Here is a 230,686-nt window from a genome sequence, read left to right as displayed (position 1 = left end):
TTCACGTACGTTGGCGATACCCACGATGGTCTCGATACGCTCTGGATCAAGCATACCGCTCAAGGCTGCTTTCACTTCGTCCAGCAATTGGTAAATGATGCTGTAGTAACGAATGTCTACGCCTTCAACTTCGGCCATACGGCGAGTTGCTGCGTCAGCACGTACGTTGAAGCCCACGATAATCGCACCCGTTGTGAGGGCGAGGTTCACGTCGTTCTCAGTAATTCCACCAATGCCGGAAGACACTACGTTCACTTGAACTTCGTCGTTGCCGATGTCTGCCAAGGATGATTGGATGGCTTCCAGAGAACCACGTACGTCGGCTTTAACAACCACAGTAAGGGTTTTCTTCTGGCCTGCGTCCATCCCCGCAAACATGTTTTCCAACTTAGCAGCGGTGTGGCGTTTGAGCTTCTCTTGACGCTCTTTCTCCGCACGGAACTGCGCAACTTCACGCGCCTTACGCTCGTCAGTCAAGACCACGAAATCATCACCGGCGCTTGGCGCCGTATCCAAACCGAGCACTTCTACCGGAGTAGATGGACCCGCCTCTTTTACGGATTGACCGCGTTCGTCGGTCATCAGACGTACACGACCATAGCTTTGGCCTGCGAGGATTAAATCGCCTTGGTTCAATGTACCTTGCTGTACCAACAAGGTCGCTACAGTACCGCGGCCTTTGTCCAAGCGAGATTCGATGATCACACCTTTCGCCGCAGCGTGAACCACAGCGGTCAATTCCAATACTTCTGCTTGCAGGGAGATAGCTTCCAGCAATTCGTCGATACCCTGGCCAGTGTGCGCAGACACTTCAATAAACTGGGTATCACCACCGTAGCTTTCAGGGATAACACCTTTCACCACCAGCTCGCTCTTAACACGCTCTGGGTCAGCGCTTGGCTTATCGATTTTGTTGATAGCCACAACGATGGGCACACCAGCGGCGCGGGCGTGCAGAATGGCTTCTTCGGTTTGCGGCATTACGCCGTCATCCGCAGCTACCACCAAAATAACGATGTCAGTTGCCTTGGCACCACGAGCACGCATAGCGGTAAACGCGGCGTGACCGGGGGTATCGAGGAAGGTGATTTCGCCACGGCTGGTTTGCACGCGGTAAGCACCAATGTGCTGAGTAATACCACCGGCTTCGCCCGCCGCCACTTTGGCTTCGCGGATGTAATCGAGCAACGAGGTCTTACCATGGTCAACGTGACCCATTACGGTTACCACTGGCGCACGCTGTACGGTATCACCTTCAGTTTCAAGGGATTTTTCCAGCGCGTGCTCGATGGCATCGGCGTGAACCAAGTTAGCCTGGTGGCCCATTTCTTCAACCAAAAGTACTGCTGTATCTTGGTCGATAGTTTCATTCATTGAAGCCATTACGCCCATTTTCATCAGGCGCTTGATCACTTCACCCACTTTCACAGTAAGGCGAGAAGCAAGTTCAGACACCACGATCACTTCAGGCACATCAACAACGTGCACGATTTGCGTAGTAGGCTTTTTGAAGGCGTGTTTGTTAGTCTTTTTGTGATGCGCGCGCAGATGGCTGCGGCGAGCTAATACATCACTATCTTCGTTCTCATCGGCTGCAATTTCCAGCAATTCAACTTTGCTGGTTTTCTTGGGCACAGCGCCTTTTTTGGCTGCTTTGCCGCCGGGACCGCGCTTGCCGCGTGCATCCATACCGTCATCAGCGTCGTCTTCATGACGATGATGCTTTTTATGGCCGTGACCGTGGTTAACTTTAATGTCATCCAAAGACGCAACCAAAACCGGTGGTTTGGTTGGCTTGCCTGCTGGACGAGCAGCGTCTTTCGCTGCGGGCTTAGCTTCCGGGCGAGCGCTGTCTGGGCGTTTAGCGGTTTGCTGGCGCTTGGCTTCTTCACGTGCCTTGGCTTCAGCTGCGCGCTGCGCTTCTTCTTGCTGGCGACGCTCAATAGCTGCGCGACGTTTTTCTTCAACGCCATCGGTAAAGGAAATACGGTGTGACGCGGCTGGAGCAGCTTCTGTAGGTTCAGCAGCTGCAACAGGTGCTTCAACCTCTTCAACAACCGGCTCTGGAGCAACTTCAACCACAGGCTCTGGAATCGCTTCAACTACAGGCTCAGGAGCAACAACTTCTTCGTGTTGCGCAACAACTTCATCCGCCTGAACTTCTTCGTCTTCGCGCTTCACGTAGGTTCTTTTCTTACGAACTTCTACGTTAACGGTTTTGCGCGCAGCACCCGTACCGGTTTTGATGGTGGTGGTGGTTTTACGCTGTAAGGTAATTTTGCGTGGTTCAGCCGTGGATTCGCCGTGGCTGGTTTTCAAATAAGCAAGCAAGCGCTGCTTTTCGTCGTCCGATACGCGCGCGTCAGGTGATTTTTGGCTCAAACCTGCTTCTTGCATTTGTTTTAGCAATCGTTCTACCGGTGCACCGACCGATTTGGCGAGTTCGCTAACTGTTACTTCTGCCATTGTATTTCCTCAAGGAGATAATTCTTGAAGCTCTGCTGTCATTTCATCAGCGAGCTTCTATGCTCAAAAATGGGAGCCGGGCTTGCATTAGGCAAACCATGGCTCGCGAGCTTTCATAATCAGTGCCGCAGCGCGGGTTGCGTCAACACCTTCAATGCCTGCCAAGTCGTCTACCGATTGCTCAGCAAGGTCTTCCATGGTGATAATGCCGCGCGCCGCAAGGCTAATCGCTAAGGCTTGATCCATGCCTTCCATATTGAGCAAATCTTCTGCCGGTGCTACACCTTCCAAACGCTCTTCTGACGCCAAGGCTTGGGTCAACAGGGCATCTTTAGCACGCGCACGCAATTCTTCGGCGATGTCTTCATCGAAACCTTCGATAGCCAACATCTCCTCCAGCGGAACATAAGCAACCTCTTCCAGCGTGGTGAAACCTTCTTCCACCAACACCGCGGCTACGTCTTCATCCACATCCAAGGCATTCATGAAAATTTGGATGAAGCTGCCAGATTCAGCTTGTTGCTTAGCCTGCCAATCCGCAACGCTCATAACGTTGATGTTCCAGCCCGTCAAATCGCACGCAAGGCGAACGTTTTGACCACCGCGACCAATCGCCATCGCCAGGTTGTCTTCGTTAACCGCCAAGTCCATTGAGCCGGCATCTTCATCAACAACGATGGATTCAATTTCAGCGGGCGACATGGCGTTAATTACGAATTGCGCTGGGTTATCGTCCCACAGCACTATATCAACACGCTCGTTACCCAGTTCGTTCGATACCGCTTGTACACGCGAACCGCGCATGCCCACGCAAGCACCAACGGGGTCGATACGGCCGTCATTCGTTTTTACTGCAATTTTCGCGCGCAAACCGGGGTCACGAGCAGCGCCTTTAATTTCGATAATATCTTCGGCGATTTCAGGCACTTCAATTTTGAACAACTCAACCAGCATTTTGGGATGAGAGCGACTCAAAAATAATTGAGGGCCACGGTTCTCGGTGCGCACTTCCAACAAGAGCGCGCGAATGCGATCGCCCATGCGGAAAATTTCACGGCCGATTAATTGATCGCGCGGTAACAAACCTTCAGCGTTATTACCGAGGTCAACAATAATGCTGTCGCGTGTCACTTTTTTAACAGTGCCGCTAATCAGTTCGCCCATGCGATCGCGGTATTCGTCAACCATTTGCGCGCGCTCAGCTTCGCGAACTTTTTGCACGATAACTTGCTTGGCAGTTTGCGCAGCAATACGACCGAAATCAGCGTTTTCAATTTTTTCGCGATAGACGTCGCCCACTTTGATGTCGGCATCTTTTTCACGCGCTTCGTCGAGGTACAACTGAGTACCCAACTCGGCCATAACATCATCAGCAACAACTTCCCAGGTGCGGAAAGTTTCATAATCACCATTGTGACGATTGATATTAACTTCGATTACCGAGTCTTCATCAAAACGTTTTTTGGTCGCCATTGCCAAAGCGCTTTCAATCGCTTGGAAAATTAATTCTTTATCAACACCTTTCTCGTTAGACACCGCATCAGCGACTAATAAAATCTCTTTTGCCATTATTTACCTCTGCTAACTCCTGAAGCTAATCGCGCACGATTAGGTAACGGGTGACTGAAAATACGCACAACATTTATTGGAATCGTGCGTCCGTTTTTTACAATTTCTTTGATGCGTTACTTGTCTTTAGCGCCATCAATTTTTGAAATAATTTCATCGTAACGTGGAACTATATTGGCCTTGTCGATGGCATCCACCGGCAACACAATGTCTTTGCCTTCCACGTTAATAACAACATCATCGCCTTCTACTTTTACAATATCGCCTTTGAAGCGACGGCGACCGTCACGCGCCATACGCAGGCGTACATTCACGGTTTCGCCCACATAACGTGCATAGTGCGCTGGTGTGTACAGAGGACGATCCATACCCGGTGACGACACTTCGAGCGTGTATTCACCATCGATAGGATCTTCCACGTCTAACACTGAACTCACCTGACGACTAACTTTTTCACACTCTTCCAAAGACACGCCCGCAGGTGCATCAATAAACAGACGCAGTGTGGTGTAACGCCCTTGGGTTAAATATTCCAATCCCCAAAGTTCACAACCCAACGAAGCCACAATCGGCTCAATCATGTTGTGCAAAATTTCTTGCTTTGATGCCATGCCTTAAAACCTTCCCTTTCGGGATATGAAAACGAGAAAAACAACATCCGGAAAACAAAAATGGGCACAAGGCCCATTCGAACGATACTGCATTGATGGTTGCAATTGGTTTGATCTGCAACACGTCGAGGGCAAAAAACCTGCACAAACGACACATACAAAAAAACCCCATAAAGGGGCTTTTTATAACTGACCGGCTACGTTGGCTGGATCAGTGAATCTGTTAGTGGAAACTCAAATGGAGCCTCACACTGCTCTGCAGAAAACCTTTATGAAAGCGTCTACAGATTAAGAATTTGGTTGCGGGGGCAGGATTTGAACCTACGACCTTCGGGTTATGAGCCCGACGAGCTACCAAGCTGCTCCACCCCGCGTCCGTAACTCGGTTTTACTTACGCCTAACCGAGGTCGCGCAGTATAGGGATCTACCCCTGAGAGGTCAAGTAAAACTTTACAGCTCAATCACTTAGTTTACGTGGGCGACAATAGCAGCGGCTGGTGACAAATAGATTACTCGCTTAGCCTACACGTTACCGTTAATGAAATTTCCAACGCTAGGTGTACTTTTCACCGCACCGATTTCCACCAAACGACGGCTAATGTCGAAGGTAGTTTGGGCGCTTCTAGCCAGAATAGCGGCACGCTCCTGATTACTGCGATCTAACTCGGCGCGCTGACGATCTTCCTCTTTGCGGATTTCTTTGCGCAGTTCATCTTCCTGCTCAGCCTGCTTTTTAGCTTCAGCTTTGCGGGCATTGGCCTCGTCTTCCGCGGTTTGCGCTACCTGTTGCAACTCAGACGCACCTTTCGCCGCGATTTCAGCACGCGCTTCATTTTCGAGACTTGCTGCTTGCGCCGCAACACGGCGATCTTGAGGTGAAGGCTCCGCCGGTGCACTAGCCGCAGCGCGAATAACCTGCGCTTTGCGAAGCGTCGCTTCCGGGTCATTTGGAACGGGGGATGTATCTATAGAAACTTCGCCACCAACAGCGTAGTTAACACCATCAGGGCCGCGCTCAAAAGAATAAGTTGGCGAGCCCGCGTACTGGCCACCAACAGCCGCATGAGCTTGTTCATGTGCGCGAACTTCACGGTCACGCGTTGCCAATTCAGCAAGTATCTTTTGCTCTCGTTCTTGCTGCTTTTGCTCTTGTTCAGACTGTTCTTTGGGCGGTTTGCCGGATACGCGGTCGCGTTCCGCATCTTGATTCAACGAGTATTCCGGGCTGCGGCGATTTTGACTGGCAGCCGTATCCGCTGATTGCTCAAGCGCTTTAAAACTTGAGCTTTTGAGTTCAGTTGATTCCTGTCCAACAGGCTGGCGACCAATAGGCGCATAGGGCGCTAGGCTGCTGACACTGGAGGAAATTGAACTGATCACTGAAATCACCTTACCTTAATCAATCACTTATGCTGTGGCTTTCAGCAAAGTGCCTATGGTTTCGTCGGCTGACTTCACGATCTTGGCAGATGCATCAAACACCTGGGTTTGGGCTTTGATGTTTACCAAGGATTCGGTGATGTCATTTTTGGCCGGGTTCTCACGCTCCGTGGTACCCGCCTCCACGATTTGCTGGGCAGACTTGGATATCTCCGCTTGGCTGCGCTGCATACCAATCAGACCTTGAGTTACCGCAGAACCGCTCGTTACTGAACCTACGTCCATTACTCTGCCCTCGCAAAATAGATAGAAAGACTTCTCACGACTTTATTCTACGCGCTGAAGCGATTAAAAAACAGGCGAAGCTTGCCGCTAAGTGCAGTGTTTTAAGACAAGTTTGGATTAAGAACGCGAGAAATATAACCAGCAAAACTTATCGCTCGTATTTGAACAAGCCTTGCTCGGATTGCCATTGGGAAATGTACCGCGCCTGTTCGAAAACACCCTGCGCCGTCAAACGGTTGGCAACGGGCAATCCTGCCGCACGCAATGCCTTGCCACTCCAGGTGTTGCAGTTGCTGAATAAGCTGTAATGATCTTTGGATTGGAAAAAGGAACCCATGGCATCGCCATAAGCGGTGAGACGAATGGGTTTGCCACTGGTGTCGAGCGCGATTGAATTACCCAAATAGGCAACCAATGCGCTCATTCCCTCTTTGGTGATAGCGAGTGGAACCCGTGTTTCCGCAGGAATTTCTGCAAAAGGCTCGTAATCGTAAGTGAGCAACTGCACAGCCGAATAACCCGACGCAACCAAGGCTTTAGCAGCGGTGGATGTAGATTTACTTTTGCCCGTGAAATAATCGCCGTCGCCCCAACCAATTCGCGCATAACGCTGACCTTTGAGATCATCCGCCAATTGCGGGTTTTGGGCGGCGAGTAGTTTTGCATCCAACAACACACTCGTGTGCCAACCACGGTAAATAAAATAAATAGTGTGTTTGGTATTGGCGACCGGAATGGACTTTGTGGGCGGCATGCTGGCGCAGCCACACAAAATTAAGCCCGGCAAAAATACGAACCATAAGCGAAGCAGTAATTTCATCGTTGTTTAATTAAATCGTTATTGGATAATTCGTCACTGAATTAAATGATCGAGCGCCGCTTGCTCAAAACACTTGGCAACTTGCTCTGGCGATGGCTCCGCTAAAAACGGCACCACACCCAAACAGGGAACCGGAAGACGCACTTTTAAGCTCTCGATATTTTCCTGCAACACAGGCATATCCGCATCTACACAATTGGCAACCCAGCCCGCAACCGCAAGACCGTCACGCACAACCGCTTCAAAGGTTAATAACGCATGATTGATGCAACCCAAGCGAACACCCACAACAATAATCACTGGCAGATCCAAATTTTTTGCTAAATCCGCCAAGGTTTCGCGCGCATTCAAAGGAACCCGCCAACCGCCGGCACCTTCAACCAAAGTGAAGTTGGCTGAGGATAATACGCCGCGACAAAAACCCGATAACCGATCGACCGATAAACTGCGTTTTTCTTGTTGCGCGGCGATATGCGGCGCTATGGCAGCTTCTAGCGCGTAGGGATTAATTTGATCGTAATGCAGAGATTGGGTCATCACCGATTGCAACAAGAGCGCGTCGCTGTTGCGCAAACCCTCGTTGGTTTTTTCACAGCCAGCCGCAACAGGTTTTAGTGCGGCTGTCGTTAAACCTTGTTGTTTTGCGGCCACCAGCAAACCCGCCGCAATTAAAGTTTTACCGACGTTTGTATCGGTGCCTGTGATAAAAAATGCTTTTTTTGTCATTGCTTTTTCTGCGTCTTGCTCGTATTCGTAAAAGTGTTCTGATTAAATTTTTGCGCTCAGGTAAAACACATCGTAAGTTGCGGGCAACATGCTATTTCGCCGCGCACTTTCGTAGGCTTGTTTAAATGCCTGAATTTTTTTTCGTCCCGTCAGCCCCGTCAGCCGACCCGAATTTACATTTTGCGCACCCAACGCTTTGAGGCTGCGCGTCAAATCCGACAAGTGTTCAAACTCCATTACTTCAGGCGCGTGCTCACAATCAATCTGGCTAAAACCTGCCTTTTGCAACGCCGAAAGCAACGCATCACGTTCGTGGAATTCATTAACGTGTACATGATTGTCAACTTGCTGCCACGCCGATTTTAGTTCGTGCAAAGTTGCTGGGCCCAAAGTTGTAAATATTAAGTCGCCGCCCGGCTTTAACACTCGTCGCAATTCGGCAAATAGCGCCAGCAAATTTGTACACCACTGCAACGCAAAATTGGAGTAGATAAGATCAACCGATGCATTTGCCAAGGGCAATTGCTCTGCATCCGAACACACCCACGCGTTCTGCGCAAAATTGGGGTCAGAGTCATTTAATATCGCGCCATTGCTCGGAATTATATCGTTCCCCATTAAATGACTCTGACCCCATTTTTGCTTCGCAAATTGCAGCATACCTTCCGCAATATCCACACCGGTTACTAGAGCTTGTGGAAATAGCTGTTGTAAACGCGGCGTGAAATAACCCGTACCACAACCAAGATCAAGCAAATGCTGTACTGATTTGTTGGCCGGAATTTTTTTAAGGAGTGCATCGCCCACTTTACGCTGCAAGCTAGCCACTGAATCATAAGTATTTGCAGCACGACTAAACGAGTGAGCTACGCGCGTTTTATCTAAAGAAGTTGGCGATAAAAATTCCTTTATGTGTTTTGCAACAAGTTCAGGCTGACTCCAATGAAGCGCATGGGCCGCACCCTTCACAACCACCACCTTGTGCGCCGGATTTTGTGCTGCAAGAGATTGAGCGGCAGACACGGGAACTAATACATCTTTTTCAGCAAGCAGGTGCAGTCCCGGTTGAACCAAGGTAGAGAAAATTTCGCGGTTATCTATTTCAGCCAACAAAAACAGCGCTTGCAACCAATTGTTGTTAATGACTTCCGGCTTTGCTAAGACTCGCATTTGTTTGAGCAAGGCACGCTCACTTGCGTCGCCTTGCGCTAACAACCCGGCGAATAATTTCAGTGTACCCTGCACATCTTCCACAAAACTTTTATTGAAATGACGATTTACCGCCAGCGGCATAGCAGTGTCGTAATCTCGGCTAGCAACAAATTTCAAATTGCTCGCCAGCGTAACAAATCGCGTTATTTTGTGCGGATAACGAGCCGCTAATTGAACGGCCAACATACCGCCAAGTGACCACCCTACAAGAACGCATTGTTGCGGCAATTCTCTTGCGATCAAGTCGATAAGAGATTCAAGATTAAATTCCGGAATCGCTTTGCTTTCACCAAACCCGGGTAAATCCAATGCAATAACGGCAGAAATAGTTTGCAGCTCGGCAAGCAAAGGCTGCCATGATTCACTGCCGGAACCCCAACCATGCAATAACACCAATGGCGGCTGTTGAGAGTGGGATGAAGTGCAGGGATACTCTTGCCGAGCAAGCTTGAATTGACTTTCACTCACGCCTATTCACCTACCGAACCGGAACTTGTTCCAACAACATCGCTTAAGGCATTCAGCAACTGATCAACCTGTGCGAGTGAATGTTCGGCAGAAAAAGTGACGCGTAAACGCGAGCTACCTGCTGCAACTGTTGGCGGACGAATGGCGATAATTAAAATACCGCGCTCTGCCAATTGTTCTGCAATTGCCAAGGTGCGAGCTTCGTCGCCAATAATAATCGGTTGAATGGGCGAAAAAGAATCCAGTAATTGCAAACCTAATTCTTGCGCGCCCAAACGGAAACGAGAAATGAGTTGTTGCAAATGTTCACGTCGCCAATGTTCTTCTTGCAATAAACGCAAACTCGCGCGCGTAGCCGCTGCGACTGCGGGTGGCATAGCGGTGGTGTAAATATAAGAACGAGAAAATTGGATAAGCGTTTCAATCAGCGTTTCGCTGCCCGCCACAAAAGCACCAAAGGTGCCGAAAGCTTTGCCTAAGGTTCCCATTAAGATCGGCAAATCGTGTTGAGATAAACCAAAATATTCAGCGCTGCCGCCTCCGTGTTTTCCCAAGCAACCAAAACCGTGGGCATCATCAACCATTAACCATGCATTATTTTTTTTGGCGAGCGCCGCAAGCTCTGGTAGGGGTGCACAATCGCCATCCATACTGAACACGCCATCAACTACAATTAACTTTCGCTCGGCTTCGGTTTTATCCAAGCGAGTTTGCAAATTTTCCAAGTCATTGTGTAAAAAGCGTTGGAACCGCGCGCCGCTGAGTAAGCCCGCATCCAATAAACTCGCGTGATTTAAACGATCTTCAAAAATCGCATCGCCTTGACCAACCAGCGCAGTGATTGCGCCCATGTTCGCCATGTAGCCGGTTGAAAATAATAAAGCGCGATCTCGCCCCGTAAACGCAGCAAGCTCTTCTTCAAGTGCGTGATGTTCGCTGGAATGCCCAGCCACCAAATGCGATGCACCGCTACCCACTCCAAATTGATTGGCTGCGTGTTGAAATGCAGAAATGACCTGCGGGTGATTGGCGAGGCCCAAATAATCGTTACTGCAAAACGCGAGATAGGATTTTCCATCGACAACCACGTTGGGAATTTGTGGCGATTCCAATACGCGGCGATTACGATACAAATTCGTCGCGCGACGTTCAGCAAGTGCTGCGGTGAGAATGTTGTCGATAGAGAATTCGTTAGTCACAAGGTTTCACTATTATTTAAAATCGGCCCACCCAACTTACCGTGAGCGCATTACTGTTAAATTCTTTGTTGCCGCTTTTATCGCCACTAGCGCTCGCATCTAACCCACGCCAGTTTTGCCATTGCAAACGCATGAAACTACCCGACAGATTTCCAAAATCTATACCCGCTTTCCATCCATAATTGAGGCCAATATTGGTTGACGACTGTGATGAGGAATTTTCATCGCCAAAATATTTTACGTCGTAATCAAAACTGGTAATTGACATACCGAAGCTTGGGCCACCGAACAAGCGCACAGAGTAAGAGAGCGGTAAAGTTACCAGCGCGTGCACACCGAAATTCACCATACCCCATCGATCACTGGTCACTTCGGCATCGTTAAAATCAACCGTGTCGCTACTTGCATCGACAATAAAATCAAATGCAGTTCCAGAACTAATAGCGGCATCTATACTGGCTTCAAGCGTAAAATAATCGCTGGCCTCGCGACCAACAAAACCATGAATATCCAAATCAGGTGAAATGCAGTCACCACCGCTAAAGCTGGGCTGATACTTTGTTTTGCAGGCCTCAACCAAACCGATTCCTATACCGCCGTAATCATTTGCGTAGAGAGAATCAGACAAAAACGAAAGTAGCAAAATAGCAATAAAATTTTTCATAGACAGTCCTTGGTTTTATCAGAGTCGTTAAAAGCGACCACCTTAGTGGCACGCGATTAACCAAAACTGAATTTAGAACTGCCTAATAACGCCTAATTAATTCGCCGCGTTATAAAACAAAGAATCCAGCTTGGCTTCTTGCAACTTATTCACAATGGCCGCTTCTTGTTCGCTTTCATCTTCGTGCACTTCGTATGCTTCTGGCTTAATGCCAAGGCGCTTGAAAAGTTGCATGTCTTTGTTGGCTTCAGGATTTGGTGTGGTCAATAATTTTTCGCCGTAGAAAATTGAATTTGCACCGGCCAAAAATGCCATGGCTTGGGTTTGCTCATTCATTTGCTCGCGGCCAGCTGATAAACGCACGTGCGATTGCGGCATAAGAATGCGGGCAACGGCGATGGTGCGAATAAAATCAAATGGATCCAGATCGGCTTCGCTTTCCAGCGGAGTGCCTTCCACTTTCACCAACATATTGATGGGCACAGATTCGGGGTGCTCGGGCATATTCGCCAACTGCTGCAACAAACCTGCGCGATCCGTCACTTCTTCGCCCATGCCTACGATTCCGCCGCAACATACTTTCATGCCGGCTTTACGCACGTTGGCGAGCGTTTGCAAACGGTCTTGATAGGTACGAGTAGTGATGATTTCACCGTAGTATTCGGGCGAGGTATCCAAGTTGTGGTTGTAGTAATCCAAACCAGCATCGGCGAGCTCCTGAGCTTGGGCTTCATCCAACATCCCCAAGGTCATGCAGGTTTCCATACCGAGTGCCTTTACCCCTTGTACCATGCTGAGCACGTAGGGCATATCTCGGTTTTTGGGTGACCGCCAAGCAGCGCCCATACAGAAACGGGTCGCGCCCGTAGCTTTGGCCGCTTTGGCTTCTTCAATGACTTTTTCCACCGCCATCAATTTTTCGCGTTCTAGGCCAGTGTCGTAACGGGCTGACTGTGGGCAGTAGGCGCAATCTTCCGGGCAGGCGCCGGTTTTGATGGAGCACAGGGTGCTGACCTGAACTTCGTTGGGATTAAAGTGCGTGCGGTGAACGCTTTGCGCTTGGAACATCAAATCGCTGAAAGGGAGATCAAACAGCGCCTGAATTTCAGCGCGAGTCCAATCGTGACGTACAAGAGGTTTGGTGAAAGCGTTCATGTGGGAGCCCCGTTGATAAGCAATGGATCCATATTAACGGGGTGAATATGGCTGTCAACCAAAAAATGACTTCCAGGTTAACAGACTAGTAAAGGCTATCGGCTATCGCACGAATCTCGTCGCGGTTAGTTACCACCAACTCTAACTCGTTAGTATCGGTAATAGCGTTATGCTTGGCCGATAGCTTTTGGTAAGCCGCGAGATGTGTAATAGCCGGCAGACGATTTGCGGTCATACGCGCCTTTAAGGAGTGATAAAGCCCAAGGTTAACCACATCAATTAAACCGAAAGGTTCGTTCTCACCAGCTTGCCAGTTGCCAACTTGCTTCACCAAACGCAGATATTCGTCATCCATCTTCCAATCTTGTAAAAGCGCAATACCGAGGTTCTTGGCAAACTCGCGGCATAAATTAACGTAGGTTTCGCTGTTTGGTACGGGCAGATCGCTAGACTTAAACACCGACAATACCGCTAAGGTTCCAATCTCACTCAAAAGACTACCCAGCAACGCATAATCCGGCGCAACGCGGCCGACCTTCTTGGCAATCAGCGCACTCATACTGGCTTTGTTGATCAGGCGATCCCACGAGGCAGCAAAAATACGTGTATAGGCTTGAGTATTGCCGCGGAACAAATCTTTCACCGCATGCAGCATGGTGATGCGTTCAACTTGCGCCATCCCCAGAATTCGCACCACATCAAACACCGTTTGTGGCGGCATATGGTTGTGCATCATGACGCTGGATGCATAGCGCAGCAGCAGCTGGCTAAGCTCTGTGTCGCGTTCGATGAGTTTGCTCAGCGAGCTTGCGCAACTATCGGAACGCACCAAGGCTTCACGAATATTTTGGGTAATAGCCGGCAAGCGGGGAAAGTTTTCGGGGTGACTCAACAACGCCGAAACTGCACTTTTATAATCAACGTAATCGCTACGAACCGCTTCCACAGTAAAACTTCCTTAAAACGACAGAATTACCCTAAAGCCTAGAAGATGCGCCGCGAAATTCAACGCAAGCTTGGATATTCTCAGGGAATTGTTAGACTAGCGATCAAAGAACACTCAGGGAACCTAACCCAAGCCAGAAGGAGCTCCGGCATGCGCAACCCAGCAGCATTTTTTCGCGCGACTTTTAAAACATGGCGAACTAGTTTCAAACACCTCCCCGCAAACATTTTCCCCAGCCAATGCCTGCTATGCGCTTGCAGTCTAGAAGGCGAACTGCTCTGTACTCATTGCCAATATGATTTGCCCCACACCTATGGCCAATTGCTTTGCCAACAATGCGGCTTGCGTATCGAGAGCCTGAGCCATTTTTGCGGCAGCTGCTTGCGCCATCCACCCGCATTTAGCCGCAGTTTTATGCCTTTCTCCTACGAATACCCGATAGATAGACTCATCCACAAATTCAAATACCGAGCGAACCTGACGTGCGGAAAATTACTCGCGCAAATGCTGGCAGAAGCAGTAAAAGATCACGCACAAGATGACGCCGATTGGGAAATGCCCGACCTGATTATTCCCACCCCGCTACACTGGCAACGTCTGTGGCTAAGAGGGTTTAACCAAGCGGAAATTCTGGCAAAGGAAGTAGCAGGGGAATTGAAGATTCCCATTGCAAACAATCTCATTCAACGCAAACATAAAACACCCTCGCAAAAAGGCTTGTCCCGCAATGAACGGCAAAAGAACTTGCGGCATAGCTTTGCGGTTAAGGAGAAGCATTTAACAGCGATTCAAAACAAGCGCATCGCCCTTGTGGATGACGTGGTAACCACAACCGCCACGGTAAGGGAACTTAGCGCTTTGCTAATCAAGCACGGCGCCAAGGATGTTCAGGTATGGGCGCTGGCGCGGACGATGTAACACCCTACATTAAGCTATGTATCGGTTGGAAAAGTGCTTAATATCAGCCGAATTCAAACCACAAACCAGCGAATCTGAGGCGAACAATGAAATCAAAGCACATCAAGATAATACTTATTGTGGTGGCTAGTACCTTGGTTCTTTTCTGTCTCACCTTTGGGCTACCCATCATCGGCGGGATTGCAGCCAGTAAAATTACTGCTCTGGCCGGATGCACCAAAGGAAGCTTCGATATGCCACCTCAATGTGCCTCGAGTATTATCAATGACCGATTCGCACCCCTTGCTGGCTGGGTGGGCATGCTCTTAACACCTATTTTCTTTGCCTATCTCTTTTGGGATTGGTTATTGGTGTGGGGGTTGCTTTGCGCCGGCTTATTTCTCTGGTGGAACCACACTTACATGCGCGAACAGAAAGAAGCTCAGTACACCTATCCTTTTGGAGACCCTTCGCAGGAGACTCCCAAAAGTCCAAAATCAAAAAAAATGCCTCTCTAGGGCTTTTCGAACAGAATAATTCCCCAAACTTTCATCTAATTCTGCGAGAATTCGCATCCCAGCTTTTCGGCGCGCAAGCGGTGGCCTCAACCTTGCCCAGGCGTCTTTACCTGCACCTGCCCTTGGGCAATTGCTCTATTTGGAGGTTTCCATGAAGTTTCGCTTTCCCATTGTCATCATCGACGAAGATTTCCGCTCCGAAAACACCTCTGGCCTTGGCATCCGCGCTCTTGCAGATGCTATGGAGAAAGAAGGTATGGAGGTGCTGGGTGTAACCAGCTACGGCGATTTGTCGCAGTTTGCGCAGCAGCAATCGCGCGCTTCCGCTTTTATCCTGTCTATCGATGACGAAGAGTTTGGCGAAGGTTCTGAAGAGGAAACCGATGCAGCGCTTAAAGCCCTGCGTGCATTCGTGGAAGAGATTCGTTACAAGAACAACGACATCCCTATTTACCTCTACGGCGAAACGCGTACCTCGCGCCATATCCCTAACGATATTTTGCGTGAGCTGCATGGCTTTATTCACATGTTTGAAGACACGCCTGAGTTCGTGGCGCGCCATATTATTCGCGAAGCAAAATCTTATTTAGATGGCCTTGCACCACCATTTTTCCGTGCACTGGTGAACTACGCTAACGACGGTTCTTATTCGTGGCACTGCCCAGGTCACTCCGGTGGCGTGGCGTTTTTGAAATCACCTATCGGCCAAATGTTTCACCAATTTTTTGGTGAAAATATGTTGCGTGCCGATGTGTGTAACGCCGTAGAAGAACTCGGTCAATTGCTCGATCACACTGGCCCTATAGCCGCATCTGAACGTAATGCCGCGCGTATTTTTAACGCGGATCACTGTTACTTTGTGACTAACGGTACATCTACATCTAACAAAATGGTGTGGCACTCAACGGTTGCGCCGGGCGATATTGTGGTGGTTGACCGTAACTGCCATAAATCAATTTTGCACTCGATTATTATGTGCGGCGCGATTCCCGTATTCCTAATGCCGACACGCAACAATCTCGGCATTATCGGCCCCATTCCGCTGGAAGAATTCACACCAGAAAGCATTGCGCGCAAAATCGAAGCAAACCCATTTGCACGCGAAGCAGCAAATAAAAAGCCGCGCATTTTAACCATCACTCAATCGACTTACGACGGTGTTCTCTACAACGTGGAGACACTGAAAAATATGCTCGATGGAAAAATTGATACGCTGCATTTCGACGAAGCTTGGCTGCCACACGCGACCTTCCACGAGTTCTATAAAGACATGCACGCCATTGGAAAAGATCGTCCGCGCGCAAAAGAGTCGATGATTTTCTCCACGCAATCCACGCATAAATTGTTGGCTGGATTGTCACAAGCATCACAAGTTCTTGTACGTGAATCTGAAAAAGTAAAACTGGATCAAGATGCGTTTAACGAAGCTTATTTGATGCACACATCTACATCGCCGCAATACTCGATTATCGCGTCTTGTGATATTGCTGCAGCCATGATGGAAGCACCCGGTGGTCATGCACTGGTAGAAGAATCAATTTTTGAAGCGCTCGATTTCCGCCGCGCCATGAAAAAAGTGGATGCCGAATGGGGGCAAGATTGGTGGTTCCAAGTGTGGGGGCCCGATGAATTTGCAGAAGACGGCGTAGGCGAACGCGACGATTGGATGTTGCGCAGCGAAGACAATTGGCACGGCTTTGGAAAATTAGCACCGGGCTTCAACATGCTCGATCCAATTAAGGCAACCATCGTGAACCCGGGCTTGTCTGTAAACGGTCAATTCAGCGAGACAGGTATTCCTGCATCCATCGTTACCAAATACTTGGCAGAGAATGGCGTAATCATCGAGAAGTGCGGACTCTATTCGTTCTTCATTATGTTCACCATCGGCATCACCAAAGGCCGTTGGAATACCTTGGTAGCCGCACTGCAACAATTCAAAGACGACTACGACAAAAACCAACCCATGTGGCGCATCATGCCGGAGTTTGCGCAAGCGAATCCGCGTTATGAGCAAATGGGTTTGCGCGATTTGTGTCAACAAATTCACGACTTCTACAAAGCCTACGACGTTGCACGCTTAACAACAGAAATGTATTTGAGCGATATGCAACCGGCCATGAAACCTTCTGATGCTTTCGCGAAAATGGCGCACCGTGAGATTGAGCGTGTGCCCATTGATGAATTGGAAGGTCGCATCACCTCCATTTTGTTAACGCCTTATCCACCAGGAATTCCATTGTTAATTCCGGGCGAGCGCTTTAATAAAACCATCGTTGATTATTTGCGTTTTGCTCGCGACTTCAATGAAAAATTCCCCGGCTTTGAAACCGACGTTCATGGGTTAGTGAAACGTGAAGTTGATGGCAAGCGCGGATATTTTGTGGATTGTGTGAAGCAGTAGAAATTAGCTTGGATTGATCGAGCTTCTCTTTTGGGGAGAGAGGCTCGATAATTAAAATAATAATTATCCCCAATTAACAAGGAGTTTTTATGAATATAAAAATGGCATTTGCGATTGTTATTTTGTTTTTTTCCCACCTCAGTTATTCCGCACCAAGCGTCGAAGATTTCCTCAAAGAGCCTGATTTACTTGATGCCGTAATTTCTCCCGATGGCCACTATTTAGCACAACTTTGGAATAAAGACGGAGCACGCATTGTCAGCGTTAGGGATTTACAACAACCCTCGCTACCCCTGATTGCATCAATGTCCGATAAAGTTACTCGCGCACAAGCTATTTCTTGGGCCAACAATGAACGCCTTCTTATAAAGGTCTGGATTCCATTCGAACTTAGTTATGTTGAACGGATGTCGAAATCGAAAGCCGACTTCGATATCAACGACTATGCGGTTTATGCGCGGTTATTATCTACTGACATTTATCTCAAAAATCCTGTTGCGCTTCTAAATGACAAAAGCTCTGTAAAGGGGAACACTAATCTAGCGAATGCTTTTTATCTACCCAAAGATGAATCTCATGTTGCCATGACAGCGTGGGTCGATGAACGCCTTACTCTTTTTAAAGTTGATGTATACACAGGAGCAAGTGAAAAACTCGCTACAGCCGGCAACCATACACTTGCATTTATTTATGATGACTTTGGAAATCCGCTTTACCGCTTGGACTATAAACCCTCCCTCAAACAAATAACTATTTTCGAGAGAGTGAATGAAAATGGATGGAATACTGTTGATTCATTTCGTTTGAGCGAATTAGAAACAGACGAATTGCTAAAAGAGGCGCGTTTAGTTTCGCTCAGTAAAGAGGATTTGATTTATCGTAAAAAGAATGATGACACTGGATTTTATGAGCTGGTGAAATTCAAACGAAAAGAAAAAACAATCGAGACATTTGTGAGCGCTAAAGACCAAGATATTGTTGGAACTATAAACAATAGAGGATCACGGCAAATTGTCGGCTATACGGTGGATGGCGACCATATTCGGCATAAATATTTTGACCCTGAGAATCAAAAAAATTACGACCAACTGGAGTCAAAATTAAAAGATTATGATTTCAAAATAGATTCGAAAACTACTGACTCCAGTAAAGCTATTGTTTCGGTTTCCGGTGCGGACAACCCTCTAAGTTTCCTGCTTTATAACTACAAAACTGGAGAGCTCTCCCCTATTGCAGATGCATCCGCCACCATCAACATGAGCAACCTCGCAACAGCGGCAATTGCGAGCTATGTGACACGAGATGGACAAAAAATTCGCGCATATTTGCTGTTACCCCCCGGTTATCAATCTGGAAAACAGTACCCATTAATCGTCATGCCGCATGGCGGTCCTCAAGCTCGCGACCGAGCAAATTACGATGGCTTCGCTCAGTTTTTATCAACCAGAGGATATATCGTCATCAAGCCAAACTTTAGGGGATCAGTGGGCTTGGGCAAAAACTTTGAGCAAGCGGGTTACAAACAATGGGGGCAACGCATGCAAGATGATGTTGATGATGCCGCTGATTTCATGATTAAAAAGGGATATGCAGACCCTAAAAGAATTGGAATATTAGGTATTTCTTACGGTGGTTACTCAGCGCTTATGGGAGCAGTGAAACGACCAGATTTGTATAAGTGCGCAGTCTCCATTAATGGAGTAACTCATTTGCGCGATATCATTGCAGAAGGAAAAAAAGATGCAGATGATCCTGCACTGTTTGAAAAGTATTCGATACAACGCATAGGTGATCCAATTGCAGACAAAAAAATGCTGGATGACAACTCTCCCGCGTTGCTGACAGACAAAATAAATACTCCCTTGCTCCTCATAGGTAGTGAAAAAGATGATATCGTACCCTTTGCCCAAGCAAAAACCTTGGTAAAGGCGTTAGACAAAAGCAACAAACCTTATACTTTTATCAAACTCGAAGAATCAGGTCACAACCCTTTTACCATCAAGAAAGACTCTGAAATTGTTCATCGAGAAGTTGAAAAGTTTTTTGAGGCTCAATTTAAATAGATAATTACATGGTTAACATCATCAATCAGCAAGAACCCAGCGCCGACTCGTCGGCGCACACTCATCTTTATGCAAGATTGACCCCCGATCTGGTGATGGATGCCATAGAATCACAAGGCTATTTAACAGATGCACGAATCATAGCTTTAAACTCTTACGAGAACAGGGTGTACCAAGTCGGTATAGAAGGCAGCTTACCCATAATCGCAAAATTTTATCGCCCCGAACGGTGGACACGCGAACAAATTTTAGAAGAACACAGTTTCACGCAAGCGCTCAAAGAATTGGAAATTTCTGTAGTCGCTCCACTCATTGATGATTCAGGAAACACACTGCACCACTATCAAGGTTTTGATTTTGCACTTTTCCCACGCCAGGGTGGCCACGCGCCCAATTTAGATGATTTTGATTCACTGTTAATGATTGGCCGCTGCCTTGGTCGCATTCATGCCATGGGGCAAGCGCAGCCGTTCCAACATCGTCCCGCAATGACAGTACAAACTTTTGCGCGCGATTCCTACGAGTTTTTAATTAACAATAACTTCCTTCCTGCCAATCAATTAGAAAACTACAAACACATTGGTGCCGAAATTATTGTTCAGTGTGACGCGCACTTTAATCGCGTGAAATACAAACCCATACGCTTACACGGTGACTGTCATCCCGGAAATGTGTTGTGGCGAGAAGGCGTGCCGCACTTCGTGGATTTTGACGATGCACGCACCGGCCCCGCAGTTCAAGACCTATGGATGCTACTCACGAGTGAAAGCGATAACCAGCGTTTACAACTAAGTGAAATCTTGGATGGTTACCAAGAGTTCTGCGATTTTGATTTAGCGGAATTACAACTAATCGAAGCCCTGCGCAGCATGCGCATCATCCATTACAGCGCATGGCTTGCTCGACGCTGGGCCGATCCCGCTTTTCCACGTTATTTCCCCTGGTTTAATACCGAGCATTATTGGTCACAACATATTTTAGAATTGCGCGAACAGCTAGCAGCAATGCAGGCGCCTCCAATAACTATTTTTTAATACCAGACGTTAGACGGTGATTTAATAGGTCTTAAAAACACAATCGTTAACGAAACCAACCTATCAAGCATTTAAGATGGATTTACGAACTCTTCCTTACAAACCCACACGAGCAATCATTATTAACTGCTCTACCAAGCTATTCACCGCACTCGCATTAGCTTCTGTTCTGCGAAATACAGATGCTGATGTTTTGGTTATAGATTGCGAGTCAACAGATGGAAGCTGGGAATATTTGCTAAGGATAAAAAGTAACCACAACGACAGAGTAGAATTAGCTCGACTTCCGCTTCAACAACACGGAACCACATTAGATCTAGTTTTTAACAACATTAACTCAGACCTACTATTACTTGTTGATTCGGATTTGGAAATCTTAAAACCGGACATTTATGAAAAAATGGTGGCTCAACTAAACAATAGTGATGCGTACGGATCTGGACTTATACACCCCGGTGAATGGATGACAAATGCTTCACATAAGATAGCTAATGGGACTACCTATTTTATGGAGAGAATGTGGATTCCTTTAACGCTACTTAGAACAGGCAGAATCCGAGAGGTTTTGGCAAATGGAGGTAGCTTTTTAGCGAAAAGAGAATACAGAAAAATTCTGGTTAATAAAAAATTTACACAAATTTATTCTAAGAGATTAAGAATCCCAGGTGTTCGAAACTATCCCCATATCATAGACCGAAGAATTTTTGACTCCGCAAACCCCATCGTAAAAGAATATGACACTGGCGCACATATTCATGAAGTATCAAAACTGCTAGGGTACTCTTTCGAAAATATTCCTCTCACACATTGGTCCGACGTTTATCACTTCGATGGAGTCACTAGAGCCACTCGGCGCAATCTCTTGAGATCAACACTTATAAAGCTTGGGGCTTTGTCAAAAAAAGCTGAAAACGATTTAAGCAGTTCTCAAGAGACCGTTATCAGAAGACTGAAAGAAAAATTTCCAGAATTTTTGCTATAGCAAAAATCAACAACGTCATTTACATCTGGACGCAGCCTGGTGTAAAAAGCGAACCAATGGTTCGCTTTTTTATTTATTGAGGCAAGAAATCCAAGGTTTGATAGAAAGTGGTTCGCACCACATTAGCTGCAGGGAAAGTGATTGACTTCATTTTTGCGAGAAGCTTTGCTTCAAGCGCAGTATCTTTCAACTCGCTAAATTCAATACTGGCTTCGACCACTTGTCCTGATGGATCAATGATCATTTTGAATTTAACTTTTCCTTGCAATGCAGCATTGTCACGCAGCGCGCGGTTGTAAATAGAGAAAATAGAACTTTTATATTGCTCCATAACTTTACGCATTTCTTCTTCACTGCGTGCGGCGCCACCAGCACCATCGCTATTGCCGCCACCAACACCTGTAGCACCTGCCGCTTTTTTGCCAGCATTTGCCAAGTCACTTTTTACTTTAGTCGTCTCGCGCCCCGAAAGCGCAACACCGCCGACATCGTGACTGGCGTAGGCACCTACGTTGATGCCGCCACTTCCTTTTGTTTGGCCGCTATTGATCATTGAGCGATCAACCTGAGTCGCCTGCCCCGCGCCATTACTCACTGTTGCACTTGCAGTTTCAACCGCGCTGGTTTGCAAAGCTTCGCGCATTTCCATTAAGTCATCTTTAAATGTAGAAATTTGCGCTTGCGCTTGCGCTTTTGCGTTGGCGACAGCATCGCTTTTTGAATCTACATTTTTTGCATTTTCAACTGGCTTGCTGGTGTTGTTTGTAACGGGCTTTTTCTCCGGCAACTTTTCAACAGGCTTTTTTTCCTCCGGCTTTTTTTCTTCCTTCGGTGGCTCAATGGGTTTTGGTGGAGGTAACTCTTGCTTCTCCAACATAACGCGAGCTAACTGCGGAGGAAGGTCTGCCTTTTCCTTGCGCGTTAATTCCGGCAGCTTGGTTAAGGTAATTGGAATTGCAATGGCTAGAAAAATCGCCATGGAAACGGACAAGATTTTTTTAAATCTTGCATCGTCATTCGCAAACGACCAAGGCAGCTGCATAGTTGACATTACATAAGTAGTCATATCAACCTCCGCTCGCGGGTTTGCCGCCGGCGCCAATCACTTTGTTGCTAGCCTCTTTGTGCGCAACCGCTAAAGCGATATTTCGATAATCAGCCGCAACACAAGTTGCCATTATTTTTTTAAGTTGCTCATAGGGAATAGCTTTATCACCCAAGATGGTAATCGGACGCCCTTCTGCTTTTTCCTTCTCCGTTAAAGGAGCCGCACGACTCGCCAAAAATTTAAGCTCCGTTTCTAAGGGCTCGAATTTTGAATCGGTGTTCGCCATCATATCGGCGATACTCCCAACCCTCTGCCCAGATACAATAATATCTGTAGCACTGACGGTGATAACAACAGTTTCGCCTGGAGCCGTTTCTGAAATAGACGCAGGTAACTTGATTGACTTATCTGAATGCAAAATTTCCACATCCGCTGAGTAGTTAATCAACAAGAAGAAAATCAGCAAGGTGAAGCAGTCAATCAAAGGAACCAAGTTCAGTTTTGGGACAACGTTTAAACGTTGGCGATGTTTTGCCATACGTTTTGCGCGCATGGATTTCTTCATGGCTGCGCTCCTTCACCAGAAACAGCTTGCGTTTGCTCACCGGGAGGTGGCGCATCGCCTAAAGAAACTTCAGGGAAAAGCTCTGCATTCACGACGGACGTAGCAACCACTGTGCGATATGAACGCACAGTATCCATTACTGTTACCAAAGTTTGATAATCGGTATTTTTTTCTGACAACAAATAAATGTCGCGTTTTTGAATACCTTTATCGCCCAATTGGCGTTTTATTTCTTGCAAATACAAGGTTAGATTTTCGTAATCATATTTACCCGCCGCAGTTTTCTCGATGCGTTTCAAACGTATGCCCGCAGGGTAGTTAATATCAAAATAATCTGGGCGAATAATGAGTTCCAGCTGCGCAGGTGGTTCCTGTTGCTCTGTGCTGGCAGCGGGGATATCCGGCAATTTTAAATCCAGCACTGTGATATGCGATAACACCATCCCCATAAGAAGAACGGGAACCAACACCACAACCAGATTGATAAATGCCGTTACATCGACATCTGCGTGTTCGCCATTTCTTTTCGCTAATCGGCGCATTTAGGTTTACCTCTAACCGATAATGACTTTCTGAGAAAATTCATTCAATTCAGGAAAATCATTATTTAGATGAGCCAGCTTCAGCGCGTTGTTTAGCCATTAAGTCTTGAGCGTGGGTAAGAATATTCATGCATTTCACACCCGCCATTTCCAAGCTATCCACAATTTCCAAGGTGCGGCTTTGAATAAATGAGTGACTAAGCAACAAAGGAATTGCAGTGAACAAACCGAATGCCGTCGCGTTCATGGCAACCGCGATACTGGCAGAAAGCATGGCGGCCTTTTCAGAAGGATCTGCATTAGCAACAGCACCGAAGGCCTCACTCAACCCTGAAATGGTTCCCAGCAAACCCAAAAGCGTTGCAACGTTTGCAAGTGTGGCCAAATAACCTGTGCGACGCTCCAAGCGAGGCACTGCCTCCATCACGCCCTCTTCCATCGCTAATTCAATATCTTCGCGACGGCTGGATTGCGCCATGCGCTGCAAACCTGCACTGATTATTTTGGCAACGGGGGCATCTGATGATTTGCCAACGTTCAACGCACCTTGATAATCCTTTTTCTGCAACATCGCTAAAATGCGATCAAAGGCATCACGGTTCATCTTTTTCGCATTGCTTAAAAAAATGAAGCGTTCAATCACAATTGCAACACCTACGATGAGAATCAATCCAATTGGGAACATAAAAATTCCGCCATCTTGGAAGAAGCGAATAACTGTTGCCATGTTCATAGTTTTTCCCCTGCGCCTAAAATTAAATAGTTAAAAATGAATAACGAGTTAGAAATAATTATTGCAATTCGCCTGCAGATTCAAGTTCACGCCTAAGCTCTTCGCGCTCTACATGACCAAAAACTGCCTTTTGTTGGTTGTCCAGCGGCTCGAAATCAACATCTGCTGTTTGGGGTGATTGCCAAGGCAGAATATATAACACGCGTGGCTGTTCTTGATTGCCGGTAATGGTCGTTTGCAGATTAATCGTGGCATCTTGAACCATTTTTTTTGCTGGCTGCGCTTTTGCGTCCGTAAGGTCATTTTTTTTGGCGGGAGAAGGCGCTTCTTTTTTTGCCTCAGCTTCCGCTGCAGGCGTTTTCTTTTCAGCAACCGGGTCTTGCGCATAAGCGGCGGACGTAAACAAAATTACTGCAAAAAAATTGCTAAGACTGCCAAATAATTTAAGCATCATTTCTGCTCCTCTTTTTCCGGCGCCTTTTCAGTGGCTTTACCACCGTTCAAACGGCGCTGCAAATCTGCTACCCAGCTGTCGACTTGTTTATCCGGTGCCGACAATAATTGCTGGTAGGCTTGATAATGAGGCAAAGCCTGTTCGGGCTTACCTAAATAGAGATCATATAAAATCGCGATATTTTTATGACCTTCCGGATAGAAAGGCCAAACACCCAAAGCTTTTTGGTAAAGACTTTCCGCAGAGGCGAAATCGCCAGCCTCGCGTTTTAACACCGCAAGCTGGTTGTAAGCATCTACATTTTTTGGATTTGCATTGATGGCACGATTAAATTCCGCCGCTGCTTTTTCTGCATCGCCTTTATTGCGGTACACAATCCCCAAATTTAAATGGACCCCTGACAGCTTAGGATTCTTTTCTGCTAACTGTTTTAAAACAGCTTCTGCACGATCCCAATTTTTTTGCTGTATTGAGACAACAGCATCATGAAAATTAACTTCTACTTGCTCGCTTAACTTTTGTGGGTTTTGTAGGTAAGGATTCGGCATAACGGGCCCGACCGGCAATACACTCGACGGCACTATAGCGCTTGTAGGTTTCGCTGCGGGCTGCTCGCTGCTTGCATTTTTTATTTCTTTAGGCGCTGCACTGTCGCTTTTATCCTTAATGGGCTTTTCGGAATTAGAGCTACATCCACTAAAAATAACGCTTATGAGTAAGAGCGCAAGCAATGGATTATTGAATTTCATTGCTCACCTCCAATACAGATTCGGATTTTTTGTATCGTGCTGGCAATAATTTCGCCAACTCATCAAAACTGCGTTTCACCCATTGATCATAAATGCCTTTACTGCTGCGCTGGGCATTGGCCTGATGAATTTGAATGGCTTTTTCCTCGAATGGGAACGCCTGCTCTTCCAGCAGTAAATCGTATTGTTCCAATGCCGCTGCGTCCAAGCTAGTTGGTCGCTCAGATTTCATAAGATCACGACTTAACTGCGCATAGATATCGCCAATGCGGTAACTCGCCTGCGTGGTAAATTCTGCGACACCGAAAGCGAGCACCGCTTCTTGTGCCTTAAGTGCTTTATCCAACGCGGCACGCTTGCGTTGCAAACTTTGTTTAAGCGGTAATGTCAGCGGAGTGCTTGCAAAATCTTTGTAGGGAATATCAGCCAATTCATTCGTTGCGGAAGCCGCTAAATACTTGGTGCGATCGTTAGCTTGTGAACCGGCGGATGCGTGGGCATCAATCATGCGTTGCAACCAATACTGGCGTTTTTTGGTATCTTGCAGCTCACCGTAGAGTTGCGCCAAGTGAAACTCCGCTTCCATCGCTTCGGCAACGGGTCGTGGATATTCATTGGCGTAGCGTTGGTATTGCTCAATTGCCATAGGCTTATTGCCAGATTTTTCGTATAGCTCTGCCCCCATAGCAAGCGACTGGCGTTTAACATTAGGATCGTTGCTGCTGCGTTCCATAATGCTCAATTCATTTGCAGCCAATGCCCACTTACTTTGGTTTTGGTAGATCAATACCATTTTTGCGGGAATTGAAGCAGTCAGCTCATGTTTCGGATATTGCTGACGGAAACTCAAATAAACCTGTTCCGCATCACTCCATTTTTGTTGTTCGATTAAATACACACCGGCGTCGTAACGCCCTTTGATGGCGATATCGGTATCTGGTGCAACATCGGAGATTCGCAAAAGCTTTTTAATCGCATCGTCTTTTTGGCTTAATGCCAAATCTGATTGCGCCTGCTGATAAATACTGGCCGCAATACGTTCGCGCATTTGCTGAGCAGTGGGAGCGCCTGGTGTTTGTGCGTTAGCCGGTAATAGATTTAACACTTGCCAGTAAGCCTTTTCGGCACCGGCATAATTTTTATCGTCAAAGCTTGCATGACCTAACACCAGCCACGCGGTGAATTGCAATTTAGCTTCTGCTGGCGGTTTCAGGTTAATAATTTCTTCTGCCACTGTTGCGGCTTCTGCATAGCGCTTTTGCGTTAGCAGCTCTTGTGCGGCTTGCGTCAGTACAGCTGCAGCTCGCGGATCAGCCGGGTAACCTTGTGCAAAACGCAAAGCATAGTTTGTTTTACGTTCTTGCCAGGATGCCTTTTGCGTTTCGGCCAAAGCCTGACCTGTTGCCATTTCGTTCGCCAAAAGCACCATCGAATAACCAGCATCGGCCCCGTGCTCTTTATCTTGGTATTGGTAAGCAACTTGTTCGTAAGCGGTAATTGCTTGCGGATAATCTCCTGCCTCACTTAAGGACTCGGCAAGCAAGAATGTCATTTCTGGATTTTTAGGATCTTTGGGAAAACTGGCTACGAATTCGCGATACCAATTGGCGGCGCGGCTAAATGCGGATTTCGCTTCAGTTTTATTGGTGGCAGATAATTCTTGCGCTTGCGCGTGTTCGTACTCAGCCAACTCTTGTAATGATTTATGTAAATAATTTAACGCACTTATACCAATTAGCCCGTTGCGCTGTGTCCAGTAAGTACTGCTAATACCGTAACGCTGAACATATTCTTGTTTAGCTGGCAAAATTAAACTGGGGAAATTGCCTTGCTCATATACGCCGATCATTTTGATGGAAAACTCAGGCGCGTAGTTGCTAAGCGGATTATGCTCTACAAAACTTTTGTAAGTCTCCGCACTGTCGCTAAAACGCTTTTTCTCCAAATAGAGCTGGCCAAGATTTTCGTAAAGTAAATGCTCGTATACGCGATCGCCCATTTGCTTTTGCAGATCGATAATCGATTGCGCACCGTCAAGGTAGGAAAACGACAAACTCATTACATGAAAGGTATCTTCCATCATATTTTTTTGCGCACCACTTAATTGCTCGACAGCTTGCGCAACATCTTCAGGCTTCTTTGCTAGGGACAACAATTGATCTGCAACTTTGGTGAAAGATTGCAACGCCACATCGTAATCTGCGCGTTTAAATTCCGCCCAACCTTGCATATAAAGGGCGTTTTGTTGCAAAGGATTAGATTTATCGTCCGCTACACTTTTATAGTGTTTTTCAGCAGCAAGGTAATCGCCGTCTGCAAAGGCTTTTTCAGCGCGACGGAATTGCGTTTCGCCCATATAGGTTGAGGATGGTGCCGTTTTCGCAAGTTGATCAAGCGCGCTAGCAGCTTCGTCCGCGCGACTATCCATCGACAAGGCTTTCGCGAGCTTATAACGCAGCTGATCGAGATCAACACCTTTTACCGGTTGGCCGGATTTTTCCTGCATCGCAATTAATTCGCGATAAAGCGCAATCGGCTTATCAAAATAGCGACCATTATCCGTTGCATTCAATTGGGCTTGCTCGCTGCGAGCCATTTCAAAATCCGCAATGCGAGCAAGAATTTGTTGACGAAGGATTGGATCTTCCGCAGCACTCAGTGCCTTTTGGTAAGTTGCTTCAATTTTTTTATTATCGATAACGGCGACGGTACTTTTTGCATCGGGCAAACTTGCTGCGGGAAGATCCGCCAAGGTTTTTCCAACATTTCGATCAGGGCTGAACATATGACAGCCTGCCAGCAAAGCGCTAGCGCATAAAATAGGAGATGTTCGCACAAGCCAATTTTTTAGTTTCATTGTGCTTGCTTCCTCAAAGCCGTGTCATACAAACGCGCCACTGCCAAATGAGATTGCGCCAAATAGCGATTCAAACGCTTTTCGTGCGCAGCAAGCTGAGCATCGACTTTGTTACGCAATTTTTCAGCGCGAGCATCAATAAGGTTATTGAGCTCAATTAATTGTTTATCCACTTGCGCTTGCTGGGATTGAATGCGCGCAAACATTGGCGCAAGGTCTTGCCCTTTGGCGATGACTGATACGATTTTTTCCTGGCTCGCATTAGACACTGCGATGGCAGCATCCATTTGCGATAACGATGACTCCAGCGCAGACAAGTTTGCCGAAAAATCCTGCGCGGCACGCCACAACAAAATTCCGCGCACCACCCACAATCTGGATTCATATTCGCTAGTGTCTTGACCAGCGGTTTTCATGCGTTCTATGGTTGCAACAGAGCGTTCAACATTGGCAAATAACTTACGTGTTTTTGCATCAGCCAATGCCATGTAGTCGTTGTTAGATTTGATTATATTAATGCGCGCAGCCAAGGCATCGCGCTCTTTTTGCATATCCGCTTGCTTTTGTACCAATGCATTTTGCGTAAGCTGCTGCTCTTTTTGCTGGCGCCAATTCTGTTTTTGTTGCAATAAATCTTGATAGGCAGCTAACTTTGGCTGCCACGCCTTTAATAAGGTTTGCAACTTCAACAAATCGCGCAAATCCAGGACTGCCGATTGGAAATCGTTTTGCGCAAAGAGTTCGCGCAAATAAATAGAACGCGTTTTGATGACACTGGTGCCACTGAGCTTCAGCCAGTTTTGGCCGTCATCCGTAATTAAAGCGGTGAGCGTTCCTGGTTCATTTTTCTTTTCCAGCTCTTTCAGCATTTCCGTGGACACGGGTTTGCTACTGACCAAGGTTAATAACTCACCCGCCGTGAGTGTTTCACGCATGTCGCGAACTAAACCGATTTCCTGCGCAAGCAGGGTTTCAGCACGCTCGTATTCACGCAGCGCATCGCCAGGTGCGTTTAATTTTTCGTAAGCGAAGGGCAGCGCCAGAAGCGCTTCTTGTGCAGCAGGAAATAATAAACTGCGCTGCTGCAAAACCTGCCAAGGTTTAATTGCGTCAGCGTATTTTTCCTGCGCAATTGCCGCCCAACCATAACCCAAAAGCGCTTGATTGGATTCCATACCATCCAAGCGCACTTTACGGAATTCTTCGATAGCGGCGGAATAACTTTTGTCTTGCAGATACGCGTAACCAATCGCAGTGTGGGCTTTATCCATTAGCGTTAAATATTCTACGCGTGACTGCTTGCTTTCTTCAGATGAAAAACCAGAGAAAGAAATGTTGGTTAATTCATTAAAAAATTCTTTCGCTGTTTTTAAGTCACCATTGCGCGCATTAGCAGCGCCCAAGTTGTAAAGCGCGTATGGTTCCCATTGAGACAGTTTGTCTTGCTCAATTTTTTTTATGCTGAGCGGCGCCAAATCGTTTTGCTTGATTTGCAGGTTAATTTGTAACGAGCGCATTTCCGCGACTGAACCAAATTTATCGCTCACACGGTTAAAGCTATTCGCAGCACCTGCCCAGTCACCTTTAGCGTATTGCAATTTGCCCAAATAAAACCAAGCTGCATCGCGCACGCTTTGAGGGCGGCTGTTATCTTGCAGGAGGTTTTTAAAAAGTTGTTCGGCGTGATTTTGCATTCCAAACGCAAGACTTAAACCGCCGGCAATCAATTCTGGGTTGTTGCCGTGTCCGTGAATCCCGTCGCGCGCGTCAGCCACCATGAGCTCGGTAATTGCAGGAATATAATCTTGCTGGTAGTAATGGTAGAGCGCTACGCCGTAACGCAGATCAGCCACTTCAGTCTTGGGCTTTTCTGCGGCAAGGCTGGTGCAAAATGGCCATATGCAAAGGCTTGCAGCCACACAGCTGACCAAGGCTTTTTTTCGCGGTGATCTCGCGCTAAACCAATTCATGGATCGCATCATCACTCTTCAGCTTTCCATTCTTTAATTTCAAAGTTGGGTTGTAGTTGCGCTGTCGAATCAATGATTTTTAGCTCCAGTACCAACGGTGCTTGGGTTTTGTTAACCACTAATTTTGCGCCGCGTTTGTAATCTTGTTGGGGGCCGCGGCCAGTAAAAAAGGCAGCGATTTCGTGCTCACCCGCTTTCAAGTTCCCTATGTATAGACGTTGCACGCCGCCCCGGTAGAGCGCGTTAATTTGCTTGTCAGTATAAAGTTCGCTGGCGACTAACTTGTTATCAATTTCGAGCTTAACCGCATCCAAATTGAAAAATTGGCCGATATTCATGGAGAGGTAAACGGCAACCTGATTGCTCGGGGGATAGAGAAGCTCTTCCTCCAAAATCAATAAATCACGATTCAAATTTAGAACCGAAACCTTAAGGTTCTCAACTTGTGGGGTGACCGCCGGTTGCTGGACAGATTCCGCTGTCGCTGGTTTAGGTGCACTTACTGGATCGGGGGTTTGAGCGTTTACGCTATTACCAAGGCACAATGAAAAAAAGAACCCTAACAGCGGTAATTTTACCGATTGATTAAACATGCCTGCCCCGCCCTTTGTCGTGCTGATTGTTATTAACGATGATGCAATTCTAGAAGCCAATTGGATATTTGAGTGTGACTTCATCCACACTTAACCTAGCCTCTCGGCCATCCTTTGAACTTTTTCTGTTATTCGCTGAGTAAGAATAGCTGGTGTTTTTTACTGAATTAAAAATTCTGCCACCCAATGTTCAATTTCGTGATCAAGGTGGCGTTAAGCCTTTGCTATAAAGAACTTTTCCGTCTTCTTTGATCACAACTGCATCAAAACCGGGCAAGCTGTCGATCAATGCCAAGCCTTTTTCTGGCCCCATGATAAAAATGGTTTTGGTCAGCGGATCTGTATCAAAACCGTTAGGACCAATCACGCTCACACTGATAATGCCGTGGGGCGACTTGCCGGTTTTAGGGTTGATGATGTGGTGAACGCGCTGGCCATCCTTATCGATAAAGAAGCGCTCGTAATCGCCCGATGTAGAAATAGCGCAGTTTTCCAGCGGCAGCGTAATGGCCACCGCGTTCTTATCTTCCCCGCGCGGGTTGCGAATCCCTACTAGCCACGGTTTACCAAGTTTGTCGCCAATCACGCGGCTGTCACCCCCAGCACTTACGTTGGCGTTGGCGATGCCATATTGGCGCAAAATTTCCGCCCCGCGATCTACCGCGAAACCTTTGGCTATGCCGCCCAGATCAATGTAAACCTTGGGGTGATCGAAATAGACGGTATTGTTTTTGGCATCCAAGTGGATGAACTTGTAGTTGATCTGAGGAACCAACTCTTTGAACTGTGCGTCGGTAGGCTTTAAGCCTTTGCGATAATCGTAATAACGCGCAAGCGATGCGAAAGTGATATCAAACGCGCCACCGCTCAAATCACTGTAGTGCTCCGCTTTTTGGATAATGCTCACCAACTCGGCCGAAATCGGCATGGGATTTTTAGCGGTGGATTTGGGGGCGAGTTCGTTGACGCGCGACAGTTCGCTGGTAGGAATATAGGGGCTGTATTGCTGATCGATGCGGTGCATCTCGGCCATAACCGCCGCGATTGCTTGCTCGGCTTTATCGTCGTCCGGGTGCCAAACCGTCACATTGATGACCGTACCCATAATATTCTGGGTATCGCCATGCCAGCCCGCCGTCGCCGGTAGACTCAGTGCAACCAAACTCAAAGTACTCAACAAAACCCGCAATTGCTTCACACAAACTCCTTCGTTAACCACTTTTTTAATTTTTGAAGAGACCGTTGCACGATTTAGCGAGTGAAGGCTTCTAGAAGTTTAAGTCCACCGCGTAAACAAGATTCCCTTGGGCATCCGCCGGTTGCGGTGTGGCAAACATAGAAACCCATGCACCCGCGTTAATTTCGCGAAAATAAGGTTCTGGCATAGCCAAAGTGCCCTTGATGATTGCACCGGTTGGATAGGGCAAGCTGCCAGACATATCCAGCTTCAGCGGGCTATTCACATCGAAAATATGGGCGTTCATGCCTTTTTTGCCGTCGTCTGCCAAGTCTGCCCCCAAGACACCGAGGTTCATCCAGTTAGAGCCGTTATAAATCTTGCCATCGGTCCAGGTGGCTTTGCCGCGCAACCCTAAAAGCTGCAAATCGCCCACCTGCAAATGATCAATACTCAGAGCGAACTGACCACCAATCGCCAAAGGCAACAGGGGTTGAACCAAGGCGGCAGGGAAACTGATGGTGGCGTCTTTTACGGAGATAGCATTCTTACCGGCGGCACACACTCGGCCGTCGAATTCTTGGTTATCCATATGGGTGGTGAGTTGAGCGCAGGGTTTAAGCGTCAGGAACGAAAGCATGTCCAACTTCCAGCTGAGCTGACCGAGGGAATGATCAATTCCACGCACTTTGATGCTCGCTAAACTTGCCCGACCAGACCACAGGGTGCCGGTAACGCCATTCATAGCTATATCGCCACCGCGCGTTAAAAAGTAAGCGCCCCATACGGCGGGCAGGTTGCTCACCACCACGTAGAGCCAAACAATTACCCCAAGACTAATCCAGAACTTTTTGCTGGCGTTGAGCTTGGGCAGTGATACAGCCTGAAACATCATGGACACGTTAACCTTGTCTTCTAGGGTGGGCATTAGGGCTTCACGAGGCGCAGGTTAATGGATACCTGCCCCGGATCATTACTGGCGGTGATCGACAGCTCGCGGATGGCGATGTGATATTTCGACTCCAAATCGTAGAGCCATTGCATGAGTACGTCTGAGGCGATGCGATCGACCCGAACACGCACTTCACCGCCCGCGCCGGGGGTAAAGCTGGTCATGGTGATGCCGTTGTCGCGCAGACTGGCATCCAACAGACCGCTAATATCGCCCCCGCTGGTCGCCTGATTGGATTGTTGTGACAAGACTTCATACTGGCGCGCCAGCAATTGCACCTTGCCTAAGGATTGCTGGGTGGCAGTCGTCGTTTGCAGTAGTAAATCGCGCTTGTGCTTCAATGGCGATAAGACAACCAGCCACACTACATAAGCGGCGATGAGCAATGCGCCCGCCAGTAACATCACTTGTTCGCGGCGGTTGTATTGGGACAAGGTACTTAAGAGTTTTTCCATGATTCTTCCCCTAGCGCTGCTGCTTGCTGATTTTGAGACGACCTGTGTTAAGGTCACCTTGAGCGTTTACGCCTTGCAGCTCTGCCGTGTAGCCTTGGGCCGAAATACTCTGGCGTAGCGCGTCTATGGTATTGAATGAGTGCGCCTGAACGCTGATAGACATATCGCCCGTATCCGCCGAGTAGGAAATCACTTTTACCGTCACATCTGGGTTATTGGAGATCAGCGGTAAAACTCCCGCCAAGGTTGCCATTACGCTGCCGGATTGGGTTTTAGGCTGCATGGCCTGCACTTTTACGCGCAGTCGTTTTTCAGGATCGTCCGCTTGGCCGTTGGGGATAACACTGCGGTAAACCGCCTCCATTTGCTGGCGCAGCTGCATGTTCTGCTTATTGAGTTTGGCGATTTGGAAACCCAATACACCCACATAAGCCACAAAAGTCACCAAGGCCAACACACCCACGCCACGCCAAAGCTTCATCCAACGCTCAAGCGGCAAGCGCTGCGAAAACTCTGCCTGGCAAAGATCTATGGCATTGCCATTGAAATCTAACAACCAAGGATCAACCAAGGTTTGCGTTTGCACACGGCCAGAAAGATTGGTGGGAAGGTTTTTGTACAGAGCATTTAGCTCGGACTCTTGCGCCGCGCGCAAACTCAGCATGGGCAAGTTGTCCTTCAAGCCTTTTGATTCGACCAACATGTTCAAAGAAGGCGCTAGCAAACTAAGGGGAACGCTAAACCCTTCCTGCTCGGCAAACCGCACATTCACTTGGCCATTTTCCAGCGCCAACACCCAAATCGCGGAAGGACTTAAGGCGAGACTTTCAGACGTTGATTCGGCCTCGGTCAACACTGGCTCGAGGGCTTCGGGTGCGGGCGATGAAAGCGGCAAGAGCGAGGGCGCTGACCAGCAACGGGTAATCTCAACGCCAATATCTGCCAATTGTTTGAAGATGGTTTTCAACCACTGCTTGTCGGTGTAGGCCAAGGCAACTTTGCCGTTTTGCGGCGTGCCCATGGCGACATGTAGCTCATCTATATCGCCAATCACGGATTCTTCGAGTTGAAAGGGCAACAAATTACGCAGATGTTTTTTTTCTTTCTCGGTGTATTCCAGCTCACGCGTGACCACGCTTGAACCCGGCAATAATAGCCATGCTTGATGGGTGAGGTTATCCAAGCTCGCGCGCAAACTTTCGAGGCTGCCAGACGAAGATGACTGCACTTGGCCTTCGCTGAGCCAACACCAACGAAGATCATCTGCGCGGTGGAGGCCTGTACGACTGTCTATGGACACTACAAGTTGCGACATTTAACCCTTACCCTGAATTTTTATTTTCATTGACATCTTACATGCAGTAACAAGCGATGACAGTACAAGGCAAAAATTACTAAAAAGGCGGAGTTTACACATAGTAAATGAGCATTTTTTAGTGATTTTTAACGCAGTAATGTCGAGCGACTCATTACAAGTTGCCTTCTTCGCGGCGCACTACTTTAAAGCTCGGACTACCGCGCAAAAGTAAGCTTCGGCCCGTGCGACGTTGATCGCCGATTTGCACCACGGTGGTCAACCAAAAATATTTGGTGGCAACAGCAAACTCACCTTCTAATTGCACTTGCCCACCAATCACCTTGCTCAAGCTAGTGTTGAAATCAGCCAAATTAGCATAGAAGCCTGCGGAAGGCTTTTCGCCCGTCAAGCTTTTAGCCTGGCTTTCACTGAGCGGTGAAAGGTCGGTATTCACATTAATACACCGGAACAACAATTCCGGCATAGTGTTGAGGTTCAGCACCTCGCTCGCGTCCAGCACAGTCACATAGGGACGCAAGCCTTGCATAATTTGCGGCGTTACACCGCGAACCATTTGCAGCTCTTCCACGCTACGAAACGGCATGTTGGCCGCCTGATAAGGATCTGGCTGACCAAGGTAATAATCATTTTCGGCCCCGCTCGCGCCGGAGGGATCGCTATCCTGATCCGTCCAATCCACAATGGCTTCCAGAATTTGGGTCGCGTCTTCCGGGGACGGAACCAAGGCTGCGTGCGGGTCTTGCGGATTGGGCAAGGCTTGCAGTAAGCGGATAAATATCAACTGCGCCGCCGTAAACCGCTGCTCCGGGCTCTTGCCGGGATTATTAAAATCGCCTTTTATCTGCGCCAGCCGGTTCAAATTAAATTTTGCATTGGCGTCATCCAAGCTAATCAACAACTGGCCCATGCCATCGGGTAACTCAACCGGAACCGGCTGTGCCCAGAGTTCCTGCCGGTGATCTACCGCCGCGTCATCCGTCGCTAAAAATTTAATCGCCGCACCTTCGCCGCTAAACAAATAAGCTCGCGCCTGCGCGCCGTGCCAGCGAGCTTCCGCTCGGGCAAGGCCCAGCTGGTAATCGCCTGCGAACTTTATACCCAAACCTGCCACCAGAGCGACGATCAGCAACACCATGATTAACACGGCACCATATTGCTTATTTTTGAGGGATTTCGAACAGGCGTACACTGCGCGCTCCTCCCTCAAGTTCTATGGTCATCTCCAAGGCAACGGGCATGGATGGACCGCCGCCAGCATTAACCGGAGGCCACATGGGCTCCCAATTACGGCTGTATTCGCTGCCTTCCAGCACGCTTTTACCGTCGGCCTTGATACGGCCGAGCGACAGGAAACGCAGTTGCACATCCACCACATTATCCATGAGCAACTGGTGAAAGGACTCGCGCTCAAAGTCGATGTTTTCCAGCGGCATATTGCGTTCGGGTAGGTAGTCCCGCCACAACTTGCCTTCCGCAATGCGGTAATTCACCTGCTGCAAATCACTGCGCACACGCCCGAGCGGGTTAACCCAGCCGCGGCGCGCAAAAATCATAATTACCTGAAAGGAATCCTTACCTTTGGTTTTTAAACTCGCGGCTTCGAACTTAAGCTGCGGATTGGGTATTTGCGGATTCAACGGCAGGATATTGCGCATATCCTGCCCGATTAACTGCCAAGCTTTATCGAGGCTGTTGACCTCGTTGAGCACATCGCGCGTGCGCTCGGCATTGCGGCTCGCGCCATCAAAGGATTGATAAGCCATGGCCGCCACCAAGGCCGAAAGCGCAATGGCGATCACCATTTCCAGCAAGGTAAACCCACGCTGGCCAGTAGCGCCTGAGTATTGAACGCGGCGCGGGCTATTCACTCATGTATCCCGTCAAATGTGCCAGCGGATCTACTTTATCTAAACCTTGTGCGGGTTTGATATTGCCATCGGCAACACCGACGATACCCACATCTATATCGATTTTAACAATACCTTGTACCGGAATTTCTTCCGCCGGGCTGGTTGCAACCTGCCACTGCCATTGCAGCCCCATCATCTCGGTTTTGCCGGCATCTTTTTCGGCCAACTTGTAGTTTGGGAACAGCTCTTTATTTTGTAACAAAGTCAACCGCGTTAGCTCGTTTTCCGCAATCCACATGCCGTAGGTTTTGTTGCGGATATGGGCGGCGCCATCGACCTGCGACATCACCAAAATCACCAAGGCTGGCAAGGCCATAGCCACAATCATGAGCGCAACCATGACTTCCACCAGTGTAAAACCCCGGTTAAATGCATTTGATTGCGGCTTGGATTTATGAATTTTGATCATGCTAATTGGAACCCGATGAGCTGGAAGATTGGTTTTCATCTTCTTCGCGCCAATGGCTGTTACCCATCATGTCGATCTCAATATGCTGCGCTTCAGACGCACCTGTACCCTGCTCAAACAAGGCCATTTCCACCGGCGTAGCCTCACCACTGGGTGAGAACACCAACACGGGAGGCTGCACTTCCAAATCCGGGTCATACACATAGTTATGACCTTCCACCACTAAATCCCACTGGACCTGCTCGGTCATACAATGGTCGGACAAGCTGTCTTCCGGTAGTTTGACCCAAGCGCTGTCGCGGAAACGTTTCCAGTCGTAGCACCAGATGTGGTTAGTCGAATCATCACCATCGCGCCGCGTGATAAACAGGGCAACCACCTCGCCGTTCAACGCAGCGTATTCACTCGCAAAACCCGCCGCTTGCATAAACGCCCGCGCTTCAACACGCGGTGCAGATTTGCTTTTATCCTCACCCATGGACAGGCTTATGGTGAGCGCCATAAGGCCCACAATAAAAACCACAATCATGATTTCGATCAGGGTAAACCCCCTAACCGATGATTGCAGACGCCCGCGCCGACTCACCGCAACAACCGCAGATTATTCTGCTTTCTCAACCTGATCCCACACACTCAGGTCGGCATTGGGGCCTTCGCCGCCGGTTACGCCATCGGCACCCAAGGTGTAAATGTCATAGTCATGGCCGTTTTCGGCGGGGCTCATGTACAAGTATGGGCGATCCCAAGGGTCCATTTGCATTTGATCGAGATAACCGCCGCTTTTCCAATTGCGAGGAACAGGCGCCAAGGTGGGTTTATGAACCAGTGCATCCAAGCCTTGATCGCTGGTGGGATAGGTGAAGTTATCGATGCGATACAACTTCAAGGCGGTTTGCAGTGATTTGAAATCCGCGCGTGCTTTTTGAGTACGCGCCTGCTCCATACGATCCAGCACCGTGGGCACCGCCACACTCGCCAACAAGCCGATGATGATGACCACCACCATAATTTCGATAAGGGTAAAACCGCCTTGGCGGCTCAAGGCCCGGGATGATTTGGACGCTAGATTACGCATAACAACTCCTGACACATTTATTAAAATCTTGTTTGAATAAAAAACTCGCTTGCGGTCAAACGAGTGAGTTCATTTGGAAGATCGGCTGCAAGATCGCCATCACAATCAAGCACACCGAAAACCCCATAAATACAATCGTGAGCGGCTCAAGCAGACCCATAGCCATGCCCAATACCAGCTCCAGCTCACGTTCCTGGTCTTTTGCGGCGTTATCCAACTGCTGTGCGAGCGTGCCGTTGGCTTCACCGCTGGATACCAACTGCACTAACAAAGGCGGGAAGGTTCCGGCGTTATCCATTGCGCGCGCAAGGCTGCTACCTTCGCGTACCGCGTTCACTACCTGCTCGCAGGAATCCTGCAAGACACGGTTGCTCATTACCTGCCCAGCAATCGTCAGCGCTTGCAGTAAAGGAACGCCGCTGGACGACAGCAAACTCAAGGTTGCCGCAAAGCGCGCCGCGTTTATCTGGCGAACCAATTCGCCGATCACCGGCAAGCGCAATTGCCAGCGATGCCAAGCCCGCAGGTTGGTCTCAACTTTTAGCAATTTGCGGATAGCCACCACCAAACCGATCACGCCCAGCACAATAAAAATGCCGTAATTGACGATAAAGCCACTCACACCGATTAGCACTTTGGTGAGAAATGGAAGTTCGTGATGGCTGTGGGCAAAAATGCCGACTAGCTTTGGCACCACAAACGCCATCAAAGCCGTAATCACCCCCAAGCTGATCAACAGCAATACGATGGGATAAATCATCGCCATTTTGATGCGCGCCTGAATTTGCTGGCTGCTTTGGGTGTAATCCGCCAAGCGCTCCAACACTGGCCCTAAATAGCCCGAGCTTTCGCCCGCACGCACCAAAGCTCGGTACATATCGTTAAAGGCCGCCGGGTTTTCACCCAAGGCTTGCGCGAGACTAAAACCTTCCAACACCTTGGTACGAACACTCAGGACGATGCGCTTGATATTCGGCTTATGGGCTTGTTTTCCAGTCGCATGCAAGGCTTCATCTAAAGGCAAACCTGAGCGCACGAGCGACGCTAATTGGCGAGTGATGATACTCAAATCGCGCGGACTCAAGCGGCTGCCCATGCGTTTACGCCAACCTGTCAGGTTGAGGCTGTCGTCATTGGATTTTTGCGCTTGGCTGTGGGCAGATTCCACTTCCAGCGGCTTAAGTTTTTTGGCGCGCAACTGGCTGCGAACATGGCGTTCGGAGTCGGCTTCCAATATGCCCTTAACGGTTTTACCCGCTTCGTTAAGTGCTTTGTAGCTGTAGGCGCCCATAAGTAATTACCTAACGCCCATTAGAGTTGAGTCGTAACACGAAGGACTTCTTCCATACTCGTGATACCGTCAAGAACGCACTGGCGACCATCATCACTAATGGAAAGACTGTGTTTGCGTGCTTCGGCCAGCAGCTCTTGCTCGCCAGCCTGTTCGTGGATGAGGTGCCGCAAGCGTTCATTAATTTCAATCAACTCGTAAATACCCTTACGGCCGCGATACCCTTGGTTATTACAGTGCGAGCATCCCACGGGGCGGAAGATAGGTGTGTTTTCCGGGATTTTGAGCATGGCGCGCTCGGAATCCACCGGCAGATAAGATTCTTTACAGTGATTACACAGCACACGCACCAAACGCTGAGCCATAACCACTTCAAGGCTAGATGCGAGCAAGAAAGGCTCAACGCCCATGTCTTTCAAGCGCAAGACCGCACCTATCGCCGTGTTGGTGTGAAGGGTCGATAGCACCAAGTGACCGGTGAGCGATGCCTGAATCGCAATTTCAGCGGTTTCGCCATCGCGGATTTCACCCACCATCACCACATCCGGGTCTTGGCGGAGAATGGCGCGCAGGCCGCGGGCGAAGGTCATATCCACTTTGGCATTGACTTGAGTTTGGCCAATACCGGGTAGCAAATATTCCACTGGGTCTTCAATGGTGAGGATGTTGCGGCTGCGGCTATTGATATGGCTGAGGCCGGAATAGAGTGTGGTGGTTTTACCGGAACCCGTTGGGCCCGTTACCAGAATAATGCCGTGTGGCTTAAGCAGCGCGCGGCTGAGTTTTTCTTGTACTGCCTTGGGCATCATCAATTGATCGAGGGACAAATGCCCCGCCGATTGATCGAGCAAACGCAACACAATGCGCTCGCCAAAGGCTGAAGGAATGGTCGATACACGGATATCCACCGCGTGGCCTGCAAGGCGAACCGTAATACGGCCGTCTTGCGGCAGGCGTTTTTCGGCGATGTCCAAGCGCGCCATTACCTTCAAACGCGATACCAACACCGGCGCCAATTCAGGCTTGGGCGACAACACTTCGTTCAACACACCGTCGATACGAAAACGTACCGAAACGCGGTCTTCGAAGGGTTCCAAGTGAATATCAGAAGCACCTTCGCGCACCGCTTGGGAGAGGATGGCGTTAATCAGTCGAATAATGGGCGCATCGTCATCGCCAGCCAGCAGGTCAGTGCGCTCGGCCAAATCTTCCGCCATGGACGACAAATCAAATTCAGCACCCAGGTCTTCCACCGCGCGCTGGGCAGCGCCGTCACCACTTTGGTAATCCTTGGTCAGGCGTTTTTGGAAATCCTCTGCTGGAATTTCTTCCAAGCGAAAATCTTCACCCAAATACCGTTGCAGCTCCAACATGACTTCCAGCGTTAAACCGGGGCGATGCAGCACGAGTTTGCTCTCCGCATCAGCCAACATAACGCCGTGAGCAGAGGCGAAACTAAACGGCAGGCGATAGCTGTCCGCCTCATCGTCGTCCACGGGAGCCGAGGGCGCATGTACGGGGGCGACGGCTTCCAAATCAATAATGTCCGCCGCGTCCGTTACTATGGCATCTGTCGCACTCACAATTATTCCGCCTTAGCCGGAGCTGCCGACGGAGTTTGCAATGTTGATGGCGCAGGTTCTGTACTGGGCGCCACGGTAGCAGGTTTAGTCTCGGGCGGAGGCAGGGGTTTATCATGCAGTTCTGGCAATACGGGAATGGCTTTCGGATCTATCAATTGACCTTGTTTACGGCGAGCCTCTAGCTGGGCTCCACGGATTGCACCATATTTCTCAGCCGTTGCGCCAGACAAGGCTTCATCGTCACGCATAACCGTCGCGCGAATAAACACCAGCAAATTGGTTTTTGCTTTTTTGGTACTTTTGGTGCGAAATAAATTGCCTACCAACGGAATGCTGCCCAGCACAGGCACACGCGTTGCGTCTGCTGATGCATCATCACGAATCAAGCCCCCCAAGACCACAGTTTGTCCATCCGCAGTCAGTATTTGAGTCTTGATATTGCGCTGGTTGGTTATGGCACCATCCACGCTAGCCACGTTGGATAGACTCGAAACTTCCTGTTCGATATCGAGGAAAATTCTCCCGCCCTCATTGATATGAGGAGTCACCTCAAGCTTGATGCCTACTTCTTCTCGGTTATAGGTTGTATAAGGGCTGCCGATCGACCCCGCTGTAGTACCCGTCTGAGTATATGATCCTTGCTTAAAAGGTACTTTTTGGCCTACAGAAATTTTGGCCTTTGTGTTGTCCGTGGTTAATAAATTAGGAGTAGAGAGAATATTTGTTCCAGAATCAGACTGAAGCATTTTCAATAGCCCCATAAAACTGGTGCGCTCCCCCAAATAAGCAGTTCCAAAGGCTTGCCCGTTAACACCCGACAGCCCCTTCACCAAACTCTCTAAACCTGAATTGTATTGTTCATCCGTTTTGGCGCTTTTGACTTGCAAAGCCCCCAAACCCACGCCCGCTAAATTTGCAGTACCATCGTTGGATGTGCCGAACCCACTTTTGGAGTCTGCATACATCCATTGAATGCCCATATCCTTGTTGGCACCGTTAGTAATTTCAACAATAATCGCCTCAACCAGAACTTGAGCCCGCCTTATGTCAAGCTGCTCCACGACCGAAAGTAGCGACTGCATATTGTCGCTATCAGCCGTAATCAAGAGTGAATTAGTTGCTTCGTCAGCTTGGACATTGGTTTGAGCACCGCCACCTTCACCCGGTTTAGCACCCGCGTTTTGGCCTTGCGACATTCCCATCAAGACTTTTGCCACATCTGCCGCTTTAGCGTATTTAAGATAAAAAACTCGCACATTGGCGTTGCGCGTTTGCGGGCGATCCAGACTTTCAACTAAACCTTTAATGCGCTGCCGCGACATTTCGTCGCCACTCACAACCACCGCGTTAATACGCTTATCAGCCACCACGATTGGCGGTGATGTGGTGACACCGCGGTTAGGATCGGGCTTTTCCAATTGGGTGATCATGGCAACGACATCAGCCGCCTGTGCGTAACGCAATTGCAGAACATCGGTAGCCAGCACGGCTGCTTTATCCATCTGCAAAATCAAATCGTTAATGCGCGCGATGTTGGCGCGGGTGTCGCTAATAATCAGCGCGTTACTCGGTTCGTAGGCAGTGAGGTGCGCGTATTGCGGCACCAGTGGACGAATGGCGGCCAAGACTTTTGCGGCACTAATATTGTTGAGCTGAATAATTTGGGTGATGTAACCATCATCGCGCGAACGAATGGTTTGCTCAGTAGGAATCGGTAAGTTGCGCGCTTCGCGGTTCACAATCACGCGAACCACGCCATCGCTTTCAAACGCGGTAAAGCCGTGAACGTCCAACACCGCTAAAAATAAATCGTAGAGTTCTTTTTTGTTGAGTGGCTTGTTGGCAATAACGCGAATGGGTCCACGCACTTTGGGGTCAACAATGATGGGTTTGCCCGTCACTTCCTGAACAAACTTCACCACCTCAACAATATCGACATCTTTAAAACTCACAGTCCATGTTTGCTCGGGCACCACTGGTTTTGGCTCGGCGGCAATGAGCGATCCAGTCATGCTGAGCACGGCCAGAAACACGACACTTTTTACGAATTTTGCGTTCACCCTGCTTCCTCTTAAATTCTTGCTTTTTAATATTCGACGTGGCGAATAATGTTTGGCTTTTGTTTTTTTGCGTTGGACGCAGCTCCTAATTCTTCGCGAAAATTAGAGCACGACATCCACTGTAATCACACTACCAGCGCGTTTGATTTCCAAGCTCGCCGACGTGGTATTACCCATATTTTTGTAGACTTCCATAATTTTCGCTGGGTTGGTTAAAGGCATTCCGTTGATCGCCGTAACCACATCGTCCGGCTGCAAACCCAACGATTTAAATTTTTCTGCATCGCGCCCGGGGCGAATTCGGTAACCAATCACTTGCCCGTGATCGCGTTCAATGGTCATCGCCAACACGTCCGATAAATTGCGGCTGACTTCCGCCATTGCAGCATCCCGTGTTGGATCGGGTGATTGCTGCTCAGGGCTGGGGCGATTGACGTATGCCGCCGATTGTTGCGGTGCAATTTGCTGAAGGGTTGCTTGTGTCTGTGCAGGTTGCGAAACCACAGGTGCGTTGGGGTCATACAACATGAGAGATTCATACTGACCGTTGTTGTTGATAATCACACGGTCGTTCAACACCTTGGAAAGCGTCACGTTGTTGCCCACGGGCAAGGTTCCGCCCACGGGGTAAAGATCTTGTTTGTCGCCTGCGGCAATCATGGCGCGCGCTGAGTTTTCATCGCTGCTCACAATCACGCCTACCAATACCAAGTTCAGTTGTGTAACGCTCGCCTGCTCAACCACAGGCTGTTGCTGTTCTTGTTTAGGTGCTTCGGCTTTGCCAAAAATCGTAAGGCTTTTGAGTTGCTCGATATTTACGGCGGAATTGGTGGACTCGACCTGCGTATTTGCCGCCGGAATCGCGACTGCCGCTGCAGGAATATTCGGTGTAGGAAATAGCAGCCAGAATAGCCGCGCCAAACTAATACTCAAACTCAGGACTAATAAAAAGCGAACGATGAATTGCCACGTACTCAGCGGGACTTTTGCAAGCAACGCAAAAGCATGTGCGAGCAACTGCTCCCAATCAGCGCGGGTTTGCGGTAATGAAAAACGGTTGGTGGATGACCGATTCGCTAACATAAGGATTGCACTAATTCCTGCGCGATTTTATCGCTTGAAGAATCTGTTGAAGAATTCAGCTAACCAGAGTTCAACAAGCCGGGTACTTACAGACCAGCACAAGGAAGCTGGAAAGTTCAACGAGCTGCGGAATACAAAAGAAATACTGAATAGTTTCATTATGGTTATAGCTGGATTCTACTCCATCCACCTTACAAAAGCGAAAAGTTGAAGGGACTTGCCGTGGCCTAAGACAATCGCATGAGCGATTGGTTTTACGCTCACAAAAAACGCGGCTTTGCCGCGTTTTGTTGACCGCCGCGCATCCTTACTTTTTGTCGCGCAATAAATCGCGAATTTCAGTGAGCAGCAATTCCGTCGGCGGCGTCACAACGGCTGGCGGCTCTTTCGCTTTCACCTTATTGATCACTTTAATCAGCATAAAAATGGCAAACGCAATAATCGTAAAATCGATGATGGTTTGCAAAAACTTGCCGATCGAAATCACGACTGCTGGCGTTGCACCTTCCGCTGCCTTGAGCGTGATGACCAAATCACTAAAATCAACACCGCCAATCAACAACCCTATAGGCGGCATGATGACATCAGCCACGGCTGAGGTAACGATCTTGCCAAAAGCGGCACCGATGATAATACCCACCGCCAAATCAACCACGTTGCCTTTAACGGCAAATTCTTTAAAGTCTTTTAAAAAGCTCATAGATTCCCCTTTTCTTGTTTGTTTTCACAGGCGCCAAAATGTTTGGCTCGCGTTTTTATACCGCATATAACCCACGAAACCAAGCGACGCGCCCGTGTTTAAGCGGCTTTTGTCTATCCGTACGCGTAATTTACGCGCACTTAACGCCTACGCACTTAACGCGTAACGGGCAAATCTATCCCCAAGGAATCCCATAATTCGTCCACGCGCGCTTTAACCGCCTTGTCCATGTCGATGGGCACGCCCCACTCGCGCGTTGTTTCGCCGGGCCATTTGTTGGTTGCGTCGAAACCAATTTTCGAACCCAAACCGGACACGGGCGACGCGAAATCCAAATAATCGATAGGCGTGTTTTCAATCATCACCGTATCACGCGCCGGGTCCATGCGGGTGGTCATTGCCCAGATCACATCACTCCAGTCGCGTGCGTTCACATCATCGTCGGTAACTATGACAAATTTGGTGTACATGAATTGGCGAAGGAAACTCCACACCCCCATCATGACGCGCTTGGCGTGGCCGGGGTATTGCTTTTTCATGGTCACTACCGCCATGCGGTAGGAACAGCCTTCGGGTGGTAAATAAAAATCCACAATTTCCGGAAATTGCTTTTGCAAAATGGGCACGAAAACTTCGTTGAGGGCAACGCCTAAAATCGCAGGCTCATCGGGCGGACGACCGGTATAGGTGCTGTGGTAAATCGGATCTTTACGATGCGTAAAGCGTTCAACGGTAAAGACCGGAAAATTATCGACTTCGTTGTAGTAACCCGTATGATCGCCAAAGGGACCTTCGGGCGCCATATCGTTTGGCGCTATGTAACCTTCCAGAATAAATTCGGCAGAGGCAGGCACTTGCAGATCGCTGCCAATACACTTGACCACTTCGGTTTTGTCGCCGCGCAACAACCCCGCGAAACCGTATTCAGAAAGCGTGTCGGGCACGGGCGTAACGGCACCCAAAATAGTCGCCGGGTCAGCACCCAAAGCAACCGCAACGGGGAAGTTTTGACCGGGGTTTTGTATTTGGAATTCACGGAAATCCAAAGCGCCGCCGCGATGCGAAAGCCAGCGCATGATCAACCGGTTTTTACCGATTTTCTGCATGCGGTAAATACCCAAGTTTTGCCGCTCTTTGTGCGGGCCGCGCGTCACCACCAATGGCCAGGTTACCAGCGGGCCTGCATCGCCCGGCCAGCAGGTTTGAATGGGTAATTTATCCAAATCAACCGCATCACCTTCCACTACAAATTCTTGGCTTGGCGCCTTACTCAGCACCTTTGGCTGCATGTTCAGCACTTGCTTGAAAACCGGCAACTTTTCCCAAGCATCTTTAAAACCTTTGGGCGGCTCGGGTTCTTTTAAAAACGCGAGCAGCTTGCCCACTTCACGCAAGGCTGAGACAGATTCTTGGCCCATACCCAAGGCAACTCGCTCAGGCGTACCAAATAAATTTCCAAGAACAGGAATTGAATAGCCTTTGGGATTTTCAAACAAAAGCGCGGGGCCGCCTGCACGCAGAGTGCGGTCGCAAATTTCCGTCATTTCCAAGTAAGGATCAATTTCTTGGGTAATGCGCTTCAGCTGGCCGCGCGCCTCTAGCAGCGCAATAAAATCGCGGAGATCTTTATATTTCATTGTGGAGCATTCCCCCTCTCCCCGACCCCTCTCCCGCAAGGGGCGAGGGGAGCTAGATGCTCGCGAGATTTTACTCCCTCTCCCCTTGCGGGAGAGGGTTGGGGAGAGGGGAATAAAAAGCGAGAATATTATTTACGCTTCATTGACATGAAGAATTCATCGTTGGTTTTAAAGTCTTTGAGCTTATCCAACAGGAATTCTGTCGCAGGAACATCTTCCATATCGTTAAGCAAACGACGCAAAATCCACACGCGTTGTTGCTCGTCTTCTTTCATCAACAAGTCTTCACGACGAGTGCCGGAACGGCGCAAGTTGATAGCAGGATAGATACGCTTCTCAGCAATTTTGCGATCAAGGTGCAATTCAAGGTTACCTGTACCTTTAAATTCTTCGTAAATAACCTCGTCCATTTTAGAACCGGTATCTACAAGCGCAGTGGCGATAATACTCAAGCTGCCGCCTTCTTCGATATTACGTGCAGCACCGAAGAAACGCTTTGGACGCTCAAGCGCATGTGCATCAACACCACCGGTCAATACCTTGCCTGATGAAGGAATAACGGTGTTGTAGGCGCGGGCGAGACGAGTAATGGAGTCGAGCAGGATGATGACGTCTTTCTTGTGTTCAACCAAACGCTTGGCGCGCTCGATTACCATGTCAGCCACTTGCACGTGACGCGCCGGCGGCTCATCGAACGTAGAAGCAACCACTTCGCCACGCACTGAGCGCTGCATTTCAGTAACTTCTTCAGGACGTTCGTCAATCAACAAGACAATCAAATGACATTCAGGATTATTGCGCGTAATGGCCTGCGCAATATTTTGCATCATGATGGTTTTACCGGCTTTTGGTGGCGCTACGATCAAACCGCGCTGGCCTTTACCGATTGGCGCGATCAAATCGATGATGCGCCCGGTTAAATCTTCGGTAGAACCGTTCCCAGCTTCGAGCACAAGGCGCTCGTCCGGGAACAAAGGTGTAAGGTTTTCAAACAGAATTTTATTGCGTGAGTTTTCGGGCTTATCAAAATTAATTTCGTTAACTTTTAGCAGTGCAAAGTAACGCTCGCCTTCTTTTGGTGGTCGAATCTTGCCCGAAATGGTATCGCCGGTACGCAAGTTAAAGCGGCGAATTTGGCTTGGGGAAACATAAATGTCGTCTGGACCAGCCAAGTAAGACGAATCTGCTGAACGCAAAAAGCCAAAACCATCGACCAAAATTTCCAATACACCATCACCGTAAATATCTTCACCGCCCTTTGCGTGGCGCTTGAGGATGTTAAAGATGATGTCTTGTTTGCGGGAACGCGCCAGGCTTTCAAGGCCCATTTCACGCGCTATATCAATGAGTTCTTCGATGGGTTTGAGCTTTAAGTCGGTAAGATTCATAAGTAAGGCTTTGTAGGATAGTTGTTGCAGATATTAAGCCGGATGGCTGGATAGTTTTGGGTTGAAACCTGTTGCGTAATTTTTATTGGTCGCTAGCAGTTTTACGGTAATGACGCTTGAAACTCTCTGTTAGGAAACCTGTTGGAAACTCAACTGGATGTATTCTGTTAATTAAGGGTAAGAAACAGCAGGGAGTTAGATCTTATCCGGTGGGAGGCAAACCCTGAAGTTCGACGCGGGATAAGTGGATGAGCTGAGTATAGCGATTAAAATCGCCAAGTGCAAAACGAAAAACCAAAAACAGCCTAGAGATTGATTAAAACAAGGATAGGACTAAGAAAAGAGGATAAAAAAACCGGGTTGCCGGAAACTCACTCCTACAACCCGATACATCAATTAGATAGAGCTGTTAATAAACTCAACTAATTGCGCTTTTGAAAGTGCGCCCACTTTAGTGGCAGCTGGCTCACCATTTTTGAACAGAATCAAGGTTGGAATACCACGAATTCCAAACTTACCTGGAACTTCTTTGTTTGCATCCACGTCAACTTTGGCAATTTTAACCTTGCCAGCATACTGCTCAGCCAAGTCGTCGAGAACAGGTGCAATCATTTTGCATGGACCGCACCAAGCTGCCCAGAAATCCACCAATACAGGAATATCTGAACTCAATACGTCTTGTGCAAAACTGGCATCACTTACATGAACAATGGCATCGCTACTCATTTTTTAACTCCACTACGAGGCTTGAATTGATGTTTTGCATCATAAGGATTGGAACCCCTGCCCGCAAGGAGAAAAAATCTATGGATATCATAGCGGGCGACAATTGCGCAGATGCGACTAATTTTTGGTGAGTATGCGTTCGAACACGCCAATAAGATTATCAAGCGTAACCGGTTTGGATAAGTAGTAATTCATACCGCTGGCAAAAACTGCGTCACGATGTTCTTGCAGTGCATGCGCAGTCAGGGCCACAACAGGCATCGGCTGCAGATTGCGCGATTGTTCAAATAGCCGGATATTTCGCGTGGCTTCAAAACCATCCATTTCCGGCATTTCACAATCCATTAAAATAACGTCATAAGGTTGGGCGGCCTTACGAACGGTATCGAACGCGATGAGCCCATTTTCGACCAGCTGGGGGGTAATGTTGAGCTTGCTCAGCAAACCTTTTATCACCATGCGATTGACAAGATTATCTTCAGCCACCAGCACGCGTAGGTGTGCAAATTTATCCGCAGGAGATTCAACAACAGGATGCTCAAGCGCGGTTTGAACTTCACGCCCCAATAACGCCGCCAATTCATATTTGAGTGTTTTGCCAGAAAGAGGTTTGCGTAAAATCGCATGCACGGCACAAGCGCGTAGCGTTTGCTGATCTTGAAAAATATTGCTGGCAGAAAACATAAAAGCAGGCAGGTTTTGTGTATCAAGGTGGTTGCGCAACTGACGAATAAAATCAATGCCACTCATATCCGGCAAATCAGAATCGACACCGATAAAATCGAAGGACTCACCACTGTGCGACGCTTGCGCAAGAGTTGCTTGCGCTATTTTTGCAGATGTTGCTGACTGAATTTTTAAATTCCAATCAGCGCCATGTGCAGATAAAAACTCAACCATTTTTGGATTGGCGCCAACCAATAATAATTTTTTATGAGCAAGCAAGCTTGTCAGCTCGCGCTCTTTTTCACACTCAGCCTCAGGCTCATCCGCCGCCGCAAACTCCGCTGTAAACCAGAAAGTGGCGCCCTGCCCCTTAACACTTTCAACGCCAATTTCCCCACCCATTAGCTCAACCAAACTTTTACAGATAGCAAGCCCTAAACCAGTACCACCGTATTTGCGAGTCGTGGATGCATCTGCTTGGTTAAACGAATCAAACAAATTAACACCAGAGCTTAAATCTATACCAATACCACTATCTTGAATGGAGAAACGTAACCGCGTTTTCTCAGCCGTTGAGTTTTCCTCCAGACCAACTTCCAACGCAACAAAGCCTTTAGATGTAAACTTGAACGCGTTACCCAGCAAATTAATAATGACCTGTCTTAAACGAGTTGAGTCACCTTTTAACAATAAAGGAGCTTTGGGTTTTACGCCGCCTACGAGCTCAATATGACGCTTGTTAGCCGTTGCACCAAATAGCTGCAAGCAATCTTCAATTAAATCGTCCAGACGGAAAGAAGCCTCTTCCAGCTGCATTTTTCCCGCTTCGATTTTTGAGTAATCGAGAATGTCGTTGATAATTTCCAAAAGCGTTTCACCTGAACGGTGAATGACATCAATGTAATGCTTTTGATTTTCGTTGAGCGGTGTATCGCGCAACATTTCCAACATACCGATCACACCATTCATCGGTGTGCGGATTTCGTGACTCATGGTGGCGAGAAATTGGCTTTTTGCTCGGCTTGCATCTTCCGCTGCGTTTTTTTGGCGACGTGTTTCGATTTTTTCTTCTTGCTCGGCAAGCAACGCGAGCTCCATGGTGCGGCGTTGATCCAAATCCTCCAAAAGCGTTTCACGCATTTGATTTATTGCATCGACCACTTTATCCAACTCATCGCTATTGGTGTCAGATTTGACACGCTTTAAACGCAAGGGCTGGTTCAAACTTTCCAAATTCAAATGTCGAGCATAGTTAGCAATCGTTTCCATATGCCGAGTCAAAAGCACATGCACCAACCACAAAATAAAGAGTGATATCAGCAGTGTCTTGGCGATTTGAACCACAACAATGAAGAGCGCACGCTCCCACAACTTGTCATAAATACTGGAGAGCGATGCAGTAACGCGCAAGGTGCCCAAGCGCTGTTGTGGCGTGCTCGCATCTTCATAAATGAGCGGATATTCCTTCACCAAATATTGGCTTTTTTTAGCATCAATATCGGTTTGGGTTTGCTGATTGTTGCTCACCACCATGGATTGCTCGGTGTTGTTCCAATCGCGCCAAACAACTTGCACCTGCACTACATCCTGCACATCGAGAACGCTGCGAATTTGAATGCTGAGCTGTTCTTGGTCGAACCCCCACAAACTTTTAGTGATACTGGCCAAGGTACTGATACGCACCTGATCCAAACGCTTTTCGAGGGAGGAAACGTCGTCGTGAAAGTTGCCGTATAACTGCAGCAAAATAGTGAATAGCGTGATCAGCGAACTGCTGACCACGATCAAACCGAGCAATCGGAATGCGATGGGATTGTCGCGTGCGTAACGCCGTATATTTAGCATGGATTATTCAAGCTCTCGTCCCAATTAGCCTAAATGACGCCTAAACGCCAAGCGGCTTAGACGCTAAAAAGTGTAGCACTTCATTAAATCTCTGCGCTCGAATTCGGTTAACTCATCCCAGCGAGGCTTTTGACAGGCGCTTAAGCTGATGATTACTGAAAAAATATTCTGGGGTGGCGGGTTTTTGCACCTATATTTGTCATCGGATGTATTACAATGCGCCGGCTTTGAAACGCAGCTGTAACATGCGTTTTTTCGGCGAGGCTCGCTTGCTAGCGAGTTCGTCAAAGCCCGAACAAATCCCGCGTTACGGTAGTTTTTACCGGAGCGCTTCGTTGTGAACGACATACCTGCATTGCAGACCAATCCTGTACGGAGATAAGTGGATGAGTAAACTACTCACAAATGCTGTGCGCACGCTATCCTCTAGCCGCAAGCCATTGCATAAACCTTTGACCTTTGCCGCATCGTGCCTTTTGGCGCTTTGCGTTGCCAGCGAATCCTTCGCCGCGCAACCCACTATCACACCCACTTCCGCCAGTGAAACTTCCCAACCCGGCCTTTTTGATGCCATTAGTTCACGCGCAAAATTACTCGCCAAAGGCAACTTCAAACACTTTTCAGGAAAGATGCCCGAAGCCTTGGCCAAGATGGATTACGACCAATACCGTTCCGTTCGCTTCCGCCCTGATTCATCTTTGTGGCGCAATGAAGCCCAATTTGAAATCCAACTTTTCCACGCAGGTTATATCTTTAAAGAACCTGTAGTGCTGCACATGGCCACCAACGGCAATGACTCCATAGTTCCGTTCAAGCAAGAGTATTTCAATTACGAAGGCACTGCAGCCAAGTTGGCGGGCATTGCGGGTAAAGATTTGGGCTACGCTGGTTTCCGCGTTCATTACCCCATTAACAACCCACAGTACAAAGATGAATTCATGGTATTCCAAGGTGCGGCATCTTCTTACTTCCGCATTATTGGACCCGGCCATGCGTGGGGCTTGTCTGCCCGTGGTTTGGCGATTGATACCGCTGAACCCAAGGGCGAAGAATTCCCTATCTTCCGTGAATACTGGATGTTAAAACCCACTCCCACCGAAAAGCATTTGGTGATCTACGCATTGATGGACAGCCCATCTGTGACCGGCGCCTTCCGTTTTGACGCCTACCCCGGTGCCAACACTGAAGTGAAGGTGACTGCTCGCCTCTACGCACGGAAAGACATTCAAAAATTGGGCGTAGCGCCACTGACCTCTATGTTTATGTTTGGCGAGAACAGCGTAAACGTATCGCGCTTTGATGACTTCCGCCCTGAAGTTCACGATTCTGACGGCGTGAGCATGCTGACGTCTGCGGGCGAGTGGATTTGGCGTCCGCTATCTAACCATCGCGGCCTCCACATTTCGTCTCTGGGTGATACCAACCCACAAGGTTTCGGCTTGATGCAACGTGACCGCGATTTCAACAATTATCTGGATGCTGAAGCTCATTACGAGCGCCGCCCAAGTTTGTGGGTAAAACCTGAAAACTCATGGGGTAAAGGCCGCGTGGAATTGGTTGAGATTCCATCGGATAGCGAAGCCAACGATAACATCGTAGCTTACTGGGTACCCGATGAGCCGATGAAAGCGGGCGATAGCCGCGAATTCAAATACAGCCTGCAACCATTGGACGCTAATGTTCCAGGACAAACCGGCGCTAAAGTGCTGCGCACCCGCACGGGTTGGGGCGCTGTGGCCGCACAAGGCAATCCACCACCAAAAAGCAAACGCCAATTCGCAATTGACTTCCAAGGTGCCGAACTGGGCAACTTGCCAGCAAACACTGTGGTTGAGGCTGACCTAAGCAAAAATGCCGGTAACTTTACTGATTTACATATCAGCAAATTGCCCGATGGCAAAACCTACCGCGCCTCGTTCAAGTTTGAGCCGGACGGTAATAACGCCATTGATATGCGCGTTTTCTTGAAGGCAAACAATAAGCGCCTGACTGAGGTTTGGAGTTATGTCTGGTACCCAGATGACATCCAATAATTTAACCAACAGCGCGCCTATTACCCAAAGCGAGTCTACTGTGAGCAGACCTATTAACCGCGACCTTATGCCGGAGAACGAAATCCGGCTGCCGGGCGAATCCTTACGCCGTATTGTCTACGCCCTGCTTACGGTAATTACCGCCGTCAGCGGTGTGTATATGATGTACGACATACTAAGTGCCAACAGTATTACGGTACTTGAGGCCGTTATTCTCATTCTCTTTGCCATTTCCTTTTGCTGGATTTCTACCGCGTTCTGGAGTGCTGTATTCGGCTTTGTGTTACTCATGATGCGTCGTGATCCACTGACCCTGAAGCACATGGATCATGTTTATAACGATAGCCTGCCCATCACCCAGCGCACTGCTGTGGTAATGCCGATCTACAACGAAGATACGCATCGTGTAATTGCCGGTTTCGAAGCCACGCTCAACTCATTGGTAGCTACCGGAGAGATTGAGCACTTTGACTTCTTTATGCTGAGCGATACCACCAAGCTGGATATTGCGCAGCGTGAACGCGACCAATGGAAGCAATTCACTGATCGCATTGGCGATTTGAGCAAGCATACGTTTTATCGCCGCCGCGAGAAAAACCTGCATCGTAAGGTGGGGAATATTGCTGAGTTTTTGCAACGCTGGGGCAAGAACTACGAGAACATGATTGTGCTCGACGCAGACAGCGTGATGAGCGGAACCTGTCTGTTGCGCATGGTGCGCACCATGCAAGCAAACCCGCGTGCGGGCCTTATCCAGACCGTACCTATCCCTGTTCGCCAAACCACCTTTTTCGGCCGCTTCGTGCAGTTCGCCGCTGTGCTATACAGCCCCATGCTCGCCACCGGTATCGCCTTCTGGCAGACCGGCGCGGCTAACTATTGGGGCCACAACGCCATCATTCGCATTAAGGCCTTTATCGATCACTGCGGCTTGCCAACCCTTCCGGGTAAAGCGCCTTTTGGTGGCGATATCCTGAGCCATGACTTCGTTGAAGCCGCCATGTTGCGCCGCGCCGGTTGGGATGTATTCCTTCTTGCCGACCTTGAAGGCAGCTACGAAGAAGTCCCCTGTAACATTATCGATTACGCAACCCGCGACCGCCGCTGGGTACAAGGCAACATCCAACATTTGGGCATGCTAGGCGCTGCGGGTTTACACCCCATTAGCCGCCTACACTTTTTGTTGGGTGCGACGGCTTATATATCGTCCTTGATTTGGTTGTTAATGCTGGTATTGAGCACTGCTGACGCCGTAGTTCGCGCCCTGCACAGCAACGAATACTTCACCAATTCCACGCCCACAATGGAGCATTTCATCAATTTACCGGAATGGCCTATCGCCAAAACCGGGTTGATTATTTCGCTCATTGTCATGACCACCATTTTGCTGTTGTTCCCTAAGGTCATGGGAATCATCAGCACCATGGCGCACCGTCGCGAGCAATTTGGCGGCACCAAAGCTATTCTGCGCGGCACCATAGTAGAAACAGCATTTGCGGTTTTGATTGCGCCAATCATGATGGCTTTCCATGCTTACTTCGTGATCTCCGTATTCCTAGGGTTCAAAGTGAACTGGGATGCACAAGATCGCGAAGGTCGCTTGTTAACTTGGGGCGAAAGCTTTGCACGCACCCTGCGGACCACTATAGTCGCCATCTTGTGGGGTTATATGACCTTCACCTATGCGCCGATTTTCTTCTGGTGGCTTATGCCCATCCTCACGGGCTTAGTATTGGCTGCGCCGATTGTGCGCTACTCAAGCAGCCTGGAACTGGGCGAAAGATGCCGTCAACACGGCGTATTCGTAAGCCCATTCGAGACCAATGAAGACCCTGTGCTGACCGACCTCAAACGCTTGCTCGCGGTGGAACATCCACCTTTACCAGAACCAGCTGGCATTCCCGCATTGCCGCCAGACAACTGGAGCGAGATGCCGGAGCAAAATATGGAAGAATATCCTCCGAGGGCATAAAACCCTTATAGGACAAAAAAGGCGCTCACAGGAAACTGGAGCGCCTTTTTTTATTTTAAATAAAATGGTGTTGCACCGAATACTCGAACACTATTTAAACAGGGAGTCGTCATCCTCGCGCAGCGGGGATCCAGCTTTTGATTTGGTCTGTTAACCCCCGCTGCGCGAGGATGACGATTCCCTAATAATCAAAACATAGGGGTTAAGCTAAATGCCTGGCACCCGAATTACACCCATAAAAAAACGGCGCTCCAGTTGCCTGCGAGCGCCGTTTCTCAGCTCTTAGAGCTAGCGATTAAGCATCAAACGGATGACGCAATACCACGGTTTGAACACGATCTGGGCCGGTAGAAATAATGTCGATAGGTGTTGCCATCAACTCTTCCAAGCGCTTGATGTAGTTGCGTGCGTTCACTGGCAACTCGTCGAGGCTCTTGGCGCCTACAGTAGATTCACTCCAGCCGGGCATTTCTTCATAAATCGGCTGAATGGCTTCCCAACCTTCTGCATCAAACGGAATATCAACCGGATTGCCTTTGCCGTCTTGATAACCGATACAGATTTTCACGGTTTTCAAACCATCCAAAACGTCCAGCTTGGTCAAGCATACGCCGGTCACGGAATTGATACGGTTAGCATGGCGTACTGCAACAATATCGAACCAACCACAACGGCGCTTACGGCCCGTGGTTGCACCGAACTCGTGGCCTTTTTCGCCCAAGTAAGCGCCGATTTCGCAATCCAATTCCGTTGGGAAAGGACCGGAACCTACGCGGGTGGTGTAAGCCTTGGTGATACCGAGAACATAATCCAAATACAACGGGCCGAAGCCAGAACCTGTAGCTGTACCACCTGCGGTGGTGTTAGATGAAGTTACGAAAGGATAGGTACCGTGGTCGATATCCAACAAAGAACCTTGCGCACCTTCGAACAGAATGTTTTCACCTTGTTCGCGAGCAGCGTGCAAAAGGTTAGTTACGTCAGCCATCATGGGCAGCAATTGTTTGGCCCAAGCGGTGCAATCAGCCAGCACTTTTTCGTAGCTAATGGCTTCTACTTTGTAGTAGGTGGTGAGTACGAAATTGTGGAAATCCAGAATTTCTTTCAGCTTAACCGCGAAGCGGTTCAAGTCTGCCAAATCGCCCAAACGCAAACCGCGACGCGCCACTTTATCTTCGTAAGCAGGGCCAATACCGCGACCGGTGGTGCCGATTTTGGCATCGCCACGCGCTAATTCACGCGCTTGGTCGAGCGCAACGTGGTAAGGGAGGATCAACGGACATGCCGGTGACAAGCGCAAACGCTCGCGCACGGGTACGCCGGTTGCTTCCAACTCACCGATTTCTTTGAACAAGGCTTCTGGCGATAAGACCACGCCATTGCCGATCAGGCAGGTTACGCCTTCGCGCAAAATACCAGAGGGAATCAAGTGCAAAACGGTCTTCTTACCGTCGATCACCAGGGTGTGACCCGCGTTGTGGCCGCCCTGAAAGCGAGTAACCAAGGAAACCTGATCGGTCAGCAAATCTACGATTTTGCCTTTACCTTCATCACCCCATTGGGTGCCCAAAATGACGACGTTTTTACCCATGACTGGAAAACTCTCTGTTAAACAAAATGAAAATAGAAACTCTCGGTAGCGCTACGCGCGCCTACAAACTTACAACCTGGTATTCGTTGTTCACCAAACGCAACTCGCGCTTGGCTTGAATATCTGCTGCAGCGCCGTAAACAACGCGCTCGCCTTGGGCGCGCAAAGCCTGCACTGCTTGCCATTGGGCTTGGTCGCCGTTATCAACAACCGCAATAGCACAATTACCCTTTGAAGGGAGCAAACCCAACTTGCTGATAGCGCAGATGTCGAGCGCGAAACCCGTTGCAGGGCGCGCACGACCAAAGACTTCGCCAATATGGTCATAACGGCCACCGCTGGCGATGGGGTTGCCAAAACCGGGCGCAAAAGCCGCAAACACCAAGCCGGTTAAATAGTGATAGCCGCGCAGCTCGCCTAAATCATAGTAGAACTCTGCGTCGGGGTAGCGCTGCGCCATAATGCCAGCCACGTGAAGCAACTGGTCGACCGCAGCGGCAGCATCTGGAATATCGGCAAAGAGCGTGCGCGCTCTGGTTAAAACATCTACGCCACCCGCCAAATTAGGCAACGCGAGCAATAAGGCAGCACATTTTTGATCGGTGACCTTAGCCGCAACCCACTCGCGGATTTCAGTAACGGCTTTGCGTTGGAGCAAATCAAAAAATTCATCTTCTTGGGCAGAATTCAACTTAGCGCAGGCGGCCAAAGCGCGGTAGATACCCACATGGCCGAGATCCAAATGCAACTTGGGTAAACCCGATGTACGCAAGGACTCAAGCAACAGCGAAATCACTTCAACATCAGCTGCCAGACCCGGTTCACCGTAAAACTCCAAACCAACCTGCATAGGCGTGCGCGTCGCCAAGGGGTTTTTGGGCTTGGTGTGAACCACATTACCTGCGTAACACAAGCGGTTGGCGCCTTTGGCGGCCATGCTGTGCGCATCGATACGGGCAGTTTGAGGGGTGATGTCGGCGCGTATGCCGAGGGTGCGACCGGTAAGTTGGTCAGTCACTTTAAAGGTGAGTAGGTCTACGTCTCGGCCAAGGCCGATAAGTAAAGAATCGGTGTACTCCAGCAGTGGTGGAATCACCAAGTCATAGCCCCAGGTGGCATAAAGATCCAGCAACTGGCGGCGCAATAATTCGATAGGCTTTGCTTCGGCGGGCAGAATTTCTTCTACTCCATCGGGCAATAACCAGCGATCGGCGTAAGTCATAAGCAGACTCTAAACATCCACAATTCGGGAGGCGTTCAGCGAATGATGCAACCAGAGAAAGACGCGGCGCACCCTGAACATAAAAAAACCGAGCTTTCGGCTCGGTTGCGGCATTTTAACACTGATTGGGGGGAAATTTGTAGGTGGTTCCCCCCAAATCCCTATTTTTTACCTTGGGGATCTTTCAAATAACGGAAGAAATCGCTTTTAGGATCAACCACCATTAAATCCTCTTTGCCAGCAAAGCTCTTTTTGTAAGCGTTGAGGCTGCGTAAAAACGAGTAAAACTCAGGATCTTTGGTGTAAGCGGCTGCATAAATAGCGGCCGCTTTTGCGTCACCTTCACCGCGGATACGCTCGGCGTCGCGGTAAGCGTTTGCTTCAAGCACTACTTTTTTGCGATCTGCATCAGCGCGAATCACTTCGGCCTGCTCTTTACCCTGAGCGCGATATTCGCGAGCTTCTTTTTCACGATCCGCTGCCATACGCGCAAATACGGATTGACTTACTTCTGGCGGGAAATCGATACGCTTAACGCGAATATCAACCACCTCAATACCCAACAAGCTATTGGTGGTTTCGTTCATCGAAGCCTTGAGTTCTGCCATCAATTCGTCGCGCTGACCCGATACTACGTCGTGCAAGGTGCGGCGACCAAACTGGTTACGCAAACCGTCTGCCACACGTTGACCTAAACGGTCTTCCGCCAAACGCATATCGCCGCCGGTGGTGCGGTAATAAGTGCCCACGTCTTTAATGCGCCACTTAATGTAGGAATCCACCACCAATCGCTTGTTCTCGATGGTGTAGAAACTTGCCGGAATCATATCCGCCGTTTGTAAGCGGCCATCAAATTTGCGTACGCGATCAGTGAACGGAATTTTGAAATGTAACCCGGGGGAAACATCCGCCTTAATCAAAGCGCCGAATTGCAATACAACCGCGCGTTCATATTGGTTAACCACATAGGCACTGCTTGAAATCAACGCCAGCGCGATCAGCGAGCCCATTACCGCAATGAGACTTTTAGTAGACATTAGCGAGACTCCCTACGAACTGCAGGCTTGGTTTCAACGGCGTCACGCACAGCTGGGCGCGCTTCCGCTGAGTCTTCAAGCACAGGGGGTGGAACTTGTTTGGTCATTTTATCCAACGGCAAATAGAGCATGCTGTTGTTATCAACATCCACCAGAACTTTGGACGATTTGGTCATGACAGACTCAACTGCATCCATATACAAACGCTTGCGTGTGACTTCTGGCGCGCGCTTGTATTCGGTTAAGAGATTATCAAAGCGAGCAGATTCCCCTTCTGCACGCGATACCACTTCAGACTTGTAAGCTTCTGCCTCTTCCAGCAAACGCTGCGCACGGCCACGCGCTTCTGGAATCACACCATTTGAATAAGATTGGGCTTCGTTTTTCAAACGGGTTTCGTCTTCTTTCGCTTTAATTACATCATCAAAGTTAGCGCGAACTTCTTCGGGCGGCTGAGCCTGTTGGATGTTCACGTTAATGATTTGAATACCGGATTGATAATTATCGAGGTAAGTTTGCAAACGCAATTTTACTTCTGCAGCCATTTTGGCGCGGCCTTCCGAGAGCACTTGCTCCAACTCGGTAGAACCCACGACGTGGCGCAAGGCGCTGTCCGTTGCGTGTTTGAGGCTGGTTTCAGGATCGGCAATATTCAAAACATAGGCTTTAACATCGCCCACATTCCATTGAACGGTGATTGGCAATTCAACGATGCTTTCATCTTGTGTGAGCATCAAACCTTTTGAGGGATATTGACGTTCATTGGTAACACCAACCTTAAACACTTGGGTCAATAAAGGCGCAGACCAGTGCAAACCTTCGCCCATGGTTTCTTGATAGACACCCAAGCGCAACACCACCGCGCGCTCTTTAGCGTCTACGGTGTATATACCGAAGAAGCCGTACAAAAGAAGCGCAACAACAGCGATCACGCCGAAGATCGCACCAAATGAACCGTTGTTAGCCGAATTGCCGCCGCTTGAGCCGCCGCCAAACATACCGTTGAGCTTTTCTTGCAGCTTTTTAAAGGCCTCATCTAAATCTGGCGGGCCATCATTGCCGCCACGACCACCACCGCCCCACGGGTCTTTGTCTTTTCCCGGTTCATTCCAGGCCATACCGCATCTCCGACATTATAGAAATTTTGCTTAATCTGAGGGCAAACCCCGGTATTTTCAACCGAAGTGATGAAATTAACATTTTATAAGTATAAACAAGGGTCTATTCAGCCCAAGCCAAATCATCAAATTGAATGCGCAAGGCGCTTAATATACGCAACAAATCGCTTTTCGGAACTCGCAAATTTGCAACGGCGACGCCATCATCGCGAAAAGATTCGCCCGCAACGGCTTGTTGTTCATAGAGTGCGGCACGCAAGCGACCATCTTGTGGACGCAACAGCAAGGGGGCGATAACCATTTCTGTCCCCAGCAGCTCCGCCACAGCTTTTTCCAGAAGCTCTGCACCAACACCGGTTTGCGCTGACAACCATACGGCAATCGGCTTGCCTGCGTCATCACGGTCGATACGCGGTTCAGCCGCGTCAAGCAAATCGATTTTGTTATAGATTTTCAGTTGCGGAAGCTGAGCCGCACCGATCTCTTCCAGCACTAACTCAACTTGTTCTATGTTGCGAATACGTTCATCGGCCGCCGCATCAATGACATGCAAAAGCAATTCTGAGTTGGCTGCTTCTTCCAAGGTCGCGCGAAAAGCTTCTACTAATTTGTGGGGGAGATGACTGATAAAACCTACTGTATCAGCCATGATAACTGCGCCCACATCGGCCAGATCAATGCGACGCATGGTGGGGTCGAGCGTGGCGAAGAGTTGATTCTCCGCGTAAACATCTGAGCCGGTAATTCGATTAAATAGCGTGGATTTGCCGGCGTTGGTATAGCCCACGAGCGACACGGTAGGAATTGCAGAGCGCTGGCGAGAGCGCCTGCCCTGCTCGCGCTGGGAACGCACTTTTTCCAAGCGCTGTTCAATCATGGTGATGCGATTGCGCAACAAACGCCGGTCGGTTTCAAGTTGAGTTTCACCGGGACCGCGCAAACCAATACCACCCTTCTGACGCTCAAGGTGAGTCCACCCGCGAACGAGTCGCGTGGACATGTGGCGCAACTGAGCCAACTCAACTTGCAACTTACCTTCAAAGGTTCGCGCGCGCTGGGCGAAAATATCCAGAATTAAACCCGTGCGGTCGAGCACGCGACATTGCAATTCTTTTTCGAGGTTGCGCTCTTGGCTGGGCGAAAGCGTGTGATTAAAAATCACCACTTCAGCTTCATTGGCAGCCACAACCGCCTGCAACTCTTGCAGTTTGCCGGTGCCAATAAAAAATTTTGCGTTGGGAGAAATGCTTTTGCCCGTAATAAAAGCCACGGGGTCGCCGCCGGCAGACAACACCAGCTCTTCAAATTCGCGGGGATCTTCTGGCTCTTGGCCATGAGATAAATTCAGGTGAACTAGCACGGCTAGCTCACCTGATTCGGGGCGATCAAAAAACAATTAGCAGCCTCGTAGAGGGTTGATTACTCAGCTTGCTCGTCTTCTTCGCCATCAACACCGTCTGCTTCATTCAACAGAGGTACGCGCACAGCGCGTGATGGAACAACAGTGGAGATTGCGTGCTTGTAAACCATTTGGCTTACGGTGTTTTTCAATAACACAACAAACTGATCAAATGATTCAACCTGACCTTGTAACTTAATACCATTTACCAAGTAAATGGATACAGGTACACGTTCCTTTCTCAGAACGTTCAGGTAAGGGTCTTGTAAACTATGCCCTTTTGACATGTTTATTCTCCTAGGGAAGATAAGTTTTACCCACCTTGTTTCCGTCTTAATCATTGGGAAGGGTGGAGGAATTATAGAAAACAGGTAACCGTTCTCAGTTCGTATTATATGGCTGCGCCACCTATAAAATTCAAGGCGCAACGCACAATTTCTTCTTTGGGCAGCAAATTTCCAGCCTCGTCATCAGTATAGAGCCAATTCAGCTGAGTACCGGGATAATTTTGCCAACCCCGCAGCCAGGTAAATTGACGCTTTGCTAATTGCCGAGTCGCAATAATACCGCGCTCCAACATTTCCTCTTGCGATAAGCGACCTTCAATAAAATCCCAAACCTGACGATAACCCACCGCGCGAATTGCAGGTAAATCTGCGTGTAAATCGCCGCGATCGTAAAGCGCTTTAACTTCATCGATCAGCCCTGCCTCAAGCATCTTACTAAAACGCAATTTAATCCGTTCGTGCAGTAGCGCACGCTCGCGCGGTGCAATAGCGATTTGGATCAGATTAAAGCGTTCACTGAACGATTGCCCCTGACCTTGCGCTTGCATCTGACGCAATTCGCTCATGGTCTTACCACTTATACGGTAAACCTCTAGCGCGCGGCTCACTCGTTGCGAATGATTTGGATGAATTTCTTCGGCCATTTGCGGATCAACTTGTGCCAGTTGTTGGTGCACATAGGGCCAGCCGAACTGTTCGGCATCGCGCTCGATTTCCGCACGCACTTCTGGGTCAGCCTCAGGCATATCTGCCAAACCATCCAGTAGAGCTTTGAAATACAACATGGTTCCGCCAACCAACAGCGGAATTTTGCCTTGCGCGTGAATGTCTGCAATTTCACGCTCGGCATCGGCAACAAAATCAGCTGCGGAATAAGGCTGTGAAGGATCGCGAATATCGATCAGTCGGTGAGGAATTGCTGCCAGCTCTTCTGGTGTTGGTTTTGCACTGCCAATATCCATTCCGCGATAGACCAATGCAGAATCGACACTGATGATTTCAATAGGCAAATGCTGACGCAAGGCAATAGCCAAATCCGTTTTACCGGATGCGGTGGGGCCCATAAGAAAAATTACGGTGGGGCGCACTGAAGACATGTTTTACTCAGCTTATAAATCTAAAGCAGCAATGATAACATCTGGCACAATTTCACCGCAGGGAATTACGCTTGCGAACCATGATTATAAAAATACCTCTCTTGCGCAGAACATAAATATATTCATCCTCTGCAAAACTGAGCGAACAAATGTAGGCACTCGTATGAACCAATCTTTGGAAATATCAGAAACTGCGGATGCAACTGAAAAATCTCCAGCCAAACACTGCACCAACTGCAATGCAGCGCTGGTCGGTCGCTATTGCCACGCATGCGGCCAGACGGCGCATATCCACCGTTCAATTAGCCACATGCTTGAAGAGTTCCTGCACGGCATTTTGCATTTTGATAGTAAAGCCTGGCGCACTTTGCCTGCACTGATTATTCACCCAGGAAAACTCACGCGCGATTATATTTTCGGCAAACGCACACGTTATGTTTCACCTTTATTTTTGTTTTTGTTCCTCAACCTAGTGATGTTTGTTGCCCTTTCTTATTTGGGCAAAAACCTTGGCCCTGAAACATCTTATAAAGCGATGTTTCAATCGGGCATGACCAACGAAATCAATAACACCCAAACAGAAATCGATTCGCTAACAGCAAAACTACACACACTTCCTGCCAACGACCCCAGCCTGGCCACGCTAAGCAGCCGAATTGAACAGTTAAAACTCAAACGTGCGGGCATTCAAAGATCTTTAGCGGCCAGCCGCGCTGAAATTGATACACAAGCACAAACAAACAAAGCGCAAAGCGCAACGCAACAAGCATCTTCAGAACCTGTAGCATGGTTTGAACGCACTATTGATCACGCGCTGGAAAACCCCGATCTTGTCTTTTACAAAATGAAAGGCGCCGCGTCCAAATTTGCGTTCATTTTAATCCCCATATCACTCCCGTTTTTGTGGCTATTGTTTTGTCGACGCAGAGATATTCTGGTGTTTGACCACTGTATCTTTTCACTCTATTCACTGTCATTTATGTGCTTGCTCATTATTTTGGTGGCGGGATTGGCACGATTAGGTGTGGCGACTATGGCATGGGGATTGATTTTAATAGCACCGCCCGCCCACATGTTTGCTCAGTTGCGCGGCACCTATCAACTTAGTGTTGGCGCTACGATCTGGCGCACACTGGCGCTACTGCTAATCGCCGGTTTTGCACTCTGTGCTTATTTTGTTGCTATCACATGGTTAAGTTTATAACCGCATTTTTACGGATAGATTTTTGTCTTAACACATTTATCTATTATTTTTGCCGCCGCCATCACGACGCACTGGAGGGTGTACTCCCCCGTTTATGCTGATGATCAATTGCGCGTGTTTTTACACCGCAACTGATTATCAACACATTGCATCGCATACCTACATTCATCAATTCAAATGTGAACTTTCCAATTGGGTTCGCAATTTATTAAGCCATATTTCATATGCGCGCTGCCACCCAATCATCTGACTAGCAGTAGATGAATTTTTTGCTAGAAGGTCACCCGCGCCCAAAACAATGCCATCGCTGGCAACACCAATGGTATCGCCCGAGACCGAATCAATTAGCATAATCGTTATCAACAAATCACCGTAATTTCGCGATTCCTGATGACCGATAGTGATTTGGCCGAGCTCACCTTTGCGATTCACCCGAGGTGTGTATTCCGTCAAACGAAATTGAACACCAAGCACGTCTGCTCCCACCGTGTCGGTTAATGAAAATTGTTTGTCGACCGGAAAATATTTAGGGAACATTTCATCGAACACTGAAGTAAAACCATACCAATCTTCCTTGGTAAGGTGTTTCCAGCTGCGATCTATCTCGTTATCACCCGATTTTTTAAGTACCAGATTTTTCGCCGACATAGGTACGTATAAAATTTTGGAATAATTTTTTAGAATGTCTTTAGATTTTAACGCTAAAAAATTGAATTGAGAGTCTTTAATTCTTACGAGTTTGAAGTTTACTGTTTCACCGCCTGATGTGCCCTGCCCGTACGCATGAATACCGAGAAAAGACATCAGTAACGTCATAATAACAACGCTCTTTTTTCCATAAAACTTTAGCTTGCTGTTCAGCATTTCCCATATCTCCGTTATTTAACAACATACTTCACAAATAAGTTGGCGCAACCTTACTGCCCACGCATAAACATTTTATCCAAATCCTCTAGCGACTGTAACAACCAAGTCGGACGACCATGGTTGCATTGACCGCTACGCTCGGTGGCTTCCATATCGCGCAGCAGTGCATTCATTTCTGGGATGGTGAGTTTTCGGTTGGCACGAACAGATGCATGGCAGGCCATGGTGCCGAGAATTTCGTTGATGTGATGCTGGATTCGCTCGCTAGTGCCGTGTTCGATTAAATCTGACAACACATCGCGCACCAACTGTTCAACCTTCGCACGATTTAACACAACGGGAATTTGGCGAATCAATAAAGTTTCTGGGCCAGCACGCTGCAATTCAAAGCCAAGATTTTTAAAGATATCGTGAAATTGTTCGGCGCAATCCGCTTCTTTTTGACTGATAGCGATTGATTCTGGCACCAACAAGGGTTGTGTTTGAATTCCACCACAGGCAAAGGATTCTTTCATGCGCTCATAAGTAATACGTTCATGGGCCGCGTGCATATCCACCACAATTAAACCCTGCGCATTTTCCGCCAGAATATAAATGCCTTTTAACTGTGCAATGGCGTAACCCAGCGGTGGAATAGTGTCGTCTCCACTCTCTGGCAATGAAGCGGGCGATGAAAAATTTGCAACGGGACTGTGTAAATCGCCATAGGTTTTCAGTTGCTCATTAACACCCGACGCCTGCGCATATTGATGCGAAGCTGAAAAACTGTAGGCTTGTGAATTTGAAAAAGATGGCGTAGGCGACGCGCGCAGGCCGAGTGTTTCCTGACCACGAAATTCACCTGCCGCTATACCTTGTGGCCCGGGAGATGATTGCATAAATCCATCTCCACCCGCTTGCACATTTTTCGCCAGAGAGTTCTCTGGCGTTACATTGGCAAGTGCGCGGTGCAAACTCGAATAAATAAAATCATGCACGCTGCGATTGTCGCGAAAGCGCACTTCGTGTTTGGTAGGATGCACGTTCACATCAACGGTTGAAGGATCAAGTTCCAAATATAAAACGAACGCGGGGTGGCGACCGTGATACAACACATCCTGATAAGCCTGACGTACCGCATGTGACACCAGCTTGTCCCGAATACAGCGACCATTGACATAAAAATGCTGCAAATCTGCCTGGCTACGTGAAAAAGTCGGTAAAGCAACCCAGCCCCATAAACGATAACCGTTGCGCTCCATATCAATATGAACTGCGTTTTCCATAAACGCGGGGCCGCACACCTGGGCAACGCGGCGCTCTTGTTCTAACTGCGAATCTCCGGCACGCCAGGAATAAATCGCGCGGCCGTTGTGACGCAAATTAAAAGCAACATCAAACCGCGATAGCGCCATGCGCTTTACCACATCTTCCAAATGTGTGTATTCAGTTTTTTCTGTGCGCAAAAATTTGCGGCGTGCGGGTGTGTTAAAAAATAAATCGCGCACTTCTACGGTTGTGCCGCGCGGGTGCGGTGCAGGCGACACTTCGGTTTCCATATCGCGGCCTTCTGCAACTACTTGCCAGCCGGCGCTATCGTCATTTGTGCTACTCAACAAGGCTAAACGCGCGACAGAACTAATTGATGCCAGAGCTTCACCGCGAAAGCCCAAGGTAGCAACGGCTTCAAGATCATCAAGCTCATATATTTTGCTAGTAGCGTGGCGACTCAGCGCGAGCGGCAAATCTTCTTTGGCGATACCGCCACCGTTATCGCGCACGCGCATTAATTTTATGCCGCCATCTTCTACGTCAATATCTAAACGCGTTGCGCCAGCATCCAGCGAATTTTCTAACAATTCCTTAATAACAGACGATGGACGCTCCACCACTTCACCGGCGGCGATTTGGTTAGCTAAACGTGGGCTAAGTAATTTAATGCGTTTCATGGCGTTCACAGCTTGCGCGATTTACTGCGCCGGAATTTTTAAGGTTTGACCGAGCTTTACAACATCGGTTTTCATATTGTTTGCTTTGCGAATTTTTGCTGCGCTGATTTTATATTGCGCCGCAATGCTGCTCAGTGTGTCACCGCTAATAACAACATGCTTTCGCGCAAGTGCCGGGTGAGGTTCAGGTGCAACGATTTTTTTCACTGGCTTTTCACTGGAATTTTTTACCGGCGAACTTTTTTCTGGTGCGCGCTCAGCCACCGTAGATGTGGATGCCGGGCTCGACACAGGATGTTGCGCAAAATATTGGCGCACGCCTTTAAAAATCGCTTGCGCCATTTTTTCACGGTAATCTTGCGACGCTAATTTTTTTGATTCCGCCGCGTTTGAAATAAAACCGGTTTCAACCAAAATTGACGGCACATCTGGCGACTTCAACACAACAAACCCAGCTTGCTCGACGTGCTTGGCATGGAGCGGTGTGATCGCGGAAATGGCATTCAATACGTTGCTGCCGACTTGCAAACTCGAATTCACAGTAGCGGTCATGGATAAATCCACCAATACGCCCGCAAGCTGCGGATCTTTATCTTCCAAGCTCACGCCGCCAACGCGCCCAATCAAATCAGAATCGTTTTCGCGTTGCGCGAGAAAACGCGCCATTTCACTGGTTGCACCTTTGCGTGACAGTGCAAACACAGATGCACCAAAGGCGCTGGAATCGGTAAATGAATCAGCATGAATGGAAATAAATAAATCAGCCTTCATGTCGCGTGCAAGATCGCGCCGTTTTTGCAGCTCTACAAAATAATCACCACTGCGGGTAAGACGTGCACTAAAGCCCGGTTGCGCGTTAATAACGCTTACCAATTCTTTGGCAATGGCGAGAGTAACATCTTTTTCGCGCATATTTTGGGGGCCAAGCGCACCTGAATCAGCCCCGCCGTGACCGGCGTCTACGGCAATCAAAATGCTGCGACCATTGGCTGTTTTGCTATCACTGAGAGCAGAGTCTGAACTGGCTTTGGGGCTTGTAGGAACATCGCTTTCCATAACCGATTCAATATTGACTGGCTCTTTGTCGGAAAGGGGCGTTTTCATTTCTTCAGATGCAATGTCAAACAAATCGATCACCAAACGATCGTCATTGCCGTCACCTTTTTTGAGCACAAAACTTTTCGGCGAAACTTTTCGCTTCAGGTCGAAAACCAAACGCAAGTCCGTGTCGTTAACTTTTGAGCTACGCACAATTTCGATAGGTGTATCCCCTAAAGGGAGCTTGCCCAGGCGCGACTGCAGGCGGCTGTCGGTTACATCCAAAATAATCCGCGTAGGATTATTGGCCAACACAAGGTTGTAGCGCACGGGTGCATCCAAATCGAGCACTACACGGGTGTAATCTTCAGCGCGCCAAACGCGTACAGATTTCACTGTCGCTGCTTGCGCAATATCAACGCAACAAAAAACCAGAGCGCAAAACACAAGGCGCAGGGGTTGCGAACATAAGGGGAGCAGAAATTTCAAGAACACCAAAAAACCTATTTTTATGAAATCGCCTAAACTGGAGCAAAGGGCCGCTTTGCCAAACCCGCACTCTACCGCAGCAGCTGCGCCTGAACCAGCAAATTTGCCAACAGTTTCTCCTTTCCAACCTGCGGTCTTGCGTGAAAACTGCCAAGTCTGCATTGATGGTTTAAGCTGAAACTATTGGCCGTTAATATTTGGAATCGCTATGCGCAAAACCTCATTTAAATCATTCGCTCCCGTCGCCTTATACAGCGCCATCCTCACGCTGAGCTGGGCACAACCTGCCCTCGCAATTGATTACGGCATTTACGACGCCCGAGCACTCGCCATGGGCGGCACAACCCTCGCTGTGGGCAACACCGCGCAAGGCCAATATTACAACCCCGCGCTACTAGCCTTTCACATAGGCGATGAGGACAAAACCCGCGATGGCCGCACTTATTTTCCCACCATGGTTGTACAAGCGACAGATACAGTAGATTCAGCCATTAACGCTGTGGACGACGAGTTAGACACCAAACTCAGCAATTCGGTCAATGCCTATAACGCATTGAGAACAGCTGCAAGCGCCGGAGCGGTGGCCACCAGTGCTCAAGATTTGCGCAAAGTACTGGATGACATCGCCAATAAAGACGTAACCGTAAACGGCTTTTTCGGACTATCCGTCAGCGAGCCTAGCGATCACGAAGGTGGTGCGTTTTATCTCGGTGCCCGCGTGATAGGCGCAGGCACATCCAAAATTACAGAGTCTGATTTGTCGCTGTTGGATGAATACATCACGGCCATGAATCAACTGGCGGGCGGCGCCAACCCGCTCACGGTAGCGGCACAACACCCCAAACTGGTTAACGCGGACGGAACACTGAAAGACCCCACCGCAACCTTAAGTTCATCCGCTGATGTTAGCGCATTGGCCATTAGCGAATGGGGTATGGCGATGGGTAAAGAGTTCACCTTTTGGGGTCAAGCCGTTTCCTTGGGTGTAACACCCAAATTAATGCGAGTGGATGCCTACCGCGATGATGCCAATTTCAATACATCAACTGCCGCCAGTGTTGACGATACGCTTAATCAATTTTCCGATACCAAAAGCACTCACATTGCGCTCAATGCCGATGTGGGTGCCGCTGCCATTATTGCCGAACATTATCGCGTGGGCATTGCGGTCAAAGATGCAATCGCAAAAGATTTTACTACCCATCAAGAAGCCGACCCGGTCACCGGTGTAGCGCGGCCAGATCTGGTTGTGAAACTCCGCCCGCGTTCGCGCATGGGTTTGGGTTACGTAACGGAAAATTTCAGCATTGGTTTGGATTACGATCTGCAAGAATCCACGCCCATTGCCAACGAAGCGCCCAATCAAGATTTAACCTTGGGTGCGGAATACACCTTGTTTGATAGCCTCGCCCTGCGCGTGGGTTATCGCCAAGACCGAACCGGCTTTCACGCAAACGCCACATCGGGCGGATTAGGATTTCGCTGGATGCGCTTTGTAATGGATATCGGCTACTCGCAAAGCGCTGATATGAAAGCGGGGGGATTGCAAATGGGGTGGACGTTTTAGAACACACTGTGACAGAAGAAACGCGCTCTTCTGTCGCCAACAAACCAAGCTTAAAAATCAAATAAATCCGAAAGAAAGCTTTCCCGCTTTTTCTTGTAATAACCACCTTGATAATGCGGATTATGCCCATGGTTGTCATACTGGGGCGCCGGCTGCTGATCATGCCGTGGTGGCGTAGCTGTAGGCGGGACTGCGGATCGCTCAATAATTTTATCCAGCTCTCCGCGATCTAACCAAACACCTCTACACTGTGGACAATAATCAATTTCAATACCGTGGCGCTCGGACATCACCAAACTAATTGTTTTGCATACAGGGCAATTCATTTTGGATTCTCCATTGAGTTTAAGTCATCAATAACCATAGAAACCTTAAGGCATGAATCCTATGCATTCATCGGTGAAGTCCGCTAAAAATTACCGCTGACAAAAAAGGGGACGTAGGAAATTTTTATCCACCCTTTTTCGCTTTTTTCATTCCGAAAATTTGTATATTTTGGGTACACGAATTGTCTGGGAATTTTGGCTTCTGTTTCTATGGGACAAGCGCTTACAAAAAACTTTTTCCCCGTCAGCATTTATTATCTCGCCTGAGAGCACCTCGCCAAAAGATTGAAGTTTTTCCAGTGCTTGCGCTCGATATACATCCATTTCTATATTTTTAGGCGCACTCTTTGATACTACAGCTACGACAAAATCTCCACTTACTGCCGCCCAACAACGCCCAGGCTTAATTTGATCAACATTCTTCTCAACTACAATCATCATAAATCCTCATTAGTTCCTTCATTAATAACGGCCATCGCACCCAAACCGACATTTTTGTGCATGGAATAATAAGCCAGAAATGAAGATAAGGGGATATTTTTCGAAGGCATCGATAGCCTCATCCCTCATCAATCACATTATTCCTTTTACAGACCTGTAACAAAAGCCATCCTAAACCCTCTCTATATCAGAGCACTTACTTGGCTCATTCGCCAATAAGGTATGAAATAAACGGAGGCGCGAATGTCATCTATAAACGGCTTAAACACATCAACCTGCTGCTCAAGCGTTACAGCAACAGAAAGTAAAATTGCAGATTTGCAGCGTCAATGCGCGGATTGGCGAGGCTGTCCTACCACACCTACGGAGGAAAAAGAAAAAATTATTTCTGCTTTACAAGCACAAATCGAGTCTTTGAAATCTGCTGAAGTGAATAGAAATGAAATTCCACAAGCACACGCCGCTTATGATGTGAGAGATCAATTGGTACCGACTGAACAAGTATTAATAGCCGATGGTGTTAATAGGCCGACCCAAGACCCGCTCGTCGTGAGCGGTAGCGTTTTAAATACTTCAATATAATCGGCATTTTATTTTTCTATCGCTCAATTTTATAAATAACATCCAAACTCTGATTTTTTCCAGACTCGGCTTCAAGGCGTAATTTTTCGCTGAGTTGGTAGCGCACGCCCAGCGAAAAGGTTTGGTCAAACAAGCCCACTATGTAGCGAATAAATAATTTAGGTGTGATGTATTTTCCCATCCATAACTCACTTTGATCCAAGCCTTTGTCTGCCTTCACGGTAATTTCATCAATGTGAAAAAAATGTGCGATATCGGAAGTCATGCCTTCGCCGTTATCCATCCCCAAACTGCTGATTGCACCAATTAGGGAATAAGCATCTGCTTGCGAAGACTCGGATAATTTTTTTCCGGTAAGCAACATGGCCATAGCTTGGCTATCGGTTGCGGCGGGAATTGCGAAGACACTACTCTTAGGGTGCTGTAAGGTTCCGCCAATTTCCAAACCTGCCATGCCTTCATCGAGCACACGCGTTGCGCGAATATCCAAACCGGGGTTATCGTAAGGCCCTTGGAAAATTAAACGGCCGCGCTCAATCACCAAATCTTGCCCGTAGGCTTTGTAATTACCTTTGCCAACCGCTACAAAACCCGTTACAAAGGTTTGCCGTTTTTCTTCCTTTAGCACATTCACTTTGCCTAACAACTGCGTATCCAAACCAAAGCCTTTAAAGCGAACATCATCGCCAAAATATAAAATTACATTGGTGTAAAACGGGATTGTTTTTTTGGCGTTAATTGCGGCGAACTCTTGTTCATTTTTAATAACAACCACATCACTACTCACACGCGTAGCTGTAGCCGGCAGGGTTTTTAGCGCAGCTCGCGCCCACGGAATTTCGGTACTACCAGCAAGATTAATGGCATTTGCATTGGCAGATAAAGTTAAGTTTGGGCTCAGCGTTGCAGTCATTTGAGGCTGTTCAATAAAACGAATATTGGCTCCGTAAATATTGCTTTGCCAAGACCACTGCGGTGTACCTAAATTTTCCAAATCGCCACGCACCATGAGCGCGCCCTCACCTGAGGTTACTTGCCCTTCCACATGAACCTGACCAGTGCGCTGCGCATTTATTTTTAAGCTTGCATCATGTAGAACCAACCCCAACTTGGGTAGATTGGCGCTGCCATTATTAATAGAAATATTGCCAAACAACTCAGGCTTCTCTGCGGTACCCGCAATACTCATATTGGCTGATGCAGCGCCTTGCACATCATTTAAAAATGGCAACATGCTTTCAAGGGGAGCTAAATCATTTAGCGACGCAACTAACTTGCCTTGAATTTTTTTATCCTTAAGCGAATATTTCCCGTCAGCACTAACCAGACCATAGGGCGCCCAATCCATTTGTAGGCTGGTTGTTAGCTGGTCATTTTTAATAGCCGCGTCCAAGCTGCCTTTTTTGAGGGGATAGGTTTCAGCTTTGCCACCTTGAAATTGGTAAAGGAGCTGAACATCGCGAGTATCCAGATGGGTTTCCATAACCATGGATTTATTAGGCGGCGCGAGCAAATTTAGTTCACCTTCAATTACACCGCTTATAACCGCTTCTGGCTTAAGCCACGCCTGCAATTGGTTTATTGGAACTGCTGTTGCATTGGCTTGTAGTTTTAAACCACTTATGGGGTTCCATTGACCCTGCGCGCACAACAAAGGAGTTTCAGCGGTGATTCCTTTTGTAGTGAGGCACAAGTTTCCAAATTCAGCTGATTTCTTTGCTGGCTGCGTGTTGTATTGCATTGGCAATGACGAAGCCAAACTCCATGCAGACATTTTTTTCGCGCGCAGATTTAATGCCTTGAGGTCGCCACGCCAAATTTCGTTTTGCCATTTACCATCGAGCGCAAGACTTGCAGCTCCTAAATCCGGACTTTCAAGTTGTGCTTCAATGCTATGCTGCGCTAAAGCGCCAGACCCCTTGACTGTGAAATGAGATATGTATTGCCCGGCTAATTGAAGATGTGCAGCATTCAATAATAAATCGTAATTCTGCGTATCCGCCTTTGGGCTCAGGCTCAGCGATAAATTATTAACGGCATAATCGCGCCAGGAAAATTCGTTGACCTGCCCTTTTAGATTTAGGCGCGGCTCTGACTTTTTCCCAGTAATTTTACCAGCGGAAATAATACTGCCGTGAATAGATGGATCAATTTGACCCAATAAAGGCGCATCAATTTTCCACTCAAGATTTAGATCATCTCCGGTACTTCCTTTTAGCGAAACTTGATTTGCACCTATCGCAAGATTTGCATCTGAAGAACTCCAATAGGCACCATCATATTCAACCTGGCCGCTTGCCGACACAGCAAGCCCGCGTAAATCACCCAACAGTTTTATCTCACTGAGCGAAAGCTCAACGCCATTGGAAACCTCCGTTTTTCTGCCAGGATTGTAACTCCCTTTTGCCTTGACCGAAGCTGCCAAATCGCTGGGCCAATCTGCAATAAATTGTTGGAGATTTAAATGCTCCGTAGCAAGATTCACATCCCATTGCCAATCTGTTAAGCCTTGCAAATTACCATTAAGTAAAACTGCATTGCTGATTTCATACTCTTTACCACTCACGGGTGAGTCACTTTTACTTTGAACAAGTAAATTTAAATTTTCAAAATGTGCTTTGAAAAGATTCTCACCCTCTTTATAGCCCGCTTGGGATGTGCCTGCGACTACGAGGCGGTTTAAATTAGTATTAGCTTGCAGGTTTGCACTTATAGCAAACTTATCCAACCAACCGTTTAAATTAAGTTGCCCTTTGGTTGTGCCTTTAATTACTTGCTTTGCAGGAGACTTATTCGCAATTTGCAGGCTCTGGTTATTAGCAAAATCAAGGTATCTCATCCATTCCGCAGGAAGGTTTTGCTCTGGCCATATAAGATTAATGTTTGCTGTTGGTACTGTTTTGCGCTCATGGAGCGCAGGTGAAATACTTGCTGTTAATGTCATGTTTAAGGGCTGAGAGAACACCTGCTTTAACTTGAGCGTTTTTAAGTCGCCATCAATTGCTAAACGGCCAGCAACACTCAATGGGCTTGCAGAATTATTTTCCGCCGATGATTTAAGTTTAAGCTGCCAATCTGCTTTAACATCCAAATCGTAGGGATAACGCAAGGCCATTGCGCCATTCAAACTGATTTTGCCTTGACGATTGGCTACGGAAAAATCATGGGCACGCAAATGTAAGGTGCCTAAACCCACGCTACCTGTGATTGATTCGAGAGGAACCAGAGTCTCACCTTGGCGAAATTCAATATCGCGCAAATCAATTCCATCTAACTTGATTCGCACCGGTTGCGCCAAGCTTGGCCACTCATAGTGTTCCGGTTCGGGTTCCTTTTTTGACGGTGGCAAATTGATACGAATTTTTTCCGCAGACAACGAATCAATATTCACCGATGTGTAGAGCAATCCACTTGGTTGCCAACGAAAGGATAATTTTTCGCCTTGAATAGCGACATCACCTTTGTGATAGCTAAAGCTGGATATATCCAAACCAGACAATAAATTTCCATGCAGCTCACCCAGATTTATTTCAAACTTGTTCGCTGCTTTTCGCACCACCCAGTGGCTACCGGTTTCGGTAGACATTAGGCTACTTAACAGAGCAATAATAATACTCAGAAACAAAAAGAATCCGACTATGTACTTTTTGAGACGAGAGAATGAGTTAAGACGTGGTAGCTTCATGATTACAAGTCCGGCCCCATACTAATGTGCAAATTCCATGCTTTGCCATCATCCAATGCGCGCGCTATATCAATTCGCACTGGGCCAATGGGTGATATCCACCGCACACCAACACCTGCACCGCGTTTTAAATCAAAATTAAAATCGTCTGATGCGTTACCCACATCGTAAAACGCGGCGAGCGCCCAATTGGGGCGAACGCGGTAATCATATTCAATGCTGTTGACTAACACGTTTTTACCGCCGATAACTTCTTGAATTACCTCGCCTGTTTTTTCATCGCGTTTTACTTCACCGGTTTTATTATCGACAGCGTCTGCCTTGGGGCCGAGAGACTTGTAATCATAACCGCGTACACTTGTACCACCACCGGCAAAAAAGCGCACAGATACAGGCAACTCATCAAAATCATTTACCTTGGTAACACCCAATTCGCTGCGCAATAAAAAGCGGCCACCGCCAAATTCGTAAATATATTTACCGCGCAAATAGAGCTGCTCGTAACTCACATAGGAGCCAAGCGTTTTAGGCGAGCCGGAAAGACGCGCCAACATACTCCAGCCTTGTAATGGGTACGGTGTAGCGTCAGTTTGGGTGCGAGAAAAAGTGACCGAGGGAATGAGTAGGTGCGTGTATTTTTCTTTACCGGCCAGAATTGAATCTTCATTTTCAACATTAACCGCATAGGTGTGCAGCCATTTGTTGCGCTCATAGTTTGTATAGCTCGCGCCATAGGTATCTTTATTGCTGTAGGTATCATCGGTTACTTCCTTCTCGTAACCGGCGTAGACTTTTAAAAATTCATATGAGGGATTGGAGAGCGGAATGGTGTATGCAACTTGCGCGGTGTTTTTTATGTTTGACGCGCTCAAGTCAGCCTTCAGGCTGTGACCGGCACTGTTTACATAACGGTTTTCAAAACCAAGCAGCACGCGCGGGCCTGTATCCGTACTAAAGCCCGCACCGGTTGAATATGAAAACCGCTTGCGCTCTTCTAGCTGGATATTAATATCAACGCTGTTGTCATGTCGGTTTTGTAAATCCGGTGATGCAGTTGCAACTGAAAAATAATTGCTCGAGTTGTAATAGCTCTTCAGCTCTAGCAATTTATCGGTATCGTAATAATCACCCTGATGAATATTTAAAAAGCCCTCCAGAAAATCCTTACTCAAAATATTGTGCGTTATGTGGATATCACCTATGCGATACCGTGCGCCCGTGTTGTAAATTAATTCAACATTGGCGGTATTGTCTGATTGGTTGACTGTAACGCGCGCAACATCAAAATGACCATCAAAGTAGCCGTGACTGGTTGCCAAGGTCGTTATGCGATTCTTGAAATTTTCGTAGCGCCCATGATGCAAATAATCGCCAATACGAATATCCGGTTTATCGTAGAGCTCCTTAAAGATATCGCCTTGCGCACCGTCGTCGCGAATAATCAAGGTGAACCCGGCTATCTTTGCCTGTTCACGTGGCGTCAACAAGATGTTTAATTGCCAGCACTCCCCGACGCGAGCGAGATTGGTAGCAAAATTTAATTGGTAATAACCCAAGGCTTGGGCGGCCTGTTGAATTTCACGCTCTGCTTCGAGCATTAGGGAATTGATTCGCCAATCGGGCGCAGCGCAAGATTCATCGGCAATACTGAGATACTGACGGATATTATCGCGCAGCTCAGGTGAGCCGCCATCAATACGAATTTCCGGTGAGGGCGCAGCGTGCGCAGGATAAAAAAAGGCAACCACACTCAGCGCGAGAAAAATACGCACCAAGTGTCTGCACAGCGAGCGGCGATACAATTGACGAATTGTAACAATCAACAGTAAATCCTTATGGAACAAGGCGGTCATGAGCCAGTTTCACCACTTTACCCTAGCATGAGAAACACTCAAGGGATTATTGTCAGATTCCGTTATAATCTGCCCAACCGTTTTTAGGGGCTCTAACCCCAGCATCAGGCGAACGCCTTTAGGAAAATTACACATGCTCAGTTACCGTCACGCCTTTCATGCGGGCAATTTTGCCGATGTGCTTAAACACAGTCTGTTACTACACACACTTAACTATATGACCCAGAAAGAGAAGCCGCTGCGGATTATAGATACCCACGCAGGCGCGGGTGCTTACACCTTTAGCAGCAACCAGCCTATTAAAAACCGAGAGTATGAAAATGGCGTAGGCAAATTGTGGAAAAGAGATGACCTACCCGCAACGCTTCAGGATTACATAAATTTTGTAAAAGCTTTTAACGACGGTGATCGGCTGCAACACTACCCCGGCTCGCCACTTTTTATGCAGGCCGCCTTACGCCCTAAAGACAATTTGTTTTTACACGAGTTGCACAGCACTGATTGGCGACTATTAAACGATGTAATTGGAGACGACAGGCAAGTCAAAATTATTGATGACGATGGGCTCGCTGGTATGCAGGGACTGTTACCACCTCCCGATAGACGCGGACTGGTTTTTATAGACCCTTCGTATGAATTGAAAAACGATTACCACGAGGTCGTCAAGCAAGTCATTAGTGCTCACAAGCGTTTTGCAACCGGGACTTATGTTATTTGGTACCCGGTCGTTTTGCGCCAACGTATAGACGATATGCAAAAAGCCTTGATTAAAAGCGGAATTAAAAATATTCAATTGTTTGAGTTGGGTATTGCGCCAGACAGCCCAGAGTACGGCATGAATTCCAGTGGTTTGTTTGTTATAAATCCGCCTTGGACTTTATGGAAAGCCATGGAAGAAACACTACCTTACCTTGCAGAAGTGCTGGGTGAAAATGGCGAAGGTTTTTATCGCCTTGAACAACTTGTTGCGGAATAAAAAAATGGCCATGAAAAAAGCAACCAAAGCCGCGCTTTACTCTGCGTTAATTTTTCCCGGTGTGGGTTTGTTATGGCTAAAGCATTATGCGCGCGCCGCGATTTTTATAACACCTACACTGATCGCGTTCTGGTACTTGTGCTCAACCCTCTACAATTCCATTGCGCCGGTGTATTTAAAAATGTTGCGGGATGCTGAGGAGGGTATTTTAGTTGTTGATCCATCTAATCTAGATGCACTTTACCTCAAACTGTCACAAGAAATTTATCAGAGCATTGCCAGCCACCAAGATCAACTCTTTGTTGCCAAAGCCATTTTGGTCGCCGCTTGGCTGTGCAGCATTATTTCATCGTATTTCTTAGGTAAGAAACAAGACTTGCTGGATGATGCCGAGAACACAACTTTCAAACCTTAACGCATTTGAGCCTAGTAGACGGAAAATTCAATGAACCCCACCATCATTTCTATTTTGCTGTTAATTTGCAGCAACGTATTTATGACCTTTGCGTGGTACGCCCATTTAAAAGAACTTAATAACAAACCCTGGATTATTGCCGCACTGGTGAGCTGGGGAATAGCCTTGTTTGAATATTTGCTACAGGTGCCCGCAAATCGTATTGGACACACGGTGATGAATGTGGGTCAACTCAAAATTTTGCAAGAAGTTATCACTATTAGCGTATTTGTGCCCTTCGCCTATTTTTATTTGAAAGAGCCCCTCAAACTTGATTATTTGTGGGCAGGCCTCTGCATGCTCGGCGCTGTCTTTTTTATGTTTAGAGATAAACTGCATTAAATAATTTTGAATAAAAAAGCCAGATTAGCATTCACCAATCCAGCTTTTTAGTTTTGAAAAAAACTAACATTACTTTATTTGCATGGACGCATCTTTTTTGTCGATTTCTTCCAGAGTATTGAAGAATCTTTCCACTTCAGGAGGCACTGAGTTATCAAAGTCGCCTAAACCAAGCCTACGGCGCTCTTGCTGCAAGTCAGTAATGATCTGATTCGCACGCTCAGCTACAAATTTTTGCTCAGTTTCGTTTAAGGTAATGCCTTGCAACTTCTTAAAAGTTCTAGCACTATCTCGATTCATCCATTTTTCTCCCCTCAACTCTCCAGCAGAATACAAAGCCAAAACCTCTAAGGCAGCATATCTTTTTTCCTCCGGCGTTTTTGAAAACATGTACACCTCACTTTCATAACGTGTTGCAAGTCTTACAAAAGCAAATGTCGAACCCCATATAGCCGCATTACGAAACTGCTGAGTAGAAGAGGCTAGGCCATTCTCACGAACAAACTCTTCCGTCATGTACAGCTTTGCTAAAGCATCAATTGCGCGAAGGTCACCTTTGGCAGCTAAGGTTTCAAGCGTCGCCTGATCGTATGAGCGGTAGGATTGATTTTGATCGTCAAAATCATAGTACCCCTGCTCGATATACCATTTGTGAACTTTCTCTCGTTCGGCAGCATTACCCATTAAGAAGATTTCTTCCTCAGGTTTTTTCTCATGCTGAACTATATCCGCTTTTTCATTTAAGCTTTTATTGCTTGGCATGAGCGATGCTCTAAGTGGCTCCCGGTCGCCCCCCCCCTCCTTCTCCTCCGACGCATAATTTGTGAAATAAATTTTTTGGCCAACATAAGCGCCTGCAAGGCCCAGCAAGATAAGGGCAAATAAGATTTTACGAATGTTATTTATCATTTTTACGATCCTTTAGTTTATTGATAGACTACGGACATTCCTTTGACAATGCTACCGTAGCTTCTGAAAGCAAAACGTTACACTGTTGAACTCTTGCCTCTTTCTCTCCAGCCCAATACGACCTACAGCTTGTACTATATGACGCACCAAGAATCCAAGATAAACTAAAAGAAAAATTCGAGCACCGATTGCCCTCTATATTTGTAGTTTGTATAGCGTCAAGCACACATTTATCTCTCTGAAGTGCAATAGCTGCCGGTTGCGATTTACAGTATTTATCTTGCAGTTCCTTTTTCTTAGCTTCTGTATCTTTTTTAGCTTGATCTTCTAAACTACCTCCACCGCCGCCACCGCCCGGTCCACCGGGGCCACCTTGGCCCGCGCCTGCACCTCCCGGAAGCGGCCCAGCATCAGGCACCTCAAAGCACACTTCTTTTTTTACAATCGTCCCTGACGAACACATGTTAACGCTGCCGCAACCTCCCGTTGTAGGGATTTCTATTATTCGGCATTCCAGACGGGCATGAGCACTTACCCCAAAAAATAAAAATACCAAAAAGACGATGAGGTTAGGTATAGAAAATTTAGTCGCACTATATTTCATACTTGCAAATCCTTATTAACGTTATTAGATGATCGAATATTGCCGCACTAACAATTAATTGCATGCTGGCGAAGCGCATGCTACCCCCCCCCTAATCTTGAAGTCAATTTGCACGTCTTGCTTAATGCATAAACACTTACAAAATGAGAAACAGTTTTGCATAAAAAAGGCGCTGATATTTACCAGCGCCTTTTTTTGTTTTCATACACGGATTAACTAATTACTTAATCGTTACCGACTCGCGCAAGCGAACATCTGCGCTGGATGCTCCCACTTGCAGCTCGTACTTGCCCTTATCGACAACATATTGTTTTGAAGCCACATCATAACGCGTCAAGGCTTTTTCCGGTTTAACCGTAAAATTCACCGTTTTAGTTTCACCCGCTTTTAAGCTCACGCGTTCAAATCCGCGCAGCTCTTTTATCGCGTGTTCTTTTTTGGGCGATACGGCTTGCGCGTAAAGCTGAACAACTTCTTCACCATCACGGTTACTGGTATTGGTCACCTTAAGCGATACCTGCACTTCATCTTTTTTATGCAGCGTCTTCTTGTTTAGTTTCAAATCGCTGTATTTAAAATCTGAATAAGACAAACCGTAACCAAAAGGATATAGCGCTTCGCCCGTGAAATATCGGTAGGTACGGTTATGCATTGAGTAATCATCAAATGCAGGGAGTTTTTCATCTGCCTTATAGAATGTTACGGGTAAGCGACCGGCAGGGTTTGCATTGCCCCAGAGAACATCGGCTACGGCATTACCGCCGCTTTGGCCGGGGTACCAGGCCACTAACATAGCATCGGCATTTTTCTTGGCCCAATCAACACCGAGTGCTGCACCGGTTGTTAAAACAACAATCACTGGCTTGCCGGTAGCTTTCAATGATTCCAACAATTGCTGCTGAATTTTCGGCAAGCGAATATCAGTACGGTCACCGCCTGCAAAGCCGGGGTAATTTACCGTCATTTCCTCGCCTTCAACATCGCCCGTCAAACCGCCGACAAATACAATCGCATCGGCTGCTTTAGCGGCATCCATGGCTTCTTCAACACCGGGTTTTGCGTTGGGCAAACGCCAGGATAAACGCACTTCTGCATCGCGGATATCTTCAAAATATTCCAACTTGATGGCGTAAGATTTTCCTGCCTCTAAATTTATTTTGGCTGACTTGCTTTGGAGACGCGCTGATAATTCCCAAGAATCAATAACTAATGCACCGTTAATATACAAACGCATACCATCGTTTGCGGACACACTAATTTCATAAGAGCCTGTGGTGGGTGCAATCAATTGCCCTGTCCAACGTACTGAGAAATTATCTGAAGGCACTGCATCCGCTGATTTAACTTCACCGCGCGCCACAGCGTCATCAGTTGGTGAACCGCGATCCCAACGGAATGAAATGCGTGAATCTATACGGGTAAATACAGGTGCGCCAGAAAAATCACGACCACGGAAATATTCGCCCTTCAAACCTTGTTGTTTTGAATTTGCATCGGGGCGTAAATAACTCGCATCAATAATCGGTGCAGCGCGCGGATCTTCGCGGCCTTCAACTAAATCCACACCACGTGCGTAAGTAATTTGCGTTCCTGCAGGAGCCGCTGCGCGAATGCCTTGCAAAATAGTTACAGGGGCGGCAGGTGTGCCGTAATAGTTGCCGAGCAAGGACATTATTTCATCCGCCGTAGGGCCAATTACTGCAATATTTTTTTGCTTGCCGGAAAGCGGAAGAATGCCGTTATTTTTTAGCAATACGATAGATTTTTGTGCAGCAACACGCGCTAAGTGTTCGTGGCTTGGCGCTTGGTTAACGGAGTATGGAATACGCGCCCAAATAACACGCTTGGCATCATCAAACATACCCAACTCAAGACGAGTCATTAACAAACGTTTGAGTGATACATTAATTTCTTGTTCGGTAATTAATTTTTTCTCAACCGCTTCTTTCAAGGCTGCGTAGGTTTTACCGCAGTTTAAATCGTCCCCCATTTTAACGGCGAGCGCGGCGGCCTCTGCCGCCGTGGGTACTATTTTGTGAAAGAGGAAAATATCTTCCACCGAATCGCAGTCGGAAACCACATAACCTTTAAAGCCCCACTCTTTACGCAAAATATCTTGCAGCAAACGTTGGCTCGCGGACGCGGACTCCCCATTAACACGGTTATAGGCCCCCATTACCGATTTCACATTGCCGTCTTGCACAAGCGCGCGGAAGGCGGGCAAATAGGTCTCGTGTAAATCGCGCTCGTTAGGTTTCGCATCAAACTCGTGACGGCTCGCCTCCGGGCCCGAATGCACAGCAAAGTGTTTTGCGGTGGCATCCAACTTGCGATATTTGCCATCGGTTTGTTGCAGAGCTTTAACAAACTCAACACCCATAGCTGCGGTTAGGAACGGGTCTTCACCATAAGTTTCCTGACCACGCCCCCAGCGCGGATCGCGAAAAATGTTGACGTTTGGTGACCAAAAAGTAAGGCCTTGATAACGCAAACGTGATTCGCGGCTGATAAAATCATGATGTTTTGCTCGCGCCTCATCGCTAATGACACTCGCCACATCACGCATCAAATTTTTATCAAAGCTAGCAGCCAAACCAATCGCTTGCGGGAATACTGTTGCCGCACCTGCGCGCGCAACCCCGTGCAGCGCCTCGTTCCACCATTCGTAGGCTGGGATTTGCAAACGCGGAATCGCTGGTGCTGCGTTCATCATTTGGCTGATTTTTTCATCTAATGTCATGCGCGCAATTAAATCATCGGCGCGCGAATCGAAACTACAATCAGGATTTTTATAGACTTCTGGTTGATCGCTAGATGATGTGCAAGCAAGCGCAGGAACGCACAGCAAAGAAAAAGTTGAAATAAGAATACTGCGACAAAGAATACTTGGTGATTTCATTTATCACTCCCCACTGTTTCGTTATTTGTAATGCTTATAGATTGGTTGAAAGAACGGCTCTCACGCCGCAAAACCTTGCAACCACTTCGCAGACCGCTTAAAAAGCGAATAGTTTCTCTGCGATCTTTAGACCGCAAAGAATACCGCATTTAGAAGAGTGCGAGTACACCTGTCTATAAATTCACAATTGAAACTGAAATGAGATTTGAAAATCATTCAGGAGGCGAGCGTTAAATTTTTAACCCATTTACGTTTTTGGATACGGAAGTAAACCGGCAGGAATTTTAACGCGTCTTCCAAAAACATAAGCGCATACAAAAAAGTGAACGACCAGCCACCTAAAAAAATCGCCGTGGCGTAAATGGGCAATCCAAAACCCCACATAACAATCGTATCTGTGATCAAGCAGAATTTATTGTCACCGCCGGCGCGAAGCACGCCAATAATGCGGATCATGTTAAACACCTTGAGCCACACCAAGCCGCAAAAAACGCCCAACGTTTGTAACAACAATTGCGCAGTTTGGCTCGCCATAGGTTTGAATATTTCTAACACTAAGGGACGAGCGAACCACAGGGAGCAAGAAAACAGAAGGATCAACACAAAGGTAATGCGATTAAAGAATTTTTGTAGTCGCCAGGCTTCATCCAGACCATTAGCACCGAGCGAGCGACCAATCAGTACGGCCGCCGCGTTAGCAATCCCCACAAATAAAGCGAAGAATGTGCTCTCAACTGGAACCACCATACCCATCACGGCGAGCGCGTCCGTTCCGGCGAAACCTGTGAGCACGTGGTAGGTCGCATTTCCCACCGCCCAAATACCGTAGTTAGCAACCAGCGGTAACGAGAAAGCGAGGTAGCGTTTGATTTGGGTAGGATCAATCCCCTGCGCTAGCTGCTTTAACTTAAGCGCGAAGCCGTGCTTGGTTCCGTAGACGTAGCCCAAAATAAACAACAGCTGCACCGTACGCGCGGTCAAGGTCGCCCACGCCGCACCCGCAACTCCTAACGCAGGAAAGCCCCAGTTACCGGTAATCAATGCGTAATTCAAAGCCACGTTAATCACAGCGGCGATAAGCCCTGCAGCCAGGGGCATAGTTGTTTGGCCGAGCGCGCGCAAAGACGCTTCGACGATCACAATAATCTGCGTGAGCAGTAATACCGGAGCAGTGATAACGAGAAATTGGGCGGCGAGACGAGTGACTTCTGGATCCGGGTTTATCCAATGAATCCAAATTGGCGCCGCAAAACCGCACAGCAACATGATTGGGATGATGATAGAAACACCCACAACCAAGGTGACGGCGAGCATACGTTGGCAACTTGCGAAATCCTTAGCACCAAAGTATTGCGCAATCAGAACGCTTCCGCCCGTGGCAAAGCCACTCATCAATACCAAGAGTAGAAAGTGGATTTTTGCAGCCAAGCCTACCGCAGCTATAGCCTGTTCGCCGAGGGGAGCAACCATCATCACATCGATCATGGCCAAACAGGATTGCAGCAACATTTGCCCTGCAACGGGCAGCGCCAGCATAAGCAAAGTCACCAGAAAGGCTTTTGATGTCACAGTGGTTTTGGCTGAATGAACTTCGTGGGGAACGGATGGCACAGCTTGCTCCAGAACGGCAAAAATTCGCATTATAGGGATGCCACCACTAAAATGATTGTTGAAACGCTTGTGAGCCACGCCGCTTAACAATTCTTGAAAGACACCTGCGCGAGGCTTACTCAAAATAGCGCCTTAACCAACCACCTAATAAAGACAATAATTATGAACACATCTCCCCTAACGCACCCCGAAGCGCCCCAGCGCGTTTTATTAGTTGATGCTTTACGCGGTTTCGCACTCATGGGTTTGTTTCTGGTGCACTCCATTGAACTCTTCGAGCTGTACTGGCAAAACCCAGTGGATAGCAAAGTACACGATGTCATTTTCTTTTTATTTGCGGGCAAAGCCTACGCTATTTTCGCCATGCTGTTTGGGATTAGCTTTTTTATTATCATGGATAAACAGGCACAAAAAGGCGTGGACTTTCGCGGGCGTTTTGCGTGGCGATTATTAATTCTGTTCGGCTTGGGTACACTCAACAGCATGGTCTACTCTGGCGAGGTGCTGCAAGTATTGGCCTTCTACGGATTCTTCTTAATTCTTGTGTATCGCCTACCGACCAAATGGTTAATTGCCACTGCGATTTTCTTTTTGTTAACACCCAATCTTATTTACCACTATTGGGCATCTATGAATAACATGCCGGGCGCGAATGACAAGCTGCTCAGCTCAGTGTTCTACGAGCACACCGGTGAAATGTGGGCAAAAGGATCGCTGCTGGAAGTACTCGCCTTTAATGTCACTACCGGTTCATTGGCAAAATGGTTCTTCTTTATTGATGGCGCGCGCGGTGCGCAGTTGTTTGGCTTATTTTTTATCGGATTGGTCCTAGGGCGTCTTGGCTTTTTAGTTCACCCCATTAAATTTACCCACATTCGTAAAACGGTTTTTGTATTCTCCATCTTGGCAGCGATTGGGCTTTTTTCATTACAAAAATATTTAAGTTTGCCTGAGGTAAAAGCACTTTGGCCAACAACCGGCAACGCCAAATGGTATGTGGATGAATTGGTAAACGGCTATTTCTGCGTAGCCTTTATGGCTATTTTAGTCTTGTCATTTATTGCGCTCTATCTAAAACCGCTTGGCCAAAAAATCCTTGGCGTTCTCGCGCCCGTTGGCCGCATGAGTCTCACCATTTATGTGAGCCAAAGTTTGTGCGGTGTGCCTTTCTTTTACGGTTATGGTTTGGGCATGTATGACAAGCTTTCACAAGCGCAGGCGTTGATGATTGGTATTGCGTTTTTCACCGTGCAAGTTTTGTTTGCACACTGGTGGCTAAAACGCTTCCACTATGGCCCCTTGGAATGGGTATGGCGCGCAGCAACCTATTTAACGACCAATGTTCCATTTGTAAGGCGTTAAGAAACAGCACAACAAGATTAAAGTGAGCCTCAATGAGGCTCGCTTTAATCTTGTTATCGGTTTATTCCGAATAAGATATTAAATGCGATAGAAAAGATTATTTTAAATTACAACGCTTTCACTGAATCATATACAGTGACTTTGCTCCATAAGCTTTCGCAATCTGCAACAAATTTCAAATGGGTCGGGTGGGTTTGATAGATGTGCTCGTCCGCTTCGTTATCAAAAAAAGCCAACCATGAAACGCTGTAGCTACTATCGATAACACCGCGCTCTTCGGTTGCTGCGGGTGTAGCAATATGAAATCCTTTAATCGTTTCAATCGTATTTAAGGTTTTTACTCCCGCAATCAGCTTTGCTAAATCGTCTTTAGATTCTGGGTTTTTTAACCAGAAATATACGTGGTGCGATAAATTGGAAATAGTGCCGTTCATGGAAAACTCCTAAAAAGAAAAAAATGCAGCTTAGGTTAAAAAGAAAAAAGGGCGCAAGCGCCCTTACAAAACTTCTCAAATTAACCCTGTATTAACCGCTAACTCACCATGGGTTTAGTAGTTAGACTTTCAAGCATTTTTAAACGCTTGAGAATAGCGGCTTCAATTCCTGCAGTGTCTAACCCTTGCTCAATAAGTTGCTGCGCGTGATTTGCATGGTCTACAAAAGTATCATTCAGCCCTAAATGCAAAACCGACATTACATAACCTTGGCTGGCGAGATATTCACTCACCGCAGAACCCGCACCGCCTGCAATGGCGTTTTCTTCCAGTGTAACAATCAAGCTATGGCTATTAGCCATGCGTTCAATTAATTCTTCGTCCAGCGGTTTTACAAAACGCATATCGCACAGGCTCGCGTTTAATTTTTCTGCAACCTGTTGCGCGTTGGTGAGCAGCGTTCCAAAGCATAAGATCGCAACTTGTTTGCCCTCACGTTTTACAACGCCTTTACCAATAGGCAATGCGGTAAAAGCTTTTTCAATTTGAACCCCTGTACCCGTTCCGCGCGGATAACGCACGGCAGCGGGGCCTTTAAATTGATAAGCAGTGTATAAAAGTTGGCGGCATTCGTTTTCGTCGCTTGGAGCGGCGATCAACATATTTGGAATGCAGCGCAAGAAGCTTAAATCAAAACTGCCTGCGTGAGTGGGACCGTCTTCGCCCACTAAACCGGCGCGGTCGATGGCGAAGGTGACGTCCAAGTTTTGCAAAGCTACATCGTGAACAAGTTGATCGTAGGCGCGTTGCAAAAAGGTGGAGTAAATCGCTACCACTGGTTTTTGGCCTTCGCACGCCATACCGGCGGCTAAGGTTACGGCGTGTTGCTCGGCAATCGCGACATCAAAAAAACGATCGGAAAAGCGCTCCGCAAATTCCACCATGCCCGAACCCTCGCACATGGCGGGCGTAATGCCTACAAGATGCTCATCTTGCGCTGCCATATCGCACAGCCAATCGCCAAACACTTGTTGAAATTTAATTTTGCTGGGCGATGTAACTGCCTTCTTGGGTTCAATTTTATTAAGCGCGTGGTAGCCAACCGGATCAAGCTCCGCTGGCTCAAAGCCTTTGCCTTTTTGGGTGATGATGTGCAAAAGCTTGGGGCCTTTAATGTCGCGCAGGTTGCGTAAATAGCTCACCAAATCAATCAAGTCGTGGCCATTAATGGGGCCGACATAATTGAATCCCATTTCCTCAAACAAAGTGCCGGGCGACATAAAGCCTTTAAAGTGCTCTTCGGTCTTGCGTGCGAATTCCCAAGCCGAAGGGATTTTGGTGAGCACTTTTTTACTGCCCTCGCGCAGGCCGTTGTAAAACTTGCTCGCCCAAATTTTGGAAAGATAGGTCGCCAAACCGCCCACGTTGGGGGAGATAGACATGTTGTTATCGTTGAGGATAACCAGCATATCGGTGTCTGTGTGAGAGGCGTGGTTCAAGGCTTCAAAAGCCATGCCTGCGGTCATGGCGCCATCGCCAATAATCGCCACAGATTTGCGGCCGTTTGCAGCCATCTCGTTGCCGATTGCCATGCCCAGCGCAGCGGAAATTGAGGTGCTGGAATGACCAACGCCGAAAGTATCGAACTCGCTTTCATCGCGCTTAGGGAAGCCAGAAAGGCCGCCGCCTTGGCGAATGGTGTTCATGCGTTCACGGCGCGAGGTCAGGATTTTGTGCGGGTAGGTTTGGTGGCCAACGTCCCACACCAAGCGATCAGACGGGGTTTCATAAACGTAATGCAGTGCAATAGTCAGCTCTACTACGCCAAGGCCAGCACCAAAATGCCCGCCGGTTTGCCCCACGCTGAACAACAGAAACGCGCGCAACTCATCCGCTAGCTGGGGTAGGAGCTTCTCGTCCAACGCACGCAGGTCAGCGGGTGAGTCTATGCTGTCCAAAAGTGGGGTGGCTGGGCGGCTAGTGGGGATCTCGTTGAACATTCGTCACTTTCGTCTTGGAAAAGCGTGCATTGTAGGCTTTAGGCCTTGGCTTGCCTAGCGAAAATCCGGCGGCCGATAGCAGCGAATTCACAAAGCTGCGACCAGAAAGCTGTGGCAGAATAGCGCGCTGCGCACATCTTGCTCTAACCGCCTTCCGCTAAGGACTTTTCATGCTGGTACATCCCAATCCCGATCCCGTAGCCTTTCATATACCGCTGGTTTCATGGCCTGTGTATTGGTACGGAATTATGTACGGCGTGGCTTTCCTGCAATTTATTTTGCTGGGCAATCAGCGCATTAAGCAGCCCCACATAGCGGCGCAAGGGTGGACTAAGGAGCACGTCAGCGACATGATTTTTTACGGCATGATCGGCGTGGTAGTCGGTGGCCGTTTGGGTGAAGTGCTCTTCTATCGCCCAGCATACTTTTGGGAGCATCCGTTGGAGATCCCCATGACCTGGTTAGGCGGTATGTCTTTCCATGGTGGATTTTTGGGTGTGGTCATCGCCATGTGTCTGTGGGCGCGCAAGCATAAATTTGCCGTCGGCGATGTGTTCGATTTTATCGCTCCTTTAGTGCCTCTGGGTTATGCGGCCGGGCGCTTTGGTAATTTCATCAACCACGAATTACCGGGTCGCGCGGCGAGTGCGGATTTGCCGTGGGCGATGCAATGGCCGGGAGTCGATCACCTCGTCCACCCTTCCCCGCTCTACCAAACGCTTGTCGATGGCATTTTGCTGTTCGTTATTCTTTGGGCTTTCGCTCGTAGCGCCAAACCGCGTTGGGCGACAGGCGCTCTCTATTGCATGCTCTATGGATGCGCGCGCTTCTTTACTGAATATTTCCGCGTGCCTGACTGGCAAATTGATGTGGCGGGCATGACTATTTCCTCTGGTCAAATACTAAGTTTGCCGATGATCGCGGTGGGTGCAGCGGTGTTGGTGTGGGCTTACAAGCGCCCCACAATCGCGGCGGAAAACACGGCAAAAAAATCTACATCAGCGAAGAAAAAGAAATGACCCAGAAAATTGTGCTCGCCAGTGGCAACGCGGGAAAATTGCGCGAATTCCAACAGCTTCTCGCCGGTTGCGGATTCGACGTTGTTCCGCAATCAGATTTTAATATCGACAACGCCGAAGAAACGGGCACCACTTTTGTTGAGAATGCCATCATCAAAGCGCGTCACGCTTGTCAGCAAACCGGTTTGCCTGCGATTGCCGATGATTCAGGAATTGAAGTGGATGCGCTCAACGGCCGCCCCGGTGTTTATTCTGCGCGCTATGCGCGTGAAGGCGCGAGCGATCAAGAAAACAATCAAAAGTTATTGCACGAACTTACAGGTATTCCCGCAGAAAAACGTACCGCGCGCTACCATGCTGTGCTCGCTTATATGCGCCATGCGGATGACCCTACGCCCATTTTGTGCCACGGCACTTGGGAGGGGATTATTTTGACAGAACCTCGCGGCCAAGGTGGCTTTGGATACGATCCTTTGTTTTTTGTGCCTACTCATAATTGTGCATCGGCAGAATTAGATAAAGCAGAAAAAAATCGCATCAGTCATCGCGGCAAAGCCATGCAGGAGTTGCTGCAAAAAATATCTAAAACCTAACAACGGAAGTCGGTTAGACCATGAAAAATAAATTGATGTTGTTGGTCATTGTTGCGGGCTTGGCGACAGCGATTCACCGATTTTTGCCTGCATCCATTCAGCATCAAGTAGATTCGGTTATAGCGCCTGTTGCAGCAGTAACTGCTCCAGCACCAGCGAGTTCACAGAAAAAATACGTTTTACAAATTCCCGATGAACCTGCTTCTCTCAGCAATAAAAGCTCAGTTGAAAAGTCGAACGAGTCAGATGTTGCTAATGCCTACCTGCAACACGCGCAAGATGTTCAGGTATTGGGCGAAGGTGAAGTTATAAAGGTTTTGGCGGACGATAACCAAGGCAGTAAGCACCAACGGTTTATTTTACGTATGCCGGAAGGTTTCACAGTTTTAGTCGCACACAATATAGACCTCGCGCCGCGCGTAAGGAATATCGCCGTTGGCGATAAGGTTTCGTTTTACGGTGAATATGTGTGGAATGAAAAAGGCGGTGTAGTGCATTGGACGCATAGTGATCCGCATGGGCGTCATGCTTCGGGTTGGTTGAAGCACAAGGGAATTACTTATCAATAGTATTTACCGTCAGCAATCTTTTAATCTGTGTCGCACACTCAGCGAGATCGGCGGCACGCTACAATATGAATTTCTATTATGTCTCTGATTTTACCTCCGCTTTCCCTTTACGTTCACATTCCTTGGTGCATTCGCAAATGTCCTTACTGCGATTTTAATTCGCACGAATCGCGTGATGATATTCCTGAACAAGAATATGTAGATGCGCTGCGTTTGGATTTAGAAAACGATGCTGTACTGGCCCAAGGCCGAAAACTGACCAGTATATTTTTTGGTGGCGGTACACCGAGTATTTTATCTGCATCTGCGATTGCGCAGATTATTAAGAATGCGGAAGAACTGATCGGATTCGAAAAAGATATTGAAATCACACTGGAAGCAAACCCCGGTACCTTTGAGCAGGAAAAATTTTCTGGTTTTCGCGCGGCAGGAGTAAACCGTTTATCTATTGGTATTCAAAGTTTCAATGACAAGCAGTTGCAGTTATTGGGGCGTGTTCACGGTCGCGATGAAGCCCTGCGTGCGGTTGAGGTGGCGCGTACTGCAGGTTTCACTAATATCAATTTAGATTTAATGCATGGTTTGCCTGAACAATCTGTCGAGGATGCCAAAGCTGATTTGGCGCAAGCTATAGCGCTCGCGCCCGAACATATTTCTTGGTACCAACTCACCATTGAGCAAAACACCGCATTTTATTCCAACCCACCGATTCTTCCGTTTGAGGATACGCTCGCCGACATCCAAGATGAAGGTCAATTGATGTTGGCGCAAGCTGGCTATGATCAGTACGAAATTTCTGCTTACGCCAAAAATAACCAACGCGCGCGCCACAATATGAATTATTGGGAGTTCGGCGATTACTTAGGTATAGGTGCTGGTGCGCACAGCAAAATTACCCAGCCGGAATATTCAAAAATTTTCCGCATGTGGAAAACACGTTTGCCCAAGCATTATTTAGATGCAGCGACCAGTAATCGAATTTGTACAAATCTGGCTGGGCACCAGAATGTGTTCGGCGCAGATAGCGACGTGCTTTCACGTGCATCCCTGCCGCTGGATTTTTTAATGAATGCACTGCGTTTGAATGCCGGCGTGCCTACGCATTATTTGGCAGAGCGCACGGGTTTATCGTTGAAGGCTCTTGAGCCGCGCTGGTCGGAGTTCACAGAAAAAGGATTACTCGAAATTGCCGATAATCATCTGCGGCCAACACTTATGGGTCGCCGTTTTCTAAACCGCGTGCTGGAGGCCTATGCTGGTTAATGAATCCGTGATTTGAAAAAGTTGAAGTATAAAAATGGAGGCAAGTGCCTCCATTTTCTTTTATGGTTTTTGTCCTTATTGTGTTTTTTAGTTATGGTTTATTGTTGTTATGCGTGCGCGCCGGTAACGCGAATTTCATCTTTCCAGCGCAAGTGATCGGTGTAGTGCAATATCCGCATATTGCCTTGATAGTCTTCAATTAAAGCGCTGCAGTTTTCTATCCAGTCGCCCGTGTTGCAATAGGTAAGCCCATCTTGCTCAAACAGCGCCGGGTAATGAATATGCCCGCAAATGACGCCGTCGTAACCGCGCCGTTTGGCCTCGCTTAAACATTCTTGCTGATAGGTATCGATCGCGGCTTTCGCGCCTTTAATATTGCTTTTAATTAAGCCGGCTAATGAAAAGTACGGACGTCCCATCCATCTGCGAAAACGATTTCCCCAGCGATTAATAAACAGCAACAAATCGTAACCATGATCACCCATCATGCGAGCGAGCCATGAGTGATTTATGTAAGCGTCCATGGCATCGCCGTGCATGATTAAAAAGCGTTTGCCATAAGCATTTACGTATTCGTGTTCGTGCTGAATTTCGATAGCGCCGAAATGCTGCCCACAAAAGCGACGCAAGGGTTCGTCGTGGTTGCCGGGCACGTAAATGACGCGCACACCGCGCGCGGCAAGTTCGTAAAGTTTTAAAATAATTTGGTAGTGATTGTGCGGCCAGCAGAAGCGGCGCTTGAGTGACCAGAGGTCAACAATGTCGCCGACAAGATAAAGTGTGTCGCAGTGAATGTGATCGAGAAAATCGAGCAGGTAATTTGATTTACAATCGCGATAGCCCAAATGAATATCCGAAATCCAAATGGTGCGCGCGTGAACAAGCGGTGTTGCAACGCACATGGGGATAAGAGGTTCGTGCTGCTTTAGCGCGTGCGGTAACACAGAGCTGGATGCATTCATAAACGTGTCCATTCAGTGGTTTGCAAAATAGTTGCAAACGCACATGACGGAACGACAACACTTCTATGAATTTTTGATGACGTGAAGCGCCTTGTGGCGCTTTTCTTTATTTTGCTGCAGCTGTTTTGTCGGAATGTTGCAGCGTATCTTGGCGAAGCCAATTTAACACAGCGTAGCGGCTTTCCAACATGTCCTTATAGGTTTGCAAAATGACCGTGTTGGGCTTTTGTTGTTTTTCCAAAAGCTGCAAGCGTTCCTTTAAAAAGGCGATATCACTTTCAACCTTGCGGGCTACATCTTCGCTGTTGTGTTCCACATCGCCTATGCTGAGTCGCGTCATTGAATCTCTCCTAATTTTCCTTGGTTAGGTGAGCATTATCCTTGGTTTAGTCCATGAGCAATAGGCGACATTCTCCTTGCGTTTTGTGAGCTTTGGCTTACAAAACCTGCTTTTTAGTTAGCGTGAGGATGTACAAAAAGGTGGTCGCAAGCACTATGGACGGCCCGGCGGGGCTATCCCAATAGTAAGACGCACCTATTCCCAAGCAAACCGCGATACTGCCCAGAGCACTTGCCACAATCGCCATGGCTTCCGGTGTGTGCGTCAGCCTGCGGCTGGCGGCGGCGGGAATGATGAGCAGCGCAGTGATCAGCAGAACCCCAACCACTTTCATCGCAATCGCAATGACCAGCGCCATCAATAACATCAACGCCGTGCGGATTTTTTGGACGGGAATACCCTCCACCTGCGCCAGTTCTTCGTGAACGGTAATCGCTAACAAAGGTTTCCAAAGTCGGGTCAAAGCGAGAATGACCAGAAGAGATACTGCCCAAATAGTGATGAGATCCACCCTATTCACCGACAATATATCGCCGAATAAGTAGGCCAGCAGGTCTATGCGCGTACCGCTAAACAGGCTCACACACACCAAACCCAGCGCGAGTGTGGAGTGAGACAAGATTCCCAGTAGTGTATCAGTCGCTAGAAAACGGTTGTTCTGCATGCCCACAAGTACCAAGGCTAAGAGCAAGCAACCAACAGCCACCGCGAGGTTCAGGTTTACGCCGAGCAAGAGCCCAAAGGTAATTCCTAGCAATGAGGAGTGTGCGAGTGTATCGCCAAAATAGGCCATGCGCCGCCATACGGCGAAAGACCCAAGCGGCCCGGCGACCAAAGCGACAGCGATACCGGCGAGTAATGCGTTGAGAAGAAAATCAGCCATGATGGTGCCCGCAAGAATCTGTGCAACCCACATGACCTTTGATCACGTTGCCATGAGCGTCATGTTGGTGGTCGTGGTGATGGTGATAAAGCGCAACCTGGGGTGCGGCGCCAGCAGTGTCAGCCAAGCTTGCGCCGAAAAGTGCGAGGTAGGCCGGGTCGTTAGTGACCTTATCGGGGTGGCCGTGACAGCAAACGTGCTGGTTAAGGCAAATCACCGTGTCGGTCGTCGCCATCACCAGATGCAAATCGTGCGAAACCAGCAGAACGCCGCAGTTACGCGTTTTGCGAATTTGGTTGATAAGCGCATAAAGCGCAGATTGACCGCTAACGTCCACACCTTGAACGGGCTCGTCCAAGACTAGCAGTTGAGGATCACGCAGTAGCGCGCGGGCAAGCAAGACGCGTTGTACTTCCCCGCCCGACAAGGATTGCATGGCGGCCTTACCTAATTTTTGGATACCTGTTAGCTCCTGAATTTCCGCCAGGTTCACGCGCGCTTCGCCACCTAATAAGAGAAAGCGCTCAACGGTAAGCGGTAAACTCGCGTCTAAATGCAACTTTTGCGGCATATAGCCAATGCGTAGATCTGGCGCCCGTTCAATACTGCCTTCGTCAATTTTGATCAGCCCCAACACGCTGCGTACCAGCGTGGTTTTTCCCGCACCGTTGGGGCCAATCAAGGTCACTATCTTGCCGGCTTCAAGCGTTAAGTCCGCGCCTTTTAAGAGATGGCGGCCGTTGCGAATTACGCCCACGCCTTGGGCTTTTATCAGTGTCATGGGCTTAATCCTTGGCTTTTTGGCAGCTTGGGCAGAGTCCATTGATTTCTACGCTGTGGCTGGCGAGCGTAAAACCCGCGTCTTGGGCTGCGCCCAAAATGCTTTGGTTTAGCTGCGTATTATCTAACTCAACAGCGACATTGCAGTTTTGGCAAATCAAAAAATGACTTTGGTGTTTTTGCGAAGGTGATGGGCAGCCGATAAAGGCATTCAAGCTATTAATGCGATGTATCAGCCCTTCTTCCAACAGGAAATCCAATGCACGGTAAACCGTTGGGGGCGCCACGCGACGGGTTGATGCCTGCGCCAGCATATCCATCAAAGCGTAGGCGCCCAACGGCTTATGGCTTTGCCACACCTGTTCCAAGACTTGTTCGCGTAGGCTGGTTAGGCGAACACCGCGCTCGTCGCACAGCTGGCGCGCCGATTGGATTGCATCGGTTATACAATGGTGATGGTTGTGGTGGCTGCAAGCTTTGGCAAGCGTATACATGATTGAGATGACCAAAAGCTGAGTGAGATGGACAATATGTTACACTATAACCTTATTTATCACAGTCTCGATGAGGGCGAGTGCAAGATGAGAATTATGATGCTGAAAGGCTTTTTAGTCGCCGCACTCTTGCTAGGTACAAGTCTCAGTCATGCTAAACCGCTCGTCTTATCCAGCCTGAAGCCCTTGACCTTGATCGCTCAGGAAATTGCGGGAACAGCGGCGGATGTAGACACGCTCCTGCCAGAATCCGCATCTCATCACGATTATCCACTCAAAGTTTCGGACTACTCGCGCCTGCAAAAAGCAGATTTGTTTGTATGGATTGGGCCAGAGTTAGAGAGTTTTCTCCAGAAGCCCGTAGCGAATTTGCCCGCCACCAAGATCCTGACAGCCTATGATTTGCCTGGTCTTTTTTGGCCGGACGAGGCATCCGTTTCGGATGATCACCATCACGCCAAAGATCCGCATTTGTGGTTGGATGCACGCAATGCTGTTACCGTCGCTCGCGCAATTACGGAAAAGCTCATAAAGCTCGATGCGCCTAATACCGACCTATATCGCAAAAACCTGCAGGTATTTGCGTCAAAAATGCACGAGTTGGACAACAGGTTACTGGCTCAGATGAAACCCGCTTCAGGAGTGGGTTTTGCGGTTTATCACGAGGGATTTGCACACTTCGTAAGCCATTACGGGTTGCGCCAGTTGGATTACATTACTTTTACGCCCGAGCAGAAACCCGGCGCAAAACACATGCAGCAATTGCGTGAGCGACTATCGAAAGATGGAAGTTGTTTGTTTCTGGAGCCTTATAACAACTTACAGGCTACGCGTGATTTGGCTCAGGAGTTACATCTGCGGATCGGAACATTGGATGCGCTGGGCACACAAAGCACAAAGACCTACTCGCAACTCCTGGAGCAAATGGCAACAGATTTCTTAACCTGCCTGACGAATGTGCGTCACTAACGAAGTGTGCATTGGAAGGCGTAGCTTAATGCTGCGTGCCGCCAAGGCATCAATTTGGCGTTTGTTCAATTCCATCACAAAAGCATCGTAAGCGGCGCGGACTTTTTTGTCCGAGACCAAGGCGCTGCTTTTCAATAAATCAAGAATCCCGCTTTCCGTGGCGAGGCGATGGCGTTCGCCGGTGCTGTGGTAGTAGGCACTACCTAATTGTTGAAGTCGAAAAATCGCGGTTTGCGAGAAAATCAGTATGTCCATTGTTTGGCTCCTTTGACGATAAACATCATGTTTATGCTTTGATGAAAAACGAAATTAACAAAAAGCATCCAAATTCTAGGTTAAAGAAAGAACACATGTGGTTCTTGCAGCGATCAAAACTCAACAACTTGTAAAATTTGTGACAGCGATAAAAAAAGGGCCCTGCGACGCCATAACTAAAAGGTATAACGAACCGCAGAGCCTATGCAGGGTCAAACACGAGGAGAGAAAAACAACATCAAACAACGTTACAAAAAACAATATCAATCATTTCTCAACATGCCTGATTGCAGCATGCTGGCTTAAATTATTTGCGCAGCGGCGCAAGGATCTGGAGGGATAGTCAAGTTACAGGAGCAACTTCCTACATCCGCTAATACTTCTCAATCTGCCAACGGCAGCTCAATAAGTGCAAGCGTTTGTGCGCTTCGCTCAGTCTCTGCAGTTGGCAGAACTGTTAACCCGTATCAACTTCCAGGCCTTTTCCCGTCTAAGCGGGATAGCATCTTTTCCTGTTCAGAAGAGAGCTATTCGCAACATCAACAATTCTTAGAATGGTTGGTGTGCAATGGTCAGCAGAATCCAAGGAGCAAATACTGGAGCCGCTAAAAGTACGGCCACTAATGCTGAAGATGATTCTTTAATTTTTGCGTTCATTTTACGATTTCCTTTTTGAGGTGTTTACTTTCGTTACCGAGGTAATTTTGTTACCTCTTGTTACTCATGGTAACACAATAATTTTTTTTGGCTAGTAATTTTTATCTATATTTTTGGAATAAATAAATAATTATCAGCAATATCAATATATTGTGATGTATATCTCATGCAGCATCTTGTTGCGGAATTTGTGCACAAAGGTAACACATAAACTGTCACAAACTTGTGTTACCTGCACCCAAAGAGTGCTTTTAAGGTTTTGGCTGCTTTTGAAGGGGGGTTTTGTGTATTCTGAGGGTTAATCGTCCTGCCCTTTTGCTTAAGACTACTTACATGATTTCCCAAAATTCCCCGCTTGAGTGCGTTGCACCACTTGTTCTCGTTGATGGTTCTTCTTATCTGTACCGTGCGTACCACGCGTTACCGCCTTTAACTAACTCTAAAGGGCAACCTACAGGTGCGGTGAAAGGCGTGATTAACATGATGCGCCGCTTAAAAAAGGACTATCCGAATAGCCAAATCGCTGTGGTATTTGATGCAAAGGGCAAAACCTTTCGCGACGATATGTTTGCCGAATACAAAGCGCACCGCCCACCTATGCCAGACGACTTGCGCCCGCAGGTGCAGCCCATCTTCGATATTGTTCAGGCTATGGGTATTCCTTTAATGGTGGTAGAAGGTGTAGAGGCAGATGACGTCATCGGCACTCTCGCGCGCCAAGCAACGGAACAAAAATGCGACGTTGTGATTTCAACGGGCGATAAAGACATGGCGCAGCTCGTGAACGAACACGTCACGCTTGTTAACACCATGACGGAAACGGTTTTGGACATTCCCGGTGTTCATGAAAAATATGGTTTCGGCCCTGAGTTGATGATTGATTACCTTGCGCTTATGGGCGACAAGGTCGACAACATTCCAGGTGTCCCCGGCGTTGGCGAAAAAACGGCGCAGGGTTTGATTCAAGGCATAGGTAGTTTGGATGCGATTTATGCCGATTTAGAAAAGGTGCGAACCCTATCGTTTCGCGGCGCGAAAAATATGCCGGAGAAATTAATTGAACATCGCGACATGGCGTATTTATCTTACCGACTTGCAACAATCAAAACAGATGTTGAATTAGAGTTGGGTCCAGAAACCATAAAATTATCGCAACCCGATAACGCAAAACTGCGTGAATTATTTGAAGATCTCGAATTTAAAGGCTGGGTAAAAGAGTTGGGTGAAGGTTCTGCGCCAGCTACAGAGCCCTTAGAAAAAAACGAGCGCACTTCAGAAGCAGCTGAATCCACAACCGTAAATTCTAATTCAGAATTTCTGCCAGTTTCTGCACCATCTGAAATTCAATACGACATTATTACTGACAAGGCATTGTTTGGTGAGTGGCTAGTTCGCTTAATCAACGCAACTGCATTTTCGTTTGATACAGAAACGACCAGCCTCAATATCATGGATGCAAAAATTGTTGGTTTGAGTTTCGCTGTTGAGGCGGGAAAAGCGGCTTATGTTCCCTGCGGACATGACTATATGGGCGCGCCCGAACAACTATCTATCGACTGGGTTTTGGCGGAATTGAAAACCATTTTGGAAGACGATGCCAAAATAAAAATTGGCCAAAATTTAAAATACGATCGCAGTGTGCTGTTGAATTACGGCATCACCTTGCGTGGTATTGCCTTCGATACCATGCTGGAATCATATGTATGGAATTCTATTGGCAGTCGCCACAATATGGATGTTCTCGCTGAAAAATATCTCGACTACAAAACCGCAACTTTCGAAGAGCTCGCAGGAAAAGGCGCTAAGCAGCTGACGTTTAATCAATTAAAAGTAGAAGATGCTGGACACTACGCGGCAGAAGATGCGGATATTACTTTGCGTTTGCATCAATTTTTTTGGCCGCAGCTTGAAAAAAATTCGTCACTAAAATCAGTATTTGAAGATATTGAGATTCCCTTGATTCCAGTTTTGTCGCACGTAGAGCGCAACGGTGCGCTTGTTGATGCCAATTTGTTAGGCAAGCACAGCATTGAACTGGGTGAACGTTTAACTCAGTTAGAGCGAAAGGCTTACGAGATTGCAGGGCAAGAATTTAATTTGAGTTCGCCTAAGCAGTTGGGGGTGATTTTATTTGAGCAGCAAAAATTACCCGTAATCAAAAAAACACCTACTGGAACACCGTCCACCGCTGAAGAAGTGTTGCAAGAGCTTGCACTGGATTATCCATTGCCAAAAGTGCTCATGGAATATCGCGGCCTTGCAAAATTAAAATCCACCTACACGGATAAATTACCGCTCGAAATTAACAAGCGCACCGGCCGAATTCACACAAGCTATCACCAAGCAGTTGCAGCGACCGGGCGATTGTCTTCGCAAGATCCCAACTTGCAAAATATTCCCATTAAAACCGAAGAAGGCCGCCGAATTCGTCAAGCGTTTATTGCACCCGCCGGTTATAAATTAATTGCGGCGGACTACTCACAAATTGAACTGCGCATCATGGCCCATCTTTCGGACGATGTTGGTTTGCTGAATGCCTTCGATAAAGGTTTGGATGTGCACCGCGCAACTGCTGCAGAAGTTTTTGGTGTGAGTTTGGATTCGGTAACCTCGGAAATGCGCCGCAGCGCGAAGGCAATTAATTTTGGTTTGATTTATGGGATGTCCGCATTCGGTTTGGCAAAACAATTGCGCGTTGGTCGTAACGAAGCACAGCAATATATTGATCGCTATTTCGAGCGTTACCCAGGCGTACAGCGCTACATGAATGAAACGCGCGCGTTGGCGCATGAGCAAGGTTTTGTAGAAACGATTTTTGGTCGTCGACTGTATTTGCCCGATATCAACGCGAAAAACAAAAATTTGCAAATGGCTGCCGAGCGCACAGCTATCAACGCGCCCATGCAGGGGACGGCTGCAGATATTATTAAGAAGGCCATGATTAGTGTGGATGCGTGGCTGGGCAAATCAGCGCTGGATGCAAAACTCATCATGCAGGTACATGACGAATTGGTGTTAGAAGTCGCAGAAGATCAACTAGATCAGGTGAGAGATGGTGTTGTTGCCCGCATGTCTAATGCCGCACAGCTCAAGGTTCCCTTGTTGGTAGAGGCGGGTATTGGCAATAATTGGGATGAGGCGCACTAAATCTTCGCTTGTGGGCGATTTGGTAAGGATGTAACCAGCTGATTCTTATGGGCTTTTCTAATTGTGCAAAAATTTTTCAAATTTATTTACAAATATCTTGAACTTATTGGAAAGGGCTTAGTCTCAGTTATGTGTGTTTTACTTTCATGAGCTAACTCCTCCCCTGATGGCAATTTGCCAGCTAAGCGTTAAAGACTATGCAAAGCTACCCTGACTTTTAGTCGGGGTTTTTTTTGTCTGCGATTTGGCTAGTTATTCCTGCATCAAAAAGTTTGCAGCTGGATTGAACTTAGTGGGATTGCTGCGGCCATAGTTTCAGGAAGCATGTGATTCTCCTCTAGTCCTTCCGGCGCTTTTCCCCAAGGGCGCCGGATTTATCTCCGGTGGCTTGGCCACCGGTTTTTTTATCCCTCTATTGGTTCTTCTTCCAAATTTTCTGTCTCTTCAACCGGTGCAAGCCATGACTGAAGCTTTGCTTTCAAATCATCGACACCTGTATTTTTCAACGACGAAAAGGTCTGGATGCTGACTAAATCGGCAATTCCCGCATTTTTTATGGCTTTCTTGACCGCCATCAATGCGCTGCTTGCTTGACCACGGCTTAATTTATCGGCTTTGGTTAGCAAGATATGCACGGCCATGTCGGACTCGGTTGCCCAGTTGATCATGGTGGTATCGAACTCTTGCAGCGGGTGGCGTATGTCCATTAACAGCACCAATCCCTTTAGGCATTGGCGTTCGCGCAGGTATTCGGATAGGTAGCGTTGCCACAGTTCTTTTTGCTCGCGGGATACTTTGGCATAGCCGTAGCCGGGTAGGTCCACCAACCTTTGAGTAGCGCTCAGCTCGAAAAAGTTGATGAGTTGGGTGCGGCCGGGGGTTTTACTGACGCGCGCGAGTTTATGGTTGTTGGTCAAGGCGTTGATGGCGCTGGACTTACCAGCGTTAGAGCGCCCTGCAAAGGCAACCTCAACTCCCTCCTCCGGCGGACACTCGCGGATACTGGGAGCGCTTAGCGTATATTTGGCCTTGTGGAAGTTAATCGGAGTGGACATAAAAACCCTTCAAAATGGTGTGTTATTAGCACGATGGTATATAATGCAGCATGCACTTCTGCGGAGTAATGCCTGCTGGAACAAAAGCTTGGACGCTTAGACATGGCGTCTGGGAAGGTAAAACAGACAAGCAGAAGGTGGATGGCCGGCATTGTAGCCTGATGACTATCCCTAAGCGAATAAAATGACCCTAAGCACCGCTCAAGTGCTTACAACACAATTGAATGACAGGTTTGCCGATGAAATATCTTGTAAAAAATGCACTTTTTTCGCTGGGTTTGATTGCAATTGCTCAGGGTGCTTCTGCCTCTGGTACGGCCAAGTTGGCGGGTGATGCTAAAGCGGGCCAAGCTAAAGCTGCAGTGTGTGGCGCGTGTCACGGTATGGATGGTAACAGTGCGGCTCCAAATTTTCCTAAATTGGCTGGCCAAGGCGAGCGTTACATCGTAAAACAACTTCACGATATTAAAGCATGGGATACCGAAACCAACCCAGCTAAAAAAGCATCTGCTGGCCGCGTCGTATTGGAAATGACAGGTATCCTTACTAACCTGAACGATCAGGATTTTGCGGATATTGCAGCTTATTTCTCCAGCCAAAACACCCAGCTTTCCGGTGCGAAAAAAGAAGAAGTTCAGGTGAACTCTGGCTTGAAAGTGGATTCTCTTGAGTTGGGTGCAAAAGTGTACCGCAGTGGTAATGCTGCCAACGGTCTCCCTGCGTGTGCTGCTTGTCATGCACCAGACGGTAGGGGTAATGCGCCAGCTGGCTTTCCTCGTTTGAGCGGTCAACATCCAGAATATATTGAGAAGCAACTCACCAACTTCCGCGCGGGCAACCGTGTTAACGATGGCGATACCTCTCCAATGCGCACTATCGCGGACAAAATGAGCGATGCGGAAATCAAAGCAGTGGCGAACTTTATCGCAGGCTTGAATTAATTCTTGTCAGCGAATCCTCACTTACGTTAAAAAGGCGGCTTTGGTCGCCTTTTTTATTGGCAAGTAATTAATAAACTGCCGTATAGCCTGGGTTCATCTTTCCCCTTTCATTATTTTGAAAACATCGGAGACGATACATGCGTATTTTTGCTGCCCTCATGGGTGTTATTTTTTCTGCAACCGCTTTTGCCGCAGAGCCAGCTGCGCCTTCGCTAATATTCCAGTATTTGGAAGGCAAGGATTATGTGGTATTGGAAAAACCTGTTCCTACAAGTACACCCGGCAAAGTCGAAGTTGTCGAAGTGTTTTCATACCTTTGTCCTCACTGCTACCACTTTGACCCCATCCTTGCCGCGTGGATGAAACAGCAAAAGCCAGATGTGGCTTTGGTGCAAATACATGCCTCATGGAGTCCGGCGATGGAACCCTATCAAAGAGGTTTTTACACTCTGGAAGCCCTGAAAATAAAGGAAAAGGCTCATGCAGCAGTATTTGATGCAATCCACAAAAGCCAAAAAGAATTCAAAGATGCCCAAGCTTGGGCTGATTTCTTGGCGCCTTACGGTGTGAAAAAAGAAGCGGTTATCGCGACCTATAATTCAGACGCCATTACCAAGCAGCTAGCACGTTCCAGCGAGTTGTTCAGAAGCTACCAAATTTCAGGTACTCCCGAAATGGTGGTTGATGGTAAGTACCGTATCAGTACGCGTTTTGTTGGGACTCAGGAAGATATGTTGAAAGTGGTTCAATTCCTGGTGAACAAGGCTCGCGCGGAGCATGGCGCAAAATAATAAGAGTCGTTGTTAGCGCTGATTTGCGTTAAGCGGAACTTAAAAACATTGTGGCAATCCTAGCCATACTTTTTTTGATGATGTGGAGTTGTATATGCGTATGTTTGCCGCCCTCGTGGCGCTTGTGTTGGGTGCGTCTGTGTCAATGGTCGAAGCAGCTGATCTCACGGAAGGTAAAGATTATGTGGTCTTAAGTGAGCGTGTAACGCCCGCAGATCCATCAAAAATTGAAGTGGCGGAAGTTTTTTCTTATTTATGTTCGCACTGCTATCACTTTGAACCTTTGCTGACAGCTTGGGCAAAAAAGCAACCTGCCGATGTGCAACTTGTTCAAACCCATGCGTCCTTTAACCAAAACTGGCCGATTTATCAGCGTGCTTACTACACTATTCTAGCCTTGGGTGTTAAAGACAAGGTGCAGGATGCAGTATTCAATTCAGTCTTTGTTGGTCAAAAGCAAATGCTAACCGCCGAAGCTTGGGCCGATTTTTTGTCGCTATACGGTGTGGATAAACAAAAAACCCTGAGCACCTACAATTCATTTGGTGTGAACAGCCAAATCAAGCAAGCTGACGCCCGCGTGCGAGACTTTAAAGTGTCAGCAACGCCAACGGTTGTGGTTGATGGCCGCTTCAAAGTAGCTGTCTCCAAACACGAAGATATGCTGAGAGTAACCCAATCTCTCGTGGACAAGGTGCGCGCCGAACGCGCCGCTAAACACTAGGTTCTGTGGTTGGAAAAAGCGCCCGCGTCAGCAATGCCGCGGGCGTTTTTGTTTCTGGGCGTTGCTTTCGATGAACCGCGTCTATACTGATTATCAGAACAAAAAACCTGTAATTAGAGAGCTATATGGTTGACCGATCTGAAGATAAAAATGGCAGCTGGCGAGAAAAGTATCTAGATGCGCTTGATCAGCAGGAAAAAATCGAAAAAAACTTGGCGGCGCAGCAAGAACTCTTGAGGCGCGCGCTAGTGCGTGTGAGCGTAGTGGCGGATGGGCAAGATGATGCGCTTGATGGCATTCTCGGGCAATTGCGCGAACGTATGCGCGGATCCATCGCTGGGGATATCAGCAGTTTGATTTCGCGCCTCGATGAAGTTGCCATCAATTTTGAACAACACCGCGAACAAAATGCCTTAGATGTTCGCACGTCTTTGTCAGAAACGGTTAAACCGCTACAAACCTTGGATTTGCCTCGCGGTGTTAAAAAAGAAATTAGCCAATTTCTTTCGCAGCTGCCAGAGCGTAGTAAAAAAGTGCGGTTGTATCCGGCGCTGTTACAACAGCTTGCGAGTATCCAGCAACAAGCCTTAAAAGAAATCGAACAGCCTAAAACCGGATTCCTGCAAAAAATTCTGGGTTCGCAGAGTAACGCTAAACCTATCGAAAAAACTGCACAACAAAAAATGGAAGACGATGCTTCTGAGTCAGCCGAATCTCCTGTGGCAAAAGCAAGTCCATCTGGCCCAACCAATATTAACTATCAAGATATAAATGCGGCGTTGACTCAATCTGCAGTATCAGCAGCCCCCGCCTTTTTGTCTGCGTCTAACAACTCCGAGTTACCGAAAAAATTTGTCGAGCAAATTACACAGGTTATCAATCAATTTTTAACTGGGCTTGAAAAAGAAGCGCCGATGGTTAAAAAAGTTCAAGCCATTCGCGAGCGAATTAACTCTGCAACAACGGCTGAGTCGTTTATTAAAACCTTGGAAGAATTGCGCGATTTAATGATGCAATCCTACCTGTCAGCCAACCAAGCATTTGCTACCTATTTAAAAAATGTAAATCAGGAACTTGCCGATATTTATAGTTTGGTGGGTGGTGCAGTTGAGACAGAAGCGAGTCGACGCAACGCGAGTGACGCCTTGCAAAGTTCGGTGCGCCATGAAATGCAGGAGTTGGAGTCGAGTGCGGAATCTGCAACCGATTTGGCGCAACTCAAAAATCTGGTGCAATCACAGATAGGAAATATCCGCCAAGCGTTGGATCAATATCAGCATTCAGAACAAACCTCCAACCAACTTGCTAGTCAGTTAGAGGCTTTGTCTAGCAAAATAAAAATCATGGAAGACGAAGCGGAAAAAAATAGAACCGTGCTGGAAAAACAGCGCCATAAAGCGCTTCACGACCCACTCACTGAATTGCCTAACCGAGAATACTATAACGAGCGGGCAAATTATGAATATCATCGTTGGCAAAGATACAAACGTCCGTTAACGCTAGCGGTTTTTGATATAGATTATTTCAAAAAAATTAACGATAGCCATGGGCATCAAGCAGGCGACCGCGTGTTAAAGGTTATTGGTCGGTCAGTAGCAAAACGCTTACGCGAAGTGGATTTTTTCTGTCGCTACGGCGGTGAAGAATTTGTCGCCATCATGCCAGAGACTAGTCTTTCAGATGCAATGTCGGTGTTGGATACCATTCGCGCTGCTATCGCCAATGCTGCGTTTAACTACAAAGAGCAACCCATCGCTATAACACTATCGATTGGTGTGACGGAATTCAAAGCGGGCGATGACTTGGATACCGCGTTTGCAAGAGCTGATGACGCTTTGTACGCAGCCAAATCCAGCGGGCGTAATTGCGTTAAATCAGCCTAAGCAGTTTCGGTTGAATTGATTAACACTATTTAACCAAAGCCAACAAAATTAATCGCCCGGCTAGATGCTGGGCGTTTATGCTATGTGAGTCTGACATTTCCTTTCTTTCTTCAATTAGCGTTTAGCTAGGTTCACTATGAAAAAAATAATTTTTGCCTGTACTCTCCTGGCCGTTGCTTGTGCGCAGGCCAAAACTCCTGCGGCTACAACAAATGAATCTTTAAGCATTAATGACAAAAACTATTTTGCCATGCAGGGCTTGAATGTCACTGTATTTAGCGACATCTACCCCGACGGTCACCAAACCGGCGTAACCATTATTCAGCATGGTAGCCGCGTAGCGGCAAACGGCGATTTGCGTTTGGAAGTATCTCCAGGGCAGTGGTCACCGGTTCCGACCGGCGGTGAGCAAGTTGTAAACAAGGAGCAACGTAGCATCACCCAAACCATGTCTTACCCAGATCCCACAAAAGACAAGAAAGGCTTCAACCCAATCAATTACCCGGATTTAAAATTCTCCTACAAAGTGAACGTCACTGCGTTGGAAGGCAATCAATTTAAAATCAGCGTCGATTTAGATAAGCCTCTTCCTGCGGAGTGGATCGGAAAGATCGGTTTCAATTTAGAGTTGTTCCCGGGTGAATTATTTGGCAAAGCCTTTTTGATGGATCAACAGTCCGGTATTTTTCCGCGCCAAGCAAATGGCCCTATGGAAAATGTAAATGGTGAATTTATTGCTGCGCCCTTGGCGGCGGGTAATAAATTAGTTGTTGCACCTGATGATGATAAAAGACAGATTGTTATTGAAAATAAAACCGCTAACGCGGCAGGAAAATTGGAATTATGGGATGGTCGCGGCAACCACAATAATGGTTGGTACATAGTGCGCACCAGTGTCCCAGCCAACGCAACCAAAAATGCCATCGAATGGGTTGTGACACCCAATGTGGTAAAAGGTTGGAAATATGAACCCGTGTTACAAGTATCGCAAATTGGTTACTCCACAAAGCAACCGAAAAAATTAGTGATCGAGCAAGATGCAACTGATGTAAACGCCGATGAGGTTAGCATTTATCAACTAACTGAAAGCGGAAAGAAATTGGTGCGTAAAGGCAAGCCACAAACCTGGGGCAATTTTTTACGTTACAACTATCTGACTTACGATTTTTCCGATATCCAAGTGCCCGGTAGCTATGTGATTTCCTATCGCGATCAATCAACGTCATCATTCAAAATTGCTGAGGATGTTTTTGATCGTCACGTATGGCAACCAACACTCGAATATTTCTTACCAATGCAAATGTGTCACATGCGCGTGAACGAAAAATATCGTGTATGGCACGGCTTGGATCATATGGATGATGCGCTCATGGCGCCAGTAAATCACAATCACTACGACGGTTATATTTCCGGCCCATCAACTTTAACCAAATATAAGCCGGGCGATCGCGTGCCAGGTTTGGATGTTGGTAACTGGCACGATGCGGGTGACTTCGATATGCGTATCGAATCAACGATGGGTACGGTTTGGTTGTTGTCAGAAATGGTGGAAGAATTTGGTTTGAATTACGACACCACAACTATTGACCAAAAAAATAAACTGGTAGAGATTCATCAGCCCGATGGCAAAAACGATGCGTTACAACAAATTGAACACGGCTTGTTGAGTGTACTGGGCGGCTACAAAGCTTTGGGTCGTTTGTATCGCGGCATTATTGATGTGGATTTGCGTCAATACGTGCTCTTAGGTGATGCATCTGTGCAAACAGATAATCTCCCTTATGACCCAAAGTTAGCTAAAGGCGAAGTCAAAAACGGCAAGTCGGGTAACCCTGACGACCGCTGGGTTTTCACTGAGGATAATCCAAACCGCGAAATTGATGCCGTAGCAGGTTTGGCGACAGCTTCACGCGTGTTGAAAACCTACAATCCACAAATGTCTAAGGATGCTTTGACTGCTGCGACAGAAATTTATGAAAAATCTTTCGCACGTGCTACCAAAATCGACGCGAAAACATTTGCGATTGCGGAACTTTATTTAACAACCAAAGATAAAAAATACCTCGCCGATTTAATGCCGCTCAAAGATCAAATTGTTGCGAAAATTGATGAGGCTGGCTGGCCGCTCGGCCGAATTATGGCCGATATCGAAGACAAAAATTTCGTGGCAGCAATTAACGATGCGGTGGACAAGCATCAACAATTAGTGCGTGATCGTGCGAAAAAAGAATCACCCTACGGCGTTCCTTACAAACCCAATATTTGGGGTGCCGGTTGGCAGATTCAGGAATTTGGTGTTAAACAGTACTTCTTCCATAAAAGCTGGCCACAGTTCACAACAACTGACGCTTACTTCAGTGCGTTGAATTTTGTGCTGGGTGTTCACCCAGGCTCCAACACACAATCATTTGCATCTGGTGTTGGTGCAAAATCAGCAACGGTTGCTTACGGCGCTAACCGCGCGGATTGGACATATATCCCTGGCGGTGTGGTTTCAGGTACAGCATTGATTCGTCCTGATTTACCGGAATTAAAAATCTGGCCATTCTTCTGGCAGCAAACAGAATATGTAATGGGTGGCGGCGAAACCAATTATATGTTCCTGGTGTTGGCGGTAGATGCTGAAAACAAGAAAAAGCAATAAATAAAATACGGGCCCGTCGCTAAGCTTTAATTATATTTTAAAGGGGAGTCGTCATCCGCGTAGCGGGATCCAGCCGTTGATTTTAATTTTCAAAAGCTGGATCCCGCTACGCGAGGATGACGACTCCCTATTTAATTTGCCTGGTTGTAAAATTTTTATAACGAAATACACAAGGTGTTCTCCATGTCTCAAGAAGAAAATTTATCCGTACTCTCCCGACGCCAATTTGTTAATGCCAGTTTGCTCGGTAGCGCTGCAATTATGAGCGGCAGCAGCTTGTCTGCTTTGGCCGACACAACCAAAAAATTTCACTTTGAGCTATCGCTCGCGCAATGGTCGCTGCATAAAGCGCTATTTTCAGGCGAATTATCTCCCCTGGACTTCCCTGTGATTGCACGTAAATCCTATGACATAGGCGCAGTGGAGTACGTTAATCAGTTCTTTTACGAAAAAGCAAAAGACAAAACGTTTTTAAATGAATTGAAAAAGCGCTGTGAAGATAACGGTGTTGTAAGCTCACTCATTATGGTGGACAAAGAACCTGAACTTGCCTCACCCGATGCAAAGGAACGCGTTGCGGGTGTTGAAGGTCACAAGAAGTGGATCGATGCGGCAAAGTTTTTGGGCTGTACCGCCATTCGCGTCAACTTGCATGGCAATGGCACGGTAGATCAATGGATTAAAGGCTCCGCCGAATCTTTGAAAAAGCTTTCGGAGATTGGTAAGCCGCAAGGCATAAGAATTTTGGTGGAAAATCACGGCGGATATTCATCAAGTGGGAAAAATATGGCAGAAGTGATGCGTCTCGCCAATGATTCCAATATTGGCACCATGCCGGATTTTGGCAACTTCTGTGTGCGCCGCGAAGTACCGGGCGACCTATGGAAATCTGCGTGTGTTGAGCAATACGATATTTATCAAGGCGTCGCCGAAATGATGCCGTACGCGGGCGCCTTCAGTGCAAAAAGTTTTGATTTTGATGAGCAAGGCAATGAAACAAAAATTGATTTCCTAAAAATGTTCACTTTGATGCGTGCGTCGGCTTATCGCGGTTATGTGGGTATTGAGTATGAAGGCGAAAAACTCAGTGAAGATGCCGGCATTCGCGCGACCATAAAACTTATCAAGAAAGTTCGTGAGCAGTTGAGTGCGTGATAAATACAATTTACATTTAGATGTTTATATCCCTACTTAGGGATATCGTCATCCTCGCGCAGCGGGGATGACGACTCCCCGTTCAAGTTATTTTACTTTATCCCAATTCAACACCATATCTTTCACATACAGCCCACTCTCCGTCAGGTTTGCATCCGTCCATTTTCCGTCTGGTGCTGTGCCGGGTTTTAATTGAGATGCACCTTCTTTTTTGTCATTCAGCGCCCAATTACACATCGACAGATTATTTTTCTTGGCGAAGGCAATCCACGCATCAGATTCTTTTTTATCAAGCCCACCGTCGCCATTTGCGTTAACGGTTCCCCACTCCGTAATCATTAAAGCAATACCGCTATCCAGAGCTTTTTGTGCTTTATCGCGCAGTTCTTGTTTGTGGGAACCTGCATAAAAATGCAAAGTGTAGGCGATATTGCTAAAACCTTTTATAGGATCGGCCGCCGCTTTATCAACATCTTGCGACCAGGTTTGGGTGCCAACGATAATTAAATTGTCTGGGTCTATTGCACGAATTTTTGCGATGACCTGCTCGGCGTAAGGTTTGATTTGCTTTGACCAATCGACATTTTGTAAAGGCTCATTGTAGATTTCATAAATTAGATTAGGTGCTTTGCCATATTTATTGGCGACTCTTTCAAAGAATTTTATGGCAAGTACGGGATCTTTCTCTGCGTTGTGAGAGTGCCAATCCACAATCACATACATACCTTGTGCAATAGCCGCATCTACTACGCGCTCGGCTTTCGCAAAATTACCTTCTGGATCTGCTGCATAGCCACCTTTCATATCCGCGCCTATGGCTGCGCGAATAATGGTTGCGTTCCACTCTTTCTGAACATAGGCAACAACATCAGCATTGTAATAGCGATCAGCGCCCCAGCCGGTGTTGCTCCAAAATAGGCTTGGGCCGGCAAAGGATGCAGGTTTTCCCGACACATCGACGATTTGGTTGCCCTTAACAGACAACGGGCCGTGAGTTTCAACAGCGGTAGCTGCTTGTGCTTGCATAAATGGGAATAGTGCCAGACCAAAAGCAACGCAGGCGGCTAATTTTAGGTTTTTGAGTTTCATTTTTTTGCTCCGCAAAAAGCGTTTATTAATTTATTTAGGGACTTTCTGCCAACCGCTTTATGGCACAAGCATGTACGAGGGTTTTTTAACATTGGTACAGGTGCTGGCGAAATGCTTTTACATTTCTTTTAATTGCGCTGCCATTTTTGCAAATATAAATTCCAAAAAGCGAACCAAGACTGAAGATAACAACCCCGAAACTATTTTTTCAGTTAGTGCTTTTGGCAAAAATTCGGAAACGGCGGAGCCTTCTACCCGCTAACTAAGATCATAAAGAGATTTATTGCGGTGGCTTAGAAAAAAGCCCTTCAATTGCTGGAGTTACGGAATTATCTTGGCGTCTAAGACCAAAAACGCTCTTATAATCCCACACACACCAGCCCCAGCCTTGGCTTTCTGCAGCAAGGCGTACGGTTTCTAAATAATTGCGGCGTCCACCTTCTGGCGCTTTCTGATAAACACCAAATACGCCCAAATAAATTTCTTTATCAGGTGCATGTTCTTTTAACCATTGTTGAGCCTTCGCAAAATCCGCCTGTACAGCATCCCGAGTCAACTGCTTGCCAGATTCTTTGTAAGCGTAATGTGAAGGTTTAAGGTATGCCGATAAGTCTGGCACTGTGCCGGGAAAATCGATAGGCGGCATATCATCTGGATAATCTTTCCATGACGTGCGTTGGTGGGTGAATACAGTTGGCTCATCATAAAGAACTAATATGGCGACTTTGGGATCCTTAGGGATTTCCAGTGCAGCCAAATGTGCAAAATTGCTGGATAAATTTGGCGCAATATAAAGTACGCGTTGCTTATCATGAGCGCGTACCGCTGCAATCATATTTTTATAAAGTGCATTGAGTTGTGCAGGTTCCGGTGCGGATGGCTCGTTCAAAAGCTCAATACGCAATGCATCACCTTCTTTTACAAAATGTTTGCCGAGCTTGCCAATAAAATCCACCGCTTTTTTCTGTTCAATGATATCGGTGAAAACGGCCGGGTCTTGCTGGCTATGCTGATATTTGCCACCTGGTAAAAAGTGCATGTCGAGCACTACGCCCATGCCTTTTGCTTTGGTCATGCTTAAGGCTTTTTCAAACACCGCAATGCGTTCCAAGTTAAGGCTGCCATCATCATTGCGCCACAAGCGTGAATCAACGGGGAAGCGTAAATGATCGAATCCTTGTTCTGCCAACCATGTGAGATCGGCTTCGCCAAACCAATCGCCACCATATCCAATTTTTTCATCAAATTTAGCCAGCCAGTGGCCAATGCTAATGCCGTGTTTAAAAGTAAATTGTGTCCCCGGTGTTTGCGCTGGTGTTACATGGATAATTTGGCCCGCCCAACATGAGGTACTCGCCCTAGTTAAAGCCGCACTGCAAAAAAGTTTACGTATGAACATTCGGCGAATTCTCTACAGACTCATTTCAATGACATTGGAGTAGCCGGTTTCGCCACCCGCGTTGCGGCCTTTAACGCGATAGTAATAGGTTTTTTCTCGTTCCCCTGTTTCATCAAACCACAAAGGTGTGGGTTCATGGGTTTTATCTTCTTCGTATTTTTTTACGTCAAAAATAACGGAATCCTGAATACCTGTTGCAACCACTTTCCAACCACCGTTTTTCTTTTCAGAACGCTCTACTGTGTAATCAGATGCACCGGTTGAGCCGCGCCACACCAATGCCCCTTTTTTTCTGGAAAAAAGCACGGGCGCTTGATCAGGTTTTTTTATCGGTGGAACTTTTAATCCTCGCATGGCGTAACCTTCACGCTTAACCAAATCCAAAATTTGCTGTTCTTGAAAGTGATAACCTGCGGCAAAGCCAGGAATATGAAATGAATTGATTGGTGTACCGCCTTCATTGTGATAATAAAATCCGCCATCACGGCGATGGCTACGAATACTCCACAACAAACCGCCGCTGATACCTTCTTCGCGAATGGCTTTAATTAACGCCGTTTGATTTTCTATAGTCGCTAAACCAAATTCATCAATCAGCAATACTTTTTTACCACGGCTTGCGTCACGCTCTTTTTTCGCCAAAGGTGCAAGCTCTGTTGGTCCGCCAAAAGTACGATTCCAATATTCATAAAGGTGCGCACTCATCATGTCGACGTCTGGGCTATTCAACATGACGTGACGATCGCCACCGGCTTCCATTAACAAATGGTTGCTGTCGATAGATTTGATGTATTTCGCCATTTCCAATTGCCATGCTGTAATGATTGGCTTCCATTCTTCGCTATTAATTTTGCGATCAGGTGCGTAGCTGTCGAATTCATTACCAAATTGCCAGCCCAAAATTGCTGGATCATTTTTGTAGACTATGCCGGTGATGGTGTTGCGGCGATTCAATACATAATTGAGAAAGTGTTTAAAATCCTCTTTAACTTTTTCATCTGTCCAGAACGCCCCTGGTGTTGTATTGCCAGATAAAGCGGCAAACTCATCTACGCCACGTACAACCGGAAATGATTGGGATGCGATAAAAGGTACAAGAATGCGTACGTCATACTCTTTGCAAAGCGCCAGAAGTAAATCGAAGGAACGAAACGCATCTTCGTTATATTGACGCCGCCCGCTAATGTGGAAGGGAACTCCATTATCTTTTGGACTGTAAACACCAAACGAGAATGACCGTGTTGCACGGGCACCTAAGCGATTGATAGAACTTAAGATGTCGCGTAACTCGTATTCGTCAGGAAAGCGATTGCTAAAGTCAGGATGTAATTGCGACTCGTGCGCTTGGATATTGGGTGCGGCCAAGCCCAAGAAACGAAATTCTTTTTGACCTTCATACAACACATCAAGATTGCGTTTAATGATTGGCCAGTCTTCGTTAGTATTTTTTGCAAAGCCTTGCGGCGCGGTTGTTAAAAAAGTTGTGAAAGCAAAACCGAGCAATAACGACTTATTCATAAATGTTCTCTGTAGTGTTAGAAGATGAAACAAGTAGACATGTTGCCTGTATAGTAAATGTAATCGGTTACATGCTCAAACAGAGCCGCATTTAAGTTTTAAATTTCACTGGCCGCGCCGGCGGGACACTGGGAGCCTTATAGAACTCGTGCTTGGTTTGACGTTACGGGGCGGTTTACACTCGCGGCCAGCTTTTTTAACGCGAGTCCGCTTATGAATTCCCTTATTCCCACCAACATCATTACCGGCTTTTTAGGCGTAGGAAAAACAACGGCCATCACCCACTTGCTCAAACACAAGCCTCAAGACGAGGTGTGGTCTGTGTTGGTCAACGAGTTTGGAGAAATTGGTATAGACGGCGCCATGCTCAAAACCGTCAACGCCAACGTGCGCGAGGTGCCGGGTGGTTGCATTTGCTGTGTGGCGGGCCTGCCCATGAAAATTGCTCTTAACATGATGATCGCCACTACCAAGCCAGACCGTATCATTATTGAGCCAACGGGGCTGGGGCACCCCGAAGAAATCATCAACACCCTGCTCGGCGAGTATTACGATACGGTGTTGAATTTGCGGGCGACCATTACCTTGATTGATCCCCGTAAACTCAGCGACAGCCGCTACACCGAAAACGCCAATTTTCAGGATCAGATTGCGGTGGCGGATGTCTTGGTTGCCAATAAAACCGATGTGTGCGGTGAGCCTGAAAAGCAGGCGTTCGATGCCTTACTCGCCAGTTTTAATCCGCCCAAGCAAGGTGCTTTTTGGGTGGAGCAGGGCGCATTAGACGCGAGCTGGTTGGATTTGCCTCGCGCGGCGCACGAGGTGACGCACCCGCAGCATCACAAGCAAAACCGCTTGAGCCCGCAGCGCGAGCTGTACAACGCAGCTGTGCGCTTGCCGGAAAACGAGACTTACACGCGCCGCGAAAACGCAGCAAATGGTTTTTACAGTTGCGGCTGGCTGTTCCAGCCGAGTATTCAATTTAACTTTAACGCGCTTTTTGGCTGGCTCTCCGGTGCGGATTTTCTGCGCGCCAAGGCCGTCATGCACACCAACGAGGGTGTGTACATGTTCAACGCGGAAAATGGTGTCTTGAGCGTTAACCAAATTCCCATCCAGTCTACAGATGAGATTTTGGATAGCCGTATTGAAGTCATTGATGACAAAAAGATCGCGGCGGACGAGATTGAGCAGGCGTTGTTAGCCGCTTTAGTTCATCCATTTGTGTAAGGCGGATTGTCCGCTTTTTTGGTGCTGGTCAGTTTTAGCGCAGAAGGAATAAATCTGCGCCAGTCGTGAGCAAGAGTGGGATCTTGCAACTAGACTCTATAGGTAGCCGGGGGCACCCGCATAATTCAATAAGAAAGAGGATTTTGATATGTCGTTACTGCTTGCGTTAATCGCGATCTGGGGCCTCATTGCCATACTCATCCTGCGGGAAGTGGCACTCGCGGCGGCCTCAGCCTTGGTAGTGATTTTATGGGTTGTGCTCGGGGTTGTCCTTGCTCCCTGCCTCTTATCCGTCTGGGCATTGCTGCCCTTGGTGGCGGTCCTTGCCATCTTAAACGTGGGCAGTTTGCGCCGCGCGTTCCTCAGTAAACCGGTGTTCGGCATTTTAAAGCGCACCATGCCGAGCATGAGCGTAACCGAGCGTGAAGCGCTGGAAGCAGGTACCACTTGGTGGGAAAAGCAGCTGTTCAGCGGCAAACCCGATTGGGATGAATTTGCTGAAATTAGCTTGCCGCAGCTCACTGCAGATGAACAATCCTTTCTCGATAACGAAGTCAGCCAGTTGTGCGAAATGCTCAACGAATGGGACATCTACAACACCCGCAAAGACCTGCCGCCAGAGGCATGGCAATTCCTTAAAGACAAAGGTTTCTTCGGCCTGATTATCCCCAAAGAATTCGGTGGCCGCGAATTCAGCCACTACGCGCAAAGCCGTGTGATGAGCAAAATCGCCAGCCGCTCAGGTACGGCTGCCGTAACCGCCATGGTGCCCAACTCCCTTGGCCCCGGCGAGTTGTTGATGAATTACGGCACCGAAGAACAGAAAAAACGCTGGCTGCCCGGTTTGGCAAACGGCACCGAAATCCCTTGCTTTGGTTTAACTGGCCCAGAGGCGGGTTCCGATGCAGGTTCAATTCCCGACACCGGTATTGTCTGCAAAGGCATGCACGAAGGGCAGGAAGTTCTTGGTTTAAAACTCACCTTCAGCAAGCGCTGGATCACTCTAGCACCGGTCGCAACCGTAGTCGGCTTGGCGTTCAAGCTCTATGACCCTGAAGGCTTACTGGGCGATGCCAACAAAAAAGAATACGGCATTACCTGTGCGCTTATCCCCGCCAATCACCCCGGTATGGAAATTGGCAAACGTCACAACCCCGGCTCACCCTTTATGAACGGGCCTATTTTCGGTACCGATGTGTTTATCCCCGTTGATTGGATCATTGGCGGTGCGTCCATGGCCGGTAAAGGCTGGCGTATGCTGATTGAATGCTTGGGTGCGGGTCGCGGTGTTTCTCTCCCATCACTCTCCACCGCAAGCGGCGAAGTGAACTACCGTTTGGTGGGCGCTTATGCGCGCATTCGTCGTCAATTCAATACCGAAATCGGCAAGTTCGAAGGTGTGCAAGAAGCCACGGCAGATATCGCGGGTACAGCCTATACCTTGGAGGCCTTCCGCCAATTAGTCACCAAAGGTTTGGAAACAGGTTCGCCTTCCGTAATGACTGCTATGGCGAAATACCATGCGACTGAGTTGATGCGTAAATCCGTTGAGCACTCTATGGATATAGTCGGTGGTCGTGCCATTCAGCAGGGGCCGCGCAACTTCCTGATTTATTCCTACCACAGCGTACCCGTCGCCATCACGGTGGAAGGCGCAAATATTTTAACGCGCTCGCTTATGATTTTTGGCCAAGGCGCTATGCGTTGTCATCCGTTCCTGTTCCAGGAAATGCAAGCCATGCAGGATGAAGATCAAGAGCGCGGTATTAAAACCTTTGATAAATTATTTACCCAACACTTGGGCCATGTGCTCAGCAATTTAGCGCGCACGAAATTACTCGGTTTAACACGCGGTCATTTCAGTAGTGTGCCTGCGAACGCCGACGACTTTAGTGCACGTTGGTATCAACGCATCAATTTGTTGAGTGCATCTTTCGCGAGCATGTCTGATATTGCTTTGGCCGTTTTGGGTGGAAATTTAAAACGCCGTGAATTGTTATCGGCGCGCTTGGGCGATATCCACAGCCAATTAATGATCGCTTGCGCGATTTTAAAATATCACTCCGCGCATCCAAGAACGCGTGCGGAAGATGTGCATGCAGAATATGCAATTACAACGGCACTTAATAAAGCGCAACAAGCTTTGATTGAATTTTCCGACAACTTCCCCGTAGGTTGGGTGGCGAAACTCGTGCGCTATTTGACCTTACCTTGGGGCAAAATTGTGTTGAAACCTACGGATGATTTAACTCGCGAGCTGGGCGATTTAATGCTGGAAGATAACCCTGTTCGCCAAAGCTTTGCGCAATACGTTTACGTAAGCCACGAAGCAGAAGATGCAGCAGGTCGTGTAGAAAGCACTTACCAAATGTTGTTAGCGCTTGGCCCTTTGTGGACAACTTGGTTGAAAAACCAAAACAAATTGGCTGGCGCCAATATGGCGGAAAAACTGCAAGATGCGGTGAGCAAAAATATCATTCAACCGCAAGATGTAAACCGTTTGTTGGAATACGATGCGCGCCGTTTCGACTGCGTATTAACGGATGCGTTCGATAAGCTTTAACGCGAAATGGCAATGAAAAAATCCCCGGCAACGACCGGGGATTTTTTATGCAATGTGAGGACTATCTTGTTCTGCCACGACAACACAATTTCTGCCCAATGATTTGGCCGAGTAAAGTGCTTCATCTGCGCGCTTAAATGCATCTGAAAAAGGTTCATTAGGGGAAACAGCTGCAACCCCAAAACTGGCCGTAACTGCAATGGGATTTTCAGGCTCGAACACACTATCAAAAATAACAATTCGCAATTTTTCGGCAAGCGCGGTAGCCATACCTACGGATGTGTTAGGGCAAATTAAAATAAACTCTTCCCCGCCCCATCTGCCTAACTTGTCAGTGGAACGTGTAGTGCGCGCAATAAGCTCGCTAATTCTTTGCAGCACTCTGTCACCGGCATCATGTCCGCGCCTATCATTAATGCGCTTGAAGTGATCTATGTCCAATAAAATAATCGAGGTTGCATTTAACCGAATCTCCAGCGACTCGATAATTTGTTCAATGCCGTGGCGATTAAAGGTATTCGTTAAAGCATCCACCGTAGACAGTTTGCGAAATTTATCAGTCTCGTTACGCAATTTTGAGTTATGTAATACCAGCTCGGAAATTTTTGAGCGGTTCTGCTGCTCAATGCGTTGCAAGTGAATGATGCGGCTCACATTGTAGATGGTGCCAAAGAGCATCCAGCACAACAATATTCCTAAATACCAGTTTTCATTGCTAATCCATTCACCCGTGAATTCGATTTTATTGATTTGCACATCATGCTCGGTATTGCGCAAATCGCCTTCAAAATCCAGCGCAAAGGTAATAGCGTTACTTAAATCAGGGTGCGTTTGATCTCGCGGCAAATCGTATTGTGCGAGCCACCAGTCTGCTACGGTAAATTCATCGAGCTTGATTTCCAACGGCTTAGCCAAATCGCTGGTGCGCAAATTAATAACGTTGAACTTGGTGCTATTGCTGTCACTCGGGCGGGAGAAACGGGGGTCGTGATGACGAATCGCAATGCGCATATTCTTCGCTCTACCCGCGTAGGTTACATCCAAATGAAGACGATCGTAATTGGTTAGGTCTGTCCCTTTCACCGAGTCCACACTCAACATGTAAATCAAATTGCAGGGCATGTTGGACTCAGACTCGCTAAATTTGCAGTGAAAATGAAATCTGTCGCGGTCAATCCAGCGCGCATTGGGGTGCTCGGGATCGAGCAAAAAGTAATTCGCGTTGGGGTCGCTATTGGGAACAATCGTCAGCGTCCGCTTGGGCAAATGGTTCTTCGCAAACATAGCGATGATCGTGAACACAATTGCTGCAAGAAACAGCTTCGAGTAAAAGGTTTTGGTTGGCATTTGAAAGGGGGAAACTACTGTGGCCGGCGTAGCTAGAGTATCGGCTACAACTGCCATATACGCCAGTTTTTGGCATTTTTTACATCGTAAAGCAAAAGCCCGCGCCGCATAGCGGAACGGGCCTCGCAAATTTCAACCTTAGCGCTTTTCTTTTGCTGCTGCGCTGGCGGCATTGGCTGCCAAAATGTAAGCCGAAGTCGTGGCTACCGTGTACTCGTTCTCAAACCACAAGAACGGCCAATCTGTTTTCAGTTCAGGGTAATCGGGTTTAATCACCAATGGGCCTGGCACCATGCCGCCAGCAATAAAGCTGTAGTCTGCGCGGTTGTGTCCATAAGCCACTAGCTTGGAACGAGTACCTATGGTGGATACCAGCGACACATTATTCACCGGGTGACGGCCCAGCATGTAATCCAGCGCATTGAGCGTGTACTCAACCCCGAAGATCTTGGGGAAAGCTTTGTGAAGGACATACATGTTGGTACCGAAGGTGGCTACCTGAATAGAACCCGCCCATGAGTGTTCGCTAATCGGCACACCGAAAGGCGTATTAGCAATCTCATTGTCGATACGCGCCTTGGCTTTTACCGCGATTTCTTCCAAACGCTTGCGATAAGTGGCGTCCATCAGCGGTATTGCGCGCGCGGCGGCTCCACCAACCCAATCAAACTGAACATCAATGGTCGGCAACAACTCCATCAGGCGATCTTTGTAGATTTTTTCGCCTTTGGTCGCCAGCAGCAGTTCAACGGTGGCTTGTACGTTAACGGCATCGGGCGAACGGGCAGGAAAGGGGCCTTTGTGACGTTCAGCCACAGGGAAGTTCTTACCTTGTTCGCGCGCCCACAGTGCTTTGGCGGCGGTGAGTGCTTCTGCCGCCAATTGTGCATCAAGCGCTGGCAGAGTGCGCGCCGCGCCTGCAAGGGCGGTGGCTACATAGAGGTTGTTGGATGGCCTGTCGGTAGTGAACGCCCAGCGGTCGTCGGTCTTTCCAGAACGATCGCCTTTGGACTCATTTTCACCCAAGGACGGGTCGTAGAACTTGTTATCGGTTTGCGAAGAGGCATCGCCCAAGTGCGTGTATTGTTTCAAAGTCGGGTCGATGATGCCTTGAATCGCATGACCAAAAATCTTGTACTGCGCGACCAACTGGCGAACGCCGTGGCGAATCTGTTGTAACGAATCCTGTTGGCCATCCGGCTTGCGGATTTCCACCTGACGAGCAGCTTCGTCAACGCTAGTTTCGTCCCATTCAAGACCGAATAATTCTTTGCCCCAAACAAGGTCGCGCACAACCCATGAGTTGTCGGGGGTTTGAATGTCGTAGTCGCCCGCGTCCTGCCAACCGCCCACACTTAAACCGTCAATTCGTTCACCGGCTTTGAACGGGGAGTCGAGCGATTCACCCATTTTGTAGCCGTCGAAATGAACGAGATTAGCCGGCGCTTGGCGGGCATCGTCAAGGTGAGAAGGAGCCGTCCACACGCGGTAGCCTTCACGTACACCCATGTGGTCCATCTGTGCTGGAAGGAAAGTATCGAGCGACGGCTGCCAGATGTTGCTGTAGGCATTTTCTGCGATGCTGAATGGCGTCGTGGTCTGATTTGCGTAAGAAATTACGTAAAGGCCCGGCTCGCGTACCGATGAAAAATCAAATGCGGAATAGTTGTAACGCTGCCATTTACCTTTGGAGGTGAGTTTGCCGCGCAATGCACTTTGCTTGCTGCCATCGGGCATCAGGCGCAGTAGTTCGGCTTCGTCTGGGCCTTTAAAGTTGGGGTCCAACTCAATCATGGCGACTTTGTTGCGGTTGGGGGTGTAGCCCGCTTGGTTGTAGGAAATCACTGGCTCGCGCGCCCAGTTGGGCAATACGTTCGGACGAACATGCCATACAACGGCTTCATCTTTCGCGCCTGCGGCTACCATAGAGCGAACCACAAACCAGCCGTTTTGGGCGCGATTGCGTGCGTCGTAAAGTGCAACGGGGGCCTTATCAGACACTATGGTCACGCGTGTCAGCGGATCTTCAGGCGAAAGGGTGATGGACTTGCCGCCGGAAACCAAGGGTTGCGGGTCACCGCTTTTGTCCGTTTTCATGGGGCCAGCGGGATGGCGAGGGAAGAGACCGGGTTGCTTGTCACTCAGGTAAGTTTTGCCAAAGTAGGTTGAGGGCAAAAAGTCGAGGTTAAAACCCACCTTGCCTTCCAGTGCTTTCGGCAAAGGCTTATCCAGATTCACGGCAATGCGAAAGCCGCCTTCTTCAGGCGCAACGGCCAAGGTGTAGGACAAATCAACCTCAGGGTAAGACGATTTCACCAGCACCTGTGTGCCGCTGGCATCGCGGGAACGGCTACCGAAAGTCGGCACCGGGTCCCATTGTTCGGGGGTTGCGCTCAGGCGCAAGGCGCCATCGGTGGCAATGCGTTCACCGTGCAATACGATTTGCAGGCCGCCGTTTTTCTCATCGAAGAAAATCGGGCTGAAGGGATTGTGGTCGAGAATAACGGTAAGACCAGGTTGTTCCAGCGTGTCACGCGCGGAGATGCTGAGTCCGTCTGCTAAGGCCATGTGACTAAGTGTGATTGCCGATATGGCCGCGGCAAGCGCAACCTTGTTCTTGAATAGCATGATTCTTCCTCTCAAGTTATGGTTATGTTAGCGCTATCATTTTTGTGCAGATTTCCTCCCGCTCAATGTTACTCGGGATGCAAAGCAAACAGCGCTACTTGCCGCGTGCAGGGCTGGCAAGGCGCCGTATTCTGACATGGGCTTTATTAAATGAGTGTGTGCGAAAACGAGTTGTTAAGTAAAGTTTGGTAATTCAGTTTTTACATATTAATTGAGTAACTTTCGAGGTGTTTATTGCAGGTAATTGAAATTTCAATAGAAAAAATTGGAGGTAAAATGTCTTCGTAATTTTTGAAAATTCTTTTATTGCGAAGCCTTCTATAGATCACCGTTTCAGGGTGGCTTAAAGAAACAAATGGTCTAGTAATCGGGCTTGTAAGTCGTATAGCTGCGCTATGCTTTACTGAGGTTAAGGAAACTCTTAATCCGGTAAAACGACTAAAAATCACCTGACCAATGCAGAACCTTGCGAGCGTTTATGAGGTAAAGGAGAAAGTCCCGTGAAAAAAATGACAAAATATAGTGGTGTTGATTTGACTCGAAACGACAATCTTCGCGCAAAGCTCTTAGCTGAGATAGCTGAATATCAACGTCAGCAAGACGCCTTAAAACTCAGCGGTAATTATGTCAATTTCACTATGATTCAAACGTACAAGGAACTGATTGCGGCGCGTAAGGAAATGCTAAGTCGGTTGCCAATCACTTATTAAATTGTGTGGCGCGTGCTAAATGCTTCTAGATTTGCGCTTGCTTTGGAATCGCGTTCATCTTTGATCGAGCGGTATTTCTGTAATCTGAAATATTGTTTTTCTGGTAGTCACTGTGCCAGCTCATTACATCTTCCAACGGAATAGGTGGGCTGACTACATAGCCTTGCAATTGATCACACCCAAGCGCCCGCAAACTATCCATTTGATTTTCGTTCTCTGCGCCTTCTGCTACTACCGATAAATTTAAAGCGTGCGCAATGGAAACTATCCCTCCCACAATATCTCTATCTGCTTGGTTGTGTGGCAAGTCGGTCACAAATGATCGATCAATTTTCAATGAATTAAGCGGTAAATATTTCAAATAAGTTAGCGATGAATAACCTGTGCCAAAATCATCTGCAGCCACCCGAACTCCCAATTCCTGGCAACGCAAAATAATACGGCGTGCGCGTTCCATGTCATCTAACATTGCAGATTCAGTAATCTCAACAATAAGTGAGTGACATACTTCGGCATACTCCGTGTGAATCTTATGAAGTTCTTGCAAAAATGAAGGATGTAAAAAGTGACGTGCGGAAATATTAATATGAATATCGTGGAAGAAATCCTGCTTCTTCCAATCCGATATCTGTTGCGCTGATTTTTGTAGAATCCAATTACCAAATCGAATTTCCAAATCACCGCGCGCCGATTCAATGGCTTTTATTACCGGAAGCGCGCCAATCAACTGACCGTCACATTTTTTCCAACGTACAAGGCTTTCGTAACCTATTACCTGTTTTGTTCGCAATGAAATAATGGGTTGATACCAAAGACAGATTTCGTCAGCGTCTAATGCATTTTCAATATCAACAGCGGAGAAGTTTTTGTCAACTTCGGTCACTGCGATGCGTGAAGCGAAATGAAAACTGTCGCCGCCCATTTTCTTGGCAACGTACATAGCGGCATCGGCTTTGCGCAGTAAAGTGTTGGGTTCTGTTCCGTCGAGCGGTGAAAATGCAATGCCTATGCTTGCCGATATGCGACCGCGCTTTCGTCCTATGCCAAAGTGTATTCGCAATGCCTGTATGAATCGTGTGGCAAGAATTTTGAGGCTATGTTCATCGCATTCCGCAATAATAAGAAATTCATCGCCACCTAACCGGCCTATACAATCACTCTTACGCACAACATCGCGCAAGCGGTTGGCTGCGTCTCGTAAAATGTTATCGCCAATTTCATGACCCCATTGATCATTGGCTGTTTTCAAACCATCCAAATCAATAAAGAACAACGCAAAACTGCGTTTATGCCGCGCAAGCTGGTCAGCTTTGTGATCCAAAAATTGCATTATTCCATGACGATTACTGAGTTGCGTGAGAGGATCAACACTAACGAGCGAGCGCAGTTGTTTCTCAAGTTGTTCGCGATGGCACGCAACTGCAATTTGACTCGCAATACGTTCTGCCAACAAAAAAATTTGCGGGGGAATAGTTTCAGTAGGCGTGCTAAACCAAGATGAAGCCAATACGCCTATAACCTGATCTGAGGAAATCAAAGGAATGACAAAATTGGCGGCGAGGCCGCCTTTAACCAAATCAGGCATAGCATCAATATCTTCAGAATAATTCTGAACATAAATGCTAGTTTTGGTTTTGAGTGCGCGACCTGCAATACCTTGTTGAGCTGGAAAACGCATACCTTTGTAAGGATTCAATCGCTCTTGCTGAGCGCCCTCAAATAAGTGGTATTCAAAAAATTCACGACGCTCGTCCAGCAAAATTAAAGCTGCTCCATCTGCCTTGAGAAGTTTGCAAACAGAGGTGGCGGCTTTCTTAAAAAAAATTTGGAAATCTTGCTCGAGAGTGAGCGCATCCATGGCTGCTAATAACGCAGGCACGGCTGACTTTCCTAAAAGGAAATCATTCATAGTGGTGTCTTATAAAGCGAGAAATGCCTAAGCGGCCAATATAGATAGCAAAGACTTTGCCAATAAGATGGGTGCGACTCTTTTAATAAGATATTGCTGCTATTGATAACAAAATAGAATGTATGTGCGTACAAACGGCACAAAATGATTGCCCTTTATACGCGCAGAGAAAAACGTTGACATGAACCTGTGTTCCCGATGCACAAACTTGAGCTTGATATTTGTTTATGTGCACCAGATGCAGGCGTTAAGTTGTCGCTACTGAATGCGCAGTTGGCCCACGAAATTACAGGGTTTGTGTCTGCTATCCAACTGCTCCACTATAATTTTTTGCCAAGCCGTAACACATGCGCCTGTAGAACCCGGCAAACAAAAAATCAATGTGCGATTGGCTAAGCCTGCGGTAGCGCGTGATTGAATGGTAGAGGTACCGATTTCCTCATAGGAAACCTGACGAAATAATTCACCGAAGCCAACGACGGTTTTGTCAAATAAAGGAACAACTGCTTCTGTGGTGCTATCGCGCCCGGCGAAGCCGGTTCCTCCCGTAATCAAAATAACTTGTGCTTGCTTGTCGGCTATCCATTTGGAAATCACCGCGCGAATTTGATAGATATCGTCGATCACCAAATCGCGCTCGTATAAATGATGCCCAGCTGTCGTTAAAAGATCTTGCAGCTTTTGGCCAGACGTATCCGTTTCTAGCGAACGCGTGTCCGAAACGGTCAATACGCAAATATTCAGCGGTTCAAATTCTTTTTGGGATGACATAGGAATCCTGCTTTCTAAATACGAGTGACTTATTAGCCACCCGTCATGCTCATAAACCGTAAAATTTTCGGTTCATCGTTGAGATTAAAATCGTGCTTTTCTGGTTTGTACTGAATTGCATTGAGAAGCGCGCTTCGCAACGCTGATTCGGGCTGTGGGTTGTTTCGCATGGCCGCACGCAAATCGGCACTATTCTCTTGCCCCAAGCATAAGATGAGTTTGCCGGTTGCGGTAACACGAACCCGGTTGCAGCTACTGCAAAAATTCTCGGAGTGAGGCGAGATAAAACCAATACGGGAGCTATAGCCGCCCGCCTTCCAATAGCGCGAGGGGCCGCCGGTCGTTACATCATCTGGCTTTAGCGAGAAGTGCTGAGAGATTTGGTCGCGCAATTCGGCGCTGCTGACGAACTCAGCAGCGCGCCCATGGCCGTCAATTCGGCCCAGCGGCATTTCCTCTATAAAGCTGATATCAAGGCCTTCGTTGAGCGCAAACTTCACCAGATCCACCGCCTCGTCAGCATTGTAGTGTTTGAGCGCGACGCAATTAAGCTTGGTATGTTGGAATCCCGCCACTTGCGCAGCCTTAATCCCCGCAAACACTTGGTCTATATCGCCAAATCGGGTTAGCTGCTTAAAGCGCTCTGGGTTAAGGGTATCAAGGCTAATGTTGATTCGGTCTACACCGGCGTCTTTAAGTGCTTGAGCATGCTGAGCAAGGTGGGTTCCATTGGTTGTTAGGCAAAGCTCCTCGAGGGGGAGTTTTCCTAGCTGCTGCACAAGCTCAATAATTCCCTTTCTAATTAAAGGCTCGCCACCGGTAATCCGGAGCTTGGTTACACCCAATTCACACAGGGTTTTACCCAGCAGCACTAGTTCTTCTATTGATAGCACTTCCGATCTTGGAAGAAAGGTCATGTCCTCTGCCATGCAATAGATGCAACGCAGATCACAGCGGTCAGTAACCGATAGTCGCACGTAGGTAATAGCGCGACCAAAGCTATCGATCAGGGTTTGCGGACTAGGGACACTGGCGCTCATAGGGATAATCGTAAAAAAGTAAGGGCTTACTCTATAGGTCTATTGAAAGTGGCTCAAGCACAACCGTTTTGACTTAGCAAAGATTTAAGGGTCGCCCAGACTGGGATTTACGTAACGCCCCAAAACTGGGATTTTAATCTTTTTGAAATCACCTCCTCAATTTTCCCTGCCAAATTTTTCAATTTAGCGAGTAATTAATCGGGCTTCGCTTTCATAAAAACGGCAAAAAATTTCAAAATGCTTTTTCGTGGTGCTATGTGCACCACCATTATGTTTTATTGAGGTGCATTTTTAAAATTCTAGCGCAACGCATTTTGCATTCTAATGGCGCGCACTTGCACCATAAAAAAACATTTATATTCAAATATAACTCGGCTCAATTTCAATCACGCAACAATAAATCCTTCTCTGGAGACCACTAACCCCATGAATTAAAAGGATTTAAATTTTCGCAGACGACAATTTCTGAAATTGGCATTGCACTTGCAAAACTCCTTTCAAGTAAATCCAGAAAAAGCATCTGGCAACTTTTGAAGGGCACAACCATGAAACACACTTCAGCAAACATGAAAAAAGCGATTCCGCTTTCTGGCGGTGTTGATGCACAACAAAAGTTGCGCGGTGCTCGTGAAGGAAAAGTGTGGCTGGTTGGCGCTGGGCCAGGCGATGCAGATTTACTCACCGTTAAAGCATTGAAGGCGATTAATTCCGCCGACATCATTTTTTACGATCAATTAGTCAGCGATGAAATTTGCGCGCTCTTTCCAAAAGCAACACCTGCTCTCTACGTTGGAAAAATCAAAAACAACCACAGCATTCCGCAAGAAGATTTAAACCAATTGTTGGTTAATCAAGCTCAGCTTGGCTTGAACGTGTGCCGCATTAAGGGTGGCGATCCCTTCGTATTTGGTCGCGGCGGCGAAGAATTATTGGAGCTGCGCAAAGCGGGAGTCGACGCTGAGGTCATCCCCGGCATCACATCTGCATCGGGCTGCAGCACCTATGCCGACATTCCCCTTACTCATCGTGGCTTATCGCTAGGTTGTACGTTTGTTACTGGCCATGCGGAAAAAGCGCTGGACATTAATTGGAGTGCTTTGGCGCAGTTAAACCACACTCTGGTTTTTTATATGGGTCTAACTCGCGCTGGCGACATCTCTAGCAATCTATTAGCAGGCGGTTTGGCCGCAAATACCCCTGTTGCCATTATTGAAAACGGCTGCCGTAAAAATCAACGAAATATCATTTCCGATTTAGAAAATTTTCCTGTTGCAGTACTGCGCGAGCAAGTGAAATCGCCCGCACTCATTGTAGTTGGCAAAGTTGTGGGTATGCATATGCAACTGCAAATAGATACCTGGATAAAGGAAGCTCAGTTGTCCGCGTGAACGACTGAATAGCGATTTAACAGAATTTAATTACGTAAAAGCAAAAACCTGAGGCAATTATGAAGAAGCGTATTGTTGTAGTCGGTAACGGCATGGTGGGTCACAAATTCATCGATAATTTGGTGAACCACGCTGATGCCGCAAATTATCAGGTCATTACTTTTTCAGAAGAGCCGCGCTTGGCCTATGACCGCGTTCAGTTATCAAAATATTTTTCCGGCTCCACCGCCGATGATTTGATGCTGACCAGCGAAGATTATTACAACGAAAAATCCGTCGAATTTATTTTGAAAGATAAAGTGGTTGATCTCGATCTTGAAAATAAAGAAGTGATCACTGCATCAGGTCGCCGTGAAGCATACGACAAATTAGTTCTTGCGACAGGTTCGTTTCCATTCGTTCCACCAATTCCTGGTAACAACGGCGAGCATTGCCTCGTATATCGCACTATCGAGGATTTAGAAGCAATCACGGCCTCTGCAAAAGTCAGCAAAGTAGGTGTGGTTGTAGGCGGTGGTTTGCTCGGTTTGGAAGCAGCTGCAGCGCTGAAAAACTCCGGTCTTGAAACCCACGTGGTTGAATTCGCGCCGCGTTTGATGGCTGTTCAACTGGATGAAGGCGGCGGTAAATTATTGCGCCGTAAAATTGAAGCACTCGGTGTTCGTGTGCACACGCAAAAGGCCACCACAGAAATTGTCGCAGGTACCGAAGCGCGTTACCGCATGAATTTTGCCGATGGTAGCCACTTAGAAACCGATATGATTTTGTTCTCTGCCGGTATTCGCCCACAAGACGAACTCGCACGTAAATGCGGAATTCAAGTCGGCGAGCGCGGTGGCATTGTGGTTGATAATCACTGCCAAACATCGGTGAAAGATGTTTACTCCATTGGTGAATCTGCACTTTGGAACAACCGTATTTACGGTTTAGTAGCGCCGGGTTACCACATGGCGAAGGTCGCTGTGTCGCATATTACTGGTGGTTCGGAACAGTTTACCGGTGCTGACATGAGCACCAAATTAAAATTATTGGGTGTTGATGTGGCCTCTGTTGGCGACGCACACGGCAATACTCCCGGTTCATTAAGTTACACCTATAGCAACGATGTAGAAGAAGTTTACAAACGCATAATTGTTTCAGCAGACAACACCAAATTATTGGGAGCTGTGTTGGTAGGCGATGTAGAAGCCTACGGCACTTTGCAACAGATGTGTGTGAACGGAATGGATTTGCCGGAAGATCCTAACGCGTTAATTTTACCTTCTGTGGATGGCGCAAGCCACGCTATGGGGGTAGATGCACTACCCGAAACTGCACAAATTTGTTCGTGTATGGATGTGAGCAAAGGTGCAATTTGCTGTGCGGTGCAAAACGGCGCGCAAACCATGGGGGATATTAAGGCGGTTACCAAAGCATCCACCTCATGCGGTGGTTGTACTGCACTGGTTAAGCAAATCATGGATGCCGAGTTGGTAAAACTCGGGGTAGAAGTTAGCAATCATATTTGCGAACACTTCCCGCATTCACGCAAAGAGTTGGCCGACATAGTTCGTATCAAGAAAATAAAATCTTTTGATGAATTATTAGATAGCCACGGTAAAGGTTTAGGCTGTGAAATTTGTAAACCAGCGGTAGGCTCTATTCTTGCGTCATTCTGGAACGAGTTTGTTTTAGATAAGAAGCATATAGGTTTGCAAGACACCAACGACATCTTCTTGGGCAACATGCAAAAAGATGGTACCTATTCAATTGTGCCGCGTGTAGCCGGTGGTGAAATTACACCAGAAAAATTAATTGTGTTGGGCCAAGTCGCCAAAGAATACAAACTCTACACAAAAATTACCGGTGGCCAACGTATAGATTTATTTGGTGCTCAATTACATCAATTACCCGCAATTTGGAAAGTGCTGGTGGAAGCCGGTTTTGAAACCGGCCACGCCTACGGAAAATCGCTACGTACAGTGAAGTCTTGTGTAGGTTCTACCTGGTGCCGTTATGGTGTACTCGATTCAGTAGGCATGGCCATCACGCTGGAGAATCGTTACAAAGGTATTCGCGCACCACACAAAATAAAATTTGGTGTTTCTGGTTGTACGCGCGAATGCGCGGAAGCCCAAGGTAAGGATTTTGGTGTGATTGCCACCGAAAGCGGTTGGAATTTATATGTGTGCGGCAATGGTGGCATGCGTCCACGTCATGCCGATTTATTTGCAACAGGTTTGGATGATGCAACGCTGATTAAATACATAGATCGCGTGATGATGTTCTATATCCGCACTGCCGACCGCTTGCAACGAACATCTGTGTGGCTGGAAAACATGGAAGGTGGTTTGGCTTACCTCAAGAAAGTTGTTATAGACGATAAGCTTGGAATAGGCGAAGAGTTAGAAGCTCAAATGCAATCCAGCATCGACCAATATCAATGCGAATGGAAAACCACTGTAGAAAACCCTGAACTGCAAAAACGCTTCAAGCACTTTATCAATTCAGACGATCGTGACGAAAATTTAGCTTATGTTGTAGAGCGCGAGCAAATTCGACCCGCTACGAAAGAAGAACGTGAGAACAAAATCGAATTGGTTGAGCTTGTAGATTAAACAGCGAATTTACGTCATGTGTCTGCAGGTGCATCAAACATTCAGTTTATGAGAGAAATGCTATGAGTGAAAAAAGTTGGATTAGCGTGTGTTTTGAAGATGATCTATTTTCAGACACCGGAATTTGCGCAAAGGTAAAAGGTGAGCAAGTCGCAATTTTTAAGTCGGGCCGCCTAAATGAAATATTTGCCATTTCAAATTATGACCCTATCGGCGAAGCAAATGTGTTGTCGCGCGGAATCATAGGTTCTTTGGGGGATGCGGTGGTAGTGGCATCACCCTTGTATAAAGAGCATTTCAATTTACGCACCGGGGAATGCCTTGAAAAGCCGGAATACGCAGTAACAGTGTATCCGGTAAAAATTGAACAAGGCGTGGTGCACGTACAAGCTTAGTTATTAACCTTCTTCTTCGACTGCTTCATGAGTCGGTTATGGGCAGCCTTATGGCTGCCCTTTTTTTATTTTTCTAATTATTATTGTTGTGTTATTAGTATTTGAAACCCACACCTAGCATAAATACTGTGGGGTCGATTTGTACGTCCACGCTTGCTGCACGCTTCCCATTAACATTGATATCCGCTGTAGTATCTATATCGATTTTCCAAACCGCCGCGTTCACATAAATGTTTTCGGTTATCTTCCAATCTGCACCGACTTGATAGGCCAACCCAGTTGAATATGAAAGTGAAATATCACTTTTTCCACCTAATGCTGTATCCAAAGTCGAACTTGCATTGGTTTTAAAAAAGTTGGTGTAATTCACACCCAATCCTACATAGGGCTGAAAGGTTTCCCCATCGAGAGGGTAGTACTGCACGGATACTGTCGGTGGTAAGTGTTTGGTGCTGCCAATGTCTACACCTTTTAACGCACCTGTTCCAACAATATCATGTGAAAACGGAAGCGCAGCAAGCACTTCAACACCCCAATGCTTGTTAATGAACCAAGTGCCGGTGAAACCGAGGTTGGTGTCATTTTTTACATCCACACCTCCACCTAAAACAGATCCACTGCTCGCATCTGGCTGAACGCTCGCAGCGCCAACGCGGAAGAATAATTCATTTTGCTCGTGAGCATTTGCCGCTGAGGCCAACAATAAAGCGGCCGCGAAGGTTAAGGATTTACGCATATTTTTTTCCTCTATCAATTTGTCTGTAGCAGTTCCTATTCTGTACCTCTCCTCAGTAATTTTTATGATGCAAATCAAACGAATAGGCTTGATATTAAATTTGAACATCACTTCGTTTTGAGTTGACATACATCAAGATTGTTTTCGCAAAGTGGAAGTAGCTGAAAAATTGATGACCCCCATTATGTTAGGGAGCGAACATACGCATAACAAAATGGCTTATAGGTTTAGGGAGATTGGCAATTTGCTTTTTTTTCAGACGCGATATAAACGGGGTAGAAGATGACCACGCTTTCCAATTCCAACATTTCGTCGGCGAGAGCCTGGCAAACCAGGCGAGTTCTACAAAAAATTCGCGACGGCGTTTTTTCGACCTACGAATTATGGCGACTCAAGCAAACACCCTTCGTCATCATCAGCAATAATTGCTGGGGATATGAGCTCTATAGCTCAACACGCCGTGAATACAACACGCCCTTTATTGGATTATTTATGAAGCCTGAGTCTTATCTTAAGTTTCTCGAAGGCTTCGATAAATATATTTCTGCGGAGTTGAATTTCGTATCACAATCAAAACAGGGTCTTCAACCAAAGCCCTATCCCGTTGGAACACTTGGCGACGATATTGAAATTCATTTTTTGCATTACGCCTCTGAAAAGGAGGCACGCGAAAAATGGAATCGTCGTGTATCGCGGTTAAAACTAGCATTGGAGTCAGGTGCGGAGCTTTATGTAAAACTATGTGATTGTGAAAATTGCACTACCGGCCAACTCGCTCGTTTTCACAAGCTGCCGTTTAAAAACAAACTATCCATAGGCTTGCTCGAGTTTAAACATACTCATCATTTGCAAGTACCCAATCTGCGCAACAAGGATACTCACTCCTTAATTGACGGCGCGAGGTTATTTAAAAAACGTTACAGCTATTTCGATATTACTGGTTGGTTGCGCACGGGGAAAATTAAAAGAAGTTTTGTATCGCGAACTTTTTCACTCATTTCATAAGTATGGCGTAGTATTTGCTGCATTTCATTTGGGTCTTTGTTTATAAACCTTAATGGAAAAAACGCCGAGGCAATCAATGAATCGTAACCATGTAACAGAAAAAATTATCACTCAAAAAGTATTAAAGGGTATTAAATGGTGCGAGGTCGCACAAAAAGTGGGCCTAAGTAAAGAATGGGTAACATCTGGCTGCCTTGGCCAAATGGCGTTTAATGAGGAGCAGTCAAAAATAATTGGAGAGCTATTTGAGCTGACGCAAGAGGAGCAAAAATGGTTGCAGGTTGTTCCCTACAAAGGCTCACTACCCACCGCTGTGCCCACAGATCCGCTGATCTATCGCTGGTATGAAATTGTAAATGTCTACGGCACAACCATTAAAGAATTAATTCATGAAGAATTTGGTGACGGCATCATGAGTGCCATTGATTTCAGCATGGATATTGTGCGCGAACCCGACCCTAAAGGCGATCGTGTTAATGTAGTGTTGTCGGGGAAATTTTTACCTTATAAATCCTATTAGCGAAAAAAAAATTAATGAATGCCCACATTTGTGGGCATTCTTACGCTGACGTACGATTCACCACTGAGTTTCTTCACCCGCTTATCCGCGCACACTTAACACTTTGTGTCAGCTAAATCCTCTTTCTGGGGCTTTATTTCCACTTTTTGTGCGTTCTGGAATGCTGATAGGCAGCTAGCTGCCGTACATTTCTTGTGCATCAAAATTCTGAAAGGTAGAATCACGCAATATAAATACATAGCAAATAGGATTTGTATGCGTGCAACAACATTTTTGGCAATCAGCTACCACAGTGTCGAGCTCCCTGCGGGACATGTATTTTGCGAACCAGAACCAAATGCTGAAATTAAGGCTAGTTGTTTAGGCGATTTTGGCTTTCGCCCACAAGTAACGGGGTGAAAATAAGCTTATGCCTTATCATCACGCCCATAATGCAAAGCATCGAACCACTGGTTTTTTCGTTGTTGTTTTACTTCATTTTTTAGGTATTTATGTTTTAGCCAATTCTTTTGCAGTATTCAACAAACAAAAGATAGTTACCGCAATAGAAGCAGAAATTGTTGAAACGCCGCCTCCAGAACCGGAAGAAATTATTCCTAGAGAGCCAACCGATGTTCAAACATCAATTCCGGATTTTGTTCCTCCACCAACACTCGGTTTTGCTGCAGACGCAACCCCCACCAGCAATGCTATTCAATATGTGCAAAACTCGACCCCAACACAGAACGAAAACCCCACCTTCGTCAAAGCGAGAAGATCTTCAAAAGGTTTAACACACCCCAAATACCCCGAAGAGGCTGCGCGCTTAGGTGAGCAAGGTACAACGGAAATGAATTTAAATATTGCTGAGAGTGGGGCAGTTGTTAGCGCGAAAATAATATCGTCGAGCGGGTCAGCTCGCTTGGACGAGGCTATTATGAATCACGCCATACGTTACTGGAAATTTACGCCCTGTATGGATCAAGGCCGCGCGGTGTCGTGCTGGTACCCGTTCACTTTCCAATGGAATATAGAGAACGCAAAAAAGAAGGGCACGTGGAAATCTGTTGTGGCTGCAAAGGACGAGTAAAAAGCTGCTTTACATCACCTTCAACAATCCCTTCACATCACTGACATGACGGCGGCTGATAATAGGCCGCTGTTCGGTATCCGCTAAACGGACTTGATATTGTCCTTGAGCGGCTCGTTCGATGGCTTCTATATGTTTTATAGAAATGAGCGCATTGCGGTGAATGCGGATAAACCTGCCCGAAAACTCTTCCTCCAATTCTTTTAAAGTTTCATCGAGAAGATGCTCTCCATTGCGGTGAAAAACAGTTACGTATTTATGGTCAGCAACGAAATAGCGAATATCGTCCAAGGCGATTAATTCAATTCCCCGACGCGTTTTCGCGCTTATGTGTGTGCGCGCATTTTTATTTTCTTGCGCTGGAATTTGTGCAGCCGCGCGTTGTGCCTTGTTAAGTTTTTGTGCTTTGTTAAGCGCATCCTGTAACTGTTCAGCTTTAATGGGCTTTAATAAGTAACCTACAGCGGTTGTACCAAAAGCATCAAGTGCGTATTGGTCAAATGCGGTACAAAAAATAATAGCGGGTGGGCAATCCAGTTGGCTAATCTCATGTGCGAGTGTAAGGCCATCTTTGCCAGGCATGCGAATATCAAGAAGAACAATATCCGGGTCCTGCTCATCAATAGTAGCCAGAGCTGCCTCCGCATTGTCTGCCTCTGCAATGATATGGTGTTCACCCAACTTTTCGATCATGCGTACTAATCGTTGGCGGGCCAAGGGTTCATCATCGACAATTAAAATTTCCATGTTGATGCTCTCATTTATTTTTTTATTTTGTCAAAGGACAGAAAATATAAGTCGTAAAAACGCCTTGCTCTTCGCTGGAAGACAAACGCGCGGCATTGCCATAGTGTACTTGCAAACGGTGGCGAATATTATCCAGTGCCATACGGTTGTGGCGATCTTGTGATGGGGTTTGCGCTTGCGCTGAATTTTTTCTCACTAGTGGATAGGGGTTTGCGATTGAGATCATTAATTGATTTTTGGCTTGTGATATTTTTATCGTCACAGTACCGCCTTTGGGCATGGGTTCAATGCCGTGAAAAATCGCGTTCTCGACCAAGGGTTGCAACATCAGGCTCGGAATTTTTATGTCATCGCTTTGCAATTGGATTTGCCAATCAATTGTGAGGCGCTTGCCCAAGCGTAGCTGCTCAATTTCTAAATAACGCCGGCAAAGTGTTATTTCGCGCTCCAAAGGAATTAATGTAGGTTCCGCGAGGCTCGCTCTAAACAGCTCCGCCAAATCTTCAATAACTCGCTCAGCTAAATCAGGGTCCGAACTGATCAGGCTTGCAATGCTATTCATGCTGTTAAATAAAAAGTGAGGGCGAATGCGCGACTGCAAGGCCTGAATCCGCGCGTGCAATTCGGCTTGTTGTTGGTTGCGCAGTTGTTGCTGTAAATAGAGATAGCGCAGAGTTATGCCCGATAAAATTGCCGAAGTAATTAAGTTATTGAACAACTGCCAAACATCCAAACGGAAGGGCTGCCCGCGCGAGTACATACCCGTGGCGAAACCTTGCAGGAGATATTGGCCAATTATGGACATGATCAGTGTCGTTGCGATGACTACTCCGTAGGACGCAAGCCCTGCCTCCACCGGCGATCGTGTGCGTAGCCACGGCCTCATCCGACAAATAAGTAGGGCACTGATAAGGCTAATCCATTGGATTTGAAATGAGTAAAGCGCCAGCGAGTCCCAGCTGAAAAGCGGGAGAAACGAGGCGTTCAGGGTTAGCAGCAGAGCAATGAGCTCGGCGACCAAAACCAGCAACAACACCGATTGGGGGTTGCAAAGGTTGGGTAGAAAATCACCGCTTGCGCCTTTATTCTTGGTTTTGGTCACGTGTTTCTGGCTCCAGAGCCGGTCAAATGGGGCTATAATGCCCGCCTTTATTTATCGCTATATTATGTCTTCTTTTTCTATTCTTCTTTCTTTAATTCTTCACGGAAACATTCCACATGAGCCAAAACGATCAGCCCATCAAACCTTGGGGCGGCCGCTTTACGGAAGCGACAGACGCCTTTGTTGAGCGCTTTACTGCCTCCATCGGCTTTGATTATCGTCTCTATCACCACGACATTAACGGCTCCATTGCCCATGCCACTATGCTGGCGAAAGTTGGGGTGTTAACCGAGGCTGAGCGCGATCAAATTATCACCGGCCTTGAGGAAATCCGCGCAGAAATTGTGGCGGGCAAGTTCAATTGGTCTGTCAGCCTTGAAGACGTTCATATGAACATCGAAGCTGTACTGACTCAACGTATCGGCATTACCGGTAAAAAGCTTCATACCGGGCGCTCGCGCAACGATCAAGTTGCTACCGATATTCGCCTTTATTTACGCGACGAAATCGATGCCATCGCCAAAGAGCTTACTCGTTTGCAACAAGGCCTGTTGAGTGTAGCTGAGCGCGAAGCAGAAACCATCATGCCCGGCTTCACGCATTTGCAAACGGCGCAGCCTGTCACCTTCGGCCACCATTTGTTGGCGTGGTTTGAAATGTTGCAGCGCGATTATTCACGTCTGATAGATTGTCGCAAACGCATGAACTACTTGCCCTTGGGCGCCGCTGCACTTGCGGGTACAACCTATCCGATTGACCGCGTTTACACTGCACAATTACTAGGTTTTGATGGTCCAACGGAAAACTCTTTGGATTCCGTAAGTGACCGCGATTTCGCAATTGAATTTTCCAGCTTCGCATCAATTTTGATGATGCACTTGTCGCGCTTTAGCGAAGAGTTGGTGTTATGGACTTCATCGCAATTTAGCTTTATCGATTTGCCTGATCGCTTCTGCACCGGCTCGTCGATTATGCCGCAAAAGAAAAACCCCGATGTTCCAGAATTAGTGCGTGGCAAAACCGGTCGCGTTTACGGTCATCTCACTGCACTGTTAACGCTCATGAAATCACAACCGCTCGCGTACAACAAAGACAATCAGGAAGACAAGGAACCTGTGTTCGATGCGATTGATACAGTGAAAGATTGCTTGCGCGCATTTGCCGATATGGTGCCCGCCATTCAACCGCGCAAAGATAAAATGTACGAAGCCGCCAAGCGTGGTTTTTCTACCGCAACCGATTTGGCAGATTATTTAGTTCGTCGCGGCGTACCTTTCCGCGATGCCCATGAAATCGTCGGCAAATCCGTTGGCTACGGCGTACAAACCGGTAAAGACCTTTCTGAAATGAGCTTGGCAGAATTACAACAATTCTCCACGGTTATCGAGCAAGATGTTTTTGCGGTGCTGACTTTAGAAGGCTCAGTCGCAGCGCGCAATCACATAGGTGGTACCGCGCCAGCTCAAGTCAAAGCTGCTGTAGAGCGCGCTAAATTAAAATTGGCGACGCGCGTTTAAGTGTTTAAAAAAAGCCGCGCTTAGAACCGCGGCTTTTTATTTTGTGATGAATTTTTTGAGACGACCTTATGTACGACCATTACGACGCTTTAATTTTTGATATGGACGGCACGCTCGTTGATAGCGGCCAATTACACGAATTCGCTTGGAGCGAAATGCTGAACAAATATGGGATTCCAATTGATCGCGCGTTTATGCGTTCTTTGGCTGGCGTTCCCACCAAGGGCACGATTGAAATTCTCTTAGAAAAATTCCAGCTGACTGTTGATGCCAGCTTGGATGAAATGAATGATTTCAAAGAAGCTTGGGTGCATGAAAATATGCACAAATTTGTAAAGCCCACAGCGCTTATCGAAGTCGCACAAAAATACCACGGCATTAAACCCATGGCGATTGGCACAGGTGCTTATACACAGGAAGCAAAAACCATTTTGGGCTTGTGCGGATTGGATAAATACATTGATGCGGTAGTAGGTGCAGATCAAGTTAAAAACCCTAAGCCAGCGCCAGATACATTTTTACGCTGTGCAGAGCTATTGGGCGTATCACCGGAGAAATGTGTTGTATTTGAAGATTCAAAACTTGGATTGCAAGCAGCAGCAACGGCGGGTATGGCGGGAATAGATGTTTTATTAGTTCACGCAGTAGAAAACGATTATTTTTTATAAGACAAGTTGTCGGGTGGCATCCCAATATTATTTGTATCGCCGCGAATATCCCAGCCTTCGGCAGCCTGGATATTGTTAGCACCTAATCCTGACCAAATTCTAATCTTGTTGTCACCTATGGACCCGAGAAAACAAAAATGAAATATTTTTTTGCTGGTGTACTGCTGCTTTTGTTTACAAAGTGTTTTGCCAACGAAGAACATCAATATAGTTATGAAACCATTATGGGTAACACTATTGCTTGGTCGTGCGAAGGCTCCGGCTCGCCAACTATTGTTCTAATGGCCGGCATGGGACTGGATGCGCACTCATCCTTTGAGGCTGTGTACCATAAATACCAAGGGAAAGGCACCATCTGCATGTATGATCGCGCCGAAATTGGTGCCAGTACATTTAAAGAACCTAAATTAAGAAAAATGGACGAGTTAGTGGACGAACTTCATCAACTCAAAACAAAAAGAGGCTGGGAAAATTTAGTGTTAGTTCCGCATTCATTTGGTGGATTAATCGCAAGAGGTTACGTTTCTAAGTATCCTGCGGATGTTAAGGCTGTTCTCTTTCTAGATGTTAACCACGAAGACTGGGTTCCGCACCTTCAAAAGAAAATGTCTGCAAGTGATTGGGATATCATGGAGTTTATTATAAAGTGGAATTCTACAACCTTTCACGAAGACTATTATGAGGCTCAAGAGGCCGCCAGATCATTTAAGTTTCCGAACACTATGCCTATTACCGTCATATCCAGAGGCATTCCCTTAACAAAAATTAGAAGAAATAAAATGACTTACGAGGGAATTAATACTTTCAACGAAGAGCACAATAAACTTCAAAAAAGTATTGCCAAGCTATCAAAAAATTCCAGACATATAGTTTCAAAAATTTCACCTCATGAAATATGCAGTTATGACCCTTGGCTGGTAATGGATGAACTCAAATATTTATTGGAAAGAATATAACCATTGTACATTTAACGTCACGCGATACTGAAGTTTCAGCGCGGGTTCCTTGAACCTTTAACCAGAGATAATTTATGTCACTAACAACCACATCTGATCTACATATTTCACAAACCTCTTTTGGTCACTCGACAGAGGGCGTCGCTGCAAGCTTATTCACCTTGACTAATGCGAATGGCTTGATTGTAAAAATCACCAACTTCGGCGGAATTATTACCGAAATCCACGTTCCGGATAAGCACGGCCAGTTTACTGATGTGAATCTTGGCTTCGATTCCATCGAACCCTACTATAAAGATTCACCGTACTTTGGTGCGCTTATAGGTCGTTTTGGCAATCGAATTGCTGGCGGGAAATTTACGCTCGATGGTAAAACCTATGAGTTAGCTACCAATAACGGCAACAATCATTTGCACGGCGGCTTGGTTGGGTTTGATAAGGTTGTTTGGAATGCATCTACGTTTAAGACAGAAAACTCCGTTGGCTTAACCTTAAAATATTTAAGTGTGGATGGTGATCAAGGTTATCCCGGCAACTTGGATGTGACTGTTGTTTATGAACTGACAAATAACAACGAAATTTTAGTGAAATACCACGCCGTAACCGATAAAGCGACGCCTGTTAATTTAACACAACACGCTTATTTTAATTTGGCAGGTAAAGGCGGCGATATTTTAAATCATGAAGTGATGATTAATGCTGATCGCTTTACTGCTATTGATCCAGAAGCGATTCCAACGGGTGAATTGCCATCGGTTGTAGGCACACCCTTCGATTTCCGTACACCACATTTGGTCGGCGAGCGAATCAACGAAGATCACGAGCAGTTAAAGAACGGTAATGGCTATGATCATAATTTTGTGCTGAACAAAGCGCACCCCAAAGAATTAAGTTTGGCGGCGCGTGTATTTGAAAAGAACTCCGGCAGGGTGTTGGAAGTATTTACGCAAGAACCCGGTGTGCAATTTTATTCCGGCAACTGGATGGATGGTTCGTTAACAGGTAAAGGTTGGCACTACACGCGCCGCTGCGGTTTATGTTTAGAGCCGCAACACTTTCCGGATTCACCCAATCAGCCCCATTTCCCGAATACCATTTTGCGCCCAGGCGAAGAATATAGGTCGGTAATGAGTTATAAATTTTCTGTTGTGGCTTGATTGAATTTGTCTGCGAGTTAACAACCGGCTCAGGTGCGCTTAGAGAATTAGTTTAAACAGCTTTAAACCTATAAAAAAAGGCAGCCTGTTTTTACGCAGACTGCCTTTTTCTTAGGTTTAATTTTTAGTGCTTGAGTTGGAAGCCTAAAGTAAACGATGCCCGCTGTAAGCAAGAGCCTACTTGGCCAAGGCTTCTTCAATTGCTTTGCTCAAACTTTTGGCGTCTGGATCGGTCATGCTGCCAAAGTGCTGGATAACCTTGCCGTCCTTACCCACTAAATATTTATTGAAATTCCATTTTGGCTCACCTGATTCTGCATTCAAGTATTTGAACAGGGTATTCGCTTCACTGCCCTTGACATGCGTTGGAGCAAACATGGTGAAAGTAACGCCAAAGTTTTTGAAGCAAATGCCTGCCGCATTGGCTTCGTCTTTATCTTCTTGATTAAAATCGTCACTTGCGAAGCCCACAACAACCAAACCTTTGTCTTTGTATTTCTTATGTAGCGCTTCCAAGCCTTTAAACTGCTTCGTAAAGCCGCAGTGGCTTGCGGTATTCACAACCAGGGTCACTTTGTTTTCAACAAGGCTGCACAAGCTCACAGAATCAGTTGAGTGAAGTTTGCGATATTCTCCTTGCAAGTGAGGCTCACACGCTGCAAATGCAGTAGAGGAAATTAACCCCATAGCCATAACTCCCAAAAATAGGTTTAGCGATTTCATAGTGTTCCCCAAAAGAAGTTGGTGGTTAATTGTACGGCTTGCGAAAGGAAATAGATGATAGGCGCCCTGAGTCCTATAGACCAGAGGGCGCCGGTTAAAAAGGGTTAAATCTGAAACCAACAGGCCAGAATTAAAACCAAAAGGAAAGATAAAAACGTATTACGTCGGCATCTAAACTGTAGAGCGGTTCTTCGCCAACTTTGTATACCGTATCAGCAGGCTTTTTGCCGCTAAAATTGGCGTAATCGCGAAAGTCTTCGTAATCAATCGCCATGTGATCCCAAAACAGGTTCGCGGTGCTTTTATCAAATCCGGGAATGTTCCAGGGAAATTTATAGGTGAGACCCAAGCCTATGGTTTTTGACGAGAAAGCACTGAGTTCTTTATCTCGCGCCATAAAGTTTTGCGCGTCCTTATATGGAAATAAATCAGCGTAAAAATCTGCTTTCGCCTGACTGTACGCACGATATTTCACTTCCAACAACAAATCTTTTTTGAAGTCATGAATGTACCGAATTTCAGCATTGTTTGCTGTTACACCCCAGGAATCCGTGTAATGACGAACGTCAGCGCGAATAGATGCAGAGTAAGGCAAGTGATAAATCGCGCGAATGCTACCCGCATCTGAATTGTGGGTAAGCGGATATTTCTCCAAGGCCAACGCGCGCGCGCCGTTTTGCACATAGCTGTAACTGCGGTAAGGATTGTTGAGACAGGTTTGCCCTTCTTTCATTCCGATACAGGCTTCAGAACCGGACTCGAGGCTCACTTCCGCAATCAAATTGCGCGTCAAAATTTGCGAAAGATTTAGGCTATAGCGGCGTTGTTCTTTATCCAAATGGAAATCAGGATCGGGCGCGCCTTTTAGATTGCGACCCACAATATCTTGCCCAAAACTGAAACCGAAATTTAAGGTAGTGAGATCACCAAAAAATCCTTGGGTAACACCTAAATTATAAGTCTTCGCGTGGTAATCATTTTCATCACTGGTTGTGTAACCAAAACTGTATGTGGTGCGATCATTCATATAATCCACACCTACAGATTTTTGCTTGCGTTCTTCGCTGTAGCGACTGGCGGATGCCAACACATCTATAGAGGCACTACTGACCATATCAACATAATAATTTGCCGATACAGATATCGATTTACCAATACTCTTTCGTACCAATATCGAAGGGCCACTTACTTGGATTCCACCTCCCTCGTATTGGTGTTCTAACACATCCACACGCTCATCAGGCAATACGGCAGAATAAGCAGGCGCACATAGAATAAGAGCTACAAGCGCAAAGCGGCTGATTATTTTTTTGTATAACGCATTAGTTACAACCACAACCGCCTCCTGCACCACCATCTGCACCTCTGGCCCCTTCTCGCGCATCATGCACGTGCGACAAATAAGCATCCGAAACAGGATCACGGCTGAAACTCATAATAGGGTCCGAGATATTTTGGCGCTCGTATGGTTTCACCCAAGGTTTTACACTGCTGCAGGATGAGCAGAGTACGGGAAACAATAACGTCAGAATCAGCGCGACTTTGGTTCGCATCATTCGCTGATAAGCTCCTTGATTTTTTGAATATATTTTTCCTCATCACCGGGAACATAACCTTTATGCACGTGGCGAATCTGGCCCTTTTTGTCGATGAATACAGTAAATGGCATGCTGTCCACGTTATAGAGAGTACTTATTTTTGAGTCGGGATCGAACAATATGGGGTAATTAACTTTTACCTTTTCCAATACGTTTTTAGCTTCGGCAATATCTTGATCGGTGTTCACACCGTACAACACAAAGCCCATTTTTCCATATTTGGCGCTAATCCTATCCAGCAGCGGCATTTCATTGCGGCAAGGTCCACACCAAGATGCCCAAAAGTTTAACATCACCACTTGGCCAGCCTGCTCAGCCAAACGAATATTTTCACCAGCCGCACTTTTCAGGGTAAAGTCAGGTGCTGCAGCGGCAAAGAGTGTTGAGCTGCAAAACAACAAACCGAATGCGGCGATTTTTTTTAAACGGTTAATAAAAGCCATAATAATTTCTCTACTAAATTTTGAGTCGAGCTAATCTTAGCGAATCAGAATAATTTAAAAGAACAACGAAATACCTAAACGAGTTTCAAGGTTGTTTGTTTTTTTGCTCACACCAAAAAGCTCATGCTTGAATGAATAATCACGCACACCCAAATCCGCCATCAACCAATCAGTGGCGTAGAACTTAAAACCTGCACCCAGGTTATAAGTGAAGTAGTTTTTTTCAGCGAACTTGGTATTGCCTGCGCCACCAATAAAATAGAAGCCTGTATTGAAATGCCATTTATCAGAAATGTAGACTTGCCCGGGCAATAAGTTATAGCCAAGTGAAATATTGTAGTAGCTCAGGTCGCGCTGATCTTTCGTTAAAAGTTCAACGCCACCACTCAATAATTCGTAACTGGTTTTTTGAGTTTCGCTAGTAGCGTAGTTTAGCTGGGCAAATAAATCTTCAGTAATGTGATAGGCAAAGGTCACCCCCACCACTGGGTTGCTACCAAAATCTTCCACACTCAACATGCCGTAATACAAACCTACTTCGAAGTCTTCTGAATCCAGATCGGCTTCTTTGATGTGACGACGCTCAATATCGGGCGTAATAATTTTGCCCAATTCACCATCATTATTTTTTTCTTTATCGTCCGCTGCAAATGCCGAGCTGGCAATACCAGCCAACGCGCATAACAAGCTGGCCGCTAAAAGAATACGCTGAAACCGATTTTCCATTCATTAACCTCTTCATTGGTGTTCCGACTGGTAAGTACGTAGTCATTAACATATTCCGCACGCACAAAAAAACGGCCGGTAATATGGATGTAAGCACCCAAGCTTGCTTGCAGTAAATTATCCTCGCGATCTTCTGTTTGCACGAGAGTAGCGCTGGGCATGGTTTTTAATTTACCTGCACCAATTCCTATAAACGGCGACACACGCCATTGCGGAAAGGGTTGATGCAAAATCGCCAATGCTGCAATTTGGCTATCAGAATATTGACCTGTGTTTTGTGCCAAGCGAATTTCAGCCGATAAATTCTTGGTGAATCGGTAACCCAAATTTGCGCTCACCGAGTCGGCACCATCAAAATCGCCATAAGCTGTACCAACTTCAAACCGATCTACAAGATAATCTGCCTGCTTGGTGTTGGGAAAATCCGGCGCTAAATCATCTGGACCTAAGGTAAGTAAAACGTCATTACGTTTTATCCATCCTTGAATGCCGCGTTGGGTTTTTATTTTGATCCAATCGGTTTTCATTTTAAGCAGAGTGATAGTTTCTCCGCGCTCTACAACATGAAAGATTGGGTAGCCGCGGCCGGGCGCGTTATACACGTTAATAAAAGCATCGTTGACGGTGACTTCTATTGGTACTTCAGGCGAAAACCAATTGAACTTCCAAAAATCAGCAGCTGCTGCGTTCAAGCTCCACAAACACGCTGCAGACCACAAACCCAAGCTAACCAACCAGCGAACGCGCGCGCGGCGGGCGACAGTTTTTTCTATAGTTATTTTCACAAGTCAATTCATCGAATGTTATGGTCTAATCGTGTCAAAAGGATTGTTGTAGTAAACACCACCAATATCCAACCATTCTGACAATAATTTTAATTCGCTGGGATTCAACAGACCGCGATGATCAACAGTGTCTGTTGCTGCATCAAAATTAGCAAATTTATTAAAGAATCTCGCACTACCCAACGCACTGCCGCGACTCATGCTTGCAGGCACACCTATGGTCTGATTCAACGGCGTTGGGTTACCCATGGCGTCCAGCACAACGGCGCCGGTTATCGCATCTTGTACAAACGGGCAGTTAGTCACGCCATTACAAGTTGGCACACCATTGGTATCACGGACTATGACACAAGCCGGGATATCGGGGTACAAATCCGCCGGAGCCAATTCACACACGGGAATCTGGGTCGTGGGTATTCCGTTAACACCCAATATCTGTTTGTTCGTCGTGGTGGTCAGCTCAGTATAGGAGAGCATGCGCTGATTGTTAGCGCCTTTGGTGCCCAAAAGTTCAAGCTGACCATCGGGTACTTTCATATTCACGTTGCCTGCAGCGTCTGTGGATGTGTGGCAGGTGATGCAAGTGGTGTCTGCTATGCCGTTGGCTGCGCCGCGTGCGCGCTCCCAAATGGGTTGGATATGGTTTTCGTAATTAATGGTGACGCGGCACAAACTCGACCAACCATCGTTTTCCATACAGGCCTCGGCGGTTGGCGAATGAATGTCGCTCGCAACCAGTGCCAGATTTTTATATCTATAGGCGAAGCTTGTAGTTTTGGCGCGCACGGCCGTGTCGGTCCATTCATCGTCAAACACCAAGTCCACACTTGGCGCACGAAAGTTGGATTTGGCTTTATTTGTGAAAAGGGCGCAGGTAGTGCCGTCACCAGGTATTAAGCAATAGGTGGTATGGCTTGCAAATTCCGCCATAGTCTCGCCGGCTTTTGGTTGCACGGGTGTGCCCAAAGGGTCGAACCTTAAAGCATTCGCAAATCGTGTTCCAGTTGCGCCTTTGTTGATGCTCGGTAATTCGGCATCGCTACGGCCATGGCCAGCATTCACGGTAACCGCATTATGACAGCCGTTACACTCACGTACTTCGCCAGGACGAACCTGTAACCAATTACGGTGCAAGGCCCCTATGCGCTTGCCGTCTTTGTTGAGGATCTCCAAGGTAAATGCAACGTCAGCAGGAACCTTAACTTTTACCGAGCCATCGGGTTCAACGGGGGCGTAACCGAGAATCTCGCGAAGGTTATTAAATTGCTTAAACAGATCGCCGTAGGTATTGTCACCGAGATTGTCGCGAGTGGTTTTATCAGGAATCGACACAGCCTTAATCAAACGCACAAAACGGGCCGGGCGCTGATCGGGCGCTGCCTGTGCGATTTGCTCGATACTGGTGAATGCGGTCGCGCCGAAATTATTGAACTTGCCGTCCATATCGTAAACGCTACGAATATGAAGCATACCGACGGATTCAGCAGCGAGGTCAACCTCAAACTTGGGTGGCGTGTAAGTTGGAGCAGGGCGAGGCTCCAGCGAAACAGGCTCGGAGAACATCATCCCCTCTTCCGCCAAAACAACAGGCTGTTGAGTTTGAAGTGTGATGTTGTATACCCATATACCGTAGAGCGGGTCTGCCTCTTTGACCCCAGCTGTCGCAAGCCAAGTGTCGGTACAGGGCACCAAGCGCTTATCCTGCGGCTCAATCAAACGGCATTCGCTCCAACTGACAAGAAGGCGGTTGGTCCCATCGAATAAGGGGGTTAAGGATGAATAGCGACCATGCTGGGAAAATTCATTGGCACCAACCTTGATGTTAATTGGCAAGATGGAAATCGAACTCTGCGCTGAACCCGTTCCGCCGCCCGCAGGCACTTGCAAATCATTTTCGAAGAAGTGCTTGGTATCAATTACAACCATATCGCCACCCAACATGGCCTCATTAGGCTTCAAGATTGCGGCTATACGGCCATCAGGCATTTCTTGTGGGCGGAACAGACGATTGCGAGGAGCATTTGCCGTCTCGGGCGGAATATTCAGACTGAAATAACCGTAATGGCGCTCCACTTGGCTGCCATCCGCATTTGCGGTGTAGAAGCTGAGCTTATCAGTGCCGAATTGATCCCAGTGTGTATAAAGAATTTTGCCGCTTTGGAGAACTGCCGGTTGAATATCGTGGCTTTGATTGTAAGTGAGCTGTTGTATATCGGTACCGTCCGCCTTCATGGAATGCAATACAAATGCGGGCGTGTCACCGCTCTCCTCTAACGCAGAGAACTGGGGTTTGCCATCGTCCAGCAAAATAGCCTTACTGCGAATTTGGCGGTTTGAACTGAATAAAATTCTCCCATCCGGTAAATAGCGCGGGCTGACATCGTGTCCCACAGAGGCAACCAATGGCGAGGTTATTATGGGCCTCAGAACCTTGCTGGTGAGGTCATATTCCCAAATTTGCCACTTGGGCTGCTTATCTTTTGTGACATTTTTAAGCAAGGGAGCATGCATGGAAAAGAGCAGCTTTTTGCCATCGGGGCTTGTGCTTAAATCTTTCACATCGTAGAGCGCACCTTTTTCGAAGGCACTATCGGTAATATTGACGGGAGCAGCCGACGCTGTAGCCCTGTCCTTCACATAAATCGCGGCGCCCGGATTAAACGCCGTGGGATCCATTAAATCTGGAAAAACAGGTTGTTTGTTTTCATCCACGGGTAGCGGTCGCTTGATATAAGCAATCGGCAAATCCACAGCCACAGGGTCAGGCTTTTGGGAGCCACCGCCGTTATTACTCGTGCTAGTTCCACTACCACCGCCGCATGCACTTATAAACACACAAAGAATGCTTGCTAGCGCAGTTCCGGTTAAGCGTTTTTTTTGTGGTTGCAACATAAGCGGTGCCTTACAACGTTGGAAAAATCAAAGGGTAATTACCATTGTCAGTGAATGTGTATAGGCCATTCTCTCGATTTAATCACGAATTAATGTGTGATTTATGAAACGACAAAAATCCTTTGCTACCTGCTTCACAAATTCCAAAGGCAATTTGAATTATGTGATTAAGTCGTCAGCATATTTGCAAGCGAGACACAGGTTTCATCTACACTCACGCCTATAATCAATTCCAACCGTATTTTCTTTAACACCTCTGGAGCTGCCGTGAAACCTATCACTATCGCCAAAGCCCTCGCAGATGCCGCGAACTGGGTTCAGAGCAACAGTCGTTATTTGCAGATAGCCGCACTCTCTCTTGGATTGGTTGCCAGCCAGGCACATGCCGGTTCTCGCGAACAAGCCTTGCAAATTCACAACCGGGTTGCAGGTGTTCCACCTAGTGAAACCGTGTTGCTGCAAATGGCAGCCTATTTAGATGCAGGCCAGAAAGACAAAGCGGTACAACTAGCCATGGATAACGAAGCTTTCTACAGCGTTGTGCTGAAAAATATGGCCACTCCGTGGACAAACCGCGAGCAAACTGTGTTTGCACCTCTCAACGATTACACCGCAACGGTGATAGGCTTGGTGCGCGATAACGCGGATTTCCGCCGCCTACTATTCGACGACATAGTATATGTAGCCGCCCCCAGCTTGGGCTTACCGCCTTACTCCAACAGCAACAACAATCATTACCAAGCCATTGAAGACCAGCATATAGATTTGCGCGACCCCGCCAAGTTCGTTGGTGTGCCTCAATCCTCCGTTAACGGCCTGCCTTCAGAAGCAACTTCCGGCGTAATTACCAGTCGCGCTGCGGCAAAAGCCTTTTTTATTGCTGGCACTAACCGCGCCATGTTTCGCTTCACGCTGATAAACCATCTCTGCCGCGATTTGGAACAAGTGCACGATACAACTCGCACGCCCGACTTTATCCGTCAAGACGTTAGCCGTAGCCCAGGCGGCGACAGTCGCGTCTTCTTGAACGGCTGTATAGGTTGCCACAGTGGCATGGATCCTATGGCTAAAGCCTACGCCTACTACGATTATGAGTTCGATGCAGCCTCTGACCCGGACGCCCTGAACGGCAGTATTCATTACAACGAGGAAGGGACAGTCGACCCCATCACCAATAGCCGCGTTGAGAAAAAATACCTCCAAAACAGCACTACCTTCCCCTACGGTTATGTCACTACTAATGACGATTGGCAGAACTATTGGCGGGTAGGCATAAATGCCAATCTCGGCTGGAGCTCCGCCCTGCCAGGCAAAGGTACAGGCGCTAAGGAGATGGATAAAGAGTTAGCTTACAGCAAGGCATTTGCCAGTTGCCAAGTAGAAAAAGTCTTTAAACATGTTTGTTTACGCAAGCCCGCAAACGCGGCAGATCGCAACAAAATTGAGGCAATTACCGCCAATTTTGTTAACAGCACTTACAACTTAAAGCAGGTGTTCATTGACACTGCTGACTACTGCAAAGGTGAGTAATTAAAAATGAAAAAGCTCACATTAAAACTCTTCGCTCTGCCCATGGCCTTTTCCGTAAGCTTGCTCATGCTTACCGCTTGCGGTTCCGGCAGCTCGTCAAAAACAACCACCAATCCCGATACCAGCAATGGCAACACGGGCACCGATACCTTTACCTATAAAGGTCAAAAGCCTGCCGGAACGCCCGACGTACTCAAGTTTCAAAGCAATTTGTGGATCAACATAGCCCCGGAAAACCGCTGCGGTGGTTGTCACAATGCAACAGGCCAAACACCCAAATTCGCGCGTGGCGACGACATTAACCTGGCCTACGATGAAATGATTAGCAACGGCTTGGTATCGCTCTCCAATCCATCCCAATCACACATTGTCGAGAAAGTCTCCAAAGGCCATAACTGCTGGCTAAAAGACCCAGTTGCATGTGGCGATACACTAACCACATGGATCACCAATTGGGCAGGCCCCACTGAAACTAAAGCCAATGACGTAACCCTCACTGCGCCGGCTGAAAAGGATGTCGCAAACAGCAAAAGTTTCCCGAAAGACCCCGCTGACCCAAGCAACCCGGATAATTTTGCGAAGACTGTTTATCCCGTGCTGACTGAATATTGCTCACGCTGCCACTCAGAAACGGCTCTTACCAAGCAACAGCCCTACTTCGCGCAATTTGATAGCCAAGTTAAGCAAGGCGACCCCAACTATGACGCGATTTTCGCCACCAATTTGGCGATTGCTTACACCCAGGCTAAAACCAAAATCCGCTTGGATAATCCTGCTCAATCGCGTTTCGTACAGCGTTTACGCAGCGATTTTCACAATTGCTGGAGCGATTGCGCCGCCAACTCTGCAACCATGGAAGCCGCTATCACTCGTTTTTCCGACTCACTCAAACCTATCCAAATTCCGCCTGAGCTTAAGATCAGTAAAACGGTGGGATTGGGCGATGCCTTCGTGCTCACCAGCGGTGGACGCATAGATACCAACCTAATCGCCAAATACGAATTCAAAACCGGTAGAGGCAGTATTGCCTACGACACCAGCGGCGTAGAGCCTGCAGCGAACTTGAATATTATGGGGAACGTAGGTTGGAGCAGCGCTTGGGGCATCAAGGTAAAAGACGGTGGCCGCGCGCAGGCTACTACCGCCACCAGCCGCAAATTCTTTGATTTGATTCGCGGCTCAGGCGAATATTCCATCGAGGCTTGGGTAATTCCAGACAACGTAACCCAAGGCACCAACGATAATAACCCTGCGCGCATAGTCACCTATTCTGGTAGCGCCACCCAACGCAACTTTGCCTTGGGGCAATACGAATACAATTACAGCTTCCTTAACCGAACTGACAAGAGCGATGGTAACGGCCTGCGCGAATTGCACACCGCCGACGCAGCGCAAAAATTGCAAGCCACACTGCAACATGTAGTGGTGACTTACGACCCAACAAATGGCCGCCGTATTTACGTGAATGGTGAATTCACCGGTGATGTTGACCTCAGCAAAGGAGCCGTTCTCAAGGACTGGGATAGCAGTTACGCCTTAGCATTGGGTAACGAGGTGAGCGGTGACACCAAAACACAATGGCAAGGCAGTATCCGCTTCCTAGGCATTCACAAACGCGCCATGACCGCAGCCGACATTAAAACAAACTACAAAGTCGGTGTGGGTGCTAAATACCTGTTGCTGTTTAATATTTCCAGCCTTATAGGAACACCTGATAGTTTCCTAGTATTTGAAGTCCAGCAATTCGATGATTATGGCTACCTGTTCGCCAACCCTTTCTTCACCAATTTGAAAGGTACAGCGATTAATACCGATATTCCCCTCAAAGGTATACACATCGGCATTAACGGCGAAGAAGCTCCTACCGGCCAAGTGTTCGCCAACCTGAACACCAAGCTCAACTCCAACCAAATGGTGAATGGTCGCCAAGCCTTATCCAGTTTAGGTACGGTGGTGGAATTGAAAGGCGGGCCAGATCAAGATCAGTTCTTCCTGAGTTTTGATGAAATCGGCAGCAACACTTATGCGCGCTCAGCCCCAGTAACGCCACCAGTTGCAACGCCCGCCGACATCGAAGGACAACCACTGATTGGTTTGCGTCGCTTCGCCGAGATCAATGCCACACTTTCAGCACTTACAGGTATCTCACAATCCAATACCAGTGTTAAGACCACCTTTGGCAAGGTTCAGCAACAGCTGCCAACGTTGGCGAATTTGGATGGCTTCCTCGCCGCGCAACAAATGGGCGTAACCCAATTAACCGTAGCCTACTGCAACGCCTTGGTTGGAAGCAGTACAGCACCTAATGCCCTGCGGGATAGCTACTTCGCAGGCTTTAATTTCAGCTCGCCTGCGTCAACTGCCTTTACCCCAACAGGTCGCAGCCAAATTATCGATCCGCTGCTGAAGCGCTTGCTAGCTGCTGAGATTGGCGGAGGCAACGCCTTGGCAACCCAAGCTGATCCGGGGCTCCTGCGTACTGAATTGAACAAATTGATCGATACAATGATAGCGTGCGGAGGCAGTTGCGCCGCAGATCGAACCCTCACTACCGTAAAAGCTACCTGCTCGGCAGCCTTAGGTAGTGCAGTGATGTTGTTGCAGTAATTTAACCGAACAATCGAAACACAACCGCTTATAGCAGGTTAAGACATGGCCAAAAATAAAGCTCCACTCCACCCAGACACGCCGCTGTATTTAAACAACCACAGCCGCCCCATCAGCCGCCGTGAACTTATCGCGCAGGGCTTTAGGGCGGGTGGTGTTACGCTTGCGGGCGGCTCGCTCTTCAGCCTGCTGTCCGATTCTGCCTTTGCGAGCTTGTCTTCAGACATTTCTGATAAGCGTGCTCAATGCGGTATAGCCTCGCAAGGAGCCGGAAAGATTCCGTTCATTTGCTTCGACTTGGCAGGCGGTGCAAATATTGCCGGCTCCAACGTATTGGTTGGCCAAAAGGGTGGTCAGTTGGACTTCCTCAGTACAGCCGGATACAGCAAACAAGGCTTGCCGCCGTCAATGGTTCCCAACTCATCCACCACCAACTTTGTAGACCAAACACTAGGCTTGGCCTTCCACGCCGACAGTGCCGTTTTACGGGGAATTAAAAGTAAAATTGCTGTTAACACCGCCCTTATGACGAATGGTGCGGTGATAGCCGCTCGCTCAGAAAACGATACGGGCAATAATCCACACAACCCTATGTATGGTATCAATCAAGCCGGTGCCAACGGCTCTTTGCTGACGTTGATAGGCTCGGTGAACAGCGACTCCGGTGGTAACTCCATGTCACCGGCCAGCATGATTAACCTAGAAGTTCGCCCCACCAAAATTGATAACCCTGGCGACGTAAAAGGTCTTATCGACGTGGGTGATCTGGTGAGCTTAATGAGCCAGCAAGACACGGTTTCAGTGATGGAATCCATGTACCGTATCAGCGACGCCAAACTCAAATACGTGCAAACCGGCACCAGCCGCGATGCCGAGCTGAAAGAAATGATCCGCTGCGGCTACATCAAAAGCGCGGATATCGCAGATCGCTTTGGCGACCCACGCAGCATAAGTGTGGTAGATGACCCTAACATTGTTGGCCCAACCGGCATCTTCACCCAAGCCGAATTCGATTCAGACGGCGAGTTCCGCAAAGCAGCCTCCGTGATGAAATTGGTGGTTAACGGTTACGCAGGTGCGGGCACCATTACCATGGGTGGCTTTGACTACCACACGGGCAACCGCTCTGCAGGCGAAATGCGCGACGAACGCGCTGGCAAATGCATTGGCGCATGCTTGGAATACGCCGCGCGTTTGCAAATGCCGTTGATGATTTACGTGTTCAGCGACGGCTCTGTGTTCAGTAACGGCATGGCAGACGACACTATGGCCGGCCGAGGTAAAGGCCAGTGGACAGGCGACGACCAACAAACCGCCTCAGCTTACTTTTTAGTGTACAACCCCAAAAAACGCCCCATCCTAATGGACGGGACCAGCTCAGATCCCGCTACCATCACCATGGCGCAACGTGTACATCAGCAACTTGGCTACATGCGAGCCAGTGGCGATGTGGAAACTTCATCCAGCCCTGCGGCCAACAACGTCAACCTGCTCGTGGAAACAGTGATCTTGAATTACATGGCTCTACATGGCGAACAAGGCCGCTTCAGCACCCTGTTCAAAGGCAACGGCATTGGCAGCAGCGTCATGATGGACCGCATGACGGCATTCCAGCCGATTTGTAATGGCGTTATCACCAAGCCAACCTGATAAGAAGTTTTTCTGAAGATAAAAAAATCGCGGCAATTGCCGCGATTTTTTTTGCAATGAAGGTTTACCCAACCAGTAATTACCGCGGCAAATGCTTCGGCAAAATTCTGTTCAGCACTTCAGCGATGTAACTTAAAAACAAAGTGCCCATGCTGGAGCGGTAGTAGTGTGGATCGCGGTTGCCGACGGCGAGCAAGCCAAAGGCGTTGCCGTGGATAAGGGGAACAGTGGCAACCGAGCCAATTTCGTCGGCGTATTTGCCGAAAATAAATTGCATTTCTTTTGCGCCGAGTGTGCCGCACATTGCGCGATTACTTTTGAGAATGGTGCCAACGTTATCGCGTGCAGCAGCAAGACTTACAACGTGCGCTTGGCTGCTCGGGATTTTGTCGATGTTGCCGAAGAAAAATAAGCTGGTGTATTGGATATTAAAATCCTTGTCGAAGCAGTAATAGAGCGCATCGACAATATCACCGAGATCTTGGCCTTCTAACAACGTCAAAACCAAGCGTTTGGTTTTATCAAATAATTTATCGTTGTCGCGAGCGTTGTCGAGCAATTTACTTAAACGATGGCGCATGTCCATATTGCGTTCACGCAACACTGCAATTTGGCGTTCAATTAATGAAACCGCGCTGCCGCTTTCGTGAGGAAGTGAAAGCTCAGCAAGTAAATCAGGATAAGCTTCAAAGAAGTGGGGATTTTCTTGCAGGAAAGCCGCGACTTGTTCCGGCTCTAAAGGATCGGCGAGTGTTTTTTTATTATCGTTCATTGGCTATCACCTTTTATAAATATTAGCGGATGTACGCGAATGCTTTATTCGTCGCCACACGCGTTGCGTGTGACGACTCCCTGTTAAATTTAGATATTAATTTGCCCGTGAAATACCGTAACGGCTGGGCCAGTCATAATCACCGGGTGACCTTCACCTGCCCAGCTGATTTGCAAACTGCCGCCAGGCAAATTTACTTTCACATTTTCATTTAATAAATTGCGCAAACGACCAGCGACAACGGCAGCGCATGCGCCTGTTCCGCACGCGAGCGTTTCGCCTGCGCTGCGCTCGAATACGCGCAAATCAATTTCAGTAGCAGAAATTTTTTGCATAAAACCGACATTCACGCGTTGTGGAAAACGCGCGTGATGTTCAACGCGTGGCCCCAGAATTTCTACCGGCGCTTCGCTCACTTTATCTACCAGCATAACCGCGTGTGGGTTGCCCATAGACACGGAAGAAATTTCTAAGGTTTGGCCATCTACATCCAATTCATAGGTCGAGGCTCTTGCATCGGCCACAAACGGAATTTCTTGCGGAACCAAACGCGGCACGCCCATGTTGACGCTAACGTCGCCTTTGTCGTTAACCAGCAATTCGATAATGCCGCCCGCCGTTTCTACTTTAATTCTGCGTTTGCCCGTTAGCCTGCGCTCGCGCACAAACACGGCGAAGCAACGTGCGCCGTTACCGCAGTTTTCCACTTCGGTGCCGTCACAGTTAAAGATGCGATAGCGAAAATCCACCGCGGGATTTTCAGGGTGTTCCACCAGCAATAATTGATCGCAGCCCACGCCGAAATGACGGTCTGACAGGAAGCGGATTTTTTCTGGTGTTAAACGCACGCTTTGGCTGATGCCATCAATCACGATGAAATCATTGCCGAGGCCGTGCATTTTGCTAAAACGTAAGCGCATTTCAAATTCTCAAATTTATTCCGGGATTACCGCTTCACCACGCAACATATCATCTATGGTTTCGCGCGCGCGCACCAGATGCATTTGGTCACCATCTATAATCACTTCTGCAGCGCGGCCGCGAGTGTTGTAGTTGGAGCTCATGCTAAAACCGTATGCGCCTGTAGACATCATGGAGAGCAAATCGCCCGGTTCAATAGCCAAGTCGCGCTCTTTACCCAAAAAGTCACCAGTTTCGCAAATGGGGCCAACGAGATCCCATTTTTTGGTTTGCTCAGCGCGTGGCTTTACCGCGCGAATATCTTGCCAGGCTTGGTAGAGCGACGGACGAATGTTGTCGTTCATGGCGGCGTCGATAATGGCAAAGTTTTTGTGCTCGGTAGGTTTCAAATACAAGACTTTAGTTAACAACACACCCGCGTTGGCGCTGATGGAGCGACCGGGTTCGAACATCAAACTTAATTTACGATCCCCCAACTTTGCCTTGAGCGCACTCATGTAATCCGCCACGTCCGGCGGCGTTTCGTTGCGATAGGTCACGCCCAAGCCGCCACCGAGATCCAAGTGATGAATCGCGATACCGTTCGCCGCCAACTCGTCGATAAGCGCCAACACGCGATCAAGCGCATCCAAAAACGGCGTTAATTGTGTGAGCTGAGAACCAATATGGCAGTCCACGCCCTGAATCGACAAACTCGGTAATTGCGCAGCGCGTGCGTAAACGGCAGGCGCGCGTTTGATGTCGATACCGAATTTGTTTTCTTTTAAACCGGTAGAAATGTAGGGATGCGTATTGGCATCCACATCGGGGTTCACACGCAAAGAAATATTGGCAACCATGCCTTTTTCAGCAGCAACCTGCGCAAGAATTTCTAGCTCGGCTTCAGATTCCACGTTGAAGCAGAAAATCCCCACGTCTAACGCGCGCGCCATTTCTTCGCGAGTTTTACCCACGCCTGAAAACACGATTTTTGCGGGATTACCTCCAGCGCGCAGCACACGCTCCAATTCACCCATAGACACAATGTCAAAACCCGCGCCCAGCTTGGCGAGCAGGTTCAAAATACCCAAGTTGGAGTTGGCTTTAATCGCATAGCAAATCATGCCAGGGTGCGAACCCAGCGCTTCAGAGTATGAGAGGTAATGCTGGGTAAAAGCCGCGCGGCTGTACACGTAAGTAGGTGTACCAAAGCGCTCGGCAACGGCAGCGAGAGGAGTGTCTTCTACATAAAGTTCGCCGTTGCGTTCAGTAAAATGCTGCATAAAAAACTCTGTTTGCGTGTAAGTGATCGAGAAAATTGTAGCGATTAATAGCGAGCTGAATTGAGCTGGGAAGCAGACTTGGATTCAGTTTTCGCGGGCGCCGAAGCGTCCGGAGAAGGCTTGGCCGGCTGCGGCAAATAAAGCGGGCCTTTCTGGCCACAGGCCGCGAGAAGAATGACGAACACGCCGCCCATGAGCACCATTTTTTTCATGCAAACCACCCGATTCATCCACCGAAAGCTGACCCAACAAGGAGCCAAAACGGCGGCCAGTATAACCTCAAACCGGCAGAGCGGCTATGAATCGGGCTCGTCACTTATCGCCACGAAAGCGCCTTATTAGCGAAGTAACGCAAATATAAAACTTCACCTGTGCACCTGAGCTTTGCTAAGGTAGCTGGGTTAGTAAGCTCAATCGCAAAAACAAGAAATTGGGATGCTAATCGGTCAATACCAGGCACCGCCGCCACACCAGCAGCGGTGCCTTTCTATTTCATACATCGAATCTTTACTGTGAAGTGGGAATTCCTATGACCGGCCGTATCCTGAGCTTGTGCTCGCTTCTTATCGCACTCTTTGCGCTCGCATCCTGCAGCCAGTTAAACAATGCGCATGTAACGCATCTTTATATCGCCTCAGACTCTACCGCAACCGACTACAGCACTGAGCCCGATTATGCGACCAAGCGCTACCCGCAAATGGGCTGGGGGCAAGTGTTCCAACCCCTCTTTACAACTGAATCCATAAAGCAACTCAAAAACCTAAACATTGGCCACGCGGTTGTCGTAGATGACAGAGCCAAAGGCGGGCGCAGTACGCGCAGCTTTTTTGAAGAAGGCAGATGGAGAGAAATTCGCGATGCCTTAAAGCCGGGCGATTTGGTTCTCATTCAATTTGGCCACAACGATCAATCCAAAGAAAAAATAGATCGCTACACACCTATCGAGGGTTACAAACAATATTTGCGCTTGTATGTTGAACAAACACGCGAAAAAAAAGCGCGCCCGGTTTTAATCACATCGGTTAACCGCAATTACCCTTGGTTGAATGGGAAATTACAAAACAGCCACGGCGACTATCCGCAAGCAGTGAAGGACATTGGCAAAGAAATGAACGTCGATGTGATCGACCTTACACAATTATCCATCGAACATTTCACCGCAAAAGGCGAAGCTTACGTAACCGAGAACTATTTTATGAACTTACCCGCGGGCAAATTCGAGGCTTACCCAAACGGACAAAAAGACAACACACATTTTCAACCGGAGGGTGCAGAAGCGGTGGCAAATTTAGTATTTGATGCGTTAACGAAATTGCCAGAGAAGCCTTAAACGCTCTTCGGAAAACCTAATGATCCATCTAGGTTTTGACTTTATCGCCATAAGGTTCAGCGCTTTTTCTTTGCTCAACACGAACTTCTTGTCGCACTTCCATAGTGTGTCGAGCGCCGGGGTTAAACGCAGCATCCACCTCACCAAAAATATTGGCAGGAACACTGCCGCCAGAAGTTGTTTTTCTGAACCAATCGAGCTTCACAGCTTTATAAGCGATGACGGCACCCACCACCGGAATAAGCCAAATCGCCAGCAATAAAAATGATCTTTTAACGAATGATAATCGCGGCCAGGTCATCACCTCCCGACTTAAGATCACACTGAAAAAGAGTTGCGCTAAGCCCGCGAAAAATGCGATTAAGAAAATCATCAAATGCCTCACGCTATTTGTGATAGAGCAACACGCCCGTGTGCGCCAACCAAGTGGCAACTACCGCCCACACAATAATTCCCGCCGTAAACCAAAACAGTGTTTTTTGTGGTGGCGCACCGACGGCAACGGCAAATGCAGCCCCGAAATGCGCACCAATCACCACCGGCGCAAGCAAGCCAAGGCCGGCAATTCCGTATTTATTCCAAATCAGTTGTGTCCTTGTTGGTTTGTCTTCCGCTTTAGGTTTACGCAAACGCAATAACCAATTGCGCAGCGGTGCACCCACAGCTAATACAATCACCACACTGACTACAGCACCGAAGGCTGCAAAAAGTCCCGCTAACAACGGCGAAAGCCCCAATCCAAAACCTACCGGAATTGCCAACCAAAGCTCCAGAATTCCAAGGCCAAACACAGAAAGGCATTTAATCAACATCCCTACTCTCCCTTAATAAGGGTCAACACAACACTACCAAATCGCGTAGCCATCACCCATACGAGTAATGAGCGAGAACATGTAAGCGCACGCGATCATGATTAACCCGCCGACCGTTAAACCCGGTTGCACCTGACCAAGCACATAATTTTTCCGCACGCACCCAATATTTTCGTTGAGACAACCCTAGCCAAGCGATTTCAGACCCAACGAAATTCAATCTGAAAAGTAGCGGTAAGCTTTTCCATTTTTCAGTCGTTTTATCAATCATCACAATTTCCTGCTCCAATGTAGAAATATTGACTTCTAACACTGAGGCGAGGGCTTTTAAGGTTTCCGCGCTCGCGCTATGGCCGCCTTCAATACGTTGGATTGTACGAACACTCAGCCCTGCCATTTTCGCCAACTGTTCTTGCGACCACTTACGGTTTTCGCGCAACTTTTTCAAAATCATAAAAAGCCTCTAGCCTCGGTAGAGCTGGAAATATGATACAAAGTCATGACTGTCGGTGACGAAAAATACCCGCCAAGGCCACGACAACACTGATTTTTATTGTTTCAACAATTCCGCGTAACCATCTTTGAAAGTTGGGTAACGAAACTCAAAACCCGACTCTAACAAACGTCGATTGCTACAACGCTTGTTACCGCGCTCGTTAGTCGCGGAGTCTGAGAGAAAATCTTTTACGCCCATTTGCTGCGCAAGCCAGCTAACAACTTCAATCATGGGTGCGGGTGATGAATCGCTCGCGAGATAAATCGGCTCCAATGTTTTGTTCGTGCGATTTAATGCTATGAGATGCGCAAGCGAACGCGCGCAATCGTCGGCGTGAATGCGATTGGTGAAATGTGGGCTTGCAGATGCTTTTGCCTGACGAACTTGTTCAATCAAACGATTGCGACCGGGGCCGTAAATTCCGCTGAAACGCACCACTGTGTTGATGAAACCGCTGTTGCGAATGATCGCCTCCGCTTCCAGCAAACGCTTGCCACTAAAACTTCCAGGCTCGGTGGGCGAGGTTTCATCAACCCACTCGCCGTTCATTTGCGCATACACCGCGGAGCTGGACACAAATATCAGCAAGCGCGGCTTACACGATTGTGCGCGCAAGACTTCAACCACCTTCGCGCAGGTTTGCACATAAGCGTGCTCGTAACCTGCATCACTGCGTTCGCTCGGCGTCATAGTAATCACGATGATTGAAAATTGTTGTTCAAGAACCGATGCCAGCTGCGCTCTGTCACTTACATCGCATTGGCGGTATTTCAAATATGGTAAATCCGCGGGCGGGTGACGACGCAAGCCGGTTACAGCGTATAACTCGGGCGGCAAATACGCAGCCAAACGCTGGCCGATGTCGCCGCAGCCGACTATTAAAACTTGCTCTTTTAATAGTAATTCACTATTCATTGCCATCTAAATGGTTTACCTTTTGCGTTAGTCGTATACATCTTTCAGGGAGCCACCATGACGCTTACCGAACTCCGCTACATTGTTACCCTTGCCCAAGAACAACACTTTGGCCGCGCGGCGGATCGCTGTTACGTGAGCCAACCCACGCTGAGCATCGCGGTTAAAAAACTGGAGGACGAGCTGGGCGTAGCCCTGTTTGAACGTACCAAATCCCGTGTTCACCCTACGCCGTTGGGCGAGCAAATCGTAAAACAAGCGAATCTGGTACTTGAGCAAACTGCCACCATTAAAGACATGGCAGACGCAGGCAAAGACCAGCTCAGCAGCCCGCTCGCCGTGGGCGCCATTTTCACGATTGGCCCCTATTTGCTGCCGCAGTTTATCCCTCACTTACAAACACTGGCCAGCAAAATGCCGCTTTATGTGGAAGATGGCTACACCCACACGCTGCGTAAGAAGCTCCGCAACGGTGAGCTGGATGTGATTATCGTCGCCCTGCCGTTTAACGAGCCGGATGTGGTAACTCAAGCGCTCTACGATGAGCCTTTCGTGGTGCTTATGCCGCACGATCACCCGCTTGCCGCCAAAACCGAAATCGACCCTAACGAGATTGGCAGCCAGCAATTGCTGTTACTCGGCGAAGGGCATTGCTTCCGCGATCAGGTGCTTACGACCTGCCCGAATATCCACCAGACCGAAGAAACCAATTCCAACGTGCGCACGGCGGCGGAGGGCAGCAGTCTGGAGACCTTACGTCACATGGTTGCCTCTGGTTTGGGTATCACCATACTGCCGCAGTCGGCCGCGAGCAGTAGCATTTACAGTTCGAACCTATTGGTGACTCGTCCATTCATCGCTCCTGCTCCAAGCCGCACCGTAGCTTTGGCGTGGCGTGCGAGCTTCCCGCGCCACAAGGCGATAGATGCACTCAGAAAATCCATTCAAATGGCGCGGAGCAACTAAACTAACAATCGCTCACAAAGATCGCGCGTTAAAGAACGCGCGCAATCCAAACAAGCAAGCGGGTTAAAAAATACAATAAAGAGGCTCAGCCATGTTGAAACGAGTGTTAGTCGCTCTCGCGCTATCCACAGCCGCCCATGCATTTGCAGACATGCAACAGGCACAAGAGGATTTCAAAAAGGGTAACCACGAGGCCGCCATCAAAGAATTCACAGCCTTGGGTAACGCGGGTGATATGGGCGCGCAGCTTATTCTCGGCGCGCTCTATAACAAAGGTGGCGTCATCGCACGCGACGACCAAGCCGCCGCCATGTGGTTCCAAAAAGCCGCCCAACAGGGCAATCCCGAGGCGCAATTTCAGCTTGGCAACCTCTATGAAGACAGCCAACTTCCGCAAAACTACACCCAAGCAGCACACTGGTACGAAAAAGCCGCGCAGAAAGGTTTAGCCAAAGCGCAGGTTCGCCTTGGGCACATTTACAGCCGTGGCTTAGGCATTACCCAAAACTACAACGAAGCCGTGCTTTGGTACGGTAAAGCCGCGCTGCAAAATAATGCTGAGGCTCAATATTCGCTGGGCTTGATGTACGCCTTCGGCAAAGGCCTCCCCAAAAATGACCAACTCGCCATCGGCTGGCTGACTAAAGCGGCATCGCAAGCCTATGCCGACGCCGAGTTACTCTTGGGCGATATCTACCTCACGGGCGCAGGCACTCATAAACGCCCCGTTTTGGCCTATGCCCTTTACGACTTGGCGATTAACCACAAAACCACCATCTTGAAAGATGCCATCAAAAAACGCGACCGCGTCGCCCGGGAACTCACACCAGAGCAAATGGAATACAGCAAACAGCTCATTGCCGAATTCAAAAAGCCCGACAACTTCTCCAAGGCTTTGAATCGCTACTTGGAAAAATCGGATCAGATGTTCAGGTTTTTTCCAAAAAATTAAATAGCATTACAAAAACTTCAGGACCGTACTCATAACAAAATGTGAGATACATCACGTCAGAATCCTTTACATAATATCTGAGCGATAACTTTTAAATTCATTAAAATCAATTGGTTAAAAATGTGGTTCATTTTGTGCTAACGAGATTGTCGCTGTTTTCATTACACAAAAAAGGACAATACCAATGAGTATTTTTTCAATTAAAGCTTCATCGGCAAAAAAAATAGGCTTAGTTTTCGGTTTATTGGCAGCGGCAACTGCCAACGCATCCATTGTTAGTACCAGTGTCGAAACTAACGTAGAAATTCGCGCGGGTTCGGTAGTGGATGCAACTGATTCAGATAGCGGTGCCGCTTTCGCAAGCGCTTCCGCTGCTGGAAATATCACAGGCGCAGCAGTTCACTCTACACTTTCGTTGAGCCCACTTGGTGCAGAAGCCGCCGTTTTGAACTTCGATATAGGCTATCATGGCAGCCAAAATGGCTATCAAGGTCCTGCCTACATGGGCACATCGTTAACGGGAAATAAAAGTTTTATCAATTATTTCGCTGCGACGGATACCAATCTTTTTGTAGATTGGAGTTTCGATTACCTCGGCCCTAATCCTTTTGGGCTTCAAATAATCACCATCGGCGGGACACCAACACCTGCGCCTATTTTAGGAAATTATGGCATTGTTGGTCATCATGAAGGCAACGCCAACTACACCCTATTAGCAGGCAACTTCTACAATCTGGGCGTGTACTTTAGTCCGAATGTAAGCTCTCCTGGAGGCGGTCTGACTGGTATAGAAGGTACTCTGACAGGCTCTTTGAGCTTCAAGTTCGGCAAAACCAGCGTTCCTGAATCGTCCGGCCTCGCTTTGTTTGGCTTAGGCTTGGTTGGTTTAGGTTTGGCGCGTCGTCGCAAAGCCGCATAATCGCGCCGCTTTGTACCCGAAAAGCCCCGATTATCGGGGCTTTTTTATTTAATTTCGCTTCGTTTACTCTCCCACGTTTATTCGTTATCTTGCATGCCTCCTCAACGGCGTCAGGATGCAGTTTTTGCCTTCAACACCCCAAACCCTCGATCAAATTCCCGTGACCGCGCTAAAAGGTGTGGGTGCGAATTTATCGGAGAAATTGGCGAAGATCGGCGTTTTTTCCCTGCAGGATATGCTGTTTCACTTGCCACTACGGTATATGGATCGCACGCGTGTTACGCCCATGGGTGCACTGCAACCTAACATCAACGCCGTGATTGAAGGCGAGGTGCGCGCCTGCGATATTGTGTTTGGCAAACGCCGCAGTTTGGTGGTGCGAATGCAAGATGGCACCGGCGGTATAACCCTGCGCTTTTACCACTTTAACGCCGCGCAAAAAAACCAGCTTACGAGCGGCACGCGTCTGCGGGTTTTTGGTGAGACGCGGCGCGGCGCGGCGGGATTGGAAATGTACCACCCCGAATATGATCGGCTGGATGAGGCGGCTCCGCTCCCGCTTGAGCAACACCTCACCCCCATTTACCCGGCAACTGAAGGCCTGACCCAACCTCGGATGCGCGCCTTGGCCAGCCAGGCTTTAACCTGGCTCAACACCCATAATTTGCGCGAATTGCTGCCCAACGAAGTTCGGCGTCAGCTCAACCAAAGCTCACTTGCAGATGCGCTACGCTACCTGCACCAACCGCCCACCAATGCCAATGTGCAGCAGTTAATGGATGGCGAACACCCTTTCCAACAGCGGCTTGCTTTCGAGGAGCTGCTCGCGCATCACCTGAGCCTTTTGCTCCTACGGCGACAAATGCAAAGCAATGGCGCACCGCAATTAAAAGCCAACCCGCAACTGCATACTCGATTTTTGGATCAACTACCTTTTGCGCTTACGCGGGCGCAAGCGCGAGTATTTGATGAAATCAAAGCAGATCTCGCCAAGCCAGTTCCCATGCTGCGCTTGGTGCAGGGTGATGTTGGCTCCGGTAAAACCGTAGTCGCGGCGCTGAGCGCCTTAGTCGCCGTAGCCAATGGCAAGCAGGCCGCCATTATGGCGCCCACGGAAATATTGGCGGAGCAGCACCGAATTAACTTTGGCCGTTGGCTGGAGCCCTTGGGTGTTAAAGTCGGCTGGCTCACCGGCAAATTAAAAGTGAGCGAAAGGCGTAATCAGCTGGAGGCTATCGCCAGCGGGGATGCTCAGGTCGTAGTGGGTACCCACGCGCTCTTTCAGGAATCCGTAGAGTTCGCCAACTTAGGGTTGATTGTCATCGACGAGCAACATAGGTTCGGCGTCCATCAACGCTTATCTTTATCCAATAAAGGCACATCTTCGCCGAACTCGCAGGAAACGCGCCCGCATCAACTTATTATGACCGCAACCCCCATACCGCGCACTTTGGCCATGAGCGCCTACGCGGATTTGGATTGCTCCATCATCGACGAGCTACCACCAGGGCGAACGCCGATCACGACCGTTGTCATTAGCGAACAGCGCCGCCCGGAGATTATCGAGCGGGTGCGCGTGAGCTGCGAGGAAGGCAAGCAGGCCTATTGGGTGTGTACGCTGATCGAGGAATCTGAAGCGCTGGAAGCTCAAGCAGCGCAAGCTACGGCGGAAAATTTGGCCGCAGCTTTGCCACATATCCGCGTCGGCCTTATTCACGGGCGCTTAAAGCCCGCCGAGAAAGAAGCGGTGATGAGTGCCTTTAAGGCGAATGAGCTGGATCTACTGGTCGCCACTACCGTGATTGAAGTCGGGGTAGATGTTCCCAACGCCAGCCTGATGATTATCGAAAACCCCGAGCGTTTAGGACTCGCGCAATTACACCAGCTGCGCGGCCGGGTGGGTCGCGGTGCAACCGCCAGCCACTGTGTTTTGCTCTACGGGTCGCCCTTGTCCAATCACAGCAAAGAGCGTTTACGCGTGATGCGCGAAAGCAGCGATGGCTTTTATATCGCCGAACAAGATTTGCAATTGCGCGGCCCCGGTGAGGTTTTAGGCACACGGCAAACGGGCGATATGCAATTCAAAATTGCCGATTTGCAGCGCGATGCGCACTTGTTAGACAGCGTAAAACAGGGCGCAGACTATTTAATGGCGCACCACTTCACGCTTTGCCAAGAAATCATTAATCGCTGGCTCGGAAAGAGTCATGTTTACCTGCAAGTTTAAAATACTCGTCTATGCTCACATGAGAACTGTCTTCCAAAGACATGACATCTTCGACCTAATGAGATTAACAAAGGAGTAGGCCGTGCCAGTTCCAGCCAGCGTTGAATCGTTACTTCAGACTCGCAATGTTGCCTATGATTTGGCAACAACACCGTTTAATACTGACGATCAGCGCCCTATGTGGCACGACCAACATTTACGTAATATGAGCGCCGCTAAATCCCTAATTTTGCAAGACGGTCAAGGCCGGGTTCAGGTGATAATATCTGCTGATCGCCTGCTCGACCTTAAAGCCGTTAACCGTCAGCTTGGCCGCGAGTTGCGAGCCACCAGCCTGGAAGACATTCGTAAATTCTGCAGCACTCATCATCTGGATTCGATTCCCGCGTTACCTAAATTGGCCGGACTTCAAACTTTGGTCGACCGGACGCTCATGGATCGTAACGAACTCCTGCTGGATTCGGGCAGTGACGACCAGCTGGTGCGTATTGGTCGCGCCGAGTTTGAACAAATATTAGAGGGCGCAACCCTGTGTGATATTTCCGTACCGCTGGAACCGCTGGAAGCCGAAGATACTGCATCAAGCGACCAAGACCAGATTTTGGGCGCGGTGAGGAATTTTACGCAATTACGCATCAAGCAACGCCTTGAAGAAACCCTTGAACTACCGCCACTATCCGATACCGCACAGCGCATTATTAAGCTGCGCGTGAACCCTAATGCGGACATCAGCGACCTTGCTCAAATCGTTGAGACTGATCCAAGCTTGGCAGCACAAGTGGTGAGCTGGGCAGCATCGCCTTATTACTCTGCTCCAGGAAAAATTAAATCCATTCACGACGCCATAGTGCGCGTGCTTGGCTTTGACATGGTGTTGAACTTGGCGTTGGGTCTGTCGCTCGGCAAAACCATGACCATTCCCAAAGAAGGCCCTCACGGCAGCTTGCCTTACTGGCAACAAGCGGTGTTTATGGCTGCGACTATTGAAGGTTTGGTAACCGCCATTCCGCGCGACCATCGCCCAAGCTTCGGTATGGCCTACCTGTGCGGCTTGCTCCACAACTTTGGCTACCTGATTTTGGCGGAAGTGTTTCCACCTTACTTCCACGCCTATTGCGAAATGGCCGACGCCAACCCGCATGTGACTCACCAAGCCATTGAGCGCCACCTGATTGGCGTAACCCGTGAGCAATTGGCCTCAACGCTGATGTCACTCTGGTCAATGCCTGAGGAAGTTGTTGTTGGTCTTCGTCACCAAAACAACCCCAACATTCAGGGCGAATACAGCCAATACGCCAAGCTGATTTTTGTAGCCCAACGCCTGTTGCATCAACACAACATTGGCCACGGCCCCAAACTGGAAATTCCACAATCAGTATTTGACGATTTGCACTTGGATCCAGAAAAAGCCCAGCAAACCGTGCAAAACATCCTTGAATCCAGCGAAGACTTGAAACATATTGCACACGAGTTAAGCCCCAAGCATTGAAGGGGTCAGCCGAACACGAGCCCCAAGGCTTCTGCGGTGAATAAAATACAACGACGATAAGCCCCTGTTCAGCAGGGGTTTTCTTTATAGAGACTTTGCACGAATACTACGCTCGACACAACTGCGTTAAAAGTCACTAAAAAATGCTCATTTACTCCGTGTAAACTCCGCTTTTTTAGTGACTTTTGCCTTGTTCCGTCATCGCTCGTTACTTCGTGCAAAAGTCTCTTACAAAAACTTTGGAAGTAAATAATGCAAAAAGCGCAAGAAGCGGCGGCGATTTTAGTTGAACGTCGGCAAACAGGTGTTCAAGGTGATCGCCTGCCCGAAAGCTGTCGCCCCACCGATATTCCCCAAGCACTCGCTATTCAACAGGCCGCGACCGACCTTTGGTGCGAGCTTATGGACGACAGCGTGGGGGCTTGGAAATGCTTGTTGCCGGTTGCCGACAAAACCATTGTCGGCCCCATTTATACCCGCACCATAGATTCAGTCGCACCCGTAACCGTTTGGCCAAAACCCGGTGCAAAGGACATTGCTCGCATAGAGCCCGAGTTCGCCTTTTTCTTTGGCAAAGATTTGCCACCACGCGCGGAACCCTACACACCCGCTGACGTTGACGCCGCCATCAGCCGAACCCACCTAGCACTGGAACTGATGAACACGCGCTACACCGACCCAAGCAAATGCGAATTCCCCGAAATGCTGGCCGACGGTTTGGTTAATCAAGGCCTTTTTATAGGCCCGCAAGTGGATAGCGAACTAGCGCGAAATACCGGCGAATTTACGCTAAATGTGCGTTATAACGGCGAAAGTCACACCCATCATGCCAAACATCCCAACACCCATCCACGCGCACCGCTTTATTGGTTGGCAGAGTTTTTACGTACCCAAGGTCAAGGCATAGTGGCCGGACAAGCTGTTATCACCGGCTCCTTCGCCGGCGTTTTGGAAGTGCCGATGAATACCAACATCAGTTTGAAGTACGGGGACTTGGGTGAATATGAGGTGAGCTTTAGGGCGAAGAGCTAAGAGCGCAACCCCCTCCTAACCTCCCCCTTAAAAAGGTGGAGGGGCTCGTACTCCCTATTTAGTTGCAAAGTGCGGTCTGCTCCCCCCGTTTTTGAAGGAGAGCTTGTGCACCTTATTAATTATCATGAGCGGCCTGCTCCTCCCCCTTTTCAAGGGGGAGGTTGGGAGGGGGTTACACCCGCTTAATCAACGAGGAAAACGGATGAATAAATTGATTGTCGCTGCAGCCTTGATGTTTATTTTCGGCGCCCCCTCAACTCTTGCCGATTCACCCGGCACGCCGTTTAATCTCTCCAAACGCGAACAAACCTTTTTAGAACAGAAGGTTTGTGGTGCGCAATACAACCTCAAAGCCAGCAAAATCAAGGCCTACGCCTTCGATGCCCGCAAAGCCACCGATAGCAAAATAGCACTCGACGCCCGCACGTCCGCCTACGTCGAATGTGAAAGCCACGGGGATTTTATGGGCAAGCCCATGCGTTACATCGACGATTGTGATTTGGTGGACGGCGAATGGGATTGCTCCGCGCCGCAACTGGAAGTTTTGGTGCCTATCAACGGCCGCGAAGTCAAAATGCGCCCCTGGGGCGGCCTCACGCCGGAAAAATCCTACGCGTTACTCAAAGACATCAGCACCCGCGGCCGCTTTCAGGGCGAATCTCTCGATAAAGCCATAGGCAACAGCTGCGATATCGCCAAAAACAAAGACCCGGACATCATCGAACTCGGCTGTGAAGCCGCCATGAGCATTTCCTACTGGTGCCCCCAAAGCAAAATTACTGGATGCCCCCGAGTGCTATTCTTAAGTTTCGACGAGCCAGCGTTTATGCGGAGACAATAATGTCAGAACAAATCTCAGAAAAGCCCTTTTTCAGCTGTGAAATCCCCGTGCGTTGGGGCGATATGGACGCTTTCGGGCACGTTAACAACACGATTTATTTTAGGTACTTTGAAGAAACACGCTTTCAGTGGATGTTGCAAAAAGGTATTCCGATTGGGGGCGATAGCTACCCGGTAGTCGTCACTATTGGCTGCACATTTTTCCGCCCTGTGTTCCACCCAGATACCCTGCGCGTAGATGTGTTTATCTCCGAACCCGGCCGCTCCAGCTTTATGGCAACCTACAAGGTCTACACCAGCGCCGACCACGAAAATCCTTGCAGTGAAGGCTATTCCAAAATCGTTTGGGTGGATAAAGCGACGGGGAAATCTGTGGCTTTGCCGGATGCGGTTCGGGCGTGGTTTTGATACCAGCACGACGAGCCGAACTCACAAAACGCACATGACGTTAGCGTGGCGGCAAGGTGTCGTCACGAAAAGCCGAGCAAACTCCTAGGATGGAAACTCAATTCACTTGAGGATTACACTGATGGACATGAAAGCTAAATCTTCCCTTATCCGCAAACATCGCCTTGACCGTATGTGGTCGCAAGAACAGCTGGCTGACGTGAGTGGGCTGAGCTTGCGCACTATCCAGCGCCTTGAAGCGCGTGGTAGCGCATCTCAAGAAAGCATCAAAGCCTTAGCCGCCGTTTTTGAAGTAGACGCCGACAGTCTATTTTGGAAAGACGGCAGCTTTCAGGTGTATCGCCACCGCCAATGGTCGTGGGTGATGTTTACCCTTATGCCTCTTATTGCCGCATGCTTATTGGGCGCACAAAGCCAATTCAACCTAATGCCGCCGGCTGCAGTAGGCGTTCTTTTTGGCCTACTAACGGTAGTAGCGATCGCTTTTAGCTCTATGACGATTGAAGTGAACGAGAGCGAAATTCAGTGGTTTTTTGGTCCCGGCGCATTTCGCAAAAGCTTGCCGCTGGAAGAAATTGCCAATTACAGGGCTGTTAAAAACCCAATATGGATGGGCTTTGGAATACACGCCTACGGCACCGGGTGGATTTACAACGTATCTGGATTGTTGGGTGTGGAGATCGAACTAAAAGGCGGCTCATTTATCCGACTCGGCTCAGACGAACCCAAGTATCTTGTGGCCGCCATTGAAGATGCCAAGGCGAACGCAAGCTAAATTCGGATTCGTAACAGTATAAAAAAAGGCGCAACCAGTGCGCCTTTTTTCGTTTTGAGCAGTTCGGGAATTAGCCGTTTACTGCATCCTTCAACGCCTTACCGGCTTTGAAGTTTACGCTGTTTGATGCAGCGATTTGGATTTCTGCACCGGTTTGTGGGTTGCGGCCAGTGCGGGCAGCGCGGTGGCTTTGGCTGAAGGTGCCGAAGCCGATCAGGGTTACAGCTTCATCGCGGCTCAGCGCGTTGGTGATTTGCTCAACGATGGCAGATACAGCTGCATCGGCTTTTTCTTTGGTTAAATCGGCTTGAGCAGCAACGGCGGCCACTAAGTCTGCTTTATTCATGATGGTTTTCCTTCGAATGGTCGTTCTTTTGGGTTTCTAGTTATAGGCGAGCCTTTTTGTGCCGCCGGTAAATGTGAGCTGCTAGAATGCCAGCTTCTGACGACTTTAGCCTAGGGTTTTTTCACCTTGCCAACTAATTCACACTTCAAGCGCCCCTTGCGCTGGTTCTTTCGCCCTAGACTGTCATCGCCACTACATCCTAGTACAGCTTTGCAAAACTGGCTGCTCGATGAGGGATCTTTAACCGCAAAATTGGTAAAGCTGAGCCACGGGCACTTCAGGGTGGAGGTTTTGCGGCAGGTTTTCGGCCGGGTTGCGCTAAACGAGGCGCAAGCATTGGGGATTGATCCACACCAGCTTTGTTTGATTCGCGAGGTCATATTGCGTGGGCAAGGGCAGCCTTGGGTGTTTGCCCGTAGTATTTTCCCAGTAAGCAGTTTAACCGGCTCACTCCGCCATCTTCGCAAGCAGGGCAGTCGCTCGCTCGGCGCATTTCTGTTCAGTCAGCCACACTTAGTACGCAGCCCCATTGCTCTGAGCTTGATTAGTCGCCATCATGCCTATGTTCCTGAAAACCTGTTGGGTGATGCTCAGGCGTGGGGCAGACGGTCGATTTTCTCCATCGACAACAAGCCACTGCTGGTGAGCGAAGTGTTTTTACCCGGTTTCCCGGACAACCAATAAAGAGATTGATACCCGAGTGGACGACCGCCCGGGCCTAACCTGATTCGGGGACGACCCCTTGCCGTAAAAGGGGTGTTTATGAGTTGGGTTCTATTGATACTGGCAGGCTTGCTCGAAGTAGTATGGGCAGTGGGCCTGAAATATACCGAAGGTTTTACACGCGTCTGGCCCACGGCAATTACCGTGACCGCCATGTTGGTGAGCCTTGCCTTGCTAGGTGTTGCCATGAAGGGCCTGCCGGTAAGCACAGCTTACGCGGTATGGATGGGCATAGGCGTTGTGGGCACCGCGATATTGGGCGTGTTTATCCTCAACGAACCCGCCACCTTCGGCCGGTTGTTCAGCATTAGTTTAATTCTTGCGGGCGTGGTGGGTTTGAAGCTAACAACCTCCGCCTGACGATTTTGCCGCGCTGGCGCGCTAAGGTGCCGTTTTATGACAGACGAAAAACCCACCATCGATTCCAGCGCGGAAAAGCCCGCTGCGCCTGCGGCTAAAGCCTTGCCCAAAAAGGCTGCTGCGCCGAAAAAGCCAACGAAAGCTCCCTCGGGAGAAGTCGTAACGGCCACAGAAACCAAGACTGCCGGAGCGCCTGCACCTGTCGCAAAACCTGCCCCTGTTCCAGCAAAGGTCGCCGCCAAAAAGCCAGCATCCGCGCCATCAAAACCAAGTGCTAAGCCGGTCGAAAAACCAGCGGTGAGTAAAACTGCGGAGGGTGCATCGCCAACGGCTAAAAAGCCCGCCGCCAAACCAGTTCAACCAAAAGCCGTGAAAACCGAAACGCAAACCTCAGCTCCAGCTCCAGCTCCAGCTCCAGCTCCAGCTCCAGCTCCAGCTCCACAGAAGTCTGTGCCCAAAGCCAAAATCCGCAAGCCTTCTAGCACCACATTTAGCAAGCGCCTGCCGCATTTCTTGCAGCTGATGCGTTTGGATAAACCCATCGGCATATTGCTACTGCTTTGGCCAACCTTATGGGCCTTATGGTTGGCGGCGAAGGGAGTTCCGTCACTCAAGAATTTGGTGATTTTCTGCCTAGGTGTGGTGGTGATGCGCTCGGCCGGCTGCGTGATCAATGATTTTGCAGACCGCAAGATTGACGGCAAAGTCCAGCGCACCCAAGGCCGCCCGCTTGCGACAGGCGCAGTGACCAGCCGCGAGGCCATTATCCTCTTCGTCAGCTTGTGCCTTGCGGCTTTTGGATTGGTGCTCATGACCGACTGGCTCACGATTAAGTTGTCCGTGGGCGGTTTATTGCTGGCCTTCAGCTACCCCTTTATGAAGCGCCATACCCACTTGCCACAGGTCGTTTTGGGGGCTGCTTTCGCGTGGGGAATCCCCATGGCTTACGCGGCGGAAACTGGCGCGCTGGATAAAAACATGTGGCTGATTTACCTCGCCGTTGTGCTCTGGACAGTCGTCTACGACACCTTTTACGCCATGGTTGACCGGGATGACGATTTGAAAATCGGCGTGAAATCCACCGCTATTTTGTTTGGCGAACAGGATCGAATCATCACCGGTGCCCTGCAAGCCCTGGTGATTTACGCCTTGGTGCTGGTCGGTAAAGCCTACGCCTTGGGTTGGGTGTTTTACCTGAGCCTTGTAACCGCGAGCGGCTTGTTCGTTTACCAACAATGGATGATTCGCTTCCGCGAACGCACCGCCTGTTTCAAAGCCTTCCTCAACAACAACTGGGTTGGCGCCGCTATTTTTGTGGGAATCGCGGTGGATTTGGCGATCAAGTAAAGGACCGTTTAAAAGCTGTGTTAGCGCTGTCATTGCCTGTAGAATCGCCGCGCATTCCATTCTAAAAGGCAGTCTCTCCATGATAAAAAAAATCCGTAATACCGCGCTCGCCCTCATCGCTCTCGGTTTGAGCGCAAGCACTTTCGCCAAACCCGCCAACGATGGCTGGACTTATCTGTTCGATAAAGACATGAGCCAATGGCGTACTTATTTGGGCATTCCAAGGCCAGAAACGCCCGTCACCGGCATCCCCAAAGATGAAAAAGGCAACTACACCCACGCGGTCGGTTTCGATAAAGACGAGCGCGGCGTGTTCACCACTGCGATGGTGAATGGCGAACCCGTGCTCCATGTGACCGGCGAAATTTACGGCAGCGTGCACACCAAGCAGGATTTTGAAAACTACCACTTGGTGGTGCAATTCAAATGGGGCAGCCAAAAATGGCCTCCACGCCTGACCGAAGCGTTGGACACCGGCATTCTCTACCACGTTAACGGCGATCACGGCGTGGATTACTGGAAAGCCTGGGCGCTCTCGCAAGAGTTCCAGATCATGGAGCACAACACGGGCGACTGGTGGCAAATCGCCGGTTCGCAAATTGATATCCGCTGCGCGAAAACCGGCAATCAAGAAGTACCTGTTTACAACCCTAAAGCACCTCTCATCAGCTACGGCCCAGGCGGAGCTGGCATTACCTGTATGCGCGGTAAAGACGCCGAAAAACCAAAAGGCGAATGGAACACGCTGGAACTCATCACCTTTGGCGACAAGAGTTTGCACATCGTGAACGGGCAGGTGGTTATGGCGCTGAGCAACTCGCGCTACACCAAAGATGGCAAAGTCATCCCCCTGACTAAAGGCAAAATCCTGCTGCAAAGCGAAGCGGGCGAAGCCTTTTTCAAAGGCGTGAAGATCAAACCGATTAAGGGGATTCCGGCTCAATATCAGCAGTACTTCAATTAAAGTTCTACTTAGCCTCCCGGTCCTCAGCCTGGAGGTTCAATGCGGATACATGAGGAACTTGTCATGACCAAAGCATTTACCACTCCGCTCCACACCTATTTGACCAACCTCCCTGAAGCCACGCTCGATTATCCCTTTGGGCCTGAAGCTGCGGTTTATCGCATTGAAGGCAAGATTTTTGCGATCGCCGTTGAAGGCCGCATCAACCTCAAATGCGACCCCATCCATGCCCAAGAACTCCGCACCGTGTTCCGAGAAATAACGCCCGGATATCACATGAACAAGAAGCACTGGAACACACTGGATTTAACGGGTGATTTACCCCTGAGCGAAATCCATCGCCAAATCGACCATTCTTACGACCTGATTGTGAGCAAACTGCCCAAGGCCACCAAGCAGAGGCTGCGGATTGTCTATGAGCGGTTGGGGTGGTTGAAATAACCATTTATTTTTCTAGTAGCGAATAAACCTTAATAGCATTCTCACTTAACGCATATAATTTTTTATTAGCCCCACTGGCGTATAACACTGGCGAGACAGAATGATTGAATTTAGTATTTTGCGTTTTTGCAGACGCAACCAAGGTACCGTTTAAGTTATACACATTTATCAAATCATTTTTATGGGTAGTAACATATACAAAGTTGCCACTAACCTGAGCCCACGCAATGAAATAATCATCCAGCGGAAAGGTCGCCTGAATTTTTCCGGACGGGTCAATTGCTATTAGTTTTTGAGCAGACGAAACTGACAGCCAATCATTTTCATTCTGACTGATTCTGTGAATTAACTCCAACCAATTTTCGTCTTTATCTTTTTGAATATTTATATCCTGCACATTTCTTATTTCAGACACCAGATCAACTTCTGTATATTTCACTCTCCAATAATCGCCAGATCGCACAAAGGGGATAATATCTGTGCACCGGTTATCACACGTCACAGAAAAATCAGCCAATTGCTTTCCATTTTCATTTATGTGCACATACCTACCACCCTCTTTAATAAGAAAGCCATTTTGAGTTTTCCAGCTAACCCTAGCTATACTTGTTAGAAATATTTGATCTTTAGCAGGCGATTGATAAATATTTTTTACTACTCCATTTTTATCTATTCTCGATAACAAATATTGGCTATTGTCAAAAATAAAAATATTCTCTTCTTTGTCTACATACATCCAATTTATATTGCTAGGTTGAGTCGCATCAGCTTTTTGAATTCTCCCTTCTTCTTTACCTGACCCATTAATATGAATAAACGACCCATTTTCACTACTAACCCATAGATTATTCTTCACATCAAACTTCATAAAATAGATATTTTCTATCTGCTTTCCATCACCTCGTAAAATATTGGATTTCGAGTGCAGCTTATTACCACTAAAGGAAATTAATTGATGTGATGAAAAATCAAAAACATAGATTAAACCCTGCAAATCTGCTTGAATATCTTTAACATAAGCATCCTTAATACCTGCCATTTTTGCCACATCAACACTTTGCAGGTATTCGCCAAACAGAGAATAAAAATCTATAGCACCATTCTTCCCGAGAATTGCAACCTTCTGATCATTGGTAATCACAATTCCATCATCATAATAATTTTTTAAATTTTTTCTAAATATCGTATCGCCAGTTTCAATGTTAAACTCCACGAGCGATGCACCTTGATTCGATTTGCTAGTCAAAATATATATTGTATTTTTTTTGCTTTTTGCAATATGAACAGCACCTGGGGCATCTATTTTGATCTCTCTAATAAGATTGCCTTTATTGGATAGCAGCACTAACCTAGACTGTTCATCATAGCGAGAAAGAAGCAAAAGCCACTGATTATTTTTATAATAAATAAAATCCTGCTTGGTAAAACCTTCGCCATTAATTTTCAACGCTGTGGAAAATGTTTTTTTATTGCTGTCATCGTATCGTTCAAAATAGTACGCACCATCTTTTCGCGATATAACGGCTTTCTGATTAACATCATCAAAAGCCATATCAATAGCGGTAAATAGTTCTTTACCGTTTAGAATACTTTTTGGTACGGCGCGATCTGCTAAAGCAGTCAGTTGCTTTACTGGTTTTAATGTTGGTTCAACCTTGGCATTTGTCGTGATAGGTTTTGAGTCAAGTTGCTCTAAGGTAGTTTGATGATTTAATAACGAATACCGAATTGCAAAAAAATCTTGGGTGAGCTTGTTGAAACTAGTCACCCACAATTTATTATCTTCAGTAAAACCCATATATTGATCGTTGTTAATAACCGCATTATATTGATTATCACGTATTGGTGATGTTGCTTTAGAAAATTCATCGGGATAGATTTTGCAATCTTTCTTCTCCCACACCTTATCTAGCAAACAAAATTCTTCATTGGAATGCCAATCATCATCCTTTCCAATCCTGTGAGAAATTGAAATTAAGCTGTACGGATTAACATCTGATGTCACTATTTTTTTGATTCTATCTCTATAAGTTTCAAACGACGTTACTATGGTAGAAATTTCTTGACCGTTCGCTAATGAGTAGGATATCCATTGTGGATTACTTCCATTATCGTAAACAGCGAAAGTGGCGGCTTGATTGAACTGGTGAATGAACACATCTCGTGTCAAAGGTAACCGAGGGCCGTCAAGGCCGCCATAGTGTTGATCGAAAGACTTATCAAGCTTTATTTTTCCCTGCGCGCTCAACAACCATAGGTGCATTTGCGATTTGTCATCTTTATTGGGCGAAGAATAGGAATAACCAGCAATATCTCCCTTGTCACTAATAGCAGCTTTAGCAAGAGTAAAAGGAAATTCTCGATGCAGTACGGGGATGCCATTTTGCGTTAGGAGATAATCAGCGCGGCCAAAACCTTGTCGATCCGAAGGCACAACTTTTAAGGCAAATTGTTTGTTGGGTGAATAATAAGTGTGTGGGTTGAGGGGCGGCTCAGGAGGTCTATCTGCGGTAGCACAACAAGCTAAAGTTGAGATTAGACAAATAAAAAAACGAATATATATTTTTATCGATGACATCATATGGGAAATCCATTTTTAATTTATTTTCAGAGCCAATATTCAAATACTGCTTAAGTGTAGCATCAGGCTCTAGCTGGCTCTATTGTTTGAATTCGGCAAGTTTAAGGTGATGCCGAAATAGCCCAAGACGATCTATAGATTTCAAAAAACTATTGCCCAGCACCATTTATTCAGCTGCCAGCCAGTTAAGCTTGGCTATGTTAATGGAAAGCAACCGAGCAGCTCGGCGTAGAGAAGGTGTGTAAGCCAATGCCGCTCATCATTCGCGTTAAACAAGGAAAACTTCGATGAAAATGCAGCGTGTAGTACTTTTGGCAATTCCAATCGTTTGGGCGGCATGCAGTATTTCGTGCTCCAGCAGCGACAAGAAAAAGGTAGCCTCCCCATCCCCCTCCGAACATTTAGTTGTGACGGGCATGAGAGCATCACCCCACGCCATGCGTGATGTAAGAATGGAAGCGGCAAAAATGATTGCCCCTGCTCCTGTTGCTATGCCCTCAGTTATGGCACCACCACCCAACACCGAAAACTATCAACACAAAGACGAAAGCCCCATTAAAGTCACAGCCAAAGAACCGGTTTCTACTTTCAGTATCGATGTCGACACCGGCGCTTACGCCAATGTTCGCCGCTTCCTCAACCAAGGCCAGTTGCCACCCAAAGATGCGGTGCGCATTGAGGAGCTCATCAACTATTTCCCCTACGCCAAGCTGACCAAAAAAGGCGAGCATCCTTTTGGTGTGGATACCGAAGTGGCTCCAGCGCCTTGGAATCCCGAACACCAGCTGTTGCGGGTGAGAATTCAAGCCCTAGATGTAAAAGCCACCGAACTGCCGCCCTCGAATTTGGTGTTTTTGGTGGATGTATCGGGCTCTATGGAATCGCCTGATAAGCTGCCGCTGGTAAAAAATACGCTGAAGATGCTGGTACCTAAACTGCGCGCACAAGACCGTATTTCGCTGGTGGTTTACGCGGGCAGAACCCAAGTGGAGCTTGAACCTACGCCCGGTAACGAGCACGACAAAATCCTCGCCGCCATTGATAAACTCGTCGCCGCAGGTTCAACGGCGGGCGAATCGGCCATGAAACTCGCTTACCAAATGGCGCGCCGCAGCTACATTCCCAACGGCATCAACCGTATTTTGATGGCGACCGACGGCGACTTTAACGTGGGACTGAGCAATATCGATCAACTCAAAGACATGGTGGCCGCCGAGCGAAAAACGGGTATTTCACTCACCACCTTGGGCTTCGGCCAAGGCAACTACAACGAGTATTTGATGGAGCAAGTGGCGGATGTAGGTAACGGAAACTACGCCTACATAGATTCTGCCGACGAAGGCCGCAAAGTGCTGATTGAGGAGATGGCGTCCACCTTCAATACAGTCGCGGCAGATGTGAAAGTGCAAATCGAGTTCAACCCCGCGTACATCGCCGAGTATCGTTTGATTGGTTACGAAAACCGCGCGCTCAACGAGCAGGATTTCAATAACGACAAAGTCGATGCCGGTGAAATTGGCGCAGGCAAAACCGTTACTGCCATTTACGAGCTAACGCCCGTGGGCAAACCCACCTTGATTGATCCACACCGCTACGAAAAAGCGGCGGACGCTAAAGCGGCGAAAAACAACGAATTCGGCTTTTTGCGCATTCGCTACAAAAAGCCTGATACAGATAAGAGCATCCTGCTGGAAGAACCTTTGATGATCACCAACAACAAAACCAGTTTGGATCAAACCAGCGAAGACTTCCGCTTTGCCGCCAGCGTCGCCGGTTTCGGTCAGCTGTTAAAAGACAGCAGTTACATGAACAACTACGGCTTTGACCAGCTTATTGCCTTGGCCAAATCCGGCGCGGGCGCGGATGAGGGTGGTTACCGGGCGGAGTTTGTGCGCTTAATGAGGACGGCGAAGGAATTAGCACCGAAGCAAAAACCTGAAGTAAAAGCACCGTAATAAGCTTTGTAATTTCATTTTTTCTTAGCCAAAAAGCAGAACTGGCTGATCTACAAGGCCGGGTCTGCCGCTAAATCCCCCCTACAAAATGTGTAGTTTTGCTACCAAATTAACCAAAACTGCACGCCATCGTAAAATTCAGTGCAAGTGTCACGAATGTGTAACAAACTCTTTATTAAATAGGCTGCAACAATAGTTTCACAAACCCGTGAGCCTTTCAGAGCAGAAATTTATGACCGGTCGCAAAATCTTAATCGTTGATGATGAATCCGCTATTCGCGATATGTTGCGCGTAGCGCTGGAAATGGCGGAGTACGATTGTATTGAAGCCAGTAATGCGCAGGATGCCCATGCGCTGATCGTGGATGAAAAGCCGGATTTGATTTTGCTGGATTGGATGATGCCCGGTACCAGTGGCATTGAACTAGCGCGCCGCTTGAAGCGCGATGAAGTGACCGCCGATATACCAATTATTATGCTAACCGCCAAAGGCGAAGAAGATAACAAGATTCAAGGATTGGAAGTGGGTGCGGATGATTACATCACTAAACCTTTTTCACCGCGCGAATTGGTTGCTCGCCTGAAAGCGGTATTGCGCCGCGCCGATCCTAAAATTTCCGGCCAGCCGATTGTTGTTCAGGGTTTATGTCTTGACCCCTCTAGCCACCGCGTGACGATTAACGATCAATCACTGGATATGGGCCCAACGGAATATCGCCTGCTGGAGTTTTTCCTCACCCATCAAGAGCGCGCCTATACCCGTGGCCAATTGCTGGATCATGTGTGGGGCGGCAATGTGTATGTGGAAGAGCGCACGGTGGATGTTCATATTCGCCGTCTGCGCAAAGCCCTGAGCATTGATGGCCATGAAGATTTAGTACAAACCGTGCGCGGCACAGGCTATAGGTTTTCGACTAAAATAGAAGCTTAAGCATAATATGCATCTTCACTAAAGCAGCCTCGGCTGCTTTTTGCTCTACACTCGCGAGGCCACCTTTTGTTTTTAACCGGTTTTAAGATTGAGTTGCGTCGCCTGCTCATTATTTTTGTGATTTGCGTTGGTTACGGCGTGCTCTTTGGATTGCAATGGTGGCTGCTCTTCACCGGTTTGAGCCTCTACGTCGCGTGGCTGTTTTACCAAATGTATCGCCTTAACAAATGGCTCATTAAAGGCACGGATGCACCGCCAGAATCTAGCGGATTGTGGGGCGAAATTTTTGACAACATGTACAACCTGCAACGCCAACAGCAAATTGAAAAAGAAAATTTGCAGGCGGTGATCAAACGCATTCAGGAAATTACGTCTGCATTAAAAGACGGCATTATTATTTTGGATTGGCGCGGCCATTTAGATTTTTGGAATCCGGCTGCGCAACGCATGATTGGCTTTCGCACTAAAGATCAAGGTCTTTCAGTTATTAATTTTATTCGCGATCCAAAGTTCGTTCACTATTTTGAAAGCGGCGATTACGCGGAACCTTTAGATTTACCTTCTCCAAGGCAGGCCAGTAAGCAACTGCAAATTCAAATCACGCGCTTCGGCCAACAAGAGCGTTTGATTGTTATTCGCGATATCACCCAAGTCCACAACCTTGAACAAATGCGTCAAGACTTTGTAGCTAACGTATCGCATGAATTGCGCACACCGCTTACCGTTATTAACGGCTATATAGAAACAATCGCCGACAACAATAAGACCCCCTCATGGGACAAACCCTTGCAACAAATTATGCAGCAAGGAAAACGAATGTCTTTACTGATTAACGATTTACTAGTTTTGTCAAAATTAGAGACAACAGAAGCAGGCCACAACCAAAAAGAACTGGAGTTGGAGCCGCTGTTAATATCCATTAAAAACGAAGCTGATGCTTTAGGAAACGAAAAGCATCAAACGATTCGCCTAGAATGCCAAGAGCCGATTAAAATTCTCGCTAACGAAAAAGAAATTCACAGCGCCTTTTCAAATCTTGCTATTAACGCGGTGAAATACACACCGGAACACGGACAAATTGATTTGCGTTTGTGGAAAGATGCGAACCACATTTATTTTTCAGTCACCGATAACGGCCCCGGAATCGATAGCAAACATTTGCCACGATTAACTGAACGCTTTTACCGTGTTGACGCAAGCCGCAACAGCGCTACCGGTGGCACAGGCTTGGGCTTGGCTATCGTTAAACACGTTCTGCTGCGCCACGATGGCGAATTAAAAATCTCCAGCGAAGTGGGCAAGGGCAGTACATTTACGTGCGTATTGCCGCTTAATAACCATTAAGCATCCAATGCCGTTATAATCTCCAATTTAGCAGATGAATTTTTCATCCTTGTTGTTTGGAGCATTTCATGACTACCCCCCTTTACGGATTCTCAGACAATTCCTTTAAAGCTGCTGGAGAGAAAGCGGGAATCCGTAAATTGGTGGATGACTTTTATCGCTTTATGGATGAGTTGCCAGAAGCGGTTGTTATACGCGCAATGCACAAGCAAGATTTAACTGAATCCCGCGATAAACTAACACTGTTTTTGTGCGGCTGGATGGGCGGGCCAAAGCTGTATCACGATAAATACGGCAGCATTAATATTCCACGCGATCATTCGCATTTGGTTGTTCATGAAGCGGAACGCGACGCATGGTTACTATGTATGCAGCGTGCAATTGCCTTGCAAAATTATGCCCCAGAATTTGGTGACTATTTATTGGCGCAATTGCGTATTCCCGCCGAGCGCATTTTTGCTGTCGCCAAAAAATCGTAGTTAGACACTCCAGCTTATATGCCTCCCATTTCTGTTAGATCAGTTAATTGGTGCATTAAAAACAAGTTTTTTGCACACTCCCTCAGGTTTATCGGGCTAGTATAAGTGTTCAGAGGAAACCTTCATGTCTAAGCCTGCGTCCATTTGGCTCATTATCCTATTAGCCGCCACCGTTGCCATTACACCTTTCGCAGTCGATATGTATTTGCCTGCCATGCCGATAATCGCGCATGACTTGCAAAGCCATATTGGTACAGTACAACAATCCCTGAGCATTTTTCTCGCGGCCTATGGCGCAGGCATGCTGATTTTCGGCCCACTTGCCGACAAGTGGGGGCGCAGGCCTCTGGCATTATTTGGTGTATCTGGGTTTGCACTGGCAAGTTTATTTCTCACCTTCAGCAATAGCATCGAAAGCTTTTTAATAGCGCGCGCCGTGCAAGCATTCTGTGGAGCGGCGGCAACGGTAATCGTGCCGGGAATTGTTCGCCACCTTTACCAAGAGCATACGGCAAAAGGCATGTCCTACATGTCGTTAATTATGATGCTCGCGCCTTTGTTAGCACCTACCATCGGCAGTGGCATTTTATATTTCACGCAGTGGCATTTTATATTTCTAAGTATTTTCGCTTACGCAGCCATACTGCTATTTTTTATTTGGAAATTTCTACCCGAACCACCACGCTCAAGTAGCTCGTCAAACATTAATTTTTTTTCGGGTTATAAAACGGTTTTTGCGATGCGAGAAGTTCGCCCGCTCATTGCAACTATTATGTTTTCATCGTTTAGCTTTTTTTGCTACCTCACAGCAATTCCTTTCGTGTACATAAAATATTATGGCACGAGTGAACAGCTATTTAGTTTGCTGTTTGCCATCAATATTGTATTGCTCATGACATCCAATTTCATTAACAGCCGTTATGTAACACGCTATGGTTCACCGCATATGGTGCGTATGGCGCTTATGACGGCCATAGTATTTTCTATATTGCTCTGTGCGGTTAACCTGTTAGAACTTGGGCTAATATTAACCATTGCAACACTCGCGCCTTTGATGGGTTGTTTAACCATGATTAGCACCAATACGGATGCAATGATCTTGCTCAAATTTCCCGATCACTCCGGTACGGCAAGCGCTGTTACAGGCACCTTGCGTTATGGTTGTGGCGCTTTAGCAGGGCCGGTGCTTGCACTAACCTTTACCGGCACTCCCGTACCTTTCACCCTGCTGATGTTTGGTGGTGTAGCGGGAATAGCATTATGCCAACTGTGGATGAGACAATCTCAAAAGCTATTTTGAATGATCCCTTTTAGTAAATTGCTGCATCAATAGGAATAGATTCACAAGTTGGTTTGCAGGCCATAGTCGGAGTGCACAGGGTCGGCTAGAATTTACACATCTCTACCAACTCACATCTCCGCCTACCAAGAGCAATCCAATGATAAAAATATTCTGCGCTCCATCCTTATTGTTTACAAGCTTGTTGTTCATCAGCGCAGTGTTAAGCCTAAGCGCCTGTAGCACACAAAAGCCCGCTCAGAAAAACGAAAATCTCCCCAATCAAATTGGCGATGCTGTTACCGCTCCTTTAAGTGATCTTAATCTCGTGCAAACTGCAATCCCATCTGCATTGCGCAATGCCCAAAAAAATCCTTATGCTGCGCCTGAAAGCGTGACTTGCGAAGTATTGGCAAAAGACATTAACGCACTTGATGAGGTGCTGGGCGCCGACTTGGATAAACCCGTCAGTAAAAAGGATGATGGGCTGCTGGAGCGAAACCTAGTATCAGAATCTGTTTCCGCTATTCGCAAAACAACTGAATCGGTTGTTCCTTTTCGCAATTGGGTGCGCAAATTATCAGGCGCAGAACGCAAATCGAGCGCAGTTAAATCGGCGATTACGGCAGGCAGTATTAGACGTGCTTATCTAAAAGGCATAGGCCAAGCACATAACTGCCCGGCACCCGCATCGCCCCAATTAACGGTTAACAAAAATTAAAGAAGCGAAATCATGAGTGAACAACCCAAAAATCCACTTCACGGCATTACGCTTGAAAAAATTGTCATCCAACTGGCTGAGCATTACGGCTGGGAAGAGTTGGGCGCGCGTATCAATATCCGCTGTTTTCAATCTGATCCGAGCGTAAAATCCAGTTTAAAATTTTTACGAAAAACACCATGGGCACGCACCAAAGTTGAAGAACTCTATATCAACACTTTGAGTAACTTATAGCGCAATAACATGACTAACAATTTAATTGGATGAATGACGTGTTAGCCACTTTAGAAGAAATTGAACAGGCCGCCGAAATTGTTTATTCCGTCATGCCGCCAACGCCTCAGTACTGCTGGCCACTACTTTGCGAAAAGCTAGGCGCAGAAGTTTGGACAAAACATGAAAACCACAGCCCCCTAGGCGCATTTAAAGTTAGGGGAGGTTTGGTTTATTTCAGCGAACTCGCTTCAACTCAATCGGTACAGGGAGTTATAGCCGCAACTAGGGGAAATCACGGCCAGTCTGTCGGACTAGCCGCAAAACATTACGGCATTCCCGCCACCATTGTGGTTCCACATGGAAATAGCAAAGAAAAAAATAATGCCATGCGCGCCCTAGGTGTTGAACTTATTGAACATGGGGACGACTTTCAAGCCGCAAAAGAATACGCAGAAAAATTGGCGGAAGAAAAATCACTGCATATGGTGCAGTCATTCCATCCTCTCCTAGTTAGAGGTGTCGCAACCTATTGCGTGGAACTACTCCGTGCAGTTCCAAATCTAAATACCGTTTATGTCCCTATTGGTCTTGGCTCGGGAATAGTTGCTATGTTAGCGGCCCGCGAGGCGCTTGGCCTAACATGTGAGATCGTTGGTGTGGTCTCATCACACGCGCGCGCCTACTCAGAATCATTTACCAAAAAGCAATTAGTAGAATCGCCAGCAACAACTCTGTTGGCAGATGGCATGGCATGTCGCACGCCCAATGCGCAAGCCTTAGAAATCATTTTGCAACACGTTGATCGCATTCTAGAGGTAACAGATTTAGACGTTGCCAACGCCATACGAATGCTGTTTGAGTGTACGCACAACCTAAGTGAAGGTGCGGGAGCAGCTGCTCTCGCGGCCGCAATTAAAGAAACTCATCAAAATCGTGGGCGCAAAATTGCCGTGGTGCTCACGGGTGGAAATATTGACCGCGAGCTTTTCGCTAATATTTTAACTGATAAATTTTAAGTTCGATTTGGGGAGAAAATATGAGAGCGCTCATTACAACTTTCGCCACTTTCTTGCTAATTATGGTTTCGAATCTTGCCCATTCTGAGGTCTACACATGGGTAGATAAGGACGGTAAGAAGCATTTCGGACAAGAAGTTCCAAAAGAATACGCAAAAAAAAGTACAGTAATTGAAGTTAAATCCGTTAACTCTATGGACGAAACTAAAACTCGCCCAAGCTACCAATCCACCAATACACCCTCGTATCAACAGCCTCAGTTACCTGTAACTCAAGACAATTACGCCGAAAAATTAAGTAGCTGCGAACAACAAAAACGCGCTTACGAAGATAGCGTGGCTTGTTATGCGCGTTGCCGCTTACCCAAAGATGATTTTGGTAAGCGTGTCAACAATGTTTCCGGCTGTACGAATTGTGTGGATGTTAAAAAACCGAATTGCTAAGAATCAACACTCAAGGCATATGACTACCGCCGCGTGATATGCCTTCCAATAAATAGGGATAACATAAGAGCGCATATTTCTAGGCAAATGGATGTTTCCGGGAGCGCCTTCGATCATCGCAGGCACAGAAATCATAAATTTGTGCCCAAAGCTACTACGGGCATTTCCGGATATGGTGTTGGCAACCTCGCCTACCAAATCAAAAAGATATTCGTTCGTCGTTTCGGTTTCACCGATGCTAAGCAATAAATGTTTGAGCAGAATTCTCGGTGCGGTGAAATAAACACACCCCCGATAAGGCCCCGAAATTCCAATAATACCAGTGAGATCATAAGCAGCGGGTTTATCGTTCTCAACCAAGTATGGGGTACCAACTTTCACACTCTTATCGTTGGTGTGCTCAAAAAAACGTACGACACCATCAATAAAAACTTGCAGGGTTTGTTCTGACATTTAATCCTCGGTTAATTCCGTAAGCGCTTCAATTAATTGCTCTTCGCTAAAAGGTTTGCACAAAAATCCGCGCGCGCCTTTTTTCAAAGCTTCAATGCCCGTTGCTTTATCTGACAACGCAGATATCACCAAAATGCGAACGTCCGGATCCAGCGCAACCAATTGCTGAATACAAGCAATACCGTCCATTTCCGGCATGGTTAAATCCATAGTGACAACCTGAGGCCTGATTTGCTGGAAAAGTTGTAATGCCTCGGAGCCGTTTGCAGCAGAACCAACAACACTAAACTGCTCAGAATCGTTACACCGTTCTATCTTCCGGCGAATGATGTTGGAATCATCTACAATCATTAATGACAGCATTCACTACTCCATATTGGTTAGGCCGCTAGCCCTTCTTGAACAGCCACAATCGGTAGGGTTATGACAAATCGACAATGACGACCACGTCGACTCGATACCGTAATTTTCCCACGATGTTGCAGAACGTGGTTCATAACCGCCTCCATGCCTACACCGCGGCCTGCATCTTTTGAGATTTCTTTTGCTGTGGAAAAACCTTCGTGAAAAATAAGCGCGAGCAGATGTTTATTTCCCCAAGATTCAATTTCATCTTCGCTCCAGCGGCCAGACTCGAGCGCTTTTTCACGTATAGCGCCGTAGTCCAAACCTTTGCCGTCATCCATGACCGAAATTTCCATTTCAGTGTCCGATATTTTTGCCATACGTAAATCAATGCGTCCCTCTAAAGGTTTTTCAGTTAATTCGCGATCTTCGGGCGATTCAATTCCATGAGTTACAGCGTTACGTAAGAGCTGTATACAAATTTCCTTAACTTGCTGGGCATATTTTGGCTCTAAGTCAATTTCATGTAGGCCACTGGCAACAAATTTCACTAACTTTCCATTGCGCTGGGCAATACTTTTAACGAAATCTCCCAAATGACCCCAACCATCTTGTTGACGATTGCCAAGAACATTTTTCTCAGATGCAGATGTATTACCTTTGTTGCCGTAATGACCAAATAGTGCGAGCTTTTCTGTAAGCTGTTGTACCTGTTGCGTGTAGCTAATGATGTTTTCCAACTGTACCGCAAGGGGCAGAAAGTCGTTACCGGTAATATCTGATTTACCGCGCAACTCTTGCAGGCTGTCCTCAATGGCATGGGCGCGGCTTTCAAAATACTCCAACTTTAACGAAGCAGCCTCACCTTTGAAGTTATGAATTTCCCTAAAAATGCTGACGATTTTCTCTTTAAGCATTTGCGTTGTTTTGGCGGGTTGCCGCAAAACATTATTAATTCTGTTGTAGCACTCGTAACTGTTATTGATAAATTCTTGCAACAATGATGGATGGGTGTGCAATAAGCTCGTTAACAATTCAATTTGTGATTCGCTGTGTTTGCGGCTTTCTGCCAAGGCTTTTTCCAAACGAACTTTTTCAGTGACGTCCAAAACGGTAACAAGTACATGGGAAATTTCACCTTCTTGCTGAGCGCGGGCAAAACTAAATTGCAGATATTTGGTGAGGAAGCCACCGCTTGCCTGGGCTATATTTACTTCAATCAAATTCAGGGGATTTAAGTCGCCAATTAATTTGGCTTTTACTTTTTTATCGAAGAGAAGTTCGATAAAACCACGTGCTGTTTCAGCATCTTTTTCGCTAATGATATTTTCCAGAAGCGATTGAAAGTTTTGTCCTGCAATATCCTGAATACCTAAAATATCTAGCAGCTGTTTTGAATACTGATTACCAATTATTAAATTCTCATCAACAAGAAACAGCCCTTCATTTACCGTCTGAAGTATTTCAGTTGTTTCTTTACGGGCAAGTTCCAATACAGCATCACTATCTCGTAGCTGACGCAAGAAATGCAGCATGATGAATAGGAAGTTAAGGATAGCCAAACTAATACCGATGGTTTGGATAATCCGCAACCGTGTAGCCTTAGAGGAAGCAACTGCTTCCAAATCTACAGTCAAGTCATTCATATGACCTAACAATACAATGTTTTTTAATTTTGCTTGCTCCAGCGCTGAGGCAAGACTGCCGACATAATCACGGTGGGACTGAACGTCATCCAATAATTGATCGATCGCCGCTTTATAGGGGAGCCAGATATCAGTGGCTTCTTTTAACGTCTTTTGGCTTTCATCAGATTTCACTTGCGGCAGAATAATGAGCTCTTTATTTGCATTGTGCGCTTCACCACCCGAGGTAAATGCGCGCAAGGTTTCATCAAATAAAGCTTCACTGCTTTTAAGCTCAGCTATTGCCGCTGAAAATTCTTTGGAATCAGCGGATTCGCTATTGAGCACATAGAGTGTCTTTGCCATTCGCTGGCTGAGCATACGCTGTCGGCCAGCGAGGTTGATACCTACAGCATCCGCCGAAATTTCAAATGAAACATAGAAGTTTAAGATCATTACCGAGGCGTCAAGCAAAATGAAAAGCGCTACAGAAATTAGAATGCCGCGATATTTACCACCCAGAAATTTTCCATATTCAGTGTTGGATTTACTTGGTGAAAGTTTTTTCATAAATCACCCGCTCAGCTAAACCTTAGCTTATTAAAGATGTAAAATCTGTACGGGGGGACCAAAGCGAAACTCATGCCAAATAAAAATAATTTGAATGTGTGTATCAGAAAAGGGCAAAAATGATCGAAATGCTAAAAAATCGATCGCTTAAAATAAATCTTAAAGAACTTTCGAGAAATTAGTTGGTGCATGAAGCACAGTTCGTGCGCCATTTCCGATCACACAACTGCAATAAAAAAACCGCCCGAAGGCGGTTTTTTTTAAATGAATACGGCTCAAATTTTTCGTCTTATAACAAGCAATCCAATGGCACCCAAAAACAGCAGTAAACTTGATGGTTCTGGAACAGAAGTAGTGTTGCCAGAGGACTGGGTTTTATTCAAAGTGAAATCAAAAATCCACCACTTATTGCTGTTATAACCAAAAGATCCATTTATAGTTACATCAATAGAGTGCGCGGTAAAAGTTGGGGTAGCCGTCGCGTAAGCAAAAGGGGCGTAGTTAGGCGTAATGCTTGAAAATTGATAACCGACGAGCGTTGGAAAATCTAAATGAATTTTCCAATTACTCATACTTCGATAGCTACCATACATATCACTACCGCCATAAACCCATAGGCGATTATTAACAGGATCAATGTCTATAGCAGATATCATCTGGCCACTGATACCTAAATTGTGGCCACCACTCTCTTGATTGCCGTCGATCGTAGAAGAAAATGGCCCATCCGAAAATGTCCAAGACCCGCCACAGCAACTATAAACACCAGTGTCAGAAATGGTGACCGTTTGACCCGACAAAATTGGGCTTGCACTGGCAGAAAGAACAAAACCAAATAGAATCCAAACAGATAAAATGCGCTTTACTAAAAATTTCATATGTTTTTCCATGTAAATGTGAAGATAATGCTATTAACAATGTGACTCAAGACACATTAATGTCGTCAAAAGCAATTTTCACGCCTGCAGTCAAAAACCATTAATTATCAAACTCTTAGCCCTTAGGGTACGAAAGCTGATTTGGACGCCATGTCAAAATATTCGACAGGTGAATTTGGCATGAGGCATTTATTCTTCTTGCAATTGCATCGCCCACATTTGCGCATAGCGACCCTGCAAATTTAACAGCTGCTGGTGCGTTCCTTCCTCAACAACGGCGCCCTTGTCCAGCACGATAATTTTATCCGCGTCCACAATTGTAGATAGCCGATGGGCAATAACCAACGTCGTCTTTCCCTCGGCAACTTCTCTCATAGCATCTACTATTGCAGCTTCAGAATGTGAGTCCAATGCTGACGTGGCTTCATCGAAAATAAGAATAGGTGAATTTTTTAGGAGCACGCGCGCTATGGCGATGCGTTGCTTTTCGCCACCAGAAACTTTTAGCCCACGCTCGCCCACCAAGGTTTTGTCACCTTCGGGGAGACTTGCGATAAAGCTTTCTAAATGCGCCATTTTTATTGCGCGATTAATATCTTCTTCTGTTGCCTGCGGATTACCGTAGGCAATATTTTCGCGAATGCTGGTGTTAAATAGCACTGTATCTTGAGGAACTATGGCAATTGCTTTGCGGAGTGACTCCTGAGTGACTTGCTGAATATTTTGTCCGTCTATTTCAATCGCACCGCTATTGATGTCGTAAAAGCGATAAAGCAAACGTGCAACAGTGCTTTTACCCGCACCCGAAGGGCCTACGATTGCAACACGCGACCCCGCTTCTATATTGATATTCAACCCCTGAAGAATGGGCCTATCTGCATTGTAGGCAAAGTCCACTTGCTTCCATTGTATGTTTCCATTGGGTACACGCAGCTCGGTGGCATTTTCAGCATCAACAATTTTCGCTTCGCGTTTTAACAGAGCTAGCATATTTTCAATATCGGTTAAGGAGCGGCGAATCTCGCGGTAAACAAATCCGAGAAAATTGAGTGGGATAAATAATTGAATCATGTAGGCATTGACCATGGCTAAATCCCCAATGGTCATTTCTTTCGCAATAACACTTTTTGCGGCCATCACCATCATTACCGTCATGGCTGCGGCGATAATAAATGCTTGCCCGGAGTTAAGTGTTAAGAGTGACATACGATTTTTTAATTTCGCGGTTTCCCATTTCGCTAGGAATTGATCGTAGGTATCGGCTTCGTACTTTTCATTATTAAAATACTTAACGGTTTCATAATTCAATAAACTGTCTATAGCGCGGGTGTTGGTGGATGAATCAGCCTGGTTTGCTTCTCGCACGTAACGGTTGCGCCATTCAGTGGTCACTATCGTAAAAGCGATATATATCAGCACGGCAACCAAGGTGATGATTGCGTACCAATAAGAAAAGGCAACTGCAAAAATAATTGCAACGGAAAAAATCTCAACCAAAGTAGGCACAATATTGAACATTAAAAAGCGCATTAAAAAGCTAATGCCGTTTGTACCACGCTCAATATCGCGGCTAATACCGCCGGTTGCGCGGTCAAGATGAAACCCCAACTCAAGTGAATGTAAATGCTTAAACACACGCAAGCCAACTTTGCGCATGGCTCGCTCGGTTACGCGGCCAAAAAGTGCATCGCGAATCTCGCCTAAAAAAACGCTTCCAAAGCGAAGCAACCCGTAAAACAATAAAAAGGCGAGCGGCAAGTAGAGCTCAGGGCGAATGCTGGGGTCTACACCATCAATAATGTGTTTTAGCGCCCATGGCATTAAGAGTGTCGCAAGCTTGGCGCCAATCAATGCGAGCATCGCTAAAATGACGCGGCCTTTAAAGTCCCACAGATACGGCCAGAGGGAGCGAAAGGTCTCCCGCCAACCGAGCGCATATTCTTTACCGTTTTTATGAGGTGTGGCGTCGCCTGCTTTTATACCGCGCATAGAATTTCCATCTACCCAATAACTAAAAAATTAATCTATAACAAAAACTCGATTATCGCAGGAGCTATACTCCAACTCTATTGACGATTGTACGTAGGTTGTTGAAATGAGCTTTAAACATCTGGACAGTTTATTCAAACCTAAATCCGTCGCGGTTATTGGCGCCTCTAACGCCAGCAATAGACCGGGCTTCGCCGTGATGCGAAATTTATTACAGGGGCACTTTGACGGCCCCATCATGCCGGTAACACCAGACTACAAATCAGTTCAAGGTGTATTGGCTTATCGCTCTATAGAAGAGCTACCCATCACGCCTGACTTAGCCATTATATGCACACGCGCTAGCCGCGTACCGGCGATTATTATGCAGCTTGGTCGCAAGGGCACAGGGTGCGCCATCGTCATTGCAAGTGGTTTAGAAAATTTGCACACAGCGCAGGGCACCAACCTTCAGGAACAAATGAAGCAAATTGCCGCGCATTGGAATATTCGGCTACTGGGGCCCAACTCATTAGGTTTTATTGCACCGGCATTGGGTTTGAGCGCGAGCTATGCGCACACACAAGCTCAGCCGGGCAAGATTGCTTTTTTATCCCAATCATCCGCCATGTGCACTGCACTATTAGATTGGTCAAAGCGCCGACGCATCGGCTTTTCTTACGTGGTATCACTTGGCGATGCAGTCGATATAGATTTTGATGAGTTGATCGATTACTTAGGCCGCGATCCTGCCACAACTGCCATTTTGCTTTACATAGATTCTATCTCCGACGGCCGCGCTTTTTTATCTGCCGCACGTGCTGCATCTTTTAATAAGCCGCTACTCGTTATTAAAGCAGGTGGACATCTTGATAGCGCTCAACTTTTTCAACATGGCTCGACGACACCTTTAGGCATTGATGCGGTTTACGATGCCGCTTTTCGTCGCGCAGGTATGTTGCGAGTTGGCGATTTGCGTGAACTTATGGCAGCAGTAGAAACGCTCGCGAATGGCAAACCGATTCGCGGCGAAAAACTCGTTATTGTGTCAAATGGCAATGGCCCCTCCGCCATGGCCGTTGATACGCTGCTGCAACGCGGTGGAAAGCTGGAACAGCTGAACGAGGAATTAGTCAGCGATATCAAAAAAATATTGCGCCCAGGTTCACGCGCGACAAATCCGATTCATTTATTGGGCGACGCTACGCCGGAAGAATATACAAAAGTACTAATTCAATTATTAAATGATAAAGCGATTGAAAATATTTTATTGATGCACGCACCCTCGGCACTTGTTCCCGCTGAAGTTTACGCGCAAGCTGTTATCGAAACTTATCAAAAACGCACCGGACGAAAGCCCAACCTACTCGTTAATTGGATGGGTGAGGAAGCGGCGCAAACAGCGCGCTATTTATTTGCCGATGCGAATATTGCATCTTTCCGAACACCTGAAGGTGCAATCATTGCGTTTATGCATATGGTTGATTACCGGCGAAATCAAAAACTATTATCGGAAACGCCCGAATCGGTGATGGAAGAAATTCCACACCACCCACAACTCGCCATCCAACTGCACCAAGAATCGCGGCATGAAAAATTTCAGGAAAGCATTAACCAACTACTATCTCCCGAAAATACCAAAAGATTTTTAGCTGCCTACGGTTTACGCGTGGAAAAATCTTTGCACACACATGCGACACCTTTGCGCATTCAGGTTGCTATTGATCCCATCTTCGGCCCGTTTATTGCGCTAGGTGAACCGGTGAGTGGATGGCGATTAGAATCGGACGCAGCCATTGCGCTACCACCTTTGAATATGGCGCTTTCGCGTTACCTTATTCTACAAGCCTTGGGCAAAGGAAAAATTCGCGAACGTGATGGTGCTGAAACATTAGATCAACATCAGCTCGCGCGTTTACTTACCTGCGTGAGCCAAATGGTAGTAGATAACCCGCAAATTACTGAGTTGCTGTTGAATCCGGTATGGATCAAAGGCAAAGATATTTATGTAGAAAATGTTGCAGTCACCTTGAGCACAGATGCAACACAATCGCTAGCTATTTGCCCCTATCCAAAAGAGCTTGAAGAAGATGTTGTTTTGCGCAATGGCAGAAAGGTGCTATTCAGGCCAATTCGCCCGGAAGATGAAAGCACTCACAAAGAATTTGATTTGGCGATGAGCAAGGAAGACAGATACAAACGCTACTTTGCTGAGTTACCGCATTTCTCTCACGAGCAGCTCGCACACCAAACTCAGATAGATTACAACCGCGAGATGGCCTTTATCGCAACCGCAAAAAACGAGAACGGCGATTTTTACACTTTAGGTGTGGTACGCGCGATTTTCGCGGTAGATGGTTTGGAAGCCGAATTTGCCATGGCGGTGCGCAGCGATGAAAAATCCCAAGGCTTAGGTACGCTGCTCTTGGAGAAAATGATTCGCTATTGTAAAACCAAAAATCTGCAGCGTTTAACTGGCGTGACCATGCTAGAAAACGCCGGCATGGCAAATCTTGCACGCAAATTGGGATTTACAGTGAAGTTTGATCGCGACGAAGATGTTGTTCATATGGAACTAAAATTTTAAAAATCTGAGCCTTACAGCTTTGCCATTCCTTTAATGTGTTGCACAACGCAACGCCCCAGCGAAGGCAAATCATAACCACCTTCTAAACTGGATATGATTCCTTTGCATTGTTTTGGCTCTGGAAATTTTTTACTTTCATCCATGTAAGCGCGAATTTTTTGTGAAATCCAAAAATAATCTTGCTCAACTAATTGTACAGAAGACATATCGTCATCAATAAATGCGTCGAACCCTGCTGAAATAAAAATGAGTTGTGGTTTGTGCGCAGCAAGTGCGGGCCACCATCCTTGAATGGCTTCACGAAAGCTTTCACTGCGACAACCCGCTTTTAAGGGAACATTGAGGATATGTGCAGGCATATCGTCAATTGGCGTGCCAGGATAAAAAGGATATTGAAAGCTCGAGCAAAACAACACGCGTTCATCGCCTAAAAAAATATCTTGCGTGCCGTTTCCGTGGTGAACGTCAAAATCTAAAATCGCAATTCGATTAAGTCCGTAATGATTCAGCGCATAGCTCGCGGCAATTGCAATATTATTCAATAAGCAAAAGCCCATAGCGCGATTTTTTTCCGCGTGGTGACCCGGCGGGCGCACGTTGCAAAATACCACGTTGGTTTTTGCTTGCATCACTAAATCAACTCCTAGAACCGATGCACCCGCCGCGTAACGCGCGGCAGTTAAGGTATTTGGCGATAAGTAAACATCATTATCAAAAGAGACTATGCCTTGCGCAGGTAGCGATTGATTTAAACGCTGTAAATGTTCTTTCGTGTGTACTTGTAAAATTTGTTCATCAGTTGCGGGTTTTGCCTGTTGCTGTAAAAGCAAACCGTCAATACCGCTCGCCATTAATTGGTTGTCGATAACATCAATACGCGCCGGGCATTCCGGGTGATGCTCAGGCATTAAATGTTGTTTACACAAATCATGGGAGATGTAGGTGGCGAGCATAAATATGCATCCTTAAACGATGCGGCGAGTTTATCCTAAATTCCTTTTTATCCTAAATTCCTTTCAGATAAAAAAATCCCCCGAGCATTACACATGCACGGGGGTTCCCAGACGGAGATTTGCAGTTAACAACCAACAGGGTTTAAACGTACATCAATGCTCGCGGTTTGCGTCAAAGCTTTTGTCCACATAAGTCAGCGCAACAGCCGCGCCAAACAATGCCACCAAAATACCGACTAAAGATGCAGTTGCTACTACGCCAGATACAAACATGATTCAATCCTCTTGTTACCTTCGTTCACCACAACAACTGTGGCCTTGGGTATAGATTGAACCCAGGCTGACCCACCGCTTTTGATCTGCATCAACCGATTTTTCGCGTTGTTTGATGTAGCGCAAATCCGGTGCTTTACGCCGCTTTTTTCAGGGAATACTTCTTCCACCGATTTCACTGGCCTTACAACTGCCATTAAGTGCCGCCACCCGCTATAATCGCCGCATTTTTCTATCTTCGTATATCACCTTCATATGATTAAGGTTTTCCATGTCTGAAAAACGCTATGACGTAAGCACCTTCCAGGGCCTGATTCTCGCCCTGCAAGACTATTGGGCGCGCCAGGGTTGCGTGATTTTGCAACCACTCGACCTTGAAGTCGGCGCCGGCACCTTCCACCCAGCCACCTTTCTGCGCGCCATTGGCCCGGAGACTTGGAACACCGCCTACGTCCAGCCTTGCCGTCGCCCTAAAGACGGCCGCTACGGCGAAAACCCCAACCGTTTGCAGCACTATTACCAATTCCAGGTAGCCCTAAAGCCATCACCTGACAATATTCAGGATCTGTATCTGGGTTCACTGCGCGAAATGGGGATAGACACCAACGTGCACGATATTCGCTTCGTGGAAGACAACTGGGAATCGCCAACGCTCGGTGCTTGGGGTTTGGGCTGGGAAGTCTGGCTGAACGGTATGGAAGTCACCCAATTTACCTATTTCCAGCAAGTGGGCGGTTTGGAGTGCTACCCCGTAACGGGCGAGATTACCTACGGTATAGAGCGTATCGCCATGTACCTGCAGGGCGTGGATTCGATTTTCGACCTGGTCTGGACTGTTAACCCCAACGGCGACAAAGTCACCTACGGCGATGTGTTCCACCAAAACGAAGTGGAAATGTCCACCTACAACTTTGAAGAAGCCGATACAGAATTTTTGTTCAACGCATTCGACTTCTACGAAAAAGAATCCCAGCGTTTGATGGCAAAAAATTTGCCGCTGCCAGCTTATGAATTAGTAATGAAAGCGTCCCACGCCTTCAACTTGCTGGATGCGCGCCACGCGATTTCTGTGACCGAGCGCCAGCGTTTTATTTTGCGTGTACGCACATTGTCACGCGCCGTTGCCCAAGCCTACTACGATAGCCGCAAAGCCCTCGGCTTCCCACTTGCACCCGAAGCGCTGCGCGCAGAGCTGCTTGCTGCAAGCTCTGCTGAGGAGAGTAAATAATGTCTGCTGATTTTCTCGTTGAATTGGGCACAGAAGAACTGCCCCCCAAAGCTTTAAAAAATTTAATGACTTCGTTTGTAGAAACCATCGAAGCCAATTTAAAAGCAGAAGAATTATCCTTCACTGCAATTAAACCTTTCGCTGCGCCACGTCGTTTGGCTGTGTTGGTGGAAAATCTTGCAAGTGAAACACCATCCAAATCAATAACCGTGTGGGGTCCGCCAGCGGCAATTGCGTTTGATAAAGATGGCCAACCAACAAAAGCCGCTCTCGCCTTTGCGGAAAAAAACGGTATCGCTGCTTCTGAATTAAAAGCAGAAAGCGATGGTAAAGCCGAAAAATTAGTTGCGCGTATTAACACTCAGGGCAAAAAAACTGTTGAGTTGCTCGAAGGCGTAGTGAGCGATGCGCTCGCCAAACTGCCGATTGCCAAACGCATGAAGTGGGGCTCAAAACGCGAAGAGTTTGTGCGCCCAGTGCATTGGTTAGTCATGTTGTTCGGCAGCGATGTGGTTAACGCGAATGTACTCGGCCTGCAAGCTGGCCGCACCAGCCGTGGTCACCGCTTCCATTACAACAATACTATCGATCTGGCCAAAGCCAGCGACTACGCCAGCGTATTGAAAAACACGGGCTATGTAGTTGCCGATTTCGCCGAGCGCAGCGCGTCTATTAAAGAACAAGTGGAAGCGGAAGCGAAAAAAGTGGGCGGCGTTGCCGTTATTGATCCCTCATTGCTAGACGAAGTAACCGCATTGGTTGAGTGGCCAGTTGCACTTACCGGTAAATTCGAAGAGCGCTTCCTTGCGGTTCCTGCAGAAGCCTTAATTGCTTCTATGAAAGAACACCAAAAATATTTCCACGTTGTGGATGCCGGCGGCAAGTTGAAAAATAATTTCATCACCGTTGCCAACCTCAACAGTAAAGACGCTTCGCAAATTATCGCCGGTAACGAGCGCGTGATTCGTCCACGCCTTTCTGATGCAGCTTTCTTCTTTGAAACCGACAAGAAAACCACACTTGCATCTTTGCGCGAGCGTTTGAAAACTATCGTATTCCAAGCACAACTTGGCACCATTCACGATAAAACCGAACGCGTTGCGAAGCTCGCTGGTCATATTGCTAAATTGCTGAATACCGATGAAGCATCTGCTGTGCGCGCTGCGCAACTTTGCAAATCTGATCTCGTCACCAACATGGTGGGCGAGTTTGATGATATGCAAGGCATTGCCGGTTACTACTACGCGCTCAACGATGGCGAAAATGCTGAAGTCGCTGCGGCCATGAACGAGCAATATATGCCGCGCTTTGCGGGCGACCAATTGCCCGCAACTATCACCGGCACCATTATCGCCTTGGCAGATCGTCTAGATACAATCAGTGGTATTTTCGGTATTGGCCAACAACCAACAGGCTCTAAAGATCCATTCGCTCTGCGTCGCGCCAGCATTGCAGTATTGCGTTTGCTGGTTGAAAAAAATCTCGCATTAGATTTGCGTGAGCTGCTCACTTTCGCTAAAGCACAGCACACCAATTTAACGGTTGGCGATGAACTGGTAGAGCAAGTGCTCAGCTATATGCTCGACCGTTTCCGCGCCATGTTTGAAGACGCGCAAATTCCGGCGGAAGTTTTCCAATCGGTAAACGCAAAACAATTGTCGCAACCGCTCGATATTAATCAGCGCGTGCTCGCTGTTAACGAATTCAGCAAATTGCCACAAGCACAAGCATTGGCTGCAGCTAACAAACGCGTATCTAATATTCTTAGCAAACAAAATGCGACAGACTCAGGTGTTGTTCACAACGATTTGTTGGTTGATGATGCGGAGAAAAATCTAGCGCGCGCCATCAGCGGCAAAGCAGAATTGGTAACGCCCTTGTTTGCCAAACGCGAATACACCAAAGCACTTGCAGCGCTTGCCGATTTGCAACCTGTTGTGGATGCATTCTTCGACAACGTGATGGTGATGTGCGACGACCAAAAACTGCAGCAAAACCGTATCGCGTTATTGCAACAGTTGCGCGCATTGTTTTTGGAAGTTGCGGATATTTCTTTTTTGGTTCCGGCGAAAAATTAATTAGACACCCCCCCCAACCTCCCCCTTGAGAAGGGGGAGGGGCTTACTGAGCCTTGTAGCTAATTTTTTGCGTTACTTAGTTTGTATACGCCTCGGTTTTCGCAAATTACGCAACGTGTTTAGTAGGGAGTCGGCTCCTTCCTCTTTTCAAGGGGAAGGTTGGGACGGGGTTTAAATCTTCGAGTAATCTATGAAACTCATCATCCTCGACCGCGACGGTGTTATTAATCATGACCGCGACGATTTTGTAAAATCGGCGGACGAATTCGTGCCCATTGATGGCAGTATTGATGCCATAGCGCGGTTACACAAAGCAGGCTTCACTGTTGTGGTGGCAACCAACCAATCAGGTTTGGCGCGCGGCAAGTTCGATTTGGATGACCTTGAAGCCATGCATGAAAAACTCACGCAGTTGGTTGAGGAGCAGGGCGCGGAATTATCAGCCATTTTTTATTGTCCGCATTCACCCGAAGACAATTGCAAATGCCGCAAACCACTTCCCGGAATGATTGATGCCATTGAAGCCGAATTTAATATTTCGGCAGAAGGTTTCTATTTTGTCGGTGATAGCTTGCGCGATATGCAAGCGGCAGCGACCAAAGGTTGCAAACCCATTTTGGTTAAAACCGGCAACGGCGAAAAAACGCTGACACAATTAGCGGACGCAAGTTTACAAACAGATGCTCCCATTCTTTCATTGGAACACGTTAAAGTGGTTGATAATTTAGCGGCAGCCGCTGATGTTGTTCTCGCAAATGATGTGGAAAATTAAATTGAAAAACATTGTGCTTTATCTTCGCAGTTTTCTATTTATTCTTGGCCACGGGCTCACCGGAGCTATTGCCGGTTTAATCGCTGTAATTATTCGCCCCTTACTTCCTTATTCATGGCGCTGGCGCATTGTTACATCATGGAACCGCTTTGTGATGGTGTGGATTTATATTTGCTGCGGCGTGAAATTTAAGGTGATCGGCAAACGTCATTTTGATCGCTACCCCTGCGTGGTAATGGCTAAACACCAAAGCACGTGGGAAACCATGTTTCTGCAATATTATTTTGGCCCCGTGAGCACCATCCTCAAAAAAGAACTATTGCGAATCCCCTTTTTTGGTTGGGGTTTGGCGAGTTTGCGCCCGATTGCAATTGATCGCAGCAATCCGATTCAAGCCTTAAAAGATGTAAAAACCAAAGGCATTGAGCGCTTGAAAGAAGGCAACAATTTATTAATCTTCCCGGAAGGAACTCGCACGCCGCTCGGGCAAGTTGGTAATTACGCACGCAGCGGCGCAGACATTGCCGTGAGCGCAGGTGTTCCCATTATTGCGGTTGCACACAACGCTGCCGAGTGTTGGCCGCATAAACATTTTTTAAAATATCCAGGCACCATTACCGTTGTGCTGAGCGAACCGATAGAAACCGAAGGCAAAGATCGCAAACAACTCACGGAAGAAGTAAAAGAATGGATTGAAGGCGAAATTCAAAAAATGCCTCCTGCACGCAAAGATGGTTTGCGCCTTGAAATAACTGGTCCAGCAGAAGATTCTAAGGCCGAATAATTTTTCGGCTAAATGTGTGGATTAAATCCATGCATATCTATACGCATGCGCACGACAAATAAAATAATTTTTTGGAAATGTCTGCAGAGCAGATTTGATGCTGTTTTTTAACAGTGAAGGGAAAACGTCGTGATGGGTGCCTGCAATTTGTTATCCATTATTGTTTGCAAACACCACCACGATTGTTATTAATTATTGTTGTTGCCACTGGTTTGTACTCAGTTGGTGAACGCACTTTAACGACCCAATTTTCATTTTTCCAGCATTAATTTTAAGATGTGTATTTAGGAAACATCTTTTTTGTTATAAGCAAATTTTGAGTATTTTTGGTGTAACCTTCCCCAATAAAAGAGCCGCAACTCAATTGTCAACGCGGTTTATAAGGAGTTTACCGTGCTCAATAGCATCACTACTTTCTTTATTGCGCTCATCGCTTTGCTGCATGTCTATATTCTCGTATTGGAAATGTTCCTGTGGGATAAACCCGCGGGCCGAAAGGCCTTTGGGCATTCGTTGGAAAAAGCCAAGGAATCAAAAGTATTGGCAGCTAACCAAGGGTTGTATAACGGGTTTCTGGCAGCAGGATTGTTTTGGGGTTTGTATCTGGGCGATGCCGGGTTTGAAATCAAAGTCTTTTTTCTCAGCTGCATTTTAGTGGCTGGGATTTACGGAGGTATCACTGCCAGACGGAAAATCTTGTACATTCAGGCAGGCCCGGCGCTCACAGCCCTACTTTTGCTAGTGTTGAATGGTTAGCTCCCTGTAGATCTCTGTTGCTAGCAGCAATGCTCCAATTTAAAAAGTCACGTTATAACCTTAACCTGGGTTTCGAGATAACACAGAAGAGCTCGAATAAAATAAATTACCCCCGCCATTTCAAGAGTTTCCTCAATTGTAAAGCATAGTACGTAACCAAGGTTTTCAGGCCCGTGGATTTCATCGTACCAACCACCCACCATTTCCATACCGATAGCACCACCAAGGTAAAGGAGCGCACTAACCATAAATGCATTTCGCGTTGATTTATCGAGACGTTTTAGAAAACCTACAAAGCAAAGCCCTACCACCATAACTATGAACAATGCAGGAATAATCCAGGCAAAGTACAAAACGCCAAAATGCTGATCGCGCCCTAGCAAATCGCGAATCGGTTGCACCAAGCGCTCATGAAGAGACACAGCCTCGTCGACAGCCATAAATCCGAAACCAACTGTCAATACCAACCAATAGAGCGCTTGATTGCTTTTACGCATCAACCTGTAGGTCAGACCCAGAATATATGCAGCCAAACTTAACAGGAAAGCCGAAAAGAAACTGGGAATATTGTGCTCACCATTAAGGTTGAGAAGCGGTACCAAACCGAATAATCGGCCATGTCCACCAATAAATTTTATAAGTTGAAGTGAAGTGCCGAGAATAACTAAAACAATCGTAATCTTGGTGAGGATAAGCGGTAGATGCCTAAGGGATGCATGTGCCGTGATAAAAGTGAGTTGTCCCATAACATATCCTTCGAAGGGTGAAAGCTAAAACGCATTTTGAACCTCTGTCGTCTAAATGTCATTTATCAAGTCCGCATGGGAACTCGCAAGGTGTAAAGAGGTAACACCGCAACCTAGAGATGCCGCCCATAACCCGCTAGAATAGGCCCATCTACCATCCCTAATTCCCTCCTGAGAAGTGATTGCGCTATGACATCGCCAAAAAGACCAACCGTGCTCCTCATTCTCGATGGCTTCGGCCACTCGGAAAAAACCAAATACAATGCCATTGCAGCCGCCCATAAACCCGTGTTCGACAAACTTTGGGCGAACAATCCCAAGAGCCTGATCGACACCTCTGGCATGGCTGTTGGCTTGCCCGAAGGCCAAATGGGTAACAGTGAAGTAGGCCATATGACCCTCGGCGCTGGCCGCGTGGTCTACCAAAGTTTCACGCGCATCAACAAAGCCATCAGCGACGGTGATTTTTTCACTAACCCGGTTTACGTTGAGGCGATTGATAGCGCCGTTAAAAGTGGCAAAGCCGTTCATATCCTCGGCCTTTTATCTGAAGGCGGTGTTCACAGCCACCAGGACCACATTTACGCCATGATGAAAATGGCCGTACAACGTGGTGCCAAAGAAGTTTACCTACACGCGTTTTTGGATGGCCGCGATTGCCCACCTCGCAGCGCTGAGTCATCGCTTCAAAAAGCGCAGGATCTTTTCAAAGAATTAGGTACCGGCCGCGTTGCCTCTATTGTTGGCCGCTACTTTGCGCTCGACCGCGACAACCGTTGGGATCGCGTTAAACAAGCTTACGACGTGATGGTAACTGGCGATGCAGAATTCGACGCACTCACTGCAGTTGACGGGTTGAAAGCGGCGTACGAGCGCGGTGAAAATGACGAGTTCGTAAAAGCCACCGTGATTTGCGGTGAAGAGGAAGAAGTTGCAACGATCAATGACGGCGACTCCGTGATTTTTATGAACTTCCGCCCCGATCGCGCACGTGAAATTACACACGCATTAATCGACGAGAATTTCACAGGTTTTGAGCGCGAATTGCATCCAGAAATTGCGCACTTCGTGCAAACCACCGAATACGCTTCCAGCATCAAAGCGCCTATCGCCTTCCCGCCCGAAGATTTAACCAATTCATTTGGTGAATACATTTCTAAATTGGGCAAAACCCAATTGCGCATTGCTGAAACTGAAAAATATGCGCACGTAACTTTCTTCTTTAACAGCGGTAACGAAGTGGTTTACGAAGGCGAAGATCGCATTTTGGTTCCATCGCCACAAGTTGCCACTTACGATTTGCAACCTGAAATGAACGCGCCGATTGTGACTGACAAATTGGTTGAAGCGATTGAGTCTGGCAAATACGACGCCATCATTTGCAACTACGCAAACTGCGACATGGTCGGTCACTCCGGCATTATGGAAGCCGCAACCAAAGCCGTAGAAGCCATCGACATTTGCTTGGGTCGCGTGTTAGCCGCTGTAGAAAAAATGGGTGGCGAAGCGCTTATTACCGCCGACCACGGCAACGTAGAAGAAATGTTTGACGAAGAAACTGGTCAACCTAATACACAACACTCTACTTTGCCCGTGCCCTTTATTTTCTGCAGCTCACGCAAAGGCACTATTTCTCCCGGCGGCTCTTTGGCGGATGTGGCGCCAACCATGCTGGCCTTAATGGGTTTACCACAGCCAGAAGAAATGACCGGAAGAAATTTAATTACTCTCGGATAACAATTGGCGAAGCCTTTTCGCCGCTTGTTTATTTCACTTGATTCTTGTTTACATGTCATCGTCACCCACTTGGGTGACGACTTCCAATAAATAACATGATTTAAACAAATTCTATGAAGAAACTTTTTTGCTCAGGTTTAATTTCCGTCTTGCTGGCTATATCGCCCTGTGCGATGAGCGACGAAAAAGCTGATATGGAAAAACTACAAAAGGATATCAACGAGCTGCAAAAAGAATTGAAAAAAGTGCAGGGCGCCCGCTCCACCGTGCAGCAAGAGCTGCAAAAAAATGAAACGGAAATGAGCGACTTGCAAAAAAAGGTTGAAAAAATCCAGCAGGAAATAAACAGCCAAAATAAGCAGATCGACGATTTGAATAAAGAGCGCAGCGATTTGGAAAAAGCGCGAGCAAAGCAACAAGCCCAAGCCGCTGAGCAGATTCGCGCTGCTTATCAGCTTGGGCAACAACCACAGTTTAAAGTCTTTCTGAATCAAGAATCACCCGAACGCATTTCGCGCATGATGAAATACCACAGCTATTTTATGGCGGCGCATGCCGAGAAAATGAAAAAATATCTCGACACCATTGCGCAGCTGAACGAGCTGGAACCACAAATCGCGCAAAAGACAGCTGAGCTAAACACTATTAAAGAAGAACTCGGCAAGCAACAAGCAAGCCTGAAAGATGCACAAAGCCAGCGCAAAGAAACTCTCGCTAAAATAAATTCCACCATTTCCAGCAAAGACAAAGCTTTGCAAGACATGATGGAAGATCGCCGCCAACTACAAGCACTCTTGCAAAAAGTGGCGCGTGCAAGCACGAGTCTCGCCGCCGCACCCAGTTATGTTCCTTTACCTAACGCCGGTGAAAAATTTAGCAGCCGCAAAGGTCGTTTGCCTTGGCCGACACAAGGGCGCATTACCCATGGCTTTGGTAGCACGCAAGTTGAAGGTCAGCTGCAGTGGAACGGCGTCATGATCGGTGCAAGCGCCGGGCAACAAGTGCAAGCTGTTCACTATGGTCGCGTTGTGTTTGCTGATTATTTTCGCGGCCAAGGCTTACTCGTGATTATTGATCACGGTGAAGGTTATTTGAGTTTATATGCGCACAACCAAAATTTATTTAAAAAAGCAGGCGATGCGGTAAAGGCCGGCGAAACAATTTCGAGCGTTGGCAATACCGGCGGCCAAAATGAAGCTGGCTTGTATTTTGAAATTCGTTTTCAAGGCAAAGCCATCAACCCCGCTGATTGGTTAGCGCGCGCTTAAAGAGTAAAAAATAAAAAGGCGCAGCTGCCTTTTTCGGAGAAGTAAATGTTGTGCCTTTCCACCCTAAAATTTGGTAGTCATAAAAAACTCCAAGCAATCTTGGCGTTGTGCTTTATTGCGTTTATTAATGTCGCCAACGCAGTAGCGCCTGCCGATAAAATAGCGGACAAGACATCCGACAAGAAAAAGCCCAACTCACAATATGAAGGCTTGCTTCCCTTAGAAGAGTTGCGCACTTTTACGCGCGCTTACGACCACGTGCGCACCAGTTACGTGGAAGAAATTAGCGATTCCAAAATGTTGGAATACGCCATTAAAGGTTTGATTTCGGAACTCGATCCACACTCTGCCTATCTCGACAAAGAGGCCTACGCGGAATTGCAGGCAACCACGAGCGGCGAATTTGGCGGTGTTGGTTTGGAAGTAGGAATGGACGAAGGCGCGATCAAAGTTATTACACCGCTTGATGGATCACCCTCGCAAAAAGCCGGCATTAAACCGGGCGATATTGTGGTTCGCATTGACGATCAACCCATGAAGGGCAAAACACTCACTGACGCCACCCGTTTGATGCGCGGTCCCAAAGATACGCCCGTCAAACTTAGCTTGCAGCGCAAAGGTGTAGATGACCCAATTGAACTCACGGTGGTACGCGATTTAATCCACGTGCAGAGCGTGGTGGTAAAACCCGTCGCGGAAGATTATCTCTACGTGCGCATCGCCCAGTTTCAAACCAACACAGGCCGCGATTTTGCCGAACGCTTGCGTGACAACCTCAAGCTTCGCCCCAAAACCAAAGGCTTGGTGCTGGATTTACGCAACAACCCCGGCGGTGTGCTGCAAGCGTCTATCGAAGTGGCCGATGCATTCCTCGATAGCGGAACCGTGGTCTACACCCAAGGCCGCATGGAAAACAGCAATACTAGTTACGCCGCGACACCCGGCGATTTGACCAATGGCTTGCCCTTGGTGGTGCTTATTAACAGCGGCTCTGCATCCGCATCCGAAATTGTGGCGGGCGCGCTGCAAGACCATAAACGCGCCATCATCATGGGAACCCGCAGCTTTGGGAAAGGCTCGGTGCAAACGGTGATTCCCATCACCGAAGACCGCGCCATCAAGCTAACTACCGCCCTTTACTTCACCCCCAATGGGCGCTCCATTCAAGCGAAAGGAATTGACCCCGACGTTCGTCTGGAAAAAACCAGCGGCGTAGGCCAGAAGGCCCCTATGGCAGAAGCCGACTTGGCGGGTCATATCGGCAATAAAGACGGACAGGACATCGGTAGCAGCAACCGCGAACGCGATGCGGCTATTAACGATGACACCTTGAAAGACAACCAAGTCTTGGACGCAATCAATCTGCTCAAGGGCTTGCACATCCTCGGCCAACAACCAGCCGCGGTGACAGATGACGGCGACAAACGCGCACCCGCCATAGCGCCCAACATTGAGGTTCGGCCACCCGCGCAGGACAAATCGCGTTAATGCGTACTCGCCATTTCTGGCTGCTGTTTGTAATCGGCAGCTTCTGCGAGACTTTGCTTGCAGCCCCCGCCAGCGCTGAGGCACGTCTGGCTATCATCATTGACGATATCGGCTACAACAAAGTCCAGAGCGAGCGCGCCGCCAATCTCAACGGCCAATTTACTCTCGCCATCTTGCCCTTTACCCCCCACGGTCTTACCAGCGCAGGCATCGCTCATCGCAAAGGCAAAGAGTTGATGCTACACCTCCCCATGGCGACCATCACCAATATGCCAGTCGGGAAAGGTGGGCTGGTTAGTGGAATGACCAAAGAGGAGTTTGTTAAAACAGTTAGCCAGGATCTGGATAGCATGCAGCACATCCAAGGTGTCAATAACCATATGGGCAGTCGCCTTACCCAAGAGGCGGAACCCATGCGTTGGCTGATGGAAGTGCTGCAGCAACGCGGCCTTTATTTTGTGGACAGCCGGACTAGTGCCCAAACCAAAGCCTTGGATATTGCCCGCGAAGTCGGTGTGCCCAGCATTAAAAGGGATGTTTTTTTGGACGACATTAACGACACCAAAGCCATTCAATACCAACTCAACCGCGCCATTAACTTTGCCTTACAACGCGGCTCCGCCGTAGCCATCGGCCACCCATACCCTGCGACTTTGGGTGTTCTTGAACAGGCGGAATCGACGCTCTCCGCCCAAGGTGTGAAGTTAGTGTATTTATCGAACCTTTTGGAAAAGCAGGTCAAAGAAAAAAACCAACCAGTGGATGAAAGAGTACAGGTCGAAAAGGTAAGAACAAACGAACCAGCCTTTTGTCCCGCGCCTGCACCAGACTTTTTAACCCGGTTAAGCTCCAACGGCGATTTATACGACAGCGCTATGGGGACGAAGTCTACCTATTTTGGTTATTAAATAATCGCAACTTAATCTAATTAAGTATATTGAGACGATTTGTTTAATGTTTATAATCACTTCGGGTCGTCACATGAACCCACATGTAGGGAATGCAAGCTGAAAAAGCACTATTTAATTAACGAGGTTCAAGATGGCTACATTCAATCGTGCAGGTGAACAGGGCGACGTACCTACGCGCAGCGGTCGCTTTTTGCAAAAAGACAATTACTGGTACTACAGCACCCGTGAAGGTGTTGATATAGGCCCCTTTGATACCCGCGAAGATGCCGAAGTAGGCGTTGGTGAATTTATCGATTTTATTTGCGCATCTGAACCCAAGGTTCTGGATGTGTTGAAACAATACCGCGCTGCTTAATCCAGTTGCGAGTAGAAAACAAAAAGGGCGCCTAAAAGCGCCCTTTTTTATTGCCTAGACACTTTACCGGAGAAACTACAAACGAACCTCAATTCCCTGCGCCCGCATATACTCCTTCGCCTGCGGAACCGTGTATTCGCGGAAGTGAAAAATGCTAGCTGCCAAGACTGCATCTGCGCGGCCTTTAGTCACGCCATCGACCAAATGTTGGAGATTTCCCACACCGCCAGACGCAATCACAGGTACCGCAACCGCATCGCTAATTGCGCGAGTAACGCCTAAATCGTAACCCGCTTTGGTACCATCGCCATCCATACTGGTGAGCAAAATCTCTCCCGCACCGTATTCCGCCATACGAATCGCCCATTCAACGGCATTGATGCCCGTGGGCTTGCGACCCCCATGGGTGAATATCTCCCAACGCGGCTCTTCGCCCGGTTGGCTGACCTTTTTAGCATCAATCGCTACCACGATGCACTGCGCCCCGAACCGATCGGACGCGGCCTTCACAAACTCCGGATTAAACACAGCAGCCGAGTTAATTCCAACCTTGTCAGCACCCGCATTTAGCATGGTGCGAATATCTTCTACAGTGCGAATACCACCGCCAACCGTGAGAGGTATAAACACCTCGCTCGCGATTTTCTCCACCGTGTGTACCGTTGTATCGCGGCCTTCATGGGTGGCAGTGATATCGAGGAAGGTAATTTCGTCCGCGCCCTCCTGGTTGTAGCGCTTGGCAATTTCCACCGGATCGCCCGCATCGCGGATATCCAGAAACTGCACACCTTTCACCACGCGGCCATTGTCCACATCAAGGCAAGGGATAATTCGTTTTGCGAGGGTCATAGTCGTACCAAAAAAGAGTTAGCGTCGCCTTTAGTTGGCGTCACAATAGGCCTGAGCTTCTGCCATGGTGAGAGTGCCTTCGTAAATTGCGCGGCCCGTGATGGCACCGCAGATGCCTTTATGGGCTTCCGCTTTGAGCGCGCGGATATCATCCATGTTGGTGATGCCGCCAGAGGCAATAACCGGAATGCTGGAAGCCTGCGCCATGGCGACAGTCGCTTGGACATTTACGCCTTGCATCATGCCATCGCGAGCAATATCGGTGTAGACGATGCTGCTCACACCATCTTGTTCGAAACGTTTAGCTAATTCGGATGCTTGGATGTTCGAGACTTCCGCCCAACCATCGGTCGCCACCCAGCCGTCTTTTGCATCCAAACCAACAATGATGTGGCCGGGGAAGAGCTTGCACATGTCCGTTACGAACTGCGGCTCTTTCACCGCCTTGGTGCCAATAATCAAATACTGCACACCTGCCTTGAGGTAATACTCAATCGTCTCTGCACTACGAATGCCGCCACCGATCTGGATGGGTAGGTTTGGGTAAGCCTTAGCGATAGCCGTAACCACACCACCATTGACGGGTTTGCCCTCAAAAGCGCCGTTCAAGTCAACTAAATGAAGACGACGGCAGCCTTGATCAACCCATTGTTTCGCCATAGCGACGGGATCATCGGAAAACACCGTTGAATCGTCCATCAACCCTTGGCGCAAGCGCACACACTGGCCATCCTTTAAATCAATTGCGGGGATAATTAACATGCAAAAGTCTCGATAAAAACAAATTCATTGTGGCACCAGCTCTTCCCATGCGAGCCGCCCGAGCATTGGAGAAAAATTGGTGTAAAACAAACAGGAGGTTTGTTTTAGTGACGCCGCGACATGGATGTCGCGTCGGAACGACAGCAATTTTTCGAAACGCGCAGGAAGTAGCGGCGAACTGGGTGCCTTTTCTTTTGGTTACTTTTCGTTGGGCAAGCAACGAAAAGTGACTCGCCAGCAGGCGAAAAAAATCTAAAAAAATGGATCCCCGCTTCGCGAGGATGACGACTCCCTTCGAATAAGGGAACCGTAAGGATGGAAGCTAAGCCCTACCATCCCAACTCAAAAAATTCTTCAACAACTGCAAGCCCGCCGTATGGCTCTTCTCCGGGTGGAACTGCACCGCAAACAAGTTGCCGCGGGTCAATGCCGTGTGAAACTTCACCCCATACTCACAAGTTGCCGCGACCAAAGACTCGTCATCAACGCGTACGTAAAAACTGTGTACGAAGTAAAAACGGCTGTCTTGGGGAATATCAACCCACAGCGGATGGTCGTTGTGGTTCACCTGATTCCAGCCCATATGCGGGACTTTGAGCGGACAGCCACTCGCGTCTTTATGGTCGGTTCCAAAGAACTTTACTTGGCCGGGGAAAATCCCGATGCAATCCACACCGCCATTTTCTTCACTGTGATTCATCAAGGCTTGCATACCGACGCAAATCCCCAGCACCGGCTTGCCCGTGGCAACTTGCTCGCGTAGCAACTTATCAAATCCCAAGCGATTGATCTCTGCCATGCAATCGCGAATAGCGCCAACACCGGGGAAAATTACACGATCAGCCTCTGCCACGACCGCAGGGTCTGAGGTCACAACGACTTTCTGCTCGGGGGCAACATGCTCGAGGGCGCTCTTCACCGAGTGAAGATTGCCCATACCGTAATCGATAACGGCAACAGTTTGTTCAGTCATACTATTACTCTAAATTCGTCATTGGCGCAGCTCAGACGAGGCAAAAATGAATCGAAGAAGCGGAGTTTATTGCAATAAATGAGCATTTTTCGATTCATTTTTAACGAAGTATCAGCAAGCAAAATAGAATTACAAGCTACCTTTCGTTGAAGGCATTATGCCTTCCATACGTGGGTCTAATTCGAGCGCCATACGCAAAGCGCGACCAAAGGCTTTAAACACCGTTTCAATTTGGTGATGGGCGTTATGGCCGCGTAGGTTATCGATGTGCAAGGTCACACCGGCATGGTTGACGAAACCTTGGAAAAACTCCCAAAACAGCTCGGTATCAAACTGACCAATGCGCTTTTGGGTAAACGGAATCTGCATAATCAAGCCGGGGCGACCGGAAAAGTCGATCACCACGCGCGACAAGGCTTCATCCAACGGAACATAGGCGTGACCATAACGGCGAATGCCTTTTTTGTCGCCTACGGCCTTGGCGATGGCTTGGCCGATAGTGATGCCGATGTCTTCCACGGAATGGTGATCGTCTATGTGGGTATCGCCATCGCAGGTTACGTCCAGATCAATCATGCCGTGGCGGGCGATCTGATCCATCATGTGCTCCAAAAAAGGAACACCCGTGTTGAATACGCCTTTGCCAGCGCCATCCAGATTGAGGCTAACGCTGATTTTGGTTTCGAGGGTATTGCGCGCGACTGTGGCAATTCGATCTGACATGCAGGGCTCCAGCTAACCGGGACTTCCGGCGGCACTCTTGAGTAACTCGAGTTAATAAGAAAGCGCGAATTATATAGGTTTGCGGGGGCTAATGCCCAGCTCACTCACGTTACTCGTCGTTTTTGTGTAGAGCGCGAGCACCAAAGGACTGTGGATACCTCGATTGAGCGACTTTTATTCGCTGGATTATGCGACTTCGTTCAAATAGTCATTTTCCGGTTTTTATATAAAAACTTGATATTAATACTCACTTGCGATTGCTCAGTCATGGTTTATCGTTAAGCCAACGCCGTATAGCTAAACGACTACAAAAAGGTCGAGCGGGCTCAAGCACTATAACGATTACAGAAAGCAATGAACGACAAGCTCATTCACATCCGCCAATTGATCCATTCCGCAAAGCAGCTTGAGGGTGCATCAGCGCATCTTAGCCGCGTGCTGAGTGCGCGAGCTAACCAGCTGCACGATGCGATCAAATTGCCTACTCAAGAAGCTGAGCAGCTACTTGCTGAGTTTGCTGTACGTTACATCAGCCAAGTGCCAGAGTTTATTGAGGCGATTAGTGAGATTACCCAAGAGGCGGGCATTTACGACGGCATTCTGCCGTTGCTGAATATCGCCAGCGATTATTTCCTCACGCCACCGGAGATTATTGGCGAGCATGGCCAGCTTGAGGCACTGCTCTACGAAGCTTATCTGGCGCACCGACTGCTCGAAGAAGTGAATGACCGCTTCATTGGCTATTGCGGCATTCCGCTTGCGCCCATGGATATGACCCGCGCCAATGTAATTGCACACGAGTTAATTGGCGAACCCTTCGCAAACGAACTTGATCAAGCCGTGCTGTTCTCAGCGGAACTCTTATTGAACCAATACAGTTTTGCGGGCGAAAGTTTTCAACACTATATTGCGCTGCATAAATCACGCGGTTGGTCGCAGGAGCTCAAACGCTGGCCCTGCTTAACCGAAGATTTGGCGATAGTGCTTGATTTCAGCACTCCGCCAAAAGAAGAAGTTCGCCACTAAAATCCTTTCGGACATTAACTCACATCGAATCAGCTTTTATCGGCCGGCAAAATGGTAATGACTTGTACGTCTGCCACTTGGTCGTTATTGTGATTGACCCGCGTTTCTAACTCACTAGTGGCGATATTCAAACGCATCTCTTCTTGAAAGCCACAGTCCACACACTCTCTAAAATCTTTGCCATCCAAATTGTAAACAACAATCGTATCCATTTTGGAGCAGCGCGGACAAACCGCGCCGGCCATAAAACGGCGTTTAGTGGAGTAAGCCATTACACAGCATCCTCTGCGATAAACTCCGAATGAACTTCTATGCCAGAATGGCGCAGCAGTGCATCTATTTTAGGTTCGCGGCCACGGAATTTTACGAATAATTCCATAGGAGTTTTGCTTCCGCCTTGTTGCAAAATTTCTCGCAAGAAACTTTCGCCGGTAGATGAATTAAAAATACCTTCTTCCTCAAAGCGCGAAAAGGCATCTGCCGACAAAACTTCAGCCCATTTATAACTGTAATAACCCGCCGCGTAGCCGCCCGCAAAAATATGGCTAAAGCTATTTTCAAAACGATTAAACGCAGGTGGAAATACCACGGCGACTTCTTTGCGAACTTCGTGTAGAACTTCTTGCGCTGATTTCGGATGTTTTGGATCGTACTCGGCGTGCAAACGGAAATCGAATAACGCGAATTCCAATTGACGCAACATTTGTAAACCGGATTGGAAGTTTTTTGCGGCGAGCATTTTGTCTAACAAGCTTTGCGGTAGCGATTCACCGGTTTGATAGTGGCCGGAAATAAGTGGAATGGCCTCAGGCTCCCAGCACCAGTTCTCCATAAATTGGCTGGGCAATTCAACCGCATCCCAGGCTACGCCATTGATTCCGCTCACCGCTGCAACATCAATTTGCGTAAGCATATGGTGAATGCCGTGTCCAAATTCGTGAAATAGCGTTGTTACTTCATCGTGCGTTAACAACGACGGTGTGTCGCCTACCGGCGGGGTAAAGTTGCAGGTGAGAAACGCAACGGGCAGCTGTACACCTGCTGCTGTTTTGCGGCGCACACGTGCATCAGCCATCCAAGCGCCGCCGCGTTTGCCTTCGCGCGCGAATAAATCCAAATAGAAACTGGCGACATGCTCGCCCGATTTGAAAATTTGGTAAAAACGAACGTCCGGATGATAAGTATCAAATTCGGTTTGCTGTTTTACTTCAATACCAAACAAGCGCTTCACTACTTCAAACATCCCGCTGATAACTTTTTCGGCAGGAAAATAGGGGCGCAATTCTTCTTGGGAAATTGAATACTTTTCTACGCGCAATTTTTCGCTGTAGTAAGTCGTATCCCACGATTGCAAATCTGCGCAACCTAAACCTGCAGCAAATTCTGCGAGTTCTGCATAATCACGTACGGCATAAGGTTTAGATTTTTGCGCAAGCTCTTGCAAGAAATCTAAAACCTGCTGTGGATTTTGCGCCATCTTAGTAGTGAGTGATCGTTCAGCGTAATTCACAAAACCTAAGAGTTGAGCTAATTCGTGACGCAGCGCCAAGGTTTCAGCAATAATTGCGGTGTTATCAAACTCCGCTGTCGTTTCGATTTTGTGTTCAGCATTGGTTTTTTGGGATTCCGCAGACGCACGCGTCACGTAAGCTCGGTAAATTTCTTCACGCAGTTGGCGATTATCCGCATACATGATCACCGCATAATAAGACGGGAAATCCAAAGTGATCACATAGCCACTCAAGGATTTTTTCTGTGCTGCCTGCGCAGCTTGCGCGAGAGCAGATTCAGGCAAGCCCGCAAGTTCATCGGCAGATTCAAAATGTTTGAACCAAGCCTGGGTAGAATCTAAAACATGATTTGAAAATTGTGTTGATAATTCCGACAAACGCTGTTGGATTTCCGCATAACGTTTTTTGTGTTCCGCACTCAGCGCAACACCTCCTAAACGGAAATCACGCAAGGCGTTATCAACAGCCTGTTTTTGCGATTGGCTTAAGCGTTGGTATTCACTGCTATCCGCCAATGCTTGATAGGCTTTGTATAAATCTTCGTTTTGGCTCAACTCGGTGCCGTATTCAGTCAAGAGCGCGATACTCGCGTTATAGGCATTGCGCATGTCCTCGCTGTTGCGCACAGCATTTAAATGACTGACGGGTGACCAAGCTTGATCTAATTTATCGCCTTGCGCTTCTAAGGGTGCTACCAAGCTCGACCACGTTGGGGTCGACAAATTTTCTAACAATCTATTCAAAAATAAACGGCTCTCACGAATGATTTCGCTGACAGCGGGTTCAACATGAGCTGCTTCGATGGAGGAAAAAGGTGGCAACACGTGGGATTCGAGCAAAGGATTAGTCATGAACAGCTCCAGACGAGATAGCACAAATATTTTGGCGTATGATACTCGGTATAGTTAAAAAATGATCCAGCGAATTCGGAAAGAAACCCTATGAAACACAATCAAAATCCATTGAGTATTCGAAAATACCAAGGCCACACACCGCAGCTCGGCGACAGAGTTTATGTAGACCCGTCTGCCATTGTGATTGGCGATGTTCATGTTGGCGAAGATTCATCCATATGGCCCTACGCCATTATCCGCGGGGATATGCACCGTATACGTGTGGGCGCGCGTACCAGTATTCAAGATGGCTCTGTACTGCACATTACGCACGCCAGCGATTTTAATCCGGCTGGACATCCACTCATTATTGGGGACGACGTTACCGTCGGTCATTCTGTTAATCTACACGGCTGCACCATTGGCAATCGCGTACTCGTCGGCATAGGTTCAACGGTGCTTGATGGCGCTGTTGTAGAAGATGAAGTCGTAATCGGCGCAGGCACTTTAGTGCCACCGGGTAAACGCTTGGAAAGCGGATTTTTATACGTTGGCTCACCCTGCAAACAAGCCCGCCCTTTAAAAGATAGCGAGCGTGCGTTTTTTAAATATTCTGCAGGCAACTATGTGAAGCTAAAGGACATTCATATTGCAGAGCTTGAAGCACTGACTGATCAATCTTCAACGTAATTTCGTTGAAGAAATTCATCGTGGGCAGGTAAGTTTTTCACCATGGATTGAATAGCCTGCCTTGCCATCTTTAAGGTGTCGCTAATTTCCTGATAATCCATGTTGTCCACGCGCGGGCAATATTTATTCGGGCGAATGCCCATGCCTTCAAAAATAGATTGCCAACTGCTCGCGCGAAATAATTCATCGGTACCTTCGCGAACAATTCCATGCCCCTTGAAAAGCGCGATGCGCTCTTGCAACGATTCCGGCAACTCCATTGTTTTGCAAAAGCGCCAGAAATCTGTGTCTTCGCGCTGGGTTGTACAATAGTGCAGAACGATAAAGTCGCGCACCTCTTCAAAATCGGCTGCCATACGACGATTGTATTCTTTAATTAAACTGGGGTCGCAGTCGCGATCAGGGAAGAAACGTAAAAAGAAATCCATACCGCGCGCAATTAGATGTATAGATGTGGACTCCAAAGGCTCAACAAAACCTGAAGCCAAGCCCAAGGACAAACAATTTTTCTCCCACATCTTTTTGCGGTAACCCGTGGTAAACGAAATGATATGCGGGTCGTTAATGCGCGGGCCATCGAGATTTTTGAGCAAAGTGGATTTAGCTTCAGCATCCGTGCAAAACTGACTCGAATAAACGTAACCGTGCCCCGTACTGTTGCGCAGTGGAATTTTCCAGCTCCAGCCTGATTTACGCGCGGTTGCGGTGGTGTAGGGTGGGCGTTTTTCTTGCGCCTCCGTTTTTACGACGACCGCTCGATCACAGGGTAAATATTTTGACCAATCTTCAAAATCTACCTTTAAGGTCTGACCAATCAACAAGGCTTTGAACCCCGTACAATCGACAAAAAAATCACCGTGAATTTCTTGTCCATTTTTAAGAATTAATTTTTCGATATTGCCGTTTTCGTATTGGACAACCTGCTCAACAGTTCCTTCGGTGCGTTTGACACCACGCTCGTAGGCGTAATCGCGCAAATACTCCACCACAAGCTTTGCATCCAAGTGAACAGCATAGCTGGCACCACCAATGGGAGTATTTTGTAATTGTGTCGGCCAGAAAAACTTTTCTTGCTCTGCCATAACAGAACAGGGGGAGAAATCTTGCAGCGGCGACGCGTCGCCTTGCATGGTTGCTTTTAGCCAGCACTGGTAAAAATCGTGCGAACCTATGCGCTTGCCAATAACACCAAACGGGTGAAAATAGGATTCGTTTTTTTGTCGCCAATCAATAAATTTAATGCCGAGCTTAAAACAGGCTTGTGTATTTTGAATGAAAGACTGTTCATCAATACCGAGGTTTTGAATCAAGCGCACAACCGGTGGAATGGTTGATTCACCGATGCCGATAGTGCCTAGATCTTCTGACTCGACTAATTCGATTTCACATAAATCCGACTTCAAGTGATAAGACAACATGGATGCCGCAATCCAGCCGGAAGTGCCGCCGCCGACAATCACTATTTTTTTGATCGGATTTATATTGGTCATAGCAAAGCCAAATTTGTTGAGTAAATTCGCGCGAACTTTTACCAGGTTTGGTTTTCCACTAACAAACCTGGACCTGTAGTGTCTTGCGCCGTAATAAATTGCCAAGTGTTTGCCTGAATTGCACGACGCACCGCATCAATCGCTTTGTGCCGAGGAAAACTTGCTCGCCATGCCAATGATATTTTGCGCATGGGATTGTTTTGCAATGGTCGCGCTACCAACATTTGTGATGCGAGCATTGCGGAACTAGTTGCTGACGACGGCAAGATACTGATTCCCAAACCCAGTACGATCATATGCCGAAGCGTATCCAAACTGCTGCACTCAATCATGTTTTTTTCTGATGGATGGTAAACCGCTAGCATTTGCTCTCGCAGACATTGCCGTTCACTTAACACCAAAAAAGTTTGCTCAGTCAGGTCTGCCAAGGCGATACTTTTTTTGGCAGCAAGCGAATGATTGGGCGGCATAACCAATTGCAGCGGTTCGCTGTAAATTTCCTGAGTGACAACATCTGCCTCGGTGAATGGCTTTGAAATCAGAATCGCATCCAGTTCACCCGAACGTAATTTTTGTCGCAAATCGCTGTTGTAGCCTTCGTAGCAACGCAGCGATAACTGGCTGGCGATAATTTTGAGCGAGGGGATAAGTTGCGGCAGTAAATAAGGACCCAGCGTAAAAATAGCACCCAAGTTGAGCTCGCCGCTTAACTGATCTTTATCCGCCTCTGCCAAAGCGGTAATCGCATCCACCTCACTCACCACTCGTTGCGCCTGAGCAATAATTTTCTCACCCATTTCCGTCGCCCGAATACCGGACTTGCTACGCTCGAACAAAAGCACACCCAGCTCATCTTCGAATTTTCGCATCGCCATGCTTAGGGCAGATTGGGTGACATTACAGAGTTCGGCCGCGCGACCGAAATGTTGAGTCTGAGCGAGAGCAACGAGGTAACGGAGTTCTACAAGAGTCATGAGCGATAGGCACTGATTAATGAGCAGCCAGTCTACCGCCGAAAAGCTGATAGGTAAAATTTAAGAGCTTGTTGGTAAAGCGCATTCCAATTCAGCGGAAGTGTCGGAAAAATTTACAAAACCAACCATAACCCCACCATTTATGTGACGCACATCACGCTAAAATCAAGCGCCTCAGAAGGTTGGTACAAAGCATGCTTAGGCTTGGCAACATCGCTAAAAACCAAACACCCTAACCAGGAAAATGTCATGTCTCCTATTAAACAACTAACTTTAGCGTTAATCGCAAACATTGGCTTTGTTGCAAGTGTGATCGCTGCACCTATCAATATCACTCTTACCAGCCCCACCTCCAGAACAGGAGTCAGCGACTCTACTTATGCATTGGCATATAACTATACAGCAGGCGGTCTAAATATGACTTTGACCGGCTGGACTTATGGCCAGAAGAATAAAGTCGTCAACACTACGTGCAAGACTTGGTATCCCTATAAACCAAGGACAAATGCTAATTGTAAAGTCTGGAATACAAAAACTGTCACTACGCCTGATAACGCAGCCACTCAAACTTTAGTGGGTAATTTCGGATCGAACTACGGCTTGGGCGTCGAAAAAGCTAGCACCCCGAACCACGCAATGGATAACGAAGGCGGTTACTTTGACATGATGCTGCTGTCTTTCAGCACATTAGTAACGTTAAACACTATCGATCTCGGCTGGATTTCAAACGATAGCGACGTGTCTATCATGGCTTTCAACGGAACCCCGGCACAATCTTCTTTTGCTGGCAAAAGCTGGGAGAGCCTGTTAGGCAATGGCTGGATCTCGGCTGGTAATTATTATGATGTCGGAAACAGCCCAAAAAACGTTAACCCGTTGAACATCAGCTCTCAGTATTGGTTAATCGGTGCTTACAACCCCTTGTTAGATTCTGCTGCAAAAGATACCAAGACGGATTATTTTAAGCTTCAGAGCTTAAAGGTTAGCAAATATGTGAAGGTGCCAGAACCCAGCGCGCTCATGCTTTTGGCACTAGGCTTATTAAGTTTGGTGGTTGTGCGCCGCAAAAAGTTTTAATAGATTTAGATTTGCTGAAACATAAAAAGAGCCTCAATTGAGGCTCTTTTTTTACACGCTATTTTTAGTTCATTCGATCTGAGTCAATACCAAATTAACCTTAGGTTTTTGACTTGTCTTCACGATTTTGATTTATCTCGATTTTAAAAAAGCTAACCCCGGTTCTCACCGGGGTTAGCTTTTACGAGGGGGAATTTTTGACCGCAGATGTAGCTTTGTTACAACCTAAAACTGTTGAGCTCTTTTTGCAGCTCTGCGCTTTCCTGACTCAACTGACTACCGCTTTGGTTAACAATTTGCGCATTGTTAGACACTTTTTCTGACAACGCGTGGATCGCGGTAACGTTTTTGCTCACTTCGTTTGCTACAGAGCTTTGTTGATGCGATGCAGTAGCAATTTGGTGGTTCATGTCGTTAATCACGCTGATATTTGAACGAATCTTATCGAGCGCACCGCCAACTTTGGATGCGGTTTCGATAGTATCGCGTGCAGCAGCGGTACTAGTGTTCATTGCTTGGTGAGCTTCATCAGCTGCGCGTTGCAATTGAACGATGATCGATTCGATCTCTTCAGTAGATGAACGTGTTTTTTGTGCCAGTGAACGAACTTCATCCGCTACCACTGCGAAGCCACGGCCTTGTTCGCCTGCACGCGCAGCTTCAATCGCGGCGTTAAGTGCAAGCAAGTTGGTTTGTTCTGCGATGGTACGGATTACTTCCATTACAGAGCCGATGTTCACTGAGTTATTTTTCAACACTTGAATTTTTTGCGCAGTAGATTCGATTTGGTTGGTCAAACGGTTTACGTTTTCCAGCGAGCTGTTAACGATTTCGTTACCTTGCTCTGCCAGTACGCTGGTTGCGTTTGTACGTTCAGCGGTGTCGCCAGCGTGGCGTGCAATTTCGTTAGCAGATGCAGATAATTCTTCTACTGCAGTTGCAACCAATTCAATTTCACGCAACTGTTGAGATGTAGAAGTCACAGTGCTTTCAGTCGCGTGCGACATGGTAGAAACATTGTGGCGCACTTTTTCGTTTACGTTCACAACGTTGCGAATAATGTGGGCGATGTGCTCCATTACGCGGTTGAAGTTGTGAGCGAGTTCGGCAACCTCGTCGCGGCTTTCGGTAGAGAGTCTTCTGGTTAAATCGCCTCCACCATCAGCAATGCTGGACAGTGAGCGAGTTACTTCTGCTACTGGATTCAATACAAGTTTTTGCATCAATACGTAAACTGCTATCAAGCTTGCAACCAGAATACATAGAACCACAAGAATGTTATTCATAAATTGATTGTGAAGCGTTGATTGTAAATCTTGCTTAGAAAAGGTGATGTCGTAGCTGCCAATTTTGGCATTGTTGTAGCTGATTTCTACACCTTGAGACGTTACCTGGCCCTCGCTCTTATCGTTGTCTTGAGCCTTTGCAAGCACTTGTCCACGGTGGTCAACGACGGAGATTGACGTAACCATGTCGGTGTTAACAAGTGACTTGGCGATGGCTTGTACTTGATCGAAGTCATAAGCAAACACAGCTTCTTTGATCGATGAGTTGGTCAGCTCGATCATTGCTTCTTTATCGCTTTCAAAACTAGCGTTTAGCCTGCTTTTAGCATACTGGTCGCTAGCAACTGCAACCAGAATGGATATCGCGATCATGGTTACACTAAGAACCAACATAAGTTTAGTGAGAAGAGATTTTTGTACCATCGTGTCCCCCGACATGCTTTAACATTTTCTGGATTAGCTACAGGTTAACGGCCCATAACATCCAAGCTTTATAGCTGCCTGTGCTTTTAAATTATTAATTAATCTCAAAGTGTTACTCAGGTGCGTTTACTGAGTATAGATGCGGTTTTTTGATTGTGTGTCAAATCGCGTAAAGAATCTTAATTGCAGATAAAAAAGCAGAGGGGGGAGGTGGGGAAAACTGGCTGGAGACTCAAGCCCGACGCGCGTTCCACGCGGAAGCGCGCCGGGGTGAAGTGTTAATCCTCGTCGTTACCGCCCGCCATACCCAAATCCTTGAGTTTGCGAGTCAATGTGTTGCGGCCCCAGCCGAGAAGATTGGCAGCGTCGCGTTTGCGGCCAGCGGTGTATTTCAACGCAGTTTCGATCAGTGCGCGTTCAAACGTAGGAACAGCTTCGCTGAGCAATTGATGTTGGCCTTTTGCCAAGGCTTGGTCGGCCCAGTGGCGCAAAGCGCGTTCCCAATCGTCGGCCGGAGCGCTGCCTTCCTTGTGTTCCAGCAGCTCTGGTGGAAGATCTTCAATATGCACCTCACGGCCAGACGCCATCACCGTAATCCAGCGGCAGGTGTTTTCCAGCTGACGAACGTTTCCAGGCCATTGCAAACTGCAGAAATAATCCTCGGTTTCTGGCAGCAGAACTTTGGTATCGACATTCAGCTCGGTCGCCGCTTTGTGCAGGAAAAAGCGCGCTAATTTCGGAATATCTTCGCGGCGGTTTGCCAGTTTGGGGATGTGGATGCGAATAACGTTCAAGCGATGGAACAAGTCCTCGCGGAAGCGGTTTTCGGCTACCAAGGTTTCCAGATTTTGATGTGTGGCGGCGATGATGCGCACATCCACTTTAACCGGAGTATGGCCGCCTACGCGGTAGAACTCGCCATCTGCCAGTACACGCAATAAACGAGTTTGGGTTTCGGCTGGCATATCGCCAATTTCGTCGAGGAACAAGGAACCACCGTTAGCTTGTTCAAAGCGCCCTTGGCGTTGCGCGGCAGCGCCAGTAAAGGCGCCTTTCTCGTGGCCGAAGAGTTCGGATTCCATCAAATCTTTAGGAATGGCTGCCATATTGAGTGCGATGAACGGCTCGTTGCGACGAGGACTATGGCGGTGCAGTGCGCGCGCAACCAACTCTTTACCGGTCCCTGACTGGCCGTTGATTAACACGGTGATGTTGGATTGCGACAAGCGACCGATCGCGCGGAAAACTTCCTGCATTGCGGGCGCTTCGCCAATGATTTCGGTGTTGGCATCCAGCTCGGTCACAACCGGTTGATCGCTCTTTTGCTCTTGAGCATGGGCGAGCGCGCGTTGAGTTACGGCCACGGCATCGTCCACATCAAACGGCTTGGGCAAGTATTCAAAAGCACCGCCTTGGTAAGCAGCCACGGCGCTATCCAAATCGGAATGCGCGGTCATGATGATGATCGGAATATGCGGATGCGTGTTGTGCAAGTTGTTCAGCAACACCAAACCATCGGTTCCCGGCATGCGAATATCGCTAATGATGGCGTCCGGCGTGTCGCGGTTAAGCTGGCCGAGAGCGCTGTCACCCGAGTCAAACACGCGGGTTTCGATGTTGGCTGATTGCAAGGCCTTTTCCAGCACCCAGCGAATTGAGCGATCATCGTCGATGATCCAAACCTTATTAGACTTCTGCATGTTGCGCTTCCATTGGTAGGTAAAGTGAGAATCGGGTTTTGCCCGGCTCACTGTGGCACTCGATGAGGCCATTGTGTTGATGAATAAGGTGTTGCGAAATGGTTAAACCCAAGCCCGTGCCTTCTGCGCGGCCGGTAATCATGGGGTAGAAAATGTTTTCAATCATGTCCGCCGGAATACCGGGGCCGTTATCGATAATGTCGATGCGACACACCAGCGGATGGTGTTTGCGGCCAATGGTGTACTGGCGTTGAATACGTGTACGAATCTGTATAACGCCATTCGTCATACCCGCTTCCAAAAGCGCCTGCATGGCGTTACGCATAATGTTCAAGCAGGCTTGGATGAGCAGTTCTTTATCGCCCATGAGCGGTGGAATACTGGGGTCGTAATCACGCACAAGCTTTATGGCGTCATTACTTTCCGCTTTGATGATGGACGCCACGCGCTCCAAGGCTTCGTGAATATTCAGCTCCGCCCACTTGGGTAATTGGTTGGGGCCGAGCATGCGGTCAACCAAGTTACGCAGGCGGTCAACTTCATCAATGATGATATTGGTGTATTCGGTCAGGTTGGAATTGGGAAGTTCACGTGACAGCAATTGCGCCGCACCGCGAATGCCACCTAGGGGATTCTTAATCTCATGCGCCATGCCGCGAATCAGGTTGCGGGTGGTCTCGTGAGATGAGGTTACCATTTCGTCACGGCTGATACGCAGCAAGCGATCAATGGGTTGAATCTCAACAATCAGGCCTTCCTGATCGCCAAAAGGGGTTACGGTGTAGTCGACAGTGATAGTCGCGCCGTGAAGTAAGCGCCATTCAGCATGACGTTTAGTGTAATGATTGGCTTTGCTGGCGGCGAGCTTGAGCTGCCTTTCGGTTTCGTCAGTTTCGTAGAAAAAATAAGTGATAGGTTCGCCGCGATTGGTTTCGCAACTCATGGCCAACAAAGCTTCCGCCGCTGGGTTCATATGAATCAGCAACAGGCTGTTGTCCACCAGTACTATGGCGGTGCTCAGGCTATCAAGCAGGGGCTTGTAGATATCACGTTCAGTCAAGTCGCTTAAAACTCCAAAATGCCTTGGGAAGGTGCAGTTGCTTTATTGCAGACAAATGCAAAAAGCAAACCAATAACGCAAAGCTTGAATTTGGGGCGTTTCAGCGATCTATTTTAGCGATTAGAAAAATTTAATGCTTTATTTTGGTGCGCAGCGTTATTTCTTGGGCACGGGCGCCTGTTGGTGCTTAATTGGTGGGCGCATCACAAATATGGTTGCTGCCTCAGATTGAGCCAACTCTTTGCCTTCACTGTTTACCACAGAAACTGTAATTGAATGCTCGCCACGCGGCGGCTCAACAAGCTCATAGACTGTTTCATCGGTTTTCATCACCGGTTTGCCATCCAATTTAAACACTAAAAGGTCTCCATCCTGCAAGACTGGATTGATATTCACGCTAATAGTGACCGAGCGCTCGTTCGGCATTAAGGTCTTGCCGTTTTCTGGCGCAACCAAACTGAGCGAATAGCCAGGCGCTTCATAGCTAATATTTGACATCTCGTAATTGCCACTTGTTGTGACGCCCGGCGTGGTATTCAGGCTTTTGAGTTCCACAGGTTTGGCGCTGGTATTGGGTGGGGGAGTGTCCGTATAGGTCACATGACCGTTTTTATCCACGGTTTTGTAGATCTCTGCCACTACGTAAGCCGTATTAAGGCTGAGCAGAAGGGTGGCAATACTTAACAGCAATCGGCGCATGGTCATGGTCTCAGTAAAAGCTTCCGAAAGATTACTCGCCATCGCCAAAAAGAAAAAGCCCGCAGAAGCGGGCTTTTTCTTAACTCATATCAACTTTCGCTGATTACACGCTGTAGTAGAGTTCGAATTCTACTGGGTGCGGAGTCATGTTAACGCGTTGGATCTCGCCTTTCTTCAATTCGATGTAAGCATCGATGAAGTCTTTAGAGAACACGCCGCCTTTCAACAAGAACTCGTGGTCAGCTTGCAAGTGAGCCAAAGCTTCTTCCAAAGATGCACACACTTGTGGAATCTCTGCTTCTTCTTCTGGCTCCAAGTCATACAAGTCTTTAGTAGCAGCTTCACCTGGGTGAATCTTGTTTTGTACGCCGTCGATACCCGCCATCAACAGTGCAGCGAAGCACAAGTATGGGTTAGCGGTTGGATCTGGGAAGCGAGTTTCAATACGTTTTGCCTTCTCACCAACGGTGTAAGGAATACGGATTGAAGCAGAACGGTTACGAGCAGAGTAAGCCAACATAACTGGAGCTTCAAAGCCTGGAACCAAACGCTTGTAAGAGTTGGTGGACGCGTTACAGAAAGCGTTCAATGCTTTAGCGTGCTTGATGATACCGCCGATGTAGTACAACGCAGTTTCAGACAAGCCAGCGTAAGCGTCGCCTGCGAATTGGTTTTTGCCGTTCAAAGAGAAAGACTGGTGAACGTGCATACCTGAACCGTTGTCGCCGATTAATGGCTTAGGCATAAAGGTCGCAGTTTTACCGTATTGGTGAGCAACGTTGTGGATGCAGTACTTGAGGATCTGTACTTCGTCCGCTTTCTTAACCAAAGTGTTAGCGCCTACGCCGATTTCACATTGGCCAGCGTTAGCTACTTCGTGGTGGTGAATTTCAATTTCCAAGCCCATAGCTTCCATAGCGTTACACATAGCGCCACGGATGTCGTGCAATGAGTCTACTGGAGCAACCGGGAAGTAACCGCCTTTGATGCGTGGAGCGTGGCCGTGTTTGCCTTCAACGTCGTCACCTGACGACCAAGCAGCCTCTTCAGATTTGATTTTGTAGAAAGCGCCGCCCATTGATGAGTGGTAGTGAACGCTATCAAAAATAAAGAATTCTGGTTCGGGACCGAACAGAGCCTTGTCACCCAAACCGGTAGATTTCAAGTACTCTTCAGCGCGCAAGCCGATTGAACGTGGGTCGCGGTCATAACCTTGGCCAGTTGCTGGCTCAACAATGTTACAACGAATGTTAATGGTTGCTTCATCGTAAAATGGGTCAAGAACAGCGGTAGAGTCATCTGGCATAAGGATCATGTCGGAATCGTTGATGCCTTTCCAGCCAGCGATAGATGAACCGTCGAACATTTTGCCTTCAACAAAGAAGTTGTCGTTTACAACGTGTGAAGGGAAAGTAACGTGTTGTTCCTTACCGCGGAAATCGGTGAAGCGCAGATCAATCCAGCGTGCTTCATGTTCTTTGATCAGGTCTAAAGTCTTAGACATTGAATGCCTCCAAGTGTTTTTAGCGTATTTATTAGCTAAGGTCAGTGAAATTTTTCCCGCGTTCATCCGCCGCTCATCCACTTGCAACGAGCGGGCGAGGTTAGGGTGTCAGAAAAGGGGCAAAATATATGCCATCCACCGAAAATAGCAACAGGTCTTTAAAAATAAGGACCTGCAAAAATAGTCAATTTTCGAAAAGCACCAATATGGTGCCAATATGGGTGCAATATATCTATTTTGGTGCGTTTTGGCTTTTTCTTGCTCCTCATGGGTGCATTCCCTGCTAGCCTTTTAGTTGCCGCAAGTTCGATAGCTAATACTGATGACAAACCTGTTGTTCCCCTAACTCCTGCTGCTGTAAAAATCTGCTCCGTTTGCCTCCCCGATTTAAGCGCTAAGGAATGAGCTGCTTGTTCACACTCTAACGACAATAGAATAACGAGATCCAAAGGTCCTGAAATGAACCATGCTATGAATACGACTGAAATTTTTCTCATCGCTATGATGATTATCTTCACTGTTCCCTACCTGATTTGGCGGCTGGGGCGCACCGATTACTGGGCGCCGCTCGTCGTGGTGCAAATCATTATGGGCATTGTGCTTGGCCCCGGCGTTCTGGGTGCTGTGTTTCCTGACTACTACAAGTTTGTGTTTGATAAGCCTGTCATTCAGGCGCTTAACGGCATTGCTTGGTGGGCGGTAATGATTTTTGTGATGATCGCCGGCGTTGAGCTGGATTTGCGCAAAGCTTGGCAATATAAGCGCGAAAGTGGCATCACTGCAGGTCTGGCACTTGGAACGCCGCTGCTATTTGGCTGTGGTGCAGGTATTTTCCTGCTCTATTTCAGTGAAGGCTGGATGGGCCCCAAAAGCATGACGTGGCAGTTTATCCTCGGTGTCGGCATGGCCTGTGCTGTGACAGCCTTGCCCATTTTGATTCTGCTGATGGAAAAGTTGGAAATCCTCCGCCAGCCCATCGGTCAACGTATTTTGCGCTACGCCAGCTTGGATGATGTGGCGATCTGGGGTGTGCTTGCGTTGATTCTATTGGATTGGGAGCGGGTGTCGCGTCAAGGCATGTTCCTTGTCGGCTTCGCCATAGCCGCCTATTTGTTCCGTAAGTTGATGGTCAAACTCAAAGAGAGCGACCGCTGGTACCTCACCTTCATTTGGCTGGGTGTGTGCGGTTATTTCGCAGATTGGTCTGGTCTGCACTTTATGGTGGGTGCGTTCTTGGCAGGTGCGGTCATGGATGCCGAATGGTTCAAGCAGGAAGATATGGATAAGCTGCGTTACTTTGTGCTGCTCATCATTATGCCTGTGTTTTTCCTCAGCACAGGTTTGCGCACCAACTGGCAGGTCGGCGGCTCAACGGTATTTGTAGCGGCTGGCGTGCTGTTGGTGGCGTCTGTAGCGGGCAAATTATTGGGGCTTCAGATCGCAGGCAAAATCCTGAAATGGGAAAAGGGCGAAGCGTCCATCATTGGTTGGTTATTGCAAACTAAAGCGCTGATCATGATTATTTTTGCCAACGTTCTGCTCGACAAACAAATCATCACCAGCGAGACCTTCACTGCACTTTTGATTATGGCTGTTCTCAGCACCATGCTTACGGTGCCAGTTGTTTCGCCCAAGCTTCAAAAGATGAAAGAGGTTATTTCGAGGTCGCGCTAACGGACGTGCCGGGAGCGGCCAGATCAAAAAAGAAACGCGTTCCAACATTCAAGCTACTGGTGTATTCAAGCGTGGTACCGTGTAGGGCAAGCAGCCTATTGCTAATGGCTAAGCCCAGCCCGGTACCACCTTTCGCACGCGTACTGGTGTTGTCGGCTTGCTTGAAGGATTTGAAAATATCTGCGCGAAACGACTCAGGTATTCCACACCCATAGTCTTGGACGCTAATTCTAAAGCTGGAATCCTGAGACTCCAGGCTTACCTCCACCTCGCCATCCTCAGGTGAGAATTTAGCGGCATTGGATAACAAATTTAACAACACCTGCTGTATGCGCTTGTTGTCGACATATGCTACCGCTTCTGGCAAATCAGTCTTGAAGCTTATATGCACCTTACAACTCACTGCATAGTCGTTACAGTCTTGAATAGCGCTCTCGATAAGCTCCACCAAATTCACGTTCTCTTTGTTGAGCTCTAATTGATCGGCATTGATTTTTTCCATATCCAACAGGTCATTGATAATGGCATGCAAGCGGCTCGCGTTGCGCAGGGCTATTTCAAGTAGCCCTCGGTATTGGGGCTCCAGCGACTGACCTCGCTGACTCAAAAAGATAGATAGACCGCCCTTAATAGAGGTGAGCGGAGTACGCAATTCATGGCTCACAGTGGATACGAAGCGATTTTTTTGTATCTCAACTTCGTCACCCGTTCGTACCATTTCATTAAAGGCGTTGCTGAGCCGTAGGAATTCATCCTGCGTCGAGACCTGTGAGTATGCCTTTTGCCCCGCATTACGGGCGGTCACTGCCGATAAAAGTTCCCGCTGCGGAACCAGAACCCATCGGTTAACTAACCAAAGCAGGAACCCTAGCAATGCCGCTAACGCCACTAAAAATCCCTCGCTTGCCTGTTGTTTGAGAGAGTTGAGAGCATTTTTAAGGGGGGCAGTACGAAGGTGAACCATAAGTGCGCCGGTCTGGCCCGACAATTGTATTGGGGCGCTAATATCCAAGAGTGTCCCGCCGCCCTGATCGAACTCGAAACTGGGTTCAGTACTTTCCAGTGCCGCAAGCAAATCGTTAACGAAATCAGCCTTGGGAAGAATCTCAACCGGCTTCCCAACAAGCGTGGGATCAGTGCAAGCCACAACACTAAGAGGACTTCCTGAGGCAATTATGACGAAATCTATATCATTCTGATTGCTGAGGTTGACCACAAACTCTTGTAATGTCTCGTTCGATCTAAATACCTTCGCAGCGTCTTTTAACGTTGAAGCAACCAGCAAGCCGCGCTCCACGAGCTGTCTCTCGAGGTATTTGTTAAACATTGCGCCCGTTGCGACAACACCGAGAATACTGGCGAGCAGAAAAATCGCTGCTACCGGAAGTAGTATTTTTAGCGCGAGATGCTTTTGGATAAAGGCTAGTGGATTGGAACTCATGAGGGTTACCGATTGATCAATAGCTTAAGTCTAGCCTTAGAAGTCGACTGTGCAATTGATAGGGCGTGGCTTGTGTCAAGCCGCAACCCAAGTGGACGGGGCTGCTGTATAATTTGTGTTTTTACACAAGTGATTAATATTCCATGCATTTTATTGTCAAAGTCTTCTCCGAAATCATCATCAAAAGCCCGCCGGTACGTAAGCGCTTTATCAAGCAGCTGCGCGACAATCTGCGCAAGTTATTGGCCGACAAGGGCGTGCATGTAGACGTGCAGCGGGATTGGGAGAAGATTGAAATAGTTGCACCGGGCGCGGATGAAGCGACAGTTGCGCAAGTATCTGAAGTGCTGGCGCATACACCGGGTATTGCGAACTTCTCGTTGATTCAGGAATACCCGGTCGGTGACCTCGACGATATTTTTCAAAAAGTCTTGCCGCACTGGAAAGATGAGCTGGCCGGAAAAACCTTTTGCGTTCGTGCTCGTCGCCACGGCAACCATGAATTCTCATCCACCCAAGTTGAGCAATATGTTGGCGGCGGTTTGCTGCAACATTCGCAAGCCAAAGGCGTGGAACTACGCAAACCCGATGTTGTTGTGCAGCTGGAAATTAAATGGGATCGCCTGTTTGTTATAGCCAAGAAAACCCAAGGCATGGGTGGTTATCCACTCGGTGCGCAAGACCCTGTGTTGTCATTAATTTCAGGCGGGTTTGATTCAACGGTCTCAACATATCTATGTATCAAACGCGGTTTGCGAGCGCACTACTGCTTCTTCAATTTGGGCGGTCGCGCTCACGAAATTGGCGTGAAAGAAGTGTCTTATTATTTGTGGAATAAATACGGCTCATCGCATCGCGTTAAATTTGTGACTGTTCCGTTTGAAGATGTTGTCAAAGAAATTTTAGAAAAGGTGGATAACGCCTACATGGGCGTAACGCTCAAGCGCATGATGCTACGTGCTGCAGAAAAAGTGGCGGAGAGTTTGGAAATTCCTGCGCTCGTTACCGGTGAAAGTGTTGCGCAAGTTTCCAGTCAAACACTCGTCAATTTAAATGCAATTGATCGTGCCATTGAAACCGTTGTACTGCGGCCGCTCGCCACTATGGATAAGGGCGACATTATTGATATCGCCCGTAAAATCGGTACCGAAACTTTCGCTGCAAAAATGCCGGAATACTGCGGTGTGATTTCGGTAAACCCTACTACCAAAGCAAAAATGTACAAAGTTGAGCGCGAAGAGGCCAAGTTTGATATGGCGACTCTCGAGCGTGCGATTGCTGAGCGCCGTTCGCAAAACATTGATGAAATTGTGAATGAGTTGGACGCAGATTTATCGGTGCCCGTAGTTGGTGAAGTCGCACAAGGTCAAATCGTGATTGATATTCGCCACGCCGACGAAGAGGAAGTGAATCCGCTAAAATTAAGCGGCATTGAAGTGCTCAAAATTCCATTCTTCAGCTTGAACAACAAATTCCCAAGTCTTGATCAAACCGCGCAATATTATTTGTATTGCCAGAAAGGTGTAATGAGCCAATTGCACGCGGCGAATTTAAAAGACGCGGGTTATTTGAATGTGGGGGTGTACCGCCCGGAACCGCAGAGCGCGTGCGCGATTTGATGAGTTTTTACCCGTCAATGCGCTCAGTGCTCCCTACAAATTGCATCGGTATTTGCTTGGGCGGTGTGTCTAATCCACCGCCCAGTACCAACATCTAAGGCACTGATTGAGCGTTAAATTTTTGCTTTAGCCGAAATACAACAGAAGCGACATAAGCCACAAACAAGGCAGAGAAGGCGCTGAAATGTAAGGCGTCGGTCGTGGTGAGGTTCCAAAACTCAAAGCTCACACGTGGCAAAAAGAAGGAAACACAAAACGCAAAAATCGCGTAACCGACCAAGCTCAACTCATGCCTGATCAAACTTGTGCGACTCAAACCACTTAGCGAGGGAAGGCTGAGCATCAACCTTACCCACAGTGGCTTCTCAATAAATTCTTCGTTAGGCGTATTCATAGCGTAAAGCTCCCGTTCCAGTGAATCGACATTAGTTTCAAGTGTCGCGGCAAGAGCTCGGAGCGATGCATAGCTAACCCTATGCCCCGCCTCAACACGCTGAATAGTGCGCAGGCTAAGACCAGTCGCCTCCGCGAGCTGTTCTTGGGAAAAGCCTTTTTCGAGTCTTAGTTTTCTCATTAACATGGTGATCTCCGGTAGCGACTCATCAAACATACCCCGCTTGATGCCCTGTCGGTGACGACAATAGCCGCCAAATTTAACGCCAAAAGCGATTAGTAAATGAAATGTTGATCGGCCGAGGCCAGTAATTGAGCAATTCACCATCGGAATACCCTTGTACAGCTTGGGCGGGATTGTGGATCTAACACTAAGCCTCGTCTGGTCAGGTTAAAAAATCGCCAAATCTCCATTTTAGCCATATCCCTGACACCTCTACATGGGTATAATGCGCGACCTCAATTTTGACCCCAATTTTATAGCCCCCCACAGAGAATCCCCCAGTGACTACCCAAGCTTCCATCGAAAAACTGCGTAACATCGCTATTATCGCCCACGTTGACCACGGTAAAACCTCCATGGTTGACCAATTGTTGCGTCAGTCCGGCACCCTTGACCGCCGCGACGACACTGGCGATTTGATCATGGATAGTAACGACCAAGAACGTGAGCGCGGCATTACCATTTTGGCGAAAAACACCGCCATTAAGTGGAACGACTACCGCATTAACATCGTGGACACCCCCGGACACGCCGACTTCGGCGGTGAGGTAGAGCGCGTTCTGTCGATGGTGGACTCTGTGTTGTTGATTGTGGACGCTGTAGGCGGCCCAATGCCACAAACCCGTTTCGTAACTCAAAAGGCGTTCGAACAAGGTTTGAACCCGATTGTTGTTATCAACAAAATCGACCGCCCAGGTGCGCGCCCTGAGTGGGTAATTGATCAAGTGTTCGATCTGTTTGACCGCTTGGGTGCGACTGAAGAACAACTCGATTTCCCTATCGTTTACGCCTCTGCGTTGAACGGTGTTGCGGGTCTTGATCCAGACGATATCGCGGAAGATATGACTCCGCTGTTCCAAATGATCGTGGACAAAGTGCAGCCACCAAAAGTGGACACCGAAGGTCCATTCCAAATGCAAATTTCTGCGTTGGACTACAACAGCTATGTAGGTGTTATCGGCATCGGCCGTATCACTCGTGGCTCACTCGCACCAAACCAACAAGTGGTTGTGGTAACGCCAACGGGCGAAACCCGTCGTGCAAAAGTGTTGCAGGTGATGGGTTACCACGGTTTGCAACGTATCGAAACTGACCGCGCTTATGCGGGCGATATCGTGTGTATCACTGGTGTAGATAAACTCGGCATTTCTGACACCTTGTGTGCGCCAGATGCGGTTGAAGCATTGCCAGCGCTCTCTATCGACGAGCCAACCGTAAGCATGACCTTTCAGGTAAACGACTCTCCGTTTGCAGGTAAGGAAGGTAAGTACGTCACCAGCCGCAATATTAAAGACCGTTTGGATCAAGAATTGATTGCCAACGTTGCATTGCGTGTTGAACAAGGTGATTCGCCAGATAAATTTAAAGTATCTGGCCGCGGTGAATTGCACCTCTCTGTATTGATTGAAAATATGCGTCGCGAAGGCTACGAGATGGGTGTGTCGCGTCCAGAAGTAGTTCAAAAAGAAGTTGATGGCGAAATTCACGAGCCTTACGAGCAAGTCGTTATCGACGTTGAAGAGCAGCACCAAGGTAAAGTGATGGAAGAACTCGGCCTGCGTAAAGGCGAGTTGACCAACATGGAGCCGGATGGCAAAGGCCGCATCAAGTTGGAATTCATCGTTCCATCGCGTGGTTTGATTGGCTTCCGCGGTAACTTCCTGACCATGACGTCTGGTTCAGGCATCATGACCAGTATCTTCGATCACTACGGCCCGGTTAAACAAGGCGAAGTGGCCAAGCGCCAAAACGGCGTGTTGGTTTCCATGGTGAAAGGCAAAACTCTCGCCTACGCATTGAACATGTTGCAAGAGCGCGGCCGTTTGTTCCTCGGCCCAGGCGTTGAAGTTTACGAAGGCCAAATCGTGGGTATTCACTCACGTGATAATGACTTGGTAGTGAACCCAACTAAAGCTAAGCAATTAACCAACGTGCGTGCATCAGGTACTGATGAAGCGGCGGTATTGACTCCGCCCATCAAGCACACACTTGAGCAAGCCTTGGAATTTATTGAGGACGACGAGTTGGTAGAAGTAACGCCACAAAGTATTCGTCTGCGTAAGAAGT

At 47.7% G+C, this 230,686-nt stretch carries 201 protein-coding genes and 1 tRNA gene (2 of these 202 only partly in view); 84 read left to right on the top strand and 118 right to left on the bottom strand.

What is annotated here, in order from left to right:
* From infB to U1F02_RS11430, 13 genes are all read right to left on the bottom strand, one after another.
* A protein-coding gene (infB, locus tag U1F02_RS11490) for a translation initiation factor IF-2 (RefSeq protein WP_409990533.1) crosses the window boundary here: on the bottom strand, positions 1 to 2,466 show its 5' portion. It extends 261 nt beyond the left edge of the window; only the first 2,466 of its 2,727 coding nucleotides appear in the window; its start codon is at positions 2,464 to 2,466; its stop codon lies off the left edge, out of view.
* Between the two features lie 87 nt (positions 2,467 to 2,553).
* On the bottom strand, positions 2,554 to 4,035 hold the full coding sequence (nusA, locus tag U1F02_RS11485) for a transcription termination factor NusA (RefSeq protein ID WP_409990532.1): 1,482 nt from the start codon (positions 4,033 to 4,035) through the stop codon (positions 2,554 to 2,556).
* A 116-nt stretch (positions 4,036 to 4,151) separates the two neighbouring features.
* The gene (gene rimP, locus U1F02_RS11480) at positions 4,152 to 4,646 is read right to left on the bottom strand and encodes a ribosome maturation factor RimP (RefSeq protein WP_409990531.1); all 495 of its coding nucleotides are present in this window, start codon (positions 4,644 to 4,646) and stop codon (positions 4,152 to 4,154) included.
* Between the two features lie 297 nt (positions 4,647 to 4,943).
* A tRNA-Met gene (locus U1F02_RS11475) sits at positions 4,944 to 5,020 on the bottom strand.
* Positions 5,021 to 5,169: 149 nt separating this feature from the next.
* The gene (locus U1F02_RS11470; protein ID WP_409990530.1) at positions 5,170 to 6,027 is read right to left on the bottom strand and encodes a putative metalloprotease CJM1_0395 family protein; all 858 of its coding nucleotides are present in this window, start codon (positions 6,025 to 6,027) and stop codon (positions 5,170 to 5,172) included.
* 27 nt (positions 6,028 to 6,054) lie between these two features.
* Positions 6,055 to 6,312, bottom strand: a complete 258-nt coding sequence (locus tag U1F02_RS11465; RefSeq protein WP_409990529.1) for a hypothetical protein — start codon at positions 6,310 to 6,312, stop codon at positions 6,055 to 6,057.
* Positions 6,313 to 6,460: 148 nt separating this feature from the next.
* Entirely contained in the window at positions 6,461 to 7,132 is a 672-nt protein-coding gene (locus U1F02_RS11460) for a DUF2459 domain-containing protein (protein ID WP_409990528.1), read from the bottom strand.
* A 33-nt stretch (positions 7,133 to 7,165) separates the two neighbouring features.
* The gene (gene bioD, locus U1F02_RS11455) at positions 7,166 to 7,858 is read right to left on the bottom strand and encodes a dethiobiotin synthase (protein WP_409990527.1); all 693 of its coding nucleotides are present in this window, start codon (positions 7,856 to 7,858) and stop codon (positions 7,166 to 7,168) included.
* Between the two features lie 42 nt (positions 7,859 to 7,900).
* Positions 7,901 to 9,538 carry a malonyl-ACP O-methyltransferase BioC gene (gene bioC / locus U1F02_RS11450; protein ID WP_409990526.1) on the bottom strand — a complete coding sequence of 546 codons (1,638 nt, stop codon included), beginning with the start codon at positions 9,536 to 9,538 and terminating at the stop codon, positions 7,901 to 7,903.
* Between the two features lie 2 nt (positions 9,539 to 9,540).
* The gene (gene bioF / locus U1F02_RS11445; RefSeq protein ID WP_409990525.1) at positions 9,541 to 10,737 is read right to left on the bottom strand and encodes an 8-amino-7-oxononanoate synthase; all 1,197 of its coding nucleotides are present in this window, start codon (positions 10,735 to 10,737) and stop codon (positions 9,541 to 9,543) included.
* A gap of 16 nt (positions 10,738 to 10,753) precedes the next feature.
* Positions 10,754 to 11,401: a hypothetical protein gene (locus U1F02_RS11440; RefSeq protein ID WP_409990524.1), complete on the bottom strand. Its 648-nt coding sequence runs from the start codon at positions 11,399 to 11,401 to the stop codon at positions 10,754 to 10,756.
* 96 nt (positions 11,402 to 11,497) lie between these two features.
* The gene (gene bioB / locus U1F02_RS11435) at positions 11,498 to 12,556 is read right to left on the bottom strand and encodes a biotin synthase BioB (protein ID WP_409990523.1); all 1,059 of its coding nucleotides are present in this window, start codon (positions 12,554 to 12,556) and stop codon (positions 11,498 to 11,500) included.
* An 85-nt stretch (positions 12,557 to 12,641) separates the two neighbouring features.
* Positions 12,642 to 13,502: an HDOD domain-containing protein gene (locus U1F02_RS11430; RefSeq protein ID WP_409990522.1), complete on the bottom strand. Its 861-nt coding sequence runs from the start codon at positions 13,500 to 13,502 to the stop codon at positions 12,642 to 12,644.
* Between the two features lie 150 nt (positions 13,503 to 13,652).
* Between U1F02_RS11430 and U1F02_RS11425 the strand changes: the two genes are divergently transcribed.
* The 6 genes from U1F02_RS11425 (at position 13,653) to U1F02_RS11400 (ending at position 21,400) form a co-directional block, all read left to right on the top strand.
* Complete coding sequence (locus U1F02_RS11425; protein WP_409990521.1) at positions 13,653 to 14,420, top strand: ComF family protein; 768 nt, start codon at positions 13,653 to 13,655, stop codon at positions 14,418 to 14,420.
* 86 nt (positions 14,421 to 14,506) lie between these two features.
* Complete coding sequence (locus tag U1F02_RS11420) at positions 14,507 to 14,917, top strand: hypothetical protein (protein ID WP_409990520.1); 411 nt, start codon at positions 14,507 to 14,509, stop codon at positions 14,915 to 14,917.
* A gap of 151 nt (positions 14,918 to 15,068) precedes the next feature.
* Complete coding sequence (locus U1F02_RS11415; protein ID WP_409990519.1) at positions 15,069 to 17,321, top strand: Orn/Lys/Arg decarboxylase N-terminal domain-containing protein; 2,253 nt, start codon at positions 15,069 to 15,071, stop codon at positions 17,319 to 17,321.
* 89 nt (positions 17,322 to 17,410) lie between these two features.
* A complete protein-coding gene (locus U1F02_RS11410; RefSeq protein ID WP_409990518.1) occupies positions 17,411 to 19,384 on the top strand; it encodes an alpha/beta hydrolase family protein in 1,974 nt (657 codons plus the stop codon).
* A gap of 8 nt (positions 19,385 to 19,392) precedes the next feature.
* A complete protein-coding gene (locus U1F02_RS11405) occupies positions 19,393 to 20,418 on the top strand; it encodes a serine/threonine protein kinase (RefSeq protein ID WP_409990517.1) in 1,026 nt (341 codons plus the stop codon).
* 76 nt (positions 20,419 to 20,494) lie between these two features.
* Positions 20,495 to 21,400 (top strand): glycosyltransferase, encoded by a 906-nt coding sequence (locus U1F02_RS11400; RefSeq protein ID WP_409990516.1) that lies wholly within the window; start codon positions 20,495 to 20,497, stop codon positions 21,398 to 21,400.
* Between the two features lie 73 nt (positions 21,401 to 21,473).
* Here U1F02_RS11400 and U1F02_RS11395 read toward each other — a convergent pair whose 3' ends face one another.
* The 27 genes from U1F02_RS11395 to U1F02_RS11265 all read right to left on the bottom strand — a co-directional run bounded on the left by U1F02_RS11395 (position 21,474) and on the right by U1F02_RS11265 (position 51,186).
* The gene (locus U1F02_RS11395; RefSeq protein ID WP_409990515.1) at positions 21,474 to 22,466 is read right to left on the bottom strand and encodes an AgmX/PglI C-terminal domain-containing protein; all 993 of its coding nucleotides are present in this window, start codon (positions 22,464 to 22,466) and stop codon (positions 21,474 to 21,476) included.
* A 1-nt stretch (position 22,467) separates the two neighbouring features.
* The gene (locus U1F02_RS11390; protein WP_409990514.1) at positions 22,468 to 23,013 is read right to left on the bottom strand and encodes an ExbD/TolR family protein; all 546 of its coding nucleotides are present in this window, start codon (positions 23,011 to 23,013) and stop codon (positions 22,468 to 22,470) included.
* Positions 23,010 to 23,555 carry a biopolymer transporter ExbD gene (locus U1F02_RS11385; protein ID WP_409990513.1) on the bottom strand — a complete coding sequence of 182 codons (546 nt, stop codon included), beginning with the start codon at positions 23,553 to 23,555 and terminating at the stop codon, positions 23,010 to 23,012. The genes U1F02_RS11390 and U1F02_RS11385 overlap by 4 nt, the downstream gene beginning before the upstream one ends.
* Positions 23,556 to 23,616: 61 nt before the next feature.
* Positions 23,617 to 24,282, bottom strand: coding sequence for a MotA/TolQ/ExbB proton channel family protein (locus U1F02_RS11380; RefSeq protein ID WP_409990573.1), 666 nt, complete (start codon positions 24,280 to 24,282; stop codon positions 23,617 to 23,619).
* Between the two features lie 64 nt (positions 24,283 to 24,346).
* On the bottom strand, positions 24,347 to 24,742 hold the full coding sequence (locus tag U1F02_RS11375; protein ID WP_409990512.1) for a hypothetical protein: 396 nt from the start codon (positions 24,740 to 24,742) through the stop codon (positions 24,347 to 24,349).
* A complete protein-coding gene (locus U1F02_RS11370; protein ID WP_409990511.1) occupies positions 24,739 to 25,491 on the bottom strand; it encodes a tetratricopeptide repeat protein in 753 nt (250 codons plus the stop codon). The genes U1F02_RS11375 and U1F02_RS11370 overlap by 4 nt, the downstream gene beginning before the upstream one ends.
* Positions 25,478 to 28,276: a tetratricopeptide repeat protein gene (locus U1F02_RS11365; RefSeq protein WP_409990510.1), complete on the bottom strand. Its 2,799-nt coding sequence runs from the start codon at positions 28,274 to 28,276 to the stop codon at positions 25,478 to 25,480. The genes U1F02_RS11370 and U1F02_RS11365 overlap by 14 nt, the downstream gene beginning before the upstream one ends.
* Before the next feature lie 68 nt (positions 28,277 to 28,344).
* Positions 28,345 to 30,318, bottom strand: coding sequence for a tetratricopeptide repeat protein (locus U1F02_RS11360; RefSeq protein WP_409990509.1), 1,974 nt, complete (start codon positions 30,316 to 30,318; stop codon positions 28,345 to 28,347).
* A gap of 11 nt (positions 30,319 to 30,329) precedes the next feature.
* Entirely contained in the window at positions 30,330 to 30,911 is a 582-nt protein-coding gene (locus U1F02_RS11355; protein WP_409990508.1) for an AraC family transcriptional regulator, read from the bottom strand.
* A gap of 202 nt (positions 30,912 to 31,113) precedes the next feature.
* Positions 31,114 to 32,109, bottom strand: coding sequence for an FAD:protein FMN transferase (locus tag U1F02_RS11350; RefSeq protein WP_409990507.1), 996 nt, complete (start codon positions 32,107 to 32,109; stop codon positions 31,114 to 31,116).
* Between the two features lie 70 nt (positions 32,110 to 32,179).
* The gene (locus tag U1F02_RS11345; RefSeq protein WP_409990506.1) at positions 32,180 to 33,016 is read right to left on the bottom strand and encodes a type II secretion system protein N; all 837 of its coding nucleotides are present in this window, start codon (positions 33,014 to 33,016) and stop codon (positions 32,180 to 32,182) included.
* Positions 33,016 to 33,495 carry a type II secretion system protein GspM gene (gene gspM / locus U1F02_RS11340; RefSeq protein ID WP_409990505.1) on the bottom strand — a complete coding sequence of 160 codons (480 nt, stop codon included), beginning with the start codon at positions 33,493 to 33,495 and terminating at the stop codon, positions 33,016 to 33,018. Before gspM ends, U1F02_RS11345 begins: the two co-directional genes overlap by 1 nt.
* A 10-nt stretch (positions 33,496 to 33,505) precedes the next feature.
* Positions 33,506 to 34,810 carry a type II secretion system protein GspL gene (gspL, locus tag U1F02_RS11335; protein WP_409990504.1) on the bottom strand — a complete coding sequence of 435 codons (1,305 nt, stop codon included), beginning with the start codon at positions 34,808 to 34,810 and terminating at the stop codon, positions 33,506 to 33,508.
* A gap of 154 nt (positions 34,811 to 34,964) precedes the next feature.
* Positions 34,965 to 36,002, bottom strand: a complete 1,038-nt coding sequence (gspK, locus tag U1F02_RS11330) for a type II secretion system minor pseudopilin GspK (RefSeq protein WP_409990503.1) — start codon at positions 36,000 to 36,002, stop codon at positions 34,965 to 34,967.
* Positions 35,971 to 36,681 carry a type II secretion system minor pseudopilin GspJ gene (gspJ, locus tag U1F02_RS11325; protein ID WP_409990502.1) on the bottom strand — a complete coding sequence of 237 codons (711 nt, stop codon included), beginning with the start codon at positions 36,679 to 36,681 and terminating at the stop codon, positions 35,971 to 35,973. The genes gspK and gspJ overlap by 32 nt, the downstream gene beginning before the upstream one ends.
* Positions 36,674 to 37,132: a type II secretion system minor pseudopilin GspI gene (gspI, locus tag U1F02_RS11320; RefSeq protein ID WP_409990501.1), complete on the bottom strand. Its 459-nt coding sequence runs from the start codon at positions 37,130 to 37,132 to the stop codon at positions 36,674 to 36,676. The genes gspJ and gspI overlap by 8 nt, the downstream gene beginning before the upstream one ends.
* 1 nt (position 37,133) lies before the next feature.
* Entirely contained in the window at positions 37,134 to 37,718 is a 585-nt protein-coding gene (locus tag U1F02_RS11315) for a type II secretion system protein (protein ID WP_409990500.1), read from the bottom strand.
* Positions 37,719 to 37,733: 15 nt separating this feature from the next.
* Positions 37,734 to 38,207, bottom strand: a complete 474-nt coding sequence (gspG, locus tag U1F02_RS11310) for a type II secretion system major pseudopilin GspG (RefSeq protein WP_409990499.1) — start codon at positions 38,205 to 38,207, stop codon at positions 37,734 to 37,736.
* A gap of 55 nt (positions 38,208 to 38,262) precedes the next feature.
* Entirely contained in the window at positions 38,263 to 39,498 is a 1,236-nt protein-coding gene (gene gspF, locus U1F02_RS11305) for a type II secretion system inner membrane protein GspF (RefSeq protein ID WP_409990498.1), read from the bottom strand.
* A gap of 20 nt (positions 39,499 to 39,518) precedes the next feature.
* Positions 39,519 to 40,994, bottom strand: coding sequence for a type II secretion system ATPase GspE (gspE, locus tag U1F02_RS11300; RefSeq protein WP_409990572.1), 1,476 nt, complete (start codon positions 40,992 to 40,994; stop codon positions 39,519 to 39,521).
* Between the two features lie 89 nt (positions 40,995 to 41,083).
* A complete protein-coding gene (gene gspD, locus U1F02_RS11295) occupies positions 41,084 to 43,141 on the bottom strand; it encodes a type II secretion system secretin GspD (RefSeq protein ID WP_409990497.1) in 2,058 nt (685 codons plus the stop codon).
* A 102-nt stretch (positions 43,142 to 43,243) separates the two neighbouring features.
* A complete protein-coding gene (gene gspC / locus U1F02_RS11290) occupies positions 43,244 to 44,224 on the bottom strand; it encodes a type II secretion system protein GspC (protein ID WP_409990496.1) in 981 nt (326 codons plus the stop codon).
* 307 nt (positions 44,225 to 44,531) lie between these two features.
* Positions 44,532 to 44,924 carry a large-conductance mechanosensitive channel protein MscL gene (gene mscL / locus U1F02_RS11285; RefSeq protein WP_409990495.1) on the bottom strand — a complete coding sequence of 131 codons (393 nt, stop codon included), beginning with the start codon at positions 44,922 to 44,924 and terminating at the stop codon, positions 44,532 to 44,534.
* A 155-nt stretch (positions 44,925 to 45,079) separates the two neighbouring features.
* The gene (ubiD, locus tag U1F02_RS11280) at positions 45,080 to 46,561 is read right to left on the bottom strand and encodes a 4-hydroxy-3-polyprenylbenzoate decarboxylase (RefSeq protein ID WP_409990494.1); all 1,482 of its coding nucleotides are present in this window, start codon (positions 46,559 to 46,561) and stop codon (positions 45,080 to 45,082) included.
* A gap of 128 nt (positions 46,562 to 46,689) precedes the next feature.
* The gene (gene rho, locus U1F02_RS11275; protein WP_409990493.1) at positions 46,690 to 47,949 is read right to left on the bottom strand and encodes a transcription termination factor Rho; all 1,260 of its coding nucleotides are present in this window, start codon (positions 47,947 to 47,949) and stop codon (positions 46,690 to 46,692) included.
* Positions 47,950 to 48,345: 396 nt separating this feature from the next.
* Complete coding sequence (gene trxA, locus U1F02_RS11270; RefSeq protein ID WP_409990492.1) at positions 48,346 to 48,675, bottom strand: thioredoxin TrxA; 330 nt, start codon at positions 48,673 to 48,675, stop codon at positions 48,346 to 48,348.
* A 117-nt stretch (positions 48,676 to 48,792) separates the two neighbouring features.
* Positions 48,793 to 51,186 carry a response regulator gene (locus tag U1F02_RS11265; RefSeq protein ID WP_409990491.1) on the bottom strand — a complete coding sequence of 798 codons (2,394 nt, stop codon included), beginning with the start codon at positions 51,184 to 51,186 and terminating at the stop codon, positions 48,793 to 48,795.
* Between the two features lie 386 nt (positions 51,187 to 51,572).
* On the opposite strand from U1F02_RS11265, the gene U1F02_RS11260 reads away from it, so the two are divergent.
* Both U1F02_RS11260 and mdoH read left to right on the top strand, forming a co-directional pair.
* On the top strand, positions 51,573 to 53,219 hold the full coding sequence (locus tag U1F02_RS11260) for a glucan biosynthesis protein (protein WP_409990490.1): 1,647 nt from the start codon (positions 51,573 to 51,575) through the stop codon (positions 53,217 to 53,219).
* Complete coding sequence (mdoH, locus tag U1F02_RS11255) at positions 53,191 to 55,191, top strand: glucans biosynthesis glucosyltransferase MdoH (RefSeq protein ID WP_409990489.1); 2,001 nt, start codon at positions 53,191 to 53,193, stop codon at positions 55,189 to 55,191. Before U1F02_RS11260 ends, mdoH begins: the two co-directional genes overlap by 29 nt.
* 295 nt (positions 55,192 to 55,486) lie before the next feature.
* On the opposite strand, the gene U1F02_RS11250 is transcribed toward mdoH, so the two are convergent.
* The 7 genes from U1F02_RS11250 to miaA form a co-directional block, all read right to left on the bottom strand.
* Positions 55,487 to 56,782 carry an adenylosuccinate synthase gene (locus U1F02_RS11250; RefSeq protein ID WP_409990488.1) on the bottom strand — a complete coding sequence of 432 codons (1,296 nt, stop codon included), beginning with the start codon at positions 56,780 to 56,782 and terminating at the stop codon, positions 55,487 to 55,489.
* Between the two features lie 61 nt (positions 56,783 to 56,843).
* Entirely contained in the window at positions 56,844 to 58,004 is a 1,161-nt protein-coding gene (locus U1F02_RS11245; protein WP_409990487.1) for an ATP phosphoribosyltransferase regulatory subunit, read from the bottom strand.
* A 161-nt stretch (positions 58,005 to 58,165) separates the two neighbouring features.
* On the bottom strand, positions 58,166 to 59,041 hold the full coding sequence (gene hflC / locus U1F02_RS11240; protein WP_409990486.1) for a protease modulator HflC: 876 nt from the start codon (positions 59,039 to 59,041) through the stop codon (positions 58,166 to 58,168).
* Entirely contained in the window at positions 59,041 to 60,159 is a 1,119-nt protein-coding gene (gene hflK, locus U1F02_RS11235) for an FtsH protease activity modulator HflK (protein ID WP_409990485.1), read from the bottom strand. Before hflK ends, hflC begins: the two co-directional genes overlap by 1 nt.
* Before the next feature lie 103 nt (positions 60,160 to 60,262).
* The gene (gene hflX, locus U1F02_RS11230; RefSeq protein WP_409990484.1) at positions 60,263 to 61,555 is read right to left on the bottom strand and encodes a ribosome rescue GTPase HflX; all 1,293 of its coding nucleotides are present in this window, start codon (positions 61,553 to 61,555) and stop codon (positions 60,263 to 60,265) included.
* Positions 61,556 to 61,578: 23 nt separating this feature from the next.
* Positions 61,579 to 61,845: an RNA chaperone Hfq gene (gene hfq / locus U1F02_RS11225; RefSeq protein ID WP_189420990.1), complete on the bottom strand. Its 267-nt coding sequence runs from the start codon at positions 61,843 to 61,845 to the stop codon at positions 61,579 to 61,581.
* 104 nt (positions 61,846 to 61,949) lie between these two features.
* Positions 61,950 to 62,942 (bottom strand): tRNA (adenosine(37)-N6)-dimethylallyltransferase MiaA, encoded by a 993-nt coding sequence (gene miaA, locus U1F02_RS11220; protein WP_409990483.1) that lies wholly within the window; start codon positions 62,940 to 62,942, stop codon positions 61,950 to 61,952.
* A gap of 163 nt (positions 62,943 to 63,105) precedes the next feature.
* Here miaA and U1F02_RS11215 point away from each other — a divergent pair, with 163 nt between their 5' ends.
* Positions 63,106 to 64,146 (top strand): DUF3667 domain-containing protein, encoded by a 1,041-nt coding sequence (locus U1F02_RS11215; RefSeq protein ID WP_409990482.1) that lies wholly within the window; start codon positions 63,106 to 63,108, stop codon positions 64,144 to 64,146.
* Positions 64,147 to 64,314: 168 nt separating this feature from the next.
* On the opposite strand, the gene U1F02_RS11210 is transcribed toward U1F02_RS11215, so the two are convergent.
* Genes U1F02_RS11210 through U1F02_RS11200 form a run of 3 tightly spaced genes read right to left on the bottom strand, consistent with a single transcriptional unit; the run spans position 64,315 to position 68,375 of the window.
* The gene (locus U1F02_RS11210) at positions 64,315 to 65,010 is read right to left on the bottom strand and encodes a hypothetical protein (RefSeq protein ID WP_409990481.1); all 696 of its coding nucleotides are present in this window, start codon (positions 65,008 to 65,010) and stop codon (positions 64,315 to 64,317) included.
* Positions 65,011 to 65,063: 53 nt separating this feature from the next.
* Entirely contained in the window at positions 65,064 to 66,941 is a 1,878-nt protein-coding gene (mutL, locus tag U1F02_RS11205; RefSeq protein WP_409990480.1) for a DNA mismatch repair endonuclease MutL, read from the bottom strand.
* A 21-nt stretch (positions 66,942 to 66,962) separates the two neighbouring features.
* A complete protein-coding gene (locus U1F02_RS11200; RefSeq protein ID WP_409990479.1) occupies positions 66,963 to 68,375 on the bottom strand; it encodes an N-acetylmuramoyl-L-alanine amidase in 1,413 nt (470 codons plus the stop codon).
* Positions 68,376 to 68,676: 301 nt separating this feature from the next.
* On the opposite strand from U1F02_RS11200, the gene traF reads away from it, so the two are divergent.
* Positions 68,677 to 70,035 carry a conjugal transfer protein TraF gene (traF, locus tag U1F02_RS11195; RefSeq protein WP_409990478.1) on the top strand — a complete coding sequence of 453 codons (1,359 nt, stop codon included), beginning with the start codon at positions 68,677 to 68,679 and terminating at the stop codon, positions 70,033 to 70,035.
* 50 nt (positions 70,036 to 70,085) lie between these two features.
* Here traF and U1F02_RS11190 read toward each other — a convergent pair whose 3' ends face one another.
* A complete protein-coding gene (locus U1F02_RS11190) occupies positions 70,086 to 70,361 on the bottom strand; it encodes a zf-TFIIB domain-containing protein (RefSeq protein WP_409990477.1) in 276 nt (91 codons plus the stop codon).
* Between the two features lie 147 nt (positions 70,362 to 70,508).
* The gene (locus U1F02_RS11185) at positions 70,509 to 70,802 is read right to left on the bottom strand and encodes a hypothetical protein (protein WP_409990476.1); all 294 of its coding nucleotides are present in this window, start codon (positions 70,800 to 70,802) and stop codon (positions 70,509 to 70,511) included.
* Positions 70,803 to 71,045: 243 nt separating this feature from the next.
* Between U1F02_RS11185 and U1F02_RS11180 the strand changes: the two genes are divergently transcribed.
* Entirely contained in the window at positions 71,046 to 71,384 is a 339-nt protein-coding gene (locus tag U1F02_RS11180) for a hypothetical protein (RefSeq protein WP_409990475.1), read from the top strand.
* A gap of 16 nt (positions 71,385 to 71,400) precedes the next feature.
* Here the strand turns inward: U1F02_RS11180 and U1F02_RS11175 are convergent, their stop codons facing one another.
* Positions 71,401 to 75,069 (bottom strand): translocation/assembly module TamB domain-containing protein, encoded by a 3,669-nt coding sequence (locus U1F02_RS11175; RefSeq protein ID WP_409990474.1) that lies wholly within the window; start codon positions 75,067 to 75,069, stop codon positions 71,401 to 71,403.
* Between the two features lie 2 nt (positions 75,070 to 75,071).
* Positions 75,072 to 76,922, bottom strand: a complete 1,851-nt coding sequence (locus U1F02_RS11170; protein WP_409990473.1) for an autotransporter assembly complex protein TamA — start codon at positions 76,920 to 76,922, stop codon at positions 75,072 to 75,074.
* A 133-nt stretch (positions 76,923 to 77,055) separates the two neighbouring features.
* Here U1F02_RS11170 and U1F02_RS11165 point away from each other — a divergent pair, with 133 nt between their 5' ends.
* Genes U1F02_RS11165 through U1F02_RS11155 form a run of 3 tightly spaced genes read left to right on the top strand, consistent with a single transcriptional unit; the run spans position 77,056 to position 78,694 of the window.
* Positions 77,056 to 77,898 (top strand): 23S rRNA (adenine(2030)-N(6))-methyltransferase RlmJ, encoded by an 843-nt coding sequence (locus U1F02_RS11165; protein WP_409990472.1) that lies wholly within the window; start codon positions 77,056 to 77,058, stop codon positions 77,896 to 77,898.
* Positions 77,899 to 77,902: 4 nt separating this feature from the next.
* The gene (locus U1F02_RS11160) at positions 77,903 to 78,313 is read left to right on the top strand and encodes a hypothetical protein (protein WP_409990471.1); all 411 of its coding nucleotides are present in this window, start codon (positions 77,903 to 77,905) and stop codon (positions 78,311 to 78,313) included.
* A gap of 30 nt (positions 78,314 to 78,343) precedes the next feature.
* Complete coding sequence (locus U1F02_RS11155; RefSeq protein ID WP_409990470.1) at positions 78,344 to 78,694, top strand: DMT family protein; 351 nt, start codon at positions 78,344 to 78,346, stop codon at positions 78,692 to 78,694.
* A 69-nt stretch (positions 78,695 to 78,763) separates the two neighbouring features.
* Here the strand turns inward: U1F02_RS11155 and U1F02_RS11150 are convergent, their stop codons facing one another.
* The 4 genes from U1F02_RS11150 to U1F02_RS11135 all read right to left on the bottom strand — a co-directional run bounded on the left by U1F02_RS11150 (position 78,764) and on the right by U1F02_RS11135 (position 84,840).
* Positions 78,764 to 79,603 (bottom strand): hypothetical protein, encoded by an 840-nt coding sequence (locus U1F02_RS11150; RefSeq protein ID WP_409990469.1) that lies wholly within the window; start codon positions 79,601 to 79,603, stop codon positions 78,764 to 78,766.
* A 28-nt stretch (positions 79,604 to 79,631) separates the two neighbouring features.
* Positions 79,632 to 80,207, bottom strand: coding sequence for a hypothetical protein (locus tag U1F02_RS11145; RefSeq protein ID WP_409990468.1), 576 nt, complete (start codon positions 80,205 to 80,207; stop codon positions 79,632 to 79,634).
* A gap of 220 nt (positions 80,208 to 80,427) precedes the next feature.
* Positions 80,428 to 83,106, bottom strand: coding sequence for a glycoside hydrolase family 3 C-terminal domain-containing protein (locus U1F02_RS11140; protein ID WP_409990467.1), 2,679 nt, complete (start codon positions 83,104 to 83,106; stop codon positions 80,428 to 80,430).
* 216 nt (positions 83,107 to 83,322) lie between these two features.
* Positions 83,323 to 84,840 (bottom strand): MATE family efflux transporter, encoded by a 1,518-nt coding sequence (locus U1F02_RS11135; RefSeq protein WP_409990466.1) that lies wholly within the window; start codon positions 84,838 to 84,840, stop codon positions 83,323 to 83,325.
* A 39-nt stretch (positions 84,841 to 84,879) separates the two neighbouring features.
* Here U1F02_RS11135 and U1F02_RS11130 point away from each other — a divergent pair, with 39 nt between their 5' ends.
* Positions 84,880 to 86,079 carry a DUF418 domain-containing protein gene (locus tag U1F02_RS11130; protein ID WP_409990465.1) on the top strand — a complete coding sequence of 400 codons (1,200 nt, stop codon included), beginning with the start codon at positions 84,880 to 84,882 and terminating at the stop codon, positions 86,077 to 86,079.
* Between the two features lie 107 nt (positions 86,080 to 86,186).
* Here U1F02_RS11130 and U1F02_RS11125 read toward each other — a convergent pair whose 3' ends face one another.
* Positions 86,187 to 86,513: a Dabb family protein gene (locus U1F02_RS11125; protein ID WP_409990464.1), complete on the bottom strand. Its 327-nt coding sequence runs from the start codon at positions 86,511 to 86,513 to the stop codon at positions 86,187 to 86,189.
* A 98-nt stretch (positions 86,514 to 86,611) separates the two neighbouring features.
* Positions 86,612 to 88,513: a 1-deoxy-D-xylulose-5-phosphate synthase gene (gene dxs, locus U1F02_RS11120; protein WP_409990463.1), complete on the bottom strand. Its 1,902-nt coding sequence runs from the start codon at positions 88,511 to 88,513 to the stop codon at positions 86,612 to 86,614.
* 170 nt (positions 88,514 to 88,683) lie between these two features.
* On the opposite strand from dxs, the gene lgt reads away from it, so the two are divergent.
* The 4 genes from lgt (at position 88,684) to hemW (ending at position 91,957) form a co-directional block, all read left to right on the top strand.
* The gene (gene lgt / locus U1F02_RS11115; protein ID WP_409990462.1) at positions 88,684 to 89,532 is read left to right on the top strand and encodes a prolipoprotein diacylglyceryl transferase; all 849 of its coding nucleotides are present in this window, start codon (positions 88,684 to 88,686) and stop codon (positions 89,530 to 89,532) included.
* The gene (locus tag U1F02_RS11110; protein WP_409990461.1) at positions 89,529 to 90,125 is read left to right on the top strand and encodes an XTP/dITP diphosphatase; all 597 of its coding nucleotides are present in this window, start codon (positions 89,529 to 89,531) and stop codon (positions 90,123 to 90,125) included. The genes lgt and U1F02_RS11110 overlap by 4 nt, the downstream gene beginning before the upstream one ends.
* 20 nt (positions 90,126 to 90,145) lie before the next feature.
* Positions 90,146 to 90,694, top strand: a complete 549-nt coding sequence (locus tag U1F02_RS11105) for a DUF3465 domain-containing protein (RefSeq protein WP_409990460.1) — start codon at positions 90,146 to 90,148, stop codon at positions 90,692 to 90,694.
* Between the two features lie 78 nt (positions 90,695 to 90,772).
* Positions 90,773 to 91,957 (top strand): radical SAM family heme chaperone HemW, encoded by a 1,185-nt coding sequence (hemW, locus tag U1F02_RS11100; protein WP_409990459.1) that lies wholly within the window; start codon positions 90,773 to 90,775, stop codon positions 91,955 to 91,957.
* Between the two features lie 107 nt (positions 91,958 to 92,064).
* On the opposite strand, the gene U1F02_RS11095 is transcribed toward hemW, so the two are convergent.
* The 5 genes from U1F02_RS11095 to U1F02_RS11075 form a co-directional block, all read right to left on the bottom strand.
* On the bottom strand, positions 92,065 to 92,919 hold the full coding sequence (locus tag U1F02_RS11095; RefSeq protein WP_409990458.1) for a UDP-2,3-diacylglucosamine diphosphatase: 855 nt from the start codon (positions 92,917 to 92,919) through the stop codon (positions 92,065 to 92,067).
* Between the two features lie 106 nt (positions 92,920 to 93,025).
* Positions 93,026 to 93,259, bottom strand: coding sequence for a hypothetical protein (locus U1F02_RS11090; protein ID WP_409990457.1), 234 nt, complete (start codon positions 93,257 to 93,259; stop codon positions 93,026 to 93,028).
* Positions 93,260 to 93,356: 97 nt separating this feature from the next.
* The gene (znuB, locus tag U1F02_RS11085) at positions 93,357 to 94,142 is read right to left on the bottom strand and encodes a zinc ABC transporter permease subunit ZnuB (RefSeq protein WP_409990571.1); all 786 of its coding nucleotides are present in this window, start codon (positions 94,140 to 94,142) and stop codon (positions 93,357 to 93,359) included.
* Entirely contained in the window at positions 94,135 to 94,923 is a 789-nt protein-coding gene (znuC, locus tag U1F02_RS11080) for a zinc ABC transporter ATP-binding protein ZnuC (protein WP_409990456.1), read from the bottom strand. Before znuC ends, znuB begins: the two co-directional genes overlap by 8 nt.
* A 4-nt stretch (positions 94,924 to 94,927) precedes the next feature.
* Entirely contained in the window at positions 94,928 to 95,416 is a 489-nt protein-coding gene (locus U1F02_RS11075; protein WP_409990455.1) for a Fur family transcriptional regulator, read from the bottom strand.
* Positions 95,417 to 95,503: 87 nt separating this feature from the next.
* Between U1F02_RS11075 and U1F02_RS11070 the strand changes: the two genes are divergently transcribed.
* A complete protein-coding gene (locus U1F02_RS11070) occupies positions 95,504 to 96,385 on the top strand; it encodes a zinc ABC transporter substrate-binding protein (RefSeq protein WP_409990454.1) in 882 nt (293 codons plus the stop codon).
* On the opposite strand, the gene U1F02_RS11065 is transcribed toward U1F02_RS11070, so the two are convergent.
* Positions 96,356 to 96,640: a hypothetical protein gene (locus U1F02_RS11065; protein WP_409990453.1), complete on the bottom strand. Its 285-nt coding sequence runs from the start codon at positions 96,638 to 96,640 to the stop codon at positions 96,356 to 96,358. The genes U1F02_RS11070 and U1F02_RS11065 overlap by 30 nt on opposite strands.
* Before the next feature lie 990 nt (positions 96,641 to 97,630).
* On the opposite strand from U1F02_RS11065, the gene polA reads away from it, so the two are divergent.
* Positions 97,631 to 100,444: a DNA polymerase I gene (polA, locus tag U1F02_RS11060; RefSeq protein WP_409990452.1), complete on the top strand. Its 2,814-nt coding sequence runs from the start codon at positions 97,631 to 97,633 to the stop codon at positions 100,442 to 100,444.
* 404 nt (positions 100,445 to 100,848) lie between these two features.
* Here polA and yihA read toward each other — a convergent pair whose 3' ends face one another.
* On the bottom strand, positions 100,849 to 101,499 hold the full coding sequence (yihA, locus tag U1F02_RS11055; protein ID WP_409990451.1) for a ribosome biogenesis GTP-binding protein YihA/YsxC: 651 nt from the start codon (positions 101,497 to 101,499) through the stop codon (positions 100,849 to 100,851).
* A 239-nt stretch (positions 101,500 to 101,738) separates the two neighbouring features.
* Between yihA and U1F02_RS11050 the strand changes: the two genes are divergently transcribed.
* The 6 genes from U1F02_RS11050 to U1F02_RS11025 all read left to right on the top strand — a co-directional run bounded on the left by U1F02_RS11050 (position 101,739) and on the right by U1F02_RS11025 (position 109,637).
* Positions 101,739 to 102,440 carry a c-type cytochrome gene (locus U1F02_RS11050; protein WP_409990450.1) on the top strand — a complete coding sequence of 234 codons (702 nt, stop codon included), beginning with the start codon at positions 101,739 to 101,741 and terminating at the stop codon, positions 102,438 to 102,440.
* 137 nt (positions 102,441 to 102,577) lie between these two features.
* Positions 102,578 to 103,231: a thiol:disulfide interchange protein DsbA/DsbL gene (locus U1F02_RS11045; protein ID WP_409990449.1), complete on the top strand. Its 654-nt coding sequence runs from the start codon at positions 102,578 to 102,580 to the stop codon at positions 103,229 to 103,231.
* Between the two features lie 94 nt (positions 103,232 to 103,325).
* On the top strand, positions 103,326 to 103,955 hold the full coding sequence (locus U1F02_RS11040; RefSeq protein WP_409990448.1) for a thiol:disulfide interchange protein DsbA/DsbL: 630 nt from the start codon (positions 103,326 to 103,328) through the stop codon (positions 103,953 to 103,955).
* A 125-nt stretch (positions 103,956 to 104,080) separates the two neighbouring features.
* Positions 104,081 to 105,838 carry a GGDEF domain-containing protein gene (locus U1F02_RS11035; protein ID WP_409990447.1) on the top strand — a complete coding sequence of 586 codons (1,758 nt, stop codon included), beginning with the start codon at positions 104,081 to 104,083 and terminating at the stop codon, positions 105,836 to 105,838.
* Positions 105,839 to 105,974: 136 nt separating this feature from the next.
* Positions 105,975 to 108,482, top strand: coding sequence for a glycoside hydrolase family 9 protein (locus tag U1F02_RS11030; RefSeq protein ID WP_409990446.1), 2,508 nt, complete (start codon positions 105,975 to 105,977; stop codon positions 108,480 to 108,482).
* A gap of 183 nt (positions 108,483 to 108,665) precedes the next feature.
* Complete coding sequence (locus U1F02_RS11025) at positions 108,666 to 109,637, top strand: sugar phosphate isomerase/epimerase family protein (RefSeq protein ID WP_409990445.1); 972 nt, start codon at positions 108,666 to 108,668, stop codon at positions 109,635 to 109,637.
* An 87-nt stretch (positions 109,638 to 109,724) separates the two neighbouring features.
* Here U1F02_RS11025 and U1F02_RS11020 read toward each other — a convergent pair whose 3' ends face one another.
* The 3 genes from U1F02_RS11020 to U1F02_RS11010 form a co-directional block, all read right to left on the bottom strand.
* Positions 109,725 to 110,726, bottom strand: coding sequence for a glycoside hydrolase family 5 protein (locus U1F02_RS11020; RefSeq protein ID WP_409990444.1), 1,002 nt, complete (start codon positions 110,724 to 110,726; stop codon positions 109,725 to 109,727).
* A 280-nt stretch (positions 110,727 to 111,006) separates the two neighbouring features.
* Positions 111,007 to 112,125 (bottom strand): glycoside hydrolase family 5 protein, encoded by a 1,119-nt coding sequence (locus tag U1F02_RS11015; protein WP_409990443.1) that lies wholly within the window; start codon positions 112,123 to 112,125, stop codon positions 111,007 to 111,009.
* Between the two features lie 12 nt (positions 112,126 to 112,137).
* Positions 112,138 to 113,643 carry a hypothetical protein gene (locus U1F02_RS11010; protein WP_409990442.1) on the bottom strand — a complete coding sequence of 502 codons (1,506 nt, stop codon included), beginning with the start codon at positions 113,641 to 113,643 and terminating at the stop codon, positions 112,138 to 112,140.
* A 213-nt stretch (positions 113,644 to 113,856) separates the two neighbouring features.
* Here U1F02_RS11010 and U1F02_RS11005 point away from each other — a divergent pair, with 213 nt between their 5' ends.
* Positions 113,857 to 114,873, top strand: coding sequence for a CobW family GTP-binding protein (locus U1F02_RS11005; protein WP_409990441.1), 1,017 nt, complete (start codon positions 113,857 to 113,859; stop codon positions 114,871 to 114,873).
* Between the two features lie 148 nt (positions 114,874 to 115,021).
* Complete coding sequence (locus tag U1F02_RS11000) at positions 115,022 to 117,436, top strand: acyl-CoA dehydrogenase (RefSeq protein ID WP_409990440.1); 2,415 nt, start codon at positions 115,022 to 115,024, stop codon at positions 117,434 to 117,436.
* A 45-nt stretch (positions 117,437 to 117,481) separates the two neighbouring features.
* Here the strand turns inward: U1F02_RS11000 and U1F02_RS10995 are convergent, their stop codons facing one another.
* Together U1F02_RS10995 and U1F02_RS10990 are read right to left on the bottom strand one after the other, a co-directional pair.
* Entirely contained in the window at positions 117,482 to 118,840 is a 1,359-nt protein-coding gene (locus tag U1F02_RS10995; RefSeq protein WP_409990439.1) for a GGDEF domain-containing protein, read from the bottom strand.
* An 81-nt stretch (positions 118,841 to 118,921) separates the two neighbouring features.
* Complete coding sequence (locus U1F02_RS10990) at positions 118,922 to 121,411, bottom strand: glycoside hydrolase family 9 protein (protein WP_409990438.1); 2,490 nt, start codon at positions 121,409 to 121,411, stop codon at positions 118,922 to 118,924.
* A gap of 509 nt (positions 121,412 to 121,920) precedes the next feature.
* Between U1F02_RS10990 and U1F02_RS10985 the strand changes: the two genes are divergently transcribed.
* Entirely contained in the window at positions 121,921 to 122,121 is a 201-nt protein-coding gene (locus U1F02_RS10985) for a hypothetical protein (protein WP_409990570.1), read from the top strand.
* A gap of 25 nt (positions 122,122 to 122,146) precedes the next feature.
* Here the strand turns inward: U1F02_RS10985 and U1F02_RS10980 are convergent, their stop codons facing one another.
* The 3 genes from U1F02_RS10980 to moaA all read right to left on the bottom strand — a co-directional run bounded on the left by U1F02_RS10980 (position 122,147) and on the right by moaA (position 125,841).
* Positions 122,147 to 124,030, bottom strand: a complete 1,884-nt coding sequence (locus tag U1F02_RS10980) for an EAL domain-containing protein (protein ID WP_409990437.1) — start codon at positions 124,028 to 124,030, stop codon at positions 122,147 to 122,149.
* Positions 124,031 to 124,288: 258 nt separating this feature from the next.
* The gene (moaB, locus tag U1F02_RS10975) at positions 124,289 to 124,801 is read right to left on the bottom strand and encodes a molybdenum cofactor biosynthesis protein B (protein ID WP_409990436.1); all 513 of its coding nucleotides are present in this window, start codon (positions 124,799 to 124,801) and stop codon (positions 124,289 to 124,291) included.
* 32 nt (positions 124,802 to 124,833) lie between these two features.
* The gene (gene moaA, locus U1F02_RS10970; RefSeq protein ID WP_409990435.1) at positions 124,834 to 125,841 is read right to left on the bottom strand and encodes a GTP 3',8-cyclase MoaA; all 1,008 of its coding nucleotides are present in this window, start codon (positions 125,839 to 125,841) and stop codon (positions 124,834 to 124,836) included.
* A gap of 545 nt (positions 125,842 to 126,386) precedes the next feature.
* Between moaA and cobA the strand changes: the two genes are divergently transcribed.
* The 3 genes from cobA (at position 126,387) to nirD (ending at position 130,221) form a co-directional block, all read left to right on the top strand.
* Positions 126,387 to 127,229 carry a uroporphyrinogen-III C-methyltransferase gene (cobA, locus tag U1F02_RS10965; protein WP_409990434.1) on the top strand — a complete coding sequence of 281 codons (843 nt, stop codon included), beginning with the start codon at positions 126,387 to 126,389 and terminating at the stop codon, positions 127,227 to 127,229.
* Positions 127,230 to 127,288: 59 nt separating this feature from the next.
* Positions 127,289 to 129,826, top strand: coding sequence for a nitrite reductase large subunit NirB (gene nirB, locus U1F02_RS10960; protein ID WP_409990433.1), 2,538 nt, complete (start codon positions 127,289 to 127,291; stop codon positions 129,824 to 129,826).
* Positions 129,827 to 129,888: 62 nt separating this feature from the next.
* The gene (nirD, locus tag U1F02_RS10955) at positions 129,889 to 130,221 is read left to right on the top strand and encodes a nitrite reductase small subunit NirD (RefSeq protein WP_409990432.1); all 333 of its coding nucleotides are present in this window, start codon (positions 129,889 to 129,891) and stop codon (positions 130,219 to 130,221) included.
* Positions 130,222 to 130,315: 94 nt separating this feature from the next.
* Here nirD and U1F02_RS10950 read toward each other — a convergent pair whose 3' ends face one another.
* Positions 130,316 to 130,957, bottom strand: a complete 642-nt coding sequence (locus U1F02_RS10950; RefSeq protein ID WP_409990431.1) for an OmpW/AlkL family protein — start codon at positions 130,955 to 130,957, stop codon at positions 130,316 to 130,318.
* A 282-nt stretch (positions 130,958 to 131,239) separates the two neighbouring features.
* On the opposite strand from U1F02_RS10950, the gene U1F02_RS10945 reads away from it, so the two are divergent.
* From U1F02_RS10945 to U1F02_RS10935, 3 genes are all read left to right on the top strand, one after another.
* On the top strand, positions 131,240 to 131,962 hold the full coding sequence (locus U1F02_RS10945; protein ID WP_409990430.1) for a DUF1919 domain-containing protein: 723 nt from the start codon (positions 131,240 to 131,242) through the stop codon (positions 131,960 to 131,962).
* Positions 131,963 to 132,038: 76 nt separating this feature from the next.
* Positions 132,039 to 132,482 (top strand): cyanase, encoded by a 444-nt coding sequence (cynS, locus tag U1F02_RS10940; RefSeq protein ID WP_409990429.1) that lies wholly within the window; start codon positions 132,039 to 132,041, stop codon positions 132,480 to 132,482.
* A gap of 409 nt (positions 132,483 to 132,891) precedes the next feature.
* Complete coding sequence (locus U1F02_RS10935; protein ID WP_409990428.1) at positions 132,892 to 133,551, top strand: energy transducer TonB; 660 nt, start codon at positions 132,892 to 132,894, stop codon at positions 133,549 to 133,551.
* 9 nt (positions 133,552 to 133,560) lie between these two features.
* Here the strand turns inward: U1F02_RS10935 and U1F02_RS10930 are convergent, their stop codons facing one another.
* Positions 133,561 to 134,298, bottom strand: a complete 738-nt coding sequence (locus U1F02_RS10930) for a LytR/AlgR family response regulator transcription factor (RefSeq protein WP_409990427.1) — start codon at positions 134,296 to 134,298, stop codon at positions 133,561 to 133,563.
* 22 nt (positions 134,299 to 134,320) lie between these two features.
* Positions 134,321 to 135,400, bottom strand: a complete 1,080-nt coding sequence (locus U1F02_RS10925) for a sensor histidine kinase (protein WP_409990426.1) — start codon at positions 135,398 to 135,400, stop codon at positions 134,321 to 134,323.
* Between the two features lie 116 nt (positions 135,401 to 135,516).
* On the opposite strand from U1F02_RS10925, the gene argH reads away from it, so the two are divergent.
* The 4 genes from argH (at position 135,517) to U1F02_RS10905 (ending at position 139,698) form a co-directional block, all read left to right on the top strand.
* A complete protein-coding gene (gene argH / locus U1F02_RS10920; RefSeq protein ID WP_409990425.1) occupies positions 135,517 to 136,917 on the top strand; it encodes an argininosuccinate lyase in 1,401 nt (466 codons plus the stop codon).
* A gap of 68 nt (positions 136,918 to 136,985) precedes the next feature.
* Positions 136,986 to 137,585 (top strand): beta-phosphoglucomutase family hydrolase, encoded by a 600-nt coding sequence (locus tag U1F02_RS10915; protein ID WP_409990424.1) that lies wholly within the window; start codon positions 136,986 to 136,988, stop codon positions 137,583 to 137,585.
* 137 nt (positions 137,586 to 137,722) lie between these two features.
* Positions 137,723 to 138,541: an alpha/beta fold hydrolase gene (locus U1F02_RS10910; protein WP_409990423.1), complete on the top strand. Its 819-nt coding sequence runs from the start codon at positions 137,723 to 137,725 to the stop codon at positions 138,539 to 138,541.
* Positions 138,542 to 138,615: 74 nt separating this feature from the next.
* Positions 138,616 to 139,698, top strand: a complete 1,083-nt coding sequence (locus U1F02_RS10905; protein WP_409990422.1) for an aldose epimerase family protein — start codon at positions 138,616 to 138,618, stop codon at positions 139,696 to 139,698.
* A 177-nt stretch (positions 139,699 to 139,875) separates the two neighbouring features.
* Here U1F02_RS10905 and U1F02_RS10900 read toward each other — a convergent pair whose 3' ends face one another.
* The 7 genes from U1F02_RS10900 to U1F02_RS10870 all read right to left on the bottom strand — a co-directional run bounded on the left by U1F02_RS10900 (position 139,876) and on the right by U1F02_RS10870 (position 146,865).
* Positions 139,876 to 140,421 (bottom strand): glutathione peroxidase, encoded by a 546-nt coding sequence (locus U1F02_RS10900; protein WP_409990421.1) that lies wholly within the window; start codon positions 140,419 to 140,421, stop codon positions 139,876 to 139,878.
* Positions 140,422 to 140,551: 130 nt separating this feature from the next.
* A complete protein-coding gene (locus U1F02_RS10895) occupies positions 140,552 to 141,757 on the bottom strand; it encodes a DUF3570 domain-containing protein (RefSeq protein ID WP_409990420.1) in 1,206 nt (401 codons plus the stop codon).
* Entirely contained in the window at positions 141,744 to 141,977 is a 234-nt protein-coding gene (locus U1F02_RS10890; RefSeq protein ID WP_409990419.1) for a DUF4266 domain-containing protein, read from the bottom strand. Before U1F02_RS10890 ends, U1F02_RS10895 begins: the two co-directional genes overlap by 14 nt.
* Positions 141,974 to 142,462, bottom strand: coding sequence for a TlpA family protein disulfide reductase (locus tag U1F02_RS10885; protein WP_409990418.1), 489 nt, complete (start codon positions 142,460 to 142,462; stop codon positions 141,974 to 141,976). Before U1F02_RS10885 ends, U1F02_RS10890 begins: the two co-directional genes overlap by 4 nt.
* Positions 142,463 to 142,516: 54 nt before the next feature.
* The gene (locus U1F02_RS10880) at positions 142,517 to 143,188 is read right to left on the bottom strand and encodes an outer membrane beta-barrel domain-containing protein (RefSeq protein WP_409990417.1); all 672 of its coding nucleotides are present in this window, start codon (positions 143,186 to 143,188) and stop codon (positions 142,517 to 142,519) included.
* Positions 143,158 to 143,973, bottom strand: a complete 816-nt coding sequence (locus U1F02_RS10875; protein ID WP_409990416.1) for an SH3 domain-containing protein — start codon at positions 143,971 to 143,973, stop codon at positions 143,158 to 143,160. Before U1F02_RS10875 ends, U1F02_RS10880 begins: the two co-directional genes overlap by 31 nt.
* An 18-nt stretch (positions 143,974 to 143,991) precedes the next feature.
* A complete protein-coding gene (locus tag U1F02_RS10870) occupies positions 143,992 to 146,865 on the bottom strand; it encodes a hypothetical protein (RefSeq protein WP_409990415.1) in 2,874 nt (957 codons plus the stop codon).
* Positions 146,866 to 147,147: 282 nt separating this feature from the next.
* On the opposite strand from U1F02_RS10870, the gene U1F02_RS10865 reads away from it, so the two are divergent.
* The 3 genes from U1F02_RS10865 to U1F02_RS10855 are packed head-to-tail and all read left to right on the top strand — an operon-like array spanning position 147,148 to position 152,652.
* Complete coding sequence (locus tag U1F02_RS10865; RefSeq protein ID WP_409990569.1) at positions 147,148 to 148,395, top strand: hypothetical protein; 1,248 nt, start codon at positions 147,148 to 147,150, stop codon at positions 148,393 to 148,395.
* 6 nt (positions 148,396 to 148,401) lie between these two features.
* Positions 148,402 to 151,002: a LamG domain-containing protein gene (locus U1F02_RS10860; RefSeq protein WP_409990414.1), complete on the top strand. Its 2,601-nt coding sequence runs from the start codon at positions 148,402 to 148,404 to the stop codon at positions 151,000 to 151,002.
* A 45-nt stretch (positions 151,003 to 151,047) separates the two neighbouring features.
* Positions 151,048 to 152,652, top strand: a complete 1,605-nt coding sequence (locus U1F02_RS10855; protein ID WP_409990413.1) for a hypothetical protein — start codon at positions 151,048 to 151,050, stop codon at positions 152,650 to 152,652.
* A gap of 79 nt (positions 152,653 to 152,731) precedes the next feature.
* Here U1F02_RS10855 and U1F02_RS10850 read toward each other — a convergent pair whose 3' ends face one another.
* The 4 genes from U1F02_RS10850 to lptM form a co-directional block, all read right to left on the bottom strand.
* Positions 152,732 to 153,424 carry a DUF484 family protein gene (locus U1F02_RS10850; protein WP_409990412.1) on the bottom strand — a complete coding sequence of 231 codons (693 nt, stop codon included), beginning with the start codon at positions 153,422 to 153,424 and terminating at the stop codon, positions 152,732 to 152,734.
* Between the two features lie 89 nt (positions 153,425 to 153,513).
* Positions 153,514 to 154,344 (bottom strand): diaminopimelate epimerase, encoded by an 831-nt coding sequence (gene dapF, locus U1F02_RS10845; protein ID WP_409990411.1) that lies wholly within the window; start codon positions 154,342 to 154,344, stop codon positions 153,514 to 153,516.
* A gap of 15 nt (positions 154,345 to 154,359) precedes the next feature.
* Positions 154,360 to 155,607, bottom strand: coding sequence for a diaminopimelate decarboxylase (lysA, locus tag U1F02_RS10840; protein WP_409990410.1), 1,248 nt, complete (start codon positions 155,605 to 155,607; stop codon positions 154,360 to 154,362).
* A gap of 44 nt (positions 155,608 to 155,651) precedes the next feature.
* Positions 155,652 to 155,819, bottom strand: coding sequence for an LPS translocon maturation chaperone LptM (lptM, locus tag U1F02_RS10835; RefSeq protein ID WP_409990409.1), 168 nt, complete (start codon positions 155,817 to 155,819; stop codon positions 155,652 to 155,654).
* A 317-nt stretch (positions 155,820 to 156,136) separates the two neighbouring features.
* On the opposite strand from lptM, the gene U1F02_RS10830 reads away from it, so the two are divergent.
* Positions 156,137 to 156,937, top strand: coding sequence for a rhamnogalacturonan acetylesterase (locus U1F02_RS10830; RefSeq protein WP_409990408.1), 801 nt, complete (start codon positions 156,137 to 156,139; stop codon positions 156,935 to 156,937).
* A gap of 28 nt (positions 156,938 to 156,965) precedes the next feature.
* On the opposite strand, the gene U1F02_RS10825 is transcribed toward U1F02_RS10830, so the two are convergent.
* The 4 genes from U1F02_RS10825 to U1F02_RS10810 all read right to left on the bottom strand — a co-directional run bounded on the left by U1F02_RS10825 (position 156,966) and on the right by U1F02_RS10810 (position 159,166).
* On the bottom strand, positions 156,966 to 157,310 hold the full coding sequence (locus tag U1F02_RS10825) for a hypothetical protein (RefSeq protein ID WP_409990407.1): 345 nt from the start codon (positions 157,308 to 157,310) through the stop codon (positions 156,966 to 156,968).
* A gap of 13 nt (positions 157,311 to 157,323) precedes the next feature.
* On the bottom strand, positions 157,324 to 157,749 hold the full coding sequence (locus U1F02_RS10820; RefSeq protein WP_409990406.1) for a small multi-drug export protein: 426 nt from the start codon (positions 157,747 to 157,749) through the stop codon (positions 157,324 to 157,326).
* Between the two features lie 52 nt (positions 157,750 to 157,801).
* A complete protein-coding gene (locus U1F02_RS10815) occupies positions 157,802 to 158,203 on the bottom strand; it encodes a helix-turn-helix domain-containing protein (protein ID WP_409990405.1) in 402 nt (133 codons plus the stop codon).
* 96 nt (positions 158,204 to 158,299) lie between these two features.
* Positions 158,300 to 159,166: an SDR family oxidoreductase gene (locus U1F02_RS10810; protein ID WP_409990404.1), complete on the bottom strand. Its 867-nt coding sequence runs from the start codon at positions 159,164 to 159,166 to the stop codon at positions 158,300 to 158,302.
* Positions 159,167 to 159,217: 51 nt separating this feature from the next.
* Here U1F02_RS10810 and U1F02_RS10805 point away from each other — a divergent pair, with 51 nt between their 5' ends.
* The 9 genes from U1F02_RS10805 (at position 159,218) to U1F02_RS10765 (ending at position 168,768) form a co-directional block, all read left to right on the top strand.
* Complete coding sequence (locus U1F02_RS10805) at positions 159,218 to 160,126, top strand: hydrogen peroxide-inducible genes activator (protein WP_409990403.1); 909 nt, start codon at positions 159,218 to 159,220, stop codon at positions 160,124 to 160,126.
* A 91-nt stretch (positions 160,127 to 160,217) separates the two neighbouring features.
* Complete coding sequence (locus tag U1F02_RS10800) at positions 160,218 to 161,078, top strand: tetratricopeptide repeat protein (RefSeq protein ID WP_409990402.1); 861 nt, start codon at positions 160,218 to 160,220, stop codon at positions 161,076 to 161,078.
* Between the two features lie 184 nt (positions 161,079 to 161,262).
* Positions 161,263 to 161,997 carry a PEP-CTERM sorting domain-containing protein gene (locus tag U1F02_RS10795; protein WP_409990401.1) on the top strand — a complete coding sequence of 245 codons (735 nt, stop codon included), beginning with the start codon at positions 161,263 to 161,265 and terminating at the stop codon, positions 161,995 to 161,997.
* A 124-nt stretch (positions 161,998 to 162,121) separates the two neighbouring features.
* Entirely contained in the window at positions 162,122 to 164,224 is a 2,103-nt protein-coding gene (gene recG, locus U1F02_RS10790; RefSeq protein WP_409990400.1) for an ATP-dependent DNA helicase RecG, read from the top strand.
* 82 nt (positions 164,225 to 164,306) lie between these two features.
* Complete coding sequence (locus tag U1F02_RS10785) at positions 164,307 to 165,713, top strand: HDOD domain-containing protein (RefSeq protein WP_409990399.1); 1,407 nt, start codon at positions 164,307 to 164,309, stop codon at positions 165,711 to 165,713.
* Between the two features lie 252 nt (positions 165,714 to 165,965).
* Entirely contained in the window at positions 165,966 to 166,745 is a 780-nt protein-coding gene (locus U1F02_RS10780; protein ID WP_409990398.1) for a fumarylacetoacetate hydrolase family protein, read from the top strand.
* Between the two features lie 202 nt (positions 166,746 to 166,947).
* On the top strand, positions 166,948 to 167,586 hold the full coding sequence (locus U1F02_RS10775) for a hypothetical protein (protein ID WP_409990397.1): 639 nt from the start codon (positions 166,948 to 166,950) through the stop codon (positions 167,584 to 167,586).
* Positions 167,586 to 167,993, top strand: a complete 408-nt coding sequence (locus U1F02_RS10770; protein ID WP_409990396.1) for an acyl-CoA thioesterase — start codon at positions 167,586 to 167,588, stop codon at positions 167,991 to 167,993. Before U1F02_RS10775 ends, U1F02_RS10770 begins: the two co-directional genes overlap by 1 nt.
* Before the next feature lie 121 nt (positions 167,994 to 168,114).
* Positions 168,115 to 168,768, top strand: coding sequence for a helix-turn-helix transcriptional regulator (locus U1F02_RS10765; RefSeq protein WP_409990395.1), 654 nt, complete (start codon positions 168,115 to 168,117; stop codon positions 168,766 to 168,768).
* 70 nt (positions 168,769 to 168,838) lie between these two features.
* Here U1F02_RS10765 and U1F02_RS10760 read toward each other — a convergent pair whose 3' ends face one another.
* Positions 168,839 to 169,132 carry an HU family DNA-binding protein gene (locus U1F02_RS10760; protein ID WP_409990568.1) on the bottom strand — a complete coding sequence of 98 codons (294 nt, stop codon included), beginning with the start codon at positions 169,130 to 169,132 and terminating at the stop codon, positions 168,839 to 168,841.
* Positions 169,133 to 169,240: 108 nt separating this feature from the next.
* On the opposite strand from U1F02_RS10760, the gene U1F02_RS10755 reads away from it, so the two are divergent.
* The 5 genes from U1F02_RS10755 to U1F02_RS10735 all read left to right on the top strand — a co-directional run bounded on the left by U1F02_RS10755 (position 169,241) and on the right by U1F02_RS10735 (position 172,949).
* The gene (locus U1F02_RS10755) at positions 169,241 to 169,798 is read left to right on the top strand and encodes a chorismate--pyruvate lyase family protein (protein ID WP_409990394.1); all 558 of its coding nucleotides are present in this window, start codon (positions 169,241 to 169,243) and stop codon (positions 169,796 to 169,798) included.
* A 78-nt stretch (positions 169,799 to 169,876) separates the two neighbouring features.
* Positions 169,877 to 170,197: a quaternary ammonium compound efflux SMR transporter SugE gene (gene sugE / locus U1F02_RS10750; RefSeq protein WP_409990393.1), complete on the top strand. Its 321-nt coding sequence runs from the start codon at positions 169,877 to 169,879 to the stop codon at positions 170,195 to 170,197.
* A gap of 465 nt (positions 170,198 to 170,662) precedes the next feature.
* Complete coding sequence (gene ubiA / locus U1F02_RS10745; RefSeq protein ID WP_409990567.1) at positions 170,663 to 171,544, top strand: 4-hydroxybenzoate octaprenyltransferase; 882 nt, start codon at positions 170,663 to 170,665, stop codon at positions 171,542 to 171,544.
* A 79-nt stretch (positions 171,545 to 171,623) separates the two neighbouring features.
* A complete protein-coding gene (locus U1F02_RS10740) occupies positions 171,624 to 172,508 on the top strand; it encodes a DUF1080 domain-containing protein (protein ID WP_409990392.1) in 885 nt (294 codons plus the stop codon).
* Positions 172,509 to 172,571: 63 nt separating this feature from the next.
* Positions 172,572 to 172,949, top strand: coding sequence for an MmcQ/YjbR family DNA-binding protein (locus tag U1F02_RS10735; protein WP_409990391.1), 378 nt, complete (start codon positions 172,572 to 172,574; stop codon positions 172,947 to 172,949).
* 4 nt (positions 172,950 to 172,953) lie between these two features.
* On the opposite strand, the gene U1F02_RS10730 is transcribed toward U1F02_RS10735, so the two are convergent.
* Positions 172,954 to 175,530 (bottom strand): hypothetical protein, encoded by a 2,577-nt coding sequence (locus tag U1F02_RS10730; protein ID WP_409990390.1) that lies wholly within the window; start codon positions 175,528 to 175,530, stop codon positions 172,954 to 172,956.
* Positions 175,531 to 175,817: 287 nt separating this feature from the next.
* On the opposite strand from U1F02_RS10730, the gene U1F02_RS10725 reads away from it, so the two are divergent.
* From U1F02_RS10725 to U1F02_RS10685, 9 genes are all read left to right on the top strand, one after another.
* Complete coding sequence (locus U1F02_RS10725; RefSeq protein ID WP_409990389.1) at positions 175,818 to 177,485, top strand: vWA domain-containing protein; 1,668 nt, start codon at positions 175,818 to 175,820, stop codon at positions 177,483 to 177,485.
* A gap of 232 nt (positions 177,486 to 177,717) precedes the next feature.
* Positions 177,718 to 178,416: a phosphate regulon transcriptional regulator PhoB gene (gene phoB / locus U1F02_RS10720; protein WP_409990388.1), complete on the top strand. Its 699-nt coding sequence runs from the start codon at positions 177,718 to 177,720 to the stop codon at positions 178,414 to 178,416.
* 66 nt (positions 178,417 to 178,482) lie between these two features.
* Positions 178,483 to 179,760 (top strand): phosphate regulon sensor histidine kinase PhoR, encoded by a 1,278-nt coding sequence (phoR, locus tag U1F02_RS10715; RefSeq protein ID WP_409990387.1) that lies wholly within the window; start codon positions 178,483 to 178,485, stop codon positions 179,758 to 179,760.
* Positions 179,761 to 179,828: 68 nt separating this feature from the next.
* Positions 179,829 to 180,239, top strand: a complete 411-nt coding sequence (locus U1F02_RS10710; RefSeq protein ID WP_409990386.1) for a group II truncated hemoglobin — start codon at positions 179,829 to 179,831, stop codon at positions 180,237 to 180,239.
* Positions 180,240 to 180,363: 124 nt separating this feature from the next.
* Positions 180,364 to 181,539, top strand: a complete 1,176-nt coding sequence (locus U1F02_RS10705; RefSeq protein WP_409990385.1) for a Bcr/CflA family efflux MFS transporter — start codon at positions 180,364 to 180,366, stop codon at positions 181,537 to 181,539.
* Between the two features lie 139 nt (positions 181,540 to 181,678).
* Positions 181,679 to 182,239: a hypothetical protein gene (locus U1F02_RS10700; protein ID WP_409990384.1), complete on the top strand. Its 561-nt coding sequence runs from the start codon at positions 181,679 to 181,681 to the stop codon at positions 182,237 to 182,239.
* Positions 182,240 to 182,251: 12 nt separating this feature from the next.
* Positions 182,252 to 182,473, top strand: coding sequence for a VF530 family DNA-binding protein (locus U1F02_RS10695; RefSeq protein ID WP_409990383.1), 222 nt, complete (start codon positions 182,252 to 182,254; stop codon positions 182,471 to 182,473).
* Between the two features lie 29 nt (positions 182,474 to 182,502).
* Positions 182,503 to 183,471, top strand: a complete 969-nt coding sequence (locus tag U1F02_RS10690) for a threonine dehydratase (protein ID WP_409990382.1) — start codon at positions 182,503 to 182,505, stop codon at positions 183,469 to 183,471.
* A 20-nt stretch (positions 183,472 to 183,491) separates the two neighbouring features.
* Positions 183,492 to 183,914 carry a DUF4124 domain-containing protein gene (locus U1F02_RS10685; RefSeq protein ID WP_409990381.1) on the top strand — a complete coding sequence of 141 codons (423 nt, stop codon included), beginning with the start codon at positions 183,492 to 183,494 and terminating at the stop codon, positions 183,912 to 183,914.
* A gap of 3 nt (positions 183,915 to 183,917) precedes the next feature.
* On the opposite strand, the gene U1F02_RS10680 is transcribed toward U1F02_RS10685, so the two are convergent.
* From U1F02_RS10680 to U1F02_RS10660, 5 genes are all read right to left on the bottom strand, one after another.
* Positions 183,918 to 184,367, bottom strand: coding sequence for a chemotaxis protein CheX (locus U1F02_RS10680; RefSeq protein WP_409990380.1), 450 nt, complete (start codon positions 184,365 to 184,367; stop codon positions 183,918 to 183,920).
* On the bottom strand, positions 184,368 to 184,730 hold the full coding sequence (locus U1F02_RS10675; RefSeq protein ID WP_409990379.1) for a response regulator: 363 nt from the start codon (positions 184,728 to 184,730) through the stop codon (positions 184,368 to 184,370).
* Positions 184,731 to 184,747: 17 nt separating this feature from the next.
* Positions 184,748 to 186,907, bottom strand: coding sequence for an ATP-binding protein (locus U1F02_RS10670; RefSeq protein ID WP_409990378.1), 2,160 nt, complete (start codon positions 186,905 to 186,907; stop codon positions 184,748 to 184,750).
* Positions 186,908 to 187,182: 275 nt separating this feature from the next.
* A complete protein-coding gene (locus U1F02_RS10665; RefSeq protein WP_409990377.1) occupies positions 187,183 to 187,785 on the bottom strand; it encodes a PEP-CTERM sorting domain-containing protein in 603 nt (200 codons plus the stop codon).
* A 189-nt stretch (positions 187,786 to 187,974) separates the two neighbouring features.
* A complete protein-coding gene (locus tag U1F02_RS10660; RefSeq protein ID WP_409990376.1) occupies positions 187,975 to 189,774 on the bottom strand; it encodes an ABCB family ABC transporter ATP-binding protein/permease in 1,800 nt (599 codons plus the stop codon).
* Between the two features lie 106 nt (positions 189,775 to 189,880).
* Here U1F02_RS10660 and U1F02_RS10655 point away from each other — a divergent pair, with 106 nt between their 5' ends.
* The gene (locus U1F02_RS10655; RefSeq protein WP_409990375.1) at positions 189,881 to 192,340 is read left to right on the top strand and encodes a bifunctional acetate--CoA ligase family protein/GNAT family N-acetyltransferase; all 2,460 of its coding nucleotides are present in this window, start codon (positions 189,881 to 189,883) and stop codon (positions 192,338 to 192,340) included.
* A gap of 11 nt (positions 192,341 to 192,351) precedes the next feature.
* Here the strand turns inward: U1F02_RS10655 and U1F02_RS10650 are convergent, their stop codons facing one another.
* A complete protein-coding gene (locus U1F02_RS10650) occupies positions 192,352 to 193,293 on the bottom strand; it encodes a histone deacetylase family protein (protein ID WP_409990374.1) in 942 nt (313 codons plus the stop codon).
* A 544-nt stretch (positions 193,294 to 193,837) separates the two neighbouring features.
* On the opposite strand from U1F02_RS10650, the gene glyQ reads away from it, so the two are divergent.
* From glyQ to U1F02_RS10625, 5 genes are all read left to right on the top strand, one after another.
* The gene (gene glyQ, locus U1F02_RS10645; RefSeq protein ID WP_409990373.1) at positions 193,838 to 194,794 is read left to right on the top strand and encodes a glycine--tRNA ligase subunit alpha; all 957 of its coding nucleotides are present in this window, start codon (positions 193,838 to 193,840) and stop codon (positions 194,792 to 194,794) included.
* Positions 194,794 to 196,872 carry a glycine--tRNA ligase subunit beta gene (gene glyS, locus U1F02_RS10640; RefSeq protein ID WP_409990372.1) on the top strand — a complete coding sequence of 693 codons (2,079 nt, stop codon included), beginning with the start codon at positions 194,794 to 194,796 and terminating at the stop codon, positions 196,870 to 196,872. The genes glyQ and glyS overlap by 1 nt, the downstream gene beginning before the upstream one ends.
* 190 nt (positions 196,873 to 197,062) lie before the next feature.
* Positions 197,063 to 197,644: a D-glycero-beta-D-manno-heptose 1,7-bisphosphate 7-phosphatase gene (gmhB, locus tag U1F02_RS10635; protein WP_409990371.1), complete on the top strand. Its 582-nt coding sequence runs from the start codon at positions 197,063 to 197,065 to the stop codon at positions 197,642 to 197,644.
* Positions 197,613 to 198,428 (top strand): lysophospholipid acyltransferase family protein, encoded by an 816-nt coding sequence (locus U1F02_RS10630; protein WP_409990370.1) that lies wholly within the window; start codon positions 197,613 to 197,615, stop codon positions 198,426 to 198,428. The genes gmhB and U1F02_RS10630 overlap by 32 nt, the downstream gene beginning before the upstream one ends.
* A gap of 393 nt (positions 198,429 to 198,821) precedes the next feature.
* Positions 198,822 to 199,184, top strand: coding sequence for a DUF1304 domain-containing protein (locus tag U1F02_RS10625; protein ID WP_409990369.1), 363 nt, complete (start codon positions 198,822 to 198,824; stop codon positions 199,182 to 199,184).
* 47 nt (positions 199,185 to 199,231) lie between these two features.
* Here U1F02_RS10625 and U1F02_RS10620 read toward each other — a convergent pair whose 3' ends face one another.
* Positions 199,232 to 199,930 carry a hypothetical protein gene (locus tag U1F02_RS10620; protein WP_409990368.1) on the bottom strand — a complete coding sequence of 233 codons (699 nt, stop codon included), beginning with the start codon at positions 199,928 to 199,930 and terminating at the stop codon, positions 199,232 to 199,234.
* Positions 199,931 to 200,119: 189 nt separating this feature from the next.
* Here U1F02_RS10620 and gpmI point away from each other — a divergent pair, with 189 nt between their 5' ends.
* The 5 genes from gpmI (at position 200,120) to U1F02_RS10595 (ending at position 205,689) form a co-directional block, all read left to right on the top strand.
* Positions 200,120 to 201,667 carry a 2,3-bisphosphoglycerate-independent phosphoglycerate mutase gene (gene gpmI / locus U1F02_RS10615; protein ID WP_409990367.1) on the top strand — a complete coding sequence of 516 codons (1,548 nt, stop codon included), beginning with the start codon at positions 200,120 to 200,122 and terminating at the stop codon, positions 201,665 to 201,667.
* Between the two features lie 113 nt (positions 201,668 to 201,780).
* Entirely contained in the window at positions 201,781 to 202,935 is a 1,155-nt protein-coding gene (locus U1F02_RS10610) for a murein hydrolase activator EnvC family protein (RefSeq protein WP_409990366.1), read from the top strand.
* A gap of 45 nt (positions 202,936 to 202,980) precedes the next feature.
* The gene (locus U1F02_RS10605; RefSeq protein WP_409990365.1) at positions 202,981 to 204,423 is read left to right on the top strand and encodes a S41 family peptidase; all 1,443 of its coding nucleotides are present in this window, start codon (positions 202,981 to 202,983) and stop codon (positions 204,421 to 204,423) included.
* Positions 204,423 to 205,331, top strand: coding sequence for a divergent polysaccharide deacetylase family protein (locus tag U1F02_RS10600; protein WP_409990364.1), 909 nt, complete (start codon positions 204,423 to 204,425; stop codon positions 205,329 to 205,331). The genes U1F02_RS10605 and U1F02_RS10600 overlap by 1 nt, the downstream gene beginning before the upstream one ends.
* Before the next feature lie 133 nt (positions 205,332 to 205,464).
* On the top strand, positions 205,465 to 205,689 hold the full coding sequence (locus U1F02_RS10595; protein WP_409990363.1) for a DUF6316 family protein: 225 nt from the start codon (positions 205,465 to 205,467) through the stop codon (positions 205,687 to 205,689).
* A gap of 75 nt (positions 205,690 to 205,764) precedes the next feature.
* Here U1F02_RS10595 and hisF read toward each other — a convergent pair whose 3' ends face one another.
* The 4 genes from hisF to hisB all read right to left on the bottom strand — a co-directional run bounded on the left by hisF (position 205,765) and on the right by hisB (position 208,996).
* Positions 205,765 to 206,538 (bottom strand): imidazole glycerol phosphate synthase subunit HisF, encoded by a 774-nt coding sequence (gene hisF / locus U1F02_RS10590; protein WP_409990362.1) that lies wholly within the window; start codon positions 206,536 to 206,538, stop codon positions 205,765 to 205,767.
* A 30-nt stretch (positions 206,539 to 206,568) separates the two neighbouring features.
* On the bottom strand, positions 206,569 to 207,300 hold the full coding sequence (gene hisA / locus U1F02_RS10585) for a 1-(5-phosphoribosyl)-5-[(5-phosphoribosylamino)methylideneamino]imidazole-4-carboxamide isomerase (RefSeq protein WP_409990361.1): 732 nt from the start codon (positions 207,298 to 207,300) through the stop codon (positions 206,569 to 206,571).
* 322 nt (positions 207,301 to 207,622) lie between these two features.
* Complete coding sequence (gene hisH / locus U1F02_RS10580; protein WP_409990360.1) at positions 207,623 to 208,273, bottom strand: imidazole glycerol phosphate synthase subunit HisH; 651 nt, start codon at positions 208,271 to 208,273, stop codon at positions 207,623 to 207,625.
* 129 nt (positions 208,274 to 208,402) lie between these two features.
* A complete protein-coding gene (gene hisB / locus U1F02_RS10575) occupies positions 208,403 to 208,996 on the bottom strand; it encodes an imidazoleglycerol-phosphate dehydratase HisB (RefSeq protein WP_409990359.1) in 594 nt (197 codons plus the stop codon).
* 354 nt (positions 208,997 to 209,350) lie between these two features.
* Between hisB and U1F02_RS10570 the strand changes: the two genes are divergently transcribed.
* Complete coding sequence (locus U1F02_RS10570; RefSeq protein WP_409990358.1) at positions 209,351 to 210,022, top strand: hypothetical protein; 672 nt, start codon at positions 209,351 to 209,353, stop codon at positions 210,020 to 210,022.
* Between the two features lie 29 nt (positions 210,023 to 210,051).
* Here U1F02_RS10570 and U1F02_RS10565 read toward each other — a convergent pair whose 3' ends face one another.
* Together U1F02_RS10565 and prlC are read right to left on the bottom strand one after the other, a co-directional pair.
* On the bottom strand, positions 210,052 to 210,294 hold the full coding sequence (locus tag U1F02_RS10565) for a YheV family putative zinc ribbon protein (RefSeq protein ID WP_409990357.1): 243 nt from the start codon (positions 210,292 to 210,294) through the stop codon (positions 210,052 to 210,054).
* Complete coding sequence (prlC, locus tag U1F02_RS10560) at positions 210,294 to 212,384, bottom strand: oligopeptidase A (protein WP_409990356.1); 2,091 nt, start codon at positions 212,382 to 212,384, stop codon at positions 210,294 to 210,296. Before prlC ends, U1F02_RS10565 begins: the two co-directional genes overlap by 1 nt.
* 111 nt (positions 212,385 to 212,495) lie before the next feature.
* Between prlC and U1F02_RS10555 the strand changes: the two genes are divergently transcribed.
* The gene (locus U1F02_RS10555) at positions 212,496 to 213,056 is read left to right on the top strand and encodes a gamma carbonic anhydrase family protein (protein ID WP_409990566.1); all 561 of its coding nucleotides are present in this window, start codon (positions 212,496 to 212,498) and stop codon (positions 213,054 to 213,056) included.
* On the opposite strand, the gene U1F02_RS10550 is transcribed toward U1F02_RS10555, so the two are convergent.
* Together U1F02_RS10550 and U1F02_RS10545 are read right to left on the bottom strand one after the other, a co-directional pair.
* Positions 213,041 to 214,546, bottom strand: coding sequence for a tryptophan halogenase family protein (locus U1F02_RS10550; protein ID WP_409990355.1), 1,506 nt, complete (start codon positions 214,544 to 214,546; stop codon positions 213,041 to 213,043). The genes U1F02_RS10555 and U1F02_RS10550 overlap by 16 nt on opposite strands.
* Before the next feature lie 38 nt (positions 214,547 to 214,584).
* A complete protein-coding gene (locus tag U1F02_RS10545) occupies positions 214,585 to 215,520 on the bottom strand; it encodes a hydrogen peroxide-inducible genes activator (RefSeq protein ID WP_409990354.1) in 936 nt (311 codons plus the stop codon).
* Between the two features lie 249 nt (positions 215,521 to 215,769).
* On the opposite strand from U1F02_RS10545, the gene xdp1 reads away from it, so the two are divergent.
* Positions 215,770 to 216,597, top strand: a complete 828-nt coding sequence (gene xdp1, locus U1F02_RS10540) for an exosortase-dependent surface protein XDP1 (protein ID WP_409990353.1) — start codon at positions 215,770 to 215,772, stop codon at positions 216,595 to 216,597.
* 218 nt (positions 216,598 to 216,815) lie between these two features.
* Here the strand turns inward: xdp1 and U1F02_RS10535 are convergent, their stop codons facing one another.
* The 6 genes from U1F02_RS10535 to U1F02_RS10510 form a co-directional block, all read right to left on the bottom strand.
* Positions 216,816 to 218,255, bottom strand: a complete 1,440-nt coding sequence (locus U1F02_RS10535; protein WP_409990352.1) for a methyl-accepting chemotaxis protein — start codon at positions 218,253 to 218,255, stop codon at positions 216,816 to 216,818.
* 329 nt (positions 218,256 to 218,584) lie between these two features.
* Positions 218,585 to 220,006, bottom strand: coding sequence for a nitrogen regulation protein NR(I) (glnG, locus tag U1F02_RS10530; RefSeq protein ID WP_409990351.1), 1,422 nt, complete (start codon positions 220,004 to 220,006; stop codon positions 218,585 to 218,587).
* Positions 219,993 to 221,066 carry a nitrogen regulation protein NR(II) gene (glnL, locus tag U1F02_RS10525; RefSeq protein WP_409990350.1) on the bottom strand — a complete coding sequence of 358 codons (1,074 nt, stop codon included), beginning with the start codon at positions 221,064 to 221,066 and terminating at the stop codon, positions 219,993 to 219,995. Before glnL ends, glnG begins: the two co-directional genes overlap by 14 nt.
* A 156-nt stretch (positions 221,067 to 221,222) precedes the next feature.
* Positions 221,223 to 221,765 (bottom strand): DUF4124 domain-containing protein, encoded by a 543-nt coding sequence (locus tag U1F02_RS10520; protein ID WP_409990349.1) that lies wholly within the window; start codon positions 221,763 to 221,765, stop codon positions 221,223 to 221,225.
* Positions 221,766 to 221,868: 103 nt separating this feature from the next.
* Entirely contained in the window at positions 221,869 to 223,269 is a 1,401-nt protein-coding gene (glnA, locus tag U1F02_RS10515) for a type I glutamate--ammonia ligase (RefSeq protein WP_409990348.1), read from the bottom strand.
* A gap of 158 nt (positions 223,270 to 223,427) precedes the next feature.
* Positions 223,428 to 223,766: a hypothetical protein gene (locus U1F02_RS10510; protein WP_409990347.1), complete on the bottom strand. Its 339-nt coding sequence runs from the start codon at positions 223,764 to 223,766 to the stop codon at positions 223,428 to 223,430.
* Between U1F02_RS10510 and U1F02_RS10505 the strand changes: the two genes are divergently transcribed.
* Positions 223,741 to 224,943 (top strand): cation:proton antiporter, encoded by a 1,203-nt coding sequence (locus U1F02_RS10505; protein WP_409990346.1) that lies wholly within the window; start codon positions 223,741 to 223,743, stop codon positions 224,941 to 224,943. The two genes, U1F02_RS10510 and U1F02_RS10505, sit on opposite strands and share 26 nt — an antisense overlap.
* Here the strand turns inward: U1F02_RS10505 and U1F02_RS10500 are convergent.
* Positions 224,924 to 226,384 carry a sensor histidine kinase gene (locus U1F02_RS10500; protein ID WP_409990345.1) on the bottom strand — a complete coding sequence of 487 codons (1,461 nt, stop codon included), beginning with the start codon at positions 226,382 to 226,384 and terminating at the stop codon, positions 224,924 to 224,926. The two genes, U1F02_RS10505 and U1F02_RS10500, sit on opposite strands and share 20 nt — an antisense overlap.
* A gap of 143 nt (positions 226,385 to 226,527) precedes the next feature.
* On the opposite strand from U1F02_RS10500, the gene thiI reads away from it, so the two are divergent.
* Positions 226,528 to 228,003: a tRNA uracil 4-sulfurtransferase ThiI gene (gene thiI / locus U1F02_RS10495; RefSeq protein ID WP_409990344.1), complete on the top strand. Its 1,476-nt coding sequence runs from the start codon at positions 226,528 to 226,530 to the stop codon at positions 228,001 to 228,003.
* A 94-nt stretch (positions 228,004 to 228,097) separates the two neighbouring features.
* On the opposite strand, the gene U1F02_RS10490 is transcribed toward thiI, so the two are convergent.
* On the bottom strand, positions 228,098 to 228,583 hold the full coding sequence (locus U1F02_RS10490) for a helix-turn-helix domain-containing protein (protein ID WP_409990343.1): 486 nt from the start codon (positions 228,581 to 228,583) through the stop codon (positions 228,098 to 228,100).
* 317 nt (positions 228,584 to 228,900) lie between these two features.
* Between U1F02_RS10490 and typA the strand changes: the two genes are divergently transcribed.
* Positions 228,901 to 230,686, top strand: partial view of a translational GTPase TypA gene (gene typA, locus U1F02_RS10485; protein ID WP_409990342.1) — the 5' portion only. Its footprint extends 35 nt past the window's final position; 1,786 of the gene's 1,821 nt are visible here — the first part of the coding sequence; it begins with the start codon at positions 228,901 to 228,903; its stop codon lies off the right edge, out of view.

The organism is Cellvibrio sp., assembly GCF_046347455.1.
Lineage (GTDB): Bacteria > Pseudomonadota > Gammaproteobacteria > Pseudomonadales > Cellvibrionaceae > Cellvibrio.
Note: the sequence above shows the minus strand (reverse complement) of the source record. Positions and strands in the feature narration are given on the sequence as shown.

Bases quoted from the DNA above. Each gene is read 5' to 3' on its own strand.
- nusA (WP_409990532.1), bottom strand. From the start codon at position 4,035: ATGGCAAAAGAGATTTTATTAGTCGCTGATGCGGTGTCTAACGAGAAA.
- rimP (WP_409990531.1), bottom strand. From the start codon at position 4,646: ATGGCATCAAAGCAAGAAATTTTGCACAACATGATTGAGCCGATTGTG.
- U1F02_RS11465 (WP_409990529.1), bottom strand. From the start codon at position 6,312: ATGGACGTAGGTTCAGTAACGAGCGGTTCTGCGGTAACTCAAGGTCTG.
- U1F02_RS11460 (WP_409990528.1), bottom strand. From the start codon at position 7,132: ATGAAATTACTGCTTCGCTTATGGTTCGTATTTTTGCCGGGCTTAATT.
- bioD (WP_409990527.1), bottom strand. From the start codon at position 7,858: ATGACAAAAAAAGCATTTTTTATCACAGGCACCGATACAAACGTCGGT.
- U1F02_RS11440 (WP_409990524.1), bottom strand. From the start codon at position 11,401: ATGAAAAATTTTATTGCTATTTTGCTACTTTCGTTTTTGTCTGATTCT.
- bioB (WP_409990523.1), bottom strand. From the start codon at position 12,556: ATGAACGCTTTCACCAAACCTCTTGTACGTCACGATTGGACTCGCGCT.
- U1F02_RS11425 (WP_409990521.1), top strand. From the start codon at position 13,653: ATGCGCAACCCAGCAGCATTTTTTCGCGCGACTTTTAAAACATGGCGA.
- U1F02_RS11420 (WP_409990520.1), top strand. From the start codon at position 14,507: ATGAAATCAAAGCACATCAAGATAATACTTATTGTGGTGGCTAGTACC.
- U1F02_RS11415 (WP_409990519.1), top strand. From the start codon at position 15,069: ATGAAGTTTCGCTTTCCCATTGTCATCATCGACGAAGATTTCCGCTCC.
- U1F02_RS11410 (WP_409990518.1), top strand. From the start codon at position 17,411: ATGAATATAAAAATGGCATTTGCGATTGTTATTTTGTTTTTTTCCCAC.
- U1F02_RS11405 (WP_409990517.1), top strand. From the start codon at position 19,393: ATGGTTAACATCATCAATCAGCAAGAACCCAGCGCCGACTCGTCGGCG.
- U1F02_RS11400 (WP_409990516.1), top strand. From the start codon at position 20,495: ATGGATTTACGAACTCTTCCTTACAAACCCACACGAGCAATCATTATT.
- U1F02_RS11395 (WP_409990515.1), bottom strand. From the start codon at position 22,466: ATGACTACTTATGTAATGTCAACTATGCAGCTGCCTTGGTCGTTTGCG.
- U1F02_RS11390 (WP_409990514.1), bottom strand. From the start codon at position 23,013: ATGAAGAAATCCATGCGCGCAAAACGTATGGCAAAACATCGCCAACGT.
- U1F02_RS11385 (WP_409990513.1), bottom strand. From the start codon at position 23,555: ATGCGCCGATTAGCGAAAAGAAATGGCGAACACGCAGATGTCGATGTA.
- U1F02_RS11380 (WP_409990573.1), bottom strand. From the start codon at position 24,282: ATGGCAACAGTTATTCGCTTCTTCCAAGATGGCGGAATTTTTATGTTC.
- U1F02_RS11375 (WP_409990512.1), bottom strand. From the start codon at position 24,742: ATGATGCTTAAATTATTTGGCAGTCTTAGCAATTTTTTTGCAGTAATT.
- U1F02_RS11370 (WP_409990511.1), bottom strand. From the start codon at position 25,491: ATGAAATTCAATAATCCATTGCTTGCGCTCTTACTCATAAGCGTTATT.
- U1F02_RS11365 (WP_409990510.1), bottom strand. From the start codon at position 28,276: ATGTTCAGCCCTGATCGAAATGTTGGAAAAACCTTGGCGGATCTTCCC.
- U1F02_RS11360 (WP_409990509.1), bottom strand. From the start codon at position 30,318: ATGAATTGGTTTAGCGCGAGATCACCGCGAAAAAAAGCCTTGGTCAGC.
- U1F02_RS11355 (WP_409990508.1), bottom strand. From the start codon at position 30,911: ATGTTTAATCAATCGGTAAAATTACCGCTGTTAGGGTTCTTTTTTTCA.
- U1F02_RS11345 (WP_409990506.1), bottom strand. From the start codon at position 33,016: ATGCCCACCCTAGAAGACAAGGTTAACGTGTCCATGATGTTTCAGGCT.
- gspM (WP_409990505.1), bottom strand. From the start codon at position 33,495: ATGGAAAAACTCTTAAGTACCTTGTCCCAATACAACCGCCGCGAACAA.
- gspL (WP_409990504.1), bottom strand. From the start codon at position 34,810: ATGTCGCAACTTGTAGTGTCCATAGACAGTCGTACAGGCCTCCACCGC.
- gspI (WP_409990501.1), bottom strand. From the start codon at position 37,132: ATGATCAAAATTCATAAATCCAAGCCGCAATCAAATGCATTTAACCGG.
- gspG (WP_409990499.1), bottom strand. From the start codon at position 38,207: ATGCGTAATCTAGCGTCCAAATCATCCCGGGCCTTGAGCCGCCAAGGC.
- gspF (WP_409990498.1), bottom strand. From the start codon at position 39,498: ATGGGCGCCTACAGCTACAAAGCACTTAACGAAGCGGGTAAAACCGTT.
- gspC (WP_409990496.1), bottom strand. From the start codon at position 44,224: ATGTTAGCGAATCGGTCATCCACCAACCGTTTTTCATTACCGCAAACC.
- mscL (WP_409990495.1), bottom strand. From the start codon at position 44,924: ATGAGCTTTTTAAAAGACTTTAAAGAATTTGCCGTTAAAGGCAACGTG.
- ubiD (WP_409990494.1), bottom strand. From the start codon at position 46,561: ATGAAATATAAAGATCTCCGCGATTTTATTGCGCTGCTAGAGGCGCGC.
- rho (WP_409990493.1), bottom strand. From the start codon at position 47,949: ATGAATCTTACCGACTTAAAGCTCAAACCCATCGAAGAACTCATTGAT.
- trxA (WP_409990492.1), bottom strand. From the start codon at position 48,675: ATGAGTAGCGATGCCATTGTTCATGTAAGTGATGCCAGTTTTGCACAA.
- U1F02_RS11265 (WP_409990491.1), bottom strand. From the start codon at position 51,186: ATGCTAAATATACGGCGTTACGCACGCGACAATCCCATCGCATTCCGA.
- U1F02_RS11260 (WP_409990490.1), top strand. From the start codon at position 51,573: ATGAGTAAACTACTCACAAATGCTGTGCGCACGCTATCCTCTAGCCGC.
- mdoH (WP_409990489.1), top strand. From the start codon at position 53,191: ATGTCTGGTACCCAGATGACATCCAATAATTTAACCAACAGCGCGCCT.
- U1F02_RS11250 (WP_409990488.1), bottom strand. From the start codon at position 56,782: ATGGGTAAAAACGTCGTCATTTTGGGCACCCAATGGGGTGATGAAGGT.
- U1F02_RS11245 (WP_409990487.1), bottom strand. From the start codon at position 58,004: ATGACTTACGCCGATCGCTGGTTATTGCCCGATGGAGTAGAAGAAATT.
- hflC (WP_409990486.1), bottom strand. From the start codon at position 59,041: ATGTCTACTAAAAGTCTCATTGCGGTAATGGGCTCGCTGATCGCGCTG.
- hflK (WP_409990485.1), bottom strand. From the start codon at position 60,159: ATGGCCTGGAATGAACCGGGAAAAGACAAAGACCCGTGGGGCGGTGGT.
- hfq (WP_189420990.1), bottom strand. From the start codon at position 61,845: ATGTCAAAAGGGCATAGTTTACAAGACCCTTACCTGAACGTTCTGAGA.
- miaA (WP_409990483.1), bottom strand. From the start codon at position 62,942: ATGTCTTCAGTGCGCCCCACCGTAATTTTTCTTATGGGCCCCACCGCA.
- U1F02_RS11215 (WP_409990482.1), top strand. From the start codon at position 63,106: ATGAACCAATCTTTGGAAATATCAGAAACTGCGGATGCAACTGAAAAA.
- U1F02_RS11210 (WP_409990481.1), bottom strand. From the start codon at position 65,010: ATGCTGAACAGCAAGCTAAAGTTTTATGGAAAAAAGAGCGTTGTTATT.
- mutL (WP_409990480.1), bottom strand. From the start codon at position 66,941: ATGAAACGCATTAAATTACTTAGCCCACGTTTAGCTAACCAAATCGCC.
- traF (WP_409990478.1), top strand. From the start codon at position 68,677: ATGCGCAAAACCTCATTTAAATCATTCGCTCCCGTCGCCTTATACAGC.
- U1F02_RS11190 (WP_409990477.1), bottom strand. From the start codon at position 70,361: ATGAATTGCCCTGTATGCAAAACAATTAGTTTGGTGATGTCCGAGCGC.
- U1F02_RS11185 (WP_409990476.1), bottom strand. From the start codon at position 70,802: ATGATGATTGTAGTTGAGAAGAATGTTGATCAAATTAAGCCTGGGCGT.
- U1F02_RS11180 (WP_409990475.1), top strand. From the start codon at position 71,046: ATGTCATCTATAAACGGCTTAAACACATCAACCTGCTGCTCAAGCGTT.
- U1F02_RS11175 (WP_409990474.1), bottom strand. From the start codon at position 75,069: ATGAAGCTACCACGTCTTAACTCATTCTCTCGTCTCAAAAAGTACATA.
- U1F02_RS11170 (WP_409990473.1), bottom strand. From the start codon at position 76,922: ATGACCGCCTTGTTCCATAAGGATTTACTGTTGATTGTTACAATTCGT.
- U1F02_RS11165 (WP_409990472.1), top strand. From the start codon at position 77,056: ATGCTCAGTTACCGTCACGCCTTTCATGCGGGCAATTTTGCCGATGTG.
- U1F02_RS11160 (WP_409990471.1), top strand. From the start codon at position 77,903: ATGGCCATGAAAAAAGCAACCAAAGCCGCGCTTTACTCTGCGTTAATT.
- U1F02_RS11155 (WP_409990470.1), top strand. From the start codon at position 78,344: ATGAACCCCACCATCATTTCTATTTTGCTGTTAATTTGCAGCAACGTA.
- U1F02_RS11150 (WP_409990469.1), bottom strand. From the start codon at position 79,603: ATGATAAATAACATTCGTAAAATCTTATTTGCCCTTATCTTGCTGGGC.
- U1F02_RS11145 (WP_409990468.1), bottom strand. From the start codon at position 80,207: ATGAAATATAGTGCGACTAAATTTTCTATACCTAACCTCATCGTCTTT.
- U1F02_RS11140 (WP_409990467.1), bottom strand. From the start codon at position 83,106: ATGAAATCACCAAGTATTCTTTGTCGCAGTATTCTTATTTCAACTTTT.
- U1F02_RS11130 (WP_409990465.1), top strand. From the start codon at position 84,880: ATGAACACATCTCCCCTAACGCACCCCGAAGCGCCCCAGCGCGTTTTA.
- U1F02_RS11125 (WP_409990464.1), bottom strand. From the start codon at position 86,513: ATGAACGGCACTATTTCCAATTTATCGCACCACGTATATTTCTGGTTA.
- dxs (WP_409990463.1), bottom strand. From the start codon at position 88,513: ATGTTCAACGAGATCCCCACTAGCCGCCCAGCCACCCCACTTTTGGAC.
- lgt (WP_409990462.1), top strand. From the start codon at position 88,684: ATGCTGGTACATCCCAATCCCGATCCCGTAGCCTTTCATATACCGCTG.
- U1F02_RS11110 (WP_409990461.1), top strand. From the start codon at position 89,529: ATGACCCAGAAAATTGTGCTCGCCAGTGGCAACGCGGGAAAATTGCGC.
- U1F02_RS11105 (WP_409990460.1), top strand. From the start codon at position 90,146: ATGAAAAATAAATTGATGTTGTTGGTCATTGTTGCGGGCTTGGCGACA.
- hemW (WP_409990459.1), top strand. From the start codon at position 90,773: ATGTCTCTGATTTTACCTCCGCTTTCCCTTTACGTTCACATTCCTTGG.
- U1F02_RS11095 (WP_409990458.1), bottom strand. From the start codon at position 92,919: ATGAATGCATCCAGCTCTGTGTTACCGCACGCGCTAAAGCAGCACGAA.
- U1F02_RS11090 (WP_409990457.1), bottom strand. From the start codon at position 93,259: ATGACGCGACTCAGCATAGGCGATGTGGAACACAACAGCGAAGATGTA.
- znuB (WP_409990571.1), bottom strand. From the start codon at position 94,142: ATGGCTGATTTTCTTCTCAACGCATTACTCGCCGGTATCGCTGTCGCT.
- znuC (WP_409990456.1), bottom strand. From the start codon at position 94,923: ATGACACTGATAAAAGCCCAAGGCGTGGGCGTAATTCGCAACGGCCGC.
- U1F02_RS11075 (WP_409990455.1), bottom strand. From the start codon at position 95,416: ATGTATACGCTTGCCAAAGCTTGCAGCCACCACAACCATCACCATTGT.
- U1F02_RS11070 (WP_409990454.1), top strand. From the start codon at position 95,504: ATGAGAATTATGATGCTGAAAGGCTTTTTAGTCGCCGCACTCTTGCTA.
- U1F02_RS11065 (WP_409990453.1), bottom strand. From the start codon at position 96,640: ATGGACATACTGATTTTCTCGCAAACCGCGATTTTTCGACTTCAACAA.
- polA (WP_409990452.1), top strand. From the start codon at position 97,631: ATGATTTCCCAAAATTCCCCGCTTGAGTGCGTTGCACCACTTGTTCTC.
- yihA (WP_409990451.1), bottom strand. From the start codon at position 101,499: ATGTCCACTCCGATTAACTTCCACAAGGCCAAATATACGCTAAGCGCT.
- U1F02_RS11050 (WP_409990450.1), top strand. From the start codon at position 101,739: ATGAAATATCTTGTAAAAAATGCACTTTTTTCGCTGGGTTTGATTGCA.
- U1F02_RS11045 (WP_409990449.1), top strand. From the start codon at position 102,578: ATGCGTATTTTTGCTGCCCTCATGGGTGTTATTTTTTCTGCAACCGCT.
- U1F02_RS11040 (WP_409990448.1), top strand. From the start codon at position 103,326: ATGCGTATGTTTGCCGCCCTCGTGGCGCTTGTGTTGGGTGCGTCTGTG.
- U1F02_RS11035 (WP_409990447.1), top strand. From the start codon at position 104,081: ATGGTTGACCGATCTGAAGATAAAAATGGCAGCTGGCGAGAAAAGTAT.
- U1F02_RS11030 (WP_409990446.1), top strand. From the start codon at position 105,975: ATGAAAAAAATAATTTTTGCCTGTACTCTCCTGGCCGTTGCTTGTGCG.
- U1F02_RS11025 (WP_409990445.1), top strand. From the start codon at position 108,666: ATGTCTCAAGAAGAAAATTTATCCGTACTCTCCCGACGCCAATTTGTT.
- U1F02_RS11020 (WP_409990444.1), bottom strand. From the start codon at position 110,726: ATGAAACTCAAAAACCTAAAATTAGCCGCCTGCGTTGCTTTTGGTCTG.
- U1F02_RS11015 (WP_409990443.1), bottom strand. From the start codon at position 112,125: ATGTTCATACGTAAACTTTTTTGCAGTGCGGCTTTAACTAGGGCGAGT.
- U1F02_RS11010 (WP_409990442.1), bottom strand. From the start codon at position 113,643: ATGAATAAGTCGTTATTGCTCGGTTTTGCTTTCACAACTTTTTTAACA.
- U1F02_RS11005 (WP_409990441.1), top strand. From the start codon at position 113,857: ATGAATTCCCTTATTCCCACCAACATCATTACCGGCTTTTTAGGCGTA.
- U1F02_RS11000 (WP_409990440.1), top strand. From the start codon at position 115,022: ATGTCGTTACTGCTTGCGTTAATCGCGATCTGGGGCCTCATTGCCATA.
- U1F02_RS10995 (WP_409990439.1), bottom strand. From the start codon at position 118,840: ATGGCAGTTGTAGCCGATACTCTAGCTACGCCGGCCACAGTAGTTTCC.
- U1F02_RS10990 (WP_409990438.1), bottom strand. From the start codon at position 121,411: ATGCTATTCAAGAACAAGGTTGCGCTTGCCGCGGCCATATCGGCAATC.
- U1F02_RS10985 (WP_409990570.1), top strand. From the start codon at position 121,921: ATGACAAAATATAGTGGTGTTGATTTGACTCGAAACGACAATCTTCGC.
- U1F02_RS10980 (WP_409990437.1), bottom strand. From the start codon at position 124,030: ATGAATGATTTCCTTTTAGGAAAGTCAGCCGTGCCTGCGTTATTAGCA.
- moaB (WP_409990436.1), bottom strand. From the start codon at position 124,801: ATGTCATCCCAAAAAGAATTTGAACCGCTGAATATTTGCGTATTGACC.
- moaA (WP_409990435.1), bottom strand. From the start codon at position 125,841: ATGAGCGCCAGTGTCCCTAGTCCGCAAACCCTGATCGATAGCTTTGGT.
- cobA (WP_409990434.1), top strand. From the start codon at position 126,387: ATGAAACACACTTCAGCAAACATGAAAAAAGCGATTCCGCTTTCTGGC.
- nirB (WP_409990433.1), top strand. From the start codon at position 127,289: ATGAAGAAGCGTATTGTTGTAGTCGGTAACGGCATGGTGGGTCACAAA.
- nirD (WP_409990432.1), top strand. From the start codon at position 129,889: ATGAGTGAAAAAAGTTGGATTAGCGTGTGTTTTGAAGATGATCTATTT.
- U1F02_RS10950 (WP_409990431.1), bottom strand. From the start codon at position 130,957: ATGCGTAAATCCTTAACCTTCGCGGCCGCTTTATTGTTGGCCTCAGCG.
- U1F02_RS10945 (WP_409990430.1), top strand. From the start codon at position 131,240: ATGACCACGCTTTCCAATTCCAACATTTCGTCGGCGAGAGCCTGGCAA.
- cynS (WP_409990429.1), top strand. From the start codon at position 132,039: ATGAATCGTAACCATGTAACAGAAAAAATTATCACTCAAAAAGTATTA.
- U1F02_RS10935 (WP_409990428.1), top strand. From the start codon at position 132,892: ATGCCTTATCATCACGCCCATAATGCAAAGCATCGAACCACTGGTTTT.
- U1F02_RS10930 (WP_409990427.1), bottom strand. From the start codon at position 134,298: ATGGAAATTTTAATTGTCGATGATGAACCCTTGGCCCGCCAACGATTA.
- argH (WP_409990425.1), top strand. From the start codon at position 135,517: ATGAGCCAAAACGATCAGCCCATCAAACCTTGGGGCGGCCGCTTTACG.
- U1F02_RS10915 (WP_409990424.1), top strand. From the start codon at position 136,986: ATGTACGACCATTACGACGCTTTAATTTTTGATATGGACGGCACGCTC.
- U1F02_RS10910 (WP_409990423.1), top strand. From the start codon at position 137,723: ATGAAATATTTTTTTGCTGGTGTACTGCTGCTTTTGTTTACAAAGTGT.
- U1F02_RS10905 (WP_409990422.1), top strand. From the start codon at position 138,616: ATGTCACTAACAACCACATCTGATCTACATATTTCACAAACCTCTTTT.
- U1F02_RS10900 (WP_409990421.1), bottom strand. From the start codon at position 140,421: ATGAAATCGCTAAACCTATTTTTGGGAGTTATGGCTATGGGGTTAATT.
- U1F02_RS10890 (WP_409990419.1), bottom strand. From the start codon at position 141,977: ATGATGCGAACCAAAGTCGCGCTGATTCTGACGTTATTGTTTCCCGTA.
- U1F02_RS10885 (WP_409990418.1), bottom strand. From the start codon at position 142,462: ATGGCTTTTATTAACCGTTTAAAAAAAATCGCCGCATTCGGTTTGTTG.
- U1F02_RS10880 (WP_409990417.1), bottom strand. From the start codon at position 143,188: ATGGAAAATCGGTTTCAGCGTATTCTTTTAGCGGCCAGCTTGTTATGC.
- U1F02_RS10870 (WP_409990415.1), bottom strand. From the start codon at position 146,865: ATGTTGCAACCACAAAAAAAACGCTTAACCGGAACTGCGCTAGCAAGC.
- U1F02_RS10860 (WP_409990414.1), top strand. From the start codon at position 148,402: ATGAAAAAGCTCACATTAAAACTCTTCGCTCTGCCCATGGCCTTTTCC.
- U1F02_RS10855 (WP_409990413.1), top strand. From the start codon at position 151,048: ATGGCCAAAAATAAAGCTCCACTCCACCCAGACACGCCGCTGTATTTA.
- U1F02_RS10850 (WP_409990412.1), bottom strand. From the start codon at position 153,424: ATGAACGATAATAAAAAAACACTCGCCGATCCTTTAGAGCCGGAACAA.
- dapF (WP_409990411.1), bottom strand. From the start codon at position 154,344: ATGCGCTTACGTTTTAGCAAAATGCACGGCCTCGGCAATGATTTCATC.
- lysA (WP_409990410.1), bottom strand. From the start codon at position 155,607: ATGCAGCATTTTACTGAACGCAACGGCGAACTTTATGTAGAAGACACT.
- lptM (WP_409990409.1), bottom strand. From the start codon at position 155,819: ATGAAAAAAATGGTGCTCATGGGCGGCGTGTTCGTCATTCTTCTCGCG.
- U1F02_RS10830 (WP_409990408.1), top strand. From the start codon at position 156,137: ATGACCGGCCGTATCCTGAGCTTGTGCTCGCTTCTTATCGCACTCTTT.
- U1F02_RS10825 (WP_409990407.1), bottom strand. From the start codon at position 157,310: ATGATTTTCTTAATCGCATTTTTCGCGGGCTTAGCGCAACTCTTTTTC.
- U1F02_RS10820 (WP_409990406.1), bottom strand. From the start codon at position 157,749: ATGTTGATTAAATGCCTTTCTGTGTTTGGCCTTGGAATTCTGGAGCTT.
- U1F02_RS10815 (WP_409990405.1), bottom strand. From the start codon at position 158,203: ATGATTTTGAAAAAGTTGCGCGAAAACCGTAAGTGGTCGCAAGAACAG.
- U1F02_RS10810 (WP_409990404.1), bottom strand. From the start codon at position 159,166: ATGGCAATGAATAGTGAATTACTATTAAAAGAGCAAGTTTTAATAGTC.
- U1F02_RS10805 (WP_409990403.1), top strand. From the start codon at position 159,218: ATGACGCTTACCGAACTCCGCTACATTGTTACCCTTGCCCAAGAACAA.
- U1F02_RS10800 (WP_409990402.1), top strand. From the start codon at position 160,218: ATGTTGAAACGAGTGTTAGTCGCTCTCGCGCTATCCACAGCCGCCCAT.
- U1F02_RS10795 (WP_409990401.1), top strand. From the start codon at position 161,263: ATGAGTATTTTTTCAATTAAAGCTTCATCGGCAAAAAAAATAGGCTTA.
- U1F02_RS10780 (WP_409990398.1), top strand. From the start codon at position 165,966: ATGCAAAAAGCGCAAGAAGCGGCGGCGATTTTAGTTGAACGTCGGCAA.
- U1F02_RS10775 (WP_409990397.1), top strand. From the start codon at position 166,948: ATGAATAAATTGATTGTCGCTGCAGCCTTGATGTTTATTTTCGGCGCC.
- U1F02_RS10770 (WP_409990396.1), top strand. From the start codon at position 167,586: ATGTCAGAACAAATCTCAGAAAAGCCCTTTTTCAGCTGTGAAATCCCC.
- U1F02_RS10765 (WP_409990395.1), top strand. From the start codon at position 168,115: ATGGACATGAAAGCTAAATCTTCCCTTATCCGCAAACATCGCCTTGAC.
- sugE (WP_409990393.1), top strand. From the start codon at position 169,877: ATGAGTTGGGTTCTATTGATACTGGCAGGCTTGCTCGAAGTAGTATGG.
- U1F02_RS10740 (WP_409990392.1), top strand. From the start codon at position 171,624: ATGATAAAAAAAATCCGTAATACCGCGCTCGCCCTCATCGCTCTCGGT.
- U1F02_RS10735 (WP_409990391.1), top strand. From the start codon at position 172,572: ATGACCAAAGCATTTACCACTCCGCTCCACACCTATTTGACCAACCTC.
- U1F02_RS10730 (WP_409990390.1), bottom strand. From the start codon at position 175,530: ATGATGTCATCGATAAAAATATATATTCGTTTTTTTATTTGTCTAATC.
- U1F02_RS10725 (WP_409990389.1), top strand. From the start codon at position 175,818: ATGAAAATGCAGCGTGTAGTACTTTTGGCAATTCCAATCGTTTGGGCG.
- phoB (WP_409990388.1), top strand. From the start codon at position 177,718: ATGACCGGTCGCAAAATCTTAATCGTTGATGATGAATCCGCTATTCGC.
- U1F02_RS10710 (WP_409990386.1), top strand. From the start codon at position 179,829: ATGACTACCCCCCTTTACGGATTCTCAGACAATTCCTTTAAAGCTGCT.
- U1F02_RS10705 (WP_409990385.1), top strand. From the start codon at position 180,364: ATGTCTAAGCCTGCGTCCATTTGGCTCATTATCCTATTAGCCGCCACC.
- U1F02_RS10700 (WP_409990384.1), top strand. From the start codon at position 181,679: ATGATAAAAATATTCTGCGCTCCATCCTTATTGTTTACAAGCTTGTTG.
- U1F02_RS10695 (WP_409990383.1), top strand. From the start codon at position 182,252: ATGAGTGAACAACCCAAAAATCCACTTCACGGCATTACGCTTGAAAAA.
- U1F02_RS10690 (WP_409990382.1), top strand. From the start codon at position 182,503: ATGAATGACGTGTTAGCCACTTTAGAAGAAATTGAACAGGCCGCCGAA.
- U1F02_RS10685 (WP_409990381.1), top strand. From the start codon at position 183,492: ATGAGAGCGCTCATTACAACTTTCGCCACTTTCTTGCTAATTATGGTT.
- U1F02_RS10680 (WP_409990380.1), bottom strand. From the start codon at position 184,367: ATGTCAGAACAAACCCTGCAAGTTTTTATTGATGGTGTCGTACGTTTT.
- U1F02_RS10675 (WP_409990379.1), bottom strand. From the start codon at position 184,730: ATGCTGTCATTAATGATTGTAGATGATTCCAACATCATTCGCCGGAAG.
- U1F02_RS10670 (WP_409990378.1), bottom strand. From the start codon at position 186,907: ATGAAAAAACTTTCACCAAGTAAATCCAACACTGAATATGGAAAATTT.
- U1F02_RS10665 (WP_409990377.1), bottom strand. From the start codon at position 187,785: ATGAAATTTTTAGTAAAGCGCATTTTATCTGTTTGGATTCTATTTGGT.
- U1F02_RS10660 (WP_409990376.1), bottom strand. From the start codon at position 189,774: ATGCGCGGTATAAAAGCAGGCGACGCCACACCTCATAAAAACGGTAAA.
- U1F02_RS10655 (WP_409990375.1), top strand. From the start codon at position 189,881: ATGAGCTTTAAACATCTGGACAGTTTATTCAAACCTAAATCCGTCGCG.
- U1F02_RS10650 (WP_409990374.1), bottom strand. From the start codon at position 193,293: ATGCTCGCCACCTACATCTCCCATGATTTGTGTAAACAACATTTAATG.
- glyQ (WP_409990373.1), top strand. From the start codon at position 193,838: ATGTCTGAAAAACGCTATGACGTAAGCACCTTCCAGGGCCTGATTCTC.
- glyS (WP_409990372.1), top strand. From the start codon at position 194,794: ATGTCTGCTGATTTTCTCGTTGAATTGGGCACAGAAGAACTGCCCCCC.
- gmhB (WP_409990371.1), top strand. From the start codon at position 197,063: ATGAAACTCATCATCCTCGACCGCGACGGTGTTATTAATCATGACCGC.
- U1F02_RS10630 (WP_409990370.1), top strand. From the start codon at position 197,613: ATGTTGTTCTCGCAAATGATGTGGAAAATTAAATTGAAAAACATTGTG.
- U1F02_RS10620 (WP_409990368.1), bottom strand. From the start codon at position 199,930: ATGGGACAACTCACTTTTATCACGGCACATGCATCCCTTAGGCATCTA.
- gpmI (WP_409990367.1), top strand. From the start codon at position 200,120: ATGACATCGCCAAAAAGACCAACCGTGCTCCTCATTCTCGATGGCTTC.
- U1F02_RS10610 (WP_409990366.1), top strand. From the start codon at position 201,781: ATGAAGAAACTTTTTTGCTCAGGTTTAATTTCCGTCTTGCTGGCTATA.
- U1F02_RS10605 (WP_409990365.1), top strand. From the start codon at position 202,981: ATGTTGTGCCTTTCCACCCTAAAATTTGGTAGTCATAAAAAACTCCAA.
- U1F02_RS10600 (WP_409990364.1), top strand. From the start codon at position 204,423: ATGCGTACTCGCCATTTCTGGCTGCTGTTTGTAATCGGCAGCTTCTGC.
- U1F02_RS10595 (WP_409990363.1), top strand. From the start codon at position 205,465: ATGGCTACATTCAATCGTGCAGGTGAACAGGGCGACGTACCTACGCGC.
- hisF (WP_409990362.1), bottom strand. From the start codon at position 206,538: ATGACCCTCGCAAAACGAATTATCCCTTGCCTTGATGTGGACAATGGC.
- hisA (WP_409990361.1), bottom strand. From the start codon at position 207,300: ATGTTAATTATCCCCGCAATTGATTTAAAGGATGGCCAGTGTGTGCGC.
- hisH (WP_409990360.1), bottom strand. From the start codon at position 208,273: ATGACTGAACAAACTGTTGCCGTTATCGATTACGGTATGGGCAATCTT.
- hisB (WP_409990359.1), bottom strand. From the start codon at position 208,996: ATGTCAGATCGAATTGCCACAGTCGCGCGCAATACCCTCGAAACCAAA.
- U1F02_RS10570 (WP_409990358.1), top strand. From the start codon at position 209,351: ATGAACGACAAGCTCATTCACATCCGCCAATTGATCCATTCCGCAAAG.
- U1F02_RS10565 (WP_409990357.1), bottom strand. From the start codon at position 210,294: ATGGCTTACTCCACTAAACGCCGTTTTATGGCCGGCGCGGTTTGTCCG.
- prlC (WP_409990356.1), bottom strand. From the start codon at position 212,384: ATGACTAATCCTTTGCTCGAATCCCACGTGTTGCCACCTTTTTCCTCC.
- U1F02_RS10550 (WP_409990355.1), bottom strand. From the start codon at position 214,546: ATGACCAATATAAATCCGATCAAAAAAATAGTGATTGTCGGCGGCGGC.
- U1F02_RS10545 (WP_409990354.1), bottom strand. From the start codon at position 215,520: ATGACTCTTGTAGAACTCCGTTACCTCGTTGCTCTCGCTCAGACTCAA.
- xdp1 (WP_409990353.1), top strand. From the start codon at position 215,770: ATGTCTCCTATTAAACAACTAACTTTAGCGTTAATCGCAAACATTGGC.
- U1F02_RS10535 (WP_409990352.1), bottom strand. From the start codon at position 218,255: ATGATCGCGATATCCATTCTGGTTGCAGTTGCTAGCGACCAGTATGCT.
- glnG (WP_409990351.1), bottom strand. From the start codon at position 220,006: ATGCAGAAGTCTAATAAGGTTTGGATCATCGACGATGATCGCTCAATT.
- U1F02_RS10520 (WP_409990349.1), bottom strand. From the start codon at position 221,765: ATGCGCCGATTGCTGTTAAGTATTGCCACCCTTCTGCTCAGCCTTAAT.
- glnA (WP_409990348.1), bottom strand. From the start codon at position 223,269: ATGTCTAAGACTTTAGACCTGATCAAAGAACATGAAGCACGCTGGATT.
- U1F02_RS10505 (WP_409990346.1), top strand. From the start codon at position 223,741: ATGAATACGACTGAAATTTTTCTCATCGCTATGATGATTATCTTCACT.
- U1F02_RS10510 (WP_409990347.1), bottom strand. From the start codon at position 223,766: ATGAGAAAAATTTCAGTCGTATTCATAGCATGGTTCATTTCAGGACCT.
- U1F02_RS10500 (WP_409990345.1), bottom strand. From the start codon at position 226,384: ATGAGTTCCAATCCACTAGCCTTTATCCAAAAGCATCTCGCGCTAAAA.
- thiI (WP_409990344.1), top strand. From the start codon at position 226,528: ATGCATTTTATTGTCAAAGTCTTCTCCGAAATCATCATCAAAAGCCCG.
- U1F02_RS10490 (WP_409990343.1), bottom strand. From the start codon at position 228,583: ATGTTAATGAGAAAACTAAGACTCGAAAAAGGCTTTTCCCAAGAACAG.